This window comes from Nesterenkonia sp. LB17, from assembly GCF_022565915.1.
Taxonomy (GTDB): Bacteria; Actinomycetota; Actinomycetes; order Actinomycetales; family Micrococcaceae; genus Nesterenkonia.
The window spans coordinates 341633-525472 of sequence record NZ_JAJOYX010000003.1 but is presented as its reverse complement, the minus strand read 5'-3'; the positions used below and the strand labels follow the sequence as shown (position 1 = coordinate 525472).

Genomic DNA, 183840 nt, shown 5'->3' with positions numbered 1-183840 from the left:
GGCCCACTGCGCCGATGGTACTGCACACTGGAGTGTGTGGGAGAGTAGGTCGCCGCCGGACACTATTTGGTAGAGAGGGTTCAAGCCCGGTCCCCTTCGGGGGACCGGGCTTGACCTGTATCCAGGGATGTTTCAGCTGTTTTGCTCGGTGGACACGTTCCTGGCTAAGATGAAGCTCTGTGTGCTGGAAGCCGATGGTTTCCAGAGTGCAGGACTACGGGGTGTGGCGCAGCTTGGTAGCGCGCGTCGTTCGGGACGACGAGGTCGCAGGTTCAAATCCTGTCACCCCGACCATGTCGGCTGAGGGCCGTTGACCTACAGAGATGTAGGAGCAGCGGCCCTTTTTGCTGTCTGATTCCCCTCTGATGGCGGGCCACGAGATGTTGCCCGGCCAGCCGAAATTCGGCAGCTCAGACCTCAGCCAGGTGTCGATCGCCTCCACTCAGGTCGAGCCCGAGTCGTGGCCGGTGATCGGAGGGTCGACCTGCGGCCCTTGGCCGCTGTTCCACGCGTGGTTAGCCTATTCATATGGAGGCTCGACGAGGCGTCGCCACCTACCTGTTGGTGAGTTTCGGGTGGACGTGGTTGCTATGGATCGGGGGGTGGTGGCTCGGGGATGTCCGTGCGGCACCGGTCACCCCGCAGATGACGCTCGTCGATGTCTGGGCCATGATCGGTGCGGCCGGATTCCTTCCGCAGCTCCTCTTCGCTCTGGGCGTCTTCGGACCGCTGCTCGGTTATCTGGCAGTCGGCCGGTACCGGCCCTTCTGGGGGCGGCCGACTCCTGAGACCGTCTTCCTGGCGACGGCCGTACCCGTCGTCACAGCAGTGCCTGCGTTCGTGGTCACCATGGCTTCGGGCATTGCTGTGGCGGATGTCTCCGCGAGTGCCGCGGTTGGGGCTGTCGGCGTCTATTTCGTCTCCAACCTCCTGACCAGCGGGACCGAGGAGTTCGGCTGGCGTGGGTTCCTGCACCCCGTGCTCCGGGAGCACGACGCCACCTTCTGGGGCGCCGCCTGGAAGGGCGGCCTCGTCTGGGCCGTGTGGCACTACCCGCTGATGGTGATGCTGTACTGGCAGCTTGGGCCGGTCATGGTCCTCACCATCGGCGGGTTCACCGCGAGCATCGTCGCAATGGCATGGATCACAGCGTTGGTCTATGAGCGCAGCAACTCCCTCGCCCTCGCCGCGCTCCTGCATGGTCTGAACAACACGGCCGGGTTCGCCCTGGTGCTGTTGTTTCCGGGGACTCCGTTCACCGTAGTGAGTGCCGTGATGGCGTGGGTCGTCGTCGCAGTGCTGGAGCGACGCTATCGAGTCGATGCGCAGCCGTCCTCCCAGGGTGGATCACCGTCCAGCACGTAGGCCCAGCACAGCCCCAGCCCCTGACCTGATCCGAGCGCGCGTCGGTGTTCCGGTCTTGACCTGACTGGCTCTGTCCCAGGCCAAAGACCGGTGGCCAACTCTTCCGTCACGGTAGACAATGGGTGTCAGGCCGGTCCGGCCATGAGCCGCTGGACTGCCCGCCCGGCTTCCTGATCGCGGAGGGGTCCGCTGACGCGGGCCCCTAGGTGGCCGAGACCCGAGAACTACATACGAATGTGCCGATTCGGCTCGGGCACAGAGCAACAGGAGGGCGATATGTCATCGAACGCCAGGACCTTGCTCAAGGGGAAGCAGGTGCTGACTCGTGCTGAGCTGGCAGACTTCCTGAATGTCCTCGCAGACCAGATCCGGGAAGGGGATATCGACCTGTCTCTCGATGGTCAGCGGGTGCGCATCCGAGCCGAAGAGCAGATAGGCCTTTCCGTCGAGGTCAAAGACACGCCTAAGTCAGGCCACGTCAAGCGGGAGCTGGAGCTGGAGATGTGGTGGTCCCTCGCTGAGCGCCAGGGATCTCCTTCGTCCGGTGTCCAGGGTCCCAGCGACTAGCGCTCGGTGCCCCAGCACCACGGCATCCGGCGCAGCTCAGGCGGCCCGACATGGACTCCTCGGTAAGCGTACCCATGAGTCCCAAGGTGACTACGTCTCCGGGGCTGGCGCCGCATGGCAGGTGCGACGCGTTCCGCCAGATCTCAGACCCCAACTGACCGCTGGTCGAGAATCAGTATGGCGTTCTTCCAGAAGCAGATCTTCATCGGGAAGGGGTCCCGACTCGGTGTTCAGAGTCTGTCCATCACCGCGATATATCCTGTACTGATACTCAGCAGCATGAGCAGGAGGTCGTCATCGGCTCTGAACTCTCGCGCGGCGAACATCAGGGCACCGACGCCCAGCGCCGTACGCATCTCGCCCTTCCCCTGCTTGCCTTCCTGCTCGGGTTCGGTCTCATGCTGCTCATCATGCTCCCCAACCTCTGGGCGATCCTGGCCGGAACCATGGTAGGCGGTGCGGCCGCCGCAGGGACATACGGCGCCGTCGTCGGCCGTGCGCAGAGCCGTCTGCGCCGATCCGTGCGGCTCAATGATGACCAGCAGCGGCTGCAGGACGAACTGGCCGCGATCAGCGCCACGGTGCGCAGCCGGTCAGCGCAGCTGCCGCCCTCGACCCAGGGTCAGCTGCGAATGATGGTGGTCGGGCTTGAGGAGATCGTGGAGCGCTGGGACGCCTTGTCCCGGTACCCGGCTCACCAGGATGCCGTGAATCGGACCATCCACCGGCACCTTCCGCGCACCCTGGAGCTGTTCCTGGCCCTGCCCGACAACGAGAAGCCGCGCCACGCGGCGGAGTTCAAGGCGCAGATCGGTCTGCTGGCCGAGGGAGTGGCCAAGACCCGCGACACCCTGGTGTCCAAGAACCTGCAGGCGCTGCAGACCAACCGATGGCTCATCGAAGAGTCCATGACGGACCCCGATGAGAAGCTCTTCCGCGACAGCGGCCTGTAGGTTCGTCGGTGACGACCCAACGCCCGTCTCGAGTCTGCGACTCTTCGCCCCTGATTCCGTGAGGAGCTATCACCCTTGGCACTCTCCCTGGAGCTGATCACCAGGACGGCGCGATCGTTGCTGATCCAGTACGGCCTCCAGGACGTGTCCATGCGTCGCCTGGCCAAGGAGCTCGACGTCGCCCCGGGCGCCCTCTACTATCACGTGCCCAGCAAACAAGAGCTGCTGCGCACGGTGGCCCACGAGATCCTGACGCCGCTGCGCACCGAGTCCGGTGACGCCTTGCAGCTCATGCTGCGGTTCCGGGAACTCGTGCTGCCGCTGCGCGACGTGGGCGATCTGCTGCTGCTGGCCTACGCGCTCGATGCCAGCCTGCCGCCGGCCCAGCTGCTGCCTGAACGGCTCGTCACGGCGGGATGGCCGCGGGACGAGGCAAGGGACACGACCGCTGTGGTGATGCGTTTCGCGCTGGGGGCGGTGGCCACCGAGCAGAACCAGGCTTTGCTTGAACGCCCCGCCACCGCCACTGCAACCGCCACCGGCCAGGCCCCGGACGCACCGCAGGCCATGGAGGCAGAACGTATCTACCTCCATGGCCTGCAGAGACTGCTGATCAGACCAGTCTGATCAGACCGAACCGATCAGGGCATCAGCTCGTAGGCCGGCAGGGTGAGGAAGTCGATGTACTCCTCGTCCAGGACCAGGGCGCGCACGATGCCGGCCGCGGGCTCGAAGTACTTGGAGAAGGTGTCCGCGTCGGTGATCTCCCCACGCAGGCGCTCTACCTCTTCATCGAGCAGCCGTGTGACCAGGTCGGGGGTCACCTTCACCCCGGTATCGGCAGTGATCGTGCCGTTGTGGATCTGCTGCCAGACCTGGGAGCGGGAGATCTCGGCCGTCGCGGCGTCCTCCATCAGGTTGTGGATCGCCACGGCACCGTTGCCGGAGAGCCAGATAGCGGTGTAGTAGACCGCGACGTAGAGGTTCATCCGCACCCCGGCCTCGGTGACGTCACCCTCCGCGGCGGCGACGTCGAGCAGGTCCGCCGCCGAGACGTCCACGTCGTCGCGCTGGCGGGCCAGCTGGTTCGGCTGGTCTTTCAGCACCGCGTCGAACTCGTCACGGCAGAGGTCCACCAGATCGGGGTGGGCGACCCAGGAGCCGTCGAAACCGTCAGCGGCCTCACGGGACTTGTCGTCGCGGACCTTCTCGATGGCCTTGGCGGTGACCTCGGGTTCGCGCCGGTTCGGGATGAAGGCTGCCATCCCGCCCATGGCGAAGGCGCCGCGCTTGTGGCAGGTCTTCACCAGCAGCTCGGTATAGGCCCGCATGAAGGGCTGCGTCATGGACACCTGCGCGCGATCCGGGAGGACGAACTTCTCGCCCGAGGCGCGGAAGTACTTGATCATCGAGAACAGGTAGTCCCAGCGTCCGGCATTGAGCCCGGAGGCGTGATCACGCAGCTCATAGAGGATCTCATCCATGTGGAACGCGGCGGGCAGCGTCTCGATGAGGACCGTGGCGCGGATGGTGCCATGGGGGATGCCGAGCTTCTCCTCGGCGAAGCTGAAGACCTCATCCCAGAGCCGGGCTTCCTTATAGTGCTCCAGCTTCGGCAGGTAGTAGAAGGGGCCGCGGCCCTGTTCGGTGAGGGTCTTCGCGTTGTGGAAGAAGTGCAGTCCGAAGTCCACCAGGGCGCCGATGGCAGGCGTGCCGTCGAGCTGGAGGTGCTTCTCCGGCAGGTGCCAGCCGCGCGGCCGCACGACCACGGTCGGCAGTGTGATGTCATCGCGCAGGCTGTACTGTTTGCCCTCCGGCGAGGTGAACTCGAGGGTTCCTGATGCGGCGCCGGCGAGGTTGCGCTGAGCGTCGATCACGTTGAACCAGTTCGGTGCCAGCGCATCTTCAAGGCAGGCCAGCCAGACCTTGGCGCCGGAGTTCAGCGCGTTGATGGCCATCTTGGCAGGGGCTGGCGGACCCGTGATCTCCACCCGGCGATCCTGCAGCGCGGCCGGGTGCTCGGCGACGCTCCAGTCCGATTCGCGCACCTGTGCGGTCTCGGCCGGGAAGTCCACGGTGCCGGAGCTCGCCGCCTGGGCCTGCGCGGTGCGCCGGTCCTCGAGGAGCTCGTTGCGGGTTCCTGCGAACCGGGTGTGGAGCTCTTCGAGAAACGCCAGGGCCTCATCGGTGAGGATCGCCTCGGTGCCCGGGACCTCGTAGGGGGCGTGGATGGTGATGCTCATGCGCTGCTCCTTTGCAGGGATGAAAAAACTGTGTCGCCGAAAAACAGCGACGCGGGTGCTCTCGCTCACACCATTCTTGGCATAGAGTTCGCATCATGGAAGCCAATGTCCGCAATGCGGACTCTCAGCGGGTGCAGGTCGTGGAGCGCGCCTTCAATCTGCTCAATGTGCTGGCCGGCCTGGGCGGGTCCGCGACGGCCGGGGAGCTGAAGGCCGCCACGGGTCTCGCCGGGCCCACGGTGCACCGGCTCCTGCACACGCTGATGGGTGTGGGGGTGGTCCATCAGCTCAGCGACAGGCGCTACGCGCTGGGTGCGAACCTGGTGCCGCTGGGGGAGTCCGCCACCCGGCAGCTCGGCGGACCCGCTGTGCCGCAGATGCAGGCACTGGTGTCGGAGCTCGGTGAGAGCGTGAATCTGGCGGCCATGGAATCGGAGATGATCGTCTACATCGGGCAGGTCCCCTCGCCGCACACGATGCGGATGTTCACCGAGGTGGGGCGCCGAGCGCACCTGCACTCCACCGGAGTGGGCAAGGCGCTGCTGGCCGGGATGGACCCGGTGCGGGTGCGCGAGATCCTCGCCGCCACCGGCATGCCTTCGCTGACCGAGAAGACGCTGACCCGCCCGCATGCGCTGCTGGAGCAGCTGCCGCGGATCGCCGCCCAGGGCTACGCCCTCGACGACGAGGAGCAGGAGATGGGAGTGCGCTGCCTCGCCGTCGTCGTCCCGCACGGACCCTCACCCATGGGACTCTCCGTCTCCGGGCCCACCGGACGGATGCACGACAGCTTCGTCCGGCACGCGGTGCCGCTGATGCGCCGCACCGCGGTGGAGATCGGCCGCCGGATGAGCCGGCTCAGCCCTCGCCACGGTTGAGCCGGTCCAGCTGATCGATCACGTCCCCGGGAGGATTGATCATCAGCGTGGCCTCGTCGCGCAGGCCTTTGAGCTCCTCGTCGATGAAGGAGGGAAGTGCCTGGTCCAGGCTGATATCGCGGTGCTCCCGCTCGGAGAGCCGCCAGCGGTGATCGATGAGCTGGTGCATGATCTCGGCCGGCTCCAGCTTGTTGCGCAGCTCCTTGGGGATCTGGGAGATCATCGGCTCGAAGACCTGCTGGGTCCACATGTGGGCCGCCACCGCCTCGTCCCCATGCGGGTCGGTCTGGGCCCGGTAGGCGTCGATCGCGCCGAGAAGCCGCCGGGCCTGGTTCTCCTGGACGTCGAGTCCGGTCAGGTTCATCAGTCGCCGCTGGTGGTGGCCGGGGTCGACCACCTTCGGGCGGAGCAGGAGCTTGGAATCCTCACGCATGGTGCGGATGTCATACTCCTCGACGTCGAAGCCCAGCTCGTTGAGCCTCCGGATCCGCTCCTCGATGAGCCACTGCTGGTCCGGGTTGAAGGCGGTGTCACCGGTGAGCTCCTGCCACAGTCCGCGGTAGGCGTCGATGAACTGGTGCGAGGTGGCGATCGGATCCACGTCCTCGTCCACCATGCCGCCCTCCATCAGGTCCATGAGCTCCCCGGCGATGTTCACCTGGGCCACGTCGAGGTCGTGCTCGCGCTGACCGGTGGAGAGCTTCGGGTGGATCTCACCGGTCTCGGCGTCCACCAGGTAGGCGGCGAAGGCACCGGCGTCGCGCCGGAAGAGCGTGTTGGACAGGGAGACGTCGCCCCAGTAGAAGCCGATCAGGTGCAGCTCCACCATCAGCAGCGCCTGCGCGTGGATCAGCCGCCGCAGCGTCTCCTTGCGCATCATCTGGTTGAACACCGCACGGTAGGGCAGGGAGAAGCGCAGGTGCCGGGTGACCAGGGCAGGAGAGAGCTCTTCGCCCTCCGGGGTGGTGCGGCCGGTGACCTCGGCCACGGGCTTCACGCAGGGGGCCCCGAGCTTGCCCAGCTGACGCAGCATCCGGTACTCGTGCCGTGCGGCCCGCTCAGAGGTCTCCTTGACCGCGATCACCGATCCACCCAGGTAGGCGAAGCGCACGATGTGCCGGGAGATGCCGCGCGGCAGGGCGGCGATGATGTCCTCGGGCCACTCCTCCAGCGGCAGATGCCAGGGAAGGTCCAGCAGCTCCTGAGGAATGGTTCCTGAGGCGGTGAGTCCGAGACCGGGGATGGTCATCATGGGCAGTCCTTAGGGTGTCGGGCGGGTGTCCGAGCGGGAGGTGCTGCGTCGCTGCGCGATGAGGCGCAGCACCGCGGCGAGATCTCTCGGCTCGGCGATCCGGTGGCCGGCCGCGGTCTCGCCGTCGCCCACCTTGATGCCGATGTCTTCGCCGTCGAGGACCGCGAAGCCGTGTTCATCGGTGACATCGTCACCGGCGAAGAGGACCGCGTCAGGGGCGGTGTGCTCCCGCAGCTCGGTGATCCCTTCACCCTTGGTGGCCAGGACGACGACGGACTCCAGCACCTTCTTGCCGTTCTTCAGGTAGGCGCCGTCGACCAGCGACAACGCTGCCCGGCCGTGTTCGAGGACCCGTTCACCCAGTTCATCTCCTGCCACCTTGCGCACGTGCAGGGCGGCACCGGCGGGCTTGTGCTCCACCCAGGCGCCCTCGGCGTCGGCGGCCACCTCCTCGAGGGTGGAGATGATCTGTTCGCGGGCCATCGTCTCGGTGGTGTTCAGCTCCAGTCCTGGGGCATCCTCGCCGAGGTCCTTCTCCGCGCCGTGGGAGCCGATCAGCAGCGCGCCGTGGGGCGGCTTGGCCAGCTCGCGCAGCGACTCCAGCGACCGCCCGGAGACGTAGGCGATGTCCACGCCCTCCATCTCTGCCAGGGCTGCGATGGCCGCGGCGTTCTCCGGGACCGGCCGTGCGGCGGCGGCGTGGGAGACCAGCTCGGCCACGCATCCGTCGAAGTCCAGGGCGATGAGGATCTTGGGGAGATCGGCGAATCGCTCCAGGGCGATGCTCAGCGACTGCTCCATGTTCAGCGACGCCTCCATGCTCAGTCCTTCACGATCGCGGAGCCGGTGAGCTCGCCCAGACGGTCCAGGAAGTCAGTCGCCCAGCGCCGCACGTCGTGGTGGACCACCTGGCGGCGCAGATTCTCCATCCGTGCGCTGGCGTCGTCGCTGTCCATGGTGGTCGCGCGCAGGATGGCGGCCTTGAGCTCCTCGACGTCATGGGGGTTGATCAGCAGCGCCTGGCGCAGCTGATCGGCGGCGCCGGTGAACTCCGAGAGCACCAGCACGCCGTCGTCGCCGCGCCGTGCCGCCACATATTCCTTGGCCACCAGGTTCATCCCGTCGCGCAGCGCGGTCACCAGCATCACGTCGGCGGCCATGTAGAGCGCCACCATCTCCTCGACCGGGTAGGAGTGGTGGAGGTAGCGGATGGCCGGGTGGGAGAGCGTGTCGAACTCGCCGCTGATCCGGCCCACGGTCTGTTCGATCTCCTCCTTGAGCAGGCGGTAGCTCTCCACCCCCTCACGGGAGGGGCTCGCCACCTGGACCATGCAGACCTGGCCCACGGTCAGCGACCCGTTCTGCAGCAGCTCTTCGTAGGCCTTCATCCGGTGCCGGATGCCCTTGGTGTAGTCCAGTCGATCCACCCCGAGCAGCACGGTCTCCGGGTTGCCCAGCTCCTCGCGGATCTCCTGGGAGCGAGCGATGATGTCCTCGCGCTTGGCCAGCGCGGTGATGGTCGCGGTGTCGATGGAGATCGGGAACTCCTTGGCCTCCACCAGGCGGGCGACCCCCGCCGGCGGGGCCGAGTTCACCCGCACCGCGGTGCCACGGTCAGCATCGGCGTTGAATCCGACCAGCGGGGAGCCATGATCCGGGGCGTTGGTCTGCAGCGGCACGTGGATCGTCGCGTCCTCCACGTAGTAGCCCATCCGGTTGTGCACCGCGCGGCGGAAGTTCGAGGCGTCGGAGGCGCGCTGGAAGCCGATCAGGTCCGCCCCGAGCAGTCCGCGCAGCACCGAGTGGCGCCAGGGCAGCTGTGCGAAGAGCCCCGGGGGAGGGAACGGGATGTGGTTGAAGAAGCCGATGGTCAGATCGGGGCGCAGGTCGCGCAGCATCGCGGGCACCAGCTGCAGCTGGTAGTCCTGGACCCAGACGGTGGCCTTGTGGGCGGCGACCTCGGCGGTGTGCTCGGCGAAGCGCTGGTTGACCCGGCGGTAGGCCTCGAACCAGTGCCGGTGGAAATCCGGACGAGCGATCACGTCGTGGTAGAGCGGCCAGAGCGTGCCGTTGGAGAATCCTTCGTAATAATCTTCGATGTCATCGCCGGTCAGCGGCACCGGAACCAGATGCATGTCGCCGTGGTCGAAGGGCTCCAGGACGTCGTCGGCAGCGCCGTGCCAACCGACCCAGGCGCCTTCTGAGCTCTCCATCAGGGGGGCCAGGGCAGTGACCAGGCCACCGGGGGAGCGCTCCCAGCCGGTGGTCCCATCCTCGTTCGTGACGTGATTGACGGCCAGACGGTTGGCCACCACCACGAAGTCATAGCCGTTGCCGTTCTCGATATTCTCTGGCACGAGACACACCTTTCATGCGTAGCTGCAGACACCCCCTGGCGACAGCGGAGCCATCGTCATGAGCCTATACCCTGGTATCCGGCCTGAGCCTGACCCTGTATCTTGAGCACTGCCGGATCCCGATCACGGCACGATCACGACATCAGCCACACACCGATCACTGTCCAGGCACGCCGGGACAGTCATGATCCACATCAGTCACCGGAGAAGACCATGGCTCGCAGCTCAGAATCCCCTCGCAGCGCCAATGCGCGCGAACAGGCCCGCAAGATGCAGCAGGAGCAGGAGCGTAAGCAGAAGCTCACCTCGGTGCTGCTGCGCGTAGGCGTCGTCGTGGTGGCGCTCGCCGTCGTCGTGGGACTGACCATCTTCGTGCTCAACCGTGATGACTCCGGGGCGGCGCCCAGCGAGGGCCCGGCCCCCGCGGCCGCCAACGAGCAGGGCGGATTCGTGCTGAGCTCCTCCACCGAGCTCGCCGAGGGCGACGACCTCGGCCAGATCGACGCATCCAACGTCGAGGACCCCGATTCCGAGCTGCCTCCCGGGGTTGCTGAGCGTGAAGCCGGCGAAGCTCCGCACATCATCATCTACACCGACGCCTACTGCATCCACTGCGCCAACTTCGAAGCCGAGCACTCGGCGCAGATGGGCGAGTGGCTCGACGAGGGTCTGGTCACCGTGGAGTACCGCTCGGTCGCCTACCTCTCCTCCTCCACGAACTACCCCGCTCGTGCGGCCAACGCCTTCGCCTGCATGGCGGAGGAGTCCCCGGAGAGCTACTCCGAGTACCTCGGAGCGGTCACCGCCAACCGGGTCAACAACGATGAGATGTCCAACGACCAGCTCACCCAGCTGGCCGACGAGACCTTCGGCGCTGACATCGGTGAATGCATCGAGGACGGCACCTACCGCGCCTTCGCCAGCTACACCACCCGCCACGCCCAGGCCGCCGGCATCGAAGGCACCCCGAGCGTGTACGTGGACGAAGTCTCATGGGCCGACTCCGAGCGTCCGTTCCGCGAACTGGTCGATGAGCACATCGAGGAATACCAGTCCGAAAGCTGATGTTGAGGAACTGATACCATCAGTCACTGGCGCCCTGCATGGCAGGGCGCTGCGCCTCCTTAGCTCAGCTGGTAGAGCAGCTGTCTTGTAAACAGCAGGTCGTCGGTTCGAACCCGGCAGGGGGCTCTTTCAACCCCAGAGTGGTATCACCCCAGTGGTGACCCGCTCTGGGGTTCTTTAGTGTTCTATGGAGGATCCGTGCCCGCTTCACCGAATCATGTCCCATCGCAGGTGAAGGCTCCAGGTGCGGCTCCCACACCTCCGCACGACGACGGCCGGCTGCCCTCGGCCGACAAGCTCACCATCGGTGCGCTGCTGGTCTCCACCTTCGTGATGATCCTCAACGAGACCCTGATGAACGTCGCGCTGCAGCCGCTCATGGAAGAGTTCCAGGTCACCGAGCCGACGATCCAGTGGCTCACCACGGCGTTCATGCTGACCCTGGCCACCGTGATTCCGATCACCGGATTCCTGATGCAGCGCTACAGCCTGCGTGCGGTCTTCACCGCCGCGATGGGCCTCTTCATCCTCGGCACCGCGCTCGCGGCCGCCGCCCCGGGCTTCGAGGTTCTGCTGGCGGGCCGGGTGGTCCAGGCCAGCGGCACCGCGATCATGCTGCCGCTGATGATGACCACCGTGCTCACCCTGGTGCCGCTGCGCCGCCGCGGCGTGGTCATGGGCAACATCTCGATCGTGATCTCGGTGGCTCCGGCGACCGGGCCGGCGCTCTCGGGTCTGATCCTGCATCTCGCCGACTGGCGCTGGCTCTTCCTGGTGATCCTGCCCATCGCGGTGATGGCGCTGTTCCTGGGCCGGCCGCGGCTGAACAAGGACCCCGGCACGGCGGGCAAGCGGCTCTCCATCCCCTCGCTGCTGCTCGCAGTCCCCGGCTTCGGCGGCGTGGTCTACGGGATCAGCCAGATCGGCGGCGGACACGGCACCCAGGAGGTCTCCGCGGACGCGGCTCCGAGCGTGGACCCGCTGGCCATCGTGGTCCTCGTGGTCGGCGTGCTCTGCCTGATCTCCTTCGCGCTGCTCCAGGTGAAGCTGCAGAAGACCGACTCAGCCCTGCTGAACCTGAAGCCCTTCGCCTTCACCATGTACACCCGTGCCCTGGGCATGATGCTGCTGATGATGATCGCGCTCTTCGGCGCGCTGATCCTGCTGCCGCTGTTCCTGCAGACCATCCGCGGACTGGACACGCTGCAGACCGGTCTGATCATGCTTCCGGGCGGTCTGCTGATGGCGCTGATGGCGCCCTTCGTGGGGCGCCTCTACGACCGGGTCGGACCGAAGCCGCTGGTGATCCCGGGTGCCTCGATCCTGATCGTCGCGCTGTTCTGCATGAGTCTGCTGTCCCCGACCACCCCGGTGGCCATGGTGCTGGGTCTGCACCTGCTGCTCTCCTCCGGCCTGGCGCTGCTTTTCACCCCGGCCTTCACCACGGCGCTGAACCCGCTGCCCAAGGCGCTGTACTCCCACGGCACCGCCGCGCTGAACACGCTGCAGCAGCTGGCCGCCGCGATCGGCACGGCCGCACTGGTGGCCGCCGTCGGACTGGGCACCGCCGCCGCGGTGAACTCCGGGATGAACCCCGACGACGCCGCGGTCGAGGGCTTCCGCGTGGCCTTCCGGCTCGCTGCGGTGCTGAGCATCGGCACGCTGATCCTCGCCACGACCCTGCGGGCGACCCCCGCGGCCGAGGGTCAGGGCTCCGAGGCTGGCGATGTTGAGGCGGCCGGCACCGGCGCTGCGGACAGCGAAGCTGCCGACACCGACGACACCGGCATCGAGGATCGCGCGCAGGCAGGGTCCAGCACCCAGGCCTGAGCCCTCCCCGTTCCTGGCGTCCCAGGGCCACGACGAGCCCCCGTCCGGCCTGCACCTGCAGGCGGGAGGGGGGCTCGCCGCGTCTCCCGCCCCGAGGCGGCCGCGTGGCGCGCCCGGGTCACCCCAGGGCGCGGATCCCGGCAGCCGCTGCCGCCCCGACCAGCACCACCAGGATGAACGGGGCGCGCAGCAGCAGCGCCACGGCGGCGGCCAGCAGCGCTCCGAGCCGGGCGTCGATGGTCACCGACTGCTCGGCGGAGAAGGTGTTCATCGCCACCAGAGCGGCGAGCAGCCCGATGGTGAGCATCGCCGAGACCCGCCCCACGGCGGGATGCTTCAGCCAGCTCTGCGGCACCAAGTAGCCCAGCAGCTTGGTGGCGTACACGGCGGCGCAGGCCGCCAGGACCCAGAACCACAGGCTCATGCGCGGACCCCCTTCGACGCCAGTCCCCACACCACGGCGACGACGGCGGCGGCCAGCACCGGGACCCCGGGTGCCAGCAGCGGCATCGTGACCGTGGTGACCAGGGCCGCCAGCACCGCCAGCGCCCAGGCGTCCAGGGACTTCAGCCGCGGCCACAGCAGGCCGAGGAAGGCGGCGACCACGGCACCGTCGAGCCCCAGCGCCTCGGGCTCGGCGATCACATCACCGAGCAGCGCGCCGAGCACGGTGGCGAGGTTCCAGAAGAGATAGCAGGCGATGCCCGCGCCCCAGAAGCCGCGACGCTGCTCCACCGGATCCGGGGCGGACATCGCCACCGCCGCGGACTCATCGATGGTCACCTGGGCCGCAGCCAGCCGCTTGAATCCCCGCGGATTCAGCAGCGCCTTCATCTGCACCGCATAGATCGTGTTGCGCCCGCTGAGCAGCGTGGCCGCGCCCAGCGCCGCCGCCCCGGTGCCGCCCGAGGCCAGAATGCCGATGAAGGCGAACTGGGAGGCGCCGCTGAAGAGCAGCGCGGAGAGCGCCACGGTCTGCCACAGCGTCATTCCCGCCGCCGTGGAGAGCGCCCCGAAGGAGACGCCGTAGAGCGAGATCGCGGCGGCGATGGACAGCCCGGTCCGCAGCGCGGGGGAGCGGCGCAGCGGGACGGGCGGGGAGGTGCTCACAGGCGGATAAGGGGCTGACACGCCACACAGTCTAAGGAATAGTGCAGGCGCGCAGACGTTGTGAGGAGAGAACCGTCCGGAGCACGCACATCCGGCGGACCCCGATTCGAGCAGGCACCCCCTGATCGCGAAGGAGCATCCCATGGCTGAATCTCAGCGCGTCGTCATCATCGGCGGCCACGGCAAGATCGCACTGCTGGCAGCACCGAAGCTGGTCGCCGCCGGCTTCACCGTCGAATCCCTGATCCGGGATCCCGACCAGGCCCAGGACATCACCGACGCAGGCGCCACGCCGCGGGTCCTCGACATCGAGTCCGCCAGCTCCGCAGAGCTGGGGCAGGCGTTCGCCGGCGCGCACGCCGTCGTCTTCGCCGCCGGTGCCGGCGGCGGGAACCCAGCCCGGACCAAGGCGGTGGACCATGAGGCCGCGGTGCGCAGCATGGATGCCGCCGCCGAGGCGGGCGTCTCCCGCTACGTGATGGTCTCCTACGCCCGCAGCGAGACCGACATCAACACGGTGGACCCGACGAGCTCGTTCTACCCCTACGCGCTGGCCAAGCACCAGGCCGACAGGCACCTGCGCGGCACCAGCCTGGACTACACCATCCTGGGTCCCGGCTCGCTGACCCTGGAGCCGGCCAGCGCGAAGATCACGGTGCTCGATCCGGCCACCGCGGGCGAGACCATGTCCGCCGAGGGCGCCTCCGTGGACACCTCCCGGGAGAACGTCGCCGAAGTCATCACCGAGACCCTGCGCAGCGGCTCCGCGGTGCGCGCCACGGTGAACTTCCTCGACGGCGAGACCCCCATCCCGGAGGCGCTGGCGTCGGTTTCGTCCTGAGTCTGAACAGGTGGTAACCTTCTGAGGCACGTGAACGCGGGATTCCGCGCGCAGGTGCCTCAGGATCTGTAGCTCAGTTGGTTAGAGCGCTCGCCTCACACGCGAGAGGTCGATGGTTCGAGTCCATTCAGATCCACTTTCTTCGCCTGTACTCCAGGCACCATCATTCACACACCCCTCAAGGCCCCGGCATCTGCCAGGGTCCTTTTGTGGTTATGTTGCTTGCGAGGAGGGTTCGTGGCACTCGAACACGTTGAACGGCATCCCACGGGAGGCTACGTCGCCGAGGCGATCGACCCCGTGCGCACCGAGCCCAACGCCGACGTCACCAACATCCCGGTGGTCCACTCCACCCAGGAGATCCTCGACGAGACCCCCACCGGGTTCGTCCAGACGCTGCGCAGCTCCTTCGCCTCCTCCTGGCACGCCTCCGCCGAAGCCGAGGCGGCGCTGGAGTGGGAGGAATACGACGCCGAGGCGGTGGCACGTGCCGCGGAGCAGCACGAGAACGAAGCGGCCCGGCACGAGTACGTCGCGGACCCCAGTTTCGAGCAGTCCTACACCACCCCGCACGGCGCGACAGCGCCCACGGACCACTACGCCTTCCCCGTCACCGGGGACTGGCACCAGACCGATGCGCTGGGCCCGCAGATCCCGACCGGCCCGCAGGAGACGACGACCTCCTGGGCCCAGCGCGGCGAGCATGCGCAGGGACCGGACTCCTCGGGTCTGATCAACCTGCCGCACGGCGCGCCGGGCGCACCGCTGCGGCAATCACCGGTGAGCCAATCTCCGCGGCGCCCCGCCGTGCCGCGGCCTTCCTGGTTCAAGTCCCGGCTGGGCGGCTCGGCTCGCCGCGACCCCGACTTCGACCCCGGGGTCTTCGACCGCAGGCCCCGCTCACCCCAGGTGCTGCGACGCATCATGCAGGCTGAGCGCGCGGCGACCGGCACCGTGCCGATCATCGACCGGCTCGCCGGCACCCCGTTCGAGAACCCGTACCAGGCCGAAGCGCACGTCGAGACCGACGAGCTGGCCACGATCGCCTTCGTGCTGGACCTCGGCGAGGCCCTGTTCCGCTACGGAGCCGGCGCGCTCGAGGTCGAGACCTCGATCATCGCCGTCACCGCGGCGTTCGGCATGAAGAACACCGACGCCGACATCACCAACCAGTCGATCAGCCTCAACTGGGCGCCTGACGGAAAGATCCCCTACTCGCGGGTGCGGGTGGTGCGGTCATGGTCGAACAACTTCCGAGCGCTCGCCTCGGTGCACCAGCTGGTCACCGACATCATCGCCGGTCGCCTCACCCGCGGCGACGCCGAGGAGCGGCTTCGCGAGATCATCCGCGAGCCCAAGCCCTACCCGCGCTGGATGGTGACGATCTGCGGGGCGATCTTCGCCAGCTTCTTCGCGGCGTTCCTCGGGGCTCCGCTGCTGGACGCCTCGCTCGGCTTCGCCGCAACCATCCTCGTGCTCTGGACCGTCCGGCTGCTCGCCACCCGGCGAGTCCCGGAGTTCTTCTGCCTGGCCGCCGGCGGGTTCGTCGCGACCTCCTTCGCCATGGGGGCCTTCGCGATGGACATGCCGATCCGTCCCTCCATGGTGGTGGCCGGCGGGCTGATGATCCTGCTGCCCTCCGCGCGGATCGTCTCGGCCATCCAGGACGGGATCAACGGATTCCCGATCACCGCGGCCGGTCGTCTGATGTCCACCATGATCGCCTTCGCCGGCATGACCGCCGGGATCATGGCCGCCGTGACGATCGCGAATCTGCTCGGCGCCCCGGAGGTCGAGGTGGCGGTGGGTCTGACTCGGATGTATCACCCCACCGTGCTGGTGGCGCTGGTGTTCTTGGCGGCGATGGCCGCCGCCGTCGTCGAACAGGCGAGCTGGCGGATGCTGCTGCCCATCGGTGCGGTCTCCGCGCTGGGATTCTGCGCCTTCTACGCCGCAGAGATCATCGGCCTGGGCGAACGCGTCACCCCGGTCTTCGGCGCCGTGGTGGTCGGGGCGCTGGGCCGGGTCCTCGCCCTGCGCATGGGGTCGCCTCAGCTGGTCGTGGCCGTGCCCGCGATGATGTTCATGCTCCCCGGGCTGATGGTCTTCCGCGGGATGTATCAGATCGCCATCGAATCCACGACCGTCCACATGATGGACGGGCTCACCGAGCTGTTCAACGCGCTGATCATCATCATGGCGATCGCCTCCGGGATCGTGCTCGGCGACGTGCTGATGAGACCGTTCACCGCAGGACTGCAGTCCCACGAACGATCGCGCACCCGACGCCGCTGACCGACCCGCGCTCGCGGACCTCGCGGCGCTGCTCGGTGCTGCGCGGCGCTGCTCGGTGCTGCGCCGGGGTCAGCCGTCGGGGTTCAGTCGCCAGTCCACCGGGTCTTCGCCGAGCCGGCGCAGCGCCTCATTCGCCTGTGAGAACGGTCGGGAGCCGAAGAACCCGCGTCGCGCTGAGAGCGGTGAGGGATGGGGGCTGGTGATGACCGCGGTGTGCTCGCCGGAATCGAGCACCGGCGCCAGCTTGCGCGCGTCGGCGCCCCAGAGGATCGAGACCAGGGGAGTGCCCCGATCCACCAGCGCGCGCAGCGCCGCCTCGGTGATCTGCTCCCAGCCGATGCCGCGATGCGAGGCCGGTGAACCCGCGCTGACCGTGAGCACCCGGTTGAGCATCAGCACCCCCTGCTGGGCCCATGCGGTGAGATCGCCGTGGGGACTCTTCGGGATCCCGAGGTCCGATTCGAGCTCGGTGAAGATGTTCCCGAGGCTGCGGGGCAGCGGACGCACCGCGGGGTCCACCGCGAAGGACATGCCGATGGCATGTCCCGGGGTCGGGTAGGGGTCCTGACCCAGAATCAGCACCTTCACCGCGTCGAAGGGCTGACGGAAGCCGCGCAGCACCAGCTCTGGGGAAGGCAGCACCTGCTCCCCGGCGTCACGGCGGCGGGCCAGCTCCTCGCGGACGGTCTCGAAGTGGGCGGACTCGCCGGCCAGGGCACGTTGCCAGCCCGTTTCCAGCGGAGCGATCAGTTCAGTCTCAGGTGTCATCGCCTCCACCATAGACAGCTCAGCCGATTGAACACACCGTCGAGCCCACGAGGGCCGATATTCCTGCAATGCGCGCTGCCCAGCCGTAGGATGACGGTGAGATGATCACTGAACAGCAGAAGAAGATGCTCGACCTGGAGCGCCAGTGGTGGAAGTACGCGGGCGCGAAGGACGAGGCCATCACCGATGCGCTCCAGATGTCAGCCGTGGCGTACTACCAGGCGCTGAATCTGCTGATCGACACGGAGGCGGCGCTGGCCCACGACCCGATGCTGGTGAAACGCCTGCGCCGGCAGCGGGATGCCCGGCACCGCGCCCGCGCGACCCGCCGCTGACGCAAGGTCGAGATCAGCAGCACCGAGCATCGCCCCCGCACTTTGAGGACAGGACCTATGAGCCAGCACCCGCACGACGAGTTCGACGACGTCCCCCCGTATCAGACCGGGGAGGCCGGCAAGCATCGGGCTCCAGGCGCAGCCGGAACGGGCGGGGCCGGTGGCAGCGGCCTGCGCTGGATCGGGCTCTTGGCTGGATTCGTGCTGCTCGTCGGGGCCTTCGCCTACTTCATCGTGCCGATGCTCTCCGACTCGGACCCGGACAGCACCGCCGAGGATCAGGATGCGGCGGTGTCCGAATCCGAGGACGACGCCGAGGATGACGCCGAGGCCGATGACGGCGCCGAGGGCGATGCGGACCAGACGGAGGAGCCCGCCGGGCCACAGCCGGCCAGCGACACCGAGACCCCGGTCCAGGTGGCCAACTACCAGGGCGCCGAGGGTGGCGCGACGGCGATGGGCGCCGAGCTCGAGGAGCTCGACTACAACGTGGTCTGGCAGGGCGACTGGGGCTTCGAGGAACGCGCCGAGACTCCGGCCGTGGTCTACCCAGCAGGCTCCGGAGACGCAGAGCAGGCCATCGCCGAGGAGCTTGCCGAGAGCTTCGGGGTCGACACCGTCGAAGAGCACGACCAGGCCAGCTTCGTCACCCTGATCATCGGGGACGAGTACGAGGGCTGAGCCCGCTCAGAGACCGTGCTCCGAAGGGGTGGTGCTCGCTCGTCCCGGCCTCCCAGGTCAGGCGAAGGCGGAGACTCCGGTCAGCTCACGACCGGCGATCAGCAGGTTGATGCCATGGGAGCCCTCGTAGGTATAGATCGCCTCGATGTCTCCTGCGATCTTGGCTGCTTCGTGATCGCTCAGTATGCCGTTCCCACCGAAGATCTCCCGCGCGGCGGCGGCGGACTCTCGTGCCAGCCGGGTCAGCGTCGCCTTGCCCAGGGACGCGTGCATCATGGTCAGCTCGCGGTCACTCTGCAGCCGGGTGAGCTCGGCCATGAAGGAGGTCGAGACCGCGAGGTTTCCGGCGACCTTGGCCAGAGCGGCCTGGACGAGCTGGAAAGACGCCAAGGGTGCACCGAACTGGTCGCGCCTCTTCGCATAGTCCCGTGCGATGTCCAGCAGGGCCTGCTGGGCGCCGACGGCCTGCCACCCCACCCATGCCCGTGAGCTTCGCAGTCCGGTGTTCGTGGCGGTGAACGAGGTCGCCCCTGGCAGCAGGGCGTCCTGCGGCAGGGTGACATCAAGTTCGATGTCGGCGTTCGGCATGATGCGCAGTCCGGTCTTGTGGGTGATCTTTCGGGCCTGGTATCCCGCACACGATGTGGGCACCAGAAAGCCTTTGACCTGCCCGTCAGCGGTGTCTCGCGCCCACACCAGGGCGACGTCGGCCACCGTGCCCATGCCGATCCAACGCTTGGACCCCTGGATGCGCCACTGTCCGCCGCGCAGAGTCGCCGACGTGGCCAGTCCGCCGGCCACGTCGGAGCCGTGCTCAGGCTCGGTGAGGCAGAAGGCGCCGAAGGCCCGCAGCCGGCGCAGGGCCGGAAGCCATTCCTCACGCTGACGCTCCGAGCCCAGGGCTTGGATCATGCCGACGATGAGCTCATTGTGGATGCCGATGACCGCAGAGATCGAGACGTCGGCGCGTGCCAGCGCGGTGTGGGCAAGGCCGCGGAGCAGCGGTGAGGAACCGTCGAGGTGCAGTTCGCCGAGTCCGATGCTGCCCAGCCCTGCAAGCATGTCGAGCGGAAGGCGATCGTCGTTCCACGGTTCGAGGGACTGGCGTCGAATGTTGCGCTGCGCGTACTCGTCGATGACGTTCAGCCGGTCACGTTCTGCCGGACCGAGGTGGCGGGCCAGGTGCATCAGATCAGGGTCTTCGGAAATGGGGTCTGCGGCAGCGTGGGCGTCCTGCTTGGTCATCGAGGTCTCCTTGTCATCCGGCGGATCCGGGGCTGGGTGGGCGGGCCGCCATGTCACTGCACGTAAAACTGCATCTTTACCAACTATATGACTTCCAAGTATATTCTAGAGTGACCAGAATCACACAGACCTCGAGGAGGAGCGCCATGACAGTGACCGAAGAGTTCCGCGCAGCTCGGGACCAGCTCGTCGGTGCCCAGCAGGACTGGGAGCGCGCGCGCCGGGATTTCCGCTGGCCTCGGTTCACGCATTTCAACTTCGGCTTCGACTGGTTCGATCAGGTGGCGAAGAGCCCCGAACGATCGGGTCAGGACGCGCTGGTGATCATGGAAGAAGATGGGTCTCGGCTCACCCGCACCTTCGCGCAGCTGCGCGAAGACTCCAATCGAGTGGCCAACTGGCTGACCAGCATCGGGGTGAGGCGAGGCGACCGCATCATCCTGATCCTCGGCAACCAGGTCGAGCTGTGGGAGACGATGCTCGGCGCGATCAAGCTCGGTGCTGTGCTGATCCCCACCACGACTCAGATGGGCCCACACGACCTGCAGGACCGAGTCGGTCGGGCCGAAGCGAGCTGGATCGTCGGAGATTCCGAGACGCTGCGGAAGTTCACGCAGGTCGAGGGTGACTATGCGCTCATCCACGTGCCGGGCGTGTACGCCGATCGGCAGGCAGCGGTGCGGCCTGCGGTGTCGGGCCGCACCGTCCACTCGTACCAGGAGGCCTACGCGGCCTCACCGGAGTTGGAGCAGGTCGTGCCGACTGCCGCTGATGAGACGATGCTGCTGTACTTCACCTCCGGCACGACGTCGAAGCCGAAGCTGGTCGAGCATACGCACACCTCGTACCCGGTGGGGCACCTCTCAACCCTGTACTGGATCGGGCTCGAGCCCGGCGATGTGCATCTGAACGTCTCTTCGCCGGGCTGGGCCAAGCACGCGTGGTCGAACTTCTTCGCGCCGTGGATCGCGGAGGCGACCATCTTCCTGTACAACTTCAGCAAGTTCGACGCCGCGGCGCTGATGCGGTCCATGGACGACGCCGGGGTCACGAGCTTCTGCGCCCCGCCCACGGTCTGGCGGATGCTCATCAAGGCGGACCTCGCGCAGTTGAAGAATCCACCGCGCGTCACGGTCTCGGCCGGAGAGCCGTTGAACCCGGAGGTCATCGAACAGGTCCAGCGGGCGTGGGGGTGCACGATCCGCGATGGCTTCGGACAGACCGAGTCCTCGCTGCAGATCGCCAACACTCCGGGCCGGCGGGTGAAGTTCGGCGCCATGGGTGTCCCGCTGCCGGGATTCGACGTCGCCCTGATCGACCCGGTGTCGGGTGAGGAGGCCGAGGAGGGGGAGATCTGTCTCGCCCTCGACCCGAGGCCGGTCGGTCTGATGAAGGGGTATTACGGCGCGGAGGAGAAGAACGCCGAGGTCTTCCGCGATGGCTACTACCACACGGGGGACATCGCCTCCCGTGACGGCAACGGCGTCATCACCTACGTGGGACGGGCCGATGACGTCTTCAAGTCCAGCGACTACAAGGTCTCACCGTTCGAGTTGGAATCCGTGCTCATCGAGCACCCTGCCGTGGTGGAAGCCGCGATCGTGCCCGCACCGGATGAGCTGCGGTTGGCGGTTCCCAAGGCGTACGTGACGCTGGCCTCCGGGTGGGAGCCGAACGAGGCCACCGCGGCGGAGATCCTCCAGTTCGCGCTGAACAAGCTGGCGCCCTATAAACGGATCCGGCGCATCGAGTTCGCGGAGCTTCCGAAGACGATCTCGGGGAAGATCCGGCGGGTCCAGCTGCGCCAGGCAGAGGAGCGGCGCGCCGAAGCCAGTGAGGGACTGGAGGGATTCGGGGTGGAGTACCGAGAAGCCGATCTGGGACTGAGGCGCCCATGACGCTGCCCGCCTGAGCCAGAGCCGGGGCCACGGTGAGGCCTCAGCCCTCGGCGCAGGTCCGACATCAGATGATTCCCAGATAAACTCCGGTCCATCCCCACAATGGTCGGACCGAGCACGGAAGAGGAGACGCCTACATGCACCCCCCGCTTGCCAAGGACCCGATCGCTGAGATCCAGAAGAACTGGGAGCGGCAGGGATGGACGTCCGCGGCCGCCCCCGCAGCGGCGGTCACCGCAATCATGCGGACGCAGCAGATCCTCTTGGCGCGAGCACGGGACATCCTGAAGCCGTTCAAGCTGACCTTCGCCCGCTATGAGGTGCTCGCGCTGCTGGGGTTCTCCCGAGAAGAGCGGCTGCCGATGAACAAGGCCAGCCAGCTGCTGCAGGTCCATCCGACGTCGATCACCAACGCCGTCGACCGGCTGGAGTCGGCGGGTCTGGTGCGCCGCGAGCCGCATGACTCTGACCGGCGCGCAATGCTCCTGGTGCTCACCCCGGAGGGCAAGCAGGTGGCCGAACAGGCGACCAAGGCGCTCAATGAGCAGCTCTTTGAGCGCACCGGGTTCGAGTCGCAGGAGATCGACCAGCTGAACACCATCTTGGCGAACTTCCGCCAGCGAGCGGGCGACTTCCCGTCCTGAACCGCCGGGTCAGCGATGCCTCCACTGAGGTTCGCGCTTCTGGATGAACGCGCTCATGCCTTCGGACTGATCCTCGAGTGAGAACAGCGAATGGAACATCCGCCGCTCGAACGCAAGGCCCTGATGCAGCGTGGAGTCGAAGGCCGCACCCACGGCCTCCTTGCCCATCTGCGCAGCCGGCTTGGATTTCGAGGCGATCAGCTCAGCGACCTTGGTGGCTTCCGCGACCGTGTCTTCGTCTGCCACGACTCGTGAGACCAGGCCGATGCGCTCGGCTTCATCGGCGTGGATGTGCCTCCCGGTGAGGATCATATCCATCGCCTTGGCCTTCCCGACCGATCGGGTGAGCCGCTGGGAGGCGCCCATCCCCGGGATGACCCCCAGGTTGATCTCGGGCTGACCGAACCTCGCACCTTCTCCGGCCACGATGACGTCGGCCATCATCGCGAGCTCACACCCGCCGCCCAGGGCGTAGCCGTTCACGGCAGCCACGATCGGGGTGCGCAGGCGGGTGAAGTCATCCCAGCGGCGGAACCAGTCCGCGGCATACATCCCCGGATGGTCCTGCTCCGACATCTCGTTGATATCGGCACCCGCCGCGAACGCCTTGTCCGAGCCGGTGACGAGGATCGCCCCGATGTCGGGGCTGGCGTCGAAGACGCCGGCGGCGTGGACGACCTCCTCCATCATCATGGTGGTCAGCGCGTTGAGGGATTCGGGCCGGTTCAGCGTGATCCTGCCGACCCTTGCTTCGGTCGAGACCAGGATCGTCGAATATTCGGTCATGCCTCACGCTCCTGCGTTGTGGGAGTTGTCTCGGATGGTGTTGATGATGGCGGAGAAGTCCTGCCGCTGCCCGGGACCCTGGGCGAACTCGGAGAAGATGGCCGCCGCGAGTCTTCCCAGCTGCGCATCGACCCCCTGTCGGTCCAACGCGTTGGTGGCGAGGGTGAGGTCCTTGGCCATCAGGGCGCCGGCGAAGCCAGGCGTGAAGTCACGGTTGGCGGGGGAGGTCGGCACGGGACCTGGGACGGGGCAGTTCGTGGTCAGCGCCCAGCACTGACCCGACGCGTTGGACACGACGTCGTAGAGCGCCTGGTGGTCCAGCCCCAGCCTTTCGCCCAGAACGAAGGCTTCACCCACGGCGATCTGGCTGATGCCGAGGATCATGTTGTTGCAGAGCTTCGCAGCCTGGCCCAGGCCGCTGCCGCCACAGTGGACCACCCGAGCGCCCATGATCTCCAACAGCGGGAGGACCTCCTGGAACACCTCGAGACGGCCTCCGGCCATGAACGCGAGGCTGCCGGCCTCGGCGCCGACCACGCCCCCGGAGACCGGTGCATCGGCGGCCCGGAATCCCGCGCGCTCGGCCAGCTCCGCAGCCTCCTGCGCCTCGGAGATGTTGATGGTGGAGCAGTCCAGGAAGATCGTCCCTGGCCTGGCCGCGGAGAGCAGTCCCGGTGAGTCCCGATAGGCCGAGAGCACGTGCTGACCCGAGGGCAGCATCGTGAGCACCACCTCAGATCTCGCGACGGCGTCAAGAGGGTCGGTGACGACATCGATTCCCTTGGAGCGGGCGGTCTCCACGGCTTCGGCGCTGAGGTCGAACCCGTAGACCTGCACACCGGCCTGGACGAGGTTCGCGGCCATCGGGCCACCCATGTTGCCGAGTCCGATGAACGCCACGGTGGGGTGTGTGTCGACGTCGTGTGTGGTGCTGTTCATGAATGTGCCTCCTGAATCGGTGAAAACAGCTCGAAGGTCGGATGTGGGCCGGGCAGGAAGTGCTCCTCGATCCTCATCTCGTCGACCTCCGGCAGGGTGGCCGGGTCCCACCGTGGGCTGCGGTCCCTGTCGATGACCTGCGCCCTGATGCCTTCGGCGAAGTCATGGCCGCGCAGCTGGTGCTGCCCGGCCGCATACTCCCGCACCAGGGCGGCCGACAGCTCCAGACGTGAGGCTTCGCGGATCCCGTGGAGCGTCAGCTTCAGCGCGGTGGGGGACCTGCTCAGGATGTCCTCTCGGGCCCGCGCCGCGTCCGGGTGCGTCGCTCCCCACGCCGCCAGCCGCTCGAGGATCTCTTCCGCGGTCTCGGCGGAATATGCGTCGTCGATCCAGTCCTGCGCGGACCGCAGCGGGGCGACCGGCGGGGTCTCGGTGAAGCCTGCCTTGACCTGGTCGAACGTCTCCTGCTCGAGGGCTTCCGCCAGCGCCGCCAGCTTGCCGGAGGGCACGTACACGTCGGCCAGGCCGAGGTGGATGGTGTCGGCGGCGCCGAAGATGCCCGCCGTCAGGCCCGCGTGGAGGCCCGCTCGTCCCGGTGAGCGGGCGAGCAGATGGGTCCCGCCGACGTCCGGGAAGTATCCGATGGTGGTCTCGGGCATGCCGGCCCTCGTGCGTTCGGTGACCACCCGGTGGCGGCCGTGGGCGGAGATGCCGATGCCGCCGCCCAGGGTGGCTCCGTCCATGAAGGCGATATACGGCTTCGGATACTGGCTGATCAGGTGGTTCAACCGGAACTCGGTGGCGAAGAACTCCGTGGTGGTGTAGTAGTCACGGCCGCTCGCCCGAGTGGCACGGATGTCTTCGTAGATGCTGCGCACGTCGCCTCCCGCGCAGAGGCCACGGTCTCCCGCGCCGAGGACCAGCACCTGGGAGACGCCCGGATCATCGCGCCATTCCTGCAGCTGGTGCAGCATCTGTCGCACCATGTTCAGGTTCAGCGCATTCATCGCCCCGGGCCGGTTCAGTCTGATGACGCCGAGGGTGCCGCGCGCCTCGAAGAGCACCTCAGCGGCCATCGCTCAGCTCCCCTCGGGCATGATGAAGCTCGCACCCTCTTTGGTTCCGGAGGGCCAGCGCGTGCTGACCGTCTTGGTCTTGGAGTAGAACTTCAGTCCATCCGCACCGTGCTGATTGAGGTCGCCGAATCCCGAGGCCTTCCAGCCGCCGAAGGTGTAATACGCGATCGGCACCGGGATCGGCACATTGACGCCGACCATGCCCACCTCCACCCGGGAGGCGAAGTCTCTGGCGGTGTCGCCGTCGCGGGTGAAGATCGCCACCCCATTGCCGAACTCGTGCTCCGTGGGCAGCCGCAGGGCCTCCTCATAGTCCCGGGCTCGTGCGATGCACAGCACCGGACCAAAGATCTCCTCCTTGTAGATGCGCATCGCTGGTGTGACGTGATCAAAGAGCGTCGCGCCGATCCAATACCCCTCGGGGTGGCCCTCGACGACGACGCCGCGCCCGTCCACCACCAGCTCAGCACCCTCCTCGACGCCGAGCCCGATGTAGCCCTCGATCCGCTGCTTCGCGTCCGCGCCCACGACCGGACCGAAGTCGCTGGAGGGATCCAGGGAGGGTCCGACGACGAGCTTCTCGATGCGCTCCAGGAGCTTGGCTCGCAGCGCCTCAGCGGTGGCCTCGCCGACGGGGACGGCGACCGAGATGGCCATGCATCGCTCACCGGCGGAGCCGTAGCCGGCGCCGATCAACGCGTCGGCGGCCTGATCGAGATCGGCGTCGGGCATGATCACCATGTGGTTCTTCGCGCCGCCGAAGCACTGTGCGCGTTTTCCCCGGGCGGCGGCCGCGGTGTAGATGGACTGGGCGACGGGGGTGGATCCGACGAACCCGATGGCCTTCACCCGGGGGTCCTCGATGAGGGCGTCCACCGATTCCTTGTCCCCATTGATCACGTTCAGCGTGCCGGGCGGCATGCCCGCCTCCAGTGCGAGCTCGGCCAGGCGCAGCGGCACCGAGGGGTTGCGCTCCGAGGGTTTCAGCACGAAGGTGTTGCCCGCGGCCAGGGCGGTTCCGGCTTTCCAGAGCGGAATCATGGCGGGGAAGTTGAACGGAGTGATGCCGGCGACGACTCCGAGAGGTTGGCGCAGGCTGTGGATGTCCATGCCGGTGGCCGCGTCGTGGGAGAACTCGCCCTTGAGCAGATGGGGAGCTCCGGCGCCGAACTCCACGACCTCCACGCCGCGCTGGATGTCGCCCAACGCATCGTCGAAGGTCTTGCCGTGCTCATTGGAGAGCGTCTCGGCAAGCTCATCACGGTGGGTATGGATCAGGTCGGCCCACTTCAGCAGAATGCGTCCGCGCCGCTGGGGGTTCAGAGCCGACCACTCTCCGAACGCGGCCTGGGCGGAATCGATGGCCTGGGAGACTTCCTCGGCGTTGGCCAGGGGCACCTCGGCGGTGACTTCGCCGCGGACCGGGTTGAAGACCTCGCGGCTCCTGCCTGAGGTGCCATGTATGTGTTTGCCGTGGATGAAGTGGGTCAGATCCGTCATGGACGTGCTCCTTCGCGTCGAGATCAGCCTCGGGGATGCCTGGCGAGGGGCTGATCGACCTGGTATCGCATGTGATTCAGCTCTCACTGTGTTAGCCTAAACTCAACTTATTGGAAGTGCAACTATCGAGCTTGCGACCGGTATTCGAGCCAGGGAGCTCCAATCGGCAGAGGATGAGGCATCATGACCGGGTCCAGCCCGGCACCGTCGCCATTGCGGACGCGCTGGGCCGGGTGGACATCGCCGGGGGAGTGGATCCCTCCACCCCGGCGATCACCCTCATGCAAGGTCTGCCCTCATGCTCAGCGTGGATGAACCAACTCGATGAAGGAGATTCGGATGGAACTGACACGAGCCAGCGCAATCGTCAGCGGAGGAGCCTCGGGCCTCGGCCATGCCACGGCGAAGGCCCTGATCATGGCGGGCGCGCAGGTGGTGGTCGTGGACCTCCCGGACGCCGAGGGCAGCACGGAGCGGGCCGACGCCGTGTCCTCGCTCGGTGGACGCGCCGCCTTCTGCCCCGGGGACATCACGGATCCGGCCACTTCTCGCGAGGCCGTCGCTGCGGCAGCCGGGCGGGGGCCGCTGCGGGTTGCCGTGAGCTGCGCCGGTGTGGCCACCCCGGGAAAGCTGCTGGGTCGAGACGGCCCGCTCTCCCAGGAGCAGTTCATGGGTGTCCTCGCCGTCAACGTCGGCGGCACGGTGAACCTGATGGCGCAGGCCGCCGCCGCGATGCGGGACAACGAACCCTCCGCCGGCGAGCGCGGGGTGCTGATCAACACCGCGTCGGTGGCCGCCTTCGAGGGTCAGATCGGTCAGATCGCCTACGCGGCCTCTAAGGGGGCAGTGGCCTCGCTGACCCTTCCGGCGGCCCGCGAGCTCGCCCGGCATGCCATCCGGGTGATGACGATCGCGCCCGGACTCTTCGAGACCCCCATGATGGCGGGTCTGCCCGAGGAGGCCAAGGAGTCGCTGCGCGCCAAGACGCTGCACCCCGCCCGGCTCGGTGCGCCCGAGGACTACGCCCAGCTGGTCATGCAGATCGTGGCCAACCCGATGCTCAACGGCGAGACCATCCGGCTCGACGGCGCGATCCGGCTCGAGCCCAGATAGCCGCGGCGCTCGCGGTCCGAGCCTCGTCGGGAGGGTCAGTCGCTCCAGCCGGTGTAGGAATCCGCGAAATAGGCCTGGCCGTGCACGGAGCCGGTGATCGCGTCGAACTCGCCGCGGCGACGCCGGTGGGTGAAGGGGTTCTCGTCCGGCTGACGGTGCAGAAGGTTCGTCGCCCAGTAGGAGAAGTTCTGCGCCTTCCATACCCGGTCCAGTGCAGTCCGGGAGTATCGACGCAGCGACTCCGGGGTCTCGGCCGCTTCTCCTTCATGGCCGGGCGCATCGGCGCGCAGCTCGGTGATGAACTCCTCCACGCACGGAATCAGCACCCGCACATCGGCGAAGGCCAGGTTCAGACCCTTGGCCCCGGTCGGCGGGACGGTGTGGCCGGCATCGCCGGCCAGAGCCAGCCGGCCGTGGCTGAGCGGGTCACAGACATAGGAGCGGAAGGGCAGCACGGTCTTGTCGATGATCGGTCCGCGCTTGAGCTGGACGCCGCCCTCGGTGCCGAGCACCTGCTGGATGTGGTCGAAGATCGCGTCCTCGGACCAGCTGTCCGGATCGGTGTCCGGGTCGCACTGGAAGTACATGCGCTGGACGGTCTCATTGCGCTGGGAGATCAGTGCGAAGCCGAGCTCGGAGTTCGCGTAGATCAGCTCTGGGGCGGTCGGTGGGGCCTCACAGAGGATCCCGAACCAGGCGAAGGGGTAGGAGATGAAGTGGTCGGTGCGCACCTCCTCGGGGATCAGCCTGCGACACATGGAGCGGGACCCGTCGGTGCCGATGATCAGGTCGGCCTCGATGCTGCGTGCCTGAGCGTGCGCGTCGGTGAAGCTGATCCGCGGCGACGTGGTCTCGATCCCGTGGACCTGGGTGTCGGTGACGGCCCAGTGGATCTCCCCGCCTTCTCGTTCCCAGGCGTTGGCGAGGTCGAAGAAGACCTCGTTCTGTGGGTAGAGCCAGACCGAGCGTCCGACCAGCGCCTGGAAGTCGATGCGATGCTGCTCTCCGTCGAAGCTGAGCACCGTGCCCTCGTGTTCATGACCCTCGGTGAGCACTCGTGACCCGACTTCGGCGTCCACCAGCATGCTCACCGTGGCGGCTTCGAGGATCCCTGCACGCTGAGTGTGGTGGATCGTGTCCTTCGTGCGGGTCTCGATCACGGCGGCGGAGATGCCGCGTCGCTTGAGCAGCAGCGCGGTCATCAGCCCTGCGGGGCCGCCGCCCACGATGCCGACGTCGACTCGGGTGGTGTGCGCGGTCATGTCTCTCCTTCTCCTGGGCCGGTTCGACCCTGTGCAGATCAGTCTGGTCAGCAGATGTGCCCAGCGCCACAGAGATCCCATTGAATGCGATGGCAGCGCGGGGCGCGGTTCACCCCTTGCCGCTGATCTCGCGCTGTATGCCCCGTGCGGCGATCTGCAGCATCTGCACCCAGGGTGCGGGGCGTCGGGCGACGTCGTCGTCGTCGGTGACCACGCCCAGGGCGGCGACCACGGAGCGGCCGCGCTGCCGGATCGGCACCGCGACTCCGGTGACCTCGCGCTCGATCACGCCGGTCTGCGCGCAGTAGCCCTGCTGGCGGACCTGTTCCAGCCGGTCCTCGGAGATGATCTGACCAGGTGACGCGTCCTGATGGTGGGTCCGGTAGAAGGTGCGGAACTCGGGGGAGGCGTGGGCCAGCAGCACGAGGCCGGTGGCCGAGACGTGCAGCGGCAGTCGGCCGGCGACCCCGCCGTGGATGCGCGGCGCCTCCCGTGCCGAGAGTCGGTCCACGAAGAGCACCTCGTGGCCTTCGATCACCCCGAGCTGCACATGCTGACCCATCACGGTGTGGACATCGGAGAGGTAGGGCCGGGCGCGCACGGCGAGCTTCATCGTCGGCGCCGAGCGGTTGGTCATCTCCCAGAGGCGGGTGCCGACCATGTACCCGGCCGGCAGGGACTCCAACCAGCCCAGCTCGGCCATGTCGCGGCAGAGCCGGTGCGCGGTGGCCGGCGGCAGGCCGGTGCGCCGGGCGATCTCGGCCGCGGTGAGCAGGCTGTCGGCCGCCGAGAAGGTGGAGAGCACCCGGTCAAGCCGGGCCAGGACCGAATCACCGGTGGGGGAGTTCGCCATGGATCACATGCTAGCTTCCGCGGCCCCGGCCGGGTCCCGGCTCACTCTCGCGCCGCGAGCGCGTCGGCGCGCAGCGCGCTGGCCGTGCGCTGGTGCAGCGAGATCCGCAGCACGACGACGGCGGCCAGTGCCACGATGATCCCGGCGCCGGTGTAGAGCGCGGTGGGGGTGGCGCCGAGGTCCAGCAGCGCTCCGACTGCGATCGGGGCGATGATGGCGCCGGTGCGGCCGACGCCGAGGGCGACGCCGACCCCGGTGGAGCGCAGCCGTGGCGCGTAGGTCATCGGGGCGATCGTGTAGATGCCGGAGATGCAGCCGTTGATGATCATGCCCAGCAGCACGCCGGCGACCAGCGCGGCCGGCAGCCACGCGGTGGCGTTGATGAACACGATGAACATCACCCCGGAGCCGATGGCGAAGACCGCCTGGACTCGACGCACGTCCCAGCGGGAGGCGAACACCCCGTACAGGACCGCACCGATGGTGCCGCCGATCATCAGCATGATCCCGCCCATGATTCCCTCATCGGTGGAGAAGCCGACCTCGGTGAGCAGCTGCGGGGTCCAGGTGTTGGCGAAGTAGAAGCCGAACATCACGATGAAGAACATCGCCCACAGCAGCAGCGTGTTGCGCCGGTTCTCCGGACTGAACAGCGCGGCGTAGGAGTTCTTGGAGCTGCCCGGCGTCTCGGTGTCACCCGTGTCGTAGTTCTCCAGGACCACCGGGCCGGTGATCCCCATCCGTGCGGCGATGTCCTCGGCGCGGCGCTGCTCAGAGCCGTCCCCTGCCGCCTGTGGGCTGGTGGCGCGGGCGCCGAGGAAGTCCAGGGACTCGGGCATCTTGAGCCAGACGAAGACCACGGCCAGCACGGTCACGGCACCGCCGAGCAGGAAGACCGCCTGCCAGCCGATGTTCCCGATCAGCGGGATGGCGGCCAGACCGCCCAGGGTCGCGCCCACAGGGTAGCCGGCCGCGTAGATGCTCATGCACAGGCCGCGGTATTTGGCGTTGGAGTACTCCGAGACCAGGACGGTGCCGGAGGTGAGGATGCCGCCCACGCCGAGCCCGGTGATGACCCGCCAGGCCATCAGCTCCGGCATCGAGGAGGCGGTGGCGGAGAGGAAGAGCCCGGCGGCATTGATGATCATCGCGATCATGAGCATCCGACGCCGTCCGAAGCGGTCCGCGAAGGGGCCCACCCAGATCGCGCCCAGCGCCATGCCGATCAGCCCTCCGCTGAGCAGCAGGCCCAGCTCGGTTCCGGTGAGGCCGAGGTCGGCCGAGACCGGGTTCGCGGTGAACGCCATGGCCTGCACGTCATAGCCGTCCAGGCCCATCAGGGCTGTGGCGAGGGCGACCACGAACCACTGGTAGCGGCTCATCGGTCGGGAGTCGATCGACTCGCGGAGGCTGGTCTGGGTCATGGGGATCTCCTTGCACGGCAGTGAAATTCCGTGGCTCAGCTCACAGAACCTGTTGGACGCTAGCCGCTCGTGACCCAGGGCACAATTGCGCGGCATGGACAGGCGTGGACGTCTCGATGAATGGGATCGGCCTTGACGGTGCGTCTGGACGATGGGCCCCATGGTGCGCCGCGGAGGGGCGTCTCGACCCCGCGGCGCCGCGACTACGCTTGGCCCATGGCAAACTCGCCCAGCGGTGACGCGGTGCTGGATCGTGCGATGCGGATCCTCACGGCGCTCGAGACCCGGACCAGCCTTCCCGCCGGGGAGCTCATCGACGCCGTCGGGCTGCCCCGGACCACCGGATACCGGCTGCTGCGCACGATGCGCGCGCACGGCCTGCTCGCCGTCGCGGCCTCCGGGGAGCTGGTCCTGGGGCAGCGGCTCTGGGAGATCGCCCAGAGCGCCCCGATCAGCCGCACGCTGCGCGCGGCGGCGCTTCCCTTCATGCATGACGTCAACGCGGTGGTCCGTCAGACCACCCAGCTCTCGGTGCTCGATGAGCAGGGGGTGCTGATCGTGGAGCGGCTCTCCCGTCATGGCGCGGTGGTCAACCCGGCCGAGGTGGCGACCACCATGCCGGCGCACCTGACCTCGATGGGGCACGTGCTGCTGGCCCATTCCCCGGCCCACGTGGTGGAGGGCTGGTGGGATCCGCGGCGGCAGCTGATCGAGGAGTCTCGGCCACAGCTGCGCCGCGAGCTCGCCGAGGCGCGCACCCGAGGTCATGCGCAGCTGAGCGGGATGATCAATGCCGAGACCACCGGCGTCTCGGTTCCGGTGCTGGGCGCCGATGGCCACGCGGTGGCGGCGCTGACCGTGGTCGTCCCGCGCGACTCCAGGGAGATCCCGCAGTTCCTGATGGCGCTGCAGACCGCCGGCCGCGGAATCACGCGCGCCCTGGAGGGCATGGGCCATTGAATGGCAATCGTGTGGCGGCCGGTGCTGCAGGCCGGGCAGACTGAGTGAGAACCACGTCACACCTCGGCGACGTACGCCGCTGATCCCCTTCAAGGAGCGAGAGCCCCATGGCCGAGAAGAACACAGACCCGGACGCCGCCGCAGTCTCCCAGGCGGAGATCGACGCGGAGATCGCCGCCATCCACGGCGAATATCGAGCCCAGCGCGACGCCGGCGCTCAGGTGGAGACCAACGCCCGGCTGAACTTCCCGCCCTACCGCAGCTCGCTGCTGCGGCACCCGACGAAGTCCCTGCATCACGCGGACCCCGAAGACATCGAGCTCTACAGCCCGGCCTTCGGCCATCGCGACGTCTCCCCGCTGGAGGCGGACCTGACCATCGCGCACAACGGCGAGCCCATCGGTGAACGGATCATCGTGACCGGCCGGGTCCTCGACGGTGAGGGCCGCGCCGTCGCCGGCCAGCTCGTGGAGATGTGGCAGGCCAACGCCGCCGGGCGCTATATGCACAAGCGCGACCAGCACCCCGCCCCGCTGGATCCCAACTTCACCGGTGTCGGGCGCACGCTGACCGGCCCCCATGGGGAATACAGCTTCACCACGATCAAACCTGCGCCCTATCCATGGAAGAACCACCACAACGCCTGGCGCTCGGCCCATATCCACTTCTCGCTCTTCGGCACCGACTTCACCCAGCGCATCGTGACCCAGATGTACTTCCCCGGGGACCCGATCTTCGATCTGGACCCGATCTACCAGTCCATCACCGACCAGGCCGCCCGCGATCGCCTGGTCGCCACCTACGACCACTCGGTCTCCCAGCATGAATGGAACACCGGTTACCGTTGGGACATCGTCCTTTCCGGAAGCAACCGCACCTGGGCCGAGCAGGAGGAGGAGCACTGAACATGAAACTCACCCCCACCCCCGCCCAGACCGTCGGACCCTTCTTCGGCTTCGCGCTGCCCTATCCCGGCGGCGAGGCACTCGTCGACCGCTCGCACCCGGGAGCCGTGCGGCTGCACGGGACGGTCTACGACGGCGACGGCGTGCCCGTGCCCGATGCGCTCCTGGAGATCTGGCAGCCGGATGAGCACGGGGCGATCTCGCGGCAGCCAGGGTCTCTGCACCGCGACGGCTACACCTTCACCGGGTGGGGCCGCGCCGCCGTCGACGGCGTGGGCCATTACTCCTTCACGACGGTGGAACCGGGCAGCACCGGCGCCGGCGTCGCACCCTATGTCCTGGTCACGATCTTCGCTCGCGGGCTCATGGATCGGCTCTTCACCCGGGCCTATCTGCCCGCCGACGCCGCCGCCCTCGAGCAGGACGCGCTGCTGAGCTCGGTGTCTGAGGATCGCCGCCACACCTTGATGGCCGCCCGGGAGTCCGATGGCAGCCTGCGCTTCGACATCCACCTTCAGGGCGCAGACGAGACCGTGTTCCTGACCTACCCCAACACCCCGCAGTTCACCGGCCCGGTGGAGTGATCGACAGGAGCGTGCCGCCAGCCATGACCGGACCCTACGGAATCCTCAGCCCGGTGTGGGCAGGCACCGCGACGGCGCAGCTGATGTCCGAGGAGTCCATCCTGCGGGCGATGCTGCGCGTCGAAGCGTCCTGGGCCCAGGCGCTCGCCGATGCCGGCGAGGCCCCTGCCCCCAGTGCCGCGGCCATCGTGGCGATCAGCGAGGACCCCGCGCGGGCCGGCCTCAGCGTCGAGGAGATCGCGTCGCAGAGTCCCGGCGGCGGGAACCCGGTGATCCCGATGCTGGCCGCCGTGCGCCGCGCCCTGGTCGAGGCCGGTGAATCCGATGCTGCGCTGCACCGGGGAGCCACCAGCCAGGACATCCTCGACACGGCGCTGATGCTGCTGTGCCGCGAGTCCGTTGCGGCTCTCTTGAGCGACGCGCGCCGGGCAGGAACAGCGCTGAGCAGGCTCAGCCAAGAACACCGGAACTCCGTCTGCGTGGCCCGCTCGCTGACCCAGCACGCGCTGCCGACCACGTTCGGGCTGCGCTGCGCCGGCTGGCTCGATGGGCTGACCCAGGCGATCCAGCGGCTGGAGCTGGCCGCGGCGAAGCTGCCGCTGCAGTGGGGCGGAGCCGTGGGCACCCAGGCCTCGCTCAGTGACTCACTCGGGCCGCAGCGAGCCGCCGCGCTGACCACCGATCTTGCGGCCCGCCTGGGACTGCGTGCGATGCCGCGACCTTGGCACACCCAGCGTCAGATGATCCTTGAGCTCGCCGCAGCGCTCGCCGGCCTGCTCGCGACGCTGGGAAAGGCCGCGGGAGATGTGCTCACCCTGCAGCGTCCTGAGGTCGCCGAGCTGCGCGAACCCACGGTGCCTGGCCGCGGCGGCTCCTCGGCGATGCCGCAGAAGCAGAACCCGGTACTCTCCACCCTGATCCGCTCGGCGGCCCTGGCTGGTCCGGGGCAGCTGAGCACGCTCTACCTGGCCGCGGCCACGGCAGAGGATGAACGCCCGGCGGGCGGCTGGCATGCCGAATGGCCGAGCCTGGTCGAGCTGGCCCGGCTCAGCGGCGGTGCCGCCACCCGCGCCGCCGAGCTGTTCGAGGGCCTCGTGGTGGACCCCGGGGCCATGGCGGTGAATCTGCGACTCAGCGGCGACGCCGTGCTGAGCGAGCGGCTCATGGCCCGCCTGGGCAGCTCCTTCCCCGGGGGCAGGCAGGCGCTGCAGGATGTGGTGCGGCGCAGCGCCGTCGAGCGCGTCGGCCTGCGCGGCCTGCTGGAGGAGCATCTCGGTGATTCGATCGCTCCAGCGGACCTCGATCGGCTGCTCGACCCGCACCGGTACCTGGGTCGGGCCCAAGAGTTCATCGATGCCGCCGTCGATGAGTTCAACCAGCAGGACTTCAACCAGCAGGACTTCAACCAGACTGCCGCGCAGCCGGAAGGACCCACCGACCATGCCTGAGCCAACTGTGTCTGAGCCGACGGCGTCTGAGTCAGGGACCGCACTGACTCTCACCCCGCAGCTGCTCTCCGGATCCGTGCAGGATCTCGCCGGCGGGACCCGCCCGGTGCTGGTGCTGGGGCCTTCCCTGGGGACCAGCGTCGCCGTCCTCTGGGAGGGTGCTGTGCCGCATCTCCAGGAGGCCTTCACCGTCATCGGCTGGGACCTGCCGGGCCACGGCGACGCGCAGCCCCATCCCGAGCCCTTCGAGATCACCGACCTCGCCGACGCCGTGGAGCACCTGGTCGCTGAGCTCGCCAGGTCCCACGGGATGCCTGCGGATCTTCCGGTCTACGCCGCCGGGGTGTCCATCGCCGGCACCGTCAGCCTGACCCTGGCGCTGCGCCCGCAGACGCGGTTCACCCGGCTGGCAGCCCTGTGCACGGCCGCGAAGATCGGTGACCCGCAGATGTGGAGCGAACGCGCCGAGCTCGTCGCGCAGGCCGGAACCCCCACCATGGTCGAAGGCTCGGCCCAGCGCTGGTTCGCCCCGGGGTTCATGGCCCGGCATCCGGCCGTGGTCACCGGACTGCTGAGCTCGCTGCAGCACGCCGATCGACACTCCTATGCCCAGGCCTGCCGCGCCCTTGGCCGCTACGACCTCACCGCCGAGCTCTCCGGCGTCGCCCGCCCGCTGCTGGTGATCAGCGGGGAACAGGACCCGGTCTGCCCACCCTCGGCGGTCCGGGACCTCGCCGCGGCCCCGCACACGAGGACCGCAGTGCTCGACGGCGTCGCTCACCAGGCCCCAGCCGAAGCACCCGAAGCCACCGCCCGACTGCTCAAGGAGTTCCTCGATGACTGATTCCAGCTACCAGGAGGGAATGAAGGTGCGCCGGGAGGTGCTCTCCGACGCCCACGTGGACCGCGCCGAGGCCCGCAAGGACAGCTTCACCGAGGACTTCCAGGAACTGATCACCAACTACGCCTGGGGATCGATCTGGACCCGCCCCGGACTGGACCGGCCCACCCGATCGGTGATCACCCTCACCGCGCTGATCGCCGGCGGCTACTGGGAAGAGCTGGAGATGCACATCCGCGCGGCGCTGCGCAACGGGCTCACCGAGGATCAGATCAAAGAGGTGTTCCTGCAGTGCGCCATCTACTGCTCGGTGCCCGCGGCGAACACCGCGTTCAGCATCGGGCGCCGAGTCCTGGAGGAAGAACGCACCAGCGGCGCCTGATCGCCCGCAGCGGTCCCGCTCAGCGGCGCGACATGTACAGGTTGAACGCCTTGGCCAGCAGCGGATTGACCGGGTAGTCCCATTCGCCGAGCGTCTGGACCACATCGGCGCCCATGGTCGTCTTGAACCGGGTGAGCCCGGCCAGCGGGTACTCAGGGTCCAGCGAGGGGCTGAGCCCGCCGAGGTCGAACCACTGGCAGCCTGCGGCCAGCGAGTCTTCGATCTGGCGCAGCTGCAGCGCGCGCGGGGCGTAGCGCTTGCGCTCCTCGGAGGAGGAGGCGCCGTAGACGTACCAGGCGAACTCTCCCTGCCGGACGTAGATCGCCGCGGCCAGGAGCTGATCCTCAAGATGCGCCAGATAGAGGGTGCACTCGCTCAGCGGCGAGGCATTGAGCTCGCGGTACATGTCCTGGAAGTAGGAGAGCGGCCGGCCGGTGAAGTCATCACGGTCGGCGGTCTCCGCGTAGAGCGCGTGCCAGGCCGGGAGGTCTGACTCGTCGCCGACGCTGACGCTCAGCTCGGAGCGGGTGGACTTCTTGGTCTGCCGGCGGGAGGACTGATCCATGCGGGCCAGCACGCCATCGATGGGCAGGGTGGCGCCGGTCTCGTCGGTGAGTGGAATGCGGGCCTGGAACTGGGGCTGCCCGGCCTCGAAGTCGGTGCTCGGGGCGGGGGCCTTGAAGCCCAGTGCGCGCAGCTGCTGCTGCCACTGGGCGGCCTGGGCGGCGCCGGCCGGATCGACCTCGAGCGGGTCGAGTTCTTCAATGCTGGTGTTCTCGCCGGCGGCCAGCGCGCGGCGGACCTCCTTGGCCTCCCACCGGCGCAGCACCGAGGGCAGGCCCATGCGGATCAGGAATGCGCCGGAGGCCTTGAGATGGGCGAGCAGCGGCGGGAGCAGCTGCTCCAGATCAGCGGCCGGGTCCAGCACTGGGCCCTCGGCCAGATAGGCGAGCGTCTTGTTCCCGAGCAGCGGCACCGCCGCGGGGATCGGGAGCCGACGGAAGAGCACCAGCGTGGCGGCCACCGGGGCGGATTCGGCTCCGGCGCTGGCGTCGAAGACTCCGAGGCTCTGGGCCCGCCACTCCTTCTTCACCGCGGGCCAGCGCGGGTTCTGCAGGAACGATGCGGTCTTCTGGTCGGCCAGGAAGCTGGTGTGCTCCTCTGCGCTGATCGGGCGGACCTCGTACACGGCGGCAACGCCTGAATCTCTATGCTCCATCACGCCTCAAGGGTACCGTCTGGTTCCTGTGCGGCTGGGAGATCAGGTTCAGGGGCAGTTCCGCTCCGCCGTCCCAGCCCGGCCCTCCTGCGCGAGAGCGGCGGCACAATCTGCCATCGGCGCAGAGGTTTGCACTCGGTAGGGGAGAGTGCTAAAAATTGGTTTAGCACTCTCGTGTCGAGACTGCTAGAGGAACCTGAGCAGGTGAGGCCATATAGATGTTCCCGGTGACGCGGGGACGGCCGTCCGTCGCGGGCACCTGGAATGGTTCGACCCAGCAGACGCGAACACGTCTGACAGTCACACACCACGGCTTGAGACAAGCCGAGTCCAGGAAGGACACGCCACTATGGCAAAGACTATTGCATTCGATGAAGAGGCCCGCCGCGGCCTCGAGCGCGGACTGAACGTCCTCGCCGATGCCGTCAAGGTCACCTTGGGTCCCCGCGGCCGCAACGTCGTGCTGGAGAAGTCCTGGGGTGCACCCACGATCACCAACGACGGTGTCTCCATCGCCAAAGAGATCACCCTTGACGACCCCTACGAGAAGATCGGCGCCGAGCTGGTCAAGGAGGTCGCCAAGAAGACCGACGACGTCGCTGGCGACGGCACCACCACCGCCACCGTCCTCGCCCAGGCCCTGGTCAAGGAAGGCCTGCGCAACGTCGCAGCCGGCGCCGATCCGATGGCGCTCAAGCGCGGCATCGACCTCGCCGTGGAATCCGTCACCGCCGAGCTGTTCAAGTCCGCCAAGGAGATCGAGACCACGGAGCAGATCGCTGCCACCGCCTCCATCTCCGCCGGTGATACCCAGATCGGCGCCCTGATCGCTCAGGCGCTGGACAAGGTCGGCAAGGAAGGCGTCATCACCGTCGAGGAGTCCAACACCTTCGGTCTCGAGCTCGAGCTCACCGAGGGCATGCGCTTCGACAAGGGCTACCTCTCCGGCTACTTCGTCACCGACGCCGAGCGCCAGGAAGCAGTCCTGGAGGACCCCTACATCCTGATCGCCAACTCCAAGATCTCCTCGGTCAAGGACATCATCGGCGTCCTCGAGCAGGTCATGCAGTCCGGCAAGCCGCTGCTGGTCATCGCAGAGGACGTCGAGGGTGAGGCGCTGGCCGCACTGGTGGTCAACAAGCTCAAGGGCACCTTCAAGTCAGTGGCCGTCAAGGCCCCCGGCTTCGGTGACCGTCGCAAGGCCATGCTGGCCGACATCGCCATCCTCACCGGTGGTCAGGTCATCGCCGAAGAGGTCGGCCTGAAGCTGGAGAACACCACTCTGGAGCTGCTCGGCACCGCTCGCAAGGTCGTCGTCACCAAGGACGAGACCACCATCGTCGAAGGTGCCGGCGAAGCCGACGAGATCTCGGGCCGCGTGGCCCAGATCAAGGCCGAGATCGAGAACTCCGACTCGGACTACGATCGCGAGAAGCTCCAGGAGCGTCTTGCCAAGCTCGCCGGAGGCGTGGCAGTCATCAAGGCCGGTGCCGCCACCGAGGTCGAGCTCAAGGAGCGCAAGCACCGCATCGAAGATGCCGTGCGCAACGCCAAGGCCGCTGTGGATGAGGGAATCGTCGCCGGCGGCGGCGTGGCCCTGATCCAGGCCGGCGCCCGCGCCTTCGCGACCCTGCAGCTCAGCGGAGACGAGGCCACCGGCGCGAACATCGTGAAGTTCGCCGTGGAGGCCCCGCTGAAGCAGATCGCCATCAACGCCGGCATGGAAGCCGGCGTGGTGGCCGAGAAGGTCCGCGGACTCCCCGATGGTCACGGCCTCAACGCCGCCACCGGTGTCTACGAGAACCTGCTCGAAGCAGGCGTCAACGATCCGGTGAAGGTGACCCGCTCTGCACTGCAGAACGCCGCCTCCATCGCGTCGCTGTTCCTCACCACCGAGGCCGTCGTCGCCGAAAAGCCGGAGAAGCACTCGGCCGGCGCCGGCGCCGAGGGCATGGACCCGATGGGCGGCATGGGCGGCATGATGTGATCACCTGATCACCGGCGCCCCCGCCGCACACCAGAGAGCCCCGTCGCAGACGAAGTCTGCGGCGGGGCTCTCTGGTGTTGTACGGACTCCGGCCGGGCCATCCGGCTGCGGCCGTGCTCAGCTGAAAGTAGCTCAGTGGCCGAACATCCGGGTGTTCGCCGATTCGGTCTCCTCGTACTGGCTGGAGGCCGAGGCCATCGCCTGGCGGACGCTGGCCAGCGACTGCTCCACCTGCGCCTGGGTGGCGCGCCACTGGGTCAGCACATCCTGGAACGCCGTGGAGGCGGAGCCCTTCCAGGAATCCTGCAGCTGACGGAGCTGGGATTCCATCGAGCTGACATCGGTCTGGATGCGGCCCAGCGTGGCCTCCACGGTCTGGCTCTTGGCCAGCAGCTCCGCGGTGTCGATCTGAAGCATCGCCATGGTTCTCTCCTCGGGTGACCGGCGCGGCCGGTGCGGATCGGGTTCGGGCGGGGCCCGCTGCCCCGCCCGTGCTTGAGAAGAGTAGCCAGCCCGTCATCGGCGCAGGGCTGCGCCCGAGGGGCTGTGGAGGGCCGGGATCCTTCGGAGTCGAGTCGTCTCACTGGGGAAGACTGCGGTCCTGAGCGTCGCTCAGGCGCCGACGCTCATTCGGGAGTGCGCCGCTCTCGGGCTGTTGCACGGAGCTGGTCCAGCTCCTCCTCATCGATGTCCGTCTCATGGTCGCTCTGGTCATCGAGGGCCACCATGGGCAGCCGCAGGGTCATGGTGGCACCGCCGCCCTCCGTGGGGCTGTGGCGCACGGTGCCCTGGTGCTGCGCGGCGATCGCGGCGCAGATGGCCAGCCCCAGACCGGTGCCGCCGGTCTCGCGCTGTCGGGAGTTGTCCGCCCGGTAGAACCGCTCGAAGATCTTCGCGGCGTCCTCCTCGGCGATCCCGTCACCGTGGTCCCGGACCTCCAGCACGGCATCGATCTGAGAATCGGGGCGCTCCTGGGTGCCCACCGCGATCTCCAGCGGAGTCCCCTCAGGCGTGTAGCGCAGCGCGTTGGTCACCAGGTTCATCACGATCTGGCGGATCTTGCCCTCGTCGCCCACGGCGGGGGCCGGTGCGGGGGAGCCGCCGTCGAGCCCGATGACCCGAGTCTCTCGATCCGGGGCATTGACGGCCAGGTCCATGATGGAGTCGTGGGCGATCAGGTTCAGGTCCAGCGGCGCCTTCTGCAGCGGCCGCTGCTCGTCCAGGCGGGCGAGCGTCAGCATGTCTTCGACCAGCTGACCCATTCGTTTGGCCTCGGACTCGATCCGCCCCATGGCCATGCCCACGGCCTCGGGGCTGTCACTGACCCCGCCCTGGCGGTAGAGCTCGGAGAATCCACGGATGGTCACCAGCGGAGTGCGCAGCTCATGGGAGGCGTCCTGGATGAACCGCCGCATGTTCTCCTCCGAGGTGCTCTTGGCCTGGAAGGCGGTCTCGATCTGCTCCAGCATGACGTTGAGCGAGCGCGAGAGTCGGCCGATCTCCGTCTCTGCCGGAGCCGCGGTCTCGACGCGTTTGGAGAAGTCTCCGGCGGCGATCTCTGCTGCGGTCTTCTCCACGTGGAAGAGCGAGCGGAAGGCCCGGGTGACCAGGGCGTAGGCGATGGTGGAGGCGCCGAGGGTGGCCATGAGCCCGATGGTGGCCACCAGGAAGGTGGCCCGCTCCACGGAGGTCTCCACCTGTTCCAGCGGCAGGGCGACCGCCAGGCTGTCCTCCCCGTTCTCCAGGGGCATCAGGTGCACGCGCCAGCCGCGGGAGCCCTCCAGGGTCCCTGGGACGTCGAGGTGCTCCTCCTGCTGCCAGAGCTCGAAGACCTCATCGAAGGTCATGCTGGGAATCTGCGGGATGTCTCCGCCGTAGCCGGCCGGGTGGGTGGAGTTGGCCTGCAGCAGCTCGCCGTCTTCATCCATCAGGATCCCGTAGAAGCGCAGGATGGACTGGGTGTCGCCGAACTCCGGGGGGCTGCGCCGGGTGAGGAACATCGAGACGTTGTTCGCGTTGGCGTAGATGTCCTCGTCCAGGTTGCGCAGCAGCTCCTGGCGGAACAGCGAGGCCGAGACGAAGGTGGTCACGAACAGGGTCAGGACCAGCAGCCCGGACATGATCAGCACCAGCTGGGTCCGCAGTGAAGCCTTGCGCCAGGTCTGAGTCACGGAGCTGAACGGGCGCATACGCAGACCTTACGTGCCGCAGCGAATCGGGGCGAGAACCCGTACAGGTTCAGCCGGTCTGTTACAGGCCCTGCGAGCGCTGACGGCGCTCCCAGGTCTGGAGCACATAGCCGACGCCGCGCTTGGTCTGGATCATCGGAGCGCCTTCGGAGCCGGAGTCGATCTTCCGGCGCAGGTAGGAGATGTAGGACTCCACGATGGAGGCATCGCCGTTGAAGTTGTACTCCCACACGTGATCAAGGATCTGCTGCTTGGAGAGCACCCGGTTGGGGTTCATCATCAGGTAGCGCAGCAGCTTGAACTCGGTGGGGGAGAGCTCCACCATCTCGCCTCCGCGGCGAACCTCATGGGCGTCGTCGTCGAGCTCGAGGTTGTCCACGACGATCACGGCGTCCTCATCTTCGAACGGCGCGGTGCGGCGCAGCACGGCGCGGATCCGGGCGACGACCTCGTCCAGGGAGAAGGGTTTGGTGACGTAGTCGTCGCCGCCCACGGTGAGGCCGGTGATCTTGTCATCGGTGTCATCGCGTGCGGTGAGGAAGAGCACCGGGAAATGCTTGCCGGCGGCGCGCAGCCGACGAGTGACGGTGAAGCCGTCCATATCGGGCAGCATCACGTCGAGGACTGCAAGATCGGGCTGGAACTCTTCGGCGGTCTCCAGCGCCTCGCGACCGTTGCCGGCCGCGGCGACCTCGAATCCGGCGAACCGCAGCGAGGTGGCCAGCAGCTCTCGGATATTGGGCTCGTCATCGACGACGAGCAGCTTCGCTTCAGGAGTCTTTTCAGTCACCCCTCCAGCTTGACCCCCATTTCTGGGTGCTTGCTGGACATTGCCTGTTCGTCGGGTGGTGTTCTGGTGGGTTCAGACGATGTCTTCGGCATCGAGGATCGAATAGCCGTAGCCCTGCTCGGAGAGGAACCGCTGACGTCGGGCCGCGTACTCCATGTCCACGGTGTCGCGGGTGACCACCGAATAGAAGTGGGCCCGCTTGGGGTCCTCTCCTTCGGCGGCCTCGCCAGGGCGCAGCAGCCGTCCGAGGCGCTGCGCCTCCTCCTGGCGGGACCCGAAGGTGCCGGACACCTGGATCGCCACCGAGGCCTGGGGCAGGTCGATGGAGAAGTTCGCGATCTTGGAGACCACCAGCACCTCCAGGTCGCCGGCGCGGAAGGCGTCGAACTGCTTCTGCCGGGCCGCGACGGAGGCCGATCCGGTGAGCACCGGCGCGCCGAGCTGTTCGCCGAGGCGCTGGAGCTGCTCGACGAACTGGCCGATCACCAGCACCTGTTCACCGCGGTGGCGGTGGCGTGCCACCAGTCGGGCCACCACGGCATCCTTGACCTCGGCCCCGGCGGCGAGCCGGTGCCGCTCCTTGTCCGCGGCGGAGGCGTATTCCATGCGCAGGCTGCGCGGCATGTCGGTGCGCACCTCGATGCAGGTCGCCGGGGCGATCCAGCCCTGGGCCTCCATCTGCTTCCAGGGAGTGTCATAGCGTTTGGGTCCGATCAGCGAGAAGACCTCGCGCTCCCGGCCGTCCTCACGGACCAGAGTGGCGGTCAGCCCGAGCCTGCGCCGGGCCTGCAGGTCCGCGGTCATCCGGAAGATCGGGGCCGGCAGCAGGTGGACCTCGTCATAGATGATCAGTCCCCAGTCGTGGCCGTTGAGCAGCTCCAGGTGGGTGAACAGCTCGTTCTTACGGGCCGCGAGCAACTGGTAGGTCGCGATGGTCACCGGGCGGACCTCCTTCTTGGCCCCGGAGTACTCGCCGATCTCCTCCTCGGTCAGCGAGGTGCGCTTGAGCAGCTCTGCCTTCCACTGCCGGGCCGAGACGGTGGAGTTCACCAGGATCAGCGTGATCGTGCCGGAGGTGGCCATCGCCGCGGCACCGACCAGCGTCTTGCCGGCCCCACAGGGCAGCACGACGACTCCGGAGCCGGCCTGCCAGAAGTTGTCCACCGCCTCCTGCTGGTATCCGCGCAGCGTCCAGCCGTCCTCGCGCAGCGCGATCGGGTGCGCGGTGCCGTCGACGAATCCGGCCAGATCCTCGGCGGGCCAGCCCAGGCGCAGCAGCTGCTGCTTCAGCTCACCGCGGGCCTGTCCATGCACCGCCACGGTGTTCTCATCGATCTCGGGTCCGAGCAGGGAGGTCAGCGTCTTGGCGTGGAGCACCTCGCTCAGGATCCCAGGCTCCTGACTGCGCAGCACCAGCCCGTGGACCGGGTCCTTCTCCAGGCGCAGCCGCCCATAGCGGCTCATCGTCTCAGCGATATCGACCAAGAGCGCGTGCGGCACCGGGAATCGGGAGTGGTTGAGCAGGGTGTCGACCACGTACTCGGCGTCGAAGCCGGCGGCGCGGGCGTTCCAGAGGCCCAGCGGAGTGATCCGGTAGGTGTGGATGTGCTCCGGTGCGCGCTCGAGATCGGCGAAGGCGGCGACGGCCCGGCGCGCGGCATCGGCCTGCGGGTGATCCACTTCCAGCAGCACGGTCTTGTCCGACTGCACGATCAGCGGTCCATCAGCCATTGTTCTCCTCCATGTCGCGTTCCTGTGCAGCGGTGCCGCTCGTCAGGCCCGCTGCGGGATCCGCGGCGGTCTCCTCGACGGCCGCGATGCGGTGCAGCATCACCGTGGCCTCGCCTTCATCGTCTCGCACCCGGATCCTGACCCGCCCGGCGTTCATCCCGGTGGGCACCCCGGTGAGCCGGTGGGTGCTGCCCTGCGGGGACACCCGGGTCAGCGTCACCTCGCGCCGGGCCGCCAGGGCCGAGCGCAGCGTGCCGATGACATCCTGGGTCGCCGCAGAGTCCGAGGACGACGCCGGCGCCGCACGCCCGGCCTGCCGCAGCGCGGCCGCGGTGGCCCCCAGCAGGGTCTCGTCCAGGGCGCTGGGCTCCGCGCTGGTGATCCGCACCGGAGACTGCTCCCAGGGTGAGGTCTCCAGTGCCCAGGAGGCTGTGTGCTCGGCGGAGGTCCCGGTCTGCGCGCTGCGGTTCTGGTCTGGTTCGGCCTCGGTGTGCCGCGCGGTGTCGACGCCTGCCTCCGCCAAGGCCTGTTCAAGCGCGGCCGCGGGGGCGCGGCAGACCAGGATGTCCTCGGCCAGCACGCGCAGCCCGAGTCCACGGAGCACCGGATCATCGAGCAGGGCGTCACGCTGCTGGGAGTCGGTGACCCGCAGCCAGGCGCCCGCCTCTCCGATCTGCACACCGCGCCAGGTGCGTGCGGCATCCTCGACCTGGGTCCGCAGCGACGCCGGCACGTCGGTGAGGCTGTGCGCCTCGAGCCAGGCGAGAATCTCGGGCCCGGTCCATCCCCGAGTGAGTCCGCGGTGCAGCGAGTCGGGGCTGAACCGATAGGTCGGCACGGCCCCGTGGCCTTCGCGCTGGCCGAAATCTGCCAGCGCGGCTGTGCTCGGGGCGGAGAGCGCGCCGGTGGCGATCGCGGTGAGGTCCGACTGGACCAAGATGGTGTCCACCTGGGCGGGCATGGAGGAGGCCAGCTGCTCGGCGAGGCGGCTCAGCCCCGGTCGCCAGCTCGCACCGGCGCTCGGCGAGACATCCTCGCGGACCCCGTCGGGCAGCGCCGACCCGTCGAGCAGCGCGGCCCCTGTGGTGCTCAGCGCACCCACGGCGAAGAGGCCGAGTCGTTCGGCTTCGCGGACCAGCCAGGGCAGCAGGTGCGCCACGCGCGCGCTCAGCAGCGGCCGGTCCCATGCGAGTCGGCGCGGCAGCGCACCGGTGAGGGCGTCGAGGCCTGGAAGATCGTTCTCGGGAAGATTCAGTGCATAGAGCTGTCCGCCCTGCCCTGCGGGGTCTGCGCTGAGCGTCTCCGCGGTGCCCAGCAGTGCGCGACGAAGTCTTTCGGCATCCCCGCGCTGGCGGTCCAGGCCCAGCGTCGGGGCGATCCGGCTCGTCGGGTGGGGTCCGCGCAGCAGCATCGGCGCGCGCGGCGCCAGCAGCCATCCGGAGACCAGCAGCTGGTGCTGGTGATGGCGTGCTGCGGCGCTCCATTGCTGAGCCAGCCGGCTCGGGGACCACGCCTGGCCGTCGGCGAGCTCGATCAGCCCGGAGGCGGCCGTGAGCTCCAGAAGCCATCCGATCTCCCCGACACTGGCATCGGAGCCCGCCGTGGCCCCGAGCGCTGCCGCGGCGGCGCGGCCACGCGCCGAGCCCGCCGGGACGGAGGGTCCCCACCGCGCTGACGCTGCGGCGATCCGGCGCAGTTCGCGCATGCCGACACCGCCGGTGCGCAGCGTCACGGCGGGGGAGTCGGACAGCAGCGCGAGCAGCTCCGCGACGTCGTCGAGCAGCTCGGAGATGGCGGAGAGCGAGGCGTTCTCGGTCACCGCGGCCTTCGCGCCGGCCGGGCTCGGCACTGAAGCGCGCTGACTCGAGAGGGTCTCGACGAGCTGCGGCAGATGTGCGGTGAGCGAATCGAAGATGTGCGGGAGCCGTGCGGGCGTCGCCAAGGTCTGCGCGGGCCCCGCTGCGCCGCCCGCTTCAGCGGGGGCCTCGAAGAACAGTCCCGCCGCCTGCAGGGCGTCCAGGGTGAATGGGTCCACGCGACCGGCCGGGACCGACTGCGCCGCAGCGCGGGAGAGCTCAGCGGCCGCGCGCAGAGTCGGGGCATCCAGGCGCTGCAGATGCTGCCGGAGACTGGCCTCGGATCCGGCCCGCACCGCCAGCGTGGTCAGATCATGGGGGCTGGGCTGCAGCAGGTCGGGCCGAAGTCGCAGCAGTGCGGCCAGTCGGCTCTCGTCCCACGTCTCGAGGCGCTCAAGCAGAGCTTCCAGGCTGAGCAGGGACACTTCAGCCGATGCCGGTGCCGCGGCGGCGCCGGTTCACCGAGAGCAGCAGAAAAGCGATCAGCAGCGCGAAGCCCAGCGGAAAGCCCCATAGGGCGGCGACGTAGAACGCGGGATGCGGGTCGGTCTCCATGAAGTAGAGGCTCAGGATGACCAGCAGAGCGATCCCGGACAGGGCGGTGATCACCACTCCGGACCACAGCAGCGCCTGCGCAGGGCGGGAGCCGCTGCGCCGGTTCGCGCCATGGGCGGCGGTCGTCGTTGGGGACATGCTGCGATTCTAGCGCGCAGCACCGGGAGTCCTGTGCCCAAGTTCGGGCTCTGGCGCGGACGGCGGTACTCTAGAGGCCTTGATGATCAGTATCCGTCTCCGATGATTCATGAGGTAAGCGCACCGTGCCAACCGGGAAAGTGAAGTGGTTCGACGCCGAGAAGGGCTTCGGATTCCTGACTTCAGATGACGGCCAGGAAGTGTTCCTGCACTCTTCTGCCCTGCCGGCGGGAGTGCCCAGCGTCAAAGCGGGCGCACGCATGGAATACGGCATCGCCGACGGCAGGCGAGGCAAGCAGGCGCTCTCTGTGCGACTGCTCGAGGAAGCGCCCTCTGTGGCTCGCGCCTCCCGCAAGCCGGCCGATGAGATGGCCGAGCTGGTCCAGGACCTGGTCAACGTCTTGGAGAACTCCACCGGTGCGCTGCGCAACGGCCACTACCCGCAGACGGCGCAGTCGAAGAAGATCGCTTCGATGCTGCGTCGCGTGGCCGATGAGTTTGATGCCTGATCATGACTGAACAGACTTCTGAGCAGACCGTCGGCGAGAAGGCCAGCCTTGAGGCCGCCAGCACCGAGAAGACCAGCGCCATCAAGACCGGCGCCGTCAAGACCAGGGCCGTCAAGACCAGCGACCAGCCGGTCGCGCGCACGCGCCGGCCGGGGAAGCCGAAGGTGGACCCGGTTCTGGCCGAGGCCGTGGAGTTCGCCCACGATGCGCTCTACGAGATCACCGATCCCGCCCAAGTGGGAGCTCACCTCGGCGTGACCGCAGAGGGAGACCGGCTGCTCACGCACCGGTTCGCCGCCGCAAAGCCCGGCTACCGAGGCTGGGAATGGTTCGTCACCGTGGCCCGCGCACCCCGGGTCAAGAAGGTCACGGTCTGTGAGATCGGGCTGCTTCCCGGCGAGGAGGCGCTCATCGCTCCTCCATGGGTGCCCTGGCTCGAGCGGATGAACGACGAGGAGAAGCAAGCGCACAAGGCGGAGCAGGCCGAAGCCGACGAAGGCTGAGCCTGTCCCGCTCCGCGGTATCGGGTCAGCGCCCCAGCACGTGATCGATGCAGTTGAGCAGCCGGGTGACGTCCTCGGGCTCGATGGCGGTGAACGTCGCGATCCGCAGCTGATTGCGGCCGAGCTTGCGGTACGGCTCGACGTCGACGATCCCGTTGGCGCGCAGCGTCTTGGCCAGCTCGGTGGCATCCACCTCTTCGGCGAAGTCCACCGTGGTGATCACATTCGAGCGCTCCGCCGGTTCGGTGACGAAGGGCTGAGCAAGTTCATGCGCCTCGGCCCAGGCGTAGACCCGGCCCGCCGAGTCTGCGGTGCGGGCGGCGGCGAAGTCCATCCCGCCGTTGCCGTTGAGCCAGCGGACCTGCTCGTTCAGCGTGACCAGCGTCGCCAGCGCCGGAGTGTTGTAGGTCTGGTTCTTGCGTGAGTTCTCAATGGCCGTGGTCAGCTGCAGAAAATCGGGCACCCAGCGGGCGGCCGCCAGCTTCTCGGCCCGCTCCAGGGCTGCCGGTGACATCATGGCCAGCCACAGTCCGCCGTCGGAGGCGAAGTTCTTCTGCGGACCGAAGTAATAGGCATCGGTCTCGGTGACGTCCACGGCCAGCCCGCCGGCGGCGGAGGTGCCGTCGATGAGGACCAGCGCGCCGTCGTCGGCCCCGGTGACCCGCTTGACCGGTGCCGCCACTCCGGTGGAGGTCTCGTTGTGCGGCCAGGCGTAGGCATCCACGCCAGCCTCCGCCTCAGGTGAGGGCAGTGTGCCCGCTTCGGAGGTCAGGATGCTGGAGGCCTCGAGGAACGGGGCCTTGTCCGTGGCCTTGGCGAACTTGTGGCCGAACTCGCCGAAGGACAGGTGCTGGGCCTTCTTCTCCACGAGGCAGAAGGACGCGATGTCCCAGAACGCGGTGGAGCCGCCCACGCCAAGGATCAGTTCGTAGCCCTCTGGGGCGCCGAAGAAGGTGTGCAGGCCCTCGCGCACCTCGCCGACCAGGTTCTTCACCGGCGCCTGGCGGTGGGAGGTGCCCAGCAGCTCTCGACCTGCGGCGGAGAGCGCCTCGACCTGTGCCGAACGCACCTTGGAGGGTCCGGCGCCGAAGCGGCCGTCCTGCGGAAGCATCTCGTGCGGAATAGTGACGCGCTGGGACATGGAGACTCCTAGATCGGTGAGAGTTGGTGGGCCCACGGGGTCCTCGGTGGTCGCATCGGTCAGCGTCATTGCCGAGGGGTTCCGGTGCGGAACTATGCTGTACAGCAGCTGCTTCCACCAGGACGAACAGCGCCGAGGCTCACGTTACCAAGGCCCGGCGCAGGAGAGTGAGTCATACGTGACCGATCTGATCGACACCACTGAGATGTACCTGCGTACGATCCTGGATCTCGAAGAGGAGGGGATCGTGCCGCTGCGGGCTCGGATCGCCGAGCGGCTCGAGCACTCCGGCCCCACGGTGTCCCAGACGGTGGCCCGCATGGAGCGCGATGGGCTCCTGGTGCTCACCCCGGATCGTCGCCTCCAGTTCACCGAGTCCGGCCGCGACCTCGCCGTACAGGTGATGCGCAAGCACCGCCTCGCCGAACGGCTGCTCTCCGATGTGATCGGGCTGGAATGGCAGTACATCCATGAGGAGGCCTGCCGCTGGGAGCATGTGATGAGCGAGCGGGTGGAGCGCCGGCTGGTGGAGATCCTGCAGTCCCCGGTGGAATCTCCCTACGGCAACCCCATCCCCGGACTGGACAAGCTGGGGGTGGTGCTCGCGGAGCAGCCTCCCGTTCCGACGAAGATCACTCTGCGTCAGGTCGCGGAGGCGGACCCGACGGGGCAGAGTTCTGCGCTCTGGATCGTCAAGCGCCTCGCGGAGTCCATCCAGATGGAGCCAGAGGTCCTCGAGCAGCTGCTCGAAGCCGGACTGCGTCCCGGCGGTGTGGTGCGGCTTCGCGGGGTGAATCAGGCCTACGTCATGTTGGAGGTCGTGCTCGCGGCCGAGGAACAGCTGGAGGTCGAGCTGCCGCTGGAGGTCGCCCAGCATCTGTTCGTGGAAGAGTCAACGGCCTCCTGAACGCCCTCCCGAGGCACCCGAACACGGCAATGTCACGGTGAGATGAAGCACAAGGTCACGGTATGACAAAGCCCTCGTGATCGATTCGTTTCCTCAATGAAACTCGCATAAATCGCGCTGACTAGTAATTATGTGAGGATTCCCCGTGCTGGAAGAGCGCAATGACCCGTGTCTGATCGTGGCACTTCCTGGGACTTGTGCACCGACCGTGACCTGAGCGTGACAATTTTATCGATCTGTTATAACGTCGTAGTCGTGCTCGCGGCCGATGTCCGAAGTCGCAGCGCCTCCAGTCAGATCTTCTCCTGCCGCTGACCGGAGCTGTTCCACGAAAACTACCGCAAGGCAGGGTGCAGGGCATCGCGGTCGATCAGGACCTGAAGACAGTGAGCTTCCCGGCTCGCACTTCACTTAGGCGGCCCCGCAACTACAGGGAGAGGTTTCCAGAGAAGTGACAGACATGACTTTCGTCTCACGCCGTGACCGGCGCCGCCAGGCCAAGCCATCATTGGCAAAGGCCGTGGCATCCAACGCCGGCACCGTCGGACGGGGCGCGGCAGCTGCCGTCGCCGCATCCGGCCTCGTGATCTCCTCAGGAGTCGCCGCGAACGCCGGCACCGACATCCAGGTCCCCGAGGTCACCACCTTGGACGTGACCGCATCCGGTCTCAGCGTGGAGCGCGCCAGCGCCACCTCCGCTGTGGCAGTGAGCGCCTCCCAGGACGTCGAGCTTTCCTTCGACCGTCCCGTGGTGACCTCCACCCCCGCACCGGAGCCCGCTCCTGCACCGGAGCCCGCTCCTGCACCGGAGCCCGCTCCTGCACCGGAGCCCGCTCCTGCACCGGAGCCCGCTCCTGCACCGGAGCCCGCTCCGGTCGTCGAAGAGGTCCAGGAGGCTGCTCCCGCCGCCCCGCAGGCCGAGCCAGAAGCCCCTGTGCAGGAGGCCCAAGAGGCCCCTGTGCAGGAGGCCCAAGAGGCCCCTGTGCAGGAGGCCCAGCAGGCCAGTGCCCCGCAGCCGACTCAGCAGACCGACACCGGTCAGCAGAGCCAGCAGTCGAGCTCCAACTCGCAGTCGAGCTCCAACTCACAGTCGAGCTCCAACTCGCAGGCCAGCACCGGCCAGCAGTCACAGGGCAACACCCAGGTCGCCTCCACTTCTTCCGCACAGGACGAGGCCCCTGCCTCTTCCAGCGGTGGCAACGGCTCGATCGTGGGCGCAGCCTACGCCGGAGTCGGCAACCCCTACTCCTTGGGCGGCACCACGACCTCAGGCTGGGACTGCTCCGGCTTCATCAACTGGGCCTACAACCAGGCTGGCGTCTCGCTGCCCCGCACGACCTACGGGATGATGGCGTCGATGCGCCAGGTCTCCTCGCCATCCCCGGGCGACATCGTCATCCAGAACGGTGGCAGCCACGCCGCCATCTACGTCGGCAACGGTCAGCTCATCGGTGCGAACAACCCTCGCGTGGGCACCGTTCAGTACCCGCTGAACTCCCCGTACTGGTCCAACACGATGTACCTCAGCGTCAACTGATGCTTCTGCCGCCACGGCGGTGAACAGACCTCGGCCGCAGGGCGCGATCCTCACAGGGATCGCGCCCTGCGGCTTCTGTGTCGGCGCCTGCCACGTCATCAAGTGGGCATCATGGTCAGCACGGTCTATATTGAGCCTGTACAGGCAGAGCAGAATGCTGTTGAACCCTGTGAGGACCGCGCCGAGAAGCGCCCTGGAGGCGCACACACCGGCAGCACGACGAGCAGGGGTGAACGCACGGGAGCCCCGACATGCGCACACTGGTGCTCAACGCAGGCTATGAGCCGCTGAGCGTGGTCACCTCGCGCCGCGCCGCCGTGCTGGTCATGCACGGCAAGGCCAGCGTGCTCGCCGAGGATCACACCCCGATCGCCACGCCCTCGTCACTGGTTCCGCGTCCGGCCGTGATCCTGCTCCACCACTACGTCCGGGTGTCCCGGCGACGTCCGGCGGCGCCCTCGCGACGAAGCATCCTGCGCCGGGACGGGCGCCTGTGCACCTATTGCGCCCGGCCCGCGGCCACCGTCGATCACGTCATCGCACGGGCTCGCGGGGGAGACTCCAGCTGGGAGAACCTGGTCGCCTGCTGCGGGACCTGCAATGCGCGCAAGGGCAGCAAGACCCTCGACGAGCTCGGCTGGACGCTGAGCTTCACCCCCCAGGCGCCCCCTCATCACGTCTGGATGCCGGTGGAGCTCGACGCCCCCCGCGACGCCTGGATGCCATTCTTGACCCATGCCTCCTTCCGCTGACACGCACCCCCCAGAACTGCAGCCTTCCGCGGTCAAGCTGTCCGCGATCCTGCTCGCCGGGGGACGGGGAAGCAGGATGGGCGGGGTCGAGAAGGCTCTGCTCCGACGCGGGCAACAGACTCAGATCCAGCGCTGGCTCCAGGAGCTTCAGCGTCTAGACATCCGCACCGTGGTGGTGGGGCCCCCCTCGCTCAAGCCCCAGATCCCGACCCCGGTCCCGCTGGTGCGTGAGACCCCTGCCTTCGCGGGACCCGCCGCGGGGGTCCTCGCCGGCGCCGTCGAGCTGCAGCGCCACGAGCGCGACACCAGCGCTGGCGCAGCTCCCGCCGGGTGGACCCTGCTGCTCGCGGTGGACCTGACCGAACCTGCACCGCTGCTGGACTGGCTCCTCGGCCAGCTGGAGGACTCCGCACAGTCAGAAGCGGCCACCGGCACCGACGATCCAGAGGGTGCACCAGCCGCGCTGCTGCCCTGCGATCACAGCGGGCGGCATCAGTATCTGAGCGCCGCGGTGCCCACCGGCTGGCTCCTGCGCCGCGCCGGAGCGCTGACCCCCGAGGAGGTCGAGCACCGCCCGCTCCGATGGCTGCTGAGCGGACTGGAAGACGCCGCCCGGCTGCGCCACCCCGTCGTTCCCCGCGGACTCAGCGAGGACGTGGACACCCTGCACGACGCCCACCGGCTCGGCGTCCATCTGCCCTGACCTGCCCGGCTGTGAGATTCTGGAGGCAGCGTCAATGAAGGAGTCGGAATGACCGCAGAATCCACTGAACCGCATGAGTCCATCGAGCTCTGGGTCAAGGAGCTCGCCCACCACCTCGAGGTAGACGGCATCGAGATCGATATCGACGCCGTCCTCGCCCTCGCCGGCCAGGCGGCGCACACCGTAGTCCGCCCCGCGGCGCCGGTGACCACCTATCTCATCGGCTACGTCGCCGGCCTGGCCGAGGCCACCGGGCAGGCTGACTTCCAGACCGCCTCCCGCGCCGCCTCCCGGGTGGCCTCACAGCTGCTCGAGCGCCGTTCCGGCGCCGTGGGCTGACCGGCACCGAGCAGAGATGATGACCCTGATGCAGGCCCGCGAACGGGCCGCTGCCCTCGATGCGCTGGCCCCTGCCCGGATGAGCCTCGAGGAGGCCATCGGCAGCGTGCTCCTGGACCCGGTGCTGGCCCTGCAGGACATCCCGCATGTCTCGACCTCCGCGATGGACGGATGGGCCCTGGCCGCGGAGTCGCTGCCATTCCCCGACGGAGATTCAGGCTGGGCGCTGCGACCCGAGAGCGCGCACAGCCCCGCGACCCGCCCGACCCCGCTGCGGCCGGGAGAAGCCACCGAGGTGCTCACCGGCTCTCCCGTGCCGGCGGGAACACATGCGGTGCTGCGCTCCGAGCACGGTGTCATCGACGGGGACCGGCTGCGGGCGCTGCGCACCAGCCCGGACACCGCTGCTCAGCGCAACATCCGCCAAGCCGGCGCGGAGTGTCGGGCCGAGGATGAGCTGGTGCCGGCCGGCGTCGTGCTCACCCCGGCGCGCGCCGCCGTCGCCGCCGTCGCCGGACACGACTACCTCACGGTGATCCGCAGACCACGGGTGCAGCTGGTGCTCACCGGCGCGGAGGTCACCACCAGCGGGACACCGGCTCCCGGACAGGTGCGCGACGTCTTCGGCCTGGCGCTGCCGCAGATGCTGAAGGAGCTGGGAGCCGCGTCGGTGGCATCCCAGCGGCTCGGCGACGACCCCGAGACGCTGGCCCGCACCCTCCGGCAGATCTCCGCCGCCGGCACCACCGACCTGATCATCAGCAGCGGCGGCACCGCCCACTCCCGGGCCGACGCGCTGCGACCCGCCCTGGACATGCTCGGAGCCCAGCTGGAAGTGGATTCGGTGGACATGCGCCCAGGCCACCCGGTGCTGCTCGCCCAGCTTCCCCGCGAGGAGGGCCCCCTGTATCTGCTCGGACTCCCCGGGAATCCCCTGGCAGGGTTCTCCGCGCTGACCGCGCTGGGAGTGCCGCTGCTGCGCGCACTGCGCGGAATCCCCGCCGAGGCTCGCACGCCTACGCTGCGCCGCACCGCCGGAGCGCAGCTGCCGGGTGCGCGCCGCGGCGTCCGACTGCTGCCCGTGCGACGGGGCCCGCAGGGCGTCCTGCCCGCCGGTCACAGCCGGGCGCACATGATGCGCGGCCTGGCCGACTCAGATGCGCTGGCAATCGTGCCAGAAGGCGGACTGGCGCAGGGTGACCCGGTGGTGTGCCTCCCGGTGCCCGGACAGCGGGAAGAAGGCCTGGAATGGGACGGCTGATCGAACGTCGTCGCGTGATCACCCTGCGCGCCGACGGCACCCGCAGCAAGATCGATCTGCTCGCCGTCGAAGAGCCCCTGGAGCTGCGCCTGGCGGGGGAGTCCTTCACCGTGACCATGCGCACCCCGGGGCATGACTTCGAACTCGTCGCCGGGTTCCTGGTCGCCGAGGGCATCATCAGCTCCCAGGACCACCTGCGCAGCCTGCGCTACTGCGCCGGCACCGACGAGCAGGGCAATCAGACCTATAACGTCATCGACGCCGAACTGGACCCCGCGCTGGCGCCGACCTCGCTGCTGCGCACCCGCAATGTGCTGACCACCTCGGCCTGCGGGATCTGCGGAACCACCTCCATCGACGCGGTGGAGAAGACCCTGCCGCCGTGCAGGACCGACATGCTGCGGCTGAGCCCCAGTGTGCTGCTGGAGCTTCCTGAGCTGATGCGCGAGAGACAGACCCTCTTCGGCAAGACCGGGGGCGTCCACGCCGCCGGGCTGTTCGACGCCGACGGCGCGCTGCTGTGCCTGCGTGAAGATGTCGGGCGGCACAACGCCGTGGACAAGGTGGTCGGATGGGCCCTGACCCAGGGCCGGCTCCCGCTGAGCGGCACCGCGCTGCAGGTCTCCGGCCGGGCCTCATTCGAACTGGTGCAGAAAGCCGCACTGGCGGGGATCGAAATGCTCAGCGCCGTGGGGGCGCCGTCGTCGTTGGCGGTGGACCTCGCCGAACGCTCCGGGGTGACCCTCGCCGGATTCTCCCGCGGCGGGTCCATCAACCTCTACACCCACTCACAACGAGTCGAGATGAAGGACGAGAAGCCATGACCAAGGTGCGCGATGAATCAGTCCGCGGTCACGCCGCGCAGTTCGAGGACATCGACGAAGACTCCCTGCAGGTGACCGAGCCTAAGGCCTACGCGGCCGGGCTCAAGGCGGTGGAGGTCTCCTTCTCCCGCGGCATGGCCCAGGGCGGACTCTCCCGCACCGTGCGGTCCATGTACCGGGTCAACCAGCCCCAGGGGGTGGACTGCCCGGGGTGCGCCTGGCCCGAGCCCACCGAGACGAAGCGCAAGCCGGTGGAGTTCTGCGAGAACGGCGCCAAGGCGCTCGCCGAGGAATCCACCACCCGGGTGGTCACCCCGCAGTGGTGGGCGGAGCACTCCATCGCCGAGCTGGAGACCAAGACCGAATACTGGCTGGGCCAGTCCGGGAGGATCACCCACCCGATGGTGATCCACGCCGGGGAGACCCACTACCGGCCGATCAGCTGGGCGGAGGCCTTTGAGACCATCGGCGCCAACGTCCGGGCGACGACGCCGGAGCGGTGCATGTTCTACACCTCCGGTCGCACCGCGAACGAGACGGCCTTCCTGTACCAGCTGCTGGCACGCTCGCTGGGGACCAACAACCTGCCGGACTGTTCGAACATGTGCCACGAATCCTCCGGGACGGCGCTGAACCCGACCATCGGCATCGGCAAGGGCACCGTCTCACTCAAAGACATCGAAGAATCCGAGCTGATCTTCGTGGTCGGGCAGAACCCGGGCACCAACCATCCGCGGATGCTCGGATCCCTGGCGCAGGCAAGGAAGAACGGCGGCAAGGTGGTCTCGGTGAACCCGCTGCCCGAGGCCGGACTGCTCCGGTTCAAGGACCCGCAGACCCCCAAGGGTCTGGTCGGCGAGGGTGAGCGGATCAGCGACGAGTTTCTGCAGATCAAGGTCGGCGGGGATCAGGCACTGTTCCAGGCGCTGGGGCATCTTCTGCTGCGCAAGGAGCAGGAGCATCCCGGATCCGTGGTGGACCGCGAGTTCGTGGAGTCCAAGACCAAGGGCTTCGCCGAGTACAGCCGGGCCCGCGCGACGCTGGACTGGGCCGAGACCGAGCAGGCCACAGGGCTGCAGCGCGCCGAGATCGAGCACATCGCCGAGTTGCTGGCGGCCTCGAAGGCGACCATATTCTGCTGGGCGCTGGGACTGACCCAGCAGCCACATTCGGTGGACACCATCAAGGAGATCGTCAACCTGCTGCTGCTCCAGGGCAACTTCGGCAAGCCCGGGGCGGGGGCCTGCCCGGTGCGCGGGCACTCCAACGTCCAGGGCGACCGGACCTTCGGCATCTGGGAGCGGCCCACCGAGCCGTTTCTCAGCCGGCTCGACACCGAGTTCGGCATCCGCTCCCCGCGCGCCCACGGCTACGACTCCACGAACGGCATGTCCGCCATGGACTCCGGAGACGTCGACGTCTTCGTCTCCATGGGAGGAAACCTCGCCGCGGCGAACTCCGACACCGCGGTGATGGAGGCCGGGCTCAAGCGCACCGGGCTCACCGTGCACATCTCGACCAAGCCCAACCGCTCCCACGTGGTCCACGGCCAGACCTCGATCATCCTGCCCACGCTTGGCCGGTCCGACCGAGACGACAAGCACTCCGGCGGCGCCCAGTTCCTCTCGGTGGAGAACTCCATGTCGGTGGTCAGCTCCACCCGTGGGCGTCTCGAACCGGTCTCAGACCACCTGCTTGCGGAACCGGTGATCATCGCGCGGATGGCCGAGGCGATCTTCGGGCCCGACCATGTGGTCGACTGGCAGGCCATGGCCGAGGACTACGACGTCATCCGGGACCACGCCTCACGGGTGGTCGAGGGAACCGAGGACTTCAACCGGCGGATCCGGGACAAGATGGGATTCGTGCTGCCGAACCCGCCGCGGGACCACCGCTCCTTTGCCACCGCAGACGGCAAGGCAGGGTTCACCGTCCGGGCGCTGGAGTATCTGACCCCGCCACCGGGACACCTGGTGCTGCAGACGATGCGCTCCCATGATCAGTACAACACCACCTTCTATGGCCTCGATGACCGCTACCGCGGGATCTCCGGAGGCCGGCGGGTGATCCTGATCCACCCGGAGGACCTGTCCGAGACCGGCTTCGCGGACCGCGAGCTGGTCGACGTGGTCTCGGTGTTCCAGGGTGAGGAGCGCCGCGCCGAACGTTTCCACCTGGTGGCGTACCCCACCGCCCGCGGCTGCGTCGCGGCCTATTATCCCGAGGCGAATGCCCTGACCCACCGCAATCTGGTCGCTCGGGAGTCCAACACCCCCGGCTTCAAGGCGATGATGGTCCGGTTCGAGGCGCGCTCCCCGGAGGCCGATGCCCAGGCGGCTGAATCAGGGCGTACACGGGTCGAATCGACGGCCCCATGAGACGCGCGATGACGCCTTCCGGACACCGGTAGTGACCCCAGCCGATTATTAGCGTAGGCTGACGGAGTACTACAAGGGCTTCCACACTTATGCGGTCGCCCGAATAGTCACCGCATTCGACCGGCCAGGTTGGCTGCGGAACATGCATCGTGAGATCGATGCGTAGCAAGAGCAAGTATATTAAGGAAACATCATGGCTACAGGCACAGTTAAATGGTTCAACGCTGAAAAGGGCTACGGCTTCATCGCTCCCGAAGACGGTTCAGACGATGTCTTCGTGCACTTCAGCGCGATCACCACTTCCGGCTTCCGTTCCCTCGAGGAGAACCAGAAGGTTGAGTTCGAGACCGCCCGCGGCCCCAAGGGTCTTCAGGCTGAGAACGTCAACCCTCTCTGAGCTTCACTGAGTTCGCCGAAGATGGCTGTATAGCCGTCGGACGCTGAGCATCTCGGGTTCGATGAACAGAACCTCAAAAGACCGGCCCCCTGATCTTGCATCTGTGAGATCAGGGGGCCGGTCTCTTTGCATGCCCATTTCCCAGCGTCGTGGCACGGGATCCACCCCGCGCACCGGCCGGAACCTGCTGGTGCGGCAGCGAGATCACGTCTTCGGCTTCGGCTGCACCGGGTTCGGGCTCATCGAATGGAGCAACGGCGCTCCCAGGATGAGACTGCCGACGAGTCAGGGCGCGTGCACTTCGAGGGGTCCCGCAGCGCCCAGTCCGGCAGCGTTCAGTTCTGCAGGGCTGGGTAATCGGTGTAGCCGCGCTCGCCGCCCACGTAGAACGTCGAGGGATCGGGCTCGTTCTCCTCGAGTCCCAGTTCCCAGCGCCGGGCCAGGTCCGGGTTGGCGATGACTGAGCGGCCCACGCCCACTGCCTCGGCCAGGTCCTGCTCGACCAGCCGGACGGCCTCCTCGCGCGTGGTCTGCACCCCGAAGCCGGAATTGGCGATCAGCGGGGCACCGGAGACGAGGCGGATCAGCTGCACGATCTCGCTCGCCGGGTCCGCGTTGAGCACGTCGATGTGGCTCAGCCCCAGCGGGGCGAAGCCCTCCGCCATCGAGCGGTAGGTGGCCATCGCGTCGTCGTGGTCCTCCTCCAGGGCGCCCTGGATGTTGTGCTGCGGGGAGAGCCGGATCCCGGTGCGGTCCGCGCCGATCGCCTCGGACACCGACGCCGCGACCTCCACCGAGAGTCGTGCGCGGTTCTCGGGGGAGCCGCCGTAGCCGTCGGTGCGGGCATTCGATCCCGGGGCGGTGAACTCATGGAGCAGGTAGCCGTTGGCGCCATGGAGCTGCACACCGTCGAAGCCTGCTTCGATCGCGTTGCGCGAGGCTTCGGTGAAATCGATGATCGTCTGCGCGACCTCCTCGGCGCTCAGCGCGTGCGGCACCGGGTGGGGCGCCTTGCCCTCCGGGGTGCGGATCTCACCGGGCGCGGCGAGCGCACTGGGTGCGACGACGCGGCCGGTGCCGGAGATCAGCTCATGGCCGATGCGGCCACCATGCATGATCTGGGCGACGATATTGCCACCCGCGGCGTGCACCGACTCGGTGACCCTCCGCCAGCCGGCGACCTGCTCGGCGGTCTCCAGCCCGGGCTGACCGATCCAGGTGCGCCCCTCCATCACCGGGAAGGTGCCCTCGGTGACGATCAGACCGAGCGAGGCGCGCTGGGTGTAGTACTGGACCATCATCTCGTTCGGCACCCCGTCCTCCTCGGCTCGGATCCGGGTCAGCGGGGCCATCACGAGTCGGTTGCGCAGTTCGACGGCACCGAGGGAGAGCGGCGAGAAGAGCTTGTCCTGCACCTGGCTGGCCTGGGTGGAAGAAGTCATGGGGAGGTCCTTTCATGCACGGCGGCAGGCGCGCTTCCTGGAAGCGACGCCCGATGTGTTCTGCCCAGGGCAACCGTGCGGAGGCGGCTTCGATTCCTGATCCGGGGCAAGGTCACACTTGGCGGCGCAGCGGACCGAGGCGCCTTTCGCGCCATCTGATCTCCTGACCTCTGGTTCCTCCGGCAGGATCCGAACCTGCGACACCCGCTTCAGCAGGCCTGTGCACGATCGGCTCCGGGACGGGAGAGAGGGCCGGTCACCAGGACCGGCCCTCTCCGATGAGCTTTACAGCAGTAGATGTATTTACGAAGACTACAAAAAAGTATATGCATAAGAAAATGCGAGAGTGTCGATACCTTAGATCAGAAGAAAATCAAAACGCTTCTTTTGTCTTCGTCTTTTGAGGTGCCTCAATCCAGCTCAAACCTCATCGCGTATCGGTCGTGGACTCTCGAGTTGCGTAATCGGTGTGATCTTCTCCCAAATTTTGCTGGTAATTCTTGACAAGCAGCAATTCGGCTTCGATCCTTTGAATCGACTGTTCCAACGACCGAAGCTTGTTCAGAACCTCATCCTGGAAATTGGTCTCGGGCATGTTGCTCACTCTCCTCTAGTCGGCCCCGGTCCTGAGTAGACCGGCTAGGTCTACTGTAGATGTGTTCTGCGACACTGCACCTGTCCGACATCTCCGAACGGTCTCCGCGGCATGAGGGGAGCTGGTCATGCGGATTCAGGATCTGCTGTGTACGTGTGCGTCTCTCGCATCCAGGGTGGAGCCGAGATCGAGGCGTTGCAGCGCGTCCTCGGCCACGAATCAGCGGCTCTCACACTTGACGCCTGCGCGGACCTTTATGAGGACGATCTGACCGGCCTCGGGGATCGGATCGAAGCCGCTGCGTGCTCACTGCGTACTGACTCGAAATCGGTAGACGCCGTATCGTGCCATCAAGCGCCCTGACTAGTGCTTTCAGTGGTCCCCCCGGCAGGATTCGAACCTGCGACACCCGCTTTAGGAGAGCGGTGCTCTATCCCCTGAGCTACGGAGGGTGGAGCGATGAAAGTTCACCGCGCGCCGCGAGTCCAGCGCGGCACCGAACCATCCTACCTGCGGCGCCGCCCAACCGCGGGTGGCCTCAGGCTAGGGGCGTTCCACGCCCTTCCGGAGCAGGCTCATCACCACTGACCCGACCACCGCGGCCCCCAGGATGATCAGCAGCGCCCAGCTGACCACGGTGAACCATGAGGCGGCCGCCACAAGTCCGGCATCGAGGGATTCCATGGTCAGGATCCGATCGATCAGGAAGTTCTCGGTGATGTCCACCGCGGCGAAGATCACCGCGCCGGCGAGCACGAGCCAGCGTAGGAGTCCGCGGCGCATGACCAGCCCGACCACGGCCCAGCTCGAGAGCAGGAAGAACAGCGGGAAGAGGATGCCGGCGGTGCGGTGCAGGAAGCTGAGCTGACCGGTGCCGTCGGAGTCCATGACATTGCGCAGCCGCTCGATGTCATCCACCGAGTAACCCAGCAGTCGGCTGTCGGGCATCGAGAAGCCGCCGGCGAAATAGTTCATCTGCGGCAGCGCATAGAGGTGCAGGTACGCGAAGAGGAGGGCCGTCAGCCCCAGGAGCGCGTAGAGCAGCAGGTGCGGATTGGAGTCTGTCCCCTCACCGGCGCGCTGACTGGCTGCGCTGAGGTATCCGTCTTGGACGTCGTCGCGCCGCTTGGGCGTCGTGGAGATGTCTCGCCCCTCACGGCGCGCCTGGCGGAACGCCCGGAGCCCGCCCGGGGTCCCGGGGGCTCCTGTGGATTCCGGCTCCGTGGCCTCGCGTGCGGGGTTGCCCCGCACCTTCTTGCGCCGCTTGGACATGACCCTCCTGAGTAGATCTGCTTCGCCTCCAGTCTGGCAGAGGTTCAGCGGCCCTCCACGCCGAGTGGGTGTCAGCTCCGGCGCTTAGACTGGGGCCACCATGGATTTCCTCTTCACCCCGCCGAAAGCCACACCCGCCGAACGTCTTCGCAGGCCTTCCAGCCCCAGCGCCGCAGGCAGTCCTGCCCACGAGGACGACGGCGGCGCCGCCGTCCTGCAGCAGGACCAGCCGCCAGCCGCTGAGGCCCCCGCCGACGCCGTCGCCGAGCTGAACCCGGAGCAGCAGGCGGCCGTGCTGCACTCGGGCTCCCCGCTGCTGATCGTCGCCGGCGCCGGCTCCGGCAAGACCCGGGTGCTGACCCGCCGGGTGGTGCACCTGTTGCGCAGCGGCGCCGCTCGCCCGCATGAGATCCTGGCGATCACCTTCACCAACAAGGCTGCCCGGGAGATGAAGGACCGCATCGCGGAGATGATCGGTCCACCCGCCGAACGCATGTGGATCTCCACCTTCCACTCCTCCTGCGTGCGGATCCTGCGCGCGGAGGCCGCCCACCTGGGTCGCCGAACCACCTTCACCATCTACGACAGCGCGGACTCGCTGCGGCTGATCACCACCATCGCGAAGTCCCATGACCTGGATCCGAAGCGGTTCGCCCCGCGTGCGCTGAAGAACAAGATCTCGGCGCTGAAGAACGAACTCATCGACGCCGAGGCGTTCCAGTCCACCGCGGCCCACGAGCCGTTCTCCGAAGCGGTCGCCACGGTCTACCGGGAGTACAGCGAACGGCTGCGCGCGGCGAACGCCTATGACTTCGATGACCTGCTCGCCGAGACGGTCTACATGTTCGACGCCTTCCCGCGGATCCTGGACAGCTACCGGCGGCGATTCCGGCACGTGCTGGTCGATGAGTATCAGGACACCAACCACGCCCAGTACCGGCTGGTCCGCCAGCTGACCGGCCCCACCGAGACCAGCGGGGACGCCATGGCGCAGGTCCCCACCCCCGGGGCGGAGCTGACCGTGGTCGGCGACTCGGACCAGTCCATCTATGCGTTCCGCGGTGCCGACATCCGCAACATCGTGGAATTCGCGCGCGACTACCCCGACGCCACCACGATCAAGCTGGAGCAGAACTACCGCTCCACGCAGACCATCCTCAACGCCGCCAACGCGGTGATCTCGCAGAACCCGAACCGGACCGAGAAGAAGCTCTGGACCGCGCTCGGCGAGGGCCCCCCGGTGGTGCTGCACGTGGCCCCCTCGGAGAACGACGAGGCCGAGTGGATCGCGCGCACCATCGACTCGCTCGGTGACGCCGAAGGCATCAGGCCCTCCGACGTCGCCGTGTTCTACCGGACCAACGCGCAGTCCCGCTCGCTGGAGGAGCGGCTGATCAACCGCGGCATTCCATACCGGGTCATCGGCGGCACGCGGTTCTATGACCGCAAAGAGATCAAGGACGCGCTGGCCTACCTGCGGGTGGTCAACAACCCTGACGACGACGTCAACCTGCGCCGGATCCTCAACGAGCCCAAGCGCGGGATCGGGGAACGGGCCGAAGGGGCGGTGGCCACGCTGGCCACGCGTGACCGCACCACCTTCCTGGAGGCGCTGCGCCGAGCCGAGGAGGCCCCCGGGATCGCGACCCGCTCGCTCAAGGCCATCGCCTCCTTCGTGAGGATGATCGATGACCTGATCCAGCTCAACCAGGACGGTCGGCCCTCGGTGGTGCTCGAAGCCGTGCTGGAACAATCCGGCATGCTTGAAGCGCTGCGCCAGTCCAAGGACCTCCAGGACGAGTCCCGGGCGGACAACCTCGGTGAGCTGGTGGCGGTGGTCAAGGAGTACGAGACCGAGGCGGCCGCCGCAGACTCCGCACGCGACGCCGGCCAGGGGGGAGTGACCCAGGAAGAGGACCTCCTCGAGCCCGAGGTCGACTCTGCGGCGCCGGGCGAGGCAGGGTTCGCCGGCGCCGACCTGCAGGAGGGCCCCGGTGCGCTCGCGAACTTCCTGGAACAGGTCTCTCTGGTCGCGGACGCCGACGCGCTCCCCTCGGCCGGGGACGAGGAGTCCCAGCGCCTGGCCGTGGAGCAGGGCCAGGTCACCCTGATGACCCTGCACACCGCAAAGGGCCTGGAGTTCCCGGTGGTCTTCCTCACCGGCATGGAACACGGGATCTTCCCGCATTCGCGCTCGATGTCGGATCCCGAGGAGCTCGCCGAGGAGCGCCGGCTGGCCTATGTGGGGCTGACCCGCGCCCGGCAGCGGCTCTACCTCTCCCGGGCCGAGTCCCGGCACCTGTGGGGCCAGCATCAGTTCAACCCGCCGAGCCAGTTCCTCGGTGAGATCCCTGAGGAGCTCATCGAGGTCAGCGCCGCGTCCTCCACCTCCTCCCGCGGCCCTCGCTTCGGCTCGGCAGGGTTCGGATCATCTGGATTCGGCGGCTCCATCCAGGGCGGCGCCGGCAGCCTCAGCGGCGGCTGGGGCTCAGGATCGAACTCCTACAACTCCGGCGCGCCACGTTCCGGCGCGACCATCTACGGCGCGGCCGACAGCACGAAGACCTCCTCCTCGCTGCCCGGGGCCACCCGCGGCGCGGCGCCGAGCCAGGTGGATCCGGATCGTGAGATCCCCAGCCTGAGTCCCGGTGACCGGGTCAGCCACAAACGCTTCGGGCTGGGCGAGGTGCTCGCCGTCGAAGGTTCCGGGGCCAAGACCGTGGCCAAAGTGAGCTTCTCCGGGTCTGAGAAGCGACTCCTCCTGCGATATGCTCCACTGGAGAAGGTCAGCTGAGCGCTGCGCGTGAAGCGCGCGACGCCGTCGACCTTCACATGTAGAGATGACTTCGACGCAGAAGGACACACACGTGGACCTGTATGAGTACCAGGCGCGCGATCTCTTCGAGGCACACGGCGTTCCCGTGCTGGCCGGAATCGTGGCGCAGACCCCGGAAGAAGCGAAGGCGGCCGCCGAGAAGATCGGTGGCACCGTCGTCGTCAAGGCTCAGGTAAAGGTCGGAGGCCGCGGCAAAGCCGGCGGCGTCAAACTTGCCAAGAGCGCCGATGAAGCGCAGCAGCATGCTGAAGCCATTCTGGGCATGGACATCAAGGGGCACACAGTGCACCGCGTGATGATCGCCCAGGGTGCAGACATTGCAGATGAGTACTACTTCTCGATCCTGCTGGACCGAGCCAACCGCGACTACCTCGTCATGTGCTCCAAAGAGGGCGGCGTGGAGATCGAGCAGCTCGCCGTAGAGCGGCCCGAGGCGCTGGCACGGGTGAGCGTGGATCCGAACACCGGCATCGATGCGGCCAAGGCCAAAGAGATCGCCGAGCAGGCAGGGTTCCCGGAAGAGCAGCATGAGCAGCTGGCTCACGCCTTCATCCAGCTGTGGACCGTCTTCTCCAATGAGGACGCCACCCTGGTCGAGGTGAACCCGCTGGTGAAGACCGGCGACGGGCAGATCATCGCCCTCGACGGCAAGGTGACCATCGACGAGAACGCCGAGTTCCGTCAGCCGGCGCACTCGGAGCTCGTGGATGAGCAGACCGAGGACCCGCTGGAGGCCAAGGCCAAGGCCAACGACCTGAACTACGTCAAGCTTGACGGTCAGGTCGGCATCATCGGCAACGGCGCCGGTCTGGTCATGTCCACCCTCGACGTCGTCGCCTACGCGGGCGAAGCCCACGGCGGCGTGAAGCCGGCGAACTTCCTCGACATCGGCGGCGGCGCCTCGGCAGAGGTCATGGCCAACGGCCTCGACGTCATCCTCGGCGATGAGCAGGTCGAGTCCGTGTTCGTCAACGTCTTCGGCGGCATCACCTCCTGCGACGCCGTGGCCAATGGCATCGTCAAGGCACTGGAGATCCTCGGGGACTCCGCCACCAAGCCGCTCGTGGTCCGCCTCGACGGCAACAACGTGGAGGAGGGGCGCCGCATTCTGGAAGCGGCGAACCACCCGCTGGTCACCACCGCTGACACCATGGACGCCGGCGCCGACAAGGCTGCCGAACTTGCGCACTCCGCGCGGACTGACAAGTAAGGACCTGCTCACACAATGTCTATCTACCTGAACAAGGACTCGAAGGTCATCGTCCAGGGCATCACCGGCGGCGAGGGCACCAAGCACACCGCCCTGATGCTCAAAGCAGGCACCAACATCGTCGGCGGCGTCAATGCTCGCAAGGCCGGCACCGCCGTGTCCCACAAGGACAAGGCCGGCAACGATGTCGAGCTGCCCGTGTTCGCCACCGTGGCCGAGGCCATGGAGAAGACCGGCGCTGACGTCTCGGTGGCCTTCGTGCCGCCGAAGTTCGCCAAGGATGCCGCCGTCGAGGCCATCGAAGCCGGCATCGGCCTGCTCGTGGTCATCACCGAGGGCATCCCGGTGCAGGACTCCGCGGAGTTCTTCAACCTCTCGCTGACCAAGACCGGTGCCGACGGCAAGCCCGTCACCCGGATCATCGGCCCGAACTGCCCCGGGATCATCACCCCGGGTCAGGCGCTGGCAGGCATCACCCCGTCCAACATCACCGAAGCCGGGCCCATCGGCCTGGTCTCGAAGTCCGGGACGCTGACCTACCAGATGATGTACGAGCTGCGCGACATCGGCTTCTCCACCTCCATCGGCATCGGCGGCGACCCGGTCATCGGGACCACCCACATCGATGCGCTGGAGGCCTTCGAGAACGATCCGGACACCAAGGCCATCGTGATGATCGGCGAGATCGGCGGCGATGCTGAAGAGCGCGCAGCCGACTACATCAAGGCGCACGTCACGAAGCCCGTCGTGGGCTACGTGGCTGGCTTCACCGCACCCGAGGGCAAGACCATGGGCCACGCCGGCGCCATCGTCTCCGGCGGCTCGGGCACGGCTGAAGGCAAGAAGGAGGCCCTCGAGGCTGCAGGCGTGAAGGTCGGCAAGACGCCGTCCGAGACCGCTTCGCTGCTTCGCGAGGTCTTCAAGGGCTGACGCTCACAGACACCGCAGCGCGGGGCCGTTCCTGATCATCAGGGACGGCCCCGTTCTGGTCTGTGCCAGGGGTCCGCGGGGCGCTGCGCAGCGGGATCACCCGGAGCGCAGCGAGCATCCCAGCGACGACGGAGGGCTCAGCCGCCCTCGGAGCCTTCGCCCAGCTCCCGCTCCGGATGCTCGCCGAAGCGGAAGTGGCGCCCGCTGATCTCTTCCGGGCGGATCCGCACGAAGAAGTCCTTGAGAGTCGGCACCCACGGCTTCAGATTCAGCTCCTCGGCGGCCTCCCGCTCTGCGGAGGTCTCCAGGCGGGCCGCCGTGCCGCGCAGCACCACCGACCAGGCCTGATCCGAGAGGATCCCGTCGGTCTCAAAGACCACGCTCTCGTTGATGGCCATCTCCGCAAGTTTCGAGCCGGGAGCGGTGCGCAGCACGATGGTGCGGTCCTGCACCGCGCAGTTGATCGGGAAGATGTCGGCCCGTCCGCCGACCACGGTGACCAGACGCCCATGCTGGACGCCTTCCAACAGGGACCAGCACTGGTCCTCGCTCAGCACCAGGATCGGTTCGCCCTCAGCGTGTTCAAACATTGCCGCCGCCTCTCAGTCGGTGATGCACTTCGCTGTGCACCCTGAGTCTAGACCGTGTCTACATCGCGTAGAAGAGCCGGCTGCGGCGGGAGGCGGCGTCCGAGCGGGCCGCTGATGAGGCCGCCGATCAGACCAGCGTTCCGCCGAGCAGCGAGCCCAGCAGGTAGGTGACAGCGGCGGCGCCGAGGCCGATGCACAGCTGGCGCAGCCCGCGCTTGAGCGGGGAAGCCCCGGAGAGCAGCCCCACGGCTGCGCCGGTGGCGAGCAGCGCGACCCCGACCAGCGAGCTGGCGATCAGGATCGCCGTGGTCCCCTCGCTGCCCAGCAGGTAGGGCAGCACCGGGATCAGGGCGCCGACGGCGAAGAACACGAAGCTGGAGCCCGCCGCGGTCCAGGCCGAGCCCACGATGGCGTGGGAATCGATCGACTGCTCCGGATCGTGGGAGAGCTCGGGCTTGCAGTCGCAGGTGAAGACGTCGAGCCGCTCCAGCGCACGATGCTCCGCGTCGGCCTCGCTCATGCCGCGGGCTCGGTAGACCAGGATCAGCTCGTTATGGTCGAAGTCCAGGTCGGGGGCGGCGCGCAGGGTGACCTGGGTGGGGCGGGTCGCGTCGAGCAGCTCGCGCTGGCTGCGCACCGAGACGAACTCGCCGGCGGCCATCGACAGCGCCCCGGCGAGCAGCCCGGCGAGCCCGGTCAGCAGGATCACCCCGGACCCCACACCGGTGCCGCCCATGCCCACGATCAGCGCGAGGTTCGAGACCAGCCCGTCATTGGCGCCGAAGACCGCGGCGCGGAAACCACCGGAGAGCTTCTCCCGACCGCGCGTGGCCAGTGCCCGGATGACCTCTTCATGGATCGCCTCATCGGCGGCCATCCGCGCAGTCGCGTCGTCATCGCCGTCATAGGGGGAGCCGCCCTCGGCGCGCTGAGCCAGCGCGAGGATGAACACCGACCCGAAGATCCGCGCCATCCAGCCCAGCAGGACCCGATGGGCCGAGGGGGCGGGAAGCCGCTCCGCGTCGGGTCCGAGGAGATCCCGCCAATGCTGTTCATGGCGCTTCTCCGCCGCGGCCAGGCCGAGCAGGACCTGACGCTCTTCACCGCGCTTGCGCTCCGCGAGAGCGGTGTACAGCCGCCCCTCGGCCTGCTCATCGGCGAGGTATTTCCGCCAGCGACGGATCTGCCGAGTCGTCGGGCCGGCGTTCTGCGTGCGCGGTGCGCGCGACGCGGCGGCGGAATCTGCGGGCTCGCTTGGTCTCATTGGACTCAGTCTTCCCGATCTTCGCGCGTCCGGGACTCCTGAACGGCCTGTGACGAAGTTCAGGAATGGCTAAACCGACGACGCCGGGCGCTGGCCTCACTGAAGAGTCGGTGGGCCGCGGGGGAGTCCACCCCGGGGCCCAGCCCCAGATAGTCCGGGGCCAGGTGGTCAGCGGTCCCGTCGAGGTGCTCCGCATCCCCAGCGAGGGGCTCCGGGCTCCCGCCGAGGGCGAGGTAGGTGCCGCCGGCGCGACGCAGGATGAGCATCCCTGCCGCGATGTCCCAGGGCTTGGTGTCCACCCCGAGCACCACGTCATTCCATCCTGCCGCGGCATGGCAGAGCTCCAACGCTCCGGAGACCACCCGGCGGACCGTGGAGAAGCTGGTGACCATCTCCGCGAAGGCCTCCAGCGCGAGCGGCCCCTCCTGGGCCAGCACCTCCGCGGAGGGGTAGCTGGTCATCAGGTTCAGCTGCGCACCGGTGCGCGGGGCGCTGCGGGAGGCTCCCAACCGGGTCTCGGCCCGCTGGTGGCAGGAGAGGTAGGCGCCGTCATCGTCGGCGGAGAAGCTCAGCCGATTGATCGGGTCGTGGACCACACCGGCGATGACCTCGCCGGCGAAGACCGCGGCGATGGAGATCGAGAACATCGCGAAGCCGTGCGCGAAGTTGCTGGTCCCGTCGATGGGATCGATGATCCATTCCAGTGAGCCGCTGCCGCGGGCGCCTGACTCCTCCCCGGTGATCCAGGAGTCCGGGACGGCCGCGGTCAGTGCGGCGGCGAGGGCGTCCTCGGTGGCCGTGTCATGGATGGTGACCAGGTCATGGGTGCTGGTCTTGGTGCTCACTCCCATCGCCACACCTCCGGAACCAGCACTTCCGGAACCAGCACCTCCGGGGCCCGCGGTGCCAGGCTCAGGGTCGTCGGGGACTGCGCGGAAGGCCTGCACCAGCGGGGCCCCGGCCGCCTCTGCGGCCTCCAGGGCGATCGTGCGCAGCTGGCGCGGGTCGGGGCGGGGAGCGGTGGTGTTCAGCACAGGTTCACCCTACCCACCTGCCACCTGGGAGTTGCGGCAGTGGCCCAGCGCACAAGCCGGTATGATCGAGCCGATGACGAACCCAGAGCCCACTGAGGTTATTCAGGACAACGCCGCCGTGCTATCGCACTACCGCGATCGCACCCGGAACCGGGTGATGAAGACCGAGGACGGCTGGCACCAGTTCCGGCTCGGACTCGCGCGCCGGCGCGGGCTCAATGTCACGATGCTCTCGATGACCGGCTACGGCTGTCGGCGCTGGGTCCGCGTGTTCTCCCGGGTGGTGATGGCCCCGGACTCCGATTTCGAGAACGGCCGCCGCGTGGCCAAGGTCATCGCCGACGGGGTCCGCGGCTGGCGCAACTTCGTCTCCGCCCCCGTGCCCTTTGCGGAGATCACGGTGGAGATCGCCGGCCGGGAGTTCGAGGTGGTCGCTGACCGCGGCGGGATCGTGGATGCGGTGATCAAGGTCGACCTGGAGCCGGGCTGGCAGCAGGTCACCCTGCGTGCCCCCGGAAGCGAGGCCACCACCGCCGAGGTGCACATCATCGATGATGCGACGCTCACCGGTGTGGTCTGCGACATCGACGACACCGTGGTGGTCACCACGCTCCCGAGGCCGCTGCTGGCGGCCTGGAACTCCTTCGTGCTGGACGAGCACGCCCGCACACCCACCCCCGGCATGGCGGTGATGATGGAGCGGCTGATGGTCAGCTTCCCCGGCTCCCCGGTCATCTACATCTCCACCGGTGCCTGGAACGTGGCGCAGACGCTGACCCGGTTCCTCACCCGGAACCTCTACCCGCAGGGGCCGCTGCTGCTCACCGACTGGGGCCCGACGGCGGACCGCTGGTTCCGCTCCGGCCAGCAGCACAAGGCGGAGCAGCTGGAACGCCTGGCGCAGGACTTCCCCGAGATGTCCTGGGTGCTGATCGGCGACGACGGTCAGCACGACCCCAGCATCTACGCCGACTTCGTCCGCCGCCATCCTGAACATGTCACCGCGGTGATCATCCGCGAGCTGACGTACTCCGAGGCGATGCTGGCAGGTGGCCGCGCCGAGGACCCGGTGGGCAACGATCTGCTCAACTACGGCGACCCGACCGAGCCCAACGACGCCGTCCAGCTCGCCGGGGATCGGCGGATCCCCTGGATCTACGGCCCCGACGGCAAGGACATCGCCGCGAAGCTCTCCCAGCACGGCCTTCTCTGAGGTTGAACCGGCGCTGAGGTTCAACCGGCGCTGAGGTTCAACCGGCGCTGAGCGCAGCCCTGATCTGAGGCTCAGCTGGTCGAGGTCGCTTCGGCCGCCCAGGACTCGGAGCGCCGCGGCCGGGTGTGCATCGTGCGGACCCGCCGGTTGACCTCCACGGCGCGGGCATAGTGCCCGATCAGCTCATTGGACACCGCCTCCCAGGTGCGGCCCTGCACGCTCTCGTGCGCGCGCAGTCCGAAATCCCGGCGGGCCGCGTCATCGTTGACCAGGTGCTCCACCGCGGAACGCAGCCCGTTCAGGTCACCGGGGCGGTAGAGCCAGCCGGTGCGTCCGACGTCGACCAGGTCCAGCGGTCCGCCCCGGCCCACCGCGACCACCGGCACCGCAGCGGCCATCGCCTCCTGGATGGTCTGGCAGAAGGTCTCGGCCTCTCCGGGGTGGACGAAGACATCCAGGCTCGCCACATGGGCGCCCAGATCATCGCCTGACTGGAAGCCGGCGAAGTGCGCGCGGGGCAGCCGCCGGCGCAGCGCATCTTCCTGCGGCCCCGAACCGATGATCACCAGCCGGGTGCCCGGAAGCGCGTCGAGCACCGCCAGGTCCTCGATCTGTTTCTCCGAGGCCAGCCGCCCGACGAATCCGATCAGCTTCTCGCCGGTGTCTGTCCCGACAGCGCCCGGACCGGCTGCTGAGCCGTCTGGACCGGCCGCCGTGCTGCTGATCCGGGCCCGGAGCTCCGCGCTGCGCCGCTCCGGGGAGAACCGTGCGGTGTCCACGCCCCGGCGCCAGGTCTTCAGCCGTTTGATGCCGCGCCGGGTGAGCTGCTCCCGGCAGAAGGAGGACGGGACCAGGGTCAGCGTGGATGAGGTGTGCATCCGGTCCACGTGCTGCCAGAGCAGCTCCGTGGCCCAGGGGAGTCCGTAGCGCGCCGCATAGGTGGGCACCTCGGTCTGGTAGATCGACACGGTGGGCACTCCCAGCGCGGCCGCCGCCTGGATCGCGCGCCAGCCGAGCACGAAGGGAGACGCCACATGGACCACGTCGGGACGGATCTGCTCGAGCAGGTGGCGGATCCGGGTCACGAAGCCCGCTGCGACCCGGACCTTCGGATAGTCCGGCAGCGGCAGCGAGGGAACCCGGATGACCGGGAAGCCTTCACAGAGCTCTCCGCCCGGGCCGCCGGAGTCTGTCCGCGGGCCGGCGTCGAACATGGTGTCGGCGGGGGCGATGACGGTGACGTCATCGCCGCGGCGACGTAGGTGGGCGAGTACATGAAGCACGGAGTTCGTCACGCCGTTCATGTGGGGCAGGAATGATTCGGTCACCACGACAACTCTCACGCCCTCAGGCTAGGCAGGCCGGAGAAGCGCGGGCTGTCGTGGCCGTGACCGCACTGTGAACGCTGCTCGAACGTTTTCCCCACCAGCGGATAAGGTGACCAGGTGGAAGCACTGATCCCTCTCGCCGTCGTCGGCCTGGTCCTGCTCGCCGCAGTCATCCAACGTCTGGTGGGACTCGGCTTCGGCATGGTCATGGCCCCCTTCCTCGTCGTGCTCATCGGCGCCCACGAGGGTGTGATGCTGGTGAACTTCCTGAGCATCTTCGCGCCGATGCTGGTGCTCCCACGGATCTGGAGCGACATCGAATGGCGCAAGGTGCTCTGGCTGGGCCTGCCGGCGCTCGCAGTGATGCCGGCCGCCGCGTGGATCTCGGTGAACTCCTCGGCCGGGCCGCTCTACGTGGTGGTCGCGGCCCTGGTGATCATCGGTCTGATCACCTCGATGCTGCTGAGTCGGATCACCTTCCAGGCCGACGGCGCCACCACACGGGTGATCGCGGGCATCGGATCGGGAGCAGGCACGGTCATCGCCGGGGTCGGCGGCCCCGCGATGACGATCTACGCGGTCCTCTCGCGCTGGCCGATCATGTCGATGATCGCCACGCTGCAGCCGATCTGGATCCTGCTCTCGCTGGGCTCCTTCGGGATCAAATGGTCCTTCGACGACGGCGCGCTCCCCGGTCTGCCCTGGTGGGCCTGGGCCGGGTCCGTGGTGGCGATCGTGCTCGGGATCGTGATCGGGGAGTGGCTGCAGCGCCGCATCGACGAGGCGCTGGTGCGCCGACTCGTGCTGATCCTGGCCTTCATCGGTTCGATCATGGCGCTGATCACAGGTCTGCGACTGATGTTCGGCTGAGGCCTGTTGCTCCAGCCGAAGACCGGTCCCTGCTGGCACGATAGGACCGATGGCCACCACCGACACCGAACCCAGCGCCGCCGCGACTCCAGCAGCGAAGCCGCCGACCCGCACCCGGCGTCGATTCAGCCTGCCCGCCCCTCCGCTGTGGCTCATCGGGCTGGTCGAGGCCGCGCAGATCCTGCTGATCACGATCCTGCTGGTGGGGCTGCCGGTGCTCGTGATGAGCCTCGCGGGGGGCTTCTCCGCGTTCAACCCGAACTTCGTGGTATCCCTGGCGGCGCAGGTGTGGCTGGTGCTGCACGGCACCCCCGTGGAACTGGTGATCACCCTCGACCCCGGCGCCCTGGGCGGGGCCCTGGAAGTCCCCGGCGGGGGCTGGTTCCACCTGGTGCCGCTGGGCCTGACGCTGATCCCGCTGTGGCTGGGCTGGCGGGCCGGCGGGCGGATCGCCCGCGGCTCCTACTCAGATCAGCTCTGGCAGGGGCTGCTTCCGCTGATCCTCGGATACGCGGCCGGCGCGGCCGGGATCGCCTGGGTGGCCCAGGCCGCGACCTTCCAGGTGATGCCCTGGCTGGCGGCGCTCTGCGCCGCGGTGCTGATGAGTCTGGCGGCGCTCGCCGGCTGCTACGCCGAGGCGCGCAGCGCGGCGCGGATGATCGGCATGGACCTGGAGGCTCGGATCGACGAGCTGTCTCAGCGGCTGCGCTGGGCCGGGTCCTACGCCTGGGCTGTGGGCCGGGCCGGCCTGGTCGGCTTCGTCGCCGCCTGCGGACTGGCGGCGCTGCTGCTGGCCGGGCAGCTGGGCGTGCAGTGGATGCAGATCGCGAACGTCTATGAGCAGCTGAACCCGGGGATCGCAGGTGTCCTCGGGCTGACCATTCTGCATCTGGGTCTGGCTCCGAACCTCATCCTCTGGGCACTGGCCTACTCCACCGGGTCCGGCTTCGCGCTGGGCTCAGGATCGCTGGTCTCTCCGCTGGGCACCGAGCTGGGCGCCGTGCCGGCGGTGCCGGTGCTCGCCGCGCTGCCGGTGGAGGCCCACCCGTACGGGCTCTTCGTGCTGGGTCTGCCGGTGCTCGCCGGTGTGCTCGCCGGCTGGTGGCTCATGCGTGAGGGGGAGAACCATCTGGACGACTGGTTCACGCTGCGGATCTCCTGGCGTCCACTGGCGGCAGTGCTGTCCACCCTCTCGCTCGGAGTCCTCACCGGACTGGTCACCGCCCTGCTGGCGGTGGGGCCGCTGTGGCTCTCGCACATCTCGCTGGGGGTGGGACGGATGACCGACATCGGTCCGCACGCGCTGCTCAGCGCTGGGATGCTCGGAGTCTGGGTCGCTCTCGGCGCCATCCTCGGCTACAGCGTCTCGGTGGTGGGGCAGAGGCTCCGCCGCCGCACCACAGGCTGAGCAGAGCTGCCCGAGGCTCGAGCGAGGATCGTCCGAGACGCACCCGAGCCCGGCGGGTCTGTTCTGACTCTCAGCGCCCGAAACCGGGGATCGAGCTCATCATGCCGTCCTCGTATTCGAGCAGACACCGGTCCATCGAGCGTTCGGTCAGCGCGCTGGCCTTGCAGTCATCGAAGTCCACCGTGGCCTGCCAGAAGATGGCCTGCGAGCCGGCGGTGAAGGTGAAGATCCCGCAGCACAGCAGAGCCGCGATCGCGCTGACGTGCATCATCACCGGAAGCCGCCTGCGAAAGCATTGGACCAGCAGGATGATCCCGCCGGCGAAGCCGACCAGGCCCGCCACCACTGCCAGCAGCCGCCAGGGCAGCGGCAGCTGCAGACCCAGATAGCTCAGCAGCAGGGCCAGCACGAGCCACCCGGTGAAGCGGCCATAGAAGCGGAATGTCGACTCATCAAGGTCAGTGGCGCGGCTCCGGCCTGGTGATGGGGTGCTCATGGTCCACCACCCTATCCGGGTCCCTGCACGGGTCGGGACTGCCGAGGCGAAGAACCGGCAGTAGGCTGGCGGTCATGCGAATAGTGGTCCTGGTCTCCGGTTCGGGGACGAATCTCCAAGCCGTCATCGACGCTGTGCAGGGCGGTGAGCTGGACCTCGAGATCGCGGCCGTAGGGTCCGACGTCCCCGACTGCGGCGGGCTCGTCCGGGCGACGACGGCGCAGATCCCCACCTTCGCGGTGCCGCTGGTCAAGGGCGGGGACCGCTCCGCGTGGAACATGGAACTGGCACATGCCGTCCGCGCCCACACTCCTGATCTGGTGGTCTCCAGCGGATTCATGCGGATACTGGGCACCGAGTTCCTCGCGAACGCAGGCGCTGCGATCATCAACACCCATCCGGCGCTGCTGCCGAGCTTCCCCGGTGCACACGCGGTGCGCGACGCCCTGGCCCACGGGGTCAAGGTCACCGGCTGCACCGTGCATCAGGTCGACGCCGGGGTGGACACCGGGCCGATCCTCGCCCAGGAGGCCGTGCGGGTCCGCGAGGACGATGACCAGGACTCGCTGCACGAGCGGATCAAGGTGCACGAGCGACGGCTGCTGGTGGACACGCTCGCCGGCATCAGCTCCGGGACGATCACCGTGGGGTAGATCCTCCATACGGGTTGTCCTGCGGCGGGCCCTGCTGATGGGGGTTCTGCTGGTAGGGACCCTGCTGTTGGTAGGGGCTCTGCTGCTGGTACGGGTCAGGCTGCTGGGACGCCCAGCCCTGAGGGTTCTGCGGGCCATGCTGACCTGGACCGCCATAGGGGTTCCCGGGCCGCGAGAATTCCTTCCAGGCCTTGCGATCGCGCACGAAGGCATTGCTGGCGGGCAGCCAGAGCGCCACGATGGCGGCGAGGCTCAGTCCGGTCACGATCAGGTTCTCGGGGCCGAAGAGAATCATGAACACGCTGCCGGCGAGGAAGATCGTGGCCAGGATCCGCCCGACATTGCCCGTCATGGTGCCGACGAAGGCGAAGACCGTGTAGAGCACAGCCAGGATGATCCCGCCCAGCAGCACCATGACTCCGAGCCCGAGCATCAGGTCCTGGACGCTGAGCTCCTCGGCACCCGGGCCCTGCTGGGCCTGGGACTCCTCCGCCACCTGGGTCCAGAACGGATCGATGTCCTGCGGGTCCATCGAGGTGAAGTCCAGGAAGCTCAATATGCTCAGCGTGAGGGTCGCGGCGCCGGCCAGGAGCATCAGCACCATGGCCAGGATCAGCGTCAGCGGACGCTTCGGCTTCCGGGTGGGGACAGCCCCCGGCCCGTGCCCGCCGCCGGGGTGCTGGCCATAGCCGGGCTGGAGCTGCCCCTGCGGCGCTCCGTAGCCGAACTGACCACCACCGGGCTGACCATAATTCGACTGGCCGTAGCTTGCCTGGCCGGAGCTGGGGGGCTGGCCGTAGCCGGCCGACTCGCCATACCCGGCAGACCGCCCGTACCCCGGGGACTGCCCCTGGCCAGGATCCGAGCCCTGGCCGGGCTCCTGAGGCGGGACAGAGCCCTCGGGTCGGCGCTGACCCCAGCGGGGCTGCTCCGGGGGGCGATTCTCTTCCGGTGTGCTGCTCATGCTGTCCCTCCTCTGCGCCCGGTCCTGGTCAGCACGCTGGGCACCTATAAGACCCGCGGCGCTGCCACGGTCCGATCTCAGCACTACTGTATCGGCGGCCAGGTTCGCACCCCACCCTGGGCGCTCCCGCAAGTGCGGCGGCCGCGCAGATCTCTGCAAGACTGTGCCCCATGAAACCTCGGGAGATCACGGATCCACTCAGCGCGCCACAGGCCGGCTCCACCGTGCACCTGGTGCGCCACGGCGAGGTCCACAATCCAGGAAAGGTCCTCTACGGACGGCTGCCCGGTTTCGGTCTTTCTGAGCTGGGCCAGCAGATGGCGGAGGGGATCGCGGACTACTTCCAACAGCGGGCCGCGGCCGGCCGGCCGGTTCACATGCTCGCCGCGTCGCCGCTGCAGCGGGCGCAGGAGACGGTGACCCCGATCTCCGCACGTCTGGGACTTCCCGTCACCGTGGAGGAGAGGGTGCTCGAGGCCGAGAACGCCTTCGAAGGACTCTCCGAGGTGAAACAGCAGCTGAAGAACCCACGCTGGTGGCCGCTGCTGATCAACCCGCTGCGACCCTCTTGGGGTGAGCCGTATGCGTCCCAGGTCAACCGGGTGCTCGCCGCGGTGAAGGACCTCTCCGACCAGGCCGTCGCCGCCCATGGCGACGGGGCCGAGGTGGTCGTCGTCTCCCATCAGCTGCCGATCTGGGTGACCCGGCTCTGGGCCGAGGGCCGCCCGCTCTTCCACGACCCGCGCGACCGCGAGTGCTCGCTGACCTCGGTGACCTCGCTGCACATCGGCCCTGGCGGTGTGGAGTCCGTCAGCTACGCCGAGCCCAACCGCGAGCTGCTCAAGGACGCCACGAACCTCCCCGGCGCCTGATCGGCGCCGGGCTCGCGCCTGACTCAGCGCCCAATCCCTCCGCCAGGCACCGCTGTGTGACTTATGGCCCCGGCAGCACTTCTACGGACTGTAGAATTAGTGTTCGGCTGACCCTGACTCCCTCTTCAGATCTGGACACCGCAGCGCATGACCGTCTTCAACAAACGAACCTCCCGGACATCCCGCCTCCGCGCCCTGGCCGCAGTGGGCCTGGCCTCGGCCCTGGCGCTCGCAGGATGCAGCTCTGCCAATGATGAGCTGAGCCAGCGCGCCGCGAACGACGGGACCAACTACGTCGCCGGCGACGGCTCGGTCAAAGAGCTGGCCGCCGAAGACCGCGGGGAACCGGTGCAGTTTGAATCGACGCTCTTCGACGGCTCCGCCGTAGGCCCCGAGCGCTGGGAGGGCGAGGTCACCGTGATCAACTTCTGGTACGCCGCCTGCGCCCCCTGCCGCGTGGAGGCCCCCGACCTGGCCGACCTCGACGAGGAGTTCACCGACGAGGGTGTGCAGTTCTACGGGGTCAACACCCGCGACACCCAGCCGACCGCCGAGGCCTTCGAGCGCACCTTCGGCATCGAATACCCCTCTATGGAGGACCGCAGCGGTGAGGTCATGCTCGCGATGACCGACTATGTGCCGCCCTCGGCGGTGCCCACCACGCTTGTGCTGGACAAGCAGGGCCGGGTCTCCGCGCGGATCCTGGGGATCGCCGAGCCCGGCACGCTGCGCGCGCTGATCAACTCCGCCCTGGACGAAGACGCCGACGCCGCCGCGTCTGAGGCCGCAGCCTCCAGCCTCGCCGCGCCGGAGCCAGCGCAGCGGTGATGGACACTCTGTTCCTCGCGGCGCCGCTGGCCGGGACCGCCGACAACCGCTTCGCCGAGATCGTCTTCGACGGTTCCCTGCTGATCTCTGCCCCGGTGGCTCTGCTCGCCGGGCTGGTCTCCTTCCTCTCACCCTGCGTCCTGCCGCTGGTGCCCGGCTACCTGGGTTACGTCACCGGACTCTCCGGCGTTGAGCTGCACGAGCGGCGCAGATCACGGATGGTCCTCGGCGCGTCGCTCTTCGTGCTGGGCTTCTCCGTCGTGTTCGTGCTCATCGGGGTGGTCTTCACCCAGGCCATCGTCTGGCTCCGCGTTGATGGGGGCTGGCTGACCCAGGTGCTGGGCGGCGTCGTCGTGATCATGGGGCTGGTCTTCATGGGCGCCTTCACCTTCTTCCAGCGCGAGCGCAAGATCGAGCGCCGCCCGCCGGACGGGCTGCTCGGCGCGCCGCTGCTGGGCGCCACCTTCGGCATCGGATGGGCGCCTTGCATCGGCCCCACCCTGGCCGCCGTGCTCGCCCTGGCCACGCCGATGGGGGGAGATCCGGGCCGCGGAGCCTTCCTGATGTTCATCTACTGCCTGGGACTCGGGATCCCGTTCATCCTGATCAGCATGGGTCTCAAGCGCGGGATGACCACCCTGCAGTTCTTCACGCGGCACAAGGTCGCCGTGATGCGCTTCGGCGGTGCCGTGCTGATCCTGGTCGGGCTGCTGATGCTCTCCGGGATCTGGAACACCTGGGTCTATGCCCTGCAGGACTGGTTCGCCAATGAAGTGAGGCTGCCCATCTGATGGCGGAAAAACGAGAGAACACCTATATGCCGGCCGGGCACCGCGACGCGCCCGAGGCCGCCGAGAACGACCCGCGCAGCCCGTCAGGCGGAAAGACCCAGGTCACCACCCCGGCACTGGGCCCTAAGGGCATGCTGCGCTGGGCCTGGACCCAGCTGACCTCGATGCGCACCGCGCTGATGCTGCTGCTGCTGCTCGCCGTGGCCGCCGTGCCCGGATCGATATTCCCGCAGCGGGTGCAGGACTCCTTCGCGGTGGCCACCTGGATCGAGGACAACCCCGGGGTCGGGGAGGTGCTGGACTTCCTGCAGTTCTTCGACGTCTATTCCTCCATCTGGTTCTCCGCGATCTATCTGCTGCTGTTCATCTCACTCATCGGCTGCATCCTGCCGCGCGCGAAGAAGCACTGGCAGCAGATCACCTCCGCGCCGCCGCGCACCCCGCGCCGGCTCGAGCGCCTCCCGGAGTCAGGGGCGCTGGAGCTGCAGTCCGGCGCCGCCGGCGACGCCCAGGACGGACCTGCTCCGGATGAGGCCCTGCAGGACGCGGCAGCGATCCTCAAGGCCCGGCGCTACCGGGTCGAGGTCCGCGACACCTCGGTGGGCGCCGAGAAGGGTTACCTCAAGGAGACCGGGAACCTGCTCTTCCACGTGGCGCTGGTCGGTGTGCTGATCTGCGTGGCGCTGGGCTCGATGTTCAGCTACCGCGGACAGAAGATCCTGGTGGAGGACGAGAGCTTCGTCAACGCTCTGGTCGCCTATGACAACTTCTACCCCGGTGCGTACTTCAGCGAGGACCAGATGCAGCCCTTCTCGGTCCGGCTCGACGCCTTCGAGCGGGTCTTCGACCGGGAATCGACCACCCACTTCGGCCAGGCCCTGGACTTCACCGCCGATGTCACCACCCGGCTCGGCTCGGACGGGGAGCCGCAGACCGAGGAGCTCAAGGTCAACCAGCCGCTGACCATGGACGGCGTCCGCGTCTTCCTGGTCGGCAACGGCTACGCCCCCGAGGTCACGGTGCGCGACGGCGACGGCGAGGTCGCCTTCTCCGGCCCGGTGGTCACCCGTCCGGAGGATGAGGTCTACACCTCCATGGCGGTGATCAAGGCGCCCGACGCCTCCCCCGAGCAGCTCGGCTTCGTCGGCCTGTTCCTACCCACCTCGCAGGACGCCGGCGACGGCCTCGCCGTCTCCGTGGACCCCGAGCTGGGCAACCCGGAGCTGCAGCTGAACTCCTACTACGGCGACCTCGGTCTCGATGACGGGCTCGCGCAGAACGTCTACGTGCTCGACACAGAATCCCTGGAGACGCTGAACTCCCGTGAGCTCGACGTCGGCGGCATCGTGCTCTCCCCGGGTGAGACCCACGAACTCCCCGAAGGCATGGGCTCGATCAGCTTCGACGGGGTCCAGGACTACATCGCGGTCGACATCCACTACAACCCGGCGCAGCAGGGAGTGCTGATCTTCGCGCTGACCGCCCTCGGCGGCCTGGTGCTCTCACTGTTCCTGCGCCGCCGTCGCGCCTGGGTGACTGTGGAGACCACATCCGTCGGGCGCACCCTCGTGCGCTACGGCCTGCTTTCCCGCGGCGAGGACTTTCGACTGCGAGATGAGAACATTGCCCTGCGCACCCAGTTCGAGAAGAAGTGGCCGGTGCGCGCCCCAGAGAAGGAATCCTGATGCAATCCATCAATATGGAACTGGCGCAGTACAGCGAACTGTTCATGCTGATCGCCGCGTTCATCTACACTGCCGCGTTCATGCTCTTCGCGGTCGACATGATCCGCAGCTCCGCGACGATCCGCCGGGTGGAGGATGAGCTGGCGGCAGAGAACGCCGCCGAGCGCGAGCTCGTCGGGGCAGAATCTTCGACAGGCGCAGCAGCGGGCGCCGGCACCGGGGCTGGCGCCGACCAGCCGGTGGCGGCCGCCCCCGCCGATGAGCTGGTCGACGACGGGATGGCCTACCTGGGCACGCCTCGCCCGTTCGCCAATGTCGCGGTCGCCCTCACAATCCTGGCAGTGGCCGCGCACACCTTCGCTGTGGCTGCCCGCGGCATCGCCGCCAACCGGGTGCCCTGGGCGAACATGTACGAATTCCTGGCCACCGGCGCGCTGGTGGTCGCCGCGGTCTATCTGCTGGTGCTCACCCGCAAGGATGTCCGTTTCCTGGGGACCTTCGCACTGGGCCTCGTGGTCACCATGATGGCCGCGGCCACCATCGGGTTCCCGACACCGCTGGCACATGTCCAGCCCGCGCTGCAGACCCCATGGATCGCGATCCACGTCTCGCTTGCGGTGCTCGCGATCTCGCTGTTCACGCTGACCTTCGCGATGAACGTGCTGCAGCTGATCCAGCACCGGCGCGAGCTCGCACAGGCCGCTGGGGAGACCACCAGGCGCAGCGGCTGGCAGTTCCTGCGGCTGGTGCCCTCGGCGACCTCCCTGGAGAACTGGGCCTACCGGATGAACGCCGTGGGGTTCGTGTTCTGGACCCTCGGCCCGCTGATCACCGGCGCGATCTGGGCCGAAGAGGCCTGGGGCCGGTACTGGGGCTGGGACGTCAAAGAGGTCTGGACCTTCGTGATCTGGGTGGTCTACGCCGGTTACCTCCACGCCCGCGCCACCCGCGGCTGGACCGGCAACCGCGCGGCCTGGCTCTCGATCATCGGCTACGGCTGCATCATCTTCAACTACGCCGTGGTCAACATCTACTTCCCCGGACTGCACTCCTACGCGGGCCTGCCGGAGTAGGACGGCCGACCAGAGCAGGTCGGCCTGCCGGATGCAGGGCCCGAGGCGGACTCACCGCACGGCGGTCTGCCGGCGCAGGCTGCACGGCGGGCTGCCCAGCGGCCCGCCGTCTGGCTGACTAGCGGGGGGACTCGGTCTGGGGTCCCTGCTCCTCTGCGCTGCGCTGCTGCGCGCGGAGCTTCTCCTGGGTGAGGTGAAAGTCCTCGGCGAGGGCGTCTTCTGCCTGATTGTCATCGAGCTCCGAGCTGCCCAGCTTGCGGTCTCCGCCGAAGCGGCGGGCCAGCTCCTGTCCCGCCTCGAGGCGCAGCCTGTTGAAGAACAGGTAGCCCAGCGCCCAGGACACGATCAGGCCGACGATCAGGGCGAAGATCACGGTGTATCGGCCCAGATCCAACATCAGGCAGGCGGCGAACACGATGAAGAAGGCACCCAGGCGGAGCAGCGAGTATTTCAGCACAGACATGATCCCAGTGTAGGTCCGCTCGCTGGTGAATCCGAGCTCACAGATCAACTACGCTGGAGAGATGATCAGGATCATTATCGGCTTGGGAATCGTGGGGCTGGGGCTGTTGATCTACAGCCTGGTCGAATGCCTGCAGACCCCGCGCCATCGGATCCGCGTGATGCCCAAGGTGGCGTGGATCGCGGTGATCGTGCTGCTGCCGATCATCGGTGCCAGCCTCTGGCTGGGCTTCGGACGTGTCCGCGCCCCGAAGAAGGGCGGCCAGGCCCCGCGCCGGCCCCGCTCACCCGATGATGACCCCGACTTCCTGCGCCAGGTGGAGATCCAGCGCCGCCAGCGGCAGCGCGCCGAGGAGCAGCGCCAGCGGGATGCCGACGCACGCCGCAAGGAGCGAGAGCTCAACGCCCGCACCCAGGACGCCCGTGAGAGGGAGCTCGGCGACGCCGCCGATGCGGCCGTGGCGGGGAGCTCCTCCGCCGAGGACGCCGGTGAGCCCAGCTCCCAGGACGGCGGCCCCAGCAATGGCCGGCCCAAAGGTGGAGACGCCGGGGAGAGCCGGAAGAAGTCGTCAGATGACGACGACGACGCCGGCGGCCCCCAGCCCGCACCGCGCAGCTGAGCTGAGGATCCGCTCGGCGCACGGTCAGCTCGGCTCCCCGCCGGTTGAGGATCAGGTCACCTCAGAACCAGGTCAACTCAGAACCAGCGCCGCCGAGTAGGTCAGCGCGAAGGCCATGCCGATCAGGCTGGTCAGCTGCAGCACCTTGATCAGCGCCGGACCCTTCTTCTGCAGTGAGAGCATGATCCGCGCCGGTCCCAGCGCCAACGGCAAGGCCAGCAGCACCAGCAGGAACCACCAGCTGTGCACCAGCAGCGCCAGCGGCAGCACCAGTGCGAGGCCCACCATGGCGACATAGCTGAACCGGGCACGGCGTTCCCCGAGCCGGACGGCCAGGGTCACCTTTCCTGCCTCGCGGTCCGTGGGGATGTCCCGGACGTTGTTGGCCATCAGCAGCGCCGCGGCGATCAGTCCTGAGCCCACGGCGCCGATGCCGGCGCCCACGCTCAGCTCGGCGGCCATGGCCCAGGTGGTGCCCAGGGTGGCCACGAGTCCGAAGAAGACGAAGACCATGATCTCGCCGAGTCCGCGGTAGCCGTAGGGCCGGGACCCGCCGGTGTACCACCAGGCGGCCAGCACGCAGGCGGCGCCCACGGCGAGCATCCACCACATCCCGGTCAGGATCACGATGATCAGCCCGGCCAGCGAGGCCAGACCGAAGCTGACGAAGGCGGCGTCCTTGACCTGCCGAGGCTTCGCCGCCTTGGATCCGGTCAGCCGCATCGGCCCCACACGCTCGTCGTCGGTGCCGCGGATCCCGTCGGAGTAGTCATTGGCGTAGTTCACGCCCACCTGCAGCGCCAGCGCCACCACCAGGGCCAGTGCCGCGATCAGCAGATCGAAGCTTCCCAGTGCGTGCGCGGCGGCGGCGCCGATGATCACCGGGGCCACCGCCAGCGGCAGGGTCCGCGGCCGTGCTCCCGCGACCCATTCCTTCACAGTTGCCAAGTCGTGTCCTTTCGTTGCTGTCTTCTTACGCGGTGACGCGCGGATAGCTCGGTATTTCATCTTCAGCGCTCCCGTGTCGGGCCGGAGCGCGCGGTCCGCCCGCTCTGTGTCGGACCGGCTCAGGACGGTGATTCGCTGAGCAGTCGCAGCAGCCGCTGCCGGTCAGGCTTGCCGCTGGCCAGCAGCGGGAGCTCAGGAAGGATCAGCAGCCGCTTGGGGGTGGCCGCGCGGCCCAGAGCCTGACGCACCCGTGCGGTGAGCTCGCGGTGGACCTCCTCGGCGCTCGGTGCCGCAGGGGCGGGGATCGGGCCGGCGCTGGCGCCGGAGTATGAGCGCGCATCCGCTCCGATGCTCGCGGTGAGCGTGACGGCGACACTGATCTGCTGTCCCCACTCGGGGTCCGGGACCGGGCCGACGAAGGCCTCCCGGACCTGCGGGTGGCTGAGCAGAACCGAGCGGACGCGCTCGGCGGAGACCTTGACCCCGCCGGTGTTGATCACGTCATCGGTTCGGCCCGAGATGCTCAGGAGCTGACCCGCGGCGTCGGTGCGGACCTCGCCCAGATCATCGGTGAGGAAGCGGCGCTGCCCGGACTCGGGGTCGACGTCGAAGTGCGCCGCGGTCAGGTCCGGGTCGGCGATGTAGCCGGAGGCGACCATGGGCCCGCTGATCCGCACTCGTCCTGAGCCTGCGTCTTCGGCGTCCTGAATTTCGAGATGTACGCCGGGCAAGGGTCGGCCGTCGTAGACGCAGCCGCCGCAGGTCTCGCTCATCCCGTAGGTGCGCACGACGGTGAGCCCATGCGCCGCTGCGCGCTGCAGCAGCTGCGGGGAGGAGGCGCCGCCGCCCAAGAGGATCGCGTCGAAGCGGGCGAGCGCCGCGGTGAGTGCCTCATCCTGCGGGACATGGTCCAGCAGGCGCTGCAGCTGGGTGGGGACCAGGGAGATGAACCGACGTGCGGCCGAGAGCTGCTGGGCGGCCTGGGTGAAGGCTGTCGGATCGGTGGTGTGCTGCAGCAGCGGCACCGGAGTGGTGCCGGCGGCGAGGCTGCGGGCGAGCACGGCGAGGCCCGCGACATAGCTCGGCTGCAGGGTGAGCAGCCACTGTCCGTGCCCGCCCAGCGCCTGCGCGGTGGCTGTGACCGAGGCGTGGATGGCCGCGGCAGGAAGCAGCGTCTGCTTCGGGGTGCCGGTGGAGCCGGAGGTGCGCACGATCACCGCCCTCAGGTCGGCGGGGACGTCGTGGCGTGAGGTCCAGGTGGGAACGCCGGTGGCGTCAGCGGGCTGGAACTCCAGCGGGGGAGCCGCGGGGCCAGATTCTCGGTGCAGGGCAGCTCCGGCGTCGAGAGCTGAGCCCAGTGCGGCGTCGAGGGCGGTGAGTGCCGCGGGAACCCAGGAGTCGGTCGGCGAGGTGGTCTCGGGCACCTCAGCTGCCGCCGTCGTCCTTCTTGTCTCGGTCATCTCGTCTGCGCTTCTCCAGCTCTTCCAGTCGGGCTTCGAGCATGTCCAGGCGCCAGCGGTCCTCGGCGGACAAGTTCTCCTCGGACTTGGTGGGGATCTGCGGGCGCTCGAGCTCTCCCTTGTCGCCCTTCTCCAGCTTCTTGACCCGCTTGCGCAGCGTCTCGATCTCATCCGCCGCGTCGGAGCCCCCTGGCAGTGGCCTACCGGTGGCCATGCTCACGATCTGGGCGAGGGTGAACATGACGATTGCGATAATGACGATCCACGCAAACCAAGGCAACATGAGCCAAGATTAGCAACTGTGCTCCTCAGCCAGGGAGATGCGGGTGCTCAGGGTGCGACCGGGACATGGCGCCTAGGTTCGGCATCGTCTCCACCAGCGGCCATGCGGGTCCCCGGCGTCGGTCGCTCCGACAGTGTCCTGCTGCCGTTGCGCGTCCCCCGCAGCAGCGGAGTGACTCATCGGGCCTATCGAACCTGCTCCGTGCCGCGACGACGACGGCCAGGGTGGCGGGGACCACGGCGTCAGGAACACCACGATGGCCCCGGTGAGGGTCACGAAGAGTCCCGCCGTCGTGGACATCGTTGGCTTGGACATGGTCATGCTGGACCGAACCGCGTTCGAGGGTTCCAGCCCAGCAGCGTCATCGGGTGGCAGCGAACGGGGCCTGCCGGACGTAGATCTCCTGGTCGAGCACGTCGGTCAAGAAGATCGCGAGATCGGTCCGGCGCATACCGGTGGAGCGTGTTGACACGTGCGCATCATGTTCGACGCCGCCGGTAGCGGGTCCGTCCATCAGTCGGGGTGGGCGCACCAGGGTCCAGTTCAGCTCGGTGTCCTGCCAGGTGGCCAGCTCCACGGTCTTGTCAGCGACCATGGAGCGGGCGAACAGGCCCATGGCTGCGGAGATCACCCGGTCCCGTCGGCTCTTGCAGTCCCCGTCGGCGTCGACTCCGGCGCCACTGATTCCGATGTAGCGGCGCACCCCGGCCATTCGCATCGCCGGCACCAGCTGCTCGACGGTCTGCCGGTGCAGCTGGTTCTGCTTCCGTGCAGGGCCCAAGGTCGAGATCACCGCCTCGGCTCCTACCAGCGCCTCGGCCAGCGCCTGTGGGTCCCGGCTGTCCCCGATGACCACCCGTGCGTGCTCCGGAGCCCTGTCCGGGTCACGAACCAGCGCCGTGACCTGGTGGCCTCGTCGGAGCAGTTCTTCCACCAGCAGTCGACCTGTCCTGCCGGTTCCTCCGAGCACAGCGACGTTCATGATGTTCGGCCTTTCTTCTGCGGGGTCTGAAGAGGGGAGTGGGGTTCCCACGCGGCGCGCTCGCGCAGCGCGAACTCCCTCAGGGTGGTGGGTGCCCGGCCGGTGACGGCCCGGATGTCGTCGGTGAGGTGCCCTGCCAGTCCCAGTCGGGCGGTGGAGTGGATGATGGTGGTGGCCACAGTCATTGCAGGATCGAAGCCCAGCGTCGTGCGGGCATGCCGGGCGTAGTCGAGCATGCTGGGCCGCCGATAGGTGATGGTGCGGCCCAGCACGGAGCTGAGCACCTCGGCGACCTCGTCATAGGTCAGGGACTCGTCACTGGTGGGCGTCCAAATCCGGTCGGTGTGGTGTGCGGGGTCCAGCAGCGCCGCTGCGGCGACCTCAGCGACGTCGTGGGCGTCCACGAATGCCGTACGACCTCCGCCGGCGGGCACCATGATCTGGTTGCGTTCGCGAATGTCCGCGGCGAAGACGGTGGAGAGGTTCTGGTCGAAATAGGAGGGACGCAGGAAGGTCCAGCTCAAACCGGATCTGCGCAGCCATCGCTCGAGTCCCGCGTGGGGCAGCGCGGGTACGCGCCCGGCTCCCTGCACGGAGAGCAGAACCACGTGCCGCACTCCCCGTGAGCGCGCGTCCCTGAGCGCCGGCACCAGCCCGCGGCGCACATCGCCGATCTGCGGCGGACGCACCAGGAACATCGACTGCACTCCGGCGAACGCCGGGCCCCAGGTGCTCGAATCGGTGAAGTCGAAGGACACGCCTTCGGGGTCCTGGTTGCCTCGGGAGGCCGGGCGAACCTCTGCTCCGGCCTGGCGGAGTGCCCGGAGCAGAGGGGCGCCGACGTTGCCGGTGGCCCCGGTGACAAGTATCGGCGGACTCATATGTGTATGGTACACATATGGATGTTGATCTGCACCTGCTCGATGATTCGCTGATTCGGCTGCGTCGGCTGTGGGGGGCCTCGCGCAATCGACTGGTGGCCGATGGCAGCACCTCAGTGGAGATGTCGAGTCTGCTGGTCGTGGAGGCCTGTGCCCGAGGAGCGGATGAGCACCGCGAAGTCACCGTCGGAGATGTCGCTGATCTGGCTGATGTGACCGCTTCGACCGCCAGCCGCCTCGTGGATCGCGCTGAGGAAGCAGGACTCCTCCACCGCACCCCGTCTGGCGTCAACGCCCGGCGCACTGCCCTGGTCTTGACCCCTGCTGGCTCCGCATTGCGCCAGCGCGCGGTGACGACCCGCACGGCATGGCTCGCCGACCAGGTGCGTGAATGGGACCCGGATGATGTCGAGCGACTGGGGGTGCTCCTCGCTCGTTTCGCCGACGGGCTGAACCACAGCAGTGCTCAGGACCTGGTGTGATCAGCTTCAGGGCGCGGCAGGAAGAGCATTGATCTCCCGCACCATGATGTCCGGTGCCCCTCCCGAGGCCAGGTGCGGGCGAGGGCCCTGCGTTCCTGCCACCTCGGGGCCTGCCGGAATGTGACAACCACCAGGACAGACATCCCCACCATGTCCCTGAATGCCAGTTCCAGCGAGTGGTCCCGGTTGCCGCTGCCGATCAGCGTCGTCATCTGATCCACCTGATCGTGGCCGGACAGAGGGGCATCCAGTGCAGAGACCGATGCGGCTGCGACGGTGGTGCGCCAGGCGCCAGGCGCCGAACGCTGAGCCGGTGACCGGCAATCGTTATGTGACCGACACGTCTGGAGGCGTGACGATGACTGACGTGGATGCGTCTTATCAGTGTGACCATCAACCACGATGATCAGGCACGACCTACACGATGGAGTGATTACTGTGACTACCCAGACTCAGAACAAGCCGACCTCGGGTAAGCCTGGCGTCGCGGCGGCGGGGTCCGCGACCGTGGTGAAGTCCGAAGACGGCGGCAGGGGGTCCACCACCATCGTGGACAACGTGGTGGAGAAGATCATCGGCATCGCCACGGTAGCGGTTCCCGGCGTGTGGGCCGTGGGCGGTGGCGTTGAACGCGCGATCGGCTCGATGCGCGACGTCGTGGGCCAGCACAACCTCACGCAGGGGGTCTCGGTCGAAGTCGGTCAGACCCAGGTCGCCGCAGATCTGAACCTGGTGGTGGAGTACCCGTACCCATTGCAGGAGGTGGCCGAGAACGTCAGGAATGCCGTCTACGGCGTGATCCAAGAGCTGATCGGCATGGAGGTCACCGAAGTCAACGTGGTCATCAGTGACATCCATCTCCCCGAGGTGGCGGACGAGAGTGACGACGCGCCCGAGTCCAGAGGCTCTCGCGTCTCATGAGTGCCACCGTCTCCGGCGCGGCCATCGGAGCGGTTCTGGCGCTCACGCTCCTCGTGTTCGGCTTCTGGGGACTTCTGCTGGTTGCCGTTGCGACGGTCATCGGGGCGATGCTGGGCAGGATCGTGGAGGGTCGGCTCGATCTTGCCGGCGTGATGGACGCCCTGCGCGGTCAGCGCTCCTCATGAGCACCGTTTCGGAGGTCGGACTCGTTCCATCAGGAACCTCCGGTGCGGTGCATCGGCGTGTCGGCCATACCAGGATCAGCTCACGGGCCCTGACCGGAGTCGTGGAAGCGGTGACCGCCGACGTCTTCTGCGTGCCGGTACAGAGCCTGAAGGCCCAGCTTCGCGATGACCAGGGGATGCTCTGGGTCTCGATTGCCGTCCCGATGGCCGTGTCGCCGCTGCGTGGGATCGGACGCATCTCGGATGGCGGCGGCCAGGGCTCGCTCTACGATCGTGCTGAAGCAAACCGCAGACGCATCATCGAGCAGACGCGTCTGCTCACGGGATATGTGGTCGGGCGGGTCGACCTCCGCCTGATGGGTGAGCCCTTGGCGCGGCAGGGAAGACGCCGATGAGCACAACACTTCCTGCGCGACGGGTCGCCCGCCGAACCACCCATTCCTCGCGGGCCATGGCGTCGGTGGTCACTGCGGCACTGCTGATCCTTGTGCTGGTGTGGGTGGGAGCAGAAACGGTGCTTTCTGCTCTCGACGCGCCGGCACTGCTGGTCTCTTCGGTTGAGATGGGCGAGTGGCTGATCGCGGTGCCGCAGCACACCACGTCCGCGGGACTTGTGGGTGCCGGTGTGGGGCTGGTGCTGATCGGCCTGGCGCTGGTGCTGGTCGGAATCCTCCCGGGTCGCCGGCCCCGCCACGTTCTTCCCAGCGAACGCAGCGCCATGGTGGTCGATGACGAGGTCATCGCCGCGGCGCTGTCTCGCGCGGCCCGCAAGGCCGCTGGACTGCTGCCGGGACAGGTCACCACCGCGGTGAGGCGCCGCGGCGTGGACGTTAGGCTCCGGCCCACCTCGGGGGTGGCACTCGACCAGGCGGCCGTGGAGGAGGCGGTTCGCCACGAGCTGGCCTCCTATGGGCTGCGCCCGGAACCGGCCGTGAGGGTCCATGTCAGCAACCGGGGGGTGGTGGGGGGATGAACGGCACGCCGCGCAGCCTGAACCGGCTGCTGATCACCCTGCTGGGAGTGTGGCTGATCGCTGCGGGAACGCTCACCGCTGCCGCGGGGCTCAACCCGAGCATTGCTCAGGCCTGGTCCCGCACAGGAACAGACACATGGGCATGGGTCCTGGAGCAGCTCCGATCGGCACCGATGGGGGACACAGGCATCAGCTGGTGGACCGTGGCACTGGTGGGTCTCGTGGTCTTGGCGATCCTCCTCCTGCTCCGCTGGATGTTCTCTCAGGGTGGGGGTCGCAGCGACAGGCTCGGCGTCCGCAGCACGAGCAGCGGCACCACCACGGTGGACCACTCCCTGGCGGCCCGAGCCATCAGGGAGGCCATGGAAGGTGATGGCGAAGTCCTCTCCCTCAGGGTGTCCTCGTGGAAGATCAAGGGCGGCTACGGGGTGCAGATGGTCGTCCGTGCCCGCAGGGGCGCGTCACCCCGGCGGATCGCCGCCACGGCGGAGGAGGCGATCGCGGGCCTGGACACGCTGCTGGGGGAGCTGATCCCGATCTTGGTCCACATCAGAGCCGGCCCACGTTCGCGCTCGACCCGCACCGGGCGCCCCCGTTGATCCTCTCGCCCCTTCCCGAATCGCGGCTCCCGGCGGCCGCCAGGAGTGCGGAGCCCATATAAGCCGCTGCAAGACACAAAGCGATGCTCGGGCTGACAGGGGTCGCTGGATAGACTGTGATCACCATCACGTGGCATTGGTAGGTGTTGGGACGGAGGAGCGATGGACGGGCCGGAGGCGCCGGGCTCGTCGGACCTGGCGCAACAGACAGATGTGCTTCTGGTCGAACGCGCCATCGATGGCGACGTGGACGCCTTTGAGGTCCTGGTCCGCAGACACGGTCCCATGGTGTACGCCTACGCTCGGCGCCTTGCGGGGGCAGCCGTCGACGCGGAGGACATCACCCAGGAAGCCCTGTTGCAGGCATGGCGGCAGCTTCCCACTCTCAGGGATGCCGTTGCTCTGCGAGGCTGGCTTCTCAGCATCACCAGCCACTGCGGCATTGACCTCTTGCGTCGGCGCCGCACGACCCCCACACCCAAGGACCTTGAACCCGGAACCGTCGACGACAGTCCCGCCCCTGAGAGCTCTGCCATCGAAGCTTGTCTGCTGGAGGCACTCTCCGAGGCGCTGCACCGATTGCCGGAACAACAGCGGCAGTGCTGGGTCCTCAGAGAGATCGGCGGGCACTCATATCAAGAGATCGCAGAGATCTTGACCATCAGCATCCATAGCGTCCGAGGGAACCTGTCCAGGGCGCGTGCCGCCCTGCTTAGAGAAATGGAGGCGTGGCAATGACCTCGGTGCCCACCCATCCCGGCTACAGGCACTCACTCGAAGACCTCAACGAGTACCTGCGCACCGGCGAGCCCAACTTGGAGCCCCATGTCCGAAACTGCCCCAGATGTCGATCCAGCCTTCAAGGCCTTCGACGCCTGGACAGTCTCACCGACCGCCTCGCCCAGGACGACATCTGCCGGGCCGAGAGCGTGGGTGCGCTCTGGCTGGGCCGCCTCGTGGCGCGGCTCCGCGTGGAGCCCAGAGCGCAGGAGCCGCTGTCCATACCCGTCAAGGGTCCAACCCCGACTGCCGAGGGTTTCGTGCTGGCACTGATTCGCTCCACCGGAGACTCCGTGGCAGGTGTGACGATCGGTCGGTGCCAGGTTCAGGGAGACCGCGAGACGCCTAGCTCTGGAGTCCGAGTCCAGGTCAATCTGAGTGCCCGGTGGGGCCATCCGCTGCCAGACCTGGTCCACGCCTTGCGCGACCGACTGTTCGACGCGCTGACACGCCACGCCGCTCTCGACGTCGACGGCATCGATATCACCGTCACGGATGTCTATGTCCCACGCCCGCAATCGACCGGGCCACCCGGGCAACGGACCGGCGCTGCCCGAAGGGATCAAAGCGCACCATGATCTTCTCAGGACTCACCGGATGAGGTCGGGCTGGTCACTCAATCGCTCGTCCTGCAGTTCAGGGACGATCATGACCGGACCAGCGGCTCGCAGGAGCACACCGCGGGAGACCGAACCGAGCAGCACCCCGGTGAATCCGCTGCGGCCTCGGGTGCCGACCACGGTCAGCTGCGCCTCGTGGGTGGATCTGCTCAGCTGTGCCACCGGATCCCCAGGTTTCACCGCGGCCGTGATGGTCAGCGAGGGGTAGTGTCGGCCCAGCCACGCGACTTCTTCCGCCAGTGACTCCTCCAGCTGCAATCTGCGCTGGTCGATGATGCGTTGGTCGGGGGTGTCAAGTCCTGGATACCAGTCCAACCACCCCTCCAGGGTGGGCAGAGCCATCAACAGATGCAGGACCGTGCCGCGGTTCAGCGCCTGCTCTGCCGCCTGAAGAGCCGCGATCCTGCTGTGCGGCGACCGGTCTATGCCGACGATCACCGGCCGCTCATCCGGCACCGGCTCGAAGCGGGTCGGGTCCGCCGCATCAGTGATCTTGTACTGCCGGGCGACGACGACGGTGGGGCAGCGAGCATGGGCCGGGAGCGCCGATGACACGGAGCCCAGGAGCCGTCCCACGAATCCGCCGCGACCCCTGGCGCCCACCACTGCCAGCTCCGCCACGGTGGAGAGATCCACCAACACCCCTGCGGGGTCTCCGCGTTCGGTCCGGTAGATGACTTCACCCGGGTAGTCCTGAAGATAGCTCCGCGCCTCATCGAGCAGAGCCTTCGCGGCAACGACGGAGTGTTGGGCCTCGAACTTGTCCGGCACTGCCCCGATCGTGGTTGCGACCGGAGCGGGCACGCTGTACGCGCTCACGATGGTCAGCCTTCGACCGCTGCGCTGAGCCTCCATGGCGCCGTAGTGCAGCGCCTGGATGGACTGCTGGGAGCCGTCGAATCCGACCAGCACGCCCAGGTCGCGCGCGGCGGGGTCGAAGGCCAGGGGGCGTGGCGCCGAGTGGGTGTCATTCTCCATTGCGGACCTCCACAGGGGCCTGTTCGGAGGGTGCGGACGAAGGCCCCTGTCAGGTGTTCGCCCGCTCGTCTTCTTGGATCTCAGTGAGTGATGGGGCTCGGAGCGTTCAGCTTGGATGACACGCTGAAGGGGCCCCGTGGCTCCAGGGTCGGCACACCATCGGATCCGTCGCCCTGCACGAGGGGAGGGCATCTGCGATGCCGCATTGATGCCGCTTCACTTGCGACGCCGAAAGGGTGCGAAGTGGATTCGACGAACTGCAAGGCGGTTGTCGATCCGAGTCACATCAGGAGAGACCCACGTGGCGAGGCTGGCCTGCTTCTTCTCAGCCAGTGATCTCACATAACCGGTGAACACCGCAGTGTTGCCGGTGATGGTGACGATCACGTGGCTCGCGTCGATCTTCTGGTTGAGAGACATCGCCTTCTTGACCCGGTCCGCGGCATTTTCGATGGGGGTCCGCACCCGGAGCGTGGTCTGGTCCTCCACATGCTCCACGCCAGCGACGTTCTCAACGGCCCGTTTCGCGAGTTCACGTTGGAAGTTCCAGTCCACCTGACCGGTGAGAACTGCTGTGAAGTTCTCCACCCGGGCTTCGACCGTGCTGGGGCTGTTCGTTGATCGCGCCAGAGCCTTCGCGATCGCGGCATTGGCTTCCGATTGGATGTTCGATTCCTGAGTATGCGTGAGCGGGGTCCGGTCGTCGGCCGTTTCCAGCTCATGTTCGAATGCGGTCTGTTCGCTGGGTTTCACAGGCGCTCCCTAAACTCATGGCTCGCTGTTTCGCGGAGCTCACTCCACTGTGACGGGTATCGCACAGGTGACACAGGGCCATTGGTCCCACAGTGCTGCTGGCAGCACCGAAGGAGATCTCGGTTGCCACGGTGATCCTGCCGTGGAGCGGGTCCGTGCGGCTGGTTCGTGCAGGAAGTGCTGCTCCGGGGGTGACTGTGGACTGGCGGTCGGTCAGAATGCAGGTATGCGATGGAGGCTGAAGCCTGCATCGCTGTGCAGGTCAGCTGACTGGTGATCAGACCAATCTTGTGTGGAAGGGGATGTAGTGGAGCTGTCGGTGAAGAGCGAAACCGCCCAATACCTGGTTCAGGAGCTGATCCGCGCGGGAGTGTCCAAGGTTGATGCCTCTGTGCTGGCGCGCGGCATGTACTCCTCCGATGCGAGCCTGTATCGCGTGGTGCCTACGGTGGTCGTCCGGCCCCAACACGTCGACGAGCTCCACGCCGTCCATGAGATCTCGCGATCGGTGGGCGCGCCGGTCACGATGCGCGGGGCCGGCACCTCGATCGCGGGCAATGCCGTGGGCGAGGGGATCGTCGTCGACACCCGAGACCTCAAGCGCATCATCTCCATCGACCCGGATGCCCAGACCGCCACCGTCGAGCCGGGGGTGGTGCACGCGGACCTGCAGCGCGCAGCGGCACCGCATGGCCTGCGCTTCGGCCCCGACCCCTCGACCCATTCGCGGTGCACCATCGGCGGGATGATCGGCAACAACGCCTGTGGTTCCCGCGCACTCGGATACGGTCGCACCGCGGACAACGTCGAGGCGGCCACCGTGCTCTTCGGCAACGGAGAGGTGGGCAGCTTCGACTCACGCAGCGGCACGGCGCAGGGAGTGACGGCGGAGAAGCTGCTCGGCCTGGCCGAGGGCAATCTGGCTCATGTCCGCACTCGGTTTGGGCAGTTCAGTCGCCAGGTCTCCGGCTACAGCTTTGAGCACCTGCTGCCCGAGAACCGGAGGCGCATCGAGCGGTTCCTGGTGGGCAGCGAGGGCACGCTGGCAACGGTGCTCGAGGCCGAGGTGCGATTGGTCGTCGATGACCCCCGTCGGCTCCTTCTTGTGCTCGGCTACGACTCGGTCAGCGAGGCAGCCGACGCTGTCCCGCACATCCTTGACGCGGTCCACAGCGAGTTCGGGCCCAACAGCCTGATCGCCTGTGAAGGCATGGACTCCCGACTGGTAGCTCTGGTCCGCTCGGCCGGCAAGCCGGTGCCGCAGCTGCCCGGAGGCCAGAGCTGGCTGTTCGTAGAGGCAGCAGGAGAGGCGGCGAGCGCGGTCATCGAGAAGGTCAGGGCCGCGTCCGCTGCCGTGGACACACGATTCATTGAGAGTCCCGCCGAGGCTGCCGCGCTGTGGAAGATCCGGGAGGACGGGGCGGGACTGGCCGGGATCAGTCTGGCCACCCCGGCGCATTCGGGGTGGGAGGACTCCGCGGTGCCCCCGAAGCACCTCGGCGCGTGGATGCGAGACTTCGAATCGCTGCTGGAGGAATTCGGCCTCCATGGCTACCCCTACGGTCACTTCGGCGACGGATGCATCCACTGCCGCATCGACTTTCCCTTCCAGCATGGAGATCCTTCCAGCACCGGGGTGTTCCGAGAGTTCATGCTGGCCTGCGCTGAACGGCTCTCCGTCTACGGCGGATCGCTATCAGGGGAGCACGGTGACGGACGCGTGCGCTCAGAGCTGCTGCCCTTCATGTACGACGAGACCTCCCTGGATCTCTTTGCCCAGGCGAAACGGATCTGCGACCCGCAGAATCTGCTGAACCCCGGGATCATCACGGGTCCGCAGACCGACGGCGCCCGAGCGGGCCAGCCCGGCGGCACCGGCGCCCGGCCCAACACCGAGGACATCCGCCCCACCCGGCCGAAGCAGACCCTGCCCTGGCCCGGACTGCTGATGACTCACGACGACGGCGACTACGGTGCCGCTGTGCACCGCTGCTCCGGCGTCGGCCGCTGCGTGGCGCCGAAGACCAACGGGGTCATGTGTCCCTCTTATCTGGCGACCACGCTGGAGAAGGACTCGACCCGGGGCCGGGCCCGCGTCCTCCAGGAGGCCATGGACGGGACGCTGGTGCACGGGCTCGCCGACCCCGCGGTGCACGAAGCCTTGGACCTGTGCCTGTCCTGCAAGGGCTGCGCCTCGGACTGTCCCGCCGGGGTGGATATGGCCGCCTACAAGGCCGAGGCACTGCACCAGAAGTACGACCGTGACGCAGACGGGCTCCCGCGGCGCCGGCTGCGCCCGCGCAGCCACTATGTCCTGGGACGACTCCCCGTCTGGGCGAAGCTGGCCGCACCGGTGGCGCCCGTGGCGAACCTGATGATGAAGCTGACCCCGCTCGCCGCGGCAGCGAAATGGGTTGCCGGCATCGATCAGCGCCGGTCCGTACCGAGGTTCGCGCGCCGGACGCTGCGCCGAGCCGATCAGAAGCTGAGCCCCACCACCAGTGCCAGTCCCAACAGCACCGACCGGCCCGACGTATGGGTCTGGGCCGATTCCTTCACCAACCACTTCTTTCCCCAGTCCGGGCTGGCGGCGATCGAATACCTGCAGTCACAGGGCCTCGAGGTGCGGCTGATCCAGAAGGAGGGCTGCTGCGGGCTGCCGTGGATCTCGACCGGACAGCTGGACCAGGCCCGTCGGCGGATCACCCAGGCCGTCGAGGTGCTCGCCCCCTATGTCAGTTCAGGGGTGCCGGTGATCGGCCTGGAGCCCAGCTGCCTGGCCACGCTGCGCAGTGACGCGCTGGAGCTCTCCGACAGCGAGCAGACCAGAACCGTCGCTGCGGGAGTGCTCACCTTTGCTGAGCTGCTCACCCGTCTGGAAGGCGAGGGCCGGGTGCGGCTGCCTGACCTGAGCGGGGTCGACGTCGTCGCGCAGCCGCACTGCCACCAGTCGGCGATCATCGGGTGGGAAGCTGACCGGGCGCTGCTGGAGAAGGCCGGCGCCGAGATCACCAAGGTCGCGGGATGCTGCGGGCTCGCCGGGAACTTCGGCGTGGAGAAGGGTCACTATGAGACCTCCGTCGCAGTCGCCGAGACCTACCTCATGCCAGCGGTGCGGGACCAGCAGCAGCGTGGTGGGGACACCGTGGTCCTCGCGGACGGGATGTCCTGCCGGATCCAGCTCGATGACCTCGCTGATGTTACGGCGATGCACCTCGCGGAGCTGCTGAACGCACGGAAGTGATGTCTGCGGCGTCAACTCACGCGGGGTCTCGATGACATCGGGCCTGGTGCCGTTGAGACCTCCCGGCGCCGGATGCCGCGGATGAGCAGGTAGCCAGCCAGCCAGAACTCCCCGATTTCTGTGGGAATGGTCATCGCCTCAGCAACGACGTCGAGGTCGGGCAGGAACGGGGATCCCGAACGCGCTGAACGTGTACCCGACGCCGCCCACGATCGGGAGCCAGTCCAGGGGTCGGGGCATCCACTGTGATTCCAGCACCAGCGGACCCATCGGGGTGAGCCGCAGACCGAAGAAGATCGCCGTCGCGTCCCGGATGTTCGCGCTGAAGGCGTAGGCGAACTGAACGGTCGCCTCGGCGGCGCCTCCCGGCGCCAAGCCGGGTACGCCGGCGACACTCTGCGCGGTGGCGATGATAGCCGCGCTCGTGAGGATCGCAACAGCGTTCACGAGTCCGAAGGCCATGACGGCTCCCGCCGCAACCACGTTGACAGTGCGGAAGAGCCTGAACAGCCACAGCGCGACGAGGGCCTGGGTGAGAACGATTCTGATCCTAAGGGCGATGCCTGCGCGAGCGAGCGAGTCATTGTCGACCAGCTGGCCGAGGGTGACGTCGAGCTTCGCAGGTTTGATGCGACCGGCCCCGCCGAATGGCGACTCCTGGTGCGCGAACGCTGCCTGGTCTCGCGGGAGATCATGCTGAGCCATCCGTGGGCTTCGAGCCTCATGGTGTCGGGCTCGAGTGTTCCGTTCGGCGCCCTTCGTCGATACGAGGCTGTTGTGGCGACGTTCGTCGAGGGCGACTTCAGCTATCACCTGGCCCACCGCGCCCTGCATACGTTGGGAAGCATGATCCTCGGATTCGTCCAGGAGCCCTTCAGCGCGCCGGCGGGTCAGATCGACGGCGTGGCGGACCCGGCGAGCTCGGCCAGCTTCGCGACGATGATGCTCCACCTCACAGCTATGGCAGAGGCGGAGGTGCGCTCGGCGCACGACCTGATCCTGGGGTGGTGGGACAGTCAGGCAGAGTTCGAGTTCACCCTCGACCTGCTGCTGGACGGGCTGGCTCGGTTAAAGGCCGCTGAAGAGACCTGCGACAACGTCCCGGCCAAGCCCTGACGGTAGTAAGCGGAGCTGGATGCTGCGGCTCCGGCACACATCCTCTCGTGAGAGCGGACTGAACCCTATCTGCTCGATTGCCTCGTGCAGTCTCGGGGAGGTGCATGAATCGTGACTCAATCGGTGTGCTGTGACCCTTGGTCTAGATCCTCGCGGGTACCCCGCGTAGCATTCGATCAACGGACCAGTTCCATCGCAGGAAGAAGGGACCATCGCCGTGAAGATTGCGACCACCGAGGACACCTGTGTTGCAGCCGGACAATGTGTGCTGTCAGCACCGAACGTGTTCGCACAGCGTGCCGACGACGGCAAAGTGGAGCTGCTCAATGAGAGTCCTCCCGAAGCAGAGCACGACCTTGTCCGAGAAGCTGCGGACTTCTGCCCATCCGCGTCCATCCACATACGGGAGTAGAGCCCAGAGCGTTGTGGGCCCGGCGGATCCACCAAGACGCTCGCGAGGGGTACAGCTTCAGGCGACATGGTGTGCCAGACCGATGGTGCTTCTGTGGAGTGCAAAGTTGCGCCCCGATGACTCATCGCAGGCGGTTGATGAGACCGCGTCGGGTGAACTGGAGCCGGATCCGGTGGTCGTGCCCGGGGTCTCAGAGTCAGAGGCGTGCCGGGCGGAGTAGCCGGGTTGCCGGTTCCCGACTCGAGACCGGGAAGCGGGACCAGCACTTCCGGGACGGGCTCGGTCACATCTGAGGCGGGTGACGTCGTGCGGGGTGTGTGGGAACGGGGCGCTCCGGTCACTTGTAGTCCTGCGCTTCAGCATCGTCCAGGAGGTGGTCAGGGAGACGACTGCCGGGGGCGCGGCTCCGGATCTCCAGCAGGGTGCGGGTATGCGTCCAGAGCTCACGGTCCTCCTCGCTGACTGGCTCCCATGGAGGAACGGGGACAGAAGTTCCGTTCTCGTCGCGGGCGACCATGACGGTGATGCAATTCGTGGTCTGAGTGAGTTCGCCGCCCTTGGGGTCTCCCGAGCGGACCTCCACGGCGATATGCATGCCCTTGTTGCCGGTGTAGATCAGTCGTGCTTCCACCTCGACGAGGTCCCCGATGCGCAGCGGGCGGGTGAAGCGGATCCCGCCGGAGAACACCGCCACAGTGTCTCGGCCGCAATAGCGGGACGAGCAGAGGTAGGCGGCGGTGTCGATCCACTCCATGACGACGCCGCCGTGGACCTTGCCGCCCCAATTCACGTCCGTGGGTTCTGCCAGGAAACGCAGCGTGACGCGTTCGGCGGTGCCTGCGTCGGTGTAGCGCTGGCTCTTCAGCGCCGCCGTGATTGCATTGCGGATGGGGACGCGTGACATGGCGTAATCGCGGGCACGCTGCTGCTCCAGGGTGTGGGGGACGAATTCCGGCACCGGCGTGGCGTGGCCGTTCGCGTCCACCGCCACGAAGATGACGAGGCAACGGGCGCGCTCCTCGAGGTGTCCCGTCTTGGGGTCGCCAGAGCGGACCATCGTTTGGATATGCATCGAGGTCCGGCCCGTGTAGAGCACGGTGCCGGTGACCTCCACCATCTCGCCGACTTGGACCGGATCGTGGAAGTGGATGTTGCCGACGTAGGCGGTCACACAATAGCTGCCGGACCAACCGGTGGCCGCAGCGAAGGCCGCCTTGTCCACCCATTCCAGGACCCGACCGGCATCAACGGTCCCGGCCTTGCCGCGGTCCGTGGGCGCGGCAAGGAAACGCAGAGTGACCTCGTGACGCTGGCCGCTGCCGCTCGTCCGGGTGGCCATCGCTGAGGGATCAGGTCCGACTTGCACCGGGCTGGCGCGCGAATGTGTTCCATTGGGGTTCAGACTGGAACTCGAGTTCATTTCAGGCCGGTCTCCTGTCCGCGCATCAGCGCCTTGAAGGCCATGACTCCCTCGTCCATAGGCCTGACCCGCAGCACATTCGTTGTGGGTTCGATCGTTTCCGGCTGTGTGATGGCCAGGTCGAACGTCGGCAGACCCCAGAGGATATGGATGCCGTAGGTGCGGTGGCGTTTCGATGCTCTCAGTCACGACCACGACCACGACCACGACCACGACCACAACCGCAGACGTGGCCGGTCCCGCAACGTGTTCCCTGTTCGGGGGTTGGCGCGGCAGGGATGGGACTGGCGACCTGGGTGAGAGGACGACCAGGAGTGAATTCGTGCCCACGGCTCATGGGTCGCCGCAGCTTCGTGGAACATCACGGAAGCACCCCCCTCTCCAGTCGCCCTGGGAGCGAGGCGCTCTCACCTCAGGGAGATACGTCAAGACTACGCGAGAGCCGTGTGCACAACGTCGGGATTCTCGTCCTACAGGGCCGAGTTCAACGGTGAAGACGTCTGAATCTCCACGCTCGGGGTCCTCGACGCCCGGCGCGCGCCCGGTAGGGTGATCATCAGGCGCTGACATGGACCAATGCGTCTCATCAGTAGTAGTACGGGAACTCAGACCAGTCGGGTTCGCGCTTGGCGAGGAAGGCGTCGCGGCCCTCCACCGCCTCATCGGTCATGTATCCCATACGGGTGGCCTCCCCGGCGAAGACCTGCTGGCCGGCGAGACCGTCGTCGGGGGCGTTGAAGGCGAACTTCAGCATCCGGATGGCCTGCGGGGACTGCCGGGCGATGTCGGTGGCGTAACCCAGGGCGACCTCCTCCAGCCGCTCGTGGTCGACCGCCTCGTTGACCGCGCCGGCGGCCACCATCTCTTCGGCCGAGTGTTCACGAGCAAGGAAGAAGATCTCACGGGCCTTCTTCTGACCCACCTGACGGGCCAGCAGCGCCGAGCCGTAGCCGGCGTCGAAGGAGCCCACGGTGGCGTCGGTCTGCTTGAACTTCCCGTGCTGCGATGAGGCGATGCTCAGATCGGCGACCACGTGCAGCGAGTGCCCGCCACCGGCCGCCCAGCCGTTGACCACGGCGATGACGACCTTGGGCATGGTGCGGATGAGCCGCTGAACCTCAAGGATGTGCAGCCGCCCGGCTCGGGCCGGATCGATGGTCTCGGCGGTGTCACCCTCGGCGTATCGGTACCCGTCACGGCCACGGATGCGCTGGTCCCCGCCGGAGCAGAAGCTGTGCCCGCCGTCCTTGGGGGAGGGCCCGTTGCCGGTGAGCAGCACCGCACCCACGTCTGGGGTCATCCGGGCATGGTCCAGGGCACGGTAGAGCTCATCCACGGTGCCGGGCCGGAAGGCATTGCGCACCTCGGGGCGGTCAAACGCGATGCGCACCGCTGGCAGATCTGCGGTGATCGTTCCGTCCTCGTCGCGCTGCACGCGCCGGTGGTAGGTGACGTCGGTGAAGTCGAATCCCTCCACGGTGCGCCACTGCCACGGGTCGAAGATGTCGGAGACCTTCGCGGGCAGGCTGGGGACGGTCGGGCTGCTGGGGGTATCGGATCCGGTCACATGGCCGAGTCTACCGAGGAGCATGGGTGCGTCGTCGTCATGATCTCGCTCGCGGATCTTCGCGACGCTCTACGATGTCTCGGGAGAGAGTGGGCCTGGACCACAGTCAAAGCCGCTGATGAGGCGGTGCTGGAGAGGGAGAGCATGACCGGGAAGCGTTTCACCGAGGAAGCCTGGGCGAGCACGGAGGCAATCCGTGCCGAGATCGAGAAGCTGCCGTTCCTGCAGCAGCTCGAAGACGGGTCGCTGCCGCGGGCGACCTTCGAGCACTATATGGGCCAGGACGCGCTGTACCTGACCGAATACGCCCGGGCGCTCGCCGCCTGCGCCGTTCAGTCCACCGACCCCGAGCACATCATGTTCTGGTCGCGAGCCGCCGCCGGAGCGATCGAGGAGGAGCGTGCGCTGCACGCGACCCATGTGGTGGACTTCTCCGCGGTGCAGCCCTCACCGACCACCGTCGCCTACACCTCCTACGAGCTCGCCCTGGTCTCGGCCGGCTCGCTGCCGGTGCTGGCGGCGTCGGTGCTGCCCTGCTTCTGGATCTACGACGACGTCGGCACGCGTCTCAAGGCCCGGGTCGGGACCCTCGATGGGCACCCCTACGCGGACTGGATCAGCGCCTACGGGGATCCGGAGTTCCACGAGCTCACCGAAGCTGCCAAGCAGGTCGTCGACGAGCTGGCGGAGACCGCCAGCGAGCAGACCCGGGCCGCGATGCACGCCGCCTACCGCCGGGCGAGTCAGTACGAGTGGATGTTCTGGGACTCAGCCCACCGGCAGGAACGCTGGCCGGTCGGCTGAGCGAGGATGTCATACACCGACTCGGCGGCCCCGCGCAGCCTCCCGAACAGGGGGATCAGTCGGGCCTCTGAACCAGGAAGATCATCTCCGGGGAGTCATCGCTGAGCTCTTCGCGGTCCCAGTCGCCCCAGAGCTGAACCGGGCGGAACCCGGCGGCGCTCAGCGTCTGGCGCAGGACCGACAGCGGCCGGTAGCGCAGCGTCTCCTCGGCGATGAGCTCACGGGAATCGGGCAGGATGTTGTGCGCCCGGGCGGTGATGAGCGCGCCGTCCGCCGGGTCCTCGGTGACGCGGACGATCTCCATCCAGGAGGTGAACTCTCCGCCGTCGGGGTGCGGCTGGGTCTCCCGGGTGGACTCCGGATCCCAGGCGTCGAGCTCCAGCGCGGCCGGGTTGCGCACCTCGAAGGCCAGATGCCCGCCGGGCCTCAGCGCCTGGAAGGCGTGGTCCAGCACGGCCTCCCAGTCGGCCCGGGTGAGGAAGTACTGCGCCACGTGGCCCTCCATGACGACCAGGTCCGCCGCCTGCGCCTCCAGCTGATCGGCGAAGCCGTGGATCCAGCGCGGCGGCGGAGTCAGCTGCGACTCGGCGGTCCGGGAGCGAGCGACGTCGATCATCGCCGCCGCCGGGTCCACACCGGTGACCTCGATGCCATGCTCGGCCAGCAGGATCCCGAAGACCCCGGTGCCGCAGCCGATATCGGCCACGCGGGCGGCACCGAGCTCCTGGGCCAGCTCGAGGTAGAACTCGTGGTCCCAGCCCCCGGAGTTCTCCACGTCATAGATCGCCACAAGCTCCGGGTCCGTCACCCAGGCGAAGGCCGGGTCCACCTCCGGGGCTGAATGTCGGCTCGAGCTGCCCGGCTCCGCAGGGTCCCCGGGGCTTTCGGTCTCGGCAGGGCTCATCGGCGCGGCTGGCTTGCGCTGGGAATCTCAACGGCGCTGTGAATCTCACCGACGCCCAGACGCTCGCTCGCGCCGAGGTGATGCGCGATGAACGCGTAGTCCCAGGCGCGTTCCTTCCAGGTCTCATACCGGCCCGACGCCCCGCCGTGGCCGCCTTCCATCTCGATCTTCATCACCACGGGGGCCTCGCCGCGCTGGTGCTCGCGCAGCACCTGCACCCATTTCGCGGGCTCCACGTAGAGCACCCGGGTGTCGTTGAGGCTGGTCACCGCCGCGATCGCCGGGTATGCCACGTCGCGGACATTCTCATAGGGCGCGTAGGACTTCATATAGCGGTAGACCTCCGGGTCGGTGATCGGGTTGCCCCATTCCTCCCACTCCAGCGCCGACAGCGGCAGCTCCGGGTCCAGGATGGTGGTCAGGTTGTCCACGAAGGGCACCTGCCCCAGGATCGCCACATACTTCTCCGGGGCGAGGTTGGCCACCGCTCCCATCAGCAGTCCGCCGGCGGAGCCGCCCAGCGCGGCGACCCGTGCCGGATCAGCCCAGCCCTGGGTGATCAGGTGATCGGTGGCTGCGATGAAGTCGGTGAAGGTGTTGGTCTTCTTCAGCTTCTTGCCGTCCTCGTACCAGCCGCGGCCCAGCTCACCGCCGCCCCGGATATGCGCGATCGCGAAGACGACCCCGCGGTCCAGCAGCGACAGCCTTGGGATTCCGAAGCTTGGATCCATGCTCATCTCATAGGAGCCATAGCCGTAGACCAGCGTCGGATTCGTGCCATCGGCTGAGACATCGCGATGATGCAGCACCGTGACCGGAATCGCGATCGCCGAGCCGTCCGCGCGGGTGTCCCCGCTGGGTGCCCAGATCCGGGTGGCGCGGTAGGCGCCGAGATCCACGTCGTTCACCGGGGTCTCCCGGCGCAGGAGCGGCTCCGCGGTCTCATGGTCGATGTCATAGATCCGGGTCGGGGTCAGCCAGGACTCATACGCCACCCGGAACAAGGGCGCCTCGTACTCCGCGGCGATCACCGCACAGGTGTAGAGCTCCTCGTCGAACTCCGGGCCGGGCAACGTCGAGGTCGGCACCGGGTCGGCGCCGGCGAGCGCCGCGCGCAGCTGCTCCAGGCTGAGCAGCTGGATGGACTCGATGGTGTCCCGGCGGGCGGTGACGATGATCTGCGCGGCGGTGACGCTCACGCCTTCGAGCTTGACCGTCTCCTCATGCGGCAGCACCGGCCGACCCAGGTCCAGCGGCCGGTCAGCGCTCGGCGCGGCGTTCGGGTCCTGGGCGGTCAGCGCCGCGGCGGTGGTCACCGAGAGGGCGTTGTTCGGTCCGGACTGGTTGTGTGTGACCAGCAGCAGGCGCTCGCCGTCGAGCTCGATCGGGTCGATGCTGTGCAGCAGGCGCTGCTCGGCGCTGATCAAGAGCACCGGCTCCGCCTGCGGGTCGGTGACGTCGAGGAGCCGGGACTCGTCGTACTCGGAGTTCCCGGAGATGATCACCAGTTCACGCTTGTCCGCGGAGAGCCCGACGCCGGTCCAGAGCTGCTCGTCGCTGACCTCCAGGATCAGCCGATCCTGCTCCGCGTCGGTGCCCAGGGTGTGCATGTACAGCTGGTGGGGCCGCCACGCGGCGTCGGCCACCATGTAATAGGCGCGCGCGCCGGAGGGCTCCAGCACGGGTCCGCCGTGGACGTTGCTGATCTGCTCGGGCTGGTTCTCCCCGGTGGTGAGGTCGCGGAAGCGCACGGTGTAGTGCTCGTCGCCGGAGGTGTCCTCGGAGTAGGCCAGCAGCGTCCCCTCGGCGTTCAGCGACATCCCGCCGAGCTGGTAGAAGGGGTGCTTCGCGGCCTCGGCGTTGGTGTCGAAGAAGGTCTGTTCACCAGGGAGGACGACGCCGGCCTCGACCTGCGGCGGAGTCCAGGACCCGCGCTCGACGTCGTTCTGCTCGGTCTCCGCTGCGCTGCCGGCGGCGACCCGGCAGTACACCGGGTGCTGCTCGCCTTCGATGGTGCGGGTGAAGTACCACCAGTCTCCGCGGCGAGAGGGGACCGAGAGGTCGGTCTCCACCGTGCGGTGCTTGATCTCGTTGAAGATCGTCTCGCGCAGCGGCTTCTGCGCGGCGGTCACCGCATCGGCGTAGGCGTTCTCGGCGTGCAGATGTGCCAGGACCTCGGGGGAGTCCTTGTCCCGCAGCCATTCGTAGTGATCCACGAAGGTGTCCCCGTGATGGGTGCGTTCGGTGGGGACCTTCTTGGCCTGCGGGGCAGTTGAATCAGACATGCCGCCATTCAATCAGACCGCCGAAGTCCGCATCACTCCCCGGCGCGGACCAGCCCGCACTCATAGGCGTAGACCACCATCTGGGTCCGGTCGCGCAGCGCCAGCTTGGTCAGGATCCGCGACACATGGGTCTTCACGGTCTGCTCGGCGAGAAAGAGCTCAGCGGCGATCTCCGCGTTCGACCGGCCACGGGCGACCGCGGTCATCACCTCCTGCTCACGCTCGGTGAGCTCGGAGAGCAGCCGCGACTGGACCGGGGTCGCCGTCGGGCGGGCAGCATAGTCCGCGATCAGGGTGCGGGTGATCTTGGGCGAGAGCAGCGCGTCGCCGTCGGCCACCACCCGGACGGCCTGGACCAGCTCCTCCGGGGTGGCATCTTTGAGCAGGAAGCCGCTGGCTCCGGCGCGCAGCGCGTCGAAGACGTACTCATCGGCGTCGAATGTGGTCAACATCAGGATCCGCGGGGGAGTCCCCTCCATGCTGAGGATCTGCCGGGTGGCCTCGAGACCGTTGACCTTCGGCATCCGGATGTCCATCAGCACGACGTCTGGGGTGGTGCCGCGCACCACCTCCTCGATCCCCTCACCATCGGCGGCGGTGCCGGTGACCGTGATGTCCACCTGAGCGTCGAGTAGGGCGGCGAAGCCGGCGCGGATCATCGACTGGTCATCGACGATGAGCACCCGGATGGCAGAGCCGGAGAGCGGGGCCGAGGAGTCGGCGGAGACGGCGGGGGGCATGCTTCAACGCTACCCCGGTACCGCGCTCGCCGATGCCTATGGTGTGATGTGAACACCATGCCTCCCCAGCCCAGGATTCCCCAGTGCACAGCCCTCGACCTGAATCCCTGACCCGACGGCTCCTGCGCGACAGCGCCTATGTGTTGCCGGGGCTGCCGATCGCGCTCTTCGGCGCCAGCCTGCTGATGACCCTGCTGGCGGTCTCCATTGCGACGGCGCCGCTGTGGGTGGGTGCCCTGGTGCTTCCGCTGGCCCTGGTCACAGCCTCGGAGTTCGCGGAGCTCTCCCGGCGTCGGCTGCGGATCTGGGGCGCGGTGCTCGCCCCGGTGAGCTATCGGCCCAGGGACCCGGGCCTGGCCGGTCGACTGCGCCCGGTGGCCGACCCTCGCCGCTGGCTGGATCTGATCTTCGAGATGATCCTCGCGCTGCCGGTGCGGCTGGTGACCTTCGTCGTGGCGGCCCTCTGGATCCTGATGGGCCCGGTGGGGCTCACCTACTTCTTCTGGTCCCGATTCATCCCCGGGGAACGGGGCCTGATCCGAATCCTGGAGCTGATCGAACCCGCGCTGGTGCCGGCCAGCGGGTTCTGGCAGTACGTGCTGGACGCCGCCGTGTTCTTCATCCTCGGCGTGGTCTTCCTGGTCACCCTGCCCGCCGTGATGCGCGGGCTGGCCGCACTGGATGCGCTGCTGGCCACGAGCCTGCTCGGCGCAGGCGGCCGGGGCCGACTGATCCCGCTGGAACACCCCCAGGCGCATCCGCTGGAGCGCACGCTCTCCCGCGCCGCCGTGGGTCGCCCGGGAGCCCGGGTCGAGGAGTCCTCAGCCTCCTTCAGCGCCGCCGCCTGGTCCTGGATCGGGATCTGCTTCGCCGCGGTGGTGCTCTTCGTGGTGGCCTGGCCGCTCACCACCACGGTCTATGGGATCCACCCGGCCTTCGCCCTGGTGCTGACCCTGGGGCACTGCCTGAGCCTGGTGCTCACGCTGAAGTTCCCCTGGGCCGGGATCGGCGCCTCGGTGCTGGTCTCGGCGGCACTGATGGGCGCCACCGCGGAGGCAGGGGTGGGGATCTGGCCCTGGCCGGTCACCGCGATGCTCATCCAGTGCGGGGTGATCCTGGTCGCGGCGCTGCGCGAACCCTGGTACTGCGCGGCCAGCGGCTGGGCGGCCAGCGCGCTGCTCACGTTCGCGGCCATCGTCATGGCGGCCCCGGAGCTTCCTGACGGGGCGGTGAGCACCGGCATCGTGTTCGCCTCGGTCGGCGGGGGCGTCGCCGTGCTCGGCAGCCTGACCCGGCAGTGGATCCGCGACGCCGACCGGCTGGAGGTCTCCGAACGCACCAGCGCCCAGCAGAGCCGGCGTCGTCGGGAGCTCGAGGAGCGCAACCGGATCGCCCGGGAACTCCACGACGTGGTCGCCCATTCCATGTCGGTGATCAGCGTGCAGGCCGCAACCGCCCGCTACCGGCTCCCTTCCATCACGCCGGAGGCGCAGCAGGAGTTCGAGGAGATCGCCCGGTCCTCGCGGCAGGCGCTGGGGGAGATGCGGATGCTGCTGGGCACCCTGCGCAGCGAGGAGGAGGCCCCGACCGGGCCGACCCCGGGGCTCGCGGAGATCTACTCGCTGGTCGAAGCCACCCGCGCCTCCGGCACCCCGATCCGGGTCACCGGGCTCGACGTCGTGGAGGCGTCCTCCGCCGTCGGCCTCGCCGCCTACCGGATGGTCCAGGAGGGGCTGAGCAATGCGCTGCGCCATGCGCCCTCCTCCACGATCGAGGTCAGCGCCGAGCTGATCGGAGAGTCCGACAAGGATTCGGAGCCCGCGGACACCCGCCACCTGCTGATCCAGGTGCGCAACACCGCCCCGCCGCACCCGGTCTCGGTGCCCGCGCCGGGCGCCGGCCTGGGACTGGAGGGCATCCGGGAGCGGGTCAGCGCCGTCGGCGGCACGGTGGAGACCGGGGAGACCCCGGACGGCGGATACTTCATCCGCGCCTCCTTCCCGCTGTGAACCACGCGCACCCCCTACCCGGGTAGGGGGTGAAGATGGCTCCGCCGGGTGACGCGCGGGAGGTCTCAGCTCGATAACGTAGGAGCATGACAATCACTGAGACACGGTCGGAGGCCGCGCAGGGCCGCCCCGAGCGGGTGCGCCCAGCAGGTAACAAGCAGGTCAACGAATTCTTCGAACTCGCCCAGCGGGTCAAGGATGAGGGCCTGATGGACCGCGGCGCCTCCAGCTACGTGCTCCGTGTGATCGTGCTGACCCTGGCCTTCGCCGGTGCCTTCGTGGCGATGTTCACCCTCGGTGACAGTCTCTGGCAGCTCGCCCTCGCCGCGTTCTTCGGGATCCTGCTCACCCAGGTCGCCTTCCTCTCCCACGACGGCGCACACCAGCAGGTATTCCGCACCGGCAAGCGCAACGAGTGGTTCGGCCGGGTCACCGGCAACCTCATCGTGGGCCTGTCCTACGGCTGGTGGACCAAGAAGCACGGCAGGCACCACGCCAACCCGAACACCATCGGCAAGGATGGCGACATCGCCCCCGGCGCCCTGGTCTTCGTCGCCGAGGACGCTGCGCAGCGCACCGGCTTCATGGGCTGGCTCGCCCGCCGTCAGGGCTGGATGTTCTTCCCGCTGCTGACCCTCTTCGCGATCGCGCTGCACTACAACGCGCTCAAGACCGTCTTCACCGCCAAGAAGCTCAAGCGCCGCAAGACCGAGCTGGCCATGCTGGCCGTGCGGCTGATCGGCTTCCCGGTGCTGATCTTCCTGGCCATGAGCCCCGGCCTGGCACTCGGCTTCCTGGCCGTGCAGCTGCTGGTCTTCGGCGTCTACATGGGTGGCAGCTTCGCCCCGAACCACAAGGGCATGCCGATCATCCCCAAGGATTCCGACATGGACTTCCTGCGCCGCCAGGTGCTGACCTCCCGCAACATCAAGGGCGGTCGGGCCATGGATGTGGCCATGGGCGGGCTGAACCTGCAGATCGAGCACCACCTCTTCCCGCGGATGCCCAGCCCCAACCTGCACAAGGTCAAGCCGATCGTTGAGGAGTTCTGCGCCGAGAAGGGCATCAGCTACACCGCGACCGGACTGGTCCAGTCCTACGGAATGGTGGTCACCTACCTCAACCGCGTGGGTCTCGGCTACGCCGACCCGATGGACTGCCCGATCATGAACCAGTACCGCCCCCGCTGACCCTTTCTGGGTCTCGGCAGGCCCGCAGCACGGGGCCCTGCGCACCCGTTGCTCGCCGCCCGGTTCACTTGTGGACCGGGCGGTTCTGCTCTGCCCGGCGAGGAGCCTTCAGGCCTTCCGAGCAGTGCGGGTCAGCCGCCGGGTCTCGCTGGAGAACAGGGGAATCAGCGCCGCGCTGAGCAGAAGTGCCGGCGCGGAGGACAGCGCGGCTCCGGCCAGGAACAGCCACGGTGTCGGTGAGGCGGTCGCCTCGGCCAGCCCATGGCGAGCCACCGGCCCGAGCAGCGCGGCGAGCCCGAGCACGGTGCCCATCACGCCGAGCGTCAGGGACAGTCCCGCCTGACGTCCCCCGGGGATTCCCGGTTCCGCGGGCAGCGGCGCGAGTTCCGGGTCTCGCGCCTCCACGTGATGCACCACGGCTCCGCCGAGCAGCGTCCACGCCGCCACCACCAGGTAGGCCGCCATCATGTCGCTGGGCAGGTGCCAGCCCTCGATATAGATGTAGCCGCCCCACCCGGCGGCCCAGAGCCCGGCCAAGACCCCCCAGAAGGCGCGGTCCCGTGGTCGGCAGATCAGGAACGCCGCCGCCGCGGCCCCCGCGGCCATGGTCGTGTGACCGCTCGGAAGCGAGTTGGCCGGCCACTCCGAGCTCAGACTCACCAACGTGGGCCGCCCAGACCAGACCAGCTTGATCACCTGCGTGGTGACATTGGCGCCCAGCGCCACCGCGGCCCCGCACAGCAGGATGAGCCAGCGCTGGTGGGGCCCGCGCTGATGCGCCAGTGCCACGCAGGCCAGCGCTGGCGGCAGCAGGATCCAGGCGGTGATCCAGTCGTTCTGCGGGCTCAGCGGCGGCAGCGGATTCCAGGTCCCGGAGGCGGTGCGCTGCATCATCTGGTCCAGCAGCTGGCCCGGTCCGGTGCGGACCGCGCCGAGGTAGAGCACCCCGAAGAGCGCCACACACAGCAGAAACCCGGCCACCCACCGCTCGAGGTGGAAGGCCGGGTTTCTCTGGTGCAAAGGCATGCGGTTATTCTGCCGCACCTCTCAGCGGTGGGTGTGCGCGCGCTCCGACTCTGACTCGGGTGACGTCGCGGGTGCAGGCTCAGTCCGGTGGTCGGCCATGTCGGCCTCGGTCCAGCACTCGATGTTGCGCAGATCCGGCATGTCAGAGGCGAGGAACAGCGGATCGAGACCCTGTCGCTTCTGCGCCTCATAGTGCTTGAGCAGGCGCACGGCGGTGCCGCCCAGCAGAGTGATCACGACCAGGTTGTACAGCGCGATGATGACCATCGTCACACCGGCGATGGCCCAGGCCAGGTCCACCGGGATGATCGCGCCGAGGAAGACGACGCCGGTGAGTGCCACCGCATAGATCTTGCGGCTCTTCTCGGAGTTCGAGATGAACAGCACGTTCATCTCACCGTAGGAGTAGTTGCCCAGGATCGAGGTGAAGGCCAGCAGCAGGATGATGACCGCCAGCGCGATCGCGCCGAAGGCTCCGAAGTTCGCGGTCAGCGCCGCCTGCGTCAGCTCACCGCCGACGTTGGTCTCAGCCCGGAACGCCTGATCCGGGAAGGTCACCAGGATGATGAACGCAGTGACCGAGCAGATGACCAGCGTGTCCAGGTAGACCCCCAGGGTCTGCACGAGCCCCTGCTTGACCGGGTGTGACACGTCGGCGGTGGCCGCGACGTTGGGGACCGAGCCCATGCCGGCCTCGTTGGAGAACATGCCGCGCTGGACGCCGGCGGAGATCATCGCGCCGAGGGCGCCGCCCGCCGCGGAGGTGAAGTTGAACGCCTCGCCGAAGATCATCCCGAACACCGCCGGGATCGCTTCGATGTTGAACGCCACCACGACCAGTCCCAGCAGGATGTAGGTCATCGCCATGATCGGGACTACCCGCTGGGTCACCTGCGCCACTCGGCGCAGTCCGGCTAGGACCACGAGCCCGGTGAGCCCGGTGAGCACCACGGCGAGGATCCAGACCAGGCTGGTGGTGTCATCCATGCCCAGCTCGGTGGCCGCACCGGTCGCGGCGTCGACGATCGTGTTGGACTGCAGCGAGGTGAAGGAGAGCGCGAAGCAGAAGATGAAGATCAACGCGAAGACGATGCCGCCGGAGCGGGTTCCCAGCCCACGCTCGATGTAATAGGCGGGCCCACCCTTGAAGGTGTCGAAGCGGCGGACCTTATAGAGCTGAGCCAGGGTGGACTCCACGAAGGAGGCCGCCGAGGTGAAGATGGCCATCAGCCACATCCAGAACACGGCCCCGGGGCCGCCCAGGGCGATCGCACCGGCCACGCCGGCTATGTTGCCGGTGCCCACTCGTGCGGAGGCGGTGATGGTGAAGGTCTGGAAGGCTGACAGCGATCGGGTGCGGCCGTTCTCGTCGCTGGTGGCCTTGTCGGTGATGGCCCGGAACATGTCCGGGATGTGGCGCAGCTGGACCAGCCGGGTGCGGAAGCCGAGGTAGAGGCCCACGAAGACGATCACGGGAATGCCGAGCCACGTCCACGCGGAGTCCTCGATCAGGCTGATCGTAGAGAGAAGATCGTCATTAGTCATAATGGGCTGACTCTACCGCCCACGGCACCCCAAGCCTCCTCCCAGCCTGTGTTCGGATGGTGAGGCAGAATGGGGGAAACTACGGTTTCACAGAAGGTGATCACGATGGACCACGCTCCCGAATCTGCGCTCTTCCGCCGCCTGGACGACCACGTCTTCCTCGCCGAGCTGGGAGGCCCCACGCCGCTCAACGTCGGACTGATCCTGGGGGAGGACACCGCCGTCCTCATCGACCCGGGTCCGGCCGAGGGTGACCATGAAGCACTGCTGGCTGCAGTGCGTGAGCTCAGCTCCGCCGAACTGGTCGTGGTCAGCACCCACGGCCACCCCGACCACATCGGGGCCAATGACTTCCTGCGCCGCCACGGCGTGCAGCGCATCCTCGCCCATGCCGACGCCGGGGTGGTGACCGCGACCGACCTGGTCTCCGCGGAGCCGGTGACGCTGCAGCTGGGAGGAGGCGTCGACGTCGTCGTCGAGCATCTGGGCCGGGGCCACACCCAGGGAGACCTGGTGGTCGGCGTCAGCGCCGAGGGCTCCGCCGGGATCATGTTCTGCGGGGACCTGGTCCGGGAGGGCGATGACCCGGAGTTCCATGACTCCTACCCGAAGGAATGGGTCCGCGCGCTCGGCCGGCTGTGGTCCATGGCAGGGGCCTACCGCCGCTTCATCCCCGGTCACGGGCACGAGGTCGACGCCGACTTCGTCGCTTCGATGCGCCGGAGGATGCAGCAGGGCTACAACGTCTCATCCCAGGCCATCCGCGATTCGGTCAACGACGCCACCAAGGCGATCCCGATCGTGCCCTACGGGCCGGGAGAGTCCCGAGAGCTCATCACCCGGCTGCGCGGCCGCTGAGCGACGGGCGCGCAGGCCGCGTCGTCGCCGGCTCAGACCCGGTAGAGCTCGGTGAACTCGGGTGGGATCGGGTAGTGCACCGTCTCACCCTTCGGGGAGGGGACGGGGGCGCCGCGCTGGCGCCGGCCGGTCTCCGCGCCGAACAGGTTGATCCCGGCGGCGGCCATCAGGAAGCCCGGGCCGATGGAGAAGAACAGCCCCGCGAACCAGTGCCAGAGGCTGGGCTCCTCCCCGGCGAGCGCGATCCCGCTCCAGCCCCCGGAGAAGAGGAAGCACAGCACCGCCACCACGGTCAGGGTCACGCCGAGGAACCAGGCGAGTCCGGCCAGCGGGGCGGTCTCGGGCTCATAGTCCACCACCGCGGTGTTCCATTCGGGACCGGTGCGCATGACCAGCCAGCCACCGATCAGGGCCCAGACGGCCACCACCAGGTAGGCCGCGATCACGTCGGCCGGGCGGTGCCAGGTCTCGGTGAACGTGTAGGCACCCACCAGTCCGGCGTAGAACGCGGCCAGCACCGCGACGAAGGGACGCTGTCGCGGGGAACTGACCAGGAAGACCGCCACCGCCATCGACGCCGCCAGGGTGGTGTGCCCGGAGGGCAGGGAATTGCCGGTCCAGTAGGGGACGCCGTTGTCGAGGTCGGGGCGGTCGAGCCAGAGGGTCTTGAGCACCTGGGTGGAGAGATTCGCGCCCACCACCGTGGCAGCCGCGATCAGCGCCGCCAGGAAGCGCTGCCGGGCCAGCACGATCACCAGGAAGATCACCGCCGGCAGCGCGATGATCACCGGGCTCAGCCACCACAGGTCGAAGCCGCGCTCGGAGAGCGAGGTCACCCGCTCCGCCGCGGCGTCGAGCATCGCATATTCCACCCACTGCCCCGAGTTGGAGCGGACGAAGTACTCGTAGACGGCGATGAAGACCGCGCAGCAGAGAAGGATTGAGACGATCCACAGGCCTGTGCGCCGGGCCGGGGGACGAAGTGCGCGGGCAGCTGACATGTCCATCAGTATCGCAGGTCCACCCCTGCCTAGACTGAACGGCATGGATCACCACACCCCGGGCCCCGCAGGCCTGAACGTCAGCTGGCAGCTCCCCGAGGTGGAGGAGATCCTGGCCCAGGCGCATGTGGTCTCGCTGCCGCTGCGCACCCGCTTTCGCGGTCAGACCCGCCGCGAGGCGATGCTCTTCCGCGGACCGGCCGGCTGGGGCGAGTTCGCGCCGTTCCCGGAGTACGGCGCCGGCGAGTCCGCGCAGTGGCTGCGCGCGGGGATCGAAGCGGGCTGGCAGGGGTTCGGGACACCGCTGCGGACCCATATCCCGATCAATGCCACCATGCCGGCAGTCTCCCCGGACCAGGTCGAGTCGGTGCTGACCCGCTTCGGCGCGGTGGAGTCGATCCCGGCGGTGAAGATCAAGGTCGCTGAACCCGGTCAGACCCTCGACGACGACGTCGCCCGGTTCCGCGAGGTGCGCCGGCTCGCCCCCCATGCAGGGCTGCGCGCGGACGCCAACGGCGGCTGGAGCATCGCCGAAGCCGTGCCGGCCCTGGAGCGGCTTGCCGAGGTCTCCGGAGGGCGCTTCGAATACGCCGAACAGCCGGTGGCCGGGGTGGAGCCGCTGGCGGATCTGCGCGAGGCGCTCGCCGCCGCGGGAGTCACCTCTGCGGGGGTGCCGCTGCGGATCGCCGCCGACGAGGCGGTGCGCAAGGCAGAGGACCCGCTGCGAGTGGCCAGGCTCGGCGCGGCGGACCTGATCGTGGTCAAGGTCCCCCCGCTCGGCGGGGTGGAGCGGGCGCTGCAGATCGTGGAGCAGGCCGGCCTCGACGCGGTGGTGTCCTCGGCGCTGGACACCTCGGTGGGCCTGGCCGCAGGCCTCGCGCTGGCCGCCCGGCTGCCCAGCCTGCCCTACGCCTGCGGGCTCGGCACCGCCGCATTGTTCGAGCACGACGTGACCCACGCTCCGCTGATCCCGGTCGCCGGCGTGCTGGCGGTCCCCGGTGCGGTGACGCCGTCGTCGGACCTGCTTCACCGTCACCGGTTCAGTCCCGAGCGGGCGCAGTGGTGGATCGACCGGCTGCGTGCCGCCCACCGGGTGCTCGCCGCGGAGCTTCTAGGATTGAGCACATGACCACACCCCGGCGCCCGTTCCGTGAGTTCGATGACGCCTACGACGTGGAGTCCCTGCGCCTGGCCCGGCGGGTGATCCGCGGGCTCACCATGAGCATGCGGCACATCGTGCTGGCCCCGGGCTCGCGGTCGGCGCCGATGGCGTATGCGCTGCGCGAGGCCGAGGCGCTCGGCGCGATCACCGTGCATGTGCGCATCGATGAGCGTTCCGCGGCGTTCACCGCGCTCGGGATGGCGATGGCGACGAAGTCCCCGGCCGGGGTCGTGACCACCTCCGGCACGGCGGCGGGGAACCTGCTGCCGGCGATGATGGAGGCCGATCTCTCCGGGGTCCCGCTGGTGGCGATCACTGCGGACCGGCCCGAGGAGCTGCACGGCACCGGCGCGAACCAGACCACCTGGCAGCAGGGGATGTTCGCCGGTCGGGTGCGAGATGAGATCCACCTCGAACAGGGCGAGGCGCGGCTGGAGCCGGAGTCACGCGATGACATGCTCGCCGCCGAGACCCAGGTGGGGCTGCTGCTGCGCGTCGCGACCGGGTCCGCCCCCGGTCCGGTGCACCTGAACATCGGGTTCCGCGATCCGCTGGTCCCCGCCGCACCGGGGGAGGGACGCAAGAGCGGAGCCCAGCGCTGGGCCCGGACCCCCTTCCTTCCGCGCAGCCGAGGCACCGACTCCGCCGAGCAGCTGCGCGCGGAGATCATCGGCACCGAGATCCTCAGGTCCGGGAGCTCGGCCACGGGAACACCTGCGGCCGGGGCCCCGGGGGAGCGTGCCGGTGGGACACCTGCTGAGGCCCGTGGTGAGGCAGCCGCCACGCTGAACCCCGCCGCGGCGGAACTCGACTCCCCGGCCGGGGCACGTCCTGAGTCACCGGCCGAGGCGGCGGCCGAGTCACCGGCCGAGTCACCGGCCGAGGCGGCGGCGAGGTTCGAGGCCGGGCTGGGCACCGCGCGCACGGTCTTCGTCATGGGCGCCGATGCCCCGGCCGAGGCGCGCGAGCTGGCCCGGCGGCTCGGGCACCCGCTGCTCGCCGAGCCCAGCAGCGATGCGCGCTGGAGCGATCTGGGCACCATCCAGGGGTACCGGCTGATCCTGCAGGCACCGGAGGGTTCCCCCGCCAGCGTCCTGGCGGGAAGCATCGAACGCGTCGTCGTCGCCGGCCGGCCCACCCTGACCCGTCCGGTCCAGCAGCTGATCAACCGGGACGACGTCGAGGCGGTGCAGTACGCCCCCGGCGGGGAGGCCTGGTTCGATCACCGGCTCGCCCGCCGGCAGCTGCCCGACGTGCTCGCCCTCGCGCAGTTCGCCGCGATGGCCCCTCCAGGCTGGCATGACGCCTGGACCGAGCGCGGACTCGCGGCGCAGCGGCTCATCGACGCCGCACTGACCGAGCAGGAGGCCCTCGCCCAGGGGGAGCTCTCCTCGGTGCGGGTGGCGCAGTACGTGGCCGAGACCGTGAAGACCCCGCTGCTGCTGGGCTCATCCTCGGTGATCCGCGACGTGGACCTGGCCGCAGTGCTCAACCGCACCGTGCTGGGCGCCCGCGACGATGCCCGCCGGGTCTACGCGATGCGCGGTCTCGCCGGCATCGACGGCAACCTCTCCGCCGCCTCCGGGATCGCGCTGGCCCGCAGCACCCGGGTCACCGCTCTGGTCGGGGACCTGACCTTCCTCCACGACGTCAACGCGCTGCTGCTGCCGACCACCGAACGCGAGCCGGACCTGGACATCGTGGTGGTCAACGACTCCGGCGGTGCGATCTTCGATCAGCTCGAGCACGGGGCGGTCGGGCGCCGGGAGGGCCAGGCCGAGGCGGTGGAGCGGTTCTTCGGCACGCCCCAGACCGTGGACATCGAGGCGCTCGCCGATGCCTACGGCCACGAGTACCACTACGCGGAGGATCTCGAGTCCCTCGGCGAGGGACTCTCCGGTCTCGAGGACCGGGTGGGCATCCGGATCATCGAGGTGCGCACCGACAGGACCGTGCTGCGCGACTTCCACGCCAGACTACGCGCCGCCTCCGCCGAGCTCTGAGGACCTCCGTCGACCTCTGGCGACCCGGCGCCGGGTCAGGGCTGGCGCACGCCGAGGGCTCCGAGCATCGGGCGCATCTTGGCCCAGGTCTCGGCGAGCTCCTCCTCGGGGACCGATCCGGCCACGATCCCGCAGCCCGCGAAGAGCCTGATCTGGGTTCCCTGCTCCTCCAGGATCCCGCCGCGCAGCGCAATCCCGAAGTCGGCGTTGCCATAGGCATCGATCCAGCCCACCGGCCCGGAGAAGGCCCCGCGGTCGAGTCCCTCCAGGGTGGAGATCAGCTCGGCGGCGGTGGCCGTGGGGGTGCCGCAGATCGCGGCAGTGGGGTGGGCGCGCTCGGCCACCAGCAGCGCAGGGGTCTGGGCGGTGAGCTGACCGGTCACATCGGTGGAGAGGTGGAAGACGTTGGGCAGCTGGAGCACCGCCGGAGGATCCTGGGCGTGCAGGTGCTGCGCCACCGGGGCCAGCTGGTCCAGCAGCGACTGGGCCGCCAGCCGGTGCTCATCGCGCTGCTTGGGGTCCTCCAGCAGCATGGCGCGGGCCTGTTCCAGTCCGGTGCCGCCGTCCACGGTGCCGGCGAGCACCCGGGCGGAGAGCTCGCGACCGCGGATCTTCACCAGCATCTCCGGGGTCGCCCCCAACACGTCGCCGGCCAGATAGGTCCAACAGTCGGCATAGTCGGCGGCCAGCGCGGCCAGCACCGGACCGGGAGCCAGCGGGGCATCGGCGGCGACGACGACGTCGCGGGCCAGCACCAGCTTCTCCAGCCGGCGGTGCCCGATCGCCTGGACCCCGGAGCGCACGGCCCGCAGGTAGTGCTGCTCCGAATGGGTGCCCTGGATCAGCGAGGTCGCGGCGGCGGCGTCGAGCCGGTCCGTCTGCCCCGCACTGTGTGAACCGTCGCTGTGTGAACCGACGCTGTGTGACGGGACCAGACTCAGCCGGCGGCCCTGAAGCTGCAGGGAATGCCTGGCCAGGAGACCATGGACCCGGCGCAGCGCCGCGTCGTCGTCGTCCTCAGCCTCGAAGCTCTCGTCCAGCGCCGAGGGACGGATCACCGTCGTGATCCACGCCCTGCCCTCGGCGGAGCCGAGGATCAGCTCGGGCAGGATCAGGTGTGAGTCCGCGGCCGAGGCCGAGGAATAGGTGATCGAGGTCAGCGCCACCGGGCCGGCGCCGGGGATCCCGGTCAGCTCCTCCGGCAGCGGGGAGACCTGGGCCAGCGGGGCCAGATGCTGCTCATGCCATTCCGCCAGCTCCGCGAAACGCTCCGCGCCCCGTGTCCTGATGTGCGCAGCGGTGCCCAGACCGATCAGCCCCTCACCGCGCAGCAGCCAGACGCCGCTGGGATCCAGGGCCGGCAGCATGTCCGCCAGCGTGGTTCCCGGGGGCAGATCCACCACCAGCGTGGTGGCGTCGAGGGAACCGGGGAGCGCTGTCATGGCTGGACAAGTCTAGGACATGGCGGCGGGAGCGATCCGCGCATGTGGGAGAATGTCAAGGTGAATCGCCCCAGCACCGGAAGCCGCGCAAGCCTCGCGAAGAAGCCCGAGGACGTCGCCTCGATGTTCGACGAGGTCGCCGACCGTTACGACCTCACCAATGACGTGCTCTCGCTGGGCCAGACCAAGCGCTGGCGCAAGAAGCTCGTCGCCGCGCTCGACGTCACCCCAGGTGAGCGGGTTCTTGACCTCGCCGCTGGCACCGGAAGCTCCACCGAGCCCTTCCACGACGCCGGTGCGACGGCAGTGGCCTGCGACTTCTCCTCCGGCATGCTCCAGGTGGGCAAGCGACGCCGCCCGGACATGACCTTCATCGCCGGAGACGCGATGAACCTGCCCTTCGCCGACGACACCTTCGACGCCGTCACGATCTCCTTCGGACTGCGTAACATCGTGGACCCGCTGGCCGGGCTGCGCGAGATGCTGCGGGTCACCAAACCTGGAGGACGGCTCGCCGTGATGGAGTTCTCCGACCCCACGAACAAGGTCTTCAACACCGTCTACAACGAGTACCTGATGCGGGCGCTGCCGCCGACCGCCCGGGCCGTGTCATCCAACCCGGAGGCCTACGTGTACCTGGCCGAGTCCATCCGGGCCTGGCCCGATCAGGACCATCTGGCCGCCGAGATCTCCGCCGCCGGGTACGCCGCGGTGAAGTACCGGAACCTCAGCGGTGGAATCGTTGCGATTCATCACGCCACCAAGCCCAGCGCCCTCCCCGCATCCTGACTCTGGATAGGCTAGACACCGATGAATGAATCCGCAGCTGATCCCCTGACCGCGAAGCTCCCGGCAGGGTTCGACGTCCTGGCCGACGACGAGACGCTCGCCGCCGAGGTCGCCGAGGCCCTGACCCGGGTCGAGGAGGATCTCCTCGGCTCCCTGGCCAGCGCCGATGAACTGGTGAACGCCTCAGCGCGGTACCTCGCCCAGGCCGGCGGCAAGCGGGTCCGCCCGCTGCTCACGGTGCTGACCTCGATGCTCGGCAACGGTGTCGATGACCGGGTCCGTCGTGCGGCCGCGGTCATGGAGATGACCCATCTGGCCACGCTCTACCACGATGACGTGATGGACTCTGCTCCGGTGCGCCGCGGGGCGCCTGCCGCCCACCAGGTGTGGGGAAACTCCGTGGCGATCCTCACCGGGGACCTGATCCTGGCCCGGGCCTCACGGCTGATGTCCGAGCTCGGGGTGGAGGCCTCGGAGATCCAGGCGCAGACCTTCGAGCGCCTGGTCATGGGGCAGCTCCACGAGACCGTCGGCCCGCAGGCCGGTGAGGACGCCTACGCCCATTACCTGCGCGTGATCGGTGACAAGACCGGTTCGCTCGTCGCCGCCGCCTCTCGCCTCGGGGCGCACTTCGGGGGCTGCTCCGCGCAGACCACCGCGATGCTGCAGAACTACGGCGAGGCGGTCGGCGTGGCCTTCCAGCTCGCCGATGACGTCATCGACCTCACCGCCGATCCCGAGTCATCCGGGAAGACCCCGGGGACCGACCTGCGCGAAGGCGTGGCCACACTCCCGGTGCTGCTGCTGCGCCAGCAGGCCGAGGACGGCTCCTCGCCGCAGAGCCGGCAGGACGCAGCCGCGCTGCTGGCCATGATCGACGCCGACCTCAGCTCGGACGAGGCGCTGGCGCAGGCGGTGGCCGCCGTCGTCGCCCACCCGGTGACCGAGCAGTCCTGGCAGGTGGCGCACAGCTGGGCCGAGCGGGCCAAGCAGGCGATCGTCGAGCTGCCTGAGAGCACCGTGAAGTCCGCGCTGGTCTCCTTCGCCGACGCCGTGGTCGAGCGCGACGGCTGATCCAGCCGCGGGGTTCAGCTGCTGCTGGCCAGCACCTGATCCAACGCCGCGCGCAGCTGGAGCGCCTTCTCGGCGCGGACCGCGACGTCGACCGGGTGCCTGACCTGCCGGTAGAGCATGTCATCGGCGTAGCGGGGAAACACATGCAGGTGGTAGTGCCACACGTGCTGGTTCCCGGCCGGCTCATTGTGCTGGCGCACGGAGGTGCCCTCCGGCTTCCAGGCCAGCTTCATCGCCTTGGAGACCTCGCGGGACATGATCGCGATCTTCGCCAGCAGCGCGTCGTCGAGGTCATAGAGCGTCTCGCGGTGCCGCACCGGGGTGATCATCGCGTGGCCCTCATGCGGACCGAAGCCGTCACAGGCCATGAAGACCATCAGCTCGGGGTCCTGGTAGACCAGATCGCTGAGCTCGCAGCGGTTCGCGGGGTGGTCCACCTCGCCGCGGGCCAGCCCGCAGAACGGGCAGGAGTAGCCCGGCGGGGCGTGGGAGCTCCAGAGCTGCGCCAGATCGGGGGCACTCACGGGTTGTCCTCCTCCTCGAAGGAGAACTCCAGCAGGTCGAAGATGAACTCGCTGACCGTTGCGCCCTCGTCGTTCCACATGCCGGAGTTGCTGCTGCGCCGCACGATCAGCGGATCCGGGACGTCGAGGGTGTCCACGTCGACGCCCCAGGCCCAGCGCTCCTCCTCGTCCTCGAGGAAGAGCAGATGTCCGTCCTCGACGACGAGCTCATCGGGATCGAAGAAGAAGTGATAGGCCTCCATGATCTCCTCGCAGCGGCCCAGCGCGAGGTAGAACTCCTCGAGCACCTGCGGCAGCCGCGGACGCGCCTTGAGATCATCGGGCAGCTCGGAATCGGCGATCATCTGGCGCAGCTCCTCGACGGTGAGACCCTCGGCAGGGGTCCACTTCGCGTCGAGATAGGTGGGCACCAGGGCGCGGAACTTGTCGAGGAACATATCAGCCATGACTTCAGTCTAGAAGACCGGGAACAGAGTCATTCGCCGCCGACGTTCACCCCAATACGGCATACTGTGCTGAGTTAATCAATCAGAAGGAACCTATCCGTGTCCCAGAATTCCTCGCAGCGGCCAGCAGGCCGGGCCATCCGAGTCGCCGTCGTCGGAGCCGGCCCCGCAGGCGTCTATGCCTCCGACATCCTGGCCAAGGCGCAGAAGAAGAGCGACTTTGAGTTCAGCATCGACCTCTACGACCGGTATCCGGCCCCCTTCGGGCTGATCCGCTACGGCGTCGCCCCTGATCATCCGCGGATCAAGGGAATCGTCAAGGCGCTGCACAAGGTGCTGGACCGCGGCGACATCCGGCTGATCGGCAATGTGGAGATCGGCAAGGACCTCACCCTGGAGGACCTGCGCCGGCACTACGACGCCGTGATCTTCGCCACCGGCGCGATCAAGGACGCCGAGCTGAACATCCCCGGCATCGAGCTGCAGGGCAGCTTCGGCGCCGCCGACTTCGTCTCCTGGTACGACGGCCACCCCGACTACCCGCGCGACTGGCCGCTGACCGCCGAGCGCGTGGCAGTGATCGGCAACGGCAACGTCGCCCTGGACGTGGCCCGGGTGCTCTCGAAGCACGCCGAGGACATGCTCACCACCGAGATCCCGGAGAACGTCTACAACGGGCTCAAGACCTCTCCGGTCACCGACGTCCACGTCTTCGGTCGACGCGGCCCGGCTCAGGTGAAGTTCACCCCGCTGGAGCTGCGCGAGCTCTCCCACAGCCGCGACGTCGACATCGTCCTCTACGAGGAGGACTTCGACTTCGACGCCGGCTCCGACGAGGCGATCAAGACCAACAACCAGGTCAAGACCATGGTCAACACCCTGGGCAACTGGCTGGTGGAGCAGGAGGAGCGCGAGACGGAGGCCTCCCGGAAGCTTCACCTGCACTTCCTGCTGCAGCCGGTGGAGATCCTCGAGGGCACCGACGAGGCCGGCCAGGGCACCGGCGCCGTCGCGGGCATCCGCTTCGAGCGCATGGAGCTCGACGGCACGGGCAGTGTGCGCGGCACCGGGGAGTTCCAGGACTTCGACGTCCAGGCGGTCTACCGCGCGGTGGGCTACCTCGGCTCAGTGATCCCCGGGCTGCCCTTCGATGAGCTGCGCGGCGTGCTGATCAACGAAGCCGGACGGGTCAAGGACGACGACGGCGCCCACGTCCCCGGCATCTACGCCACCGGCTGGATCAAGCGCGGCCCGGTCGGGCTGATCGGCCACACCAAGGGCGACGCTCTGGAGACCATCGGCTGCCTGCTCGAGGACCTGCACCACCTGCCCGTGGCGCCTGAGCCGGCCGAGGACGCGGTGATCGAGCTGCTCGAATCCCGCGGGGTGGAGTACACCACCTGGGACGGCTGGCAGAAGCTCGACGCCCACGAGATCTCGCTGGGCGAGTCCTACGGTCCGCTGCCCGACGGCGGCGCCAGGGAACGGGTCAAGGTCGTCGATCGCGAAGACATGATCCGCATCTCCCGCGAGAGCTGAGATCCTGCCGGCGGAGAGCCGCCCCGCGCAAGCGCTCATGAGAATGCCCCCTCGCCGTCGGCGCGGGGGCATTCTCATGCGCGGAACGGCTCAGCTCGGGCTGTGGCCAGCCATGGCTTCGAGCCGGGAGATGCGCTCGGGCATCGGCGGGTGGGTGCTGAAGAGCTTCTTCGCCCGGGCGCCGAAGGGGTTGGCGATCATCATGTGGGCATGCGCGTCGTGCTTGGGGTCCTCCTTGAGCGGGTAGCGCGAGATCCCGCGCTCCAGCTTGTCCAGGGCTGAGGCCAGCGCCAGCGGATCTCCGGTGAGCGCGGCGCCGTCGGCGTCGGCGTCGTACTCCCGGGTGCGGCTGACCGCCATCTGGATCAGGCTCGCCGCCACCGGCATCAGGAACACCGCGACGATCGCACCGACCAGCGCCAGCGGGTTGCCGCCCTGGTTGTTGCCGCGGCCACCGCCGAAGAGCAGGAAGAACTGGCTGATCGTGGTGAGGAACCCGGCGACTGCCGCGGCCACCGAGGAGATCAGGATGTCGCGGTTGTACACGTGCATGAGCTCATGTCCGGTGACCCCGCGCAGCTCGCGCTCGTTGAGCAGGTTCAGGATGCCCTCAGTGAAGCAGACGACGCCGTTCTCCGGGTTGCGTCCTGTCGCGAAGGCGTTCGGAGTGGGGGCCGGCGCGATGAAGATCCGCGGTGCAGGCTGCTGGGCGCGCTGCGCGAGGTCTTCGACCATCTGGTAGAGCTGAGGCGCCTGCTCCCGGGTCACCGGGTAGGCCTTCATCGCCTTCAGTGCGATCTTGTCTGAGTTCCAGTAGGAGTAGGCCACGGAGACCAGGCCGATCAGCCCGAAGACGAAGATCATTCCGGGGGTCTGGGTGGCATAGGCGATCACGGCGCCGACGAGCAGGAGCATCGCGAAGAGGAACGCGAGCAGACCAGCTGTGCGCAGCCGTCCGTGGTGCTGGTGCATTGACGCTCCTAGGAGGGATCAGGGGTGGAGATGGGCCCGCTTGTGACCAACAACATCCTACGCTCGCCAGGTTTCGGCTGATCGTTCACCTGCAGTTCACCTTCCCGTGTGACGCTCGTCGGGCACGCGGTGCACAGTGTTCTACGGCCCTTCATCCGGCAGTGATATCGACCCCTGTGATTCACCTCGCACAACATGCGAGGACCGGATCCGGGATGTGCCAGCGCCAACACTCAAGCAGGGCTCACCAATGCTCGTGTTCCAAGAGGAGATTGCATGTCCGCACCGTCGATGGAGGCCCCGCAGCGGGTCGCCGGCACTGTAGACGAAGCACCCGCCAAGCGACCCTTCAGCCCCTTCGAACGGTTCGGCCTCTCGGGGCGAACGCTCGACGTGGTGAACTGGGTCTCCGTGGCCCTCGCCATCTACGTGCTGATCACTGCGGTCAACGTGATCGGCACCGGATTCGGCATCGCCACCGGGGATCAGGCCGAGAGCCTCTTCGCCTTCGCGACCAACCCGATCATCGGGCTGATGATCGGCATCGCCGCGACGGCACTGACCCAGTCCTCCTCGACCACCACCTCGGTGACGGTGGGCCTGGTCGCCGGCGGGCTGCCGCTGGGGGTCGCGATCCCGATCATGCTCGGCGCCAACATCGGCACCACCTTGACCAACACCCTGGTCAGCCTCGGCATGGTGCGCGAACAGGAGTCCTTCCGACGCGGCTTCGCCGCCGCCACCGTGCATGACTTCTTCAACCTCATCGCCGTGCTGATCTTCCTGCCGCTGGAGATGATGTTCAGCCTGCTCGAGCGTCTCTCCACCTTCTCCGCCGGTCTGGCCGTTGGGACCGACGGCGGCCCTGTCGCCTACGTGCTGGCAGGTGTCGGCTCCACCATCAAGGCCGGCACGAAGCCGCTGGCGAACCTGATCGAGGACTCGCTGAGCTTCATCCCGGGCAGCTGGCACGGGGTGGCCATGGTCGTCGTCGCGATCGTGCTGATCCTGCTGGTGATCAACTTCATCGGCAAGCTGCTCAAGGTGCTGCTGGTCGGCAAGGCCAAGCAGGTGCTGCATTCCACCATCGGTCGCGGACCCGTCGCCGGCATCGGCTCCGGTGCGGTCGTCACCGTGATGGTGCAGTCCTCCTCGACCTCCACCGCGCTGATCGTGCCGCTGGCCGGCTCGGGTGCCTTCACGCTCAAGCAGCTCTACCCCTTCACCCTGGGGGCCAACATCGGCACCACCGTCACGGCCCTGATCGCGGCCTTCGCCTTCGACGGCCCCGCAGGTGAGATCGCGCTGACCGCGGCACTGGCCCACCTGTTCTTCAACGTGCTGGCCACCCTGATCATCTTCTGCACCCCCTGGCTGCGGGACCTCCCGCCGCGCGGCGCCACCTGGCTGGCGGATCTGGCCGCCGAGAAGAAGGTCTGGGCCTTCGCCTGGGTGCTGGGCGTGTTCGTCGTCATCCCGCTGGTGCTGATCGGTCTGAGCATCATCTTCTGATCCCCTCACACACCAATAAACCCCGCCAGTTGAGGTTTCCGGTGGATACGTATCCACCGGAGAACTCAATCAGCGGGGTTTTTTGGTGTGTCGGGTGAGGGTCAGCGCATATTGACGAACTGCAGGTCGGCGTCGTCGAAGTTCTTCAGCATCGCGATGACCTCCTGCAGGTCGTCGCGGGACTTCGAGGTCACGCGCAGCTCGTCACCCTGGATGGTGGCCTTGACGGTCTTCGGGCCCTCATCGCGGATGAGCTTCGTGATCTTCTTCGCGGTGGGCTGGTCGATGCCCTCCTTGATGGTGCCCTCGATCCGGAACTCCTTGCCGGAGGCGTAGGGCTCTCCGGAGTCGAAGGACTTCAGTGAGATGCCGCGCTTGACCAGCTTCGAGCCGAAGACGTCCTCCACGGCCTTGGCCCGCTCCTCGGAGTTCGCCTTGATCAGGAGCTTCTCCCCGGAGTAGTCGATCTCTGCACCGGTGCCCTTGAAGTCATAGCGCTGAGCGATCTCCTTCTGGGCCTGGTTCAGCGCATTGGCGACCTCCTGCTTGTCCACCTTCGAGACGACGTCGAACGTTGAGTCCTTAGCCACGTGTACCTCCTGATCGGCATGGATATGTGCCGCTGAGTCTAATCGTGATGGACCGCCGAGCGGGTGTGGACTGTTCCGACGGTGACTCAGCTCCTGCCGCGGAGGAAGAGCGCATCTGGGCCTGGGCCGCGGTGCCGCTCCGGCAGGACAGCGCCTCTTCTGCGGTCGCACACTATGAAGAACGACTCCAGGTTCGGCTCTGAAAACAGATCCCGGAGTCTTGAGTCAAGCGACGTTCCTCAGACGAAGGTGGAGTTCAGGCCATCCTCGGTGGCGTGGAGCACCAGCTGGGCCAGACCATCGAGCAGCTCCTTGTCCTCGGGCAGCTGGGCGCAGGAGATGCGCAGCAGCCCGGTGGGCTGCTCGGTCATGTGTGAGCTGGTTCCGACGTCGGTGACGACCCCCTGGGCGCTGAGCGTGAGCGCTGCGGTGCGCTCATCGGGGACCTGCACCCAGATCGCCCAGCTTGCCGGGCCCGCGTGGGCGGTGAGCCCGACGTCGGTGAAGGCCTCGAGCGCCATCCTGCGGCGATTCGCGTAGCGCGTCCTGGCGCTGTTGATCCGGCGACCGGCAGCTGGATCGCGCAGCAGGAAGGCGAGGGTGTGCTGCAGGATGCGGCTGTTCGAGCTGACTCCGCCCGAGCGCTCGGCGATCGCCCCGGCGATGAGCCGCTTGGGACCGGACATGACCGCAGTGCGAAGGTCCATGCCGTAGGCGCGTTCGAAGCCGATGACACGCAGGGTGCGCTCGGGCAGCAGGGCGTCCAACGAATGGGTGAAGGGGTCCATCTCGGCCAGCGGGCCCAGCGGGTCCTCTTCGATGATGACGGTCTCAGGTGAGGATTCCAGCACTGCCGCTAGCTCCTGGGTGCGCTCAGTGCTGAGGATGTGACGCGGAGAGAATGCGCCGCCGGGGCTGTGCACGAACGCGACGGCACCGGCGTCGAGTGCCTTCTTCAGCGCCTCGGGGACCGGGCCGTGTTCATCCACCGGGACCCCCATGGTGCGCAGGCCGAGGCTCTTGGGCACGGAGAGGTAGCCGGGGGAGGCGGGTTCCTCCACCGCGATCAGGTCACCGCTGCTGGTCACGGACCTGGTCCCGAGCCAGAGGCCTTCGGTGGCGGAGGAGACGGCGGCGAAGCTGCGTGCCCGGGGGCCCTCGGCCGGGTGTCCGAGCTTCTTCTCCACCGCGCGCTGCAGCTCAGGCAGGATGTGCTCCCGGCTCCAGCTGTGCAGCTGCGGCTGCTTGAGGCTGCGCACCATGCCCTCCTCCAAGGAGGGCAGAAGCCGCTGATCCGGGCTGCAGTGCAGCAGGTCGACTCCGGACCAGCTCCGAAAGCTCGGCCCGCCGACGTCGCCGGGTTCCACGATCCGGGTCCCGCCGCGGCGGCGAGTCTCCACCAGGTTGGACTCCCGCAGCAGGCTCCAGGCCTGGGCGATCGTGCCGACGCTGACGCCGATCTCCGTGGCAAGGTCGCGGACGGTGGGCAGACGCATCCCTCCGCTGAGCGTCCCGGCGCTGATCAGCTCCCGCACCTGCTCAGCGATGCCGCTGGGGCTGCGTTCACTCAAGTGTCGAGCCAGTGTCTCGGCCTCGATATCGGCCACGGTGCTCCTTGATGCTGGGTGCTGGGTACGGACCTGCACCAGTGCGGATGATCAGAACGGGGCCACCACGCACGCGTGGATGGTGGAGTCAACCCTACTCCCTGTGATGCAGTCGGATTCGAAAATTTCCAGTGTTGTCGCTAAAGTAATGGGGTGCCTCTTACGGGGCGTCGAAATCTGCTTCGGGAGGTTTCGTGTGGTTGCACGGCAGATTACCCGAGCGGCCAAAGGGGGCTGACTGTAAATCAGCTGGCATCGCCTACGGGGGTTCGAATCCCTCATCTGCCACCACATAGTTCAAGGGCGGTTCGGATCACAAGATCCGGACCGTCCTTCTTCGTCGGTCCTGCTCAGGTTCCGCTGGGCGCTTAAGTGGCCCCGCGTCACCAGGGGAGAGGCCGACAAGGCGCCGCTGCTCGCGTAGGGTGGCGAGGCATGGCTACCACTGATCTGACCACGACAGACTTTCAGCAGACCCTTGAGGACAGCGACATCCTGCTCGTCGACTTCTGGGCCGACTGGTGCGGTCCCTGCAAGCAGTTCGCCCCGGTGTACTCCCAGGTCTCCGAGCAGCACCCCGATGTCACCTTCGCCAAGGTCGACACCGAGGCCGAGCGTGAGCTCGCCGCCGCAGCGAACATCACCTCGATCCCGACCCTGATGGCCTTCCGCGAGAAGGTCCTGGTCTTCTCCCAGCCTGGCGCGCTGAATGCCGAGCAGCTCACCGAGGTCATCACCGCGGTGAAGGACCTGGACATGACCGAGGTGCACAAGCAGATCGCCGAGGACCAGGCCGAGCAGGACCCGAAGCCGCAGGCCTGATCTCTCCAGGCCTCAGCGATCCCGGTGATCCGCCGGGGTCAGCTTCGGACCATATTTCTGATCCCTGAAGCCCGAGAGCTTCAGCAGTCGAATGACGCGCTGTCGGTGCGGCGCATAGGGCGCCAGCAGGCGGAGCATGCCTGCGTCGTCCGTGCGGGCACCGGTCATCGCGGCCCCGACGAAGTTGCTCAGGTGATAGTCCCCGACGGAGGGAAGATCCGCCGCCCCGTGGGAGCGCTGCAGCGCCTCGGCGACCGTCCACTCCCCGATCCCGGGAATAGAGCGCAGCCGCAGACCCAGATCGGCCACTGACTCCGTCTCCACGCCGGTGTTCGCGCTGAGCTGGTGAATCGTCCTGGCGCGTTCAGCGACCAGCTGGATGGTCTTGGACAGGGCCGGCTGGACCCAGAGCTGGTGCCACTCCCAGGAGGGGATCCGCCGAAGCTGCGCTCCGGTCAGCGGCAGCCGCATCCAGGGCGGGGTCGGCACCAGGACCGAGGTCGGGGGGTGCTCCCCGTGGCGGCGCAGCAGCTGCCTCCACCCGTGGCGCGCCTGATCATGGGTGACCTTCTGCTCGAAGGTCGCCGTCACCAGCTGGTCGAAGAGCCCACCGGTGGCGGGCAGGCGCACGCCCGGATGTCGTCGGCGCACCCGGACCAGGGCGGCGGAGAGCTGATCTCCGAGGGCATCGAGCAGCAGCTCGGTCTCCTGCCAGCTGTCCTGGATCCCGAGGATCTGTGCGCCCCGCCGCGCGGCGAGATCGGTCACCACCGCAGAGTCGATGCCCGGACCGGCTGCGGCGGCCCGTACCTGAACGGTGGAGGCGCTGCGCTGGTCGAAGCGCAGGGTCGCCGCTCCGAGCTGCACCCCGGATCGGTCATAGATCCGCTGACACATCCACGCACCCGCGCCAGGAGTCCCGCGCGGGCCGCCGGTCATCGCTGCTGCGCCGGGATCGAGCCGGATGCTCGGGTCAGAGGCTCCGCGCTGCAGCACCGACAGCGTCCGGGGAAGGTCCACCGGCCCGCCGAGGTCCAGGAGCACCTCGTCCTGGTGCGCCGCCGGGGTCGCTGCCGTGGTCATGGTTCCACTGTGGCACAAGGCTGGGACATCGGCGTCGCCGCCCTGCTCCCCGATAAGCCGTCCCGAGAAGCGGCCCTGCGATGCGCCCGGAGACGCGCTCCAGAGAGGCCGCCGGAGGAGTCTCCGGGCGCATGTCCCGCGATCCTTTCCCGGCGCAGGTCAGCGTGGCGAAGTTTCGCCAGAAGACTGGCACTGACTGATCCGCTCAGGACATCGGTAGAGTTGGGCGCATGAAATATGCCCAGTCCGTCGTCGAGCTGATCGGCCGAACCCCTCTGGTGAAGCTGAATCGGATCACCGAGGGCGTCTCCGCCACCGTCCTTGTGAAACTCGAGTACCTCAACCCGGGTGGGTCCATCAAGGATCGCATCGCGCTGAAGATGATCGAGGAGGCCGAGTCCGCGGGTCTGCTGAAGCCCGGGGGAGTGGTGGTCGAGCCGACCTCCGGCAACACCGGCGTCGGCCTGGCTCTGGTGGCCCAGCAGAAGGGCTACCGGGCGGTCTTCGTCACGGTGCCCAAGGTGGCCCAGGAGAAGCGTGACGTGCTGCGCGCCTACGGCGCCGACGTCGTCGTGGGCCCGGCAGGAGTCCCCGCAGAGTCCCCGCTGTCCTACTACGGGATCTCCGACCAGCTGGCAGGCGAGATCGAGGGCGGCTACAAGCCGGACCAGTTCTCCAACCCGGCCGCGCCGAACTCCCACTACGAGACCACCGGGCCAGAGATCTGGGACGACACCGACGGCAAGGTCACCCACCTGGTGGTCGGCGCCGGCACCGGCGGCACCGTCACCGGCTCCGGGCGCTACCTCAAAGAGGTCTCCGCCGATCGCCCCGGCGGCCCCGTGCGCGTGGTGGTCGCTGACCCCGACGGGTCCATCTACTCCGGCGGCGAAGGCCGTCCCTATTTCGTCGAGGGTGTCGGCGAGGACATCTGGGTGAAGAACTACGACGCGTCGATCCCGGACGAGCACCACGCCATCTCCGACGCCGAATCCTTCGCCATGGCACGACGGCTCGCCACCGAAGAGGGCCTCCTGGTCGGCGGTTCCTCCGGCACCGCCGTCGCCGCAGCGCTGAAGCTCGCCCAGGATCTGGGGCCCGACGACGTCGTCGTCGCGGTGCTCCCCGACTCCGGACGGGGCTACCTGGGCAAGATCTTCAACGACCAGTGGATGATCGACCACGGATTCGGCGCGGTGGTCTCGAACTCCACCGGTGTCGAGATCAGCGTGAAGAGCTCCGCGGAGCTCACCGACGCGGTGAAGAGCGGACTGATCGGCGCCGACCCGACAGTCGACGACGCCGACCACGCCGCCAGCGCCACGAAGCGGGACGCGTCGAGCATGGACGCCGACACCGTGACCGCCGGGGATGTGCTGCTGGCGAAGAGTTCGCTGTTCTCCGCCGCGATGCCCGAGGTGGTCTCCATCTCCCGGCAGACCACCCTGCGCGAGGCGGTCTCGGTGATGAACCGCTACGGCATCGACATCGTCCCGGTGATCGACCAGCCCGGGCGGGTCGCCCGGATCGGGGAGGTCTACGGGATCGTCGACGTCGCCGACCTCTCCGAGGACCTGATCGTCGGTCACGCCACACCCGATGAGCTGGTCACCGACCATCTGGCCATCGACCTGCCGCTGGTCGGGATCACCGAGACCCTCCCGCAGATTCTGAAGAAGCTCAGGAGCAACCCCACCCTGCTGGTCGCCGAGAACGGCGACATCGTCGGGGTGCTCACCCGCAATGACCTGCTTGCGCACCTCTCAGGTGCCCAGGAGAAGGAGACCCGATGACCGAGAACCGCCACGGATTCGCCACCGACGCCATCCACGCCGGACAAGAGATCGACGAGGTCTTCGGGGCAGTGGTGCCGCCGCTGCACTTCTCCACCACCTACGCCCCCGACGGGATCGGCAACCTGCGTCGCGGCTACGACTACGGCCGCGCGGGCAACCCCACCCGCACCTCGCTGCAGACCCAGCTGGCCGCGCTGGAGGGCGGGCGCCACGCCTTCAGCTTCGGCTCCGGCCTGGCCGCCGAGGATGCGATCATCCGCGCCGTCACCCGGCCAGGGCAGCGGATCGTGATGGGCAACGACGCCTACGGCGGCTCCTACCGGCTGATCAGCCGCATCCACGGCGACTGGGGGATCGCGAACACCCCGCTGGACCTCACCGACCTCGACCGGGTGGCGGCCGAGATGTCCGAGCCGGATGCGACGCTGCTGTGGGTCGAGACCCCCTCGAACCCGCTGATGTCGATCACTGACATCGCCGCCCTGGCGAAGATCGCCCACGAGAACAACGCGCTGCTGCTGGTGGACAACACCTTCGCCAGCCCCTACCTCCAGCAGCCGCTGGCGCTGGGCGCGGACATCGTGGTGCACTCCACCACCAAGTACATCGGCGGGCATTCCGACGTCGTCGGCGGCGCCGTGATCACCTCCGACGACGAGCTGGCCGCCTCCATCGGCTTCCAGCAGTTCGCAGTGGGCGCCGTCTCCGGCCCGCTGGACGCCTACCTGACCACCCGCGGGCTCAAGACGCTGGCGGTGCGCATGGACCGGCACTGCAGCAACGCCCAGGCCATCGCCGAGCACCTGGTGGACCACCCCGCCGTCGAGCGGGTGCTCTACCCAGGGCTCCCCGATCACCCCGGCCACGAACTGGCCAAGGCTCAGATGAGCGGCTTCGGCGGGATGGTCTCGATCCAGCTCGCCGGCGGAGAGGCCGCGGCCCGCAAGGTCGCCGAGGGCACCCGGCTCTTCATCCTCGCCGAGTCCCTGGGCGGCATCGAGTCGCTGATGAACTACCCGCACGAGATGACCCACGCCTCGGTGCGCGGCACCGAGCTCGCGGTCCCGGAGAACCTGCTGCGCCTCTCGGTGGGCATCGAGGACGTGGCGGACCTGATCGATGATCTCGACACCGCCCTCGCTGGGCTCGAGCGCCGTGGCTGAGTCCTCTCCGACCTGTCTGGCGGGCGCGGCAGATCGGCTGGGACTCACCGGGACCGTGGACGCGGTCTGCGTGGTGCACCAGCTGATCCGCGACGACGTCGGCCAGGTCGGGGTCAGCGGGATCGACAAGCGTCCGGTCTCCGGCCCGGTTCAGGTGCGCACCCTGGGGCTGCATGGTGACGTCCAGGCCGACCGCCAGCACCACGGCGGGCCGGAGAAGGCCGTCTACGCCTATGCGGAGGAGGACGCCCAGTGGTGGGCCAGGGAACTGGGGCGGGAGATCCCATCAGGCAGCTTCGGGGAGAACCTGCGGCTCTCCGGGATCGATCTCGACGGCGCCCACCCCGGTGAGCGCTGGCAGATCGGGGACCGGGTGGTGCTTGAAGCCACGGTCCCGCGCATCCCCTGCGCCACCTTCGGGCGCTGGCTGGATCAGCCCGGCTGGGTCAGACGCTTCATCGCGGCGGGACGGCCGGGCACCTACTTCAAGGTCATCACACCCGGCACCGTGCAGGCCGGGGACCGCGCCGCGGTGATCGCCGTCGCGGAGCGTGCCGGGGTCGCCATTCGGGAGACCGCGCTGCGACGGGGCCCGGCGCTGGCCCGACCGGACGACTGAAAGTCCAGCTCAGGGACGTGGACGTGACCTTCGTCTCCAAAGGCGACAGTCGGGGTGGACCTGGGCTAGACTGAATGGGCATTCTCCGGATGATCCCGTTTTCTCTTGCTGACTCCGAGCGTGCCCCATCCACATGGGGCCGGACGCTCGTAGAGGGTTGTGTGTATCCACGGGTCGACTCCGGAGCCGACAAAGCGGCCGAGTCCCTGTGACTGATCCAGTCCCGTCCTAGATACCCAAGCAACCTGCCCTGCCCATGCAGGGGTTGTGTGCATTGCCATTTGGCACGCCCAGCCCCTTCGAGCAGCGGTGGTTGATTGTGCAGGTTTCCTGGGACTGGATCTTCAGCGGGTCCTCTCGGTCGCATGACATGTGACGAGGAGTCAACATGACGATCCAGGACCACAACTCCGCAGAGCCCACCCCGGGCGACGCCGAGACCGCAGCTGCGGCGCAGACCGCAGCCACCACGGAGTCAGGCGCGACGCAGACGCCGGAGACTGCCACCCCTTCTGAGACCGAGGCTCCCGCCGAGGCTGCACAGGTTGGGACCGAAGCAGCCCCGACCGCCGAGGCCGAGAACACCACCGAGGCCGTTCCGGCCGTCGAGGCCGCTCCCGCAGCTGCCGCGGCACCGGTCGTCGAGTCCGCCCCGGTCGCTGAGGCACCGGTCGAGTCCGCCCCCGCCGCTGAGGCACCTGTTGCCGAAGCCTCTGCAGAGGCGGCCCCCAAGGCCGTTGAAGAGCCCACGGGCCCGAAGTTCTCCGAGCTGGGCCTGGATCCCCGGGTGCTGCAGTCGGTGACCAAGCTCGGCTACGAGACCCCGTCCCCGATCCAGGCGCAGACCATCCCGCTGCTGAGCGAGGGCCGCGACGTCGTCGGTCTGGCCCAGACCGGCACCGGCAAGACTGCGGCCTTCGCGCTGCCGGCGCTGTCCCATATGGCTCGCGCGAACGACGCCGGAGAGCTGGGCAACTCGCCCTCGACTCTGGTGCTCGCCCCCACTCGTGAACTCGCCATCCAGGTCGCCGAGGCGTTCGCCACCTACGCGCAGGGCGTCCCCGGCATCACCGTGCTGCCGATCTACGGCGGCTCCCCCTACGGCCCGCAGCTCGAGGGCCTGCGCCGCGGCGCCCACGTCGTCGTCGGCACTCCCGGTCGCGTCATCGACCACATGACCCGCGGTTCGCTGAACCTCTCCACGATCAAGCACCTGGTGCTCGATGAGGCTGACGAGATGCTGCGCATGGGCTTCGCCGAGGAGGTGGACCAGATTCTGGCCCGCACCCCGAAGACCAAACAGGTCGCACTGTTCTCCGCCACGATGCCCAAGGCGATCCGCCGGATCTCCGCGGACTACCTCAATGATCCGGTCGAGGTCTCGGTCAAGTCCAAGACCTCCACCGGCACCAACACCCGCCAGCGCTTCGTGCTGATCAAGCACTCGGCCAAGAACGAGGCGCTGACCCGCATCCTCGAGACCGAGCCGCACGATGCCGCGATCGTCTTCGTGCGCACCCGCTCGGCCACCGAAGAGGTCTCGAACAAGCTCGCCGCCCGCGGCTTCCGCACCGCAGCGATCAACGGTGACATCCCGCAGAACCTGCGCGAGAAGACCGTGGAGAACCTCAAGTCCGGCCGCATCGACGTGCTCGTCGCCACCGACGTCGCCGCCCGCGGTCTCGACGTCGAGCGCATCACCCACGTCTTCAACTACGACATCCCGCTGGACACCGAGTCCTACGTGCACCGCATCGGCCGCACCGGCCGCGCGGGTCGCTCCGGCGACGCCGTCCTGTTCGTGACTCCCCGCGAGAAGCGCATGCTGCGGTCCATCGAGAAGGCCACCCGCCAGCCGGTCGAGCAGATGTCCATGCCGACCATCGCGGATGTGAACTCCTCGCGGCTCGATCGCTTCTCGGAGCGGATCACCGAGACCCTGGCCTCGGAAGAGCTCGAGGAGTACCGCGGACTCGTGGCCTCCTACACCCAGGAGCACAACACTCCCGCCGAAGACGTGGCAGCCGCACTGGTCGCCATGGTCCACGACGGACGGCCGCTGCTGCTCGACGAGAAGCGCGACGACGAGCTCGTCCGTGAATCCAAGCGTGAGGTCGGCGAGGACCGTGCAGGCGGCGATCGCCCGGATCGCGGCCAGCGTGAGCGCGGACCGCGCACCGCCGGTCCCGGCAACGCGATGTACAAGATCGCTGTCGGCCGTCGCAACGGCGTGAACCCAGGACACATCGTCGGCGCCATCGCCAACGAGGCTGGGCTCAGCGCCCGCGAGATCGGCGGCATCGACATCCGCCCCACGCACTCCCTCGTGGAGCTGCCTGAGAAGCTCTCCTCCGAGCAGTGGGCCGCCCTGGCGAAGACCCGCATCGGCGGGGAGCTGCTGAAGATGGAGCGCGACACCGGCGCTCCCTCCGGCGGCACCGAGTCCCGCGGCGGCTCCGGCGAGTCTCGCGGCAGCTATGCCGGCAAGCGTGAGGGCGGCTCGAGCGATCGAGGCGGCCGCGCAGGATCCGGCGACAGCCGATTCGGCAACAAGGATCGCAAGCCGCGCTGGAAGTGAATCGTCCCCCTGAAAAGGGGTTCGGACTTCGCCGCCGCAGGTCCCGATCTGCGGCGGCGGAGACACCCGGTCAGGGGAGAGGCAGCTCACCTCTGACCGATTTTTGAACGGTGCTGAACTGGTGGTAGAGTTCAGTGCTGTTGCCCCAATAGCTCAGTGGTAGAGCGCAGTCTTGGTAAGACTGAGGTCGCGGGATCGATTCCCGCTTGGGGCTCTGATTGGGAGCCCGCGCAGCGCAGCACATTGCGCGGCGCGGGTCTTTCTCATTCAAGCCGATTCTCCTCCTCCCTGGCGGGGTGGAGGGTCGGGGTATGGCGGTGTAGCTCAGCTGGTTAGAGCGCACGACTCATAATCGTGAGGTCGGGGGATCGAGCCCCCCCACCGCTACCGAGAACGCCGCACAGGCGACCTGCATGTCGGGCCCCTACGCTTCACTGCGTGGGGGCCCGACGTGCATCCGCTGGCGTCAGCGAGGGGTTGAGCAACGAATATGCGAACTGCCCGTGCGCGCCAGTCCGCTCCGCCGTGGACCCGTGGGAAGACCTCCAGCCGGACCGTCTCAGCGTCTACCCGGGAGTTCAAGACCCTTCAGCGGTACGTGGCGGTCTCGGTCAGGACCTGTCGGAGAAGCGCTGCATAGTCGTCTGGCCGCTCGAAGGAGGCCCGGTGGCTGGATGCGGGCAGCTCCACCCACGTCTTGGCGGGGGCCTCCAGCTGTTCGAACCATTCTCGGGCCGGCTCGACCCGGCCGCGTGCTTCGTGCTCACCCATGACGACGTAGACCGGGACGTCGAGACGTGGTGCCTCGTCGCGCAGGTCCACGTCCTGCAGCTGTGGGTACAGCAGGGAGTACGTGTCGAGCAGGCCGCGGATCGCGTTCACCTGGTCCATGAAGGTGTTCTCCGGCACCCAGATGGTCGCGGTCATCTCGGTCGAACCGTCGAACTCCGGGTAGGAGTAGATGGTTCGCTCCGTACCGACGATCGCTGTGTAGTCGAGCATGTCCGAATACGGCGGCGGACCCTGCGCGATCAGCTGCGCCTCGAGCTCCTCATCCTCTGTCGCGCTCGCCAGCTCCAGGCTCTCGTCATAGAAGATCTGGTCGGTCTCGCGGAGATCGACCATCTGCCCGGTGCCCACGAAGGCCCGATATCGCTCCGGGTGCTGCTGTACGGCCAGCACTCCTGGGAGCGTGCCCCACGACTGGCCGGTGAGGATGATCCGATCCTGGGCGAACCGCTCGCGCAGATGCTCGGTCACCTCGAGCGTGTCATCCACCACCCGTTGCAGCGTCATGTCCTCGACCGGGTCGATCGCGGAGTACGACTTGCCGGTCCCCGGCTGGTCCCAGGTGACCACGACGAAGTCCTCTTCCAGCGACGGGTCCAGCCGCATGGCCCCCAGGTCTGTGCCCCCCGGCCCGCCGGCGAGGTGAAGCAGGACAGGGTCCTCCACGTCTGAGCCGCGGATCATCAGGGTCTGGTCTGACCCATTGACCGACACGGTGACGAGCTCGGCGATGCTCCCCTCCACGGGTTCACCGGTGGCGTCGAGGACCGGGGCCGTTGACGCGGGACGGGCGGCCAGGGCCGCCAGCACCAGGACCGTCACACCGGCCAGCAGCACCCCCGACCAGCCCCACCTGGTCATCCGGGTCGGACCACCTGTCCTCCGGCGGGCCGCGACCTCGACGCCGAGACGACAGCCCAGGATCATGGGCACCAGGACCAGCAGCCCGTGCACGCCCCGCCCGGCCAGGAAGCCGAGGACCGCGATGAGGGAGTCGAGGCGGATCTCGTCGACGGTGGCACCGGCCGTGCCGAGGCGGGCCACCTCGAAGACGGTCAGGAAGACCACGGGGGTCAGCAGCATGCTCCACCGGCTGCGCAGCAGGGCTCCCGCGAGCACGCCGACTGTGAGCGCGCCGAGCATCGACCACAGCACCTCGCCGGCGTTCAGCGGGCCGCGGGGGGTTGCCCAGGCGGCAATCAGTCCGGCGCCGCCGGCCACGAGCACCGCCAGGACCACCGACACAGTGATCGACGGCTGGCCGTCCCGGACACCACGAGCCGACGGGCTGGAGCCGCCGACGCCTGAGGTGGCCTGGGGCCTACGCTGCCGTTTCGGCCCCTCGGCGGCGCGCGTGTCACTCATGGCAGTCCTCCATCTGCGCGCCCCGCATCCGGGACGACTCGACTGACACGACCACCGTACGACGGTGCACAGACGACCACCAGGGGCCGATGCCCGACCAGAAGTGACCAAAGGTCCTGTCCTGCGGGCCGGGACGAGGCGCATGCTGAGCTCGGCTGCAGGGGACCCACTGCTGCAGACCCATGGTTCCATCTGGAGGTCCAGGCGACGGCGACCCCCGCGCCGCCGATCGTGGCGGCTGCCGCAACCTGCTGACCACCCAGTACGGCACCTTCTTCACCCTCTTCGCCGACGACCACCGTGCGGAGAACTTCAGGTCGATGGACCGGATCTTTCCTGCCACCGGTGTCACCGCCACAGACGACACCTGGGCGTTCGATCGCGCCGAGCAGTCTCTGCCCTCGACCTATCGGTTCGAGGGTGAGGACCACGCCATGGGCGCCAGACGGCCACATCTCCAGCCTGGATGACGAGGTCACCGACTACGTCCCACAGCTGACCGGCAGCGGCTACGACGGCGTCACCATCCGCCACCTGTTCACGATGTCCAGCGGAGTCGAGTTCGACGAGGACTACGACTCGCCGCTTGCGGACGTCAACATGATCTTCATCCGTGCGTTCGCTCTCGAAGAGCCCATGCTCGACCATTACGCCAACCTCGAGCGGGAACGGCCGCCCGGCACTTCCACAACTACGTCAGCTCCGACACGGGGGTCCTGGCCGAGGTCCTCAGCAACGCCACCGGCACCTCGGTCGAGGGACTACCTGCGCCTGGGGCGCCTCTACCTCAACGAGGGGAGGCGCGACGGGCAGCAGGTGCTGCCCGTCGGATGGGTTGAGGCCTCCACGACGCCAGAGGCCCCTCACCTGCAGGGGCCAATACATCTGCGTCAACCCCGCCCGTGAGGTGGTGATCGTCAAGTCGAGCACTGACCATCACTTCGATGACAACGACCACGAGACCATCGCGGCGTTCCGCGCCATCGCTGAAGCCGCAGCACCTTGAAGCATGGGTAGACACGGCACGCTTTCAGCTTGGGGCTCACCCTTCGAGTGACCGTGCGATCGCGCATGGGTCATCAGCTTCAGCGTGTGCGACCAGCCAGGAGAATTCACCGCCATCGTGCTCACCTTCGCCGAGCATCGCCAACTATTGGTTGACCCACCGTCGTCTTCTGACGCGGGCCGCTGCGCGATCAGCGCGACCGCCGTAGCCGGTTGATCAACCCCAGACCGCGTAGGCATCTGGAGCTCGCCGGCGCACGAGCGCCTCGGCTGGCCACGTCAGCAACAGCATCACGAGGCCGGCCACAGGCGCCGCGAACGAGACCGCCAGCGCGAGCAGCGTCACGGCCGTGCTCGATCCCCACCCGGCCACCACCCATCGGAACAACCCCTGGGGCATCGGCCGCCACCACGCGTCGACCGCGCCTGCGCGCAGCAGCAGGCCCAGGTGCAGTATCGCGATCAGACTGAGCAGCAGCAGGTACGGCACGACCGTGCCTCGCAGCGTCGGGTCCCGACCGAGCAGGCTCGTCGGGTAGGGCACCAGCGCCACCGCGCCGAGCAGTGCGAGATTGATCGCGATCAGGCCCGGCTCGACGAACCCCAGGACCGCGAAGAACCGGTGGTGCACCCACCAGAAGTTCGCGACGACCGCGAAGCTCACCACGAAAGCGATCAGCTCCGCTCCCTGGCCGGAGACGGCGCCCATGGTGGTGTCGAGTCGTACCCCGGAGGCCTCCATCGTGGAGAACACCAGCAGCGTCATTGCGATCGCGAAGAGCGCGTCGCTGAGGTTGAGCACCCGGGCGAACTCCTGCGAGTCCCGGCCGTAGCGGCGGCGGCGGAGGGCGTCCTCATGGTCGCGGTGCGGCATGACGTGACTCTACGCGCGTCCCGACCGATCTGTCCGTTGCGGATCCCGTGGTCTACCGACTTTGCATTCCGCCGGGTCCCTTGGTGCTGCCTGTAAGCCTCATTCACGAATTCCTGCGGCCAGGGCTGTACCAGCAGCACACCCGAGCAGCCCCAACTCGTCTTCCGGGCCGGACCGTCCGCCCCGCATCCGGGACGACCTCGACTGGGACGACCACCGTTCAGGATGCCTGCGTGCTGTCCCGCTCTCTCAACGCATCCTCGAGGAGCGTGACGAGCGCCTCGAGCTGGATGTCGGCGGAGTCAGGGATATCCTGGTCGGTCCCGTCAAGAGCCCGGGCGGCCAGCCCCGCCTTGCTGTCGATGAGCTCGGCGATCTTCGTGTCGAGGGTCTGCGCGGCGATGATCCGCCACGCCGTGACCGGCTCCTCCTGGCCGATGCGGTGGATGCGGTCGATGGCCTGGGTCTGCTCGGCGTGGGTCCACGACAGTTCCGCGAGCACCATGTTCGAGGCGACCTGCAGGTTGATGCCGACGCCGGCGGCCGTCAGTGAGCACACGGCGACGGCGACGTCCGGGTCGTTGGTGAATGCGTCGATGTGCTTCTGTCGAGCCGATGCCGTCTGGTCGCCGCGGATGGAGGCGTACCGGATGCCTTGCTTGGCGAAGGTCGCCTCAGCGGTGTCCATGACATCGATGTGCTTGGCGAAGAAGACGACCTTGCCGGCGCTGCGGGCGAGCTGCGCGGCGTAGTCGGCCGCGAGGCCGGCCTTCGCCTGGCCGATCCGCCGCGTCATGGTGAACACGTTCTCGTTCGACTTATTCGTCGTCTTGCTCGCCCGCTCCCGCGCGGCGACCTGGCGGACGAGGACGTGGTCGATGCCTTCGACGACGTCGCCTGGCGCCTGTGCCGCCAGCGCGCGCTCATAGCGCGTGAGGAGACGACGGACGAGGCTCTGTTCGGCGGCCCGGATGGACCGCCCGGCCTCGTCGTCGAGCTCGACCGGGACGTCGGCCACGCGGCGGGCGGGCAGGTCTGCGGCCACGTCCACCTTGCGCCGCCGCACGATGCCGCGGTCGATCACGGCTGCGCGCGCGGCGGCGGAGAAGCCGCGGTCGGCCGGTGTCAGACCTATCTGCTCGAGCGCATTCATCAGCTCACCGAGCGGCTTGGTCTCATCGACCCAGCCGAGAAACTGCCAGATCGCCTTGAAGTCCTCGATGTCGTTGATCAGCGGTGTGCCGGTGAGGGCGATGAGCAGCGGGTCGGCGATCCGCGTGCGGATGCGCTCGGAGAGCTGCAGCACGTTCTGGGACCGCTGCGACTTCCGGTTCTTGATGTAGTGCGCCTCGTCGACGACCATCCCGCGCAGACCCAGTTCGCGGAGCCAGCCCGCGTGCCGATCGAGCACCTCATAGTTGACGATGATGATGTCCGCGAAGCCGTCGATCCGCTCCCCGTCGCCGTGGACCACCGTCGCGGGGCGGCTGGGCGTCCACAGCATGGCCTCGCGCGCCCAGTTCATCTTCACGACGTTCGGCACGACGACGAGCAGCGGGTAGGCGTCCGCCGCCTGAGCGGCGAGCAGCGCCTGGGCCGTCTTGCCCAGGCCGGGCTCGTCGGCGAGCAGGAACGTCCGGTGTCCCGCCGCCGCGGCGGCGACCAGCCTTGCCTGGTGCGGCATGAGTTCCAGCCCTTGGGTCGCCCGGCTGGCGGTCGGCTCTGGCAGGTCCATGCACGAGAGTGCGCCGCCGTCGGCGAAGGACCTCATCAGCGGTTCGATGAGCTCCCAGCCGACGAGGCGACGGGGCGCGGCGGTGCGCTTGGCGACGGCGGAGTAGTCAGGTTCGAGGAAAGGGTTCGCGAGCTGGCGAGATGCCACCGAGGCGGGCACCACCCGGCGCTGCGTGTCCGCCTTGGGCTCGGCCGGTTCGGGCTGTCCGGACTGTCCGGGCTGTTCGGCGGGATCTTCCGGCACCTCGATGCCGGCGGACTGGAGGAGCTCGCGGCGCAGCGAGCGCGCACGATCGGAGATGACCGCGTCGTCGGCGAGCAGCCCAAGCAGGGAGGGGTCGCGGGCGGCCGTCGTCGCGAGGATGGTGGCGATGCCGTCGAGGCGCTTGAGCTCTTCGGCGCCCCGGGCCCCCGGTTTCGTCTCCTCCGCCTTGACGCGGGCGCGTTCCTCGCGCATGAGAAGTGCCACGACCTGGAACTTGGTCCGGGTCGAGGGCAGGTCGAGACCGCGCTGCACCGAGGACTCGACCTCGCGGACTACCTTGGCGAGCAGGTGGATGATGCCGCCGTCGTCGTGTTGGCGGGGTCGCCGTCGGGTGCGCGTGCGCGCGACGTTCTTACGCTGGGCTCCTCGAGCCACGGAGTCCTCCTCGAAAGCGATTGGTTCTTCACATCGGCGGGACGGTGTCCGCACCGCACCCGCGGCGGGGTGAGGGACATCCGAGAAGTCTCGGCAGAGACGTCCCGGAGCACAAGCTGGTCCAGCGGATCCGCAAGAGATCGACGCGTCGAACGGGTCCAGCCGCGAGGGCCCCGCCAGCGTACCGCGTGCTGGGCGCCTCTCAGCCCTCGGGAGAGCGTTCACGACGCAGACGACGCCCGGACACCGCCAGGACGTGCGCGTTCCGGCGCTGCCCGTTCGAGCGTATGGATGCCGGCGTGCTGGAGATCCTATTGTGTCACCGTTCTCCGGTCGGGACAGGACAACTGAACGCGCTGACCTCATGCATGACGCCCGCGAAGGCCGAAGAGGGCAGTCCGCTGACTCAGAGGTCACCACTCAGAGGTCACGACGCAGAGCTCTGGACCTCTGCCCCGGGCGGTTCGATGCAGCTCCGCACGACCCCTGCATCTGCTGGTTCATCGGGAGCAGCAGCGCACCGGGTGGACCCGTCAGCGTGCCGCCTGCGAGGCTGTGGTCAGGTCTGCCAGTCCCGCGGCGAACCGGTCGAGGATGATCTCCACCAGCTCCGCCGGTGCCTGCGACGAGTCCTGGGGCAGCAGCGACCGGGTGACCACGTCGGCGCCTGCGCGTTCGAGCAGCTTCTGGAAGTAGCCCGGTGCCAGCAGATAGCTGATCAGCACGACCCGGCCCCGCGCGGTGCTCCGCGCCTGTGCCACTGTGGTCTTCACCGAGGGCTCTGCGAAGGAGAGGTAGGCGTCCTGGACCGGGCGGCCCAGCCGGGCCTGGAGCCGAGCCGCCATGTCCTGACAATCCCGCACGGCCGAGCTGTCCGAGGAGCCCGCTGCTGCGAAGATCAGGGTGTCCCGCGCGGAGTCGACCCCGGCCTGAACCATCCGGCGCAGCAGCAGATCCACCAGCCGGTCATCGGGGCCCAGCGCACCGCCCACGGTCACCGGACGGTCCAGATCGGCGGTGTCCTCCCTGAGGTCCACATTGACGTGGAAGCCGGCGGAGAGCAGCAGGGGCACGACGACGACGGCCATCTCCTCGGGCAGGGAGGCCAGGCTGGCGGGGACGTCAGGCTGCTGCACATCCACGTGCCCGAGCCTGACCGGATCCGCGCATCCCCGCGCGGCGGCGACCTCCTGGACCCGCTGCGCCAGCTGCGCGACCAGGCGCTGTCCCTCAGGATCGGAGGTGCCGTGGGAGACGGCCAGCAACGCGGCAGACGTTTCGACGGCGTGGGTCATCAGAGAAACCTCAGACTTTCACCTCGATGAATCCGGCTTGGACGCGCACCGGATAGGAGTTCAGCTGCAGCGCCTCATCGCTGAGGCACTGACCGGTGGCCAGGTCATAGGGCTGCTTATGGATCGGTGAGGCCAATGTAGGCCGGCCAGCTCTGGACCCGACGATACCGCGAGACATCACATTCGCGCCGGCGCAGGGATCCAGCTGGGACACCGCATGCACCGTCTCGCCCTGCAGCCGGATCAGCGCGATCTGCGTGCCCTGGACCAGAGCGGCCTCGCCCCACATCGGCTCCAGGTCCTCCAAGCGGCACACCCGATGCCAGAAGGGCTCGGTGCCTGGGGCTCCGGCAATGGACGTGGGCGTGTATGCGGTCGTGGTCGCGGTGCTCATCGCCCCAGCCTAGGCAGGAGAAGTTTCGTCCGGAACGCCAGCGTGTAAAGCCCTGATGACGCTGATCTCACCAGCGCTGAGAACAAGATGAGGACCTTGTCATATTGGTGTTACAAACGCGACACCGCTGAGAAATCGCGTGTTCCTAGGCTGGGGCGAACCCTCGACGGTCCGGCGCACCCCTATCGAACACCGAAGACCTCCGCCAGATCGACGTGAAGGCAGATCGCACTCATCGGCTACCGCGAAGGTGAACTCCCATGGACGCAACCCCACACTCGGCCCCGGCCGGGACCGAGCGGCATATCGCCGTCGTCGGAGGCGGCCCCGCCGCCCACCGGCTGACCGAGGCCCTCATCGCCCGGGACCCCGTCGGTCTCCGGATCAGCGTGTTCACCGAGGAAGCGTCGGCCCCCTATGACCGGGTGGCGCTGTCCCGACGCTTCGCGCAGTTCGACGATGAGCTGCTGCTGGGGGACCCGGCGCTCTGGGCCGATCCCCGGGTCCAGCTGCACACCGCCACCGCGGTGACCCAGGTTGACGCGCAGGCCCAGACGCTGCGCACGGCGGCCGGTGAGGTGTTCGGCTTCGACGAGCTGGTGCTCGCCACCGGATCCTCCGCGCCCAGGCCACCGATCGAGGGCAGCGAGCACATCGCGGTCTACCGAACCCTGGACGACGTCGACTGGCTCCGGCAGCGCGCCGCCGAGCTCAGCGCCGAGCTGGGCCGTCCGGCCCGCTGCGCGGTGATCGGCGGCGGCCTGCTCGGCCTGGAGGCGGCTGGCGGGCTCAAGGGCCTCGGTGCCGAGGTCACGGTGGTGCATTCCCGCCCCTGGCTGATGAACGCCCAGGTGGACGAGTTCGGCGGCCGCACCCTGAACCGGCTGCTTCAGCAGGAGGGCTACCGGCTCCAACTCGGCCACCGGCCCACCCGGATGGCCGTGGACCCAGAGGCAGGACCAGAGCAGAGCCGCTATACGCTGGAGTTCGCGCAGGGCCCCGACCTGCCCGCGGACCTGGTCGTCGCCGCCATCGGCATCACCGCCCGCGACGAGCTCGCCGCTGCGGCAGGAATCGACTGCGCCGAGCGCGGAGGCGTGGTCATCGACGAGACCTGTGCCACCTCGGCGTCGAAGATCTGGGCCATCGGAGAGGTCGCGAGCTACCAGGGCATCTCCATGGGCCTGGTCGCTCCGGCCAATGCGATGGCCGAGGTGGTCGCGGACCGGCTCAGCGGGGGAGCAGCCTCGTTCGTCGGGTTCGACACCGCCGCGAAGCTCAAGCTCGCCGGCATGGACGTGGCCTCCTTCGGAGACGCCTTCGCCGAGACCCCCGGCGCGCTCGAGGTCGTCTACGCCGACGCCGTCGGCGGCATCTATCAGAAGATCGTGGTCACCGACGACGCCACCACCCTGCTCGGCGGGGTCTTCGTCGGTGACGCCAGCCCCTATTCCTCGCTGCGCCCGCTGCTGGGCCGTGAGCTGCCGGCCGCCCCCGGCGCGTTCCTCTCCGCCGCCGGTGGCGGAGAGCTGGACCTGGAGCTGCCCGACGACGCCCAGGTCTGCTCCTGCAAGGACATCTGCGCGGGACAGATCCGATCCGCCGTCACCGGCGACGAGACCACCCCCGGCTGCACCGACATGGCCGCGATGAAGAGCTGCACCAGGGTCGGCACCCAGTGCGGCTCCTGCATCCCGATGGCGAAGAAGATCATGGAGAAGCAGATGCTCTCTCTGGGGTTCGACGTCTCCAAGGCGCTCTGCGAGCACTTCGGCCACTCCCGCGCCGAACTCTTCGAAGCCGTGCGGGCCACCCAGCTGATCAGCTTCACCGAGATCGTCGCCCGGTTCGGAACCCCCGCCGACGCGCAGCTCAACCTCGGCTGCGACATCTGCAAACCGGTCGTGGCCTCGATCCTGGCCGCCCAGCACGGCGCCGAGTACATCCTCGAAGCCGGCCGCGGCACGCTGCAGGACACCAATGACCGGGCCCTGGCGAACATGCAGAAGGACGGCACCTACTCGGTGATGCCGCGGATCCCCGGCGGGGAGATCACCCCGCAGAAGCTCAAGGTGATCGCCGAGGTCGCGGCCGACTTCGACCTCTATACGAAGATCTCCGCGGCCCAGCGGGTTGACATGTTCGGCGCCCGGCTGGAGCAGCTGCCGCAGATCTGGCGCCGCCTGGTCGACGCCGGATTCGAATCCGGTCAGGCCTATGGCAAGGCGCTGCGCAACGTGAAGTCCTGCGTGGGCTCCAGCTGGTGCCGCTACGGGGTCCAGGACTCGGTGGCCATGGGCATCCGGCTGGAGAACCGGTACCGCGGACTGCGCTCGCCGCACAAGATGAAGTTCGGCGTCTCCGGATGCGCCCGCGAGTGTGCGGAGGCCCGCGCGAAGGACGTCGGCGTGATCGCCACCAGCGACGGCTGGAACATGTACGTCGGCGGCAACGGCGGGGCCACCCCGGCCCACGGACAGCTGCTGGCCAAGGACCTCGACGACCCGACGCTGCTGCGTTACATCGACCGCTACGTCATGTACTACGTGCGCACCGCAGACCGGCTCCAGCGCACCGCGCGCTGGATCGAGGAGCTGCCCGGGGGCGTCGACCACGTCCATGACGTGGTGGTCAAAGACTCCCTGGGCATCGGAGAAGACCTCGAAGCGGCCATGGCCAGACACGTAGATGGCTACGAGGACGAATGGGCCGCGACGCTGCGCGACCCGGAACGGCTGCGCCGATTCCGCAGCTTCGTCAACGCCCCGGACGCCCCGGACACCGGACTGGCCTACGTGATCGAGCGCGGACAGCGCCGCCCGGCCACCGAACAGGAGAAGCTCGACGCCGCGGCAGGGGAGGGCCCGGTGCTGCTCACCGGGCCGCGCATCCCGGTGCGCGAGGAGATGGCCCGAGAAGACGCCGCCCGGGCAGGCGCGCATCAGGAGCCGGGGGAGGCCCGCCCGGGCGCCCCCGTCCCCAACAACCTGGCAGCCGCGGAGGGAAGGTCATGATGGTTCTGGGAGAGGTGACACTGATCGGAGGCGGCCCTGGAGCCGCCGACCTGATGACCGTGCGAGCCCGTGACGCGTTGGCGATCGCCGACGTCGTCTTCTACGATCGGCTCGCGCCCACCGAGGGTCTGCGCGAGTGGGCCCCGGCGGCCGAGCTCTACGACGTCGGCAAGCGTCCCGGACATCACCGGGTCGCCCAGGAGGACATCCAGGCGATGATGACCGACGCCGCGCGCAGCGGTCGACGCGTGGTCCGGCTCAAGGGCGGTGACCCGTTCGTCTTCGGACGCGGCTGCGAGGAGGTCGCCGCATGCCGTGACGCCGGCATCCCGGTGACGGTGGTCCCGGGGATCACCTCGGCGATCGCCGTGCCCGCCGCGGCAGGGATCCCGGTCACCGCCCGCAACGTCTCGAAGTCCTTCACCGTGATCTCCGGACACGACCCGCTCAGCGAGCAGGAGCTCTCCGGCCTGGCCGCTCTGGGCGGCACCGCGGTGATCCTGATGGGTGTGGGCACGCTGGGACACACCATGGCCGGGCTGCAGCGCCACGGGCTCGCCGGAGAGACCCCGGTGGGGATCGTGGAGCGCGGCTTCAGCGCCGACCAGCGGGTGCTCATCGCCCCGCTCGGCGAGATCCTCGGGGTCGCGGCCGAAGCCAGGCTGCGCTCGCCGGCAGTGCTGGTGATCGGGGAGGTGGTCCGGCTGGCGGCGACTGAGCCCTGCTCCGGCGAGGCCCGCAGCGACACCGACTCCTCTCCGGCGGTCGCCGGGGAACAGGTCATCCGCGCCATGGCCGGGGCGGTGCTCTGATGACCGCAATCACCTCCTCCGACGCCCCTCTCCCCGCCGGCGGCAATGGCGGGTCTGCCGTCAGGACTGCGCCCGAGACCGCTTCGGCGGTGCCGCAGACCTTGGCGGGCTTCCGGATCGGGGTCACCTCAGACAGACGCAGCGAGGACCTCATCTGCGCGTTTCAGCGGCGCGGGGCCGAAGTCATGCACGCCCCTGCGCTGCGGATCGTCGCGCTGACCGAATCTGTGACCCTGCAGCAGGACACCCGCCGGGTGATCGACGCGGCACCGGACTTCGCGGTCATCACCACCGCCTACGGGATGCGCCGCTGGTTCGAGGCCGCGGACGCCTATGGTCTGGGCGCGGAGCTCTTCGACGCCCTGGAGCAGGCGACCATCCTGGTGCGCGGTCCCAAGGCGCGCGGTGCGGTGCGGGCTGCGGGCCTCGATGACGACGGCTCCGCCGAGGACGAGCGCACCGCGACCGTGGTGGACATGCTGCTGACCCGTGACGTGAGGGACAAGACCGTGGCGCTGCAGCAGCACGGGGCCAGTGATGATTCGCAGATCCACCGGCTCCAGGCGGCTGGCGCCAGGGTGGTCACCGTGCTGCCCTATACCTGGACCAGGCCCGATGAAGACTCGGACCTGCTGCGCATGATCGACGCGGTGATCGAACGACAGCTCGACCTGATCACCTTCACCGCAGCCCCTGCAGTGGAGGCGTTCCTCTCGGTGGCCCGTCAGTACGGAAGGTCGGAGGCGCTGGTCGCAGCGCTGCGCGGCGACGTGGTCTCGGTGGCCGTGGGCGCTGTGACCGCAGGACCCCTCTACGATGCGGGGCTCAGCCCGATCATCCCCTCGCGCTGGCGCCTGGGCGCGATGATCAAGCTGGTCTGTGACCACCTCGAGGAACATCAGACGCTGCGCATCACCACCCGGCACGGACCTGTCGAGATGCGCGGCTCCGAGGTGCGCCTCCCCCAGCTCACCGACCAGGCGGTGCGTCTGCCGCCGGGGCCGTTGTCGCTGATGCGGGCGCTGGTCAAGGCCGAGGGGGCGGTGCTCTCCCGGGAGCATCTGATGCAGGTGCTGGTCCAGTGCGATTCCGAGCATGCCCTGGAGATGTGGGTCTCCCGGCTGCGCAAATCGCTGCCGGTCAGCGGTCTGGTGAGCACCGTGGTCAAGCGCGGGTACCGGCTCGCGGTCTGACCCTGCTCGCCGTCTCACCGGGCTCACCGCCTGACCAGGCTCACTGCCTGACCAGGCTCACTGTCCGACCTCGCACATTGCTCGACCTGGTTCTCCGCGCGCTCCGCTCAGGCGTGCACCGCCGTCGGGAGCTGCCTGGCCTCGGCGCTGAGCAGCTTCTCGATGCGCACATGACAGGTGCCGCAGCCGGTGCCGGCGCGGCAGGCCGCCCCGACCTCCGCCACGGTGGATGAGCAGGCGGCCGCGTCCTGCACCTGGGCGAGGGTGGTGCCGGCGCACCGGCACAGCACGTCCTGCGCGCCGAGCTGCGCCTCGCGGGTGGCGTGCTCGGCCGCCAGCAGCGCGGTGCGGTCGGTCACCGGGATGGTGCCTCGTCCGGCATGCATGGCCAGTTCAGCGGCCGAGCGCGGCATCCCGACCGCGACGAAGCCGAGCAGCCGGTCCTCATCCGAGACGATGCGCAGGTATTGACCGCCCTTCGGATCTGACCAGGTGGAGACGGTGGGCGAGTCGGGATCCCAGGGGTCCACATCGGTGGTTCCGGCGCAGGCGACGTTGAGCGTGTGGGACTTCAACAGGATCACGTCCAGGCCCTTGTGGGCCGTCAGGTGCACCGGGGCTCCGGCGGCATCGCGCTCGATGATCTGCTCCAGCCCGAGGTCCCCACGCAGGGCCTGTGCGACGGTCGCAGCGTGCTCCCACCCCGGCGCGATCAGTCCCGCGGAGACCTTCCCATCCACGGTGGCGCAGTCACCGATCGCGTAGATCAGTGGGTCGGTCACGCTGCGGCACGCCTGGTCGGTCAGCACTCCCCAGCGGGTGGGCAGTCCGGAGGCGGCGGCCAGCTGGTCCCGCGCGCGGACTCCGGTGCAGGTGACCAGCAACGAGCCGGGCAGCTTCTCGCCCAGAGAGGTGCGCACCCCAGACAGGCGGCCTGATTCAGCGATCACGGTGGTGATGTCCGCCGCCGCCCGCACCTGGACCCCGGCACGGATCAGCTCGCGGCGCAGCAGCATCCCGGCATCGGTGTCGATCTGCCGGTTCATCGGCACATTGCCTCGGTGCACCAGGGTCACCGGGGCCCCGACCTCGGCGATGGCCAGCGCCGCCTCCACGCCGAGCACGCCCCCACCGAGCACGATGACCGGTTCGCCGCGGTGCACGACCTCGGCCAGCCGCAGCGCATCACCCATCTCGCGCAGGGCGAGGATCCCCTCCGGCAGTCCGGGGGACTTCAGCTCCGCGTCGATGGCACCGCCGCGGCGAGACTCCACCTCGAAGCTGGGCGTCATCGGTTCCGCGCCGGTGGCCAGCACCAGCCGGTCGTAGGAGAGCGTGCCGCCGTCATCGAGCGTGACCCGCTGAGTCTCTCGGTCGATACCGGTGGCGGTCACCGCGGTGCGCACGTCGACGCCGGCCTCGCGAAGCGCGCGCGGGTCGGTCACGGCGAGGTCGGCGGGCTGGATGCGGCCCACCGAGACGTCCCCGATGCGGATGCGCTGGTAGGCCGGCTCGGTCTCGGCGCCGATCACGGTCAGCCGGAGCGTACCGATCGTGACCTCCTCGAGAAGCTCATCGATCAGCCGGGCGGCGACCGGACCGAAGCCGAGCACCAGCACGTGCGGGATCGGGTGAGTCATGCGGCTGCCTCCGTGGAAGTGGCGGGACGGATTCGGACCGGGGTGTTCTTGAATTCCGGCATCTTCGAATGCGGGTCGGTCAGGCCCCGGGTGAGCAGGTTGGCGGCGCTGCGGCCGGAGAAATGGAAGGGCGAGAAGAGGGTGTCCGCGCGGATCCCGGCGTCGAAGACGACCTTCGCGGTCAGCGCGCCCTGCGCGTTCTCCACCACCGCGAAGCCGTCCTCGGCCAACCCGAACTGGCGCGCCGTGGCCGGGTGGATCTGCACCGTCACCTGCGGGTGTGCGGCGTCCAGGGCCGGCACCCGCCGGGTCTGGTTGCCCGACTGATAGTGCTCCATCAGCCGTCCGGTGGTGAAGGTGAGCTCCTCGGCGTGCGGTGCCGCCTGGGCGCGTGGCCGGATCGCGCGCAGCGTCGCCCGGCCATCGGCGTGGGCGAAGCGGGCGGTGAACATCCGCGGAGTCCCGATGATCGGCTCCCCGGTGCTGGTGCGCTCTGGCCCGGCCGCATTGCCAGCACCGGCCGCACTGCCAGCACCGGCGGCATGTGCACGCTCCGCGGCCGGCTCCGCGGCTGCCGGGTGCGGCCAGTAGCCGGCGTGTCCGGCGTCCAACAGCTCCCAGCTCATCGCGGAGTAGTCCGCAGTCGCCCCCGCGGTGGCCCGACGGATCTCCTCGAAGACCTCCGCCGGATCGGTGGAGAAGCCGGTGGGCACGCCGAGACGCCGGGCCAGCTCCGCGAAGATCCACAGCTCCGAGCGGCACCCCGACGGCGGCTCCAGGGCCCGACGACGGCGCAGCAGCCGCCCCTCCAGGCTGGTCATGGTGCCGTCCTCCTCGGCCCACTGCAGCACCGGAAGCACGACGTCGGCCTCGGCGGCCGTCTCGGAGAGGAAGAAGTCGGCCACCACGAGCAGGTCCAGGGCCCGCAGATTCTTAAGCACCCGGGAGGTGTCGGGCGCCGAGACGGCCACATTGGAGCCATGGACCAGCAGCGCACGGATCCCGTCCGGGCCCTGATCAGTCCGGGTGCCCATGGTGTGCAGCAGCTGCGTGGCCGGGACCCCGGGGCCTGGGATCGATTCCGGCGCCACGCCCCAGACCTCGGCGATGTGCGCCCGGTCGGTGGGGGAGCTGATCGAGCGCAGCCCCGGGAGCTGGTCCGACTTCTGCCCCATCTCCCGGCCGCCCTGCCCGTTGCCCTGTCCGGTCAGGGTGCCGTAGCCTCCACGGGCGCCGGGCAGCCCGAGGACCAGCGCCAGGCTGATCGCGGCCCGTGCGGTGTCGGTGCCGTCGCGGTGCTGCTCCACGCCGCGTCCGGTGAGGATGAAGACCGGATCGCCGCCGTCGCGGGCGCTCACGGCCGCGGATCCCAGCCGACGGGCGATGAGGCGGATCTGGTCCGCGCCGACTCCGGTGGCGGCCTGAGCCCGCTCGGGCCACCAGGCGGCCGCGGACCGGCGGAAGTCCTCGGTGCCGCTGACCCGGTCCGCCAGATAGCGCTGATCGGTGTAACCCTCCTCGAAGAGCACGTTGGCCAGGGCCAGCAGCAGCACCAGGTCCCCGCCGGAGGTCGGAGCCACATGGAACCCGGCGCCGTCGGCGGTGAGCTCGGCGGTGGAGCTGCGCCGCGGGTCCACCACGATCAGACCACCCTTGGATCGAGCACCCTCCAGGTGCTGCACGAAGGGTGGCATGGTGTCGGCCACGTTGGAGCCCAGCAGCAGGACGGTGCAGGCGGCATCGAGGTCCGTGAGCGGGAACGGAAGCCCGCGGTCCAGTCCGAAGACCTCTGTGGAGGCCTTCGCCGCCGAGGACATGCAGAACCTGCCGTTGTAGTCGATCTGCGAGGTTCCCAGCGCGACCCTGGCGAACTTCCCCAGCGCGTAGGTCTTCTCATTGGTCAGGCTGCCGGAGCCGAACACCCCGACCGCGTCTGGGCCGTGGGTGGCCTGGATGCTGCGCAGCCGCTCCGCGATATGGTCCAGCGCCTCCTCCCAGGAGGCCGCGCGGAAGCTGCGCTCGCCGTCGTCGTCGGTCTCGGCGATCAGGGGGGAGCGGAGCCGGTCGCTGCGTGGGCCGAGCAGCTCCGCGGCGGTGCTGCCCTTCCGGCACAGCCGCCCCCGGTTGGTCGGGAACCGGGCACCTTCCACCGTGATGCCCGGCGGGGTCTGCTCCGTCTCGGCGCTGCTCGGTCTCTCGGGGATCCGCAGCGTCATGGCGCATTGCAGCGCGCAGTACGGGCAGTGGGTGTTCACCTCGCGGGTGGTCTGGGGTGCCGGCATCAGACGTTGGCGCGGGCGAAGACGGTGCCGGGGCGCATGTAGACCAGCCAGGTGAGCCCGGCCAGGGCGACGTAGCCGGTGGCGAAGACCCAGAAGGCGATGTCGAAGGAGCCGGTGGACTCATTGGACACCCGCAGGATCTGCGGAATCGCAAAGCCGCCGTAGGCGCCGATCGCGCCGATCAGACCCAGCGCGGAGGAGGCCTTGCGCTCGTGTCCGACCCGGTCGGCAGGGTCCACCGAGAGCCTGAAGACCACCGGGATCATCCGGTAGCTGGACCCGTTCGCGACCCCGGTGAGGGTGAACAGGGCCAGGAACAGCAGCAGGTAGATCCAGAAGTTGGCCATCGAGAGCGTCAGCACGACGGCGGCGGTGACCCCGGCCATCGCCAGGAAGCTGGTGATGGTCACCCGGGCGCCGCCGATCCGGTCGGCGAGCCTGCCTCCGCAGGGCCGGGCCAGCGAGCCGACCAGGGGACCGAGGAAGGCCAGCGAGAGCGCCGCGCCGAGGACCTGGATGCTGGAGAACTCGGGGAACTGGATGTTGATCAGGGTCGGGAAGACCGAGCCGAAGCCCATGAAGGAGCCGAAGGTCCCGATGTAGATCAGCGAGATGATCCACAGGTGCTTCTCCTTCAGCGCCGAGAGCGAGCCTTTGAGGTCGTTCTTGGCGTGAGAGAGGTTGTGCATGTACTTCCGAGCGCCCCAGGAGGCGAGCAGGATGAACGGGATCCAGAACAGCCCGGCGGCCGGCAGGTTCGGCTGCAGCGCGCCGAAGGCGAACGCGGTCACCACGATCGGCACGGTGAACTGGGCGACGGCGACGCCGAGGTTGCCGCCGGCGGCGTTGACTCCCAGCGCCGCGCCCTTCTCCTTGGCCGGGTAGAAGTAGGTGATGTTGGCCATCGAGGAGGAGAAGTTGCCGCCGCCGAACCCAGCGGCCGCGGCGATGGCGAACAGCGCCCAGTTCGGCGTCTCCGGGTTGCCCAGGGTCAGCGCCATGGCGACGGTGGGGATCAGCAGCAGCAGCGCGGAGATGATGGTCCAGTTGCGTCCGCCGATCATCGCCACCATGAAGCTGTAGGGGACCCGCAGGGTCGCCCCGACCAGCGGAGGCAGCGACACCAGCCAGAACTGCTCGGAGGTGGTCAGGTCGAAGCCCACCAGGGGCAGGAATACGACCGTGACCGACCAGAGCTGCCATACGGCGAATCCGAGGAACTCGCAGAACACGCTCCAGATCAGGTTGCGCCGCGCGGTGGGGCGTCCCGGGCCATCCCAGAACTCGGAGTTCTCGGGCTGCCAGTTGGTGATCCAGCGGCCCTCCTCGACGACGAGCCGATCCGTCGGCGCGGCGACATCGGTCTCGGCGGCCGGACTTCTGCGTTGCGCCGCTGTGGCGGAGATCTGGGGGTTCATCGCGATGTCCTGCTTCCTGGCGTCTCGCGGGGCTGGGCCGCGCGGTGACCATTCAGGGTCCGGTGGTGAGGGCTCCACTGTGCCAAGGCCGTGTTTCCGCGAGGGGATCGTCGAGTTTCGGTCGCGATAAACCAGCCTCATAGTCCCCACCGGGTGGTGTGAGGTTTTTCGAGAGCGCCTCGCCGAGGCCTGTAAGCTGACCGCCGTGAGCACTCAGTCCTTTGACCCGTGGACCAGCGGGACGCGCGCCTACCGGGTCACCCTCGTCCTGGGCATGGCCTCCACCGCCGTCGGTGTGATCCTGGTGGTGCTGGCGACGCTGCTCGACGCCGCGGAGACGACCGACGCGCTCCGCAGCACGGGCCTGGTCTTCCTGGGCGTCGGCATCCTGAGTCACCTGATCGCCATCGGACTGCGCCGACGCCAGGCCGCTCAGATCCTCTCCCGTCGAGCGAAGGAAGACTGAATGATCAACCCAGACCGCCAGGGCCACCAGTACCCTCCCGCCGCGCCGTACCAGGTCAGCCGTGAGGCGATCCGTGAGTTCGCGCTCGCGGTGCAGGCCGAGCACCCCGCGCACCATGACCTCGACGCCGCCCAGGCGCTGGGTCACCACGACCTGGTCGCGCCGCCGAGCTTCGCGGTGATCATCGCCCAGCGCGCCGAGGCTGCTGTGGTCAACGACGACGAGGCCGGCATCGACTTCTCCCGCGTGGTCCACGCCGAGGAGCGCTTCACCCACCACAGCCCGATCCTCGCCGGAGACACGTTGAGCTCCCAGGTCACCCTGGAGCGGATCCGCACCATGGGCGCCGGCGCGATGGTCACCACCGTGGTGCAGATCAGCGCCGAGGACGGCGCCGCCCGGAGCACCGTGACCTCCACCCTGCTGGTCCGCAACGAGGAGGATGCCGCATGAGCACCCCAGTCTTCGAAGACCTCCAGAAGGGTCAGCAGATCGGCACCCGCGAGCTGAGCTTCTCCCGGGCGGACCTGATCCGCTACGCCGCCGCGTCGGGGGACCACAACCCGATCCACTGGAACGACCGCTTCGCCCGCGAGGTCGGCCTGGACGGGGTCATCGCCCACGGCATGCTCACCATGGGCTCCGCCGTGGACCTGGTCAGCGTCTGGGCGGGCGACCCGGGCGCCGTCGTCGACTATCAGTCCCGCTTCACCAAGCCGGTCCCGGTGCCCGACGCCGCGTCGGGCTCCCCGGAGACCGCCACCGCCCGGCTTCAGATCAGTGGGAAGATCGGCGCGGTGGATGCGCAGCAGCGCCGGGTCCGGGTGGACCTGAGCGTGGAGCTGCTCACCGAAGCTGCGACTGAGGCCGGACCGGATCAGCAGTCGCACCAGGAGCCCGTCCGCACCAAGGTGCTCGCGAAGTCCCAGGCCCTGGTGCAGTTCTAGGTCACGTGCAGTTCTGGATCACGTGCAGGTCCCGCTCACATGCATCCCAGGTCACGGCGCGACGGCCCTTGATGAAGACACGCCGTCAAGCTTCCGCCCGGCTGACATAGGGCTGAAACACAGCATCACCGTATAATCGCGGAAACCGTCTGACATCGGTTTCAGCTGATCAACCTAAGGATCCAAATATGCCCAAGCATAAGACCGCGACCAAGGCCGTAGGCGCCTCCGCGCTGGCAGCGCTTCTGCTGACCGCCTGTGGCGACAGTGAAGAAGGTGGCGAGACCCTCGAGGCCGAGCCGCAGAACGAGATCACCGTGGACCTCGATCTCGGCGACGTCGAGCTGAACAACGAGGGCACCCTGCAGGTCTGCTCCGATGTTCCCTACCCGCCGTTCGAGTACTACGACGGCGAGGGCGATGTCGTCGGCTTCGACATCGACATCGCCGAGGTCATCGCCGACGCGCTGGACGCCGACCTGGAGGTCGTGCAGACCGGATTCGAGGGCATCCAGTCCGGTGTGGCACTGGACGCCGGCACCTGCGACCTGGCGATCTCCGGCATGACCATCACCGAGGCGCGGGCGGGCAACATGCTCTTCTCCGAGCCCTACCTCGACGACAACCTTGGCCTGCTCGCCGCCACCGAGGCTGAAGTCAGCTCGCTGGATGACCTTGAAGGCCTCACCGTGGGTGTGCAGACCGAGACCACCGGCGCTGACTACGCCCAGGAGCAGGGTTATGAGGTGCGCGAGTACAGCGACTCCGGCCTGCTGATCCAGGGCCTCGACTCAGGTCAGGTGGAGGCCGCAATCGGCAACATCTCCATCCTGGGCTACCAGGCCGGCGAATCAGACACGTCGGAGTTCATCGAGGAGATCGACACCGGTGAGCAGCTCGGAATTGCCGTGGCCACCGGCAACGATCAGCTGATCACTGCGGTCAACGAGGTCCTCGCCGAGCTGGACGCCTCCGGCGGTATGGAAGAGCTCGAGGACCGCTGGTTCCGCGAGGGCGACACTCCTGAAGAGGGTGACGCCGACGAGGAGGCCTCCGACGAGGAGCCCGCTGAGGACGCGGCCACCGAGGACGAGGGCGACGAATAACCCTCATGGCAATGACAACCCGTGACCGAGCGCGCCTGAGCCTCGGGATCCAGGCAGGGATATTCCTTGCAGTCGTGATCGTGCTGGCCATCCTCATCGACTGGACAGCGATCCGCAGCAGCTTCTTCGCCGTCGAGAGCATCGGACCGATGTTCCCGGAGATCATCACCGTGGGACTGGTCAACACCGTCCAGTACACGGTGGTGGGCTTCGTCTTCGGTCTGCTCGGCGGAACGCTGCTGGCGCTGATGCGGATGTCCTCGTTCCCGATCTACCGGTGGCTGGCCACCGCGTACATCGAGTTCTTCCGAGGCATCCCTGCGATCCTGGTGTTCATCGCGCTCGGTTTCGGTGCGTCGCTGGCCTTCGGGTGGAACCTCTCCACCCTGCAGATCGCCGGTTCAGCGTTGGCCATCGTGGCCAGCGCCTACATCGCAGAGACCCTGCGGGCAGGCCTTCAGGCCGTGCCCAAGGGCCAGCTGGAGGCCGCCCGCGCGCTGGGCATGCCCGCCTGGCGCGCCATGGTCACCATCCAGATCCCGCAGGCCTTCAGGATCGTGCTGCCCCCGCTGACCAATGAGGCGATCCTGCTCACCAAGGACTCCTCGCTGATCTTCGTGGTCGGCATGGCCGGCGGCGCCGCCGAACTGACCAAGATGGGTCGCGACGGAATCAACATCTACCAGGCGGGGCTGACCCCGCTGGTGGTCGCCGGATTCTGCTACCTGCTGCTCACCGTGCCGCTGTCGCTGCTGGCTCGCCGCATGGAGCACCGCACCCCCCGGACGGGGAAGAAGTAGAGATGGACGCGAATATGAGCCAGAGTCAGAGTCAGAGCCAGAGCCAGAGCCAGAGTCAGAGTCAGGCCGAGACGTCGGGGCCCACGGCCCCGGACACCGCCTCAGCCAAGGGCGTGCCCGGCGCGCGCAGCACTTCCGCCGCCGGGGTGACCATCACCGGTCTGCACAAGTCCTTCGGGGACAACGAGGTGCTCAAGGGCATAGACATGAGCGTGGCTCCGGGTGAGGTCGTCTGTCTGATCGGAGCATCCGGCTCCGGCAAGTCCACGCTGCTGCGCTGCGTGAACCGGCTGGAGACCCCCAATGCGGGGACGATCACCGTCGGTGAGCACGAGGCGACCCATGCGGACGTCAATCTCGACGCCATGCGCCGGCAGATCGGCATGGTCTTCCAGCAGTTCAACCTCTTCCCCCATCTGAGCGTGCTGGAGAACTGCACCATCACCCCGCGGCGGGTGCTGGGCCAGTCCAAGGCCGAGGCAGAGACCGAGGCGCTGGCACAGCTGGACGCCGTCGGGCTCCAGCACCTCTCCGAGCGCCGTCCCGACCAGCTCTCGGGCGGTCAGCAGCAGCGGGTGGCCATCGCCAGGGCGCTGACCATGAAGCCGCAGCTGATGCTCTTCGACGAGCCCACCTCCGCGCTGGACCCTGAGACCGTCGGCGACGTGCTCGCCAGCATGCGCAAGCTCGCCCAGGCCGGCATGACCATGCTCGTGGTGACCCACGAGATGGGCTTCGCCCGCGAGGTCGCAGACCGGGTCGTCTTCATGGACCAGGGTCTCGTGGTCGAGGAGGGCCCGGCGACCGCAGTCATCGGGGATCCTCAGCAGCCGCGCACCCGGGACTTCCTGCGCCGGGTGCTGAACCCTCTCGGCGAGTAGCCGAGACGGAGACGCCCGGGCGCCTGTTCCGGGCGACCCGACGAGGGCCTATCTCGGGAAGGTGATCCACGGCGCACAGGGCGCAGATGCCCATTTCAGCGACGCCGGGTAGGCTTCTCGTCTGTGACCAGTGTTGATACCTCCCCCCTCGCGTGGCCCCGTCGTTTCAGGGATCACACCACTGCCCGCGTCGGCGGCCCCGCCGGTCGATGGATCCGGGCAGACACCCAGGAGCAGGCGCTGGAGGTGCTTCGGCAGCACCCGCTGCCAGAGCACGCAGCCCGCGAGCGCGGCGAGGACACCCTCATCGTCCTGGGCGGCGGATCGAACCTGCTGGTGACCGAGGACGGGTTCCCCGGCACCGTGCTGCAGCTGGCGTTCCAGGGGATCAGCACCGAGTTCCACGGCGACCGGGATGTGCTGCTCACCGTCGCCGCAGGACACAACTGGGACGACGTCGTCCGATTCAGCGTGGCACGCGGCCTCACCGGGCTGGAGGCGCTCTCCGGGATCCCCGGCGCCACCGGTGCGGTGCCGGTGCAGAACGTGGGCGCCTACGGCGCTGATGTGGCCCACACCCTCAAAGACATCCAGGCCTGGGACCGGGCACGCGGTGAGCTGGTGCGCTTCACCAACGCCGAGCTGCAGTTCGGCTACCGCGACTCGGTGCTGAAGCAGACCACCGTGCATGGCTCACCCCGCTACGTGGTGCTGCAGGTCCGGTTCATGCTGCAGAACCGCCCCGATGGGCTCTCGGCCCCGGTGCGCTACGGCGAGCTGGCCCGGACCCTCGGCCTTGACGCCGAGAGCGCAGACCACGAGCGCCGCGCCCCGCTGAAAGAGGTCCGCAGCACGGTGCTGCGACTGCGCGAGGGCAAAGGCATGGTGCTGCGCGAGGGCGACCATGACACCTGGTCCACCGGGTCCTTCTTCACCAACCCGATCGTTCCGCGCGAGGTCGCCGCGGCGCTTCCGACCGGGGCGCCGCAGTTCTCCGCCGGAGTCGACGAAGCGGGCGCCCCGCTGGTGAAGCTCTCAGCCGCCTGGCTGATCGACAACGCCGGCTGCGGCAAGGGGTTCGGCCTGCCCGACGGGCCGGCGGCCGGGCGCGGGGCGCAGGGGACCGGCATCGCCGGGGGCCGCGCAGCGCTCTCCACCAAGCACACGCTGGCGGTCACCAATCGAGGCTCCGCGACCACCGATGACCTGCTCGCGGTCGCCCGCGCCGCCCGTGACCAGGTCAGCACGGCCTTCGGCATCACGATGCACGAAGAGCCGGTGCTGATCGGACACGCGCTCTAGCAGCAGACCTCAGGTCTGCCGAGCCGGGCGCTGAAGCTCTGCAGAGGCGACCTCAGACGCTCCGCGACGGAAGGGCTCAGAGCTTGCCGACCGCGATCAGCAGCATCCGGCGCAGCGGCTCCGCCGCGCCCCAGAGCAGCTGGTCGCCCACCGTGAACGCGGAGATGTACTCCGGGCCCATCTCGAGCTTGCGGATCCGCCCCACCGGGATGTCCAGCGAGCCGGTGGCGGCCACCGGGGTCAGCTGCGCCACGGTGGCTTCCTTCTCGTTCGGGACGAAGCTGGACCATTCGGTGCCCGAGGCCACGATCGCTTCGATCTCGGCCAGCGGAAGGTCCTCGCGCAGCTTCAGCGTCAGCGCCTGGGAGTGTGAGCGCAGCGCGCCCACCCGGACGCAGAGCGAGTCGAATGGCACTGCCGCGCCGCGGGAGGTGACCCCGGGGGCCAGATTGTCGCCGCGGCCCAGGATCTTGTTCGTCTCCACCCCGGCCTTCCACTCCTCCTTGGCCACGCCGTTGCCCAGATCGGCGTCGATCCAGGGGATCAGCGAACCGGCCAGCGGGACGCCGAACTGGGTGGCGTCGAGGTCGTTGCGCTGGGCGTGGAGCACGGCGCGGTCGATGTCCAGGATGGCGGCCGCGGGGTCGCTGAGCTCCTCGGCGACGGCGGAGTGCAGCGTGCCGAACTGGTTCAGCAGCTCGCGCATGTGCTTCGCGCCGCCGCCGGAGGCCGCCTGGTAGGTCATGGCGGTGCCCCATTCGACCAGGTCGTTGGTGAAGAGCCCGCCCAGGCCCATCAGCATGTTCGAGACCGTGCAGTTGCCGCCGATGAACTCCTTCACGCCAGCGGCAAGCCCGGCGTCGATGACGTCGCGGTTGATCGGGTCCAGCGCGATGATCGAGGTCTCGGCCATGCGCAGGGTGGAGGCGGCGTCGATCCAGATCCCGTCCCAGCCGGCCTGGCGCAGCTTGGGGTAGACCTCGGAGGTGTAGTCGCCGCCCTGGGCGGTGACGATGATCGGCAGCTTCACCAGCGTGTCCAGATCGAAGGCGTCCTGCAGGGTGGTCTCCTCGGGCGTGACGCCCGCGAAGCTCGGTGCCTGGCCTCCGGCGTTGGAGGTGGAGAAGAAGACCGGGTTGATGTGGGCGAAGTCCCCCTCCTCGAGCATGCGCGTGATCAGCACCGAGCCGACCATGCCGCGCCAGCCGATCAGACCCACCGAGGGGGTCTCGCCTGGCACGGCGGAGAGGGCAGGGGACACGGAGGAGTTCACTGCAGAAGTCATGCCTCCAGGGTAGCGGAGTCGGCTCAGCGCGTCAGGGTCACTTCTCGACGCCGGGGGCTTCCTCGGACTTCCTGGCTTCTTTGATCTCCTGCAGCAGACGACGGCGCGACAGATGAGCCCACAGCCCGCCGGCCACCCAGAGCTGCGCGACGAACAGGAAGACCAGGCCCGGGATGATCCGGTCATTGAGCACCAGGACGAAGCCCAGGGTCACGGTGAACAGGGCCAGGAACGGCAGGATGAGGTAGCCGCCGAGGCCCAGCATCATCAGATTGGTGGAGCTGGCCTGGGAGGCTTTGTGCGCGTTCGGGGCGGGTGGGGAGGTCTCGGTCATCTCGGGCTTCCGTCGGGTGCGGGTGCGGGTGTGTCGTGGCAGGTGGACGAGGCCCCGGAGGTGGTCGTGTGCCGCTCAGCGGGGCCGCCGCGGCGTCGGTGGGTCTCGATGTGGTATCTCAGCCCGTCGGCGCCCTGGTGCGTTCCTGCGGCAGGCTCGCGCTGGGTCAGCTCCCATTCCGGAGTCAGGGTCGGGGCCGAGGTGTCACCGGAGACCTCGCTCTGGATCACGGTGATGACCGCGAGGTCCGCGATTCGTCGGTCCACGGTCTCGGCGTAGACCCGGCCGCCGCCGATGATCCAGATCTTCTCGGCTCTCGAGGCCGAGGCGATCTCAAGTCCTTCATCGAGACTGGCCACGGGGTGCCCGCCCAGCGCGCGGATCTGTTCTGCGGCGCGCTGATCGGCGGTGATCACGATGTTCTGCCGGCCCGGGAGCGGGCGGTACTTGGCCGGGAAGGATTCCCAGGTGCGGCGACCCATGACCACCGGGGCGCCGCGGGTGGTGGCCTTGAAGTGCGCCAGGTCCTCGGGCAGGTGCCAGGGCATGGTCCCGGCGTCGCCGATGACCCCGGTGTGGGTCTGCGCCCAGATCATGCCGATATCGGCCGCGATGGAGCGGATGCTCATACAGCGACGGCGGCCTTGATGGCGGGGTGGTGCTGGTAGTCGCGCACCTCGAAGTCCTCGAACTCGTAGTCGAAGATCGAGTCCGGGGTGCGGGTGATCGCCAGGGTGGGTGCGGGGTAGGGGGCGCGGGAGAGCTGTTCACGCACCTGCTCCACGTGGTTGTCATAGATGTGGCAGTCCCCACCGGTCCAGATGAACTCCCCGGGGGCAAGCCCTACCTGCTGGGCGACCATCCTCGTCAGCAGCGCGTAGGAGGCGATGTTGAAGGGCACTCCGAGGAACATGTCGGCGCTGCGCTGATACAGCTGGCAGGAGAGCCGACCGTCGGCCACATAGAACTGGAACATGATGTGGCAGGGCGGCAGCGCCATCTCATCGATCTGTGCCGGGTTCCAGGCGCTCACCACGTGGCGTCGGGAATCAGGGTTCGTCTTCAGCGAGGTGATGAGCTGCTCGATCTGATCGATGTCCTCACCCGAGGGGCTGGGCCAGGAGCGCCACTGCACGCCATAGATCGGGCCGAGCTCGCCGTCCTCGCCTGCCCATTCGTTCCAGATCCGCACGCCGCGCTCCTGCAGCCAGCGCGCATTGGAATCTCCGCGCAGGAACCAGAGCAGCTCCAGCGCCACGGACTTGAAGTGCACTCGTTTGGTGGTGATCAGAGGGAAGGACTCCGCGAGATCGAACCGGATCTGGCGCCCGAAGACACTTCTGGTGCCGGTTCCGGTGCGGTCAGACTTGGCGGTGCCGACGTTCAGCACGTCTGCGAGCAGGTCCTCGTACGGGGTGGGGATCGTCGAGTTCACGCACCACAGCATACCTGCGGGGCCTGAGCGTCGGAGCGGGCCGAGCTGTCAGCGGGTTCGGCCGTTCGACGGCTGGACCCGCGTGCCGCAGTTCAGGAGAACGTGGCCTGCAGGGTGCGGTATTCGGGGTAGCGGTGCAGGTAGGCATCCACGTAGGTGCACTCGGAGGCGAAGAGCCTGCCCTCGGCCTGGAGCTGGTCCAGCAGCAGGGTGACCAGGCAGCGGGCGTAGCCCTGCCTGCCGTACTGGGGGTGGACGATGGTGTGCTGCAGGAGGGTGACCTCCTGGCCGCGGAGCGTCTCGGGGGTGAATCCGATGAACCCGATGAAGGTGCGGCGTCCGTTGATCGTGTCCCAGAGCTCGGCCCGGCCTCGGTCCTCGTCGATGTTGAGCTCGGCGGTCGGGTGAACGTTCTTCGGCGCACTCATGCAATGAGACTACCGTCACGGCCCGACATTGTCAGGAGTCCCGCCAGCGGTCAGTCCTCGAACGGCTCGTAGACCTCGATCGAGACGATCTCTCCACCGCGGTCCATGGCCTGCTGCGCCACCAGAACCGCGCCGGGGCGCAGATAGGGGTCCTCATCCGGGATGGCCCGCAGCAGGTCCGGGTCCTGCAGCCAGCTGCCCATGGTGTCCAGGATCAGCGGAAGGACCGGACGGTGGCTGCAGATCAGCGTCGGCAGCAGCAGCTCCAGGCAGCGGCGGACCCGGGTCCGGGTCCTTTCCGGGTGGGCCTCGGCGCGCTTCTCGGTGAGCGATTTCCGGTACGTGGCGCGGTTTCGATGGGCCTTGACGTAGGGCGCGATGGTCTCAGCGCAGCGTTGCCAGGGGCTGGACTCCAGATGTCGCGGGCGCCAACAGACCAGCAGCCGCTCCACCGCCCGGGCCTGACGCTTGCCGGTGGCCGCCAGCGGGCGCTCCGACTCGGCGCGGGACCAGGAGGAGCGCGGCTTGGCCTTGGCATGGCGCAGAACGATGAAGGGCAGGGTGTGCAGCCGCTGGTCGTCGTGGAGGCGGGCAAGCTCGTCCAGCGGTAGCACGTCACCGCGGTTGGTCAGCATCTCCCGGGCTCGGTCCACGCTGACCCAGGCGGTCTCGTCCACCTCATCGCCGTCGGGGATCGGAGAGCCCTCAGCGACCTGGGCGGCCCAGTACCAGACGGCCTTGTCCTTGCCGCCATTGCCGTTGCCATTGCCGTTGCCGTTGCCATTGCCGTTCTTGACTCCGCGCGACTTGCCCACGGAATAACGGGTGATCGGCAGCGGCATTCCGAGCCTGACCTTGAGCCCGATCTCCTCACGGACCTCGCGGACCGCGCACTCCGGGAGGGTCTCACCCTCATCGAGCTTCCCCTTGGGGAAGGACCAGTCGTCATAGCGGGGCCGGTGGATCACCAGGACCTCGAGCTCGCCGCGGCGGAGCCGCCAGCACAGGGCACCGGCGGCGAGTATCTCGGCGTCGAGCCCGTCATCGGAGACCGTGACAGTTCTGCGGCGGGGGACCTTGCTCATGGTCTCGGAGGAGCTCACGAGAGACCAAGATATCAGGCTGGTTCGGCGGCGGGCTCCACGGTCGGGGCGTACATGGTGTCGGCGTCCCATTTGGTGAATCCGAGCTTCTTGTACAGCTCCACCGCGGCGGTGTTGTCGGCGTCCACGTAGAGCATGATGGCGGCCAGGCCCGCTCGGTGCAGATGTTCGATCCCGGCCAGGGTGAGGCTGCGGCCGAGCCCACGCCCGCGGGCGCCGGGCACGACGCCGACCACGTAGACCTCGCCGAGCTCGGCGCCCTGGACCTTGGTCCAGTGGAACCCGACGAGCTCCTCGCCCTCCCAGGCCAGCAGGAATCCCTCCGGGTCGAACCAGTCCTCGGCCATCCGGGCATGCAGATCCTCCAAGGTGAGCCGGCCCTGCTCGGGGTGATCAGCGAAGGCGGCCGCATTCGCAGTCAGCCAGACCTGATCGTCCTCACCGGGGCGGAAGCTGCGCACGGTGATGGTCTCTGGCAGCTCGGGGGAGGGTGCCTCATCGAGGTCGGTGAGTCGCATCCGCCAGAGCTCTCGGACGGGGGTCCAGCCGAAGCGCCGGGCGAGCCGGGCGGCGGCGTCGTGCTCGCCGTGGGCCCAGGCCCGCTGCACCCGACCGGCCGCGGGCGAGAGCACGTCTGCGGTGAGCGCCTCCACCAGCGCTGTGCCGATCCCGCGCTGCCGGCAGTCTGGACGGACCACCATCTCCAGCACGTCGGGGACTCCCTCCGCGCCCTCGACGACGACGCCGGCCCCGGCGAGCAGCCGCGAGTCGGGCTGGGCATCGGTCCAGGCGTAGGCGATGCGCAGCGGACTACGGTTCGCTTCCTGGGAGGCGGCAGTCTCAGCGGACGCGGCCTCGCGCCGGTCGGCGGCGCGGTGCAGCTCTACGAGCGTCTGTTCCGAGAACGGCGGGTTGGCGTCGGCCTCGGTGGAGACGGCGGCCAGCTCGAGCAGCGCGTGGTGCAGGTCGGCATCGGGTGCGCCGTCGCTGAGCTCGACCACGGCCGGCTCGGTGCCTTCTGGGGTGACATCGCCTGGGTTCATGGGCTCACTGTAGCGGAGCCGAACCCTCAGGTCACCGGCTCAGGCGGCGTCCGCGCCGGCGACGCGCCGGTCATCGTCGGCGGGGCCGGCGGTGTCTGAACCGCCGATCACCAGTCGGTAGCCGACATTGCGCACCGTGCCGATCAGTGACTCGTGGTCGGGCCCGAGCTTGGCGCGCAGGCGTCGGATGTGGACGTCGACGGTGCGGGTGCCGCCGAAGTAGTCGTAGCCCCAGACATCGTGGAGCAGCCGGTCGCGGGTGAAGACCTGACCCGGGTGCAGAGCCAGGTGCTTGAGCAGCTCGAACTCTTTATAGGTGAGGTTCAGCAGGCGGCCGTTGATCGTGGCCATATAGGTCGTCTCATCGATGGTGATCCCGCCGGCGCGGATCTCTCCGACCGGGGTCTCCTCCGCGGTCTCCACCGCCGCGAGCCTGATCCGGGCATCGATCTCGCCCGGGCCGGCCTCGTCGAGGATGAAGTCATCGGCCTGCCAGGACTCGTTCAGCGTGGCCAGGCCCGCCTCGGTGACGATCACCAGCACCGGGGAGAGCATCGAGGACTTCACCAGCTGGCACAGGGAGCGGGCGTGGGCAAGCTTGGTGCGCGCATCGATCAGCGTCACATCCACATTGGGAGCCCGCACGATGGAGGAGGCCTCGGCGGGGAACGTGCGGATCCGGTGGGTGAGAAGCTCCAGTGGCGGCAGTGCGTCGTCGGGGGTGTCTGAGAGCAGCAGAACCTGGGCCATGCATGACTCCTTCCCCTCGGGCCATCATCTTCACCGGGTCCCGCAGGGTCGTCAACGGTGATTGCGGTCTTCAACGCCGGTGATTGCACAATGTGGAAACGCGATTCAGCGATCCGGGGTTGAGTATATGCGACGTGCGAAGCGCGGACCTCTAGGATGGCCTGTTGTGAAGTACATCCCAGTGGCAGCCTCCGCCCTGCTCGCAGCCACAGCGCTCGCCCTGGCCTCCTGGGCCGGGACCATCGCTATGACCCTGGTGGTCTGTGGGCTCTCGATTCTCATCGCGCTGGGGTGGCCCCAGCTGATGGGAGTCTCGGCCCGACGCTCGCTCTCCGCCGTCATCGCCTGCGCCGGAGTCGTCGCGGCCCTCGGCGCCGGCATCGTGGGGACCGCCGGTGACCTCTTCTTCTGGTCCTCCGTGGCACTGGCCTTCGGCGTCATGAGCGTCTTCCTGATCCAGGTCCTGCGCGGCACCGGAAGGCCGCACCGGCTGGAGTCCACCATCGGAGCCTGCGCCGGGGTGCTGATCGCCACCACCGGAGCCGGCTGGGTGGCCGGTCTGCGCTACCCGGTGGAGCTGGCAGGAGCAAACGGGGGAGACGACGCCGGAGGGATCCTCGCCGTGCGCGGTCTGCTGCCGGTGGAGGACACCACCCTGCTGGCCGTCACCGGAGCGTCCGGGGAGCTCGCCGTGGTGACGCTTGCCGCGGGTGCGCTGATCATCGCGACCCTGCTCGCCGCGATTCCGCTGCCCAATGCGTGGGCCATGCTCCTGGTGGTCCTGGGAAGCGTCGGGGCCGCCATCGGGATGACCTTGGCCTGGGGTGAGCTGACCCTGCTCTTCGCCGGGACGCTCGGGCTGGTGGCCGGACTGCTGCTCGCCTCCTTCCGCCGCTTCCTCCTCGCACAGGGTCCGCCACAGGGGATTCTCTCCGGAATTGCGGTCGGCGCAGCCCCGATCGCGGCCATGGGCGCGCTGACCTACTTCACGGAGCGTCTTCTGCTGGTGTGAAGTTGTACACTTTCACCCATGAACCTCGCATTGCAGAACGTCTCACTGCTCGCACTGGAGATCTTCTTCATCGGGCTGCTGGTCCTGGTGACGCTGATGATCGCCGGCATCTCCTGGACCGTCATCTCCCGGTTGTACAAGGGTCAGCGCTGATCCGCCTGCACCGCACCGAGACACAGCCCAGTGTCGACCGCGCGCTGAGGAGCTGAGCCGATGGCCCCGATGGAGCTTCCCACCGACCTGACCCCGGAGCTGGCCCCGCTCTACTGGCTGCTCGGCAGCTGGCGCGGTCAAGGCCGCCTGGGCTCGGGAGAGCAGGACGATCCGATCTTCACCCAGGACGTCACATTCCGTGACACCGGCCTGGAGTTCGTCGAGTACCGGGCCGAGACCTGGCTCGCCGATGAGGCGGGTGCACGGCTGCGTCCGCTCTCGGTGGAGACCGGCTTCTGGTCGCTGGACCGGGCCCGCACCGACGCCGATGTCGGCCCCGGCCTGGACCCGGCGGACGTGGTGCCCGCGTACAAGAGCGCGGCCGAGGTCGACCAGCTCGCGGAGCAGGACGGATCCTTCGCGATCACCGCCACCATCACCCATCCGGGCAGCATCTCGGAGCTCTACTACGGCAAGATCAAGGGCCCGCAGCTGCACCTGGCCACCGACGCGGTGATGCGCGGGGAGCACGCTGCGGAATATCCGGGTGCCTCGCGGATGTTCGGACTGGTGAACAGCCAGCTGTTCTGGCGCTGGGATCTTCGCGCCGCCGATGGGGAGATGGTTCCCCACGCCTCCGCGATCCTCGACCGCACGGCTTCCGCCGACGAGGTCAGCGCCAAGCGCACCGCCTGAGCCTCGCTCTCGCCTGCCCCTGGCAGGTGCCCCGCGCCGTGCGCCCTGCGCGCCCGCCGCAACGATCAAGGAGTCCGCCCGTGGATGAGAACTCGAAGTCACCCCTGCTGAACCGCACCGGCGCCGTCGCTGACGGCGGTGACGACGCCGCGGTGGCCGCACACTACGGCGACCCCACCCGGGAGCAGCGCGCACTGGCCCGTGGCGCCGCCGTCGTCGATCTCTCCCAGCGCAGCGTGGTCACGGTCTCCGGGCCCGACCGGCTGACCTGGCTGACCACGCTGTCCTCCCAGGAGATCGCCGGACTCAAGCCGGGGGAGCCCACCGAGCTGCTGCTGCTGGACATCTCCGGGCGCATCGAACACGATGCGGCGGTGGTCGACGACGGTGAGACCGTCTGGCTGATCACCGAGAACTCACACGGCGGGGTGCTGGCCCAGTGGCTCGACTCGATGAAGTTCATGCTCCGGGTGGAGATCGCCGACCGCACCGCCGACTACGCGGTGCTCGGCTCCACCGCACCGCTGCCCGCCTCAGCCTCCGGTGAGGTCGTCATCGGCTGGGCGGACCCGTGGCCGAAGCTCGGTCCCGGCGCGGCCAGCTACGCCCAGGTCGCCGAGGCGGACCACCCTGGCGCGGACTGGTCCTGGCGGCTGCACGTGGTGCCGCGGACCTCGTTGGAAGCCACGATCGACGGTCTCGAACAGGCCGGATGGATCCTCGCCGGCACCATGGCGGCCGAGGCGCTGCGCGTCGCCGCCTGGCGACCCCGCCTGGCCCGCGAGGTCGATGAGAAGACGATCCCGCACGAGCTGGACCTGATCCGCACCGCCGTGCATCTGAGCAAGGGCTGCTACAAGGGTCAGGAGACCGTGGCACGGGTTCACAACCTCGGCCATCCACCGCGCCGCCTGGTGTTCCTGCACCTCGACGGCAGCGAGCACACGCTTCCGGCGATCGGTTCAGACATCCTGGCCGCCGCCCCAGAGGCCTCCCCGGCCGAGCTGGCCGGGGAGCGCCCGGTGGGGAAGGTCACCTCGGTGGCGCGGCACCACGAGATGGGCCCGATCGCGCTGGCGCTGGTCAAGCGCAAGGTGGACCCGGCGCTGCAGCTGGTGGTGCGCGACGGCGACGCAGATTCTGCGACCTTCTACGCGGCGGCCCAGGAGGTCATCGTCCGTCCCGACGCCGGACAGGCCGTGGGGCGTCCCAAGGGAGACTTCCTGCGCGGACAGCGCCGCTGAGCAGGTCGCCCAGCAGGTCTCGCCGAGCTGGAGGCTCAGTCGAAGACCACGGTGGTCTGTGAGCCGGCGGGGCTGAACCCCAGCGCCGCGGCGATGCGCAGCGAGCCGACGGACTCGGTGCGGGCCCGCCACTGCGGGACGAGTCCCTCGCTGAATGCCTCCTCCGCCGCCACCGCGGCCAGCTGCAGCCCGACCCCGGCACGGCGCTGATCGGGCACCGTGAGGACCCCCAGCTGGCCCAGCATCCCGGCCCAGAGCTCCCGCCCGGCGGCGCCGAGCGCCGTGCCGGTGCCCTCATCCACCAGCGCTGCGCTCCAGGGCGCCGCGGCGATCCCTGAGGCCTGCACGTCATCGGCCGGTGAGGCGGCGAGCACTGCGCGCACATGTTCCGGATCGAAGGAGACCGCCCCGCGCTGCGCGGCGCCCAGGGCGGCCGGCTCCTCGGCGTAGAGCAGGTTCGCCGCACCCAGGCTGCGCGCGCCCGGGGCGTGCCGACGCGAGAGCTCCAGGAGCCGGCGTTCATCGGCGAGCTCGGTGTCGTCGCGCCGGCGGGCATGGCGCAGCACCTCGGCGGGTCCGCTGAGAACGGTGTGATCGAAGAGTCGCAGGAAGGCCACCGCGGAGCCGTCTGCGGTGATGACCTCGTGATGGGATCCCGCGCCGAGCAGCTCCTCATCGCCGAGGCCGATCATCCGTGCCCACGCCAGCGCGATGATGCTGCGCGTATGGTCCGCCAGGCTCACGGGAGGAGGCTCAGCATGGAGGGTGCGTCCTGCGCCGCGGTCCGGGGCAACGGTTCAGCGGCCGAAGAGGATCTGGGCCTCGTTGTAGCGCTCGGGAGGCACGGTCTTGAGCCCGTCCAGCGCCTCGGCGAGATCGACCTGGAGAATCTCGGTGCCGCGCAGCGCCGCCATGTGGCCCCAGGCCTGTTCGTGCACGAGGTCCAGGGCGCGGATGCCGAAGCGGGTGGCGAGCACCCGGTCATAGCCGGTGGGGTTTCCGCCGCGCTGGATGTGGCCCAGGGTGGTGTTGCGCGACTCGATGCCGGTCTTGGACTCGATCTGCCGAGTCACCCAGTCCCCGATGCCGCCGAGCCGCGGGCGACCGTCGGACTCTTCGCCCTTGCCTGCCAGCGCCTCCTCGGCGTCTTCGGGGATGAACCCCTCGGCGACGACCACCAGCGGGGAGCGTCCGCGGGAGTGGACCTGCTCGACCCATTCACAGACCTGGTCCATGGAGACCTTGTGTTCCGGGATCAGGATGGCGTGGGCTCCGGCGGCCATGCCGGAGTGCAGCGCGATCCAGCCGACGTTGCGGCCCATGACCTCGGCGACCATGCAGCGGTGGTGGGACTCCCCGGTGGTGCGCAGCCGATCCATCGCATCGGTGGCGATGGAGACCGCCGTGTCGAAGCCGAAGGTGTAGTCGGTGGCCTTGAGGTCGTTGTCGATGGTCTTCGGCACCCCGACCACCGGGATTCCGTCATCGGCCAGTCGCTTGGCCCCGGCCAGGGTGCCCTCGCCGCCGATGGCGATGACGGCGTCGACGTCGTGGCGCTTGAGCTGCTTGGCCATGTTCTCCGGTCCGCCGCCCGGGTGGTTGTACGGGTGGGTCCGCGAGGTGCCGAGGATCGTGCCGCCCTGACGGGAGAGACCGCGCACGGACTGCCGGGGCAGGTCGATGTAGTCGCCCTCGATGAGGCCGCGCCAGCCGCCCTTGAAGCCGACGAACTCGTCGCCGTAGCTCTTGATGCCGTGGAGCACGGCGGAGCGGATGACGGCGTTCAGGCCGGGGCAGTCGCCGCCGGAGGTGAGCAGTCCGATGCGCATGATGATTCAGCTCGTCCCTTCATGGATTCCAGGAAAAATCTCAGGCCTGACTTCCTCGGCAGGTTGCTGCGCCCAGTCTATGGGGTCCCGCCCGACGGGAGGCATCAGCCGGGCGGGGCTGCGCTCATCAGCCGAGCAGGTCCTGGAGCCGACGCAGCCCCTTGGCCAGGTCCTCATCGCCCAGCGCGTAGGACAGGCGCAGGAATCCGCTGGGACCGAAGGCCTCACCCGGGACGACGGCGACCTTGGCCTCCTCCAGGATCAGCTCGGCCAGCTCCGCGGAGGTCTGCGGCGTGCGACCGGCGATCTCACGGCCCAGCGCCTCGCGGACATCGACATAGGCGTAGAAGGCGCCTTCCGGGGTGGGGCAGGAGAACCCGGTGATCTCATTGAGCCCGCTGACGATGGCACGGCGTCGTCGGTCGAAGGCGGTCTTCATCTCGTTGACCGCATCCAGCGGACCTTCGACGGCGGCCAGCGCGGCCATCTGTGAGACGTTGGCGACGTTGCTGGTGGCATGGGACTGCAGGTTCGCCGCGGCCTTGATGACGTCGGTCGGACCCACCATCCAGCCCACGCGCCACCCGGTCATCGCGTAGGTCTTGGCGACTCCGTTGAGGATCACCACCTGATCGGCCAGCTCCTCGACGGCGGCGATGGAGGTGAACTCGGCGTCGTCGTAGGTGAGGTGCTCGTAGATCTCGTCGGTGACCACCCACAGGCCCTTCTCCGCCGCCCAGCGGCCGATCTCGCGGACCTCCTCGGCGGAGTACACCGCGCCGGTGGGGTTGGAGGGGGAGACGAAGACCAGCACCTTGGTGGCCTCGGTCAGGGTCTGCTCCAGCTGCTCCATCGTGACCTTATAGCCCTGCTCCGGCCCGGCGAAGACGTCCACGGGCACGCCGCCGGCCAGCTTGATGGCCTCGGGGTAGGTGGTCCAGAAGGGAGCAGGGAGGATGACCTCATCGCCGGGGTCCAGCAGGGTGGCGAAGGTGTTGTACACGGCCTGCTTGCCGCCGTTGGTGATCAGCACGTTCGCCGGCGCCAGCGCCTCGCCCTCGATCCGGTACCCGGAGTCCCGGGTGGTCTTCTCCGCCACCGCGGCGCGCAGCTCGGGCAGCCCGGCGGCGGGGGAATAGCGGTGGAAGCGGGGGTTCAGGGCCGCTTCGCGCGCCGCTTCCACGATGTAGTCCGGGGTGGGGAAGTCCGGCTCGCCCGCACCGAAACCGATGACATCCTCACCGGCTGCCTTGAGCGCCTTGGCCTTCGCGTCCACGGCAAGGGTGGCGGACTCGGCGATGGAGCCGATACGGTCGGAGATGCGTGAGTTCGGAGCAGTCATGTCTGAGGGATCCTTTCGGGATTCATGGACTGGTTCAAGCCTACCGGTTTGTCCTGCACCGGGCCGAGGGCGTAGAGTGATCTACCGGTGTCTCAGGCGCCTCCGATCCATCGTGCCCCGAAACCGGTGCTCCGGTTCTCGATGCGGTAGCGTGGCGGAGGGTCGGTTACCCCTAGGGCAGTGGCGCAATTGGTAGCGCAACGGTCTCCAAAACCGTAGGTTGCAGGTTCGAGTCCTGTCTGCCCTGCTAGGCACCCGCCTTAACCGTGAACAGATGGAGTCTTCGTGTCCCAGTCGCCTTCGACGCCAGATCAGGGCTCCACGCCTGCCGGCGGCGATCCGAAGGGCCCGTTCGGGAAGCTGTGGCTGTTCCTCCGCCAGGTCATTGACGAGCTCCGCAAGGTGGTCGTTCCGACCCGGCGGGAGCTGACCAACTACACGCTGGTCGTGCTGGTCTTCGTCATCATCGTGATCGGGATCGTCACCGGCTTCGACGCGGTCTTCAGCCGGGGCGCCGAGGCGCTCTTCGGCTCAACGGGAGGCGTCGAGCAGCCCATCGAGCCGCCCGCCGGAGCCGATGGCGGCGCCGAGGACTGAACTGGGCCCGCCAGATGACCATGACGTGATGCCGCAGCCAGGGCATCCACCACGTGAACGAGAGCTCGCCGTGTGGCGGTGAGCACCACGGAAAGCAGGAGAACAGTGTCTGAACAGGATCTTTCGCAGCAGACCGAAGAGGTCGACGCCGCCCAGGATGCCGCTGCCGAGTCAGCAGCGGGCACCGAAGCGGCCGAGGACACCTCAGCCGCTGTCGAGACGGACGCGCAGACCGAAGCCGAGATCGGCGAGGACGCCGAGGGTGCTGACGCCGCGCCCGCCGAGGCTGAGACCGACTCCGACGCCCAGCCCGAGGATGCGGCTGAGGGCGAGGGTGACGAGCCGGTCGCGACCGAGGCCGACGCGGAGGTGCCCGAGGAGGAGAAGTCCTACGAGGAGCGCGCCGCCGCACTGAAGTCCACGCTGCGCCGCCAGCTCGGTGACTGGTACGTGGTGCACACCTACGCGGGCTACGAGAAGCGCGTGAAATCCAACCTGGAGACCCGTATCCAGACCCAGGACATGGAGGACCACATCTTCGAGATCGAGGTCCCCATGGAAGAGGTCGTGGAGATCAAGGGCACCCAGCGCAAGGTCGTGAGCCGGGTGCGCATCCCGGGCTACGTGATCGTCCGCATGGAGCTCACCGACGCCTCCTGGGGCGTCGTCCGCCACACCCCCGGAGTCACCGGATTCGTGGGCAATGCCCACGACCCGCACCCGCTGAGCTCCGACGAGGTCTTCGACATGCTCTCGGACCACCTCCTCGGCAAGCCCGATGCACCCAAGCACGGCGCCGGTGAAGACGGCTCCGCCGCGGCAGCCTCGGACATCAAGGTGGACTTCGAGATCGGCGAATCGGTCACCGTCACCGATGGCCCCTTCGCCACCCTGCCGGCTTCCATCTCAGAGATCCACGCAGACTCGCGTCAGCTCGTGGTCCTCGTCTCGATCTTCGAGCGTGAGACCCCGGTGACGCTGAACTTCAACCAGGTCGAAAAGATCTACTGAGGTTCACTCACGTGGCTGGGCCGACGACGTCGTCGGCCCAGGTTGGGTGAGAATCAAAGACTTTCGATGTCGCAGGTGGCTTTGACCGGCGACGTCGAACCGGTCATCACGCCATGATGGCCACCCCCCTGCGTCACGCTCCTGTGGCACAGGGACACCAGGTGAGGGTTGAAGCCCTCGCGCCGCCCAAGCGGCGTGAGAGCCTGAATCCACCACGCAAGCAAAGGACGCTGAACATGGCCCCGAAGAAGAGAGTCTCCGGCCTGATCAAGCTGCAGATCAAGGCAGGCGCCGCTAACCCGGCTCCGCCGATCGGTCCTGCACTCGGTCAGCACGGTGTCAACATCATGGAGTTCTGCAAGGCTTACAACGCCGCGACTGAGGCTCAGCGCGGCAATGTGATCCCTGTGGAGATCACGGTCTACGAAGACCGCTCCTTCACCTTCGTCACCAAGACCCCGCCAGCCGCCGAGCTGATCAAGAAGGCCGCAGGCGTGGCCAAGGGCTCAGGCGTGCCGCACACCGACAAGGTCGGCAAGCTGAGCCGGTCGCAGGTCGAAGAGATCGCCCAGACCAAGATGGAGGACCTCAACGCGAACGACCTCGCCGCGGCCTCCAAGATCGTCGCCGGAACTGCCCGCTCCATGGGCATCACGGTCGAAGGCTGAACCGGGCTCACGCCCAACATCAACTGACAAACAGTCCGGCCACGAGTCGGACGGTGGGAAGGGTCGAGCGCGACCCGCGTACCACGACTGCTAAGGAGAACAACGCAGATGGCAAAGCGCAGCAAAGCTTATGAAGCAGCGGCACAGAAGGTCAACGAAGATGCCCTGTACTCCCCGGCCGAGGCAGTAGCCCTGGCCAAGGAGATCAACCCGTCCAAGTCGGACGCCACCGTCGAGGTCGCCATGCGGCTTTCGGTGGACCCGCGCAAGGCGGACCAGATGGTCCGCGGCACGGTCATCCTGCCCAACGGCACCGGCAAGACCTCCCGCGTCGTCGTCTTCACCCAGGGCGACAACATCGCCAAGGCTGAAGAGGCCGGGGCTGACTACGTCGGCGGCGACGAGCTCATCGCCAAGGTCGCCGATGGCTGGACCGACTTCGACGCCGCCGTCGCCTCGCCCGACATGATGGGCAAGGTCGGTCGCCTGGGCAAGGTGCTGGGTCCGCGTAACCTGATGCCGAACCCCAAGACCGGCACCGTGACCCCCGACGTCGCCAAGGCTGTCAACGAGCTCAAGGGTGGCAAGATCACCTTCCGCGTGGACAAGCACTCCAACCTGCACTTCATCGTGGGCAAGACCAGCTTCGATGCCAAGGCGCTGGCGGAGAACTACGCCGCAGCGCTGGAAGAGATCCTTCGTCTGAAGCCCTCGGCTTCGAAGGGTCGCTACATCGCCAAGGCCACCGTGACCACCACCTTCGGCCCCGGCATCCCGGTGGACCCGAACGTGACCAAGGTGCTCACCGACTGACACGAGGCAACTCGTGCAGCACCAGGAAAGGCCCTCGTCCACCCGGACGGGGGCCTTTCCCGTCTCCGCGTCGTCTCCCGTTTTGCGCGGGCGCAGACCACCATGTAGAGTCAGGGCTGACCAAAGACCGCCGGTCGTTGTCGTCGTGCGCAGATCATTGGCTGATCTGCGTGGTCAGCAGACATCATGTCTGTGAGGCGATGCAACGTAAAGACCCGAATCGGGCGACCTGCGCAGGACACGATCAGCTCTTCTGAGAGGCTCTGCTCGCGGTGATACGCGAGCAGGTCAATCTTGAAGCCACGCCCCGTGCCTTGCGCAGCGGGGCATTTTTTATGCCCCGCCCGAGGGTGGTGACCGGCTTACATGATCGGAAGGAGTGCCATGGCGAATCCTGAGAAGGCTGCCGCCGTCGACGAGTTGAAGGAACTCTTCAACAACTCGACTGCCGCAGTGCTCACGGAGTACCGCGGCCTCTCCGTGGGCCAGCTGCAGACTCTGCGCCGGTCCGTGCGAGAGAACGCACACTACGCTGTGGTGAAGAACACGCTCACCGAGATTGCGGCCCGGGAACTCGGCATCGACGCCTTTGAAGGCAAGATGTCCGGACCCTCCGCAATCGCCTTCGTCCACGGCGATGCCGTGGACGTGGCCAAGGCGCTGCGTGACTTCGCCAAGAGCAATCCTGCACTGATCGTCAAGGGCGGCTACATGGATGGCGCCACCCTCGACGAGGCAGGAATGAAGCAGCTCGCGGATCTTGAATCCCGTGAGGTTCTGCTCAGCAAGATGGCTGGTGCCTTCATCGGCGTCCAGTCCAAGGCTGCCGCCGTCTTCCAGGCGCCGCTGTCCAAGACCGTTCGCACGGTCGAGGCGCTGCGCGAGAAGCAGGAAGCTGCCTGAGCTCGAGCTCAGCATTGATCCGCAAGCAACACCCCCTAAACATTTAGAAGGAGCGCCCCCATGGCGAAGATGAGCAACGAAGAACTGATCGAACAGTTCAAGGACATGTCCCTGATCGAGCTCTCCGAGTTCGTCAAGGTCTTCGAAGAGACCTTCGATGTCACTGCAGCCGCTCCCGCAGCCGCCGCCGCAGCTCCGGCAGCCGCAGCTGAGGAAGAAGAAGAGCAGACCGAGTTCGACGTGGTCCTCGAGGCCGCAGGCGAGAAGAAGATCGGCGTCATCAAGGAGGTGCGCGGTCTGACCTCCCTGGGTCTCAAGGAGGCAAAGGACGTCGTCGACAGCGCGCCCAAGGCAGTTCTCGAAGGTGTCGACAAGGCAACCGCCGAGAAGGCCAAGGAGACCCTGGAAGCAGCAGGCGCCACCGTCACCCTCAAGTGATCGGGGCGGCGACAGCCGCATCCAGGCAGTCCTGACTGCACACAGAGATCCCCCGGAAGGCTTCCTTCCGGGGGATCTCTGTGTGCAGCACCTGGACCCGGCTGCATCGACGGCTCAGATGCGCTGTCCCGGCTTCGGCCGCAGACCTGCCCCCACCAGGGCCAGCCCGGCAAGGCTGCAGACGCCGAGCGCGACGATGAGCGGCTCGATGTGGATCCCGAGCACCACGCTCGCCAACACCCACAGGGCCAGCGCGATGGCCACCGCGGCGTAGACGGCGCCGCCGATGCGCGGCCCCTGCCGGTGTCCCGACCGGGGGGATCGCTCGGCTCCGGACACCATGCCGCCTGGATCCCTGGTCGTCCTCGTGAGCGCATCCCGGGCCTGGTCGGGGTCTGTCGTCGTGCCGCCGGCGAGAGCCGCCTCCTGCTCGGCGCGCTCGAACCAGCGCGGCCCGCGCTCCGGTTCCTTCCAGGCGAAGTCCTGCTCGCTCTGGGCCCGCAGCGATTCCGCGAGCAGCTCATCGACGTCTGCGGGCTCGGGCGGCAGCGGGGTGGTGGGATGCGTGGGGGAGTGTTCGCCTGGGCGCTCCGGTGTGGTGTTCATCGCGCATTCTCTGCTTCCTGGGCGTAGGTGGTGTCGTCATAGATCGTGGTGTTGCCGAAGGCTGAGTTCAGGTCGAGACGGATCTCCCGCTCGAAATCTTCCGGGCCCAGCACGAGGTCCTCCCCGGAGATGCCGGACCGCTCGAGCCGGTCGTCCTGGGTGGCGATCTCGAGGTTGCTCAGCGCCTGCCCATTGCTGACCACGATCCGCGCGTCATCGGGAACGATCACCGTGGTGTTTGAGAACGCGTTGTTGATCTCCGCGTCCTCGGTGGGGATCACCCCATCCGAGGGATCTCCGGCGGCGAGGTCGCGCAGATCAACCGTGGTGTTGGAGAAGCCGCTGTTCACCTCCGACTCCGTGGTCGTGTAGCTGCCGAAGGCGTAGTTCGCGCCGGATCCGAAGCCCCCGGCCCCGCTCTGGCCGGCGAAGAGCACCAGCATGATCACGGTGCTGACCATCAGCAGACCTGGGGCGCCGGGTCGTCCGCGCAGCGCGGCGACGAGGTGGCCTGAGGCCAGCAGCAGCACCAGGCCCGCGGTGGCGACCAGGGCCACGGCGAGTGCGGAGAGCCCTAACCCGCCGCCGAACCAGGCCAGCCCGATGATCACCGGGATGGAGAGCATGGCCAGTCCCCAGCTGAGCTGGCGATGACGACGACGCTCGGCGCGTTCGCGCGGGGAGGCTCCCGGGCTCCTGCCGGGTCGCGGTGCCGCGGCCCGCGCGGTCGTCGTCTCCTGACGAGCAGCCCGTTGAGCGGCAGAACCGTGTCCCGCAGCTGAAGCCGGGGCCCCGGTCTGAGGCGCGGGGTCCTGTTCCTTCGGGTACCAGGCCGGCTTTCCGTCCGCACGCGGCGGTGCGGGCTCGCCGGCCTCAGCTTTTCCCTCCTGCGCGCCGGCCGTTCCCGGGGTCGTGCGCGTGCCTCCGGCACCGTTGATGGTGGTGTTGCTGCGGTGATTGCGGATCAGCACGTAGACCAGCCAGGCCACCGCGCCGAGGACGACCAGGTTGATCAGCACCGCCAGCGGTCCGGCGATGCTGATCGGGGTGAAGATGTTCAACGCCCCCACGATCGCGAGCAGCACGCCTCCGATGAAGCCGGAGCTGAAGCTGCCGCGCACGGCCTGCTCCGCGTGTATCTCACCCGCCCGGTTGGGGACCAGGATCCAGGCCAGCCCGTAGAGCAGGGCCGCCGGCGAGAAGAAGATGATGAAGGCGACGACGCCGAGCCCACGCACCAGCGCGACGTCCCAGCCGACCTTGGCGGCCAGTCCGGCGAAGACCCCGCCGAACCAACCTTCGTCGGGGCGCATCAGCCCCGTTGTGCGCATCCAGCTGAAGAAGCGCCGGCCCGTCTCAGGCTTGTGATTTTCCATGTCTCCAGTCTGCGCCAACCACACCGGCGGCCGCTATTGGGGGGCCCCCTGATCGAACCCTGATCTCCGTTCTCCGTCCCCGGATCCTGGGGCAGAACGCATCGAGGTGAGGGAGCGGGCGTGGCACTATGGAAGATATGGACGCCGCCCCCGAGACACCTCCGGCGCCGCAGCGCAGCCCCGTGCCGCGGCCACCGCTGCTGCGCGCCGCCGACACTCCGCTGGCGGGGGTCTGTCTGGGGCTCTCCCGCCACCTGAAGGTCTCGGTGCCCGTGGTGCGCGCCGTGATGATCGGGCTGAGCATCGCCGGAGGGGTGGGGCTGCTGCTCTACTGCTGGCTCTGGATCTTCGTCCCCGGCGAGGATGAACCTCGTTCGCAGGCCGCCACCCGTGGGCTCAGCGGGCCCGCGGTCGACGCCGCCGGGTCTGCCCACCCCGATGCCCGTACCTCCCCGTCGAGTGCCGCGGAGGGGATCGGTCCGAGGGCCGACCCGATGTCGTCCTGGGGGACCCGGGTGAAGGGGCTCGTCGATGCGCTCACGTCCTCGCCCCAGGTCCTGCTCGGCGGCGCGCTCCTCGGCGGAGCCGGTCTGATCGGACTGCAGCTTCTCGGTGCGCAGATCAACTGGTGGCTCATCGGCCCTCCCATGATCCTCGGGGCCGGAGTGCTGCTGGCCTGGTCCCAGGTCGACGCGATCAGTCCCATCGCCGGGGACGAAGCGGGGGCAGGTGCGCGCGGCGCGGCCGGGCGACGCTCGCGACAGGCGATCCTCTGGCAGTTCTGCATCGGAGTGGCCCTGGTGATCCTTGCGCTGCTGCTGCTCGCGGGAGGATTCCTCCCGGCCGCGGACCTGATCCTGGGACTGATGGTCGCCGGGATGCTGCTCGCCGGCGTCGCCCTGGTGACCGCCCCCTGGCTCATCAGGCTCTACCGCACCTCCAACACCGAGCGTGCCCGCGCCGCCGCCGAGGCCGAACGGGCCGACATCGCGGCACACCTGCACGACTCGGTGCTCCAGACGCTGGCCATGATCCAGAAGCATCGCCATGACCCCGCCGCGGTGGAGCGGCTGGCGCGGCGGCAGGAGCGGCAGCTGCGCGGGTGGCTCTACAGCCGAGACAGCGCCGACACCGGGACGCTGAAGGAGCAGCTGACCAGCGTCGCGGCAGAGCTCGAGGAGCTGCACAGCGTGCCCGTGGAGGTCATCGCCGTCGGCGAGTCGCGGGGCACCGATCACCGAGTCCTGGTGGCGGCGGCCCGGGAGGGGATCGTCAACGCGCTCAAACATGCCGGCCCCGCCTCGGTGTACCTGGAGTCCACCGCTGCTGAGGACGCGGTGTTCATCCGCGACCGTGGGGTGGGCTTCGACCCCGCCGGCATCGAATCTGACCGGCTCGGGGTGCGTGAATCGATCATCGGGCGGATGAACCGGGCCGGGGGATCCGCGCGGATCCGTTCCGGGGAGAACGGCACCGAAGTCCAGCTCCGGATGCCCGTCGCCGCGGCGACCGGGCCGGAGCCGGCGACCGAGCCGACGCCAGAGCGCGAGGAGACCTATGGGTGAGCACCCTCCCCGGCAGCCTTCAGGCGCCATGGGCGGCCAGAGCAGAGGCCGCGCAGAGCCAGCACCACCGGGCGCGCGACTGCGCCGGGTGGTGATCATCGATGACCACGGCATCTTCCGCGCCGGGCTCAAGTCAGAGTTGGCTGGTCGCGTGGAGGTCGTCGGAGAGGGCCACGACGTCGAGTCGGCGATCTCTGCGGTCCGGGCCGGACAACCGGATGTGGTGCTCCTCGACGTCCATCTGCCCGGAGGCACCGGCGGGGGAGGGGCCGAGGTCGTGCGCGCCTGCCGAGACCTCCCCGAGGTGCGCTTCCTCGCGATCAGCGTCTCCGATCAGGCTGAAGACGTGGTCTCGGTGATCCGCGCCGGGGCCCGCGGCTACGTCACCAAGACCATCAGCACCGCCGAGCTGGTCGAGGCGGTCCAGGACGTCGCCGGCGGTGATGCGGTCTTCTCTCCACGCCTGGCAGGCTTCGTCCTGGACGCCTTCGGCACCGGCGGCGTCGAAGACGTGCGCGATGAGGAGCTCGACCGACTCTCCGCGCGTGAGGTGGAGGTCATGCGGCTGATCGCGCGCGGCTACACCTACCGGGAGCTCGCCAGCGAGCTGTTCATCTCGATCAAGACCGTGGAGACCCATGTCTCCAAGGTGCTGCGCAAGCTCCAGCTCTCCTCCCGACACGAGCTCACCCGCTGGGCGGAGCGGCGCCGGATCGTCTGAGGCCCGACCGGCCGGGACGCAGGCCCCGCCCAGAGGGCCACCGCGCCCCCGCCCAGAGGGGCACCGCGCCCCCGCCCAGAGGGCCACCGCGCCCCCGGCCGGAGGCGTCGTGGACCCTCGGCCGGCGGCGTCGTGGACCTTCACCCGGAGCCGGCGCTGAGTCGGCGCTGAGCCGGGCGCGCCGGGGATGTGTCCCACCGCACGCCCCGCGCGTGGAGGCTGGTACAGTTACTGCCCAGAAAGCCCGGAGCCCGTCAGCGCTCTCCGCCGGCCTTCCCATTCGGCGTCAGGCGCAGTCCTCACGTCCTTCGCCCCAGTGGCCTCGTCTTGCCTTGGGCTGCCTTCGTGGTCTATTCTGTACTTTTGCGCATCTTCTCTACATCAGTGCCTTCAAATAGCGGTGGGCAGTTGAATTTATGCGTGATTCCTACGGAAGCTACGAAGGTCTGTGGAAGGATCCAACTTGGTCGCCTCGAGCACCTCAACGACTCAAACCGCTGCCTCGGCCCGCACTGCTGAATACGCAGGCCGACTCTCATTCGCAAAGATCCACGAACCCCTCGATGTCCCAGAGCTTCTGGCTCTGCAGATCGACTCCTTCGACCGCCTCATCGGCAACGACAGCTGGGCTGCTCGCGTCGAGGAGGCCCGACAGAAGGGCATCAAGGGCGTTTCCGAAACCTCCGGACTCTCCGACATCTTCGAAGAGATGTCACCGATCGAGGACTTCCAGGGCACCATGTCCCTGAGCTTCTCCGATCCTGAGTTCGCCGACCCCAAGATGCCGGTCGCTGAGTGCAAGGAACGGGACACCACGTATTCCGCTCCGCTGTACGTCAAGGCCGAGTTCATGAACCACAACACCGGCGAGATCAAGCAGCAGACCGTGTTCATGGGCGATTTCCCGCTCATGACCGATCGCGGCACATTCATCATCAACGGCACCGAGCGTGTCGTGGTGTCCCAGCTGGTCCGTTCCCCGGGTGCCTACTTCGAGCGCACCCCGGACAAGACCAGCGACAAGGACATCTACACCGCCAAGGTCATCCCCTCCCGCGGTGCCTGGTTCGAGCTGGAGATCGACAAGCGCGATCAGGTCGGCGTGCGCCTCGACCGCCGTCGCAAGCAGCCGGTCACCGCGCTGCTGAAGGCCCTGGGCTGGAGCGAGTCCCAGATCCTGGAAGAGTTCGGCGAGTATGACTCGATCCGCGCCACCATGGAGAAGGACGCCTTCGAGACCCAGGCCGATGCGCTGATCGACATCTACCGCAAGCTGCGTCCAGGCGAGCCGCCGACCGTGGAGGCCGCCGAGTCGCTGCTGCGCGGGCTCTACTTCACCCCGAAGCGCTACGACCTGGCCAAGGTGGGCCGTTACAAGCTCAACCGCAAGCTCGGCGTGGACAAGGCGTTCACCGACGCCGACGCCTCAGTGCTCAACGAGCAGGACATCGTCGCGATGATCCACTACCTCGCCGCGCTGCACGCCGGCAAGGAGAACATCAAGGGCATCCGCGACGGCTCCGAGATCGACGTCCACATCTCCGTGGACGACATCGACCACTTCGGCAACCGGCGCATCCGTGCGGTCGGCGAGCTCATCGAGAACCAGGTCCGCACCGGCCTGTCTCGTATGGAGCGTGTGGTGCGTGAGCGGATGACGACTCAGGACGTCGAGGCCATCACGCCGCAGACGCTGATCAACATCCGCCCCGTCGTCGCCTCCATCAAGGAGTTCTTCGGCACCTCCCAGCTCTCGCAGTTCATGGATCAGAACAACCCGCTGGCCGGACTGACGCACAAGCGTCGCCTCTCCGCGCTGGGCCCGGGCGGTCTCTCCCGTGATCGCGCCGGCATGGAGGTCCGTGACGTCCACCCGTCGCACTACGGCCGCATGTGCCCCATCGAGACCCCGGAAGGCCCGAACATCGGCCTGATCGGCTCGCTGGCCACCTACGGACGGATCAACGCCTTCGGCTTCATCGAGACCCCGTACCGCAAGGTCGTCAAGGGTGTCGTCACCGAACAGATCGACTACCTCACCGCCGACGACGAGCTGGTCTCCCAGATCGCCCAGGCCAACGCGCCGCTGAACGAGGACGGGACCTTCGCAGAAGCCACCGTCCTCTGCCGCGGCCGTGCAGACGGAACCGGTGAGCAGGGCGAGCCCGTGCTGACCATCCCGGACGAGATCGACTACATGGACGTCTCGCCGCGCCAGATGGTGTCAGTCGCCACCGCGCTGATCCCGTTCCTGGAGCACGACGACGCCAACCGCGCGCTGATGGGTGCGAACATGCAGCGCCAGGCTGTGCCGCTGCTGGAGTCCGAGTCACCGCTGGTCGGCACCGGCATGGAGAAGTTCGCCGCCATCGACGCCGGAGATTCGGTCACCGCTGAGAAGCCCGGCGTGGTCACCCGCGTCGCGGCCGACATGGTCACCGTGCTCAACGACGACGGCACGCAGATCCACTACCCGATCATGAAGTTCCAGCGCTCGAACCAGGGCAACGCCTACAACCAGCGTGTGCGGGTCTCCGAGGGGGATCGTCTGGAGCGCCAGTCGATCATCGCCGACGGACCTTCCACCGAGGCCGGCGAGCTGGCCCTGGGCAAGAACCTGCTGGTCGCGTTCATGTCCTGGGAGGGTCACAACTTCGAGGATGCGATCATCCTCTCCCAGCGGATGATCCAGGACGATGTGCTCACCTCGATCCACATCGAGGAGCACGAGGTCGACGCCCGCGACACCAAGCTCGGTGCCGAAGAGGTCACTCGTGACATCCCCAACGTCTCCGAGGAGATGCTCGCCCAGCTCGACGAGCGCGGCATCATCCACATCGGTGCCGAGGTCTCCGCCGGAGACATCCTGGTCGGTCGCGTCACGCCCAAGGGCGAGACCGAGCTGACCCCGGAGGAGCGCCTGCTGCGCGCCATCTTCGGTGAGAAGTCCCGCGAAGTGCGCGACACCTCGCTGAAGGTTCCCCACGGCGAGTCCGGCACCGTCATCGGCGTCCGGATCTTCGATGCGGAGGAGGGCGATGATCTGCCCCCCGGTGTGAACCAGCTGGTCCGGGTCTACGTGGCCAACAAGCGCAAGATCACCGACGGCGACAAGCTCGCCGGCCGCCACGGCAACAAGGGCGTCATCTCCAGGATCCTTCCTGTGGAGGACATGCCCTTCCTGCCCGACGGCACCGCGGTGGACATCGTGCTCAACCCGCTGGGCGTGCCCGGTCGTATGAACATCGGCCAGGTCATGGAGGTCCACCTCGGGTGGGCCGCCAAGCAGGGC

172 protein-coding genes and 8 tRNA genes (1 of these 180 running past the window's edge) are annotated in these 183840 nt (G+C 68.3%); 102 read left to right on the top strand and 78 right to left on the bottom strand.

Features of this window, described 5'->3' with window-relative positions:
- Positions 1-217: 217 nt before the first annotated feature.
- The 5 genes from LTH96_RS09920 (at position 218) to LTH96_RS09900 (ending at position 3512) form a co-directional block, all read left to right on the top strand.
- Positions 218-294, top strand: a tRNA-Pro gene (locus tag LTH96_RS09920).
- 234 nt (positions 295-528) lie between these two features.
- On the top strand, positions 529-1365 hold the full coding sequence (locus LTH96_RS09915; RefSeq protein ID WP_241465552.1) for a type II CAAX prenyl endopeptidase Rce1 family protein: 837 nt from the start codon (positions 529-531) through the stop codon (positions 1363-1365).
- 276 nt (positions 1366-1641) lie between these two features.
- Positions 1642-1932: an amphi-Trp domain-containing protein gene (locus tag LTH96_RS09910; RefSeq protein ID WP_241465551.1), complete on the top strand. Its 291-nt coding sequence runs from the start codon at positions 1642-1644 to the stop codon at positions 1930-1932.
- Between the two features lie 410 nt (positions 1933-2342).
- Positions 2343-2885, top strand: a complete 543-nt coding sequence (locus LTH96_RS09905; protein WP_241465550.1) for a hypothetical protein — start codon at positions 2343-2345, stop codon at positions 2883-2885.
- A gap of 75 nt (positions 2886-2960) precedes the next feature.
- Positions 2961-3512: a TetR/AcrR family transcriptional regulator gene (locus tag LTH96_RS09900; RefSeq protein WP_241465549.1), complete on the top strand. Its 552-nt coding sequence runs from the start codon at positions 2961-2963 to the stop codon at positions 3510-3512.
- 14 nt (positions 3513-3526) lie between these two features.
- Here the strand turns inward: LTH96_RS09900 and aceB are convergent, their stop codons facing one another.
- Positions 3527-5128 (bottom strand): malate synthase A, encoded by a 1602-nt coding sequence (gene aceB / locus LTH96_RS09895; RefSeq protein ID WP_241465548.1) that lies wholly within the window; start codon positions 5126-5128, stop codon positions 3527-3529.
- A 95-nt stretch (positions 5129-5223) separates the two neighbouring features.
- Between aceB and LTH96_RS09890 the strand changes: the two genes are divergently transcribed.
- On the top strand, positions 5224-6006 hold the full coding sequence (locus LTH96_RS09890; RefSeq protein WP_241465547.1) for an IclR family transcriptional regulator: 783 nt from the start codon (positions 5224-5226) through the stop codon (positions 6004-6006).
- Here LTH96_RS09890 and LTH96_RS09885 read toward each other — a convergent pair.
- The 3 genes from LTH96_RS09885 to LTH96_RS09875 are packed head-to-tail and all read right to left on the bottom strand — an operon-like array spanning position 5987 to position 9615.
- On the bottom strand, positions 5987-7258 hold the full coding sequence (locus tag LTH96_RS09885; protein ID WP_241465546.1) for a DUF4032 domain-containing protein: 1272 nt from the start codon (positions 7256-7258) through the stop codon (positions 5987-5989). The two genes, LTH96_RS09890 and LTH96_RS09885, sit on opposite strands and share 20 nt — an antisense overlap.
- Before the next feature lie 9 nt (positions 7259-7267).
- Positions 7268-8077, bottom strand: a complete 810-nt coding sequence (gene otsB / locus LTH96_RS09880; protein ID WP_241465545.1) for a trehalose-phosphatase — start codon at positions 8075-8077, stop codon at positions 7268-7270.
- Positions 8078-8079: 2 nt separating this feature from the next.
- A complete protein-coding gene (locus tag LTH96_RS09875) occupies positions 8080-9615 on the bottom strand; it encodes a trehalose-6-phosphate synthase (protein ID WP_241465544.1) in 1536 nt (511 codons plus the stop codon).
- Positions 9616-9828: 213 nt separating this feature from the next.
- Between LTH96_RS09875 and LTH96_RS09870 the strand changes: the two genes are divergently transcribed.
- The 3 genes from LTH96_RS09870 to LTH96_RS09860 all read left to right on the top strand — a co-directional run bounded on the left by LTH96_RS09870 (position 9829) and on the right by LTH96_RS09860 (position 12510).
- Positions 9829-10680 (top strand): thioredoxin domain-containing protein, encoded by an 852-nt coding sequence (locus tag LTH96_RS09870; protein ID WP_241465543.1) that lies wholly within the window; start codon positions 9829-9831, stop codon positions 10678-10680.
- Positions 10681-10733: 53 nt separating this feature from the next.
- Positions 10734-10806: transfer RNA gene (locus LTH96_RS09865), tRNA-Thr, on the top strand.
- 72 nt (positions 10807-10878) lie between these two features.
- On the top strand, positions 10879-12510 hold the full coding sequence (locus LTH96_RS09860; protein ID WP_241465542.1) for an MDR family MFS transporter: 1632 nt from the start codon (positions 10879-10881) through the stop codon (positions 12508-12510).
- Positions 12511-12628: 118 nt separating this feature from the next.
- Here the strand turns inward: LTH96_RS09860 and LTH96_RS09855 are convergent, their stop codons facing one another.
- Together LTH96_RS09855 and LTH96_RS09850 are read right to left on the bottom strand one after the other, a co-directional pair.
- A complete protein-coding gene (locus LTH96_RS09855; protein WP_241465541.1) occupies positions 12629-12934 on the bottom strand; it encodes an AzlD domain-containing protein in 306 nt (101 codons plus the stop codon).
- Complete coding sequence (locus LTH96_RS09850; protein ID WP_241465540.1) at positions 12931-13641, bottom strand: AzlC family ABC transporter permease; 711 nt, start codon at positions 13639-13641, stop codon at positions 12931-12933. Before LTH96_RS09850 ends, LTH96_RS09855 begins: the two co-directional genes overlap by 4 nt.
- Positions 13642-13762: 121 nt before the next feature.
- Between LTH96_RS09850 and LTH96_RS09845 the strand changes: the two genes are divergently transcribed.
- The 3 genes from LTH96_RS09845 (at position 13763) to LTH96_RS09835 (ending at position 16756) form a co-directional block, all read left to right on the top strand.
- Positions 13763-14461, top strand: a complete 699-nt coding sequence (locus LTH96_RS09845; RefSeq protein ID WP_241465539.1) for an NAD(P)H-binding protein — start codon at positions 13763-13765, stop codon at positions 14459-14461.
- A gap of 62 nt (positions 14462-14523) precedes the next feature.
- Positions 14524-14597: transfer RNA gene (locus LTH96_RS09840), tRNA-Val, on the top strand.
- A gap of 101 nt (positions 14598-14698) precedes the next feature.
- Entirely contained in the window at positions 14699-16756 is a 2058-nt protein-coding gene (locus LTH96_RS09835) for a threonine/serine exporter family protein (protein ID WP_241465538.1), read from the top strand.
- Between the two features lie 69 nt (positions 16757-16825).
- On the opposite strand, the gene LTH96_RS09830 is transcribed toward LTH96_RS09835, so the two are convergent.
- Entirely contained in the window at positions 16826-17524 is a 699-nt protein-coding gene (locus LTH96_RS09830; protein ID WP_241465537.1) for a uracil-DNA glycosylase, read from the bottom strand.
- A gap of 101 nt (positions 17525-17625) precedes the next feature.
- Here LTH96_RS09830 and LTH96_RS09825 point away from each other — a divergent pair, with 101 nt between their 5' ends.
- Both LTH96_RS09825 and LTH96_RS09820 read left to right on the top strand, forming a co-directional pair.
- On the top strand, positions 17626-17859 hold the full coding sequence (locus LTH96_RS09825; RefSeq protein ID WP_241465536.1) for a DUF3263 domain-containing protein: 234 nt from the start codon (positions 17626-17628) through the stop codon (positions 17857-17859).
- A 57-nt stretch (positions 17860-17916) separates the two neighbouring features.
- Entirely contained in the window at positions 17917-18540 is a 624-nt protein-coding gene (locus LTH96_RS09820) for a LytR C-terminal domain-containing protein (RefSeq protein WP_241465535.1), read from the top strand.
- 57 nt (positions 18541-18597) lie between these two features.
- Here the strand turns inward: LTH96_RS09820 and LTH96_RS09815 are convergent, their stop codons facing one another.
- On the bottom strand, positions 18598-19785 hold the full coding sequence (locus LTH96_RS09815; RefSeq protein ID WP_241465534.1) for an acyl-CoA dehydrogenase family protein: 1188 nt from the start codon (positions 19783-19785) through the stop codon (positions 18598-18600).
- Positions 19786-19931: 146 nt separating this feature from the next.
- Here LTH96_RS09815 and LTH96_RS09810 point away from each other — a divergent pair, with 146 nt between their 5' ends.
- Together LTH96_RS09810 and LTH96_RS09805 are read left to right on the top strand one after the other, a co-directional pair.
- On the top strand, positions 19932-21683 hold the full coding sequence (locus LTH96_RS09810) for an AMP-binding protein (RefSeq protein ID WP_241465533.1): 1752 nt from the start codon (positions 19932-19934) through the stop codon (positions 21681-21683).
- A gap of 137 nt (positions 21684-21820) precedes the next feature.
- Complete coding sequence (locus tag LTH96_RS09805; protein ID WP_241465532.1) at positions 21821-22327, top strand: MarR family winged helix-turn-helix transcriptional regulator; 507 nt, start codon at positions 21821-21823, stop codon at positions 22325-22327.
- Between the two features lie 9 nt (positions 22328-22336).
- Here the strand turns inward: LTH96_RS09805 and LTH96_RS09800 are convergent, their stop codons facing one another.
- The 4 genes from LTH96_RS09800 to LTH96_RS09785 are packed head-to-tail and all read right to left on the bottom strand — an operon-like array spanning position 22337 to position 26628.
- Positions 22337-23113: an enoyl-CoA hydratase-related protein gene (locus tag LTH96_RS09800; protein ID WP_241465531.1), complete on the bottom strand. Its 777-nt coding sequence runs from the start codon at positions 23111-23113 to the stop codon at positions 22337-22339.
- Positions 23114-23116: 3 nt separating this feature from the next.
- On the bottom strand, positions 23117-24052 hold the full coding sequence (gene mmsB, locus LTH96_RS09795) for a 3-hydroxyisobutyrate dehydrogenase (protein ID WP_241465530.1): 936 nt from the start codon (positions 24050-24052) through the stop codon (positions 23117-23119).
- Positions 24049-25128 (bottom strand): enoyl-CoA hydratase/isomerase family protein, encoded by a 1080-nt coding sequence (locus LTH96_RS09790; protein WP_241465529.1) that lies wholly within the window; start codon positions 25126-25128, stop codon positions 24049-24051. The genes mmsB and LTH96_RS09790 overlap by 4 nt, the downstream gene beginning before the upstream one ends.
- A gap of 3 nt (positions 25129-25131) precedes the next feature.
- Complete coding sequence (locus tag LTH96_RS09785; RefSeq protein WP_241465528.1) at positions 25132-26628, bottom strand: CoA-acylating methylmalonate-semialdehyde dehydrogenase; 1497 nt, start codon at positions 26626-26628, stop codon at positions 25132-25134.
- Positions 26629-26967: 339 nt separating this feature from the next.
- Between LTH96_RS09785 and LTH96_RS09780 the strand changes: the two genes are divergently transcribed.
- On the top strand, positions 26968-27741 hold the full coding sequence (locus LTH96_RS09780) for an SDR family NAD(P)-dependent oxidoreductase (protein ID WP_241465527.1): 774 nt from the start codon (positions 26968-26970) through the stop codon (positions 27739-27741).
- Positions 27742-27776: 35 nt separating this feature from the next.
- On the opposite strand, the gene LTH96_RS09775 is transcribed toward LTH96_RS09780, so the two are convergent.
- From LTH96_RS09775 to LTH96_RS09765, 3 genes are all read right to left on the bottom strand, one after another.
- Complete coding sequence (locus tag LTH96_RS09775; protein WP_241465526.1) at positions 27777-29003, bottom strand: 4-hydroxybenzoate 3-monooxygenase; 1227 nt, start codon at positions 29001-29003, stop codon at positions 27777-27779.
- Between the two features lie 109 nt (positions 29004-29112).
- On the bottom strand, positions 29113-29856 hold the full coding sequence (locus LTH96_RS09770; RefSeq protein WP_241465525.1) for an IclR family transcriptional regulator: 744 nt from the start codon (positions 29854-29856) through the stop codon (positions 29113-29115).
- A gap of 41 nt (positions 29857-29897) precedes the next feature.
- Positions 29898-31280, bottom strand: a complete 1383-nt coding sequence (locus LTH96_RS09765; protein ID WP_241465524.1) for an MFS transporter — start codon at positions 31278-31280, stop codon at positions 29898-29900.
- Positions 31281-31496: 216 nt separating this feature from the next.
- On the opposite strand from LTH96_RS09765, the gene LTH96_RS09760 reads away from it, so the two are divergent.
- The 6 genes from LTH96_RS09760 (at position 31497) to pcaC (ending at position 36400) form a co-directional block, all read left to right on the top strand.
- A complete protein-coding gene (locus tag LTH96_RS09760; protein ID WP_241465523.1) occupies positions 31497-32240 on the top strand; it encodes an IclR family transcriptional regulator in 744 nt (247 codons plus the stop codon).
- 107 nt (positions 32241-32347) lie between these two features.
- On the top strand, positions 32348-33145 hold the full coding sequence (pcaH, locus tag LTH96_RS09755) for a protocatechuate 3,4-dioxygenase subunit beta (RefSeq protein WP_241465522.1): 798 nt from the start codon (positions 32348-32350) through the stop codon (positions 33143-33145).
- Between the two features lie 2 nt (positions 33146-33147).
- Positions 33148-33729, top strand: coding sequence for a protocatechuate 3,4-dioxygenase subunit alpha (pcaG, locus tag LTH96_RS09750; protein WP_241465521.1), 582 nt, complete (start codon positions 33148-33150; stop codon positions 33727-33729).
- A 23-nt stretch (positions 33730-33752) separates the two neighbouring features.
- Positions 33753-35177 carry a lyase family protein gene (locus tag LTH96_RS09745; RefSeq protein WP_241465520.1) on the top strand — a complete coding sequence of 475 codons (1425 nt, stop codon included), beginning with the start codon at positions 33753-33755 and terminating at the stop codon, positions 35175-35177.
- Positions 35170-36021, top strand: a complete 852-nt coding sequence (locus tag LTH96_RS09740; RefSeq protein WP_241465519.1) for an alpha/beta fold hydrolase — start codon at positions 35170-35172, stop codon at positions 36019-36021. The genes LTH96_RS09745 and LTH96_RS09740 overlap by 8 nt, the downstream gene beginning before the upstream one ends.
- Entirely contained in the window at positions 36014-36400 is a 387-nt protein-coding gene (gene pcaC, locus LTH96_RS09735; protein ID WP_241465518.1) for a 4-carboxymuconolactone decarboxylase, read from the top strand. Before LTH96_RS09740 ends, pcaC begins: the two co-directional genes overlap by 8 nt.
- 19 nt (positions 36401-36419) lie before the next feature.
- Here the strand turns inward: pcaC and LTH96_RS09730 are convergent, their stop codons facing one another.
- Positions 36420-37619: a peptidoglycan bridge formation glycyltransferase FemA/FemB family protein gene (locus LTH96_RS09730; RefSeq protein ID WP_241465517.1), complete on the bottom strand. Its 1200-nt coding sequence runs from the start codon at positions 37617-37619 to the stop codon at positions 36420-36422.
- A gap of 349 nt (positions 37620-37968) precedes the next feature.
- Here LTH96_RS09730 and groL point away from each other — a divergent pair, with 349 nt between their 5' ends.
- Positions 37969-39606: a chaperonin GroEL gene (gene groL / locus LTH96_RS09725; protein WP_241465516.1), complete on the top strand. Its 1638-nt coding sequence runs from the start codon at positions 37969-37971 to the stop codon at positions 39604-39606.
- 132 nt (positions 39607-39738) lie between these two features.
- On the opposite strand, the gene LTH96_RS09720 is transcribed toward groL, so the two are convergent.
- The 6 genes from LTH96_RS09720 to LTH96_RS09695 all read right to left on the bottom strand — a co-directional run bounded on the left by LTH96_RS09720 (position 39739) and on the right by LTH96_RS09695 (position 46865).
- Complete coding sequence (locus LTH96_RS09720; protein WP_241465515.1) at positions 39739-40029, bottom strand: WXG100 family type VII secretion target; 291 nt, start codon at positions 40027-40029, stop codon at positions 39739-39741.
- A gap of 203 nt (positions 40030-40232) precedes the next feature.
- Complete coding sequence (locus LTH96_RS09715; protein ID WP_241465514.1) at positions 40233-41795, bottom strand: HAMP domain-containing sensor histidine kinase; 1563 nt, start codon at positions 41793-41795, stop codon at positions 40233-40235.
- Positions 41796-41856: 61 nt separating this feature from the next.
- On the bottom strand, positions 41857-42585 hold the full coding sequence (locus tag LTH96_RS09710) for a response regulator transcription factor (protein ID WP_241465513.1): 729 nt from the start codon (positions 42583-42585) through the stop codon (positions 41857-41859).
- A gap of 72 nt (positions 42586-42657) precedes the next feature.
- Positions 42658-44316, bottom strand: coding sequence for a DNA repair helicase XPB (locus LTH96_RS09705; protein WP_241465512.1), 1659 nt, complete (start codon positions 44314-44316; stop codon positions 42658-42660).
- Positions 44309-46597 carry a helicase-associated domain-containing protein gene (locus tag LTH96_RS09700; RefSeq protein ID WP_241465511.1) on the bottom strand — a complete coding sequence of 763 codons (2289 nt, stop codon included), beginning with the start codon at positions 46595-46597 and terminating at the stop codon, positions 44309-44311. The genes LTH96_RS09705 and LTH96_RS09700 overlap by 8 nt, the downstream gene beginning before the upstream one ends.
- Before the next feature lies 1 nt (position 46598).
- Positions 46599-46865 carry a hypothetical protein gene (locus tag LTH96_RS09695; protein ID WP_241465510.1) on the bottom strand — a complete coding sequence of 89 codons (267 nt, stop codon included), beginning with the start codon at positions 46863-46865 and terminating at the stop codon, positions 46599-46601.
- Positions 46866-46990: 125 nt separating this feature from the next.
- Between LTH96_RS09695 and LTH96_RS09690 the strand changes: the two genes are divergently transcribed.
- Positions 46991-47374, top strand: coding sequence for a cold shock domain-containing protein (locus LTH96_RS09690; RefSeq protein WP_241465509.1), 384 nt, complete (start codon positions 46991-46993; stop codon positions 47372-47374).
- A 2-nt stretch (positions 47375-47376) separates the two neighbouring features.
- Complete coding sequence (locus tag LTH96_RS09685; RefSeq protein WP_241465508.1) at positions 47377-47877, top strand: DUF3027 domain-containing protein; 501 nt, start codon at positions 47377-47379, stop codon at positions 47875-47877.
- Between the two features lie 25 nt (positions 47878-47902).
- Here the strand turns inward: LTH96_RS09685 and serC are convergent, their stop codons facing one another.
- A complete protein-coding gene (gene serC / locus LTH96_RS09680; protein WP_241465507.1) occupies positions 47903-49018 on the bottom strand; it encodes a phosphoserine transaminase in 1116 nt (371 codons plus the stop codon).
- A 178-nt stretch (positions 49019-49196) separates the two neighbouring features.
- Between serC and LTH96_RS09675 the strand changes: the two genes are divergently transcribed.
- The 9 genes from LTH96_RS09675 to LTH96_RS09635 all read left to right on the top strand — a co-directional run bounded on the left by LTH96_RS09675 (position 49197) and on the right by LTH96_RS09635 (position 58116).
- The gene (locus LTH96_RS09675) at positions 49197-49925 is read left to right on the top strand and encodes a metal-dependent transcriptional regulator (protein ID WP_241465506.1); all 729 of its coding nucleotides are present in this window, start codon (positions 49197-49199) and stop codon (positions 49923-49925) included.
- Between the two features lie 460 nt (positions 49926-50385).
- Positions 50386-51462 carry a C40 family peptidase gene (locus tag LTH96_RS09670; RefSeq protein ID WP_241465505.1) on the top strand — a complete coding sequence of 359 codons (1077 nt, stop codon included), beginning with the start codon at positions 50386-50388 and terminating at the stop codon, positions 51460-51462.
- Between the two features lie 251 nt (positions 51463-51713).
- Positions 51714-52214 carry an HNH endonuclease gene (locus tag LTH96_RS09665; protein WP_241465504.1) on the top strand — a complete coding sequence of 167 codons (501 nt, stop codon included), beginning with the start codon at positions 51714-51716 and terminating at the stop codon, positions 52212-52214.
- On the top strand, positions 52198-52917 hold the full coding sequence (locus LTH96_RS09660; RefSeq protein WP_241465503.1) for an NTP transferase domain-containing protein: 720 nt from the start codon (positions 52198-52200) through the stop codon (positions 52915-52917). The genes LTH96_RS09665 and LTH96_RS09660 overlap by 17 nt, the downstream gene beginning before the upstream one ends.
- 48 nt (positions 52918-52965) lie before the next feature.
- Positions 52966-53256 carry a DUF6457 domain-containing protein gene (locus LTH96_RS09655; RefSeq protein ID WP_241465502.1) on the top strand — a complete coding sequence of 97 codons (291 nt, stop codon included), beginning with the start codon at positions 52966-52968 and terminating at the stop codon, positions 53254-53256.
- A 16-nt stretch (positions 53257-53272) separates the two neighbouring features.
- On the top strand, positions 53273-54517 hold the full coding sequence (locus LTH96_RS09650; RefSeq protein WP_241465501.1) for a molybdopterin molybdotransferase MoeA: 1245 nt from the start codon (positions 53273-53275) through the stop codon (positions 54515-54517).
- Entirely contained in the window at positions 54505-55341 is an 837-nt protein-coding gene (fdhD, locus tag LTH96_RS09645; RefSeq protein ID WP_241465500.1) for a formate dehydrogenase accessory sulfurtransferase FdhD, read from the top strand. Before LTH96_RS09650 ends, fdhD begins: the two co-directional genes overlap by 13 nt.
- Positions 55338-57719, top strand: a complete 2382-nt coding sequence (locus LTH96_RS09640; protein WP_241465499.1) for an FdhF/YdeP family oxidoreductase — start codon at positions 55338-55340, stop codon at positions 57717-57719. The genes fdhD and LTH96_RS09640 overlap by 4 nt, the downstream gene beginning before the upstream one ends.
- A gap of 193 nt (positions 57720-57912) precedes the next feature.
- The gene (locus LTH96_RS09635; protein ID WP_036473143.1) at positions 57913-58116 is read left to right on the top strand and encodes a cold-shock protein; all 204 of its coding nucleotides are present in this window, start codon (positions 57913-57915) and stop codon (positions 58114-58116) included.
- A 335-nt stretch (positions 58117-58451) separates the two neighbouring features.
- Here the strand turns inward: LTH96_RS09635 and LTH96_RS09630 are convergent, their stop codons facing one another.
- From LTH96_RS09630 to LTH96_RS09615, 4 genes are all read right to left on the bottom strand, one after another.
- A complete protein-coding gene (locus LTH96_RS09630) occupies positions 58452-59558 on the bottom strand; it encodes an alkene reductase (RefSeq protein WP_241465498.1) in 1107 nt (368 codons plus the stop codon).
- Between the two features lie 427 nt (positions 59559-59985).
- A complete protein-coding gene (locus LTH96_RS09625) occupies positions 59986-60153 on the bottom strand; it encodes a hypothetical protein (protein ID WP_241465497.1) in 168 nt (55 codons plus the stop codon).
- A gap of 376 nt (positions 60154-60529) precedes the next feature.
- Positions 60530-60605 (bottom strand) — tRNA-Arg (locus LTH96_RS09620).
- A 91-nt stretch (positions 60606-60696) separates the two neighbouring features.
- Entirely contained in the window at positions 60697-61425 is a 729-nt protein-coding gene (locus LTH96_RS09615) for a hypothetical protein (RefSeq protein ID WP_241465496.1), read from the bottom strand.
- 100 nt (positions 61426-61525) lie between these two features.
- On the opposite strand from LTH96_RS09615, the gene LTH96_RS09610 reads away from it, so the two are divergent.
- From LTH96_RS09610 to sucD, 3 genes are all read left to right on the top strand, one after another.
- Positions 61526-64219: an ATP-dependent helicase gene (locus LTH96_RS09610; protein ID WP_241465495.1), complete on the top strand. Its 2694-nt coding sequence runs from the start codon at positions 61526-61528 to the stop codon at positions 64217-64219.
- Between the two features lie 73 nt (positions 64220-64292).
- Positions 64293-65471: an ADP-forming succinate--CoA ligase subunit beta gene (gene sucC, locus LTH96_RS09605; protein ID WP_241465579.1), complete on the top strand. Its 1179-nt coding sequence runs from the start codon at positions 64293-64295 to the stop codon at positions 65469-65471.
- Between the two features lie 15 nt (positions 65472-65486).
- Entirely contained in the window at positions 65487-66401 is a 915-nt protein-coding gene (sucD, locus tag LTH96_RS09600; protein WP_241465494.1) for a succinate--CoA ligase subunit alpha, read from the top strand.
- A 137-nt stretch (positions 66402-66538) separates the two neighbouring features.
- On the opposite strand, the gene LTH96_RS09595 is transcribed toward sucD, so the two are convergent.
- The 3 genes from LTH96_RS09595 to LTH96_RS09585 form a co-directional block, all read right to left on the bottom strand.
- Positions 66539-66991 carry a pyridoxamine 5'-phosphate oxidase family protein gene (locus LTH96_RS09595; RefSeq protein ID WP_241465493.1) on the bottom strand — a complete coding sequence of 151 codons (453 nt, stop codon included), beginning with the start codon at positions 66989-66991 and terminating at the stop codon, positions 66539-66541.
- Between the two features lie 127 nt (positions 66992-67118).
- Positions 67119-68255: a VIT1/CCC1 family protein gene (locus LTH96_RS09590; RefSeq protein ID WP_241465492.1), complete on the bottom strand. Its 1137-nt coding sequence runs from the start codon at positions 68253-68255 to the stop codon at positions 67119-67121.
- A gap of 59 nt (positions 68256-68314) precedes the next feature.
- Complete coding sequence (locus LTH96_RS09585; RefSeq protein ID WP_241465491.1) at positions 68315-69289, bottom strand: inositol monophosphatase family protein; 975 nt, start codon at positions 69287-69289, stop codon at positions 68315-68317.
- A 73-nt stretch (positions 69290-69362) separates the two neighbouring features.
- Between LTH96_RS09585 and LTH96_RS09580 the strand changes: the two genes are divergently transcribed.
- Entirely contained in the window at positions 69363-70502 is a 1140-nt protein-coding gene (locus LTH96_RS09580; protein WP_241465490.1) for an App1 family protein, read from the top strand.
- 71 nt (positions 70503-70573) lie between these two features.
- On the opposite strand, the gene LTH96_RS09575 is transcribed toward LTH96_RS09580, so the two are convergent.
- Complete coding sequence (locus LTH96_RS09575; protein WP_241465489.1) at positions 70574-71845, bottom strand: glycosyltransferase family 1 protein; 1272 nt, start codon at positions 71843-71845, stop codon at positions 70574-70576.
- Positions 71846-71947: 102 nt separating this feature from the next.
- On the opposite strand from LTH96_RS09575, the gene LTH96_RS09570 reads away from it, so the two are divergent.
- Both LTH96_RS09570 and LTH96_RS09565 read left to right on the top strand, forming a co-directional pair.
- A complete protein-coding gene (locus LTH96_RS09570; protein WP_241465488.1) occupies positions 71948-72700 on the top strand; it encodes a sulfite exporter TauE/SafE family protein in 753 nt (250 codons plus the stop codon).
- Between the two features lie 49 nt (positions 72701-72749).
- Positions 72750-74108, top strand: a complete 1359-nt coding sequence (locus tag LTH96_RS09565) for a DUF6350 family protein (protein ID WP_241465487.1) — start codon at positions 72750-72752, stop codon at positions 74106-74108.
- Positions 74109-74178: 70 nt separating this feature from the next.
- On the opposite strand, the gene LTH96_RS09560 is transcribed toward LTH96_RS09565, so the two are convergent.
- Entirely contained in the window at positions 74179-74604 is a 426-nt protein-coding gene (locus tag LTH96_RS09560; RefSeq protein ID WP_241465486.1) for a hypothetical protein, read from the bottom strand.
- A 74-nt stretch (positions 74605-74678) separates the two neighbouring features.
- Here LTH96_RS09560 and purN point away from each other — a divergent pair, with 74 nt between their 5' ends.
- Positions 74679-75257: a phosphoribosylglycinamide formyltransferase gene (gene purN / locus LTH96_RS09555; RefSeq protein WP_241465485.1), complete on the top strand. Its 579-nt coding sequence runs from the start codon at positions 74679-74681 to the stop codon at positions 75255-75257.
- Here purN and LTH96_RS09550 read toward each other — a convergent pair.
- Positions 75244-76221 (bottom strand): hypothetical protein, encoded by a 978-nt coding sequence (locus tag LTH96_RS09550; RefSeq protein ID WP_241465484.1) that lies wholly within the window; start codon positions 76219-76221, stop codon positions 75244-75246. The two genes, purN and LTH96_RS09550, sit on opposite strands and share 14 nt — an antisense overlap.
- 170 nt (positions 76222-76391) lie before the next feature.
- On the opposite strand from LTH96_RS09550, the gene LTH96_RS09545 reads away from it, so the two are divergent.
- The 5 genes from LTH96_RS09545 to ccsB all read left to right on the top strand — a co-directional run bounded on the left by LTH96_RS09545 (position 76392) and on the right by ccsB (position 81470).
- A complete protein-coding gene (locus tag LTH96_RS09545) occupies positions 76392-77093 on the top strand; it encodes a histidine phosphatase family protein (protein ID WP_241465483.1) in 702 nt (233 codons plus the stop codon).
- Between the two features lie 147 nt (positions 77094-77240).
- Positions 77241-77921: a TlpA disulfide reductase family protein gene (locus tag LTH96_RS09540; protein WP_241465482.1), complete on the top strand. Its 681-nt coding sequence runs from the start codon at positions 77241-77243 to the stop codon at positions 77919-77921.
- Entirely contained in the window at positions 77921-78712 is a 792-nt protein-coding gene (locus tag LTH96_RS09535; protein WP_241465481.1) for a cytochrome c biogenesis CcdA family protein, read from the top strand. The genes LTH96_RS09540 and LTH96_RS09535 overlap by 1 nt, the downstream gene beginning before the upstream one ends.
- Positions 78712-80397, top strand: a complete 1686-nt coding sequence (locus tag LTH96_RS09530) for a cytochrome c biogenesis protein ResB (RefSeq protein ID WP_370644428.1) — start codon at positions 78712-78714, stop codon at positions 80395-80397. The genes LTH96_RS09535 and LTH96_RS09530 overlap by 1 nt, the downstream gene beginning before the upstream one ends.
- The gene (gene ccsB / locus LTH96_RS09525; RefSeq protein WP_241465480.1) at positions 80397-81470 is read left to right on the top strand and encodes a c-type cytochrome biogenesis protein CcsB; all 1074 of its coding nucleotides are present in this window, start codon (positions 80397-80399) and stop codon (positions 81468-81470) included. The genes LTH96_RS09530 and ccsB overlap by 1 nt, the downstream gene beginning before the upstream one ends.
- 118 nt (positions 81471-81588) lie before the next feature.
- Here the strand turns inward: ccsB and LTH96_RS09520 are convergent, their stop codons facing one another.
- Entirely contained in the window at positions 81589-81933 is a 345-nt protein-coding gene (locus LTH96_RS09520) for a DUF4229 domain-containing protein (RefSeq protein ID WP_241465479.1), read from the bottom strand.
- A 61-nt stretch (positions 81934-81994) separates the two neighbouring features.
- Between LTH96_RS09520 and LTH96_RS09515 the strand changes: the two genes are divergently transcribed.
- A complete protein-coding gene (locus LTH96_RS09515) occupies positions 81995-82552 on the top strand; it encodes a PLD nuclease N-terminal domain-containing protein (RefSeq protein WP_241465478.1) in 558 nt (185 codons plus the stop codon).
- 72 nt (positions 82553-82624) lie between these two features.
- Here LTH96_RS09515 and LTH96_RS09510 read toward each other — a convergent pair whose 3' ends face one another.
- The 5 genes from LTH96_RS09510 to LTH96_RS09490 all read right to left on the bottom strand — a co-directional run bounded on the left by LTH96_RS09510 (position 82625) and on the right by LTH96_RS09490 (position 87106).
- Complete coding sequence (locus tag LTH96_RS09510; RefSeq protein WP_241465477.1) at positions 82625-83500, bottom strand: 1,4-dihydroxy-2-naphthoate polyprenyltransferase; 876 nt, start codon at positions 83498-83500, stop codon at positions 82625-82627.
- 119 nt (positions 83501-83619) lie between these two features.
- On the bottom strand, positions 83620-84960 hold the full coding sequence (locus LTH96_RS09505; protein WP_241465476.1) for an AMP-binding protein: 1341 nt from the start codon (positions 84958-84960) through the stop codon (positions 83620-83622).
- Positions 84926-85201, bottom strand: a complete 276-nt coding sequence (locus LTH96_RS09500; protein WP_241465475.1) for a hypothetical protein — start codon at positions 85199-85201, stop codon at positions 84926-84928. Before LTH96_RS09500 ends, LTH96_RS09505 begins: the two co-directional genes overlap by 35 nt.
- Before the next feature lie 403 nt (positions 85202-85604).
- A complete protein-coding gene (locus tag LTH96_RS09495) occupies positions 85605-86225 on the bottom strand; it encodes an NAD(P)-dependent oxidoreductase (protein WP_241465474.1) in 621 nt (206 codons plus the stop codon).
- Positions 86222-87106: an NmrA family NAD(P)-binding protein gene (locus tag LTH96_RS09490; protein ID WP_241465473.1), complete on the bottom strand. Its 885-nt coding sequence runs from the start codon at positions 87104-87106 to the stop codon at positions 86222-86224. The genes LTH96_RS09495 and LTH96_RS09490 overlap by 4 nt, the downstream gene beginning before the upstream one ends.
- A 17-nt stretch (positions 87107-87123) precedes the next feature.
- Here LTH96_RS09490 and LTH96_RS09485 point away from each other — a divergent pair, with 17 nt between their 5' ends.
- From LTH96_RS09485 to LTH96_RS09455, 7 genes are all read left to right on the top strand, one after another.
- On the top strand, positions 87124-87588 hold the full coding sequence (locus LTH96_RS09485; protein ID WP_241465472.1) for a MarR family winged helix-turn-helix transcriptional regulator: 465 nt from the start codon (positions 87124-87126) through the stop codon (positions 87586-87588).
- A gap of 438 nt (positions 87589-88026) precedes the next feature.
- Positions 88027-88509 carry an Asp23/Gls24 family envelope stress response protein gene (locus tag LTH96_RS09480; RefSeq protein WP_241465471.1) on the top strand — a complete coding sequence of 161 codons (483 nt, stop codon included), beginning with the start codon at positions 88027-88029 and terminating at the stop codon, positions 88507-88509.
- A complete protein-coding gene (locus LTH96_RS09475; RefSeq protein WP_241465470.1) occupies positions 88506-88694 on the top strand; it encodes a DUF2273 domain-containing protein in 189 nt (62 codons plus the stop codon). The genes LTH96_RS09480 and LTH96_RS09475 overlap by 4 nt, the downstream gene beginning before the upstream one ends.
- Before the next feature lie 101 nt (positions 88695-88795).
- Positions 88796-89089: a hypothetical protein gene (locus LTH96_RS09470; RefSeq protein ID WP_241465469.1), complete on the top strand. Its 294-nt coding sequence runs from the start codon at positions 88796-88798 to the stop codon at positions 89087-89089.
- The gene (locus LTH96_RS09465; protein ID WP_241465468.1) at positions 89086-89667 is read left to right on the top strand and encodes a DUF6286 domain-containing protein; all 582 of its coding nucleotides are present in this window, start codon (positions 89086-89088) and stop codon (positions 89665-89667) included. The genes LTH96_RS09470 and LTH96_RS09465 overlap by 4 nt, the downstream gene beginning before the upstream one ends.
- Complete coding sequence (locus LTH96_RS09460; protein ID WP_241465467.1) at positions 89664-90266, top strand: hypothetical protein; 603 nt, start codon at positions 89664-89666, stop codon at positions 90264-90266. Before LTH96_RS09465 ends, LTH96_RS09460 begins: the two co-directional genes overlap by 4 nt.
- A gap of 162 nt (positions 90267-90428) precedes the next feature.
- Positions 90429-91004, top strand: coding sequence for an RNA polymerase sigma factor (locus tag LTH96_RS09455; protein WP_241465466.1), 576 nt, complete (start codon positions 90429-90431; stop codon positions 91002-91004).
- Positions 91005-91636: 632 nt separating this feature from the next.
- Here the strand turns inward: LTH96_RS09455 and LTH96_RS09450 are convergent.
- Positions 91637-92644 (bottom strand): universal stress protein, encoded by a 1008-nt coding sequence (locus LTH96_RS09450; RefSeq protein ID WP_241465465.1) that lies wholly within the window; start codon positions 92642-92644, stop codon positions 91637-91639.
- 216 nt (positions 92645-92860) lie between these two features.
- Positions 92861-93397 carry a BON domain-containing protein gene (locus LTH96_RS09445; RefSeq protein ID WP_241465464.1) on the bottom strand — a complete coding sequence of 179 codons (537 nt, stop codon included), beginning with the start codon at positions 93395-93397 and terminating at the stop codon, positions 92861-92863.
- 319 nt (positions 93398-93716) lie between these two features.
- On the opposite strand from LTH96_RS09445, the gene LTH96_RS09440 reads away from it, so the two are divergent.
- The gene (locus LTH96_RS09440) at positions 93717-96641 is read left to right on the top strand and encodes an FAD-binding and (Fe-S)-binding domain-containing protein (RefSeq protein ID WP_241465463.1); all 2925 of its coding nucleotides are present in this window, start codon (positions 93717-93719) and stop codon (positions 96639-96641) included.
- 138 nt (positions 96642-96779) lie between these two features.
- On the opposite strand, the gene LTH96_RS09435 is transcribed toward LTH96_RS09440, so the two are convergent.
- Entirely contained in the window at positions 96780-97346 is a 567-nt protein-coding gene (locus LTH96_RS09435; protein ID WP_241465462.1) for a DUF4386 domain-containing protein, read from the bottom strand.
- Here LTH96_RS09435 and LTH96_RS09430 point away from each other — a divergent pair.
- Together LTH96_RS09430 and LTH96_RS09425 are read left to right on the top strand one after the other, a co-directional pair.
- Entirely contained in the window at positions 97335-97757 is a 423-nt protein-coding gene (locus LTH96_RS09430; protein ID WP_241465461.1) for a TetR/AcrR family transcriptional regulator C-terminal domain-containing protein, read from the top strand. The genes LTH96_RS09435 and LTH96_RS09430 overlap by 12 nt on opposite strands.
- A gap of 217 nt (positions 97758-97974) precedes the next feature.
- A complete protein-coding gene (locus LTH96_RS09425; protein ID WP_342357798.1) occupies positions 97975-98169 on the top strand; it encodes a ferredoxin in 195 nt (64 codons plus the stop codon).
- 337 nt (positions 98170-98506) lie between these two features.
- Here LTH96_RS09425 and LTH96_RS09420 read toward each other — a convergent pair whose 3' ends face one another.
- Positions 98507-99508, bottom strand: coding sequence for an acyl-CoA thioesterase (locus LTH96_RS09420; protein ID WP_241465460.1), 1002 nt, complete (start codon positions 99506-99508; stop codon positions 98507-98509).
- 667 nt (positions 99509-100175) lie between these two features.
- The gene (locus tag LTH96_RS09415) at positions 100176-101180 is read right to left on the bottom strand and encodes a 1,4-dihydroxy-2-naphthoyl-CoA synthase (protein WP_241465459.1); all 1005 of its coding nucleotides are present in this window, start codon (positions 101178-101180) and stop codon (positions 100176-100178) included.
- A gap of 120 nt (positions 101181-101300) precedes the next feature.
- On the opposite strand from LTH96_RS09415, the gene LTH96_RS09410 reads away from it, so the two are divergent.
- Positions 101301-101960, top strand: coding sequence for a TenA family protein (locus tag LTH96_RS09410; protein ID WP_241465458.1), 660 nt, complete (start codon positions 101301-101303; stop codon positions 101958-101960).
- A 55-nt stretch (positions 101961-102015) separates the two neighbouring features.
- Here LTH96_RS09410 and LTH96_RS09405 read toward each other — a convergent pair whose 3' ends face one another.
- The 3 genes from LTH96_RS09405 to LTH96_RS09395 are packed head-to-tail and all read right to left on the bottom strand — an operon-like array spanning position 102016 to position 105889.
- On the bottom strand, positions 102016-102864 hold the full coding sequence (locus tag LTH96_RS09405) for a bifunctional 2-polyprenyl-6-hydroxyphenol methylase/3-demethylubiquinol 3-O-methyltransferase UbiG (RefSeq protein WP_241465457.1): 849 nt from the start codon (positions 102862-102864) through the stop codon (positions 102016-102018).
- Positions 102861-105149: a S9 family peptidase gene (locus LTH96_RS09400; protein ID WP_241465456.1), complete on the bottom strand. Its 2289-nt coding sequence runs from the start codon at positions 105147-105149 to the stop codon at positions 102861-102863. Before LTH96_RS09400 ends, LTH96_RS09405 begins: the two co-directional genes overlap by 4 nt.
- Positions 105150-105181: 32 nt before the next feature.
- A complete protein-coding gene (locus tag LTH96_RS09395; protein WP_241465455.1) occupies positions 105182-105889 on the bottom strand; it encodes a response regulator transcription factor in 708 nt (235 codons plus the stop codon).
- Positions 105890-105972: 83 nt separating this feature from the next.
- Here LTH96_RS09395 and LTH96_RS09390 point away from each other — a divergent pair, with 83 nt between their 5' ends.
- Both LTH96_RS09390 and LTH96_RS09385 read left to right on the top strand, forming a co-directional pair.
- A complete protein-coding gene (locus tag LTH96_RS09390; protein WP_241465454.1) occupies positions 105973-107898 on the top strand; it encodes a sensor histidine kinase in 1926 nt (641 codons plus the stop codon).
- An 86-nt stretch (positions 107899-107984) separates the two neighbouring features.
- Complete coding sequence (locus tag LTH96_RS09385; RefSeq protein WP_241465453.1) at positions 107985-109088, top strand: acyl-CoA desaturase; 1104 nt, start codon at positions 107985-107987, stop codon at positions 109086-109088.
- A gap of 108 nt (positions 109089-109196) precedes the next feature.
- Here the strand turns inward: LTH96_RS09385 and LTH96_RS09380 are convergent, their stop codons facing one another.
- A complete protein-coding gene (locus LTH96_RS09380) occupies positions 109197-110114 on the bottom strand; it encodes a phosphatase PAP2 family protein (RefSeq protein WP_241465452.1) in 918 nt (305 codons plus the stop codon).
- Positions 110115-110135: 21 nt separating this feature from the next.
- The gene (locus LTH96_RS09375; protein ID WP_241465451.1) at positions 110136-111659 is read right to left on the bottom strand and encodes a sodium:alanine symporter family protein; all 1524 of its coding nucleotides are present in this window, start codon (positions 111657-111659) and stop codon (positions 110136-110138) included.
- A gap of 105 nt (positions 111660-111764) precedes the next feature.
- Between LTH96_RS09375 and LTH96_RS09370 the strand changes: the two genes are divergently transcribed.
- Positions 111765-112517 (top strand): MBL fold metallo-hydrolase, encoded by a 753-nt coding sequence (locus LTH96_RS09370; protein WP_241465450.1) that lies wholly within the window; start codon positions 111765-111767, stop codon positions 112515-112517.
- Positions 112518-112549: 32 nt separating this feature from the next.
- Here the strand turns inward: LTH96_RS09370 and LTH96_RS09365 are convergent, their stop codons facing one another.
- Complete coding sequence (locus tag LTH96_RS09365; RefSeq protein WP_241465449.1) at positions 112550-113518, bottom strand: phosphatase PAP2 family protein; 969 nt, start codon at positions 113516-113518, stop codon at positions 112550-112552.
- Between the two features lie 43 nt (positions 113519-113561).
- On the opposite strand from LTH96_RS09365, the gene LTH96_RS09360 reads away from it, so the two are divergent.
- A complete protein-coding gene (locus LTH96_RS09360) occupies positions 113562-114647 on the top strand; it encodes an o-succinylbenzoate synthase (RefSeq protein WP_241465448.1) in 1086 nt (361 codons plus the stop codon).
- Positions 114644-116683, top strand: coding sequence for a 2-succinyl-5-enolpyruvyl-6-hydroxy-3-cyclohexene-1-carboxylate synthase (gene menD, locus LTH96_RS09355; protein ID WP_241465447.1), 2040 nt, complete (start codon positions 114644-114646; stop codon positions 116681-116683). Before LTH96_RS09360 ends, menD begins: the two co-directional genes overlap by 4 nt.
- Before the next feature lie 35 nt (positions 116684-116718).
- Here the strand turns inward: menD and LTH96_RS09350 are convergent, their stop codons facing one another.
- Positions 116719-118125 carry an isochorismate synthase MenF gene (locus tag LTH96_RS09350; protein ID WP_241465446.1) on the bottom strand — a complete coding sequence of 469 codons (1407 nt, stop codon included), beginning with the start codon at positions 118123-118125 and terminating at the stop codon, positions 116719-116721.
- Between the two features lie 60 nt (positions 118126-118185).
- Between LTH96_RS09350 and LTH96_RS09345 the strand changes: the two genes are divergently transcribed.
- Together LTH96_RS09345 and LTH96_RS09340 are read left to right on the top strand one after the other, a co-directional pair.
- Complete coding sequence (locus tag LTH96_RS09345; protein ID WP_370644426.1) at positions 118186-118914, top strand: demethylmenaquinone methyltransferase; 729 nt, start codon at positions 118186-118188, stop codon at positions 118912-118914.
- Positions 118915-118935: 21 nt separating this feature from the next.
- Positions 118936-119988 carry a polyprenyl synthetase family protein gene (locus LTH96_RS09340; RefSeq protein WP_241465445.1) on the top strand — a complete coding sequence of 351 codons (1053 nt, stop codon included), beginning with the start codon at positions 118936-118938 and terminating at the stop codon, positions 119986-119988.
- 14 nt (positions 119989-120002) lie between these two features.
- On the opposite strand, the gene LTH96_RS09335 is transcribed toward LTH96_RS09340, so the two are convergent.
- Both LTH96_RS09335 and LTH96_RS09330 read right to left on the bottom strand, forming a co-directional pair.
- Complete coding sequence (locus LTH96_RS09335) at positions 120003-120512, bottom strand: HIT family protein (RefSeq protein ID WP_241465444.1); 510 nt, start codon at positions 120510-120512, stop codon at positions 120003-120005.
- Positions 120509-120958 carry a hypothetical protein gene (locus tag LTH96_RS09330; protein ID WP_241465443.1) on the bottom strand — a complete coding sequence of 150 codons (450 nt, stop codon included), beginning with the start codon at positions 120956-120958 and terminating at the stop codon, positions 120509-120511. The genes LTH96_RS09335 and LTH96_RS09330 overlap by 4 nt, the downstream gene beginning before the upstream one ends.
- Before the next feature lie 99 nt (positions 120959-121057).
- Here LTH96_RS09330 and LTH96_RS09325 point away from each other — a divergent pair, with 99 nt between their 5' ends.
- Positions 121058-122497: an FAD-dependent oxidoreductase gene (locus tag LTH96_RS09325; RefSeq protein ID WP_241465442.1), complete on the top strand. Its 1440-nt coding sequence runs from the start codon at positions 121058-121060 to the stop codon at positions 122495-122497.
- A 90-nt stretch (positions 122498-122587) separates the two neighbouring features.
- Here LTH96_RS09325 and LTH96_RS09320 read toward each other — a convergent pair whose 3' ends face one another.
- The gene (locus LTH96_RS09320) at positions 122588-123469 is read right to left on the bottom strand and encodes a M48 family metalloprotease (protein WP_241465441.1); all 882 of its coding nucleotides are present in this window, start codon (positions 123467-123469) and stop codon (positions 122588-122590) included.
- A 276-nt stretch (positions 123470-123745) separates the two neighbouring features.
- Here LTH96_RS09320 and LTH96_RS09315 point away from each other — a divergent pair, with 276 nt between their 5' ends.
- Positions 123746-124981, top strand: coding sequence for a Na/Pi symporter (locus LTH96_RS09315; protein ID WP_241465440.1), 1236 nt, complete (start codon positions 123746-123748; stop codon positions 124979-124981).
- 101 nt (positions 124982-125082) lie between these two features.
- Here the strand turns inward: LTH96_RS09315 and LTH96_RS09310 are convergent, their stop codons facing one another.
- Both LTH96_RS09310 and LTH96_RS09305 read right to left on the bottom strand, forming a co-directional pair.
- Positions 125083-125571, bottom strand: coding sequence for a YajQ family cyclic di-GMP-binding protein (locus LTH96_RS09310; RefSeq protein ID WP_241465439.1), 489 nt, complete (start codon positions 125569-125571; stop codon positions 125083-125085).
- A 239-nt stretch (positions 125572-125810) separates the two neighbouring features.
- Positions 125811-127178, bottom strand: coding sequence for a PLP-dependent aminotransferase family protein (locus tag LTH96_RS09305; RefSeq protein ID WP_241465438.1), 1368 nt, complete (start codon positions 127176-127178; stop codon positions 125811-125813).
- 206 nt (positions 127179-127384) lie between these two features.
- Between LTH96_RS09305 and LTH96_RS09300 the strand changes: the two genes are divergently transcribed.
- Together LTH96_RS09300 and trxA are read left to right on the top strand one after the other, a co-directional pair.
- A tRNA-Tyr gene (locus LTH96_RS09300) sits at positions 127385-127469 on the top strand.
- 144 nt (positions 127470-127613) lie between these two features.
- Positions 127614-128000 (top strand): thioredoxin, encoded by a 387-nt coding sequence (trxA, locus tag LTH96_RS09295; RefSeq protein ID WP_241465437.1) that lies wholly within the window; start codon positions 127614-127616, stop codon positions 127998-128000.
- Positions 128001-128012: 12 nt separating this feature from the next.
- Here trxA and LTH96_RS09290 read toward each other — a convergent pair whose 3' ends face one another.
- Entirely contained in the window at positions 128013-129083 is a 1071-nt protein-coding gene (locus tag LTH96_RS09290) for a DNA-3-methyladenine glycosylase (protein ID WP_241465436.1), read from the bottom strand.
- Between the two features lie 230 nt (positions 129084-129313).
- Here LTH96_RS09290 and LTH96_RS09285 point away from each other — a divergent pair, with 230 nt between their 5' ends.
- The 6 genes from LTH96_RS09285 to LTH96_RS09260 all read left to right on the top strand — a co-directional run bounded on the left by LTH96_RS09285 (position 129314) and on the right by LTH96_RS09260 (position 135626).
- A complete protein-coding gene (locus tag LTH96_RS09285) occupies positions 129314-130876 on the top strand; it encodes a pyridoxal-phosphate dependent enzyme (RefSeq protein WP_241465435.1) in 1563 nt (520 codons plus the stop codon).
- Positions 130873-132042, top strand: coding sequence for a cystathionine gamma-synthase (locus tag LTH96_RS09280; RefSeq protein WP_241465434.1), 1170 nt, complete (start codon positions 130873-130875; stop codon positions 132040-132042). Before LTH96_RS09285 ends, LTH96_RS09280 begins: the two co-directional genes overlap by 4 nt.
- Positions 132035-132661: an MOSC domain-containing protein gene (locus tag LTH96_RS09275; protein ID WP_241465433.1), complete on the top strand. Its 627-nt coding sequence runs from the start codon at positions 132035-132037 to the stop codon at positions 132659-132661. The genes LTH96_RS09280 and LTH96_RS09275 overlap by 8 nt, the downstream gene beginning before the upstream one ends.
- Before the next feature lie 388 nt (positions 132662-133049).
- The gene (locus LTH96_RS09270; protein WP_241465432.1) at positions 133050-135239 is read left to right on the top strand and encodes a DEAD/DEAH box helicase; all 2190 of its coding nucleotides are present in this window, start codon (positions 133050-133052) and stop codon (positions 135237-135239) included.
- A gap of 142 nt (positions 135240-135381) precedes the next feature.
- Positions 135382-135453, top strand: a tRNA-Thr gene (locus LTH96_RS09265).
- Between the two features lie 99 nt (positions 135454-135552).
- A tRNA-Met gene (locus LTH96_RS09260) sits at positions 135553-135626 on the top strand.
- A gap of 201 nt (positions 135627-135827) precedes the next feature.
- On the opposite strand, the gene LTH96_RS09255 is transcribed toward LTH96_RS09260, so the two are convergent.
- Positions 135828-137393 (bottom strand): alpha/beta fold hydrolase, encoded by a 1566-nt coding sequence (locus LTH96_RS09255; RefSeq protein WP_241465431.1) that lies wholly within the window; start codon positions 137391-137393, stop codon positions 135828-135830.
- Between the two features lie 182 nt (positions 137394-137575).
- Between LTH96_RS09255 and LTH96_RS09250 the strand changes: the two genes are divergently transcribed.
- Positions 137576-137863: a hypothetical protein gene (locus tag LTH96_RS09250; protein WP_241465430.1), complete on the top strand. Its 288-nt coding sequence runs from the start codon at positions 137576-137578 to the stop codon at positions 137861-137863.
- Complete coding sequence (locus LTH96_RS09245) at positions 137814-138299, top strand: serine hydrolase domain-containing protein (protein WP_241465429.1); 486 nt, start codon at positions 137814-137816, stop codon at positions 138297-138299. The genes LTH96_RS09250 and LTH96_RS09245 overlap by 50 nt, the downstream gene beginning before the upstream one ends.
- Before the next feature lie 316 nt (positions 138300-138615).
- Here the strand turns inward: LTH96_RS09245 and LTH96_RS09240 are convergent, their stop codons facing one another.
- The 4 genes from LTH96_RS09240 to nirD all read right to left on the bottom strand — a co-directional run bounded on the left by LTH96_RS09240 (position 138616) and on the right by nirD (position 143335).
- On the bottom strand, positions 138616-139272 hold the full coding sequence (locus tag LTH96_RS09240) for a TMEM175 family protein (RefSeq protein WP_241465428.1): 657 nt from the start codon (positions 139270-139272) through the stop codon (positions 138616-138618).
- A gap of 220 nt (positions 139273-139492) precedes the next feature.
- Complete coding sequence (locus tag LTH96_RS09235) at positions 139493-141646, bottom strand: DEAD/DEAH box helicase (RefSeq protein ID WP_241465427.1); 2154 nt, start codon at positions 141644-141646, stop codon at positions 139493-139495.
- 533 nt (positions 141647-142179) lie between these two features.
- Complete coding sequence (locus LTH96_RS09230) at positions 142180-142941, bottom strand: sirohydrochlorin chelatase (protein WP_241465426.1); 762 nt, start codon at positions 142939-142941, stop codon at positions 142180-142182.
- Between the two features lie 10 nt (positions 142942-142951).
- Complete coding sequence (nirD, locus tag LTH96_RS09225) at positions 142952-143335, bottom strand: nitrite reductase small subunit NirD (RefSeq protein ID WP_241465425.1); 384 nt, start codon at positions 143333-143335, stop codon at positions 142952-142954.
- Positions 143336-143595: 260 nt separating this feature from the next.
- On the opposite strand from nirD, the gene nirB reads away from it, so the two are divergent.
- From nirB to LTH96_RS09210, 3 genes are read left to right on the top strand one after another with little or no spacing between them, the layout of a single operon-like run.
- Positions 143596-146349 (top strand): nitrite reductase large subunit NirB, encoded by a 2754-nt coding sequence (gene nirB / locus LTH96_RS09220; protein WP_241465424.1) that lies wholly within the window; start codon positions 143596-143598, stop codon positions 146347-146349.
- Positions 146346-147161 (top strand): uroporphyrinogen-III C-methyltransferase, encoded by an 816-nt coding sequence (gene cobA / locus LTH96_RS09215; RefSeq protein ID WP_241465423.1) that lies wholly within the window; start codon positions 146346-146348, stop codon positions 147159-147161. Before nirB ends, cobA begins: the two co-directional genes overlap by 4 nt.
- Entirely contained in the window at positions 147161-148354 is a 1194-nt protein-coding gene (locus LTH96_RS09210) for a uroporphyrinogen-III synthase (protein ID WP_241465422.1), read from the top strand. The genes cobA and LTH96_RS09210 overlap by 1 nt, the downstream gene beginning before the upstream one ends.
- A gap of 107 nt (positions 148355-148461) precedes the next feature.
- Here LTH96_RS09210 and LTH96_RS09205 read toward each other — a convergent pair whose 3' ends face one another.
- From LTH96_RS09205 to LTH96_RS09195, 3 genes are read right to left on the bottom strand one after another with little or no spacing between them, the layout of a single operon-like run.
- A complete protein-coding gene (locus LTH96_RS09205) occupies positions 148462-149994 on the bottom strand; it encodes an FAD-dependent oxidoreductase (RefSeq protein ID WP_241465421.1) in 1533 nt (510 codons plus the stop codon).
- Positions 149991-152276: a molybdopterin oxidoreductase family protein gene (locus LTH96_RS09200; protein WP_241465420.1), complete on the bottom strand. Its 2286-nt coding sequence runs from the start codon at positions 152274-152276 to the stop codon at positions 149991-149993. Before LTH96_RS09200 ends, LTH96_RS09205 begins: the two co-directional genes overlap by 4 nt.
- Positions 152276-153694, bottom strand: coding sequence for an MFS transporter (locus tag LTH96_RS09195; RefSeq protein ID WP_241465419.1), 1419 nt, complete (start codon positions 153692-153694; stop codon positions 152276-152278). The genes LTH96_RS09200 and LTH96_RS09195 overlap by 1 nt, the downstream gene beginning before the upstream one ends.
- A gap of 205 nt (positions 153695-153899) precedes the next feature.
- Between LTH96_RS09195 and LTH96_RS09190 the strand changes: the two genes are divergently transcribed.
- The 7 genes from LTH96_RS09190 to LTH96_RS09160 all read left to right on the top strand — a co-directional run bounded on the left by LTH96_RS09190 (position 153900) and on the right by LTH96_RS09160 (position 159196).
- Positions 153900-154160 (top strand): hypothetical protein, encoded by a 261-nt coding sequence (locus LTH96_RS09190; protein WP_241465418.1) that lies wholly within the window; start codon positions 153900-153902, stop codon positions 154158-154160.
- A complete protein-coding gene (locus tag LTH96_RS09185) occupies positions 154161-154613 on the top strand; it encodes a MaoC family dehydratase N-terminal domain-containing protein (protein WP_241465417.1) in 453 nt (150 codons plus the stop codon).
- Complete coding sequence (locus LTH96_RS09180) at positions 154610-155107, top strand: MaoC/PaaZ C-terminal domain-containing protein (RefSeq protein WP_241465416.1); 498 nt, start codon at positions 154610-154612, stop codon at positions 155105-155107. Before LTH96_RS09185 ends, LTH96_RS09180 begins: the two co-directional genes overlap by 4 nt.
- Positions 155108-155295: 188 nt before the next feature.
- Positions 155296-156213, top strand: coding sequence for an ABC transporter substrate-binding protein (locus tag LTH96_RS09175; RefSeq protein ID WP_241465415.1), 918 nt, complete (start codon positions 155296-155298; stop codon positions 156211-156213).
- 5 nt (positions 156214-156218) lie between these two features.
- A complete protein-coding gene (locus tag LTH96_RS09170) occupies positions 156219-157013 on the top strand; it encodes an amino acid ABC transporter permease (RefSeq protein WP_241465414.1) in 795 nt (264 codons plus the stop codon).
- Between the two features lie 14 nt (positions 157014-157027).
- Complete coding sequence (locus tag LTH96_RS09165) at positions 157028-157894, top strand: amino acid ABC transporter ATP-binding protein (protein ID WP_241465413.1); 867 nt, start codon at positions 157028-157030, stop codon at positions 157892-157894.
- A 123-nt stretch (positions 157895-158017) separates the two neighbouring features.
- Positions 158018-159196 (top strand): UDP-N-acetylmuramate dehydrogenase, encoded by a 1179-nt coding sequence (locus LTH96_RS09160; RefSeq protein WP_241465412.1) that lies wholly within the window; start codon positions 158018-158020, stop codon positions 159194-159196.
- Between the two features lie 76 nt (positions 159197-159272).
- On the opposite strand, the gene asd is transcribed toward LTH96_RS09160, so the two are convergent.
- The 8 genes from asd to LTH96_RS09120 all read right to left on the bottom strand — a co-directional run bounded on the left by asd (position 159273) and on the right by LTH96_RS09120 (position 165574).
- Entirely contained in the window at positions 159273-160481 is a 1209-nt protein-coding gene (gene asd / locus LTH96_RS09155) for an aspartate-semialdehyde dehydrogenase (RefSeq protein WP_255728077.1), read from the bottom strand.
- Positions 160482-160518: 37 nt separating this feature from the next.
- On the bottom strand, positions 160519-160815 hold the full coding sequence (locus LTH96_RS09150; protein ID WP_241465411.1) for an NF038396 family protein: 297 nt from the start codon (positions 160813-160815) through the stop codon (positions 160519-160521).
- Entirely contained in the window at positions 160812-161444 is a 633-nt protein-coding gene (locus LTH96_RS09145) for a dihydrofolate reductase (protein WP_241465410.1), read from the bottom strand. The genes LTH96_RS09150 and LTH96_RS09145 overlap by 4 nt, the downstream gene beginning before the upstream one ends.
- A complete protein-coding gene (locus LTH96_RS09140; protein ID WP_241465409.1) occupies positions 161441-162262 on the bottom strand; it encodes a thymidylate synthase in 822 nt (273 codons plus the stop codon). Before LTH96_RS09140 ends, LTH96_RS09145 begins: the two co-directional genes overlap by 4 nt.
- Positions 162263-162342: 80 nt before the next feature.
- Positions 162343-162678 (bottom strand): GNAT family N-acetyltransferase, encoded by a 336-nt coding sequence (locus LTH96_RS09135; RefSeq protein WP_241465408.1) that lies wholly within the window; start codon positions 162676-162678, stop codon positions 162343-162345.
- A gap of 50 nt (positions 162679-162728) precedes the next feature.
- The gene (locus LTH96_RS09130; protein ID WP_241465574.1) at positions 162729-163763 is read right to left on the bottom strand and encodes an NUDIX hydrolase; all 1035 of its coding nucleotides are present in this window, start codon (positions 163761-163763) and stop codon (positions 162729-162731) included.
- A 32-nt stretch (positions 163764-163795) separates the two neighbouring features.
- The gene (mshD, locus tag LTH96_RS09125; RefSeq protein ID WP_241465407.1) at positions 163796-164824 is read right to left on the bottom strand and encodes a mycothiol synthase; all 1029 of its coding nucleotides are present in this window, start codon (positions 164822-164824) and stop codon (positions 163796-163798) included.
- 39 nt (positions 164825-164863) lie between these two features.
- On the bottom strand, positions 164864-165574 hold the full coding sequence (locus LTH96_RS09120; protein WP_241465406.1) for a response regulator transcription factor: 711 nt from the start codon (positions 165572-165574) through the stop codon (positions 164864-164866).
- Positions 165575-165740: 166 nt separating this feature from the next.
- Between LTH96_RS09120 and LTH96_RS09115 the strand changes: the two genes are divergently transcribed.
- The 4 genes from LTH96_RS09115 (at position 165741) to LTH96_RS09105 (ending at position 168679) form a co-directional block, all read left to right on the top strand.
- On the top strand, positions 165741-166586 hold the full coding sequence (locus LTH96_RS09115) for a hypothetical protein (RefSeq protein ID WP_241465405.1): 846 nt from the start codon (positions 165741-165743) through the stop codon (positions 166584-166586).
- 18 nt (positions 166587-166604) lie between these two features.
- Positions 166605-166739, top strand: coding sequence for a hypothetical protein (locus tag LTH96_RS13035; protein WP_255727372.1), 135 nt, complete (start codon positions 166605-166607; stop codon positions 166737-166739).
- Positions 166740-166799: 60 nt separating this feature from the next.
- The gene (locus LTH96_RS09110; RefSeq protein ID WP_241465404.1) at positions 166800-167435 is read left to right on the top strand and encodes an FABP family protein; all 636 of its coding nucleotides are present in this window, start codon (positions 166800-166802) and stop codon (positions 167433-167435) included.
- Positions 167436-167515: 80 nt separating this feature from the next.
- The gene (locus tag LTH96_RS09105; RefSeq protein WP_241465403.1) at positions 167516-168679 is read left to right on the top strand and encodes a folate-binding protein; all 1164 of its coding nucleotides are present in this window, start codon (positions 167516-167518) and stop codon (positions 168677-168679) included.
- Between the two features lie 35 nt (positions 168680-168714).
- On the opposite strand, the gene LTH96_RS09100 is transcribed toward LTH96_RS09105, so the two are convergent.
- The 3 genes from LTH96_RS09100 to LTH96_RS09090 all read right to left on the bottom strand — a co-directional run bounded on the left by LTH96_RS09100 (position 168715) and on the right by LTH96_RS09090 (position 171850).
- Positions 168715-169422 carry a GNAT family N-acetyltransferase gene (locus LTH96_RS09100; RefSeq protein ID WP_241465402.1) on the bottom strand — a complete coding sequence of 236 codons (708 nt, stop codon included), beginning with the start codon at positions 169420-169422 and terminating at the stop codon, positions 168715-168717.
- 54 nt (positions 169423-169476) lie between these two features.
- The gene (locus LTH96_RS09095; RefSeq protein WP_241465401.1) at positions 169477-170508 is read right to left on the bottom strand and encodes a 6-phosphofructokinase; all 1032 of its coding nucleotides are present in this window, start codon (positions 170506-170508) and stop codon (positions 169477-169479) included.
- A gap of 127 nt (positions 170509-170635) precedes the next feature.
- On the bottom strand, positions 170636-171850 hold the full coding sequence (locus tag LTH96_RS09090; RefSeq protein WP_241465400.1) for a pyridoxal phosphate-dependent aminotransferase: 1215 nt from the start codon (positions 171848-171850) through the stop codon (positions 170636-170638).
- A 174-nt stretch (positions 171851-172024) separates the two neighbouring features.
- Between LTH96_RS09090 and LTH96_RS09085 the strand changes: the two genes are divergently transcribed.
- The 7 genes from LTH96_RS09085 to rplL all read left to right on the top strand — a co-directional run bounded on the left by LTH96_RS09085 (position 172025) and on the right by rplL (position 176280).
- Positions 172025-172097 (top strand) — tRNA-Trp (locus LTH96_RS09085).
- A 38-nt stretch (positions 172098-172135) separates the two neighbouring features.
- Complete coding sequence (gene secE, locus LTH96_RS09080; RefSeq protein WP_241465399.1) at positions 172136-172447, top strand: preprotein translocase subunit SecE; 312 nt, start codon at positions 172136-172138, stop codon at positions 172445-172447.
- 105 nt (positions 172448-172552) lie between these two features.
- Positions 172553-173458 carry a transcription termination/antitermination protein NusG gene (gene nusG, locus LTH96_RS09075; RefSeq protein WP_241465398.1) on the top strand — a complete coding sequence of 302 codons (906 nt, stop codon included), beginning with the start codon at positions 172553-172555 and terminating at the stop codon, positions 173456-173458.
- Positions 173459-173694: 236 nt separating this feature from the next.
- Entirely contained in the window at positions 173695-174126 is a 432-nt protein-coding gene (rplK, locus tag LTH96_RS09070; RefSeq protein WP_241465397.1) for a 50S ribosomal protein L11, read from the top strand.
- Positions 174127-174234: 108 nt separating this feature from the next.
- Positions 174235-174939, top strand: a complete 705-nt coding sequence (rplA, locus tag LTH96_RS09065) for a 50S ribosomal protein L1 (protein ID WP_241465396.1) — start codon at positions 174235-174237, stop codon at positions 174937-174939.
- Positions 174940-175323: 384 nt separating this feature from the next.
- Positions 175324-175842 carry a 50S ribosomal protein L10 gene (rplJ, locus tag LTH96_RS09060; protein WP_241465395.1) on the top strand — a complete coding sequence of 173 codons (519 nt, stop codon included), beginning with the start codon at positions 175324-175326 and terminating at the stop codon, positions 175840-175842.
- 60 nt (positions 175843-175902) lie between these two features.
- Complete coding sequence (rplL, locus tag LTH96_RS09055; RefSeq protein WP_241465394.1) at positions 175903-176280, top strand: 50S ribosomal protein L7/L12; 378 nt, start codon at positions 175903-175905, stop codon at positions 176278-176280.
- Between the two features lie 114 nt (positions 176281-176394).
- Here rplL and LTH96_RS09050 read toward each other — a convergent pair whose 3' ends face one another.
- Both LTH96_RS09050 and LTH96_RS09045 read right to left on the bottom strand, forming a co-directional pair.
- Positions 176395-176886, bottom strand: a complete 492-nt coding sequence (locus LTH96_RS09050; protein WP_241465393.1) for a phage holin family protein — start codon at positions 176884-176886, stop codon at positions 176395-176397.
- Positions 176883-178262 (bottom strand): PspC domain-containing protein, encoded by a 1380-nt coding sequence (locus LTH96_RS09045; RefSeq protein WP_241465392.1) that lies wholly within the window; start codon positions 178260-178262, stop codon positions 176883-176885. Before LTH96_RS09045 ends, LTH96_RS09050 begins: the two co-directional genes overlap by 4 nt.
- Before the next feature lie 128 nt (positions 178263-178390).
- On the opposite strand from LTH96_RS09045, the gene LTH96_RS09040 reads away from it, so the two are divergent.
- From LTH96_RS09040 to LTH96_RS09030, 3 genes are all read left to right on the top strand, one after another.
- Positions 178391-179827 carry an ATP-binding protein gene (locus LTH96_RS09040; protein WP_241465391.1) on the top strand — a complete coding sequence of 479 codons (1437 nt, stop codon included), beginning with the start codon at positions 178391-178393 and terminating at the stop codon, positions 179825-179827.
- A gap of 28 nt (positions 179828-179855) precedes the next feature.
- On the top strand, positions 179856-180548 hold the full coding sequence (locus LTH96_RS09035) for a response regulator transcription factor (protein WP_274615993.1): 693 nt from the start codon (positions 179856-179858) through the stop codon (positions 180546-180548).
- Between the two features lie 463 nt (positions 180549-181011).
- Positions 181012-183840, top strand: partial view of a DNA-directed RNA polymerase subunit beta gene (locus LTH96_RS09030; protein ID WP_241465390.1) — the 5' portion only. It continues 690 nt past the right edge of the window; only the first 2829 of its 3519 coding nucleotides appear in the window; it begins with the start codon at positions 181012-181014; its stop codon lies off the right edge, out of view.

What these genes read in the sequence shown, in the direction of transcription:
- LTH96_RS09240 (WP_241465428.1), bottom strand. Translation starts at nt 139,272, where the DNA reads ATGCCGCACCGCGACCATGAGGACGCCCTCCGCCGCCGCCGCTACGGC.
- LTH96_RS09385 (WP_241465453.1), top strand. Translation starts at nt 107,985, where the DNA reads ATGACAATCACTGAGACACGGTCGGAGGCCGCGCAGGGCCGCCCCGAG.
- asd (WP_255728077.1), bottom strand. Translation starts at nt 160,481, where the DNA reads ATGACTTCTGCAGTGAACTCCTCCGTGTCCCCTGCCCTCTCCGCCGTG.
- mmsB (WP_241465530.1), bottom strand. Translation starts at nt 24,052, where the DNA reads ATGAACAGCACCACACACGACGTCGACACACACCCCACCGTGGCGTTC.
- LTH96_RS09430 (WP_241465461.1), top strand. Translation starts at nt 97,335, where the DNA reads ATGCTGAGCCATCCGTGGGCTTCGAGCCTCATGGTGTCGGGCTCGAGT.
- LTH96_RS09530 (WP_370644428.1), top strand. Translation starts at nt 78,712, where the DNA reads ATGGCGGAAAAACGAGAGAACACCTATATGCCGGCCGGGCACCGCGAC.
- LTH96_RS09250 (WP_241465430.1), top strand. Translation starts at nt 137,576, where the DNA reads ATGGTTCCATCTGGAGGTCCAGGCGACGGCGACCCCCGCGCCGCCGAT.
- LTH96_RS09830 (WP_241465537.1), bottom strand. Translation starts at nt 17,524, where the DNA reads ATGACACCTGAGACTGAACTGATCGCTCCGCTGGAAACGGGCTGGCAA.
- LTH96_RS09910 (WP_241465551.1), top strand. Translation starts at nt 1,642, where the DNA reads ATGTCATCGAACGCCAGGACCTTGCTCAAGGGGAAGCAGGTGCTGACT.
- LTH96_RS09375 (WP_241465451.1), bottom strand. Translation starts at nt 111,659, where the DNA reads ATGACTAATGACGATCTTCTCTCTACGATCAGCCTGATCGAGGACTCC.
- pcaC (WP_241465518.1), top strand. Translation starts at nt 36,014, where the DNA reads ATGACTGATTCCAGCTACCAGGAGGGAATGAAGGTGCGCCGGGAGGTG.
- serC (WP_241465507.1), bottom strand. Translation starts at nt 49,018, where the DNA reads ATGTCCCAGCGCGTCACTATTCCGCACGAGATGCTTCCGCAGGACGGC.
- LTH96_RS09500 (WP_241465475.1), bottom strand. Translation starts at nt 85,201, where the DNA reads ATGTTCACCCTCGCCCAGATCGTGAGCATGGCCACCGGTAGGCCACTG.
- LTH96_RS09110 (WP_241465404.1), top strand. Translation starts at nt 166,800, where the DNA reads ATGGCCCCGATGGAGCTTCCCACCGACCTGACCCCGGAGCTGGCCCCG.
- LTH96_RS09040 (WP_241465391.1), top strand. Translation starts at nt 178,391, where the DNA reads ATGGAAGATATGGACGCCGCCCCCGAGACACCTCCGGCGCCGCAGCGC.
- groL (WP_241465516.1), top strand. Translation starts at nt 37,969, where the DNA reads ATGGCAAAGACTATTGCATTCGATGAAGAGGCCCGCCGCGGCCTCGAG.
- LTH96_RS09905 (WP_241465550.1), top strand. Translation starts at nt 2,343, where the DNA reads ATGCTCCCCAACCTCTGGGCGATCCTGGCCGGAACCATGGTAGGCGGT.
- LTH96_RS09760 (WP_241465523.1), top strand. Translation starts at nt 31,497, where the DNA reads ATGGCAAACTCGCCCAGCGGTGACGCGGTGCTGGATCGTGCGATGCGG.
- rplA (WP_241465396.1), top strand. Translation starts at nt 174,235, where the DNA reads ATGGCAAAGCGCAGCAAAGCTTATGAAGCAGCGGCACAGAAGGTCAAC.
- LTH96_RS09140 (WP_241465409.1), bottom strand. Translation starts at nt 162,262, where the DNA reads ATGCTGTGGTGCGTGAACTCGACGATCCCCACCCCGTACGAGGACCTG.
- LTH96_RS09395 (WP_241465455.1), bottom strand. Translation starts at nt 105,889, where the DNA reads ATGCCCCCCGCCGTCTCCGCCGACTCCTCGGCCCCGCTCTCCGGCTCT.
- LTH96_RS09870 (WP_241465543.1), top strand. Translation starts at nt 9,829, where the DNA reads ATGGCTCGCAGCTCAGAATCCCCTCGCAGCGCCAATGCGCGCGAACAG.
- LTH96_RS09595 (WP_241465493.1), bottom strand. Translation starts at nt 66,991, where the DNA reads ATGTTTGAACACGCTGAGGGCGAACCGATCCTGGTGCTGAGCGAGGAC.
- LTH96_RS09330 (WP_241465443.1), bottom strand. Translation starts at nt 120,958, where the DNA reads ATGGCTGATATGTTCCTCGACAAGTTCCGCGCCCTGGTGCCCACCTAT.
- nirD (WP_241465425.1), bottom strand. Translation starts at nt 143,335, where the DNA reads ATGAGCACCGCGACCACGACCGCATACACGCCCACGTCCATTGCCGGA.
- LTH96_RS09885 (WP_241465546.1), bottom strand. Translation starts at nt 7,258, where the DNA reads ATGATGACCATCCCCGGTCTCGGACTCACCGCCTCAGGAACCATTCCT.
- LTH96_RS09420 (WP_241465460.1), bottom strand. Translation starts at nt 99,508, where the DNA reads ATGGCCACCCGGACGAGCGGCAGCGGCCAGCGTCACGAGGTCACTCTG.
- LTH96_RS09520 (WP_241465479.1), bottom strand. Translation starts at nt 81,933, where the DNA reads ATGTCTGTGCTGAAATACTCGCTGCTCCGCCTGGGTGCCTTCTTCATC.
- LTH96_RS09370 (WP_241465450.1), top strand. Translation starts at nt 111,765, where the DNA reads ATGGACCACGCTCCCGAATCTGCGCTCTTCCGCCGCCTGGACGACCAC.
- LTH96_RS13035 (WP_255727372.1), top strand. Translation starts at nt 166,605, where the DNA reads ATGAACCTCGCATTGCAGAACGTCTCACTGCTCGCACTGGAGATCTTC.
- LTH96_RS09695 (WP_241465510.1), bottom strand. Translation starts at nt 46,865, where the DNA reads ATGTCCCCAACGACGACCGCCGCCCATGGCGCGAACCGGCGCAGCGGC.
- LTH96_RS09255 (WP_241465431.1), bottom strand. Translation starts at nt 137,393, where the DNA reads ATGAGTGACACGCGCGCCGCCGAGGGGCCGAAACGGCAGCGTAGGCCC.
- LTH96_RS09130 (WP_241465574.1), bottom strand. Translation starts at nt 163,763, where the DNA reads ATGAGCAAGGTCCCCCGCCGCAGAACTGTCACGGTCTCCGATGACGGG.
- LTH96_RS09475 (WP_241465470.1), top strand. Translation starts at nt 88,506, where the DNA reads ATGAGTGCCACCGTCTCCGGCGCGGCCATCGGAGCGGTTCTGGCGCTC.
- LTH96_RS09580 (WP_241465490.1), top strand. Translation starts at nt 69,363, where the DNA reads ATGACGAACCCAGAGCCCACTGAGGTTATTCAGGACAACGCCGCCGTG.
- pcaH (WP_241465522.1), top strand. Translation starts at nt 32,348, where the DNA reads ATGGCCGAGAAGAACACAGACCCGGACGCCGCCGCAGTCTCCCAGGCG.
- LTH96_RS09365 (WP_241465449.1), bottom strand. Translation starts at nt 113,518, where the DNA reads ATGTCAGCTGCCCGCGCACTTCGTCCCCCGGCCCGGCGCACAGGCCTG.
- LTH96_RS09410 (WP_241465458.1), top strand. Translation starts at nt 101,301, where the DNA reads ATGACCGGGAAGCGTTTCACCGAGGAAGCCTGGGCGAGCACGGAGGCA.
- purN (WP_241465485.1), top strand. Translation starts at nt 74,679, where the DNA reads ATGCGAATAGTGGTCCTGGTCTCCGGTTCGGGGACGAATCTCCAAGCC.
- LTH96_RS09280 (WP_241465434.1), top strand. Translation starts at nt 130,873, where the DNA reads ATGACCGAGAACCGCCACGGATTCGCCACCGACGCCATCCACGCCGGA.
- LTH96_RS09670 (WP_241465505.1), top strand. Translation starts at nt 50,386, where the DNA reads ATGACTTTCGTCTCACGCCGTGACCGGCGCCGCCAGGCCAAGCCATCA.
- ccsB (WP_241465480.1), top strand. Translation starts at nt 80,397, where the DNA reads ATGCAATCCATCAATATGGAACTGGCGCAGTACAGCGAACTGTTCATG.
- LTH96_RS09095 (WP_241465401.1), bottom strand. Translation starts at nt 170,508, where the DNA reads ATGCGCATCGGACTGCTCACCTCCGGCGGCGACTGCCCCGGCCTGAAC.
- LTH96_RS09270 (WP_241465432.1), top strand. Translation starts at nt 133,050, where the DNA reads ATGACGATCCAGGACCACAACTCCGCAGAGCCCACCCCGGGCGACGCC.
- menD (WP_241465447.1), top strand. Translation starts at nt 114,644, where the DNA reads ATGACCACACCCCGGCGCCCGTTCCGTGAGTTCGATGACGCCTACGAC.
- LTH96_RS09775 (WP_241465526.1), bottom strand. Translation starts at nt 29,003, where the DNA reads ATGACCGCGCACACCACCCGAGTCGACGTCGGCATCGTGGGCGGCGGC.
- LTH96_RS09635 (WP_036473143.1), top strand. Translation starts at nt 57,913, where the DNA reads ATGGCTACAGGCACAGTTAAATGGTTCAACGCTGAAAAGGGCTACGGC.
- LTH96_RS09485 (WP_241465472.1), top strand. Translation starts at nt 87,124, where the DNA reads ATGGATGTTGATCTGCACCTGCTCGATGATTCGCTGATTCGGCTGCGT.
- LTH96_RS09495 (WP_241465474.1), bottom strand. Translation starts at nt 86,225, where the DNA reads ATGAACGTCGCTGTGCTCGGAGGAACCGGCAGGACAGGTCGACTGCTG.
- LTH96_RS09405 (WP_241465457.1), bottom strand. Translation starts at nt 102,864, where the DNA reads ATGAGCCCTGCCGAGACCGAAAGCCCCGGGGACCCTGCGGAGCCGGGC.
- LTH96_RS09650 (WP_241465501.1), top strand. Translation starts at nt 53,273, where the DNA reads ATGATGACCCTGATGCAGGCCCGCGAACGGGCCGCTGCCCTCGATGCG.
- LTH96_RS09400 (WP_241465456.1), bottom strand. Translation starts at nt 105,149, where the DNA reads ATGTCTGATTCAACTGCCCCGCAGGCCAAGAAGGTCCCCACCGAACGC.
- LTH96_RS09205 (WP_241465421.1), bottom strand. Translation starts at nt 149,994, where the DNA reads ATGACTCACCCGATCCCGCACGTGCTGGTGCTCGGCTTCGGTCCGGTC.
- LTH96_RS09435 (WP_241465462.1), bottom strand. Translation starts at nt 97,346, where the DNA reads ATGGCTCAGCATGATCTCCCGCGAGACCAGGCAGCGTTCGCGCACCAG.
- LTH96_RS09450 (WP_241465465.1), bottom strand. Translation starts at nt 92,644, where the DNA reads ATGGAGAATGACACCCACTCGGCGCCACGCCCCCTGGCCTTCGACCCC.
- LTH96_RS09350 (WP_241465446.1), bottom strand. Translation starts at nt 118,125, where the DNA reads ATGACAGCGCTCCCCGGTTCCCTCGACGCCACCACGCTGGTGGTGGAT.
- LTH96_RS09035 (WP_274615993.1), top strand. Translation starts at nt 179,856, where the DNA reads ATGGGCGGCCAGAGCAGAGGCCGCGCAGAGCCAGCACCACCGGGCGCG.
- LTH96_RS09545 (WP_241465483.1), top strand. Translation starts at nt 76,392, where the DNA reads ATGAAACCTCGGGAGATCACGGATCCACTCAGCGCGCCACAGGCCGGC.
- LTH96_RS09195 (WP_241465419.1), bottom strand. Translation starts at nt 153,694, where the DNA reads ATGAACCCCCAGATCTCCGCCACAGCGGCGCAACGCAGAAGTCCGGCC.
- LTH96_RS09705 (WP_241465512.1), bottom strand. Translation starts at nt 44,316, where the DNA reads ATGGCTGATGGACCGCTGATCGTGCAGTCGGACAAGACCGTGCTGCTG.
- LTH96_RS09200 (WP_241465420.1), bottom strand. Translation starts at nt 152,276, where the DNA reads ATGCCGGCACCCCAGACCACCCGCGAGGTGAACACCCACTGCCCGTAC.
- rplL (WP_241465394.1), top strand. Translation starts at nt 175,903, where the DNA reads ATGGCGAAGATGAGCAACGAAGAACTGATCGAACAGTTCAAGGACATG.
- LTH96_RS09550 (WP_241465484.1), bottom strand. Translation starts at nt 76,221, where the DNA reads ATGAGCAGCACACCGGAAGAGAATCGCCCCCCGGAGCAGCCCCGCTGG.
- mshD (WP_241465407.1), bottom strand. Translation starts at nt 164,824, where the DNA reads ATGAACCCAGGCGATGTCACCCCAGAAGGCACCGAGCCGGCCGTGGTC.
- LTH96_RS09045 (WP_241465392.1), bottom strand. Translation starts at nt 178,262, where the DNA reads ATGGAAAATCACAAGCCTGAGACGGGCCGGCGCTTCTTCAGCTGGATG.
- LTH96_RS09315 (WP_241465440.1), top strand. Translation starts at nt 123,746, where the DNA reads ATGTCCGCACCGTCGATGGAGGCCCCGCAGCGGGTCGCCGGCACTGTA.
- LTH96_RS09655 (WP_241465502.1), top strand. Translation starts at nt 52,966, where the DNA reads ATGACCGCAGAATCCACTGAACCGCATGAGTCCATCGAGCTCTGGGTC.
- LTH96_RS09745 (WP_241465520.1), top strand. Translation starts at nt 33,753, where the DNA reads ATGACCGGACCCTACGGAATCCTCAGCCCGGTGTGGGCAGGCACCGCG.
- LTH96_RS09715 (WP_241465514.1), bottom strand. Translation starts at nt 41,795, where the DNA reads ATGCGCCCGTTCAGCTCCGTGACTCAGACCTGGCGCAAGGCTTCACTG.
- LTH96_RS09360 (WP_241465448.1), top strand. Translation starts at nt 113,562, where the DNA reads ATGGATCACCACACCCCGGGCCCCGCAGGCCTGAACGTCAGCTGGCAG.
- LTH96_RS09380 (WP_241465452.1), bottom strand. Translation starts at nt 110,114, where the DNA reads ATGCCTTTGCACCAGAGAAACCCGGCCTTCCACCTCGAGCGGTGGGTG.
- LTH96_RS09120 (WP_241465406.1), bottom strand. Translation starts at nt 165,574, where the DNA reads ATGGCCCAGGTTCTGCTGCTCTCAGACACCCCCGACGACGCACTGCCG.
- nirB (WP_241465424.1), top strand. Translation starts at nt 143,596, where the DNA reads ATGGACGCAACCCCACACTCGGCCCCGGCCGGGACCGAGCGGCATATC.
- LTH96_RS09845 (WP_241465539.1), top strand. Translation starts at nt 13,763, where the DNA reads ATGGCTGAATCTCAGCGCGTCGTCATCATCGGCGGCCACGGCAAGATC.
- LTH96_RS09770 (WP_241465525.1), bottom strand. Translation starts at nt 29,856, where the DNA reads ATGGCGAACTCCCCCACCGGTGATTCGGTCCTGGCCCGGCTTGACCGG.
- LTH96_RS09180 (WP_241465416.1), top strand. Translation starts at nt 154,610, where the DNA reads ATGAGCACCCCAGTCTTCGAAGACCTCCAGAAGGGTCAGCAGATCGGC.
- LTH96_RS09560 (WP_241465486.1), bottom strand. Translation starts at nt 74,604, where the DNA reads ATGAGCACCCCATCACCAGGCCGGAGCCGCGCCACTGACCTTGATGAG.
- LTH96_RS09790 (WP_241465529.1), bottom strand. Translation starts at nt 25,128, where the DNA reads ATGGCCGCTGAGGTGCTCTTCGAGGCGCGCGGCACCCTCGGCGTCATC.
- cobA (WP_241465423.1), top strand. Translation starts at nt 146,346, where the DNA reads ATGATGGTTCTGGGAGAGGTGACACTGATCGGAGGCGGCCCTGGAGCC.
- LTH96_RS09170 (WP_241465414.1), top strand. Translation starts at nt 156,219, where the DNA reads ATGGCAATGACAACCCGTGACCGAGCGCGCCTGAGCCTCGGGATCCAG.
- LTH96_RS09740 (WP_241465519.1), top strand. Translation starts at nt 35,170, where the DNA reads ATGCCTGAGCCAACTGTGTCTGAGCCGACGGCGTCTGAGTCAGGGACC.
- LTH96_RS09800 (WP_241465531.1), bottom strand. Translation starts at nt 23,113, where the DNA reads ATGACCGAATATTCGACGATCCTGGTCTCGACCGAAGCAAGGGTCGGC.
- LTH96_RS09815 (WP_241465534.1), bottom strand. Translation starts at nt 19,785, where the DNA reads ATGACCAAGCAGGACGCCCACGCTGCCGCAGACCCCATTTCCGAAGAC.
- rplJ (WP_241465395.1), top strand. Translation starts at nt 175,324, where the DNA reads ATGGCGAATCCTGAGAAGGCTGCCGCCGTCGACGAGTTGAAGGAACTC.
- LTH96_RS09415 (WP_241465459.1), bottom strand. Translation starts at nt 101,180, where the DNA reads ATGCTCCTCGGTAGACTCGGCCATGTGACCGGATCCGATACCCCCAGC.
- LTH96_RS09615 (WP_241465496.1), bottom strand. Translation starts at nt 61,425, where the DNA reads ATGTCCAAGCGGCGCAAGAAGGTGCGGGGCAACCCCGCACGCGAGGCC.
- LTH96_RS09320 (WP_241465441.1), bottom strand. Translation starts at nt 123,469, where the DNA reads ATGCACCAGCACCACGGACGGCTGCGCACAGCTGGTCTGCTCGCGTTC.
- LTH96_RS09590 (WP_241465492.1), bottom strand. Translation starts at nt 68,255, where the DNA reads ATGAGACCAAGCGAGCCCGCAGATTCCGCCGCCGCGTCGCGCGCACCG.
- LTH96_RS09625 (WP_241465497.1), bottom strand. Translation starts at nt 60,153, where the DNA reads ATGCCCGAGACCAATTTCCAGGATGAGGTTCTGAACAAGCTTCGGTCG.
- LTH96_RS09150 (WP_241465411.1), bottom strand. Translation starts at nt 160,815, where the DNA reads ATGACCGAGACCTCCCCACCCGCCCCGAACGCGCACAAAGCCTCCCAG.
- LTH96_RS09915 (WP_241465552.1), top strand. Translation starts at nt 529, where the DNA reads ATGGAGGCTCGACGAGGCGTCGCCACCTACCTGTTGGTGAGTTTCGGG.
- LTH96_RS09285 (WP_241465435.1), top strand. Translation starts at nt 129,314, where the DNA reads ATGAAATATGCCCAGTCCGTCGTCGAGCTGATCGGCCGAACCCCTCTG.
- LTH96_RS09535 (WP_241465481.1), top strand. Translation starts at nt 77,921, where the DNA reads ATGGACACTCTGTTCCTCGCGGCGCCGCTGGCCGGGACCGCCGACAAC.
- LTH96_RS09465 (WP_241465468.1), top strand. Translation starts at nt 89,086, where the DNA reads ATGAGCACAACACTTCCTGCGCGACGGGTCGCCCGCCGAACCACCCAT.
- LTH96_RS09825 (WP_241465536.1), top strand. Translation starts at nt 17,626, where the DNA reads ATGATCACTGAACAGCAGAAGAAGATGCTCGACCTGGAGCGCCAGTGG.
- LTH96_RS09730 (WP_241465517.1), bottom strand. Translation starts at nt 37,619, where the DNA reads ATGGAGCATAGAGATTCAGGCGTTGCCGCCGTGTACGAGGTCCGCCCG.
- LTH96_RS09210 (WP_241465422.1), top strand. Translation starts at nt 147,161, where the DNA reads ATGACCGCAATCACCTCCTCCGACGCCCCTCTCCCCGCCGGCGGCAAT.
- LTH96_RS09165 (WP_241465413.1), top strand. Translation starts at nt 157,028, where the DNA reads ATGAGCCAGAGTCAGAGTCAGAGCCAGAGCCAGAGCCAGAGTCAGAGT.
- LTH96_RS09185 (WP_241465417.1), top strand. Translation starts at nt 154,161, where the DNA reads ATGATCAACCCAGACCGCCAGGGCCACCAGTACCCTCCCGCCGCGCCG.
- LTH96_RS09340 (WP_241465445.1), top strand. Translation starts at nt 118,936, where the DNA reads ATGAATGAATCCGCAGCTGATCCCCTGACCGCGAAGCTCCCGGCAGGG.
- rplK (WP_241465397.1), top strand. Translation starts at nt 173,695, where the DNA reads ATGGCCCCGAAGAAGAGAGTCTCCGGCCTGATCAAGCTGCAGATCAAG.
- pcaG (WP_241465521.1), top strand. Translation starts at nt 33,148, where the DNA reads ATGAAACTCACCCCCACCCCCGCCCAGACCGTCGGACCCTTCTTCGGC.
- LTH96_RS09890 (WP_241465547.1), top strand. Translation starts at nt 5,224, where the DNA reads ATGGAAGCCAATGTCCGCAATGCGGACTCTCAGCGGGTGCAGGTCGTG.
- trxA (WP_241465437.1), top strand. Translation starts at nt 127,614, where the DNA reads ATGGCTACCACTGATCTGACCACGACAGACTTTCAGCAGACCCTTGAG.
- LTH96_RS09090 (WP_241465400.1), bottom strand. Translation starts at nt 171,850, where the DNA reads ATGACTGCTCCGAACTCACGCATCTCCGACCGTATCGGCTCCATCGCC.
- LTH96_RS09135 (WP_241465408.1), bottom strand. Translation starts at nt 162,678, where the DNA reads ATGAGTGCGCCGAAGAACGTTCACCCGACCGCCGAGCTCAACATCGAC.
- LTH96_RS09805 (WP_241465532.1), top strand. Translation starts at nt 21,821, where the DNA reads ATGCACCCCCCGCTTGCCAAGGACCCGATCGCTGAGATCCAGAAGAAC.
- LTH96_RS09175 (WP_241465415.1), top strand. Translation starts at nt 155,296, where the DNA reads ATGCCCAAGCATAAGACCGCGACCAAGGCCGTAGGCGCCTCCGCGCTG.
- LTH96_RS09460 (WP_241465467.1), top strand. Translation starts at nt 89,664, where the DNA reads ATGAACGGCACGCCGCGCAGCCTGAACCGGCTGCTGATCACCCTGCTG.
- LTH96_RS09145 (WP_241465410.1), bottom strand. Translation starts at nt 161,444, where the DNA reads ATGAGCATCCGCTCCATCGCGGCCGATATCGGCATGATCTGGGCGCAG.
- LTH96_RS09685 (WP_241465508.1), top strand. Translation starts at nt 47,377, where the DNA reads ATGACTGAACAGACTTCTGAGCAGACCGTCGGCGAGAAGGCCAGCCTT.
- LTH96_RS09490 (WP_241465473.1), bottom strand. Translation starts at nt 87,106, where the DNA reads ATGAGTCCGCCGATACTTGTCACCGGGGCCACCGGCAACGTCGGCGCC.
- LTH96_RS09785 (WP_241465528.1), bottom strand. Translation starts at nt 26,628, where the DNA reads ATGACGGATCTGACCCACTTCATCCACGGCAAACACATACATGGCACC.
- LTH96_RS09050 (WP_241465393.1), bottom strand. Translation starts at nt 176,886, where the DNA reads ATGAACACCACACCGGAGCGCCCAGGCGAACACTCCCCCACGCATCCC.
- LTH96_RS09610 (WP_241465495.1), top strand. Translation starts at nt 61,526, where the DNA reads ATGGATTTCCTCTTCACCCCGCCGAAAGCCACACCCGCCGAACGTCTT.
- LTH96_RS09640 (WP_241465499.1), top strand. Translation starts at nt 55,338, where the DNA reads ATGACCAAGGTGCGCGATGAATCAGTCCGCGGTCACGCCGCGCAGTTC.
- LTH96_RS09565 (WP_241465487.1), top strand. Translation starts at nt 72,750, where the DNA reads ATGGCCACCACCGACACCGAACCCAGCGCCGCCGCGACTCCAGCAGCG.
- LTH96_RS09780 (WP_241465527.1), top strand. Translation starts at nt 26,968, where the DNA reads ATGGAACTGACACGAGCCAGCGCAATCGTCAGCGGAGGAGCCTCGGGC.
- LTH96_RS09505 (WP_241465476.1), bottom strand. Translation starts at nt 84,960, where the DNA reads ATGACCGAGACAAGAAGGACGACGGCGGCAGCTGAGGTGCCCGAGACC.
- LTH96_RS09665 (WP_241465504.1), top strand. Translation starts at nt 51,714, where the DNA reads ATGCGCACACTGGTGCTCAACGCAGGCTATGAGCCGCTGAGCGTGGTC.
- LTH96_RS09515 (WP_241465478.1), top strand. Translation starts at nt 81,995, where the DNA reads ATGATCAGGATCATTATCGGCTTGGGAATCGTGGGGCTGGGGCTGTTG.
- LTH96_RS09290 (WP_241465436.1), bottom strand. Translation starts at nt 129,083, where the DNA reads ATGACCACGGCAGCGACCCCGGCGGCGCACCAGGACGAGGTGCTCCTG.
- LTH96_RS09810 (WP_241465533.1), top strand. Translation starts at nt 19,932, where the DNA reads ATGACAGTGACCGAAGAGTTCCGCGCAGCTCGGGACCAGCTCGTCGGT.
- LTH96_RS09765 (WP_241465524.1), bottom strand. Translation starts at nt 31,280, where the DNA reads ATGACCCAGACCAGCCTCCGCGAGTCGATCGACTCCCGACCGATGAGC.
- LTH96_RS09540 (WP_241465482.1), top strand. Translation starts at nt 77,241, where the DNA reads ATGACCGTCTTCAACAAACGAACCTCCCGGACATCCCGCCTCCGCGCC.
- LTH96_RS09855 (WP_241465541.1), bottom strand. Translation starts at nt 12,934, where the DNA reads ATGAGCCTGTGGTTCTGGGTCCTGGCGGCCTGCGCCGCCGTGTACGCC.
- aceB (WP_241465548.1), bottom strand. Translation starts at nt 5,128, where the DNA reads ATGAGCATCACCATCCACGCCCCCTACGAGGTCCCGGGCACCGAGGCG.
- fdhD (WP_241465500.1), top strand. Translation starts at nt 54,505, where the DNA reads ATGGGACGGCTGATCGAACGTCGTCGCGTGATCACCCTGCGCGCCGAC.
- sucD (WP_241465494.1), top strand. Translation starts at nt 65,487, where the DNA reads ATGTCTATCTACCTGAACAAGGACTCGAAGGTCATCGTCCAGGGCATC.
- LTH96_RS09660 (WP_241465503.1), top strand. Translation starts at nt 52,198, where the DNA reads ATGCCTCCTTCCGCTGACACGCACCCCCCAGAACTGCAGCCTTCCGCG.
- LTH96_RS09630 (WP_241465498.1), bottom strand. Translation starts at nt 59,558, where the DNA reads ATGACTTCTTCCACCCAGGCCAGCCAGGTGCAGGACAAGCTCTTCTCG.
- LTH96_RS09720 (WP_241465515.1), bottom strand. Translation starts at nt 40,029, where the DNA reads ATGGCGATGCTTCAGATCGACACCGCGGAGCTGCTGGCCAAGAGCCAG.
- LTH96_RS09820 (WP_241465535.1), top strand. Translation starts at nt 17,917, where the DNA reads ATGAGCCAGCACCCGCACGACGAGTTCGACGACGTCCCCCCGTATCAG.
- LTH96_RS09455 (WP_241465466.1), top strand. Translation starts at nt 90,429, where the DNA reads ATGGACGGGCCGGAGGCGCCGGGCTCGTCGGACCTGGCGCAACAGACA.
- LTH96_RS09230 (WP_241465426.1), bottom strand. Translation starts at nt 142,941, where the DNA reads ATGACCCACGCCGTCGAAACGTCTGCCGCGTTGCTGGCCGTCTCCCAC.
- otsB (WP_241465545.1), bottom strand. Translation starts at nt 8,077, where the DNA reads ATGGAGGCGTCGCTGAACATGGAGCAGTCGCTGAGCATCGCCCTGGAG.